Genomic DNA, 230,686 nt, shown 5'->3' with positions numbered 1-230,686 from the left:
TATGGGTAACATTCGTGACGAGCACGTACAGAAGAAAGAGATCCCTGTCGGCGCAAGTTTGATTGTTCTTGGCGGCCCTGCGATGAACATTGGTCTGGGTGGTGGTGCTGCGTCGTCTATGGCGTCAGGTCAGTCGGCCGAAGATCTGGATTTTGCTTCGGTACAACGTGAAAACCCAGAGATGGAGCGTCGCTGTCAGGAAGTGATCGATCGCTGTTGGCAGCTTGGCGATAACAACCCAATCGCGTTTATTCACGACGTTGGCGCGGGTGGTATTTCAAACGCGTTACCAGAGTTGGTCAATGATGGTGAGCGTGGCGGTAAGTTCCAGCTGCGTGATGTACCAAACGATGAGCCGGGAATGAGCCCATTGGAAATCTGGTGTAACGAATCTCAAGAGCGTTATGTACTCGCGGTCGCACCAGAAAACATGGCGGCATTTGATGCAATCTGTAAACGTGAGCGTGCGCCATACGCTGTGGTCGGTGTGGCAACGGAAGAGCGTCACCTAACGCTGGAAGATGCGCACTTCGACAATACGCCGATTGATATGCCAATGGACATTCTGCTTGGCAAGCCACCAAAGATGCATCGTGAAGCAACCACACTCAAAGTAGACAGCCCAGCGATGACGCGTGATGGCATCGAACTTAACGAAGCGGTGGATCGCGTACTTCGTCTTCCAACTGTGGCTGAAAAAACCTTCTTGATCACCATTGGTGACCGTACCGTCACAGGCCTAGTGGCACGTGACCAAATGGTCGGTCCGTGGCAGGTGCCAGTCGCAAACTGTGCGGTCACAGCAGCCAGTTACGATACGTACCACGGTGAAGCCATGTCTATGGGTGAACGTACACCTGTTGCGCTGCTTGACTTTGGCGCGTCAGCACGTCTAGCCGTTGGTGAGTCTCTCACTAACATCGCAGCGACTGACATCGGCGATATCAAGCGCATTAAGCTGTCAGCAAACTGGATGTCACCTGCCGGCCACCCAGGTGAAGACGCGGGTCTTTACGAAGCGGTGAAAGCAGTGGGTGAAGAACTGTGCCCTGCATTGGGTCTTACTATCCCTGTTGGTAAAGACTCAATGTCAATGAAGACCAAGTGGAATGAGAACGGTGAAGAGAAAGAAGTGACTTCTCCACTGTCTCTTATCATCACCGCGTTTGCTCGTGTTGAAGATGTACGTAAAACCATTACTCCTCAGTTGCGTACCGACAAAGGCGAGACCTCACTGGTTCTTGTTGACCTTGGCAACGGTAAGAACCGCTTAGGTGCTACGGCGCTGGCTCAGGTTTACAAGCAATTGGGTGACAAACCGGCTGACGTCGACAACGCGGAACAATTGAAAGGCTTCTTCGATGCGATGCAAGCTCTGGTTCGCCAAGACAAATTGCTTGCGTACCACGATAAAGGTGATGGCGGCCTATTGGTGACACTTGCAGAGATGGCCTTTGCTGGTCACTGTGGTGTCAACGCGAATATCGCTGCGTTGGGTGACGATGTTCTGGCGGCGCTATTTAACGAAGAGCTCGGTGCAGTTGTTCAAGTTAAGAACGATGAATTGGATTCTGTGCTGTCGATGTTGGCAGCCAATGGTCTAGAAGCGTGTTCACACGTGATTGGTGCGGTTGACGCTTCAGACAACTTTGTGATTCGCTCTGGTGATGCTGTGGTACTGGAACGTTCACGCACTGATTTGCGTGTTACCTGGGCGGAAACTACGCATAAGATGCAGGCACTGCGTGACAACCCTGCGTGTGCAGACCAAGAGTTTGCCGCGAAGAAAGACAACTCAGATCCAGGTCTGAATGTGTCGCTCAGCTATGATGTTAACGAAGATGTCGCAGCTCCGTATATCGCGAAAGGTGCGAAACCGAAGATGGCGATCCTGCGTGAGCAGGGGGTTAACTCTCATGTTGAAATGGCCGCTGCCTTTGATCGCGCAGGCTTTGAAGCCACCGACATTCACATGAGTGACATTCTAACGGGTCAAGCGGTGCTGGATGAGTACCATGGTCTAGTGGCTTGCGGCGGTTTCTCGTACGGTGACGTATTAGGTGCGGGTGAAGGTTGGGCGAAATCTGTGCTCTTTAATACGCAAGCACGTGAGCAGTTCCAAGCCTTCTTTAATCGTGAAAACACCTTCTCACTGGGGGTATGTAACGGCTGTCAGATGCTTTCAAACTTGAAAGAATTGATCCCAGGTGCCGACTTGTGGCCACGTTTCGTTCGCAACGAATCAGAGCGTTTTGAAGCACGCTTTAGCCTAGTCGAAGTACAGAAATCAGATTCTGTCTTCTTTGATGGCATGGCTGGCTCTCGTATGCCTATCGCTGTTTCGCACGGCGAAGGTCGCGTGGAAGTACGCGATGCTCAACATCTCGCTGCGATTGAAGCATCGGGCACCGTTGCGGTCCGCTTTGTTGATAACCTAGGTAATCCAACACAGCAATACCCGAACAACCCTAACGGTTCACCAAATGCGATTACCGGTTTGACGACAAAAGATGGTCGCGTAACCATCATGATGCCGCACCCAGAGCGTGTATTCCGCACCGTAGCGAACTCATGGGCACCAGAAGGTTGGGGTGAAAATGGCGCGTGGATGCGTATGTTCCAAAACGCACGCAAAAATCTGGGCTAATCCGATTGAAATAATGTGATGCTGAATAAACCGCTAGAGCGCTTCTCTGGCGGTTTTTTTATCAGTGAGCCAATAGCCAATCGCAAATAATTGTGGTCTAATACGCCGCTTGCCAAGGGATGGCTTGAATCCCTTTACAATCCCTTAGGAACATCTGACATGTCTAAAAACCAAAAATTTGCCATCCGCGTGACTGAGAAACGTGAAGGTTGGGCGGCTGAGATTACTCGTCAAGTAACCTCTCGTAAAACTGTTGTTTCAAAGCGTCAAATGGGTTTTGACTCTGAAGCGGCTGCTCAAGCGTGGGCAGAAGCTGAACTCGCTGGTTTTGTTAAGAACCAAGCCGAGCGCAACGAGCGTAAATCGCAGCAACGTAAAGAGCGTGATGCTGAAGCGCTAAGCGCAAAACTTCGTAAAGCAGAACAGCGCCGTGCTCGTGATGCTCAAGCGGAAGATGAAGTGGACGAAGACGAGTAATTCACGACTCAATGCCATTTAGAAAAGCCCCGATGCTCACACATCGGGGCTTTTTGCATTTATGCGTTTACCTAGGGTTAGTTGAAGCAATCTGAGGAGAGTGAAACATGAAAATCACCCTCAGCAGGGGCGGCAAACTGCTTACTACTAGGGTTTAATCCCGGCGTATTGCTGTTGACTTGATTGCGGTAATATTCTTGTTCACTTTTGCGTTTTGGTAAGTCGAAGTGTTGCAAACCATCAGAAAGATCTTTGGCTTCGCCATAGTCGAAATGGGGCTCTTGACCTGATTGAGAGACCAGCATGTCACAGTTGATGCGATTCGCACCACGATCTAAGGTCCATTCGATTTTTTCCTTCCCTGCGTCCAGATCAAGCGATGTGGATAGGTTTTCCGTTTGTGTCATTCTGTCCTGACTCGGATCCTGATTGGCTTCAAAATGCTGTTGCAGGTAGTGGGCGAGATCTGGCGTTTGGGTATGTTGTGCCATGCTTGGCAGTGACAACAAGGCGGCAAAGGAAAGAATGAAACGAAACATCATAGTGACTCGACGGCTATATCAATAATCCAGTGATGGTAAATATCAATAAAACGCCGTTCAATTTATTTCGTGTAATGATATGTATGGCTCACGGTGATCGCGTGAGCCAACGTATTGTAGCGAAAGAGGTTAAAGGGGGATTTGCCCTGTGGTGATCAAGTCAATATCACTTTCAACGAGCTCTTCAATATAGCTTTCCACCACTTGCTCGACGACTTCGTCATCTTGACGGAAATACGCCACATTAAAAATAGCATCGCCTTCATTAACCAAAGGCAGTGTTTGTTGGCCAATAACAATGCCACCTTTAGGGGCTTTCAACTCCACTTCGTCATGGCCCAGCGGTGAACTGATATAGGCTAAGGTTTCCCCTTTTTCAACTTTGGCGCCTAAGTTGACCACGGTACGCAAAATGCCGTTTCCTGATGCTCGCACCCAACTGGTTGATTTAGCAATGACAGGTTGAGGCAATTTTTTTCGACTGGCTCGGAGCATGCCAATGGCTTGCATCACGCGTTTAACACCGAGCACCCCGGCACTAATGGAGAGAGGATCAAATCTGAGCGCTTCGCCAGCTTCATAGGTTAGTACGGGAATATCGCACTTTTCAGCTTCAGAGCGAATGGAACCATCTCTAAGAGCGGAATCGATGATAACCGGTGCGCCGAAGGCTTTGGCTATTCTCAACGTTTCTGGATTACTCAAATTGGCACGGATTTGAGGCAAATTGGTTCGATGGATGGCTCCGGTGTGAAGATCAAGAATATAGTCGGCTCTTAGGGCCACATTACTAAAGAAGGTATGTGCCATGCGTGAAGCCAGTGCACCTTTTTCACTACCGGGAAAACAGCGGTTGAGATCGCGTCTGTCCGGCAGGTAGCGGGATTTATGAATAAAGCCAAACACATTCACGATTGGAACGGCAATAACGGTGCCTTTGATTTGGTTGGGATCGAGGCTGTTAATCAGTTGCCTGACAATCTCAACGCCATTGAGTTCATCACCATGTATTGCAGCATTGATCATCAGTACAGGGCCAGCATTGCGTCCATTGATGATTTCAATCGGGATCGAAAGAGGAGAGTGGGTGTAAAGCTGCGCCGCATCGAGCTCTATCTCTAACCGTTGTGCGGGGGGGATTTTGTGTCCTAAGATCTCGAACACTTTGTTTTTCTTGATACGAACCATACTACTTCCTGTATTTGCTGTTCCACTGACTCTAACAACGCAGCTAAGGTGAAACCATTCGACCTTATTAAGATTACGATAAAAATCGCTAATCGTTCACTGACTTTTCTCTGATTTTTGTCGATAGGTTGTTAATTTTGGTTGGTTGAAATTTAATCGCTCAATGTGTCTTGTTTTACTATATAACCTTGTTATGTAAGGAGTCTTGATTTTGAGATCGCGTTGGCAACACAGAATTTTCCTACTTTGAGGATGGTTTTTATCTGCGCTAATATGCGCCCCCAATTCCTGTTCTCCAAATTACATTCGAGGTAAATATGAAAAAGACGATCACTAAAGTCGTGGCATTATCTGTAGCAGCAATGGCATTGTCTGGCTGTGTAGGCAGCAACGCAGTAACGGGTTACGTTATGGGCTTCAACTTAAAAGCTGTAGACAACCGTTACGCTCGTGGTGGTCTAAACATGTTGTTGGCGCCAGTATACGGTGTGGCGATTGCAGCAGACTACATTGTATTTAACTCACTGGAATTCTGGACGGGCAAAAACCCGCTAAACGGCAAGCCACACATCTTTGACACTAAGATGGACACTTACATTGATGTAAACCACCAACTAGACAAGTCACTAACAACTGCACCGATTGCGCCGTTAACGAACAACCGTATCATTGAGCAAGGTATGATGCAGCAGATCGACGAAAATACCGTTCAAATGGATATCACCTACAACAATGGTGAAAAAGCGACATTAACGGGTGTACGTGAAGGTGATTTCGTGACGTACTACATTGATGGTGAAGTGGTTGCACAAACGTCAATGGATGAGCTAGCGACTTACGCACAAAATCGTGCTTAATGGATAGCGAACGATACAGAAAGGGCGCGAGTTTCGCGCCCTTTGTTGTTTGCCCAGCAAAGCTGGCAAACCCGTCCACTTGAAAGAAAATGGAGTCACCCTGACTAAGGGGAAGACAATCCGAATGGCAAGGGCGTCACTGGCTAACGGTGGGGTTTGAAGGAAGCCATAGGAAGTTAGATGTACACAACTAACCGTAACCTGTTTCGGCGGTATTGGTGGGTAAGCGTCCAACATAGCGCAAAGCCCGATACTTAGTCAGACCAATACTGTGATTGAGGGTGGGATATCTAACAGGGAGTCAGTGCAATAACTGGGGAAGCCTGACACCACATCCGGTCAAACGCCGGAGGCGTCCATCAAGAGGTGACTCAAGATGTACGTTGGTGCGAGGTGGCAGATGAACCCGTAGTAGTGATTAAGGCTAGGCCGATGAAAGCCAGTAATGGTGTGGAGGACAAAACCAAGCCGACCTTTGCCAATATGTGTAAAGGAGCGAGCCATCGCCAAAAGCATGGAAAGCTGCGAAGGGGGGAAGCATACTTTAAGACTTTGATGAGTAGTTAGAATTTATCATTGATACACAAGCCGTCTGATCAACGGGACAAGTCGAATTGGTGCACTAGGAATAGTGAATTCTGGTGAGACAGGTCGTATAAGGGAAGTAATTGCAACTAAGTTTGGTAGATTGCCGTTGAGCTAGAACGCCAAATCCTGCAATGAAAGTTACCAACAGTGATGAAAACAAACTGTCCCCACAAAGCGGACAACATTAGATTCTCAGATTAATGTTGTGCCACCAATCATGGTGATATGGAGTATGCATGAGCCGTATACGAGGCCCGTACGTACGGTTCTGTGAGAGGGATGAGGCGGTAACGCCTCACCCTACTCAATTTTCTCGTGTTATGCCTTTTCAGGAATCGCTTCCAGTAACGCCACCATTTGATCCCAGTAAAGTTGTACTGTGTCAATCTTCACTTTCTCATCTGGAGAGTGCGGGAACTTAATCGTTGGGCCAAATGACACCATGTCCATGTCAGGGTATGGTTTCTTGAATAGGCCGCATTCTAGACCCGCGTGAATGACCATGATGTTCGGTTTGTGACCGTAAATGCCTTCGTACATATCACGGAAGATCGCCATGATTTCAGAATCAGCATCCGGTTTCCAACCAGGGTAAGCGCCAGAGAACACAATGTGTGCGCCAGCCAGTTCAGCGACTGATGTCAGCATGCTTTCCACTTGGCTGCGACCTGAGTCGATCAGTGATCGGATCAAGCACAATACGGTGATTTTGTTCTCTTCAGTGGTGATAACACCCACGTTAAGCGACGTTTCAACCACACCTTCAATCTCATCGCTCATGCGAATGACACCGTTTGGACAAGCATTTAACGCAGCGACAAAGCGTTGTTGATCAGCATTGGTCAATACACCCACTTCCACATCGACCGCTTGGTTAAACGTGACAATGTTGGTTTCCACTTTACCGAGTTCGGCTTTTAGAAGTTCAGTGTAATAGTCAAACAGTTGAGCAAGCTTATCTTGGTTTTCTGCAGGCAGCGCCACTTTGACGAAGGCTTCACGAGGAATCGCATTACGCAGGCTACCACCGCGGAATTCCACCAAGCGCAGATCCAATTCTTGTGCGTGGCCGGCAAGGAAACGTGCCATCAGTTTGTTTGCATTACCACGGCCAGTGTGGATGTCACAGCCTGAGTGACCGCCTTTTAAGCCTTTTAACGTTAACTGACGAGTAATAAAGCCTGCAGGAACCGCTTCGCGTTGAATATCAAACGTCATCGCGCCGTCGATACCGCCTGCGCAACCCATGTAGACTTCACCCTCTTGCTCTGAATCGGTATTGAGAAGAATGTCGCCTTCTAGCCAGCCAGCGTCCAAACCGAAAGCGCCCGTCATGCCTGCTTCTTCATCAATGGTTAGCAGAACTTCAATTGGACCATGCTTGATCTCTGTTGAGGCCAACACCGCAAGGCAGGAAGCCATGCCAATTCCATTATCCGCTCCGAGCGTCGTACCTTCTGCGGTTACCCACTCACCGTCAATGTATGGACGAATAGGGTCAGTGGTGAAGTCGTGTTGAGTGTCTTCGTTTTTTTGAGGCACCATGTCGATGTGCGCTTGAAGAACAACACCCTTTTTGTTTTCCATGCCAGGTGTCGCAGGCTTTTTAATAAACACATTGCCGGTTGGATCGCGACGAACGTCTAGACCTTGCTCTGCCGCCCAGTTGACGATGTATTGAGCAAGTGCTTCTTCATGCTTTGATGGGTGTGGGATAGAACAAATCTTATCAAAAAACTGCCAAAGTGGAGCAGGTGATAAGGTACTGATTTCAGAATGGAACTCAGACACAGATGACTCCTTTTTCTAGGTTTGCCGGATGATGGCACTGCTGTTAGCCCAGTAGATTAGATGGTTGTGGGTTCAGCAGATTATAAGTTGTGAGCAAGGATATCACTTGCAAGCAGAGCCGAGTAGTGTCAGTCACTGGCTGTTTACAAGTGCACTGTCACAGAATGTGAACATCGCTGTCAGCGCTTACTCAATTGGTTGGTTATGTTCTGTAACTTAACCTATTTTGAGTTTGATAATTCTGTAATTTAATTACCAAATTTGCTTGATGTAGATCATTAAATGAAATTTATGTGATTTTAATCACTAAAAGTATTGTAATAAAATTTCTTGGTGGTATATTTGTAACCAACTTCTGAAGCGAAGAAAAAATGCTCAAAGGATGAGTCCGTTTATCGCCTCCAAGGAACCGAGAAATCAAACATGTTTAATTGATTTAATAAGGTGATAGTTATGAAAGGTTTAGCATCTGCAATGTTTTGGACAAACAACTCTGTTTACACCCGCAACTTTGCATACCCAACAAGCTTTGGTTACAAGTAACGTACGCTAACCAAGTGCATGTGACCCCCGAACGATTTGTTCACCCCTAAATTGGAATTTTCTTTCAGTAATCGAACTGACATGATTCTACCGCCACTCAAATTGAGTGGCGTTTTTTTGTTTTCTCAATATTAGTGATACGAGAACAGACCTCACTTCCGAAACCAATCGAATCCGCCGCATTTCTTGCATGTAAACTTTGCAATTTTTCCTCGTTATTCCATGTAAGTTTACGACATTGTCGATTTATTCTTCAGTTTATCTTCTAAAGTCCCTGTTTTTTCTGGTTGTTTCTTAAAGGAAAAATAATAGCGGCTAATTTTTCTTGCTGAAATGGTTTCATAATCCAGCGAGAAATCTTTATTAGAGTGAAAAATCTATCTGGAATTTGTTATTTGATAACTTTATAATCTGCAGCCAATCGATTACGCAACCGTTTACTTTTTACCTTTACAGGATTCGATCATGCTCGAAAGGCTATTTAAACTCAGCGAACATGGCACAAATGTGCGCACTGAGATCATTGCAGGTATTACTACCTTCTTGACGATGGCTTACATCATTTTTGTTAACCCAGCGATTTTAGCTGATGCGGGAATGGACCGTGGTGCCGTTTTTGTTGCTACCTGTCTTGCCGCAGCAATTGGCTGCTTCATCATGGGCCTACTTGCCAACTACCCAATCGCACAGGCGCCAGGCATGGGCTTAAATGCCTTCTTTACCTACGCGGTTGTTCTTGGAATGGGGTATACCTGGCAAGTCGCATTGGCGGCCGTATTTGTTTCGGGTGTGCTTTTTATCCTGTTGAGCATCTTCAAAATTCGTGAGTGGATCATCAACTCGATTCCGCTCTCTTTGAGAACGGGGATCTCAGCGGGTATCGGCTTGTTCCTTGCGTTCATTGCACTGAAAAATGCAGGCATTGTTGTTGATAATCCTGCGACGTTTGTTTCTCTTGGCGATATCACTTCTCTCGCACCAGCTCTGGCGGCTTTTGGTTTCTTTTTGACTATTGCACTTGTTCACCGTGGTGTGAAAGGGGCAGTAATGATTGCGATCTTGGCAGTGACGGCACTTGGTTTGGTGTTTGGTGATGTCCAATGGGCGGGTGTAATGTCAACCCCACCAAGTATTGCGCCTACGTTCATGCAACTGGACTTCTCTGCTGTTTTTGAAGTTGGCATGATTTCAGTGGTGTTTGCTTTCTTGTTCGTTGACTTGTTCGACACGGCGGGCACGCTCGTGGGTGTTGCAACCAAAGCGAACCTGATTGAGAAAGATGGCAAACTGCCACGTTTGAATAAAGCACTGCTGGCTGACTCAACAGCGACTTCTGTAGGTGCGCTACTCGGTACGTCAAACACAACGTCTTACATCGAAAGTGTCTCTGGTGTGGCGGCTGGTGGCCGTACAGGTTTAACTGCGGTTGTCGTGGGTGTGCTATTCCTATTGGCACTGTTCTTTTCGCCACTGGCTGGCATGATTCCTGCATACGCGACGGCAGGTGCTTTGTTTTACGTGGCAATTTTGATGCTTTCAGGTCTTGTGAGTATTGATTGGCGCGACTTAACCGAGGCGGCTCCTGTTGTTGTGACATGCTTACTGATGCCACTGACATTCTCGATTGCAGAAGGGATTTCTTTAGGTTTCATCGCGTATGCTGCCATCAAATTATTCAGCGGAAAAGGGCGTGATGTTTCACTCAGTGTCTGGATTATGTCGGCTATTTTTATCATCAAGTATCTGGTGGCTTAAATAGCTTTTAGAGTTGCGTTCCGGTAGAATAATCGTTTGCGCAGCTCGATACCCAAACTTTCTGTTACGTTTCGGGCTCTCATCTTTATGAGAGCCTGTTGTCTGTTTGGGACAATAGATTTTTCAAATAATTAGGTTATTACAATGAGCAACAAATTCGTTATTACCTGGGATGCCATGCAAACTTACTGCCGTCAACTTGCTGAAAAACAGATGCCAGCAGACCAGTGGAAAGGCATTTGGGCAGTGAGCCGTGGTGGCTTGGTTCCTGGAGCTATTCTGGCTCGTGAGCTAGGTATTCGCTATGTCGACACCATCTGTATTTCCAGCTATGACCACGATCATCAACGTGATATGACTGTATTGAAAGCACCGGAAGGTGACGGCGAAGGCTACCTAATCGTTGAAGATCTAGTCGATAGTGGTGACACCGCGCGTAAACTGCGTGAAATGTACCCTAAAGCGAAACTGATTGCGGTTTGTGCAAAACCTTCTGGTAAAGAGTTGTTGGATGATTATGTCGTCGACATCGCTCAAGAGACTTGGATTGAACAGCCATGGGATATGGCATTGGCTTACGCTGAACCAGTAAACCGAAAGCAGAAGTAAATCCTGATTTTGTTGAGAGAATGACCCTTTTACGGGTCATTTTTTTTTATACTGTTATACTGATTTGGCTTTTAGGCGCACACACTCTTGAATGGAAAGAGTATTAAGCCACTGAGCCGTATTTGTTTTTTAGTCTTTTGGAATGTCACTCTGAGCCCGAATATGTCAGAAGAAGTCAGCAAAAACCTGTCAGAAACGCTATTTGTCAAACATAAGCAAGCCAAAGAAACCTCGGCATTGACTCAATACATGCCGACTAGCCAATCCTTACTTGATGAAATTAAAGAGAAGAATGGTTTTTCTTGGTATCGCAACCTTCGCCGCTTGCAATGGGTGTGGCAAGGTGTCGATCCTATTGAGCAAGAGCAAGTGTTGGCTCGTATTGCCTCTTCCAAACATTCACGCACTGATGAGCAATGGCTCGATACGGTGATGGGATATCACAGTGGCAACTGGGCTTATGAATGGACGAGGCTCGGTATGGAGCATCAAAAGCGCGCCAGTGAGATGACGAATGAAGCGGCATCGGAAGCGCTCTTCTCCGCATCCTTGTGCTACAGCATCGCAGGTTACCCGCACCTCAAGAGTGATAACTTGGCCATTCAAGCACAAGTTTTGGCCAACAGCGCTTACCTTGAAGCCGCGAAAAAAAGCAAATACATCATCAAGCAGCTCGAGATCCCATTTGAGAAAGGGAAGATCACCGCGCACTTGCATCTGACCAATACGGACAAACCACATCCTGTGGTTATTGTGAGTGCGGGGTTAGACAGTCTGCAAACAGACATGTGGCGTCTATTTCGAGATCATCTTGCCAAGCACGATATTGCCATGTTGACAGTAGACATGCCATCGGTGGGGTACAGTTCAAAATACGCGTTAACGGAGGATTACAGTCGCCTTCACCAAGCTGTGTTGAACGAGCTTTTCTCTATTCCTTATGTCGATCATCATCGAGTGGGTTTGATTGGCTTTCGTTTTGGCGGTAACGCCATGGTGAGGCTCTCGTTCCTTGAGCAAGAAAAGATCAAAGCTTGCGTTATCTTGGGTGCGCCTATTCATGATATTTTTGCTTCCCCACAGAAATTGCAGCAAATGCCGAAGATGTACCTCGATGTTTTAGCCTCGCGTTTAGGTAAAAGTGTGGTGGATATTTACAGCTTATCGGGGCAAATGGCCGCGTGGTCACTGAAAGTACAAGGCTTTTTGAGCAGTCGTAAAACCAAGGTGCCTATCTTGGCGATGAGCTTAGAAGGGGATCCTGTCTCGCCATATTCGGATAATCAGATGGTTGCGTTTTTTAGCACTTATGGCAAAGCGAAGAAAATCAGTTCCAAAACAATTACACAAGGATATGAGCAATCCCTCGATTTAGCGATAAAGTGGCTGGAAGATGAACTCTTAAGGTGACAAATCTCCTAATTTAGTCAAGAGTGATGTATGAGACTTAAAATTTAAGCTCATGATAAATAAAAATTATTGTCATTCTTAACATTGAAGAAAATGGAGATTCACATGTCAGAAGTGACGAACAACCCTACCCACAATCGTTTGTTGGCAAAATTGCGAGCGATGGGGCCTTACTTGAGAGACCCTCAATCTAAGGAAGGGCTTTACTACTTTGATTGCTTGTCTGTTTGTATTGATGATCGAAAATCACCAGAGTTGCGCGAGTTTTGGGGCTGGTGGATGGAGCTGGAGGCGACTGAGGGAGGCTTTACAGCAAACTATCATATTGGAAAATATGATGTTGAAGGGAACTGGCTCGATTTGGCTATTCCTAAAAATGCACTTGAAGAAGTGAATAAAACCCAGAACTGTTTTCATCTCAAATTAGTCAAAACCTTGGAAGAAAATTTTCAGCTAAGCGTGGCATATCACGAGCAGTCAGTGGAATTTGTCTGATTTCATCCTCTTGGAACTACCTAAATCAAAAAGGTGCGATTTTCGCACCTTTTCTGCTTGTGAATTCTTCATTTGATTGTTAAAACATCTTCTCTATTTTTGTGTTTCATTTCAGAAGACATCATGACAACGAATCAACAAAGCGTCGCTGCTTCTCAACCAAAAACTATCGTTGTGAAGCTTGGAACCAGTGTGTTAACCGGTGGTACATTAGCGTTAGATCGCGCTCATATGGTTGAGCTTGCGCGCCAATGTGCAGAGTTAAAAAAACAAGGCCACTCTGTGGTGGTCGTCTCGTCAGGCGCGATTGCCGCTGGACGTGAGCACTTAGGTTACCCCGCGCTGCCCAATGCGATGGCGAGCAAACAGTTGCTTGCTGCGGTTGGGCAAAGTCAGTTGATTCAAACTTGGGAATCGTTATTTGCACTTTATGGCATAAAAATTGGCCAAATGTTGCTAACACGAGCGGATCTCGAAGATCGCGAACGTTTTCTCAATGCTCGAGATACGATTAACGCGTTAGTGGATAACGGTATTATTCCTGTCGTTAACGAAAATGACGCTGTCGCCACGAGCGAAATCAAAGTGGGCGACAACGACAACCTCTCTGCCTTAGTGGGCATTTTATGTGGTGCTGATAAACTGCTATTGCTGACAGACCAAAAAGGCTTGTATACCGCCGATCCGCGTAAAGATCCCAATGCTGAGCTGATCAAAGAAGTTAAAGTCATTGACGACACCTTACGTAAAATTGCGGGTGGTAGTGGTACAACACTAGGCACTGGTGGGATGGCAACAAAGCTCCAAGCAGCGGACATTGCGCGTCGTGCTGGCATTGAAGTCATCATTGCGGCAGGCCGTGGTCAAAATGTCATTTTTGATGCGTTGAGCCCAGTACCTCAAGGAACCCGTTTCTTGCCTTGTGAAGAGGCGTTGGAAAACCGCAAGCGTTGGATCCTCGCTGGCCCTGCAGCCTCTGGTGATATTGTGATTGACCAAGGTGCGGTGAAAGCCGTGGTCGAAAAAGGCAGCAGTTTGTTGGCGAAAGGGGTGACCAAGGTACTTGGCGAGTTTTCTCGTGGCGAAGTGGTTCGTGTAACGGATGCACAGGGCCATTTGGTTGCGCGAGGTATTGCGAGTTATTCCAACCAAGATATGGCGAAAATTGCCGGTAAGCACAGCAAAGACATTATTTCGATTCTGGGCTATGACTATGGTTCAGAAGTGATTCACCGTGACGACATGGTTGTCATCCAAGAATAGTCGCTCACCAGAATCAAAGAGGACAACAAAGTGGATTTAATCACATTAGGCAAAGCGGCAAAAGACGCTGCTTTTCAGCTCGCCACCGCTTCTACGGCGCAAAAGAACAAAGCATTGGCCATCATTGCAGATGAACTTGAAGCGAATGCAGCGGATATTTTGGCGGCAAACAGCAAAGATATCGAACTCGGTCGACAAGCGGGTTTGAGCGAAGCGATGCTGGATCGTTTACTTTTGAATGAATCTCGCTTGAATGGCATCGCCAACGATGTACGTAACGTGATCAGCCTAACGGATCCGGTCGGTCGCGAAATCGACAGTAAAGTGTTGGAAAATGGCATGCAGTTGTCACGCCGTCGTGTGCCGCTTGGCGTGGTTGGTGTGATTTACGAAGCGCGCCCAAATGTCACTATCGACATCGCGGCATTGTGCCTAAAAACCGGCAACGCGAGCATCCTACGTGGCGGTAAAGAGACCTTCTTCTCCAACATGGAGTTGGTGAAGGTGATTCAATCGGCGTTAGCGAAAGCTGGCCTGCCAGCGGCGTCGGTGCAATACATAGAAAAACCAGATCGCGAGTTGGTCACTCAATTGCTGAAACTGGACGATTACGTTGACATGATCATCCCTCGTGGTGGCGCGGGGCTGCACAAAATGTGTAAAGAAAACAGCACCATCCCTGTGATCATTGGTGGCTTCGGTATCAGCCATATTTTCGTTGATGAAACGGCCGATCTCGCGAAAAGCGTGGATGTGGTGGAGAATGCAAAAGCTCAGCGTCCTTCCGCTTGTAATGCGCTGGATACCTTACTTGTCCATGAGCGTATTGCAGAGCAGTTTCTTCCGATGCTGGTTTCAAAACTAAATGGCAAAGTGACTTTTGTTGTTGAACCAAAAGCCAAAGCGTACATGACTAAAGCTGCACAGATGCGTGATGCGAGTGACGGTGATTTTGATACCGAATGGTTGAGTTACACGCTGGGGGTCAAAGTGGTTGCGGATGTGCAAGAAGCGATCGAACACATGCGTGAACATAACGCGAGTCACTCTGACGCTATCATGACTAATCATCTGCAAAACGCAGAGCTGTTCATCAACTCTGCGGGCTCTGCGGCGGTGTATGTCAACGCATCGACACGCTTTACCGATGGCGCACAATTTGGTTTGGGCGCCGAAGTGGCAGTGTCTACTCAGAAATTGCACGCACGTGGTCCAATGGGATTGGAAGAGTTAACCAGTTACAAATGGGTTGGCAAGGCGAATTACCTTTCACGCGCGTAAGTGTAATCGAGTTTGAGTTAACATATCCGGTCTAAACCGTTTTGAAAAAGGGGCATCACGCCCCTTTTTGTTTTATTCGGCCTAGCAATTCCGCTAAACTAGCCGCAAGTTCTGCACCTGCTTTGCTACCGTGAATCGCTGTATTAGCACGGATATTCGCAATCGCGTGCAGATGGATCTATGCATCATTGGGAGGTGATATGCATTGTCCTTTCTGTTCAGAAAATGACACCAAAGTAATTGATTCACGTTTGGTGGCCGATGGTCATCAAGTCCGTCGCCGTCGTCAGTGCCTCGCGTGTAACGAGCGTTTTACCACGTTTGAAACCGCGGAGCTGTTAATGCCAAAGGTGATCAAATCCAATGGCAACCGTGAGCCGTTCAATGAAGACAAGATGGTTGGTGGTATTCAGCGTGCTTTAGAGAAGCGCCCTGTCAGTGCCGATGCGATTGAACTGGCGATCAGCATGATCAAATCCAAATTACGTGCCACTGGCGAGCGTGAAGTACCGAGCAAAATGATCGGTAACTTGGTGATGGAACAGCTCAAACATTTAGACAAAGTGGCCTATATTCGCTTTGCTTCCGTATACCGTAGTTTTGAAGATATTCGTGAATTTGGTGAAGAAATCGCCAGATTGGAAGATTAACGCAAGGTAACGGTTCACCATGTCGGAATTTACTGCAATCGATAGACAAATGATGCTGCGCGCCATTGCTTTGGCGAAACGCGGCCTCTATACCACCGCACCTAATCCTAATGTTGGCTGTGTATTACTGCGCGACGGCGAAATTGTCGGAGAAGGTTTTCACTTTCGTGCTGGCGAGCCTCATGCGGAAGTGCACGCAATGCGTATGGCTGGCGACAAAGCCAAAGGGGCGACCGCTTACGTCACATTAGAGCCTTGCTCACACTATGGTCGAACGCCCCCATGTGCCGAAGGTTTAATCAACGCTGGGGTAAGCCGAGTGGTGTGTGCCATGGAAGACCCAAACCCCCAAGTCGCGGGGAGAGGTTTTGCCATGTTGCGAGAGGCTGGGATCGAGGTATCGGTAGGCCTACTTCAAGCAGAAGCAGAAGCACTGAATCCTGCTTTTATTAAGCGAATGAAAACGGGCATGCCGTTTGTTCAACTCAAAATGGCCGCGTCCCTCGACGGTCAAACAGCGTTGGCCAATGGCAACAGTCAGTGGATCACCTCACCACAAGCTCGCCGAGATGTGCAACGTTTTCGGGCTCAGTCTGGGGCGATTTTGTCCACCAGTAAAACGGTGATTGCTGACAATGCGTCTCTCAATGTTCGCTGGTCAGAGTTACCTTCGTCTGTGCAACACGCTTTGCCGCAAGAACAGCTGCGCCAGCCAACTCGAGTTGTGTTGGACAGACAAGCCGAGCTTTCGCCGGAGCTAAAACTTTACCAAACCGCGGGTGAGCGACTCATTGTTGGCCCCAAAGGCGATCTCCCTGCACCTTTGGATGAGCAAGGGCAGATCGATTTGCCGCAACTGTTCGCGCAACTGAGTCAAATGCAGTTCATTAACCATCTTTGGGTTGAAGCGGGAGCAACGTTGGCGGCGAAGCTGATAAAACACCAGTTGGTGGATGAGCTGATTGTTTACCTAGCCCCCAAACTGATGGGCAGCGATGGACGTGGGTTGATTGGTGCGCTGGGTTTGCAAGCCATGTCGCAAGTGATCGATTTAGACATTAAAGATGTGCGAATGGTTGGGCCGGATATCCGCATCATTGCGCACATCAAAGCAAAAGAAAGTTGATATGTTCACAGGAATTATCGAAGCAGTTGGAACCTTGGCTGCGATTACCCCAAGAGGGGAAGACATTACCGTAACGGTTAACACAGGCAAGCTAGATATGTCGGACGTTAAGTTGGGCGACAGTATTGCCACGAATGGTGTTTGCCTAACGGTGATTGATTTTTCAGACCGTCATTACAGTGCTGATCTCTCGTTAGAGTCTTTAAAGAAAACGGGCTTTGCCAATTATCAAGTTGGTGACAAGGTGAACCTCGAGAAAGCGATGCTGCCAACCACCCGTTTTGGTGGTCATATTGTTTCTGGCCATGTGGATGGCGTTGGTGAAATTGTTGAGCGTAATCAGGTTGGCCGTGCGATCGAGTTTTGGGTTGTGATGCCTGAGAGCTTGAGCAAGTACGTGGCGGAAAAAGGCTCAATCACTGTTGATGGGATCAGTTTGACCGTGAATGACCTACGCAAGAACGCGTTTAAACTCACCATCGTCCCTCATACGGGTGACGAAACCACGATTAATGATTTCCAAGTGGGTCGCAAAGTCAACTTAGAAGTGGACGTTCTTGCTCGCTACATGGAACGTTTGTTACTCGGTCAACAAGCTCAATCCAATAATGAATCCCGCATCACCATGGAATTCTTGCAACAGAATGGTTTTGCTTAGTTCACAGAATGTTAGCCCACAGGTTGACACTCGGTAACGATGAATCAGACTAGTGTCTATCAGCGTTTTAGCGCTTAAATTGACAGGAAATATCGCTATGCCAATCAGTACACCCCAAGAGATCATTGAAGACATTCGTTTAGGCAAAATGGTCATCTTAATGGACGATGAAGACCGTGAAAACGAAGGTGATTTGATTATGGCGGCGGAGCACATTACGCCAGAAGCCATCAATTTTATGGCCAAATATGGTCGCGGTTTGATCTGTTTGACTATGACCAAAGAGCGTTGTCAGCGCCTTGGATTGCCGCCAATGGTGCAAGATAACAACGCGCAATACACGACCAACTTCACTGTTTCCATCGAAGCGGCGGAAGGCGTGACAACAGGTATTTCAGCGGCGGATCGTGCTCGCACCGTTCAAGCGGCAGTAGCAAAAGAAGCTAAAGCGGCAGACTTGGTGCAACCGGGGCACATTTTCCCATTGGCTGCGCAAGATGGTGGCGTTTTGACTCGCGCGGGTCATACCGAGGCAGGCTGCGACCTTGCTCGTTTAGCGGGTTTCGAACCAGCCTCTGTTATCGTTGAAATCCTTAATGACGATGGCACCATGGCGCGCCGCCCTGATTTGGAAGTGTTTGCTGAGCAGCATGGTCTTAAACTCGGCACCATTGCCGATTTGATTGAGTATCGAAACAATACCGAAACCACGATTGAACGCGTTGCAGAGTGCAAGCTACCCACTGAGTTTGGTGAGTTTGATCTGATAACGTACCGCGACACCATTGATAATCAAATCCACTTTGCTTTGCGTAAAGGCACTGTGGGTGATCAAACGCCACTGGTTCGTGTTCACTTGCAAGACACCTTTACCGATTTACTGCGCAGCGATCGTAACGCTGAGCGCAGTTGGACGCTTGATAAAGCGATGAAGCGTATTGGCCAAGAAGGGGGCGTTCTGGTGATTCTGGGTAATGAAGAGTCACCTGACCTGCTGATTCACCGTGTCAAAATGTTTGAAGCACAAGACAAAGAAGAGGCACCTAAATTGGCCAAGAAGCAGGGCACTTCACGTCGTGTTGGTGTCGGCTCGCAAATCCTTGCAGATTTAGGTGTGCACGATATGCGTTTACTTTCTTCCAGCAACAAGAAATACCATGCCCTTGGTGGTTTTGGTCTGAACGTTGTTGAGTATGTGTGTGAATAACACCACTTCTAATAAACGCAGCGAAAATAACGCTGCGTTTATTTTTCTCCCCTAATTCGACTCATCTCTTCGCTGTAAGGCAGTATTTCGTGGCGAAATACCATTAGATATTGCTCACAAAATTGTGCTAGAATCCGGCGATTCTCACTTGATGAACATAGTTAAAGGAAGGCTTATGAAAGTGATCGAGGGTGGCTTCCCTGCGCCAAACGCAAAAATTGCTATCGTTATTTCTCGTTTCAACAGTTTTATTAACGAAAGTCTATTGTCTGGTGCCATCGACACTTTGAAGCGTCACGGTCAAGTCAGTGAAGACAACATCACCGTTGTACGTTGTCCTGGTGCTGTTGAACTACCTCTAGTGGCTCAGCGCGTAGCAAAAACAGGTAAGTTCGACGCGATTGTATCTCTTGGCTCAGTGATCCGTGGTGGTACACCACACTTCGACTATGTTTGTAGTGAAATGAATAAAGGTCTAGCACAAGTGTCTCTTGAATTTAGTATTCCAGTGGCATTTGGCGTATTGACCGTTGATACTATCGATCAAGCTATTGAACGCGCAGGAACCAAGGCTGGTAACAAAGGTGCAGAAGCTGCACTGAGCGCACTTGAGATGATAAACGTTCTTTCTGAAATTGATTCCTAATGGGGGCCAGTGTGAAACCAGCCGCACGTCGTAACGCACGTCAATTCGCTTTACAAGCAATCTATTCATGGCAAATTACTAAAGAAAATGTTGCCACTATCGAAGCTCAGTTTTTGGCTGGCGAAAAGTATGATGAAGAAGAGCATCGTGCTGCTGAGCCTGCACTTGCAGCTCCGGAGACTGACGTAGCATACTTCCGCGACTTGTTGACCGGTGTTGTTCTAAGCCACACCGAACTGGATAGTAAGATTCGCCCTTACGTTTCTCGTCCAATGCAAGATTTGGATATGATGGAACTGGCGTTGTTACGTTTGGCGATGTACGAAATGACTCGCCGTGAAGACGTACCTTACAAAGTTGTGATTAACGAAGCGATTGAACTGGCTAAAGTTTTTGCCGCTGAAGACAGTCACAAGTTTGTCAACGGTGTGCTAGATAAAGCCGCACCGCACGTACGCAAAAAATAAGCGTCACTGAATAACGAAAAGGTCAGCACAATGCTGGCCTTTTTTATAACAAAGGAAAGGATTTTGATGTCAGGCGAGTTTAATCTGATTGAAAAATACTTCGTTGGCCGTCAGGCTCAACGTAAAGATGTACACCTTGCTGCTGGAGACGACTGCGCTCTGGTTAAAGCTCCCGCCAATGTGCAAATTGCCATTAGCACCGATACCCTAGTATGTGGCACTCATTTCTTAGCCGATGCCGATCCTGCGTGGGTGGCGCATAAGGCGTTAGCGTCAAACATCAGCGATTTGGCTGCCATGGGCGCAACCCCTGCGTGGGTCTCATTTGCTCTGACTATGCCGCAAGCTGACGAAGCTTGGTTAGCTCCCTTTTGTGATGGTTTTTTTAAGCTGGCAGATTACTTTGGCATTCAGCTCATTGGTGGCGACACAACGAAAGGCCCACTGAGTTTGACCATGACAGTGCAAGGGTTTGTCCCTGAAGGGAAAGCGATCACGCGCAGTGGCGCCAAGCCGGGCGACTATGTGTTTGTCACGGGGACGCTAGGCGATGCAAAGGCGGGATTGGATGTGATTCTCGATAGCAACTTGCGTACACGCCCAGCCGCACAAGCGCTAGAAAAAGCGCACTATATGAGTATGCCGCGCATTTTAGCTGGGCAAGCGTTGGTCGGATTAGCTTCGGCGGCGATTGATATCTCCGATGGCTTAATTGCGGATTTAGGGCACATCTTAAACCGTTCTCAGGTTGGTGTTAGCCTCGATGTCTCTAAGCTGCCGATTTCCTCTGAACTGCTTTCTTTTTTGACCGAGCGCGAAACAGCACTTCAATATGCGCTGACCAGCGGTGAAGAATACGAGCTTTGTTTTACCGTGCCCGAAGAGGCAAGAGGCACAATCGAAAGCGCCTTGGCGCACGTAGGTTGTAAAGTAACGTGTATTGGGCAAATTCGTCCATATGGCTTTTTTGAACTCCATGATGACGGTACAAAATTAAATTGGGATTTGAGTGGCTTTGACCACTTTAAGGCGTAATCACCATGAACAATCCACTTGATAAAATTTCTTTAAATAATCCTTGGCATTTATTGGCAACGGGGTTTGGCAGCGGCTTATCGCCGATTATCCCTGGCACTATGGGAACATTGGCGTCCATTCCTCTGTTTCTGGTTTTCGCTCCATTGCCTCTTCCTGTCTATTTGGTGATTGTTGTCGCGGCCTGTCTAGTCGGTATTAAAATTTGCCAAGTGACATCAGACGACATGGGCGTGCACGATCATGGCTCGATTGTCTGGGATGAGTTTGCTGGATTTTGGATCACCATGACCATCATGCCTGCGCTGCAAATTCCCATTTCTGAGCTGAAATGGATAGGTGCAGGGTTCGTGTTGTTCCGCTTCTTTGATATGGTCAAACCTTGGCCGATTGGCTGGTTGGATAAGCGTGTGCATGGTGGGGTAGGCATTATGCTGGATGACATTGTCGCAGGGGTGATGTCCGCGCTATCGCTTTATGCCGTCGGTTATTTTTCAGGTTGGCTATAAGCCGGATAAGGCATAAAAAGGGATTGGCTTTGCCAATCCCTTTTTTGTGTCAGTTTGTCTCTACTTTATTTTGCTAGATAGTGGCGAATTGCTTGCTCAATGCCTTTGGCATCTAAGCCGAGTTCTTCATGCAACTCTTCTTGAGTACCTTGATGGATGAACTTATCCGGTAGACCAAGGTTCAAGACTGGTTTCATGATCTTTTCTTGCATCATAAACTCGATCACGCCCGCACCGGCACCACCGGCAATGGCGTTTTCTTCAATCGTGATAAGCACATCATGCTCGTTGGCCAATTGACGAATTAGCGCTTCATCAAGAGGTTTCACAAAACGCATGTCTGCGACAGTCGCATTCAATGCTTCTGCCGCTTCAAGCGCATTGGCTAAGAAGGTGCCGAAACTCAGAATGGCCACCTTTTCGCCTTGGCGAACCAAGCGGCCTTTACCAATCTCAAGCGCGGTAAATTCAGATTCGATAGGCGTGCCCATGCCATTGCCACGAGGATAACGCACCGCGCTCGGCCCTTGATGTTTGTGGCCGGTATAGAGCATTTGGCGGCATTCGTTCTCATCACTTGGCGCCATGATCACCATGTTTGGAATACAGCGCATGTAGCTTAAATCGAACGCACCTTGGTGAGTTTGACCATCTGCGCCCACTAAACCCGCTCGGTCAATCGCGAACATCACTGGTAGGTTCATGATCGCCACATCGTGGATCAGTTGGTCATAGCCGCGTTGCAAGAAAGTCGAGTAAATCGCCACAATCGGGTTGTATCCGCCAATGGCCATCCCGGTAGCCAGTGTCACAGCGTGCTGCTCTGCAATCGCCACATCGAAATATTGCTCTGGGTATTCTTTAGAGAAACGCACCATGCCGGAGCCTTCACGCATGGCGGGAGTGATCGCCATCAGTTTTGGATCTTGCGCTGCCATGTCACAAAGGAAATCGCCAAAAATATTGGAAAAACTTGGCTTACCACCACTGCTTTTCGGCAGGCTATTATGGGCAGGATCGAACTTTGGCACACCGTGATAGCCAATCGGATCTTTTTCGGCAGGCTCATAACCTTTGCCTTTCTTGGTCATAATGTGCAGAAACTGCGGGCCTTTTAGCTCGCGCATGTTCTTTAGGGTTTTGACCAGCTCCACCACATCGTGGCCATCAATCGGACCAATGTAGTTAAAACCCAGTTCTTCGAAAAGGGTACCCGGAACCACCATGCCTTTAAGATGCTCTTCGGTGCGACGAACCAGTTCTTTAATCGGTGGTACGCCAGAGAGCACTTTCTTGCCACCTTCACGGATCGAGGTATAAAGATTGCCAGAAAGGACACGAGCAAGATGGTTGTTAAGCGCGCCCACGTTTTCGGAGATCGACATTTCGTTGTCATTGAGAATAACGAGCATATCGCTGTGTACATCACCAGCATGGTTCATTGCTTCAAACGCCATGCCTGCCGTGATCGCGCCATCACCAATTACACTAACGACTTTGCGGTTTTGGCCTTCTTTTTCTGCGCAGATGGCCATACCAAGCGCAGCACTGATCGAGGTCGAAGAGTGGCCAACAGACAGGGTGTCGTACTCACTTTCTTCACGCCATGGAAAAGGGTGTAACCCGCCTTTTTGACGGATAGTTGGCATCTGCTCACGACGACCAGTCAGGATTTTGTGTGGGTACGCTTGGTGGCCTACATCCCAAATCAGTTGATCAAAAGGCGTGTTGTAAACGTAGTGAAGGGCAACCGTAAGCTCAACGGTGCCAAGACCAGAGGCTAGGTGACCGCTTGATTGACTGACGGAGTTCAATAAGTAAGTGCGCAATTCATCGCACAGTGTTGGCAACGTCTCTTTTGGTAAGAGACGCAGCTCATCGGGTGTTTCTGCTAGTGCCAGTGTCGGGTACTTTGAAATATCAAGAGTCATAGGTATGCGCGCTTATTGTGTTAGTTCTTGCGCTCGACGACGTATCGGGCGAACTCTTCTAAGTGTTGGGTATTGTATGGGATTGCTTCCAAAGCTTGAAGTGCTTCATGTAACAGAGTGTGAGCTTTCTCCATTGCGCCTTCTAAACCGAGCAGCGATGGGTAAGTACTCTTGTTGAGTTCTTGGTCAGAACCTTGTGGCTTCCCGAGCGTTTCGGTATCACTAATGATATCCAAAATGTCATCTTGCACCTGAAATGCTAACCCAATCGCAGTGGAGTACTTCTCCAACTGAGGCAAAATAGCCAAACCTTTTTCGCCCGCAGCCAAGGCGCCTAAGCGCACCGCGCAACGGATCAAAGCGCCGGTTTTGTTACGGTGAATCTCTTCTAACTCTTCCAGCGTGACTGCGCGGTTTTCCGCGGCCAAATCCAACGCCTGACCAATGCACATGCCTTGCGCTCCAGAGGCTTGTGCCAATGCTTGGATCATGGCAACACGTTGTGTTTCTCCATCAGCAGACAATGTGCCTTCAGCGAGAATGGTGAACGCGAGTGTTTGTAAAGCATCACCGGTTAAAATGGCGGTGGCTTCGTCAAATTTAACATGGCAGGTTGGTTGGCCGCGGCGCAGTTCATCATCATCCATGGCTGGCAGATCATCATGGATAAGAGAGTAAGCATGGATACACTCAATCGCTGACGCAGGCGTGTCGAGTTGCTCTTGGCTGCAACCAAGCATCTCACCGGTGGCATACACCAAAAATGGGCGAGCACGTTTTCCACCTAACACTAGTCCGTAGCGCATCGCTTGAATCAGCGCTTGATTTTGGTGTGGCAGTTTATCGAGCCAAAGATTGAGTTGTTGGTTGTTACGCTGCTGAAAAGACGCAAGGACGTCAATCATAGAGTTATCCATTTAAAACATTACTCTGCCAAGGTGGAGAAATCGCTGAGAGGAGCATCATCACTGTCGCTCAGTAAAATGCTAACTCTTTGTTCTGCTTCTGTTAGTTTAGCTTGGCTGGCTCTGGCTAATGCGATCCCACGCTCAAATTTCTTAAGAGCGTCATCTAAAGCCAGATCACCGTTTTCCAGTTGATCCACCAAATTGTCCAATTCTTCGATGGTTGCTTCGAAGGACATGTTTTCTGGTTTCTTGGTTGCCATATCTATTCTGCCTTTAAAAGAATGCCCGCAAGTTACCTTAGCACGCTGACTTGGTCAAATTTAAGCGGGTAAATTTATCTGAAAATGAGGTTAATAAGGAGGAGAATATTGGCTTGCTAACAAAAAGGTTGCCCGTGAGCGTTAAAATGGCAGTAAACTTGCTATAACTTGTAAAAAGCCCCGAGATGATGCTTGGCACTTTGCCGCCTCATCGAAATAATCAAGGGTAACGGCTTTATTTTGACGCTTAGCAGCAATTTTGTGACTTGTTGACCAAGTTTTTGCTAAAAGATCGTTACTCATTGTCGATAAAGAAAATAATCTCTTTATATTGCGGTAAATCGGAAAATAGCATGAGGAGTGCTTTGTGGATTTAGCAACCCTTTTAGGTTTGATAGGTGGCCTTGCTTTCGTCGTGATGGCGATGATTCTTGGCGGCAGCATCATGATGTTCGTCGATGTGACCTCAATCCTCATCGTTGTCGGTGGTTCCATCTTCGTTGTATTGATGAAGTTCACGATGGGGCAATTTTTTGGCGCGGCGAAGATTGCAGGCAAAGCCTTCATGTTCAAAGCCGATGAACCAGAAGATCTGATTGCGAAAATTGTCGAAATGGCAGACGCGGCGCGTAAAGGCGGTTTCTTGGCCTTGGAAGAGATGGAGATCTCCAACAGCTTCATGCAAAAAGGCATTGATTTGTTGGTGGATGGCCACGATGCCGATGTGGTGCGTGCAGCACTACAGAAAGACATAGCCTTAACTGATGAACGTCACACGCAAGGAACGGGCGTGTTTCGCGCGTTTGGTGATGTTGCACCTGCGATGGGGATGATCGGTACCCTTGTTGGTCTGGTGGCGATGTTGTCCAACATGGATGACCCAAAATCCATCGGCCCTGCGATGGCGGTTGCGCTTTTGACCACACTCTACGGTGCGATTTTGTCGAACATGGTGTTCTTCCCGATTGCGGATAAATTGGCGCTTCGTCGCGACCAAGAGACCCTTAATCGTCGTTTGATCATGGACGGCGTGTTGGCGATCCAAGATGGTCAGAACCCACGTGTTATCGACAGCTACTTGAAAAACTACCTCAACGAGAGCAAGCGTGCCCTCGATATCAATGATTAATCACGGGAGTATGTGATGGATGACGATAGCAAATGTGATTGTCCCCCTCCCGGATTACCTCTGTGGATGGGTACCTTCGCTGACTTGATGTCACTGTTGATGTGTTTCTTCGTACTGCTGCTTTCGTTTTCGGAAATGGATGTACTGAAGTTCAAACAGATCGCAGGCTCAATGAAATTTGCCTTTGGTGTACAAAATCGCCTTGAGGTGAAAGACATTCCCAAAGGCACCAGCATCATTGCTCAGGAGTTTCGACCGGGGCGTCCTGAACCAACGCCGATTGACGTGATCATGCAGCAAACCATAGATATCACCCAGCAAACCTTAGAATTTCATGAGGGAGAGTCGGATCGCGCGGGTGGTACCCAGCGTGACCAAGGCAAAATGACGGGCGGGCAGTCGCCTGAAACGTCGACCCAGACCAACCAAAATACCGAACAACAACAGCAACAGCAGCAATCGGAAGCCATGTCGAAAGAGATGGAAACGCTGATGGAAAGCATCAAGAAGGCCCTTGAGCGTGAAATAGAGCAAGGGGCGATTGAAGTGGAGAACTTGGGGCAGCAAATTGTGATTCGCATGCGAGAGAAGGGGGCCTTCCCAGAAGGTTCTGCATTCTTGCAGCCTAAATTCCGCCCGCTAGTACGACAAATTGCCGAGTTGGTGAAAGATGTCCCCGGTATTGTGCGGATTTCAGGCCACACGGACAATCAGCGTCTTGATTCGGAGCTTTATCGTTCTAACTGGGATCTCTCTGCGCAGCGTGCCGTTTCGGTGGCGCAAGAGATGGAAAAGGTGCGCGGATTTTCTCATCAGCGCTTACGAGTGCGAGGCATGGCCGATACCGATCCTCTGGTCGACAACGATACTGAAGAAAACCGGGCGAGAAACCGCCGAGTGGAAATCAGCATTATGCAAGGTGAGCCTTTGTATAGTGATGAAATTCCAGCCATTCCTCAAGAGCAGTAATTGGGTACGTGAGTTGAATAAAAGACGAGCAGAAATGCTCGTCTTTTTTATGGTTATAATTCGTGTATAATCTTGCGCCCTAAGTCCCACACCTTAGTGCAAGCTCCGGTGTGAATTGATAGCCAACAGACTGCGAATTGAACTATGAAATTTATTGTAAAGCCCCATCCAGAAATTTTTGTAAAGAGTGAGTCGGTACGTAAGCGCTTTACCAAGATTCTTGAGAGCAACATCCGAATCATTATTCAGAATCGCACTGAATCTGTGGCTGTCTTTAACCGTCGCGATCACATCGAAGTGTCGGCTAACAGCCATCAATATTACCAACAAGTGCTCGAAATCTTGACGACGACACCAGGCATTCAGCAAGTGTTGGAAGTGAAGCAATCGGGCTTCAAAGATCTGCACGACATCTATGAGCAAGTGTTGGATCTGAGCCGTGAGCGCATCGAAAATAAAACCTTTGTGGTGCGTGCTAAGCGCCGTGGTAAACATGACTTTACCTCTATCGAGCTTGAGCGTTACGTCGGCGGTGGCTTAAATCAATCGGTCGAGAGCGCCTCGGTTAAACTGCACAACCCAGACATTACCATCAAGATTGAAGTGGTGGATGACAAGCTGAACCAGATTTTGGCCCATCATAAAGGCCTTGGCGGTTTCCCTCTGGGTACGCAAGAAGATCTGCTGAGCCTGATTTCTGGTGGTTTTGACTCCGGTGTTTCAAGCTATCTGCACATCAAGCGTGGCTCTAAAGTGCATTACTGTTTCTTCAATCTGGGTGGCCCTGCGCATGAAATTGGCGTAAAACAAGTGGCTCACTTCTTGTGGAACAAATACGGATCTTCAGCCAAAGTGCGCTTCATCTCTGTTGACTTTGAACCCGTGGTTGCGGAGATCTTAGAGAAGGTTGAAGACGGTCAAATGGGCGTGGTACTAAAACGCATGTTTATGCGCGCTGCCGGCATGGTTGCGGAGAAGTTTGATATTCAAGCTTTAGTCACCGGTGAAGCCCTCGGCCAAGTATCAAGCCAAACCTTGACCAACTTACGCCACATCGATGTGGTGACGGATCGTTTGATTCTCCGTCCCCTAATCAACTGGGATAAAGACGAGATCATTAAAGTAGCTCGTGACATCGGCACCGAAGATTTCGCCAAAACCATGCCAGAATACTGTGGCGTGATTTCGAAAAAGCCAACCGTGAAAGCGGTGAAAGAGAAGCTCGAAGCGGAAGAAGCGAACTTCAATTTCGACATCTTGGAACAAGTGGTACGCAACGCCCGTCAAATGGACATTCGTGATATCGCGAAAGAGTCGGCACAAGCTGCGCCAGAAGTAGAGCAAGTTCAAGCGATTGAAGAGCATGCCGTGGTGTTGGATATTCGTAGCCCAGATGAAGAAGATGACAGCCCGCTAGAGATCGATGGTGTTGAGGTAAAACACATTCCGTTTTACAAGCTCAGCACGCAATTTGGTGACTTAGACCAGTCGAAAACGTATCTGCTTTACTGTGCTCGCGGTGTGATGAGCCGTTTGCAAGCGCTCTACCTACAAGAGCAAGGCTTTAAAAACGTTAAAGTGTATCGCCCATAGCGGTGATGTGTTATCCCTGATGCCTAAAAATCCGAATGTCCGCATTCGGATTTTTTTATTACCCACGCTCTAGGTTTTATAAATCTGAACCTAGGTTAAATTCTCTTTGATTTTTATGAACACTGGCTTGAATTAGCATGATGGCGGAACGGGTAAACGGGGATGCATCATGCAAGATGAAGAGTGGCTTGAACAAATAGAGATCAATTTAACAGAAGAAGAGATCGAAGCATTGGGGTGGCAGCCCGAACGAACTTGGTGGGCGATGGGGTGTTTTGTGATTTTGGTTGGCCTCAGTGGCATCATTTCACTGTGGCGGAGACGCAGGCATGAATAAAGTACAACGAGAGGTAAAAGAAATACTGAAACACAGCGTGCTTTGGACTCTCTATTTTGTCGCGATTCTTGCCGTGGCGCTGGTGGCAATTTATACCCAAGTAACCTCGAGATGCGAGTTTCAGCGAGAGTTAACTGGTGTTTAGACAAGGCATCGATTTGAAGGTCTAGTCGCTCTACATCGAGAATCGATAACGCAGTATGAAGGCCAGTTAAACTCGCCCTTGGGAGCGCATATTCTGGCTCATTTCTGTGTCATAGAACTTGGAAAGGACTCGTCATTCCGCTACGTTCTCTTCCTTGAACTGAACCAGAATATGAAGCTCTGAATCCTGCATCTTGAAGTCACTTGGGTATATCACTGTGATGTGAGCATATTTCGCAGATAAAAAAACACCGCCTAATAGGCGGTGTAACAAATTTGACAGACAGGTCAAAAATAAATACAGGAAGTATAGGTTTTGTCACAGGGAGTTGGACAAAACACTACGGTAGAAATCTACCTAACTCGAAATACGAGTTTGCAAACACAACATCGCAACAACTAAGCCAATTGATTTACAAAGAAATCAAGCCGTTCAGGCTAGCGTTGCGGGGTGAAATATAGAATTTATCTGGCTGTTCTACAACGGACAAATTATAATGTTTCAGATTAAAAAAACTAATGGTTAGAGAGCCGTATGTCCCGAAGATTGCCCCCACTGAATTCCCTTCGTGTATTCGAAGCCGCCGCCCGACACCTTAGCTTCACTCGAGCTGCAGAAGAACTCTTTGTCACTCAAGCGGCAGTGAGTCATCAGATCAAAGCGCTGGAAGAGTTTCTTTCATTGAAACTGTTTCGCCGTCGCAACCGCTCTTTACTCCTCACTGAAGAGGGGCAAAGTTACTTTTTAGACATCAAAGATATTTTCTCAGCACTCGCTGAAGCGACCGATAAGGTATTGGAACGTAGTGAAAAAGGGGCATTGACCATCAGTTTGCCGCCGAGTTTTGCCATTCAATGGCTGGTACCAAGACTTGCGGATTTCAATGCTAAAGAGCCAGACATTGACGTGCGAATCAAAGCGGTGGATATGGACGAAGGCTCTTTGGCGGACGATGTGGATGTGGCGATTTATTACGGTCGTGGCAATTGGCCGGGGTTACGTGCCGATAAATTGTACCAAGAATATTTGATCCCACTTTGTTCACCTTCATTACTTTTGGGTAACAAACCATTAGAATCTTTGCAGGATTTAAAACGACATACGTTACTCCATGACACCTCCAGAAAAGATTGGAAACAATTTGCTAAGGAAAACGGTCTGGATGAGGTCAATGTCAACCAAGGTCCGATTTTTAGCCACTCGACCATGGTTCTGCAAGCGGCGGCTCACGGACAAGGGGTAGCCTTGGGCAACAATGTATTGGCCAAACCAGAAATGGAAGCTGGCCGTTTGATTGCACCCTTTGATGAAATATTGTTGTCGAAGAACTCGTTTTACGTCGTCTGCCATGAACAGCAAGCTGACATGGGGCGTATCGCGCGATTTAGAGACTGGATGCTAGTGACCGCGCGCAAAGAACAAGAAGAGGTGTTAGATGAATCTGCCATGCATTATTGATGGGCCAGACAACGGACCGCTGTTTATTTTTGCTCACGGTGCTGGGGCCCCGATGGAACATGCTTTTATGACCGCGGTGGCTCAAGGATTGGCAAAGGAAGGGATTCGTGTGGTGCGTTTCAATTTCCCTTATATGGCCAAACGAGCTGAAGATGGCAAAAAACGCCCACCGGATCGCGCGCCGAAATTGCTGGAAGCCTTTTCTGAAGTGATAGCATCCGTGACCGATGAACCCGTGATCATTGGGGGTAAGTCGATGGGCGGACGCATGGCGAGTTTGTTGTCGGAGCATCCCCTCGTGAAAGGGATTGCCTGTTTAGGTTTTCCGTTTCATCCTCCCGGTAAGCCTGAAAAGTTCAAAGGTGAGCACTTACAAACATTGAGTAAACCGACGTTGATTTTGCAAGGTGAGCGAGACACGTTTGGCACTCAAAATGAGTGTCAGCATTTTGAGTTTTCCTCAATGGTGCGTTTGGCGTTTTTGCCCGATGGCGATCACAGTTTTAAACCGAGAAAAAGTTCTGGTCATACAGAAGTAGGCAATGTGCAGTTGGCGATTGAGCAGCTGTGCGCTTTTATTAAAGGAGTCGACGATGAAAAGTAAGTGGCTGCTCACTTTTGTTGGTTTCTCAGGCGCATCGGCGGTCGCACTTGGCGCGTTTGCCGCTCACGGACTCAAAAGCCAATTGTCGCCATATCTGTTAGGTGTGTTTGAGACGGGCGTGATGTATCAGTTTTGGCATACCCTCGCCATCGCCCTATGCGCCGTTCTGCTCTCTTTGCCGACTGGAGAGAAAGCGCAAAAATATTTTTTCCGCGCGGCAATTTGTTTTATCATCGGCATCTTTTGCTTTAGCGGCAGCTTATACGCCCTCGCATTAACTGGCATAAAATGGTTTGGCCCGATAACTCCGATGGGAGGCTTACTGTTTATTATTGGTTGGATAATGTTGATGTTGGCAGCTTTAAAAACGAACGAGGTATCTCAGTGAAACAATTAATGCTCTATTGTCGTCAGGGCTTTGAAAAAGAGTGTGCTGGTGAAATTCAGGACAAAGCGACTCAGTTAGAGGTTTATGGTTTTCCACGTGTGTTCAAAAACGCAGGGTATGTTCTGTTCGAATGTTACCAAGATGGGGATGCCGATAAACTGGCACGCGAACTGGACTTCAACGCGCTGATTTTTGCACGTCAAATGTTTGCGGTTGCAGCAGAGTTTACCGAACTGCCGAGTGAAGATCGCATTAGCCCAATTCTTTCGGAGCTGGGTGAGATGGACACGTTCCCGGTTTGTGGCGATTTGCGTATTGAAACGCCAGATACCAACGAAGCAAAAGAGCTGTTGAAGTTCTGCCGTAAGTTTACCGTGCCAATGCGCCAAGCATTACGTGGTAAAGGCTTATTGTTGGCGAAAGAAAATACTAAGAAGCCTGTGTTCCACCTTTGCTTTGTTGCGTCAGGCCACTGCTTTGCTGGTTATTCTTATTCGCACAATAATTCGCGCTTCTTTATGGGCATTCCACGTTTAAAATTCCCGGCCGATGCGCCAAGCCGCTCAACGTTGAAGTTGGAAGAGGCTTTTCATGTGTTTATTCCGCGTGAAGAGTGGGATACGCGTTTGTCTTCGGGCATGTGGGCGGTGGATTTAGGTGCTTGTCCTGGTGGATGGACCTATCAGTTGGTGCAGCGCTCAATGTTTGTTCACTGTGTGGACAACGGCATGATGGCAGATAGCTTGATGGAAACCGGCCAGATCAAGCATCACATGGTGGATGGTTTTAAATTTGAGCCAGACCGTAAGAACGTAACTTGGTTGGTGTGCGACATGGTGGAAAAGCCAGCTCGCGTGGCGCATCTGATGGGCGAATGGCTCATTAAAGGGTGGGCGAAAGAAACCATCTTTAACCTAAAGTTGCCGATGAAAGGTCGTTATGACGAGGTTTTACAAGACATTGAAAATCTCAAGACCTTCCTGATTGAGAACAAGGTGAAGTTTAAGCTGCAAGCGAAACACCTTTATCACGATCGCGAAGAGATCACCGTACACATTCAGGTGCTATCGAACATTTCTCCGTACTAAGATGAGCTGAAGAAACGGTTCGCTAAAAAACGCTCCTCGACATGAGGAGCGTTTTTGTTTGTGTTAGTTCGACGTTGGCCACATTTCCCACACTTGGGCTTCCATGCTCGCTTCTGTGCTGTCATCGACGGCTGAGAAGAAGTCAAGTTGGGTCAATCTTTCCACCTCGTCAATCGTGGTGATGAAGTTCGCTAGCTCACTGCCAGAGACATCTCGGTGTGGAACGATAAACGCAATCGCGTCATTAAAGGCAGGGTCAAGAATGACTTTGAAAAAGGCGCTAGGAATGACCACTCCGTTACCAATCGCGTTTTCGCCCCCTTGGTAAATGGGCCCAGTGACGACGTAAAGCTCGTTATATTCATTGGCAAGATCACGAACATGCTCTTCCAGCAAACGCCAACCCACACGGTTAAATCCCGGTAACTGCGGTGACATGTTACTCATCAGGAAGCTTTGTTGCATTGATTGCTGACTGAAATCCATCGCCGCTGACGGGGCAAGATGGCCTCTGTCGTAACCCGAGTTACTGTAATCCGCTAAGGTGGAGCGGGCATAGTCTGGCAGCTCTGCGTCTTCTTTAAAGCTGTTGCTGCGCTTGTAAGAAGCATTCACGCTCTCTGCCGTAATATGGTAGGCAACCCAATCGGCGTTTTTGGTGTTGTAGTTGTAACCTACCGCGTAGCCATCGCGACAAAGCACTTGATCCGGTTGTGTGGAGGGCATGCCTTTGTCGAGGTGTTGACCACAAATTTCAGCAGCGGCAGGTAAAGCAAATAATAGTGATAGTAGGATGAGGTTTTTCATTTTCATTACTCCTTGTTAGAGAGTGGTGAAAATAGAGTAAATGCTCATCAATGCTGTGATATTGATAATAAATTAATCAATACTCAGTAAGGTATTGATTAATTTATTTTTATTGTTGTGAATGTAACCCATTACACAACAATAACGTTTAACATTTATTGGTTGTGGTTTTGTGATGCGCTTGGTGAAATTTGTTTGGTCAATGTGTTCTGACTGGCAAGGCGCTGTTCATGAACATTAGCGGGGCTCATTGGCGGTAAAACGCAGATCTTGCAGGTTAAAACCGAGTTCAATATCGGTTTTGAGTGCCGAGATTCGCTTGCAACGGCGAGCTAACTCGATATGTTGATCGAACTTAGTACGATATTTCTTTGGTAGAGCCGGCGAGAGAAAAGCCTGTTCGATATCGTCAAATTGGCTGAGGATCTCTTTGGCTGCTTTTGGCCCAATACCGGGAATGCCGGTCACTTGGCTGGAACTGATGCCCGTTAGGCCCCAATAGTCAGAAAGCTGCTGAGGTTTTACGCCAAACTCTTGTTCAATAAACGGCTGATCTAACCAGCGGTGTTGGAAGTAATCGCGAATCTGCAGTGTGGGAGAAAGCAACTGGCAATAGCCTTTGTCGGTTGAAATGATGGTGACCTTCTCACCGTGTTGCGCGACTTTGCACGCTAGGGTAGCCACTAAGTCATCGGCTTCATCACCTTCAGAAAGCAGCGAATCAATACCCAATTGCCACCATGCATCTTGGATCTTCTCCAAACCGTTGAGCAAAGGTTCTGGCATCGGCTTTCGCCCTTGTTTGTATTCTGGAAGGATCTCTGCACGCCATCCTCGGTCGCTACCGAGATGATCAAACACCGCGACGATATGCGTAGGATGACTTTCACTAATGATTCGCTGCAAGGTTCGACAGGTGTTTTGGATGGTGTTGGCTATATCCGTCGGATCCGGTTGAGCCGAGTGGACACGGCGGATCAGATTGAGCGCATCGATGATAACAAGATGAATAGCCATAGAAAATTACAGTATTGAAAAGGGGCCTAAGGCCCCTGAGTGTAACGTAAATCGTATGGACTATCGACCGCCATTTTCCGCTGATGCGATCTTATAGCAAGGTTCATATGCACTACCACCGGGCAGTTTCATACGGTGCTGGGCGACGAAATCGCGCAGCAGTTTGTCCATTTTCTTCATCAGTGCAGGGTCACCATCAATAATGAATGGCCCTTTGCGTTCGATCTCGCGAATGCCTTCGGCTTTTACGTTACCCGCCACAATACCAGAGAAGGCACGGCGTAAGTTAGCGGCCAGCACTTGAGGTTTCTGATTCAGATGCAGATCCAAGCTTGCCATCGAGTCGTGTGTGGGTTCAAACGGCAACTGGAACTCTGGCTCAATCTTTAAAGACCAGTTGTAGCTGTACGCATCGCCCTTGTCTTTACGGTGCTGACGTACTACTGGCATTGCTTGTTTCATCACACGGGCAACCTGAGCTGGGTCATCAATGATGATTTGGTAGTGCTTCTGACCTTCTTCCCCCAAAGTGGCGCCAATAAAGGCATCCAGTGAGCGGAAGTAAGCCTCGCTCTCCTTAGGACCAGTTAAGACGATGGGCATCGGCTGATCGGCGTTTTCTGGATGCATCATAATGCCCAGTATGTAAAGCAGCTCTTCAGCAGTACCTGCACCGCCAGGGAAAATGATGATGCCATGACCCATGCGGACAAACGCTTCTAAGCGTTTCTCGATATCAGGCATGATCACCAACTCATTGACGATCGGGTTTGGTGGCTCGGCGGCTATAATGGAAGGCTCGGTTAAGCCCAAATAACGTTGGGTACTGTAGCGCTGCTTGGCATGGCCAATAGCGGCGCCTTTCATTGGCCCTTCCATCGCGCCTGGCCCACAGCCAGTACAAATGTTCAACTCACGTAGGCCAAGCTCGTTACCCACTTCTCGCGTGTATTGGTACTCAACAGGGTTGATGGAGTGACCACCCCAACACACCACAAGATTTGGCTCAATACCGGGAATTAAAGCACCAGCATTACGTAAAATACCAAATACAAGGTTAGTAATGTGGGTGGCATTCGTGAGGTTAAGGCGTTGGTTGTCCGCAAGATGCATGTTGACGTAAACAATATCGCGCAGCACAGAGAATAGGTGCTCTTGGATACCTTTGATGATTTCGCCATCGACAAAAGCGTGCTCCGGTGGATTGGTGAGCTCTAACTTAATGCCACGCTCACGGCGCACGACGTTGACATCAAAAGATTGATATTTGTCGAGCAGCTCTTTGGAGTTATCCGTGTGGCTACCTGAGTTCAACACCGCTAACGTACAGTTGCGGTAGAGTTGGTAAAGCTCACTAGAGGCGGTTTTTTTCAGACGCTCAACTTCAAGTTGAGAGAGCAGATCCATACTTCCTGCTGGGCTGATATGAGTAATCATATGGCCTCCTTGCTTAGCATTGTTATTAAGGGACAGAAATCTGCTGGGAAAAATGATTATTGTTATAGAACCAGATTAGGAGAAGCAGATTCTGTTTGTTGCCTAGAGTGAATCTCGGCAAAACACGTCATGAATGTAGTTAGCTTAGCAAAGTATGTGCAAAAAGAAATGTGATAACTAATTGAAAAAACTATAACTGATGGTGAAATTTTGTCTGAGCGGTTAACAAATGACCACTTATTAACGCCATTCTAGCTGTTTTTTTCCACGTCGTTTGCATTCGTTGAGCATGATGCCGAGGCGATCCACCACGTATTCCGGATTATCTGACTCTTTAAAAGCCACGGAAGCGGCGCTGAGCGTGATGGTGATTTGTTGTTCACGGAATTTGAACGGTAGTTTGCTGACTTCAGTTTGAATGTGCTTAATCAGCTCGAGCGTGTACTCTTCGCTTTGCTCTGGAATGAGTAAGATAAACTCTTCGCCACTAAAGCGTGCCACGGTATCAGTGTCGGCAGCCGCTTTACGAATGGTTCGCGCGATGATCTTCAGTGCTTTGTCGCCAGCAGAGTAGCCATAGCTATCGTTGATGGCTTTAAAACCATCAATGTCGAGCAGCACCACACGGAGATTGTGTTGTGCTCGGATCCAGCGACGATATTCAAGTTCAAGACGATCGTTAAAGGCGGTGCGGTTATACACCTTAGTGAGAGGGTCAAGCAGCATGCGCTGCGCCTGATCTTCTAGGCGTTTACGATAGTCTTGGGTAATTTCAAACACCGCTTCAAGTTGATTTTTGTTGTATTGCAGTCTTTCTTGTAGCGCTTGCTCTTTCTCTTCCGCCAGTTGCAAACGTTGAGACAACGAGGCCATTTGCGCTAGCAAGGGGGAAATGTTGTTTTTGAGCTGTTCGAGTTCGGTCGCATTGTCCAACGAAGCCTGGCTTTTCGCCACCAATCCTTCTAACTCTCGATTGAGCTGTTGGCGATGTTCAAAATACGTTTGGCTTTGGTCAACGTTAACGTGAGAGGTTTTTAAGTTGGCTGCGAGTGAGCCATTAAGCTGTTCTAGGAAATGCTCGGATGATTTTCTTTCAAACTTCGTCCCTTCAATCACCAGTTTGAGCACTTGAAGAGTGAGCTCTAGTAGTGATTCAGTGGAGACACCCAACAACAGCTTAGTGCGGATATCCAATAACAAGTCGCCCGATTCGCCTTCAAAATCCAGTTCCGTGATCACGTGTTGCAGCTCTGCGGAGAGGCAGTCTAGCTGTGAGCGATCGGGGGTATCACTGAGTTCATTAAAGTTGATTCGAGAGTTGGAGGTGATGATCTTCAGCGCACGTTCGTAAATATTGAGCAGGCGCACTGCTTGATCAACATTGCGCGCTTTATTGACGTCATTGAACGTCATTAAACTGCGCAATTCGCGTTTTAGTTGTGGGGGAAGCCCAGCGACACGCTGTAAAGTCTCACCGCTGTGCTTAATCTGTTCGTCGAGAAAACCGCTCTGTTTATCCATAGCCACTGCTTGTTGTCTGAGCATTCTTTCTAACACGGCAAGGCGTGGAATAAGAGTGCTTACATCTTTTTGTTGTTCAAGTTCTTGCTGAACCGCCTTCAAATGCTGCGTGAGCGTCGGGTCGCCCCCCTGGCATGCTGCGCTCAGGGAAGTAACAATGCGCTTTAGAACTTGTTGTTCACGCTTAAATTTGAGTGACGAGTCGCGATGTGTCAATCGAAGTTGGTCTAATTGACAACTTAACTGATGCAGCTGCGATTGAATATCGGATTCCAGAATGCCCATTAAGAACTACAACACGGTCCATGTACGACTAAAGAATGAGTTCGATAATAACAAAAAACATTATAGCGTCATCTCTCTTCAGGTTTGATTGCTTGAGAATTATTCACTTTTTAATAATTTTTTGAGGTTGTCCTCATTCTGATACGACGAGTGTATCTTTATTAAGCCTTGATGGATGGCCTGCTGGCAGGCATTTCTTATGTGACCAGTTGCAAGACTTGCAGCTGGGGCATTCTCTATGGCTTTAAGATAAACGTAATGGCTGCACTTGTCTGTCAAACTGACTTCACGAGCTAGATGAGTTGCGAGCAACAGCAAATCAAGCAGCTCTTGATCGTTGATCGCCGTGTAGGCGCGCGGTAAGAATGGGTAATCGGCCATGCCCATTCGAACGGTTCGGTTGACCGCATGCTCAGCGGCAAACTCATCTACCCACGCTTGCACTTTACTAAAGACGGCCTCTGCAGAGTAATCGCGTTCGGCATTGGGCTCGATGTAAAGCAAATTGGCATCCGAAAAGTGGTAGAGACGTGCTGGTTTTTGGATTTTCTCACTCATGAACATCCCAAAAGCGCGCTCGAGTTCTAGGCCTGCTTTATAGCCGTGTTGCACGTACATGCTGCGCAAAAACGGCAAATCAATCATCACAAAGCGTAAGCGATCGTTGAGCGGCTCGTGGATAAGTTCACCCAGCTGCCATTGCTCAAACGTTTCATTGGCTTTGCGCAATGAATTTGAGAGTTTCACGTTCAACATGCGCAGATTACGCAGCTTTGAGCGTGAGTGGGTGTACAGATCGCTCGTAAGCTGCTCGATTTGCGCCGACTGCCGTTGCAGTAACACGCCGCGTCTCATAAGCAATAAGAAAAGCACGAGAGAGAGCAAAAATAGCGCAAAGGCGATTTTCTGGAATTTGGCGTGTTCTACCGTCACTTTTTCGAGTTGTTGTGCTTGGCCAATGTAGTGAATGCTCTGTTCGGCAAATTCTTTTTGCTGGCGGAAGGCATCTTCACTGATTTGATTCAGTTCTTTTTGTTCAATACTGACCAAATTATTGTAGCGGCGCAGATTTTGTAGTGATAACGCGTATTGTGCTGATTGCTCGTAACCCAAAGAGAGCAGTTGGTAAGCGTTCTGCTTGACGCTCAGTTGTTCTTCTGGCTGCGCGTTGGCAATTTCCAACGCTTTGTTGGCGTTGTTGATCACCGCTTGGCTGTCATTTTGGTAAAACGCCAATCCTGCTTTCATTAACGCCGCTTTGGCTTTTAACTCGGGAATATCGGAAAACTCGAGAACATCTTCGGCGCGCTCTAGGTATTGCTCTGCCAGCGGGTAGTTATAGAGTTGCAGATAGGTGGCCGCAAGGTTCAAACGAATGCTGATCACCTGCTTGATGTTTCGAGCCGAGCTGTCATGGTCGAGCACATTGAAATAGTGCACTAACGCTAAGTTGTACTTGCCTTGGCGGAAGTAGATATCGCCCATTTGCTCCATTACTTGGGCAAGGATAGGGGAGTTGGGGTAGCTGTCGTAAAAGTCGGCGGCTTGCGATAAGTATTCGAGGGCTTTATCAAGTACGCGTCGCTCTTCAAACAGTTGTGCCAAAAGGCGGTTCACTTTGGCCAACCGAGCACTCTTATTGCCTTCCACCGCTTGCCAATAACCAAACAGCAGTTCAGACAGCGCCAAGTTGTACTTTTGATGGCTCAGATAAAACTCACCCACCGCGATGTGGTAGTCGATAATGATGTTTTCTGAGCGGGTGTTTTTGATCAGCTCTTTCGCCTGCGTATAATATTGCTCAGCTTGTTGCAACGCATTCTGCTGGGAAGCGAGCAGGGCTTGTTGCATCAGCAAACGGTATTTCACACTGTCGCTCATTTGCAATGAGTTAGTGGCCTGATCCAACTGTACACTAATCTGTTTGAGCGCTTGCTCTGCCGTCGCGTAGTCCTTGCTATATTGCCACTCCAACTGGGTACGCATCAGTTTGACATCCATCTCAAGATAAGGGAGATGGAAGGTTTTGCTCAGTTGTTGCGCCGTCTCTAGCTGCATGAGAGCGGAACGTTGATTGCCAAGGGCAAACTCCGCTTGCGCGAGGATTTTGTATGCTTCAACGCTGCCGCTAGGGGTGCGCAAAGTGCGATCGGCGTCTTCACGAGAAATCGCCGACGGACTTTTTTCTTGATTGTCGGTCAACTCGCGTTGGGTCAGGTAATTCTGCACGATTTTTTTTGCTTGGTCGGGTTCAATTTCCACTAATTGCTCAGCCTCAGTGAGCAGCACTGAGGAGAGCGGATTCGCTTGCACTTGCATGCAAACCAGCAAAAATAAAACTGCGAAAAACCGTTGCCAACGCATAGTGAATTCCTTTTTGACAGGCGTGTTACTGACGAGCCATTCGATGATTATGATCTGGCTTCGCTTGCTCGGTTGAACGGTATGGATTGATGTCTAATCCACCGCGACGAGTATAACGAGCAAACACCGTCAGTGTTTCTGGCTGACAATATTTCATGAGGTCGGTGAAAATGCGCTCTACGCACTGTTCATGGAACTCATTGTGTTCGCGGAATGACACAAGGTAGCGCAACAGTTTTTCGCGATCAATCTTGTGGCCTTGGTAGCGAATTTCGACGCTGCCCCAGTCCGGTTGATTGGTGATCAAGCAGTTCGATTTGAGCAGATGGCTGTGCAAGGTTTCTGTCACCCACTCTTCGCCCGCAGCGCCTTCGAGCAAGCGGTCATCAAAATCGTAACTGGATATGTCGATATCTTGTTCGTCGATGCATTCCCCTTCCATCGTTACGATAGGTTGCTGGGTGTAGTGAGTGACCGAGTTCACCGCCACTTCCACCGCTTCGCCTGCGCAATGAGAAAGATCGGTAATCAAGCGTTGACGAACTTCTTCCCAGCTACCAAAACGGGTTTGGTTGTAGCTGTTGAGGTAGAGTTTGAATGACTTTGATTCAATCAGGTTGGCGCTAGTGGCTGGGATATACACTTCACCGACCGCGACCTGAGGCAACCCTTTGCTGTTGAGCCAAGAGAGCTCGTATAACGTCCAGATGTCGTGGCCCATAAATGGCAGCTCGTCACCCAACTGAAGATCGTCACGGTTGAGGCTACGTGGTACAGGCTGTAGCAAGCTAGGATCGTATTGGTTGGCGTAGTCGGTTTTCTTACCCAGCGTTAGGCCAGCAAGCTCTTTCGCGTCTGAATATTTGCTCATACTTTGCGGTCATTTTCGATTAGAATGGCGGGAATTTTACTGAATCCATCGTTTAAAAGCCATCTTGTTGGCTCACAAGGTATAGAAGGAGTTATTCATGTCATCTCCAGTTTCACTGGCACTTGCTGACTTTAGTCAACGTTTTCAAACAGCGTGGCAAGCACAGCACAACGCATTGCCTAGCAGTGAAGAGTTGGCGGATTTGCCTTCTCCTTGCGTGGTGGAGTCAAAAGGAGATGAAGTGCTCTGGCGCCCAGTGAGCTTGTCTGCGCCTGCGGACTTCGCCAATGTTGAGAAGGCGATTGAGTTAACACTGCATGACGACATCAAGGCCTTTTATGGCAGCCAATTGAGTGCCGATATGGCGGCCACGTGGGATGACAATGAGCTCACGCTTTTGCAAGTGTGGAATGACGATGATTTTACTCGCCTGCAGGAAAACATTTTGGGTCATTTAGTGACGCAACGACGTCTAAAACTCAAACCCACGGTGTTTATTGCGGCAACCGATGCTGAGTTAGATGTGCTGTCGATTTGCAATATCACCGGGAATGTTGTGTTGGAGCGATTGGGCACTTCTCAGCGAGATGTCTTGGCGGAAAACGTCACCGAGTTTCTTACCAAACTCCAACCAATGGTGTAACCGATGTACGTAGTTGAATTGCAGTTTGAGTGTTTCGATAACACCACCATTAGCGCGGTCGATAAAGCGATCAATGGTTTGATGGACGCATTGCGTTACAACGGTCAAGTGTTAGGCCGAGAGTTTCCTATCGTGATGGGCGATGGTGAGTTCTTTGTTCGCGCGGTTTGCCCTGAAAAAGAGAGCTTACACCCGCGTTATCATTCCGATTATGTGCGCGTTTGTTTCAATCGACTTTCAGAGGCGGCGTTACTTGCGCCCAAAATGCGCTTGCTGGGGCGAGACATCAACTCTGAAGAAGCGGCTGAAGAAGAGACACCAAGTTGGCAAGTGTTATACACCACTTATGTGCACACCTGCTCGCCGCTGAGAAGTGGTGAAACTTTGCTACCGATCCCTTTGTATCGCAATGGCCCGACGTTAAATGGCGATCACAAAGCGGTGATTAAGTGGCAAACCGAATGGCAAGCGTGTGATGAACTGCAGATGGCCGGGGCGTGTCGTGCCGAGCATGCCGCACTGCATGAGATGTGCGATGTGGACAGTGTCTTGTTCAAGCGAGGCTGGGATATTCGTGGTCGTATTGAATACATCACGAAAGTGCCGACCTACTATTACCAATACCGTGTTGGCGGCCATTCGCTAGCCGAAGAGCAAGCGCGCAAGTGCCCCAAATGTGGTGGGGAATGGTTACTCGATGAGCCGCTGCACGATATCTTCTATTTCAAATGTGATGACTGCCGTATCGTCTCAAACATCTCTTGGGATCATTTGAAATAGCAAATGGAATCTCAATATGAAAAAGGGTTGGCGCTTTCACGCCAACCCTTTTTTTGTTTTGAACTTCGACTTTTTCTATCGAAATTACCAGCCTTTTACTACGCCGCCTTTGAAGATTTCTTTTGCTGCCGTGTAGACTTCTTCAGTTTGGTACGCTTTAACAAAGTTCTGTACATTTTCGTTTTGAACGTTGTCTTGGCGAGCCACAATCAGGTTCACGTATGGAGATTCTTTGTCTTCAACAAATACGCCATCTTTTTCTGGAGTTAGGTTGATAGAACTCGCGTAAGTGGTGTTGATCACCGATAGCGCCACATCGTCAAGAGAGCGAGGCAGTTGCGCTGCGTCTAATTCAACGATGGTGATGTTCTTTGGATTCTCAACGATGTCACGAACGGTCGCGAGTAGGCCCACTTCTGGACGTAGTTTGATCAAACCTTGTTGCTCAAGAAGCAGCAGAGAACGGCCAAGGTTGGTTGGATCGTTTGGTACCGCAATACGCACGCCGTCAGCCAACTCTTCAACCGATTTCACTTGTTTTGAGTAGCCCGCGATAGGGTAAACAAAAGTGTTGCCAGCGATGGTCAGTTTGTAGCCACGGTCTTCCACTTGACGATCTAGGTATGGTTTGTGTTGGAACGCGTTGATATCGATAGAACCGTCATCCAATGCCGCGTTTGGTGTCACGTAGTCAGTGAAAGTGACCAGTTCCACGTAAAGGCCGTATTTTTCTTTGGCTACTTTCGCTGCAACTTCCGCAACTTGTGCTTCGGCACCCGCCATAACGCCAACTTTTACTTTGCTCGTGTCAACGGCTTTTTCGCCACAACCTGCTAATACCAATGTTGAGGCTGCGGCAATAATGGTCAGTAAACCTTTGAGGCTAAATTTCATAGTAAATCTCCTTATAATTTTGAATCTTTCAATGCTTATCTGTGGTCTACGCGGCGTACGATGGCGTCACCGATAGACTGAATAATTTGTACCAACACAATCAACATCACCACAGTGACCGCCATGATAGTGACATCGTAGCGGTGGAAACCGTAGCGAATCGCCACGTCACCAAGACCGCCACCACCAACGGTGCCCGCCATGGCAGAGTAGCTCACCAAGGTTACCAACGTAATGGTGACGGAGTTAACAATGGTCGGCAATGCTTCAGGAAGCAGTACTTTAGTGATGATTTGTAGTGGTGTTGCGCCCATCGACTGCGCGGCTTCAATCAGCCCAGTCGGAACTTCCAACAGTGCTCCTTCAATGAGGCGTGCAACAAATGGGATAGCACCAATGGTGAGCGGAACAATCGCCGCTGTCGTGCCGATGAACGTGCCGACTAACAGTTTGGTGACGGGAATGATCGCCACCATCAAGACCAAAAATGGCACAGAGCGGCCAATATTGACAATGGCACCAAGTACGCTGTTGAGTTTGGTGTTTTCAAGCAAACCACCTTTTTTGGTGGTGTGCAGAATTACGCCCAAAGGAATACCAATCGCAAAACCAACGACGCCGGCAACCGCAACCATATAAAGCGTTTGCCAAGTTGCGCCCAGCAGCAGGTCAGTGTTTAAACTTAGCCATTGAGATAGGTCATTAAAGGACATAACCCAGAACCTCCACTTTTACGTTGTGCTCGCGCAGGTATTCAATCGCTGCGTTATCGTCTTCTTCGTTACCAAACAGCTCTGCGACCATCATGCCAAACTTCACACCGCCGGCGTAGTCGAGATCGGAACTGAGAATGCTGATGTCGATGTTGTATTTACGAGAAATCTGCGACACCAAAGGTGCATCAACTGTCGCGCCGGTAAATTCCAAACGTACTAGAGGATAGCTGCCTTCAACACGCGTTGCTTGCAAGCGTGCCTGGTAATCTTCAGGGATCGACAGATCTAAGGTTGAGCGAATAAAGTTATGAGCTAACTCAGTTTTTGGATGGGCAAAGATTTCTCCCACCGTACCTTTCTCGACCAACTCGCCATCACCAATGATGGCGACTTCGTGACAGATGCTTTTCACGACATCCATCTCGTGAGTAATCAACAAAATGGTGATTTTCAGCTTGCGGTTGATCTCTTTGAGCAACTCCAAAATGGATTGAGTAGTCGCAGGATCCAGCGCGCTGGTGGCTTCATCACACAGCAGTACTTTTGGATCGCTGGCCAGTGCTCGCGCAATCGCCACGCGTTGCTTTTGACCACCACTTAAGTTGGCTGGATAGCTTTCATGCTTGTCGGCCAAACCCACCAACTTGAGCAGCTCCGTTACTTTGCTTTGGATTTGCTCGTTATCTTTTCCGGCTAACTCCAATGGCAGGGCAACGTTGTCAAACACAGTGCGAGAAGAGAGCAAATTGAAGTGCTGGAAAATCATGCCGATATTGCGGCGAGTTTCGCTAAGTTGCTTTTTACTCAGTTGCGTTAAATCAACGCCATCCACCACAATGGAACCACTGCTTGGTGCTTCTAACATATTCACGCAGCGGATCAGCGTGCTTTTCCCTGCACCCGATGACCCGATCACACCAAAAATGGTGCCTTCTGCGATGTGTAAGTTAATGTCTTTCAAGGCATGTATTTCCTTACTGCCTTGATAGAACACTTTATTTACTTGGTTAATTTCAATCATTTCTCAACCTGTGCAGGGACAACAGAATAATATTTTGAGCTCCAGCTCACTTTTCAGATGATGCTATGGCTTTCGTGTTTTCAAGTCAATAGATATTTTTACGTCTAGACGTCTAAACGTTCGTTTGGGGCTAACGGATTTGCTATGAGTTAGGTGATATTCGTATATAGAGGGTGTTTTGACGATGTACCTCACGGCTTGGAAACTCGCAATGTAGCGCTTTTAAGGTATAATCTCGGCTTATATTCCTTTGTGACAGAGACAGATACTTTGGCAAAACCAGCTGTTTTTTTGGATCGTGATGGCGTGATTAACGTTGATCATGGTTACGTTCATGACGAGCACGACTTTGAATACATTGAAGGTGTGTTTGAGGCGACGAAGGCCCTAAAGGATATGGGGTATCTTTTGGTGTTGGTCACCAATCAGTCGGGGATTGCCCGTGGCAAATTTAGCGAAGATCGCTTCCTTTCTTTGACCCAATGGATGGATTGGAATTTCGCGGACAACGGCGTTGAATTTGACGGTATTTATTACTGTCCGCACCATGCAGAACACGGTGTGGGGGATTACAAACAAGATTGTGATTGTCGCAAACCCAAACCTGGGATGTTTATCTCAGCGCGTGATTTCCTCAAAATCGATATGGCTCGCTCGGTGATGGTGGGTGACAAAGCCGAAGATATGATGGCTGCCGAAGCGGCAGGGGTTGCAACTAAGATTTTGGTACGCACTGGTAAACCTGTCACACCGCAGGGTGAGCAACTGGCAACGGTGGTGCTTGATAGCATCCGCGATGTGCCACTCTATGTAAAAGAACAAGTAAAAGGTCGCTAAGCGGCCTTTTTATTATTGAACGTCTTTCCTGGCCTATTATGAGCAAAAAGCTAACTATTCTCGATATTGCCCGTTTGTCTGGGGTCGGTAAATCGACCGTTTCGCGCGTGCTGACCAATGATCCCAAGGTAAAACCTGAAACCCGAGCGAAAGTAGAACAGGTGATACAAGACTCAGGTTATGTGCCTTCTAAATCTGCTCAATCGATGCGTGGTGGTAGTCAGAAGGTGGTTGGGGTGATTATCTCGCGTCTTGACTCACCCTCAGAAAATCGAGCTGTCGGTAGTATGCTTAATGTGCTGTATCAAGCAGGGTATGATGCGGTGATCATGGAGAGTCAGTTCGATCGCGAGAAGACCAACGAGCACTTAGAAGTGTTGCGTCGTCGTAATGTCGATGGCGTTATTGTGTTTGGCTTTACCGATATCGATCTACAAACCTTAGCCGGTTGGCAAGATCGAGCCGTGGTGATTGCCACGCCTGCGGAAGAGGTGTCTTCGATTAACTACGATAATCAGCGCGTGATTGAGCTGGCGTTAGAACACTTGCAATATTTATCGCTGAGCCATATCGCTTATATTGGTGTGAATAAAGAAGATAAAACCACGGGCTGGTCGCGTTTAAATGCCTACTTGTCGTGGTGCCAAAAACACGGTGTTGAGGCTCGTTATCAAACTGGCAAACTCAATCATGAGAGTGCCTATCACTTAGTTGATGGGGTGTTAGCGGACAATACTCAAGCGATTGTCTGTGCGAGCGATACCTTGGCATTGGGCGTCATCAAACGACTTCAAGAACTGGGACGTGAAGACGTTTGTGTCACAGGCGTGGGCGGCAATGAGTTGCTCTCTTTTCTTTTTCCAAAGGTGTTCAGTGTCGATCCCGGTTACAAGCAAGCGGGAGAAAAGGCCGCTAAGATGCTGATTTCTCAAATGAATGGTGAGGAAACTATCTCACACATCACTCAAGCGCCGATCCAACGCTAACCCTTTCATTTTTATTGTGTTTCCGATCTAGACTGTGATCACTTTCAATTAATGGGACTGTTCCCATTTTGTTTATTTATAAAAGCTGGCAATATTAAATTAAGAAATGGGAATGTTCCCATTATCTAAAAACTATAATTGAGTAGATCAGAATAGGGTGGACAGAGTTATGAGTAAGATAGCGCGCAAGGACGTCGAACGTCTCATCGAGCTTATCGGAGGAAATGACAACATCGCCAGTGTCAGCCACTGTTTGACACGCCTTCGCTTTGTGTTGAACGACACGTCGGCCGCCGATGTTAAGCAAATCGAAACATTGCCGATGGTTAAAGGATGCTTTACCAACGCGGGTCAATTTCAAGTGGTGATTGGCACGGAAGTTGATGCTGTCTATAAAGTGTTGCTCGAGGTTTCAGGTAAATCGGAAGCGAGCAAAGACGATGCGAAATTGGCGGCTCGTCAAAACATGAACATCATTGAGCGTGGAATCTCCCATCTTGCTGAAATTTTTGTCCCTCTGCTCCCTGCGATCATCACTGGTGGTTTAATCCTTGGCTTCCGCAATGTAATTGGTGACATCAAGATGTTTGATGGCCAGACATTGACGGAGATTAGCCAGTTTTGGGCAACGGTTCACTCCTTTTTATGGTTGATTGGCGAAGCGATTTTCTTCTTCCTACCGGTAGGGGTTTGTTGGTCTACCGTGAAGAAACTTGGCGGAACACCGATTCTGGGCATTACGCTCGGTGTCACACTGGTTTCACCGCAGCTCATGAACGCCTACTTAATTGGTAAACAAGCCCCAGAAGTGTGGGACTTTGGCCTGTTTGTGATTGAAAAGGTCGGCTATCAAGCGCAGGTGATCCCAGCTATGTTGGCTGGTGTCGCGTTGGCTTTCATTGAAACCAACTTAAAGCGCATCGTCCCTTCTTACCTCTACCTCGTGGTGGTGCCGTTTGTCTCGATCATCCTATCCGTTATTCTTGCCCATTCTTTGATTGGTCCGTTTGGCCGTGTGCTGGGTGATGGCGTGGCATTTGCGGCAAAAGCGGCCATGACGGGCGATTTTGCAGTGTTAGGGTCGATGATCTTTGGCTTCTTGTACGCACCACTAGTGATCACCGGTATTCACCATACAACCAACGCCGTGGATTTGCAGTTGATGCAAGAGATGGGTGGTACGCCAATTTGGCCGTTGATTGCATTGTCAAATATCGCGCAGGCGTCTGCCGTTGTCGGCATCATTATTATCAGTAAAAAACATGGCGAGCGTGACATCTCTGTGCCAGCTGCGATTTCAGCCTATTTAGGTGTGACTGAGCCTGCCATGTACGGCATCAACCTCAAGTACAAGTTCCCTATGTTAAGCGCGATGATTGGTAGCGCTGTAGCGGCCGCAATTTGTGGTAGTGCTGGTGTGATGGCAAATGGTATCGGGGTGGGTGGCCTACCTGGCATTCTCTCAATTCAACCACAATTTTGGGGCGTTTACGCACTGGCGATGCTAACCGCCATTGTGCTGCCAGCAGCCCTCACTTTAGTGTTTTACAAGCGAGCAGAAGCCAAAGGCGATCTCGAACCGGTAAACGCATAATTTCATCGATTTGGAGTGGCGAATGGCCACTCCGCTTTGTTTCTCTTCGGTAAGTGAGTCTTTACCATGACAACACGCAACACAGATGCCCATTGGTGGAAAACCGCCACTATCTATCAAATTTACCCAAAAAGCTTTTGCGACAGTGGGGCAAAGGGGACGGGAGATATCCAAGGCATCATCTCTAAGTTGGAATACTTGAAGCATCTCGGTATTGATGCAATCTGGCTGACGCCGGTTTACCAATCGCCGATGGTCGATAATGGATACGACATTTCGGATTACTACCAAATTAACCCTCAGTTTGGCACGATGGCGGATTTTGATGAGTTGCTCGAGAAAGCGCATCAGCTCGGAATCCGTCTTATCATGGACATTGTGGTGAACCACACCTCGACCGAGCACGCTTGGTTTCAATCGGCATTGGGTAACAAAAACAGTCCATATCGGGATTACTACATCTGGAAAGACCCGGTCGAAGGAAAGGAGCCGAATAATTGGCAGTCTAAGTTTGGCGGCAGCGCTTGGGCGCTGGATGAACAAACCGGCCAATATTATCTGCACCTTTTTGCCAAAGAGCAGGCCGATCTCAATTGGGAAAATCCTACGGTTCGTGAGGAAGTGAAAAACGTTATTCGTTTTTGGGCGGAAAAAGGCGTTGACGGATTTCGTCTGGACGTCATCAATCTGATTTCGAAGCAACAAGATTTTTGCAATGATGAGATTGGCGACGGGCGTCGTTTTTATACCGATGGACCGCGTGTACACGACTATCTCCAAGAGATCAGTCAAGCTGTTTTCCAAAAGTATGGCAGTGTGACCGTAGGTGAGATGTCGTCGACAACCTTAGAGCATTGTCAGCAGTACTCCTCTCTTGATGGCAAAGAACTTTCCATGGTGTTCAATTTTCATCACCTGAAAGTGGATTATCCAAAGGGTGAAAAATGGACCAGGGCACCATTTGATTTTCTACAACTCAAACAGATCTTTAATCATTGGCAAACTGGCCTGAATGGCAAAGGTTGGGGAGCGCTCTTTTGGTGTAACCATGATCAGCCACGTGTCGTGAGCCGTTTGGGGAACGATCAAGCGTATCGGGTTGAATCTGCAAAGATGTTGGCAGCCTCGGTTCATATGATGCAAGGCACGCCTTACGTTTATCAAGGCGAAGAAATTGGCATGACCAACCCAGGGTATACCGAGATTGAACAGTATCGTGATGTTGAAAGCACCAACATGTATCAGATCATGGTTGAGCAGCAGGGAGTTGACCATGACGAGATGATGGCGATTTTGGCACAAAAGTCTCGTGATAATTCACGCACCCCAATGCAATGGTCAGATGAAAAACACGCAGGATTTACACAAGGAGAACCGTGGTTAGCGGTGGCGAGTAACTACTCGAAGATCAACGCGGAAGCGGCTGTGGCGGATCTCAATTCTGTGTTCTATTTCTATAAACGATTGATTGAACTACGTAAAGAAGTGCCAGTGATCACCCAAGGTGATTATCAAGACTTATTACCCGAGCATCAGAGTGTGTTTGCCTATGCGCGGACCAGTTCGGCTCAGCAACTGGTGTGCATCAATAACTACTACGGGGAAGAGGTGGAGTGTGTATTGCCATTGGGTCTCGACATGCGTAAAGCGAAATGTTTGCTGTCTAATTACCAAAATCGACCGAGTGCCATGGCTTCACATCACCAAGTACTCAAACCTTACGAGACTCGTATTCTCTTGATTGAACGTTAAGTTTGTTGTTCGTTGTAAAGAACGCTAATGGCACGCCCCTAATACGTTCAAAGGCTTTGGAAGTTCCAAAGCCTTTTTTTCGTAAAACTCATTAGTGCTGTGTGAGCATTTCAAGCTCTTCGTACGAGAGATGGACATGATGAGAAACAGATGGCTCAGAAATAGACACATTCAGCTCGTTGAGCAGCATTGCCAGTTTGTTTATTGGCCATTGTTGAAGTTGAGCTTTAACCGCCTCATAGGTGTCATCCAACTCTTCTCTTACTGCGTTGTCCATTTCAAGTCCTGCAAAGTTAGCGTTGTTTGATCTAGACCGATGATCTCAATGTGTCGTAGATAGCCAAATGTAGGATGATAAATCGTCGTGATTTTGTCATCGATGAGCGTAGTGCTTGACGGCTGAGCATCATTGAGGCATTCAAGAGTTAATGTTGAGTTATATTCGATTAAGCCAATTTCGATCTGTTGATTATTAATCATCTCAAGAAATTTGCCATTTTCTAATCTTTTTGGCGCTCTTTTCCAGTTCAAAGAACAGCGGCTGATCACCATTTGAGTGTCATTAATATCATAATGTTTGATTAATCGATATGCGTCATCATCGCTGATTTTTAGACCGATAATCTCATGCTTCAAAGATGATAATTTTATCTCTTTATCTTTATATGTTTGTGCTGATTTTGGAAATTCCAAACCGTCAAAAATACCGATTAAGGAAGGGTGTTTATTGAACAAATTAATCAGGCTCAACGACACCTCTTCGTTGATTCGATATAATTGACCATCTTTGTCATATAAGAAATCAGTATCTTCAACTCCCATAGAATTCTTAATGATTCTAACGTAAAAGTTTTCTACCCCATTATTGACGTGGTTATTAATCACAGTTTCCAATTGAACAGCCTCATCTTGAGGGAGAGTATTTAATAACTCAATGAGTTCAACTGAATTTTTTGGTATGTACTGAATGTAAAAAATCTCGGATGACTCTTCACCAAGATGCTCTGTTTTTTCTTCATAGCTTAGCCATTGTCCATTTTTAGGAGAAAATTTGGCTTTATTAAAGTCCAGCTCGGATTGAGTTTGCTTTTCTGGGATAGGCGATGATGAATTTGATGAACCATTGCAACCAGATAGAAGTAATAACGATAAAACAGATAGTGAGATTAGGTTCTTATTCATGATTTTAATCCAGTAAAAATATTGATGCGTTTATGTTGTCTTCATTTTTGCTGATGTGTGAGTGCTAAGCCAAATCATGAAAGTTAACAAATGGAAATGAAACTTAATTTTATGTTTAAGTTTTTGTTTTTAGAGTGGTTTTCTTGGGTGTTGTTTGATTTTAAAATCAAATTTGAGTGTTATGTTCTGGCCTTCTTAACCTGTGGTGTTAAGGTGGTTACAGGTTTTGTTTAGAATTGTTTTACTTTGTTGTTTTAACTATTTAATAAAGTTCGATAATTTCTCTTCAGTCAAAGTGACAATAAAAAATAGGAGAAATAAATGCGTAATAACAATGGTTATAGTTTAATTGAGTTGGTGGTTGTCATTGTCGTTATTGGTATTTTGTCGGTGGCCGCCGTGCCAAAGTTTATGAATATCCAAAATGAAGCAAGAGAAGCTCGACTTTATAGTGTTCGAGGTGCTCTAGAATCTGGTGTTAATATGGCTCACGGCATGATGATGTTAGAGGGGAAAGAGCACTATCGTTATGTTTCAAACAAAATTGATGGTCAAACTGCAGATGGTTATGGTGTCATTCCTGCACAGAACTTACCATTTAAAGGGTGCGAGGTTGATGGAAGCAAAAGTTGTGCATTTATTTATGGCTATCCCGATGCTGACGAAAATAACCTATCTATTGTTCTAAAAGGTATTCTAGGTTCATCTTCATTATGGAAAGTACATAGAACAGAAAATGAAAGAGGCACTGCTTATATTACACCACTGAATCAAAGTGAGTTTAAACAGTGCTCAGTACGCTATCAGATTCCTCTTTCCCAAGAAGAAGAATACCGAATCGATGTACTACCTTGTGCTTAATCATAGACACTAGATAAGTAAAGCCATGAGTCTAAGAGGCTCATGGTTTTACTTTTTTTCCAGAACCTTAGCCATGGTTTTACAATAAGCTTCAAGCATGTTGCGCCAAGCATGCGTCATAGTTTTATTTGAAAACTCACTCTCCAATTGATTCCAAGGTGACAAGCAGGTTTCAACGGACTCTGGTTGAGCAAGCCGCTCAAACAACGCTTTTGAAGGAACGCTATGGGATAGTGAAACGATGGATTGTAGATAATTTTTCATAAAGAGATCTTCTCGGCCGCTTTTATAAGAAATGTCGGAAACGAGAAGGTAAATAAAGGCGTTATCAATCCTAGAGCCGCCGACAGGAGTGCGCAGAAAATCAAACGCATTTTCTAAGCTTCCCACTTTTAGGTTAATTAAGCCCAGCCATATTCCTAGTTCGTCAGGAAGTGGTGTGAAACGTGTATAAAGTTGGCTAATGGCTTTCTCTAGCTGCCCTTTATTGCTTTCAAATAACGTAGTGTGTCGAGCAAAATAGAGTGCTTTAAACTCATCATCTGGAATGAATGAACCATCGGCAATTTCACGATCATACTGCGTAAACACAGACAAATTATCCAATTGCCAATCGTATTCTATCGGAATAGGAAGCGCAAAAAAACGAGCAATATCTTGCTGTAGGGGTAATAGAGAAAGGCTCAAGCTATTGAGATTAATGATGTAGTTTTTTTTGAAAACCTCTTTATCCGATGCAGAAAAGATCAACTTGGCTTCTGCATGTATCGTAAAAGGAATGTCGAGATCTTTTAAGCGAAGGTTGAGTTTGTATTCACTTGCGATGCTCTCCTTTGCTCCAGGCCAGTAAGGGCCATCATCGATTGTCGTTACGAAGTAGCTCGGAATGTCTTGATTGACCAAATCGGTATAGGGATACTCAATTTGTTGTTCAAGAATCAAAGCTTTAATAACTCTTCGATGCTGTTTCGATTGGGGGCCTGTTGCATCAACTCGATTGAGAAGAAGCTCTCTCATTTGGATGGTTTGTTGCTTGCGATATTGTTCGATCAAGCTGCTCGTTTCTGAGATATACAGATAAGACAGAACAAAAAAAGCCATAGAAAGAAGCATGAGCAAGTAGTGTACGGGCTTCATTTTGGCTATTTTGGCGCTTAACGCGAGATGAATTGTCGGAGAGGCGTCAGGTTGGGGTTGCTGCTCTTCTTGTTCGTGCACAAGTAACTTCACTTGGCTTTCGCAAAGGTAATAGCCTTTACGGGGATAAGTCACCAATATCTTGGTTGCATCTTCATTGGTTAGATATTTTTGAAGAAGCGCTCGGAAAGTCGATATTCTATTGGTCAATACATTTTTAGAAATGTAGTCGCTACGCCAGATTTCTTGAATAATCGCATTCGCAGAGAGCGGTTCACCGACATGAGTGAGCAAAAATTCAAGTAGTTCAATGGTTCTCGGCTCTAAATCGATCGGCTCATCGTTATAAAGCAAGTGCTTTTTCTGCGGATCATAGATCATTCCACCGATTTTAATCAGACAGCCAATCTCTTTTGCTTCTTCAAGAATATTTCGCATCATGTAGGAAGAGTATTGTTAATATTTGCCTGTATTATATAACATTTTTCCTAAACGAAGTGTGCGCATTGTTAGGTGTAATGGATTTTGTATCGATGCGGCTTATGATTCATCGCGAGTACTAAATTCAACGCAAAAGCGCCGAGAATCGACAGTGCGATCGTGGTCGGGCTGACAAAGAAAAAGGAAGCAAATAGGATGGTTGCATCAATTGCCATCTGCGATTTCCCCACTGAAACACCAAATTTATCTTGGATGTAGAGGCAAAGCACGTTAAAGCCCCCCAAACTGGAGCGATGACGAAATAAGATAAGCATTCCTAGGCCCATTAACAGCCCACCCGCAATCGCGCAGTAAACTTCATTGATATGCTCAACAGAGATTACTAAATATAGGTTATCGGCAAAAATTGAGACTAAACCACCAGAAATGGCACTATTAAAAGCAAAGCGACGCCCATAGCGTTTCCAAGCCAATAAATAGAAAGGGCAGTTCGCCAAAAAATACAACATTCCAAAAGTGAATGGAGTAAACTGAGTGACTAACAGAGCAAGCCCAGTTGTCCCGCCTGTCAGTAGATTGGCTGATTGCAGAAAAAAGACGCCTTGGGCGACGAGAAAGGTGCCGGTTAATATGGCGATCCAGTCTTCTCTACGTGAGTGTTTTTCCATCAGTGGTTAAATTTCATTTGCGATTGAGGGCGTGCATAGTAGTAAAAAGCTGATCTTTTTGGTAGCTAGCGGGCTAAAATTAGGGTAAACCTATGTAATTGTTGTTTTACAGGGTGTGAAACGCAAAATTGACACTTTAGATTGCATTTTCGCTTAAGGACAAAGCCAAGATGAAATCTTTCACATGTCATCATGAAGAAACTGCATAGAGAAAAATGAATTTTCTCTTTATGACCTGGATCAAATTATGTAGAATGCGCGCCATTACGGTGACGAAAACGTTTGCGTTGGGTCATTAACCAGTTTTTTTGCAACTTTCAGTCAAATCTGAGTCAGGAGATACAGATGCTTAAGCGTGATATGAATATCGCTGATTACGATGCGGAGCTATTCGCAGCTATCCAGGAAGAAACTCTTCGCCAGGAAGAACACATCGAGCTGATCGCTTCAGAAAACTACACAAGTCCACGTGTAATGGAAGCTCAAGGCTCTCAGCTAACCAATAAGTACGCTGAAGGCTACCCAGGCAAGCGCTACTACGGTGGTTGCGAGTACGTGGACAAAGCTGAGTCTCTAGCGATTGAGCGTGCATGCAAACTGTTTGGTTGTGAGTACGCGAACGTTCAGCCACACTCTGGCTCTCAAGCTAACAGCGCGGTTTACATGGCACTTCTTAACCCAGGCGATACAGTTCTAGGTATGAGCCTAGCGCACGGTGGTCACCTGACTCACGGTTCTCCTGTAAACTTCTCTGGTAAGCACTACAACGTCATCCCTTACGGTATCGATGAAGCTGGCCAAATTAACTACGACGAAATGGAAGCGCTAGCGTTTGAGCACAAACCTAAGATGATCATCGGTGGTTTCTCAGCGTACTCTCAAATCGTTGATTGGAAGCGCATGCGTGAAATCGCAGACAAAGTTGACGCTTACCTATTCGTCGATATGGCGCACGTTGCGGGTCTTATCGCAGCAGGTGAATACCCAACACCTGTGCCACACGCACACGTAGTAACGACAACGACGCACAAAACGCTAGCAGGTCCACGTGGTGGTCTTATCCTGTCTAACGCTGGCGAAGACATGTACAAGAAACTGAACTCGGCCGTTTTCCCTGGCGGTCAAGGCGGTCCTCTAATGCACGTTATCGCGGGTAAAGCAGTAGCGTTCAAAGAAGCGATGGAACCTGAGTTTAAAGCTTACCAAGCGCGCGTAGTGAAAAACGCAAAAGCGATGGTGGCTCAGTTCCAAGAGCGTGGTTACAAAATCGTATCTAATGGTACAGAAAACCACCTGTTTCTTGTTGACCTCATCGACAAAGACATTACAGGTAAAGATGCTGACGCAGCACTAGGCGCAGCAAACATCACGGTAAACAAGAACTCAGTACCAAACGACCCTCGTAGTCCGTTTGTGACTTCGGGTATCCGTGTTGGTACGCCAGCGATCACTCGCCGTGGTTTCACTGAAGAAGACGCGAAAGAGCTAGCAAACTGGATGTGTGACGTACTAGACAACATCGGCAATGAAGCGGTTATCGAAGCAACGAAACAGAAAGTACTAGAAATCTGTAAGCGTCTACCTGTTTACGCATAAGATTTTGGCTACTTGAACATCAAAAAGGCTTCCGGATGGAAGCCTTTTTCATTCGTACATTTCTTAGTTAAAACAGTAAAAGGAACAAGAAAAGTCACCATTCAACCAAGAGCATTGGCGTGGCGACAGCCATTACTTGTCTTTAGAAATGCTTAATAGCGAACCTGACTTACATTGGAACGAGTAGTAGCTATTGGTTTCGCTAAACTTACCTAAGCCTTCGCCATCACAGTAATCGATATTGATATCACGCATTACATTCAGTGTCTCTTCACTGTTTAGCGCAAACTTCGCACCATCAGCGCATACGATGCGGACGCGTCCGTCTTTACTGACTGAGTAAAGTTTCACTTCGGTATTGCATAGCTCAAAGGAGGCTTCGCGGTAGTTATCTTGTGCGGTGTTTTGTTGGGCACAACCTGCCAAAAGAGCTGAGGCGAATAGGGTGATAAAACCTAATTTGTTCATCTAATCAATCCTACTTTTTTGAAAATTTAGAATGCCATACGCAATGCGATGGATATGCGTTTGCATCAAGCCTATAGAATTGACCAATAGATGACAAGCATTTCATGTCGTGAAGGCTGGATAGAGAAAGATTTAAGACAAATAAAAAGCTGGTTATCAATACCAGCTTTTTATTTTTCGAGGCAATCAGTGCTTTGGCTTATTTAACTTCTAAGCCTTGCGCCTGCATATCGGCATGATAAGACGAACGTACAAATGGACCACAAGCGGCATGAGTAAAACCAAGTTCCAGAGCAATCTCTTTAAGTTCATCAAATTCTGCTGGTGGAACGTAACGCTCTACCGGGAGATGGTGGCGACTTGGAGCAAGGTATTGGCCGAGTGTCAGCATGGTCACACCATGAGCACGAAGATCTTTGAGCACTTCAACGATCTCTTCTTTGGTTTCACCTAAACCCATCATGAGTCCCGATTTGGTTGGGACATCAGGATGTTGCTCTTTGAATTTCTTCAGAAGATCCAATGACCATTGGTAGTTTGCCCCTGGGCGTACCTTACGGTACAGGCGTGGTGCCGTTTCCAAGTTGTGGTTGAACACGTCTGGCGGATTATCTTTTAGCGCATCTAGCGCCACGTCCATACGACCACGGAAGTCAGGAACCAATGTTTCGATACGAATATGCGGGCTTTGAGCGCGAATTTCACGGTTACAATCGGCAAAATGTTTTGCTCCACCGTCACGCAGATCGTCGCGGTCAACGGACGTAATCACCACGTATTTGAGTTTCATGTCGGCAATGGTTTTTGCCAGCTTCGTGGGTTCTTCTGCTTCCGGTGGAAGAGGTCGGCCATGGGCAACATCACAGAATGGGCAACGGCGAGTACAAATGGCACCTAGAATCATAAAGGTTGCCGTACCGTGGTTAAAGCACTCCGCCAAGTTTGGACAAGAAGCCTCTTCGCAAACCGAGTGCAGATTATTTTTACGCATAGCGGATTTAATATCTTGAATGCGTTGGCTATCTGCAGGCAACTTGATCTTCATCCAATCAGGCTTGCGTAGGACCTCTTTTTGCTCTGTCGGCATGTTCTTGACGGGAATCAGAGCCATTTTGTCGGCGTCACGATATTTAACGCCTTTTTCCATCTGGATTGGTTTACTCATGCTTCTCTTACTTCTGCTTCTGTGCTGAATTCAACTTGCTCATAACCAAGCAAATTTACCAGTTCTTTGACTAATTGTTGCTCAACGAGAGCGATGTCCGTGGGGCCTCCCAGCTCACTCACCTGAACCATCTCCATGCCTTGATAACCACATGGGTTAATTCTCAAGAAAGGGGAAAGGTCCATATTTACGTTGAGTGCGAGCCCGTGGAAAGAGCATCCTTTACGGATGCGCAGACCTAACGAACATATCTTTCTACCGTCGACGTAAACGCCGGGTGCATCCGGTCTGGCTGCGGAGTCGATATTGTATGCTTTAAGCGTATTGATTACGAGGTTCTCGATAGTCGTGACGAGATCTCGCACACCCAATTTTTTGCGACGTAGGTTGATGAGGAAATAGGCCACCAGTTGACCTGGTCCATGATAAGTCACTTGCCCGCCACGATCGCTTTGCACAACAGGAATATCCCCGGTATTGAGAAGGTGCTCTGCTTTACCCGCTTGGCCTTGGGTAAAAACGGGGTTGTGTTCAACTAACCACACTTCGTCCGGTGTTTCCTCGTTGCGTGTATCAGTAAATTCATGCATTGCTTGCCATACTGGCAGGTAATCTCGACGGCCAAGTCGTTTTACAACTAATTGGTTTTGCATGATATTTCCTGTTATCGCTTAGTAAAGTTTTTGCATTATAAACCTGTTCACGGTTGGGAACTATATTTGTTTCACAACTATTTAACGCATTTGGCCGTGCTTAGGTTTTTATCTGTCTGATAAATATAAAGAAAGCAGCCATAAGCTGCTTTCAAAAAAAATTTAATTTATCAAAAAATTACAGAACCATGCGTACAATGTCGATTTCGCCGAGCTCTTTGTACAGCGTTTCAACCTGCTCGATAGAGGTGGCAGTGATGTTGATAGAAACCGAGTGATAGTTACCTTTTGCACTAGGTTTTACTGCAGGGCTGTAATCTCCAGGAGCATGGCGCTGAATCACTTCCAACACTTTCTCTGGCAGTTCAGGTTTTGCGTAACCCATTACCTTGTATGTAAATGAACAAGGGAACTCAAGAAGATCTTTCAGTTTGGCATCAGAGTTGATGGTGAGCATTGAGGATAACTCCAGTTAGATATTCGGTTATGCGGGGCGCAATAGTAACGTCTGTTTTATGTGAACTCAAGTACAACAAAGCCGCCAAATTGGCGGCTTTAGGCTAACAGTCTGTTTTGAAATTAGAACAGGCTCTTAAATAGCAGTACTAGATAATCCCAAAGACGGCTGAATAGGCTGCCTTCATCTACAGACTCAAGAGCCAGTAGTGGGTACTGAGCCACATCTTCACCATCGACTTGGTAGTAAAGCTTACCCACCACATCGCCTTTCTTAATCGGAGCTTGAAGTTCTTTTTCAAGTACAAAACTGGCGGTGAGGTTTTTCGCTTGACCACGAGGTAGCGTGACGTAAGTGTCTTCGTTTACACCCAATGCTAGGGTGTCTTTGTTACCCATCCAGATTTTCTCTTCGACGAAAGTTTCACCAGCTTTGTGCGGCGCAACAGTTTCGAAGAAACGGAAGCCGTAACTCAGAAGTTTCTTACTTTCTGACTTACGTGCGTTCATGTCTTTGGTGCCCATAACGACAGCGATAAGACGCATCTTACCTTCAGTAGCAGAGCTCACTAGGCTGTAACCTGCATTACTGGTGTGGCCCGTTTTGATGCCATCCACATTCATGCTTTTATCCCACAACAGACCGTTACGGTTGTACTGGGTAATGCCGTTATAGGTGAATTTTTGCTCTGAGTAGATACGGTACTCATCCGGCACATCACGGATCAACGCTTGGCCAAGGAGTGCCATGTCGTACGGCGTTGAGTATAGGTTAGCGTTATCCAAACCATGTACGTTGGCAAAATGAGTGTTGGTCATGCCAATAGAACTTGCCCAAGCGTTCATCAGATCAACAAACGCATCTTCGGACCCTGCAATGTGTTCGGCCATCGCGACACAGGCATCGTTACCAGACTGAACGATAATCCCTCGGTTAAGATCTTTTACTTTTACCGTGGTACCCACTTCGATAAACATTTTTGAAGAGTCTGGGAAGTTCTTTGCCCATGCATTCTTGCTAACAACAACGTCATCTTCTGGGCTGATGTTGCCGCGCTCTAGCTCTTGACCAATCACGTAGCTGGTCATCATTTTTGTTAGGCTGGCAGGCGAGAGCTTCGTATTCATCTCTTTTTCAGCCAGGACTTTGCCTGAATGGTAATCCATTAGAACAAAACCTTTCGCTGCGATTTGTGGCGCGTCAGGCACCACAACTGGAGCAGCAGAAACTGAGTAAGCCAGCGTTGCAGAAAGTGCAAGGGAAGAAACGAGAGTGGATTTCACAATTTTTGTTGTTTTGTTCATGGTAATTCAATTTTTTTGGTTAATTGTCCATATCTTAACAGATTCGCACTGTAAGTCAGAGCGTCTAACACTAGAAAGTGTCGTGTCAGTTGTCAACGAGTTATGGCTCGCTTTCTGATGAAGGCGCTTTCATGACCCGCCAACTTAACCTGATCCAAGATCTGTTGCGTCAGCGTAAAGTCAGTAAATGGCCCCAACATGAGACGATGCGTATCGTCGGTGCTTTCTAAGAAAGACTCTGCATTCAGGCTTTGACCAAGATCTTGTCCTAAAGTTCTCGCTCGTTCGGCAGATTTTGAACTTAATACTTGAATGAAATATTTGGGATGATTTTCCAGCGCTTTAGCATCGGTTGGTGGTTCAAAGTTCAACACTTCAATTTCCACATTGGCGGTGCCCGTTTTTAGTACATCCAGTTTGTAAGCGGCGGCGTAGCTCAGGTCAATAATACGTCCTTCGTGGAAAGGACCACGATCGTTCACCCGCACAATGGTGCTTTTGCCATTGTCTTTATTGGTCACTTTCACGTAACTGGGCAATGGCAGGGTTTTATGCGCCGCTGTCATCGAGTACATATCGTAGATTTCACCATTCGAGGTGAGATGGCCTTGGAATTTTTTACCGTACCAAGAGGCAATACCAGACTCTTTAAACCCTTTTACATCGCGCACAATTTTGTAGTCTTGACCGCGCAAAGTGTAATCTTTGTTTCCACCTAAGCTGTATGGCTCATAACGCGGGTGGGCATCTTCGATATGCTCGACGGAAATCGGTTGGTCGGGAGCAACATCTGATTCTAGGCTATAGCGCCCCTCAGGTTTAGAGCTACAGCCCGCTAAAAGCGATGCGCCGCAAAGTAAACTGAAGATAACAATGGATTTATTCATTAATTGGCCTTTGAGAATGCTTTACGGTGAGTATGGATAGACATCAGAATACCGAAGCCCGCCATCAAGGTAACCATGGAAGTGCCGCCATAACTGATGAGTGGCAGTGGTACACCCACAACGGGCAAGATACCGCTGACCATGCCGATGTTAACAAAGATGTAAACGAAAAAGCTCAATACAATACTGCCTGCCATCATACGACCAAACGCGGTTTGTGCTTGAGACGCCAAGTAAAGCCCACGACCGATGATGAATAGGTACAGCGACAGCAGCAGTAAGAAGCCAATCATGCCCCATTCTTCGGCAATCACCGCAAAAATGAAGTCGGTATGGCGCTCAGGAAGAAACTCGAGTTGAGACTGTGTCCCTTGCAGCCAGCCCTTACCAGATATGCCACCAGAACCGATGGCGATTTTACTCTGAATAATATGATAGCCCGCACCAAGAGGATCTGACTCAGGATTAAAAAGGGTTCTTACACGCACTTTCTGATATTCGCGCATCAAGAAGAACCACAAAATTGGGACAAATGCGGCTAACGCCAACGCTGCCGCACCAATGATGCGCCAGCTGATCCCCGCTAAGAAGATAACGAAAATACCCGAGGCAGCAATCAGAATAGATGTGCCGAGGTCGGGTTGTTTGGCGATCAAAATGGTTGGAATGAACACCATCACCAATGCGATACACAAGGTTTGGAAGGTAGGGGGCAGTGGTCGTTTACCAATGAAGCGCGCCACCATTAATGGTACCGCTAGTTTAAGCAGTTCTGAGGGCTGAAAGCGGACGAAGCCAAGATTCAACCAGCGTTGTGCCCCTTTTGACGCTTCACCGAAAAAGAGTACGCCAAGAAGAAGGACAACGCCGCCAACAAACATTAAAGGGGCTAATGATTCGTAGGTGCGTGGTGAAATTTGCGCTAACACGAGCATCACCACGATAGAGAGTGCCATGCGCATCGCTTGGCGATCCATCATCGCCAAACTTTGACCGCTGGCACTGTACATCACAACTAAGCCAAACCCCATCAGGACCAAAATGCCCAAAAGAAGTGGTAGGTCGATATGAAATCGCTCAAACAGAGCACGATTTTTTCCGGTTGCTGGATCGAGTTTCATCAGTGTTTGACCTCGTCACTGTCTTTATCGAGTAACACTTTATCAAAAATACGTCTTGCGACAGGGGCACCATTGGAAGAGCCGCCGCCCGCGTTTTCTAACACTATGGTGACGATGATTTTAGGATCGTCAAATGGCGCAAAGCCAGTAAAGAGAGCGTGGTCGCGTAAGTGCTCGGCCAGCTCATCGGCGTTGTATTCTTGGTCTTCTGCCAAGCCAAAAACCTGCGCTGTACCTGATTTACCTGCGGTCATGTAAGACATACCGGTGAATGAGCGTCGCGCGGTGCCTTTTTTACCGTGGTTTACCAGCCTCATGCCTTCTTTCGCTAAGTTCCAATATCTATCTGGTACGTTTTGAATCGGCGGATAAGTGACGTAATCCGACAACACTCGACTGTCGAACGCTTCACCGTTCTCAATCGTCGCACGTAATAAGTGTGGTGCGGTGACATTTCCTTCGTTTACGAGCACGGAGGTGGCTTTAGCAAGTTGCATTGGTGTTGCTGTCCAGTAGCCTTGGCCAATACCAACAGGAATGGTGTCACCTTTGTACCAAGGTGTCTTATGACGAGACATTTTCCAATCGCGAGTTGGCATGTTGGCTTTGCTTTCTTCAAAGATATCGATGCCCGTGTAATCGCCAAAACCAAACATGCTCATCCAATTAGAAAGACGATCAATACCCATGTCGTAAGCGATTTGATAGAAGAAGGTATCGACCGATTCTTCAATGGATTGTACCAAGTTTACTCGACCATGACCCCAACGCAGCCAGTCACGGAATGGGCGTGTATCGGAGTTAGGTATGCGCCAATAGCCTGGATCGTTTCTGGTCGTGTTTGGTGTTACCACACCTTCTTGCAATGCAGAGACGGCGATAAAGGGTTTGACGGTCGAAGCGGGGGGGTAAATCCCCAGCGTCGAACGGTTCACTAACGGGCGGTTTTTGTCGTTGAGAAGATCGCTGTAACCTTTGCCTGAAATGCCGTGGACGAACGCATTGGGGTCGTAGCTTGGGCTCGATACCATGGCCAAAATGCCATTGTCTTTTGGATCCAGTACGATCGCACTGCCTCGTCTACCGTCGAGCAGCTGATGAACATAGGTTTGCAGTTTGATATCAATGTTCAACACAATGTCTTTGCCAGGCACTGGCGGAACAAATTTGAGCGTGCGGATGACCCGACCACGGCTGTTGACCTCGACTTCTTGGTAGCCTGCCGTTCCGTGTAGCATGTCTTCGTAAAATTTCTCAATGCCAAGCTTGCCGATATCACGTGTTGCTTGATAATTGGCTTCTTTGCCTTCATCACTCAACCGTTGCATGTCTCGGTCGTTGATGCGTGATACGTAGCCAATCACATGAGTGAGAATTTCGCCATAAGGGTAGTAGCGCTTCAACGTGCCAGAAACTTCGACGCCAGGAAAACGGTATTGGTTCACGGAGAATACCGCGACTTGTTTTTCTGTGAGTTGATTGAGAATCGGGACCGATTTGAAGCGACGCGTGCGTTTTCGTTCGCGATGGAAACGTTCGATTTGTTCTGGCGTGATTTCAAACAGGGTTTGCAACTGAGCAATCGTGGTATCCATGTTTTTGACTTTTTCCGGCGTGATTTCCAAGTCAAAAACCGGTCTGTTTTCCGCTAATAACACGCCGTTGCGATCATATATCAAGCCACGATTGGGTGCGATGGGCACCACTTTAATGCGGTTGTCATTCGAGCGGTTTTTGTAATCTTGATACTGGTTGACCTGAATGTTGTATAGGTTGGTCACCAGTACGCCCATTAAGGCGACGATACCGAAAAAAGCCACAAGAGCACGATTGGCAAACAACCGTGCTTCGGCTTGGTAATCTCGTATCGTGGTTCGGCGTTTTCTCATCATTAACGCAGCGTCTCACTCATTGGGCTGAACTTATTCTCGATGATAAGGGTGATTCGTGGTGATACTCCACGCACGATATAAACTCTCGGCCATCACAATGCGCACTAACGGGTGAGGTAAGGTGAGCGCTGAAAGAGACCAACTTTGCTCAGCAGCGGCTTTGCATGCCGGTGCTAATCCTTCTGGGCCACCAATCAAGATTGAGACATCTCGACCATCCAATTTCCACGCTTCAAGCTGTTGTGCCAACTCTGGGGTATCCCATTTCTTTCCTGGAATATCGAGTGTGACAATGCGATTGCCTTTGGGAATGGCGGCCAACATCGCTTCGCCTTCTTTTTGTAAAATGCGGGCGATATCTGCGTTTTTGCCTCGTTTACCCGCCGTGATCTCAATGAGCTCTAGTGGCATATCGTGTGGGAAACGACGGCGATATTCTTGAAAACCTTCTTCAACCCACTTTGGCATTTTTGTGCCAACGGCGATCAACTGAATTTTCAAACCATTAACCCCAAAGTTTTTCGAGTTGGTATAGCTGGCGGTGTTCTTCTTGCATTACGTGTAGCATCGCATCACCCATATCCAGCACTACCCATTCGCCTTCGTTTTCACCTTCCATGCCTAATGGCTGAAGGCCTACTTTTTTTACTTCATCAGCGACGTGATCAGCAATCGATGCAACATGACGTTTCGATGTGCCAGTGCAGATGATCATATAATCCGTCACGCTGGATTTGTCTTCCACGTTCAGAATTACGATGTTTTCTGCTTTCATATCGTCGGCTTTATCAGCCAAAAAGTCTTTTAGTTCTTCGCGAAGCACGAATATTTCCTCGGTGTTGTTCTCTGTTTTACATGCGCGCGCAATATAGCACGCTTTTAACTTTTAAAAGCTAACTCTACGTCAGGGAGAGACATCTCGACGCTTAATTGCTGCAGAATTGGCCATACCGGTTGCTCATACTGGGTTTTGGCCAGAATTTCTGCCTTGGCAAGCAAGGTGAGCAGTTGTCTCAGCTTAGTGCTCTTGAGTCGAGTTAAAGCCGCAGTGTAGAGCGGTTTCTTGTTTTGCCAAATTCGGTGCTTTTCGAACACTTGCATCATAGAGCTTTGCTGCAGTTGTTGCTGCATTTGTAAAAGCAATAGCAGTTCTTTTTGCAATGAACGCAACAAAATAATCGCTTCAATGTCTTCTGCTTCAAGTTGACGCAAGATTTTTTGGCAGCGGTTGGCTTTTCCTTCCAATAGTGCGTCAATCCAGTGAAAAACAGTAAAGTGATTATGTCGGCTGAGGGATTCCTCCAAGCGAATCAAGTTGAGCTCGCCGTCTGGATAGAGCAGTGCCAGTTTCTCAAGACTTTGAGAAAGGGCAAACAGATTGCCTTCATGCCATTGCGCTAGCATTTGTACCGCTTGTTGGTCTGGTTTTAAATTCAGCTGGCGGCAGCGATTTAATACAAACTGTGGCAGGCGTTGATTATCGGGTGTTAGACAACTGATCCAGTGGCCTTGCTGGCTCAATGTTTTGAACCATTTTGCGTTTTCTTGCGCTTTGGTGAGTTTGCTACCAATGACGACTAACATGATATCGGCATGCAGCATCTGAGCGACAGAAAGCAACTCGTTAGCGATGGAAGCGTTGACGCCACTTTCTGGCAGTTCAAGTTCAATCAGCTGGCGGCTGGAAAAAAGACTCAGAGCTTGGCAGCAGTCATAGACTTGATTCCAGTCTAAGCTTGCATCCACGGCAAAGCGATGACGCTCTTCAAAACCTTGTTGAAACGCCGCTTTTTGAATAGCAGAGCGGCTTTCTTGGATCAGTAGCGGTTCGTTCCCGAAAATCAAATAGACCGGTTTGAGTTCTTTCGTCAATTGCTGAGCAAGGTTATCGGCAAAAATTCGCATAATTACTGATTACTTGAGTTGACGGTTTGTTCCTCGTACTCCGCTCGAAGGCGACCTAGTTGACGCATCATTTGACTGGCCGCTTGGTTGCGCATTTCATCCTCGATAACTTCACGTTCCACCGATTTTGCCAGCGCTGTCAGCGGGTTATCGAGGTAGTTGCGATTGACGGTGGTTTGGAAGCTTTGAGTGCCGAGATCGGGCACGGTAACTCGGTAGCTCACGACGTAAGTCAGCTCTTTTTCAGCGGCACGGCTGTTTTGGTAAAGCGATAAAGTGCGCTCTGAGATGTTCTCGCCAATCAAATATAGGTTTGGAACTGTTTCAGCGGGAGCGACGAGATTGACTTTATTCAGAATCAATTGCGCTTTCACTGAACGAGTGAGCGGGCTGTAATCATCGTAGCTGGTAAACGAGAGTGTGCTTAGCTCTTCAGGAACGGAGTACTCACCACGTAAATGAAAACCACATGCAGACAACATGGCTGATAGAACCAAAATGGATGAGAATTTAAACACGGACGTAAAACGCATTGAGATGCTCTTCTTGATGTTCAGAAAACGGGCTACCGCGAGCCGCGCGACGATTAGACTTATCTAAAATCACTCTGTGCTAATGATTTTAGATAAGTAGGGGTAGGCGAGCTACCCCAAACTTTGACCAAGATGAAGCGCGTTGGTTCGCCTCATCCGGTGGTTTTTCTCTCTTGAGATCGTGATCAGTTCGCCACGATGCTCAATAGTTTGCCTGGTACGTAAATCACTTTACGGATAGTCACGCCGTCTAGGTGTTTAGAGACGTTTTCTTCGTTAAGACCGATTTCTTCAACTTGCTCTTTGGTTGCGTCTGCAGCAACGGTGATTTTACCGCGGACTTTGCCGTTTACCTGAACAACAATCAGTTTTTCGTCTTCAACCAGAGCTTTCTCATCGTAAGTTGGCCAAGATGCGTTGTCGATGTCTTGCTGGCCAAGTGCCGCCCACATTTCGAAACAGATATGCGGAGTGATTGGGTACAGCATCGCAACAACCGCTTTTAGCGCTTCGTCAAGGATCGCACGATCTTGTGCAGATTCTTGTGGCGCTTTCGCCAGCTTGTTCATCAACTCCATGACCGCAGCGATCGCGGTGTTGAACGTCTGACGACGCGCAACGTCATCGGTTACTTTGGCGATGGTTTTGTGAACGTCACGACGAAGTGCTTTTTGATCACCAGAGAGTGCTGCGGCATCGACTGCTTCCGCTGCGCCTTTTGATGTGTGCTCGTTCACTAGTTTCCAAACACGTTTTAGGAAGCGGTTAGCCCCTTCTACGCCAGACTCTTGCCACTCGAGTGTCATGTCTGCTGGAGATGCGAACATCATGAATAGACGCACCGTGTCTGCGCCGTATTTGTCGACCATCTCTTGTGGATCGATACCGTTGTTTTTCGACTTAGACATTTTGATCATGCCTGAGTGTTCGACGCTACGGCCTTCGTTGTCGACAGCTGAAGTGATGCGACCTTTGCCATCGCGCTCAACTTTCACTTCCGTTGGTGATACCCACTCTTTGCCACCTTTATCGTTGGTGTAGTAGAAGGCATCTGCCAGTACCATGCCTTGACACAGTAGTTGCTTGAACGGCTCGTCAGACGTAACGTAGCCCGCATCACGTAGCAGTTTGTGGAAGAAGCGAGAGTACAGTAGGTGCATACACGCGTGCTCAATACCGCCGATGTATTGGTCTACCGGTAGCCAGTAGTTGGCTTTTTCTGGATCTAGGATGTCGTCAGCTTGTGGTGAACAGTAACGTGCGTAGTACCAAGAAGACTCCATGAACGTATCGAAGGTGTCGGTCTCACGTAGAGCAGGTTCGCCGTTGAAGGTTGTCTTCGCCCACTCTTTGTCGGCTTTGATTGGGCTCGTTACGCCGTCCATGACCACGTCTTCTGGTAGAATCACGGGTAGTTGGTCTGCGGGTACTGGGTGAACTTCACCGTCTTCAGTGGTGACCATTGGGATTGGAGCACCCCAGTAACGTTGACGAGAGACACCCCAGTCACGTAGACGGAAGTTAACGGTCTTAGTGCCTTTGCCTTCTGCTTCTAGCTTGGCTGCGATGGCATCGAACGCCGCTTGGAATTCTAGGCCATCGAACTCACCTGAATCGAACAGCACGCCTTTCTCTGTGTAGGCCGCTTCAGAGATGTCTAGCTCGCTGCCATCAATTGGCTTGATTACCGGAATGATGTCTAGGCCGTACTTAGTGGCGAACTCGAAGTCACGTTGGTCGTGTGCCGGTACTGCCATGACAGCGCCTGTGCCGTAATCCATCAATACGAAGTTAGCGACGTACACTGGCACTTCACGGCCGTTTAATGGATGAATAGCAGTAAGGCCCGTCGCCATACCTTTCTTCTCCATGGTCGCAAGTTCAGCTTCAGCGACTTTGGTGTTCTTACATTCTTCGATGAACGCAGCCAGCTCAGGGTTGCTCTCAGCCGCAATTTTCGCTAGAGGGTGACCTGCTGCGATACCGACATAAGTCACACCCATGAGTGTGTCTGGACGAGTGGTGTACACTTCTAGGTCTTGTTGACCTTTTACTTCAAACTTGAGTTCCACACCTTCAGAACGACCAATCCAGTTGCGTTGCATGGTTTTCACCATTTCTGGCCAACCTTCAAGCTTGTCTAGATCGTCAAGCAGTTCTTGAGCGTATTCTGTGATTTTGATGAACCACTGAGGAATTTCTTTTTGCTCTACAGGTGTGTCACAACGCCAGCAGCAGCCGTCTTCAACCTGTTCGTTTGCAAGAACAGTTTGATCGTTTGGACACCAGTTAACAGAAGAGGTCTTCTTGTAAACCAAACCTTTCTGGTAAAGCTTAGTGAAGAACTCTTGTTCCCAACGGTAGTACTCAGGGGTACAAGTGGCGAATTCACGGTTCCAGTCGTAACCAAAGCCAAGAAGCTTAAGTTGGTTCTTCATGTATTCGATGTTTTCATAAGTCCAAGGAGCAGGCGCCGTGTTGTTTTTCACCGCTGCGTTTTCTGCAGGTAGACCGAATGCGTCCCAGCCGATTGGCTGCATGACGTTTTTGCCTTGTAGGCGTTGGAAACGAGATACTACGTCACCGATGGTGTAGTTACGCACGTGACCCATGTGCAGTCGACCACTTGGGTATGGGAACATAGAGAGGCAGTAGAACTTCTCTTTGGTTGGATCTTCAGTCACAACAAATGTTTTGTTGTTGTCCCAGTGCTGTTGAACTTTCTGTTCAATATCTTGTGGATTATATTGTTCTTGCATCGATGGTATCCGGTTATCTTGGAATTTGTGAGTTCGGTTAGAACAGATTGAAATAGATCGTCATAGAATACCTAAAGGTACCGTGCACAACAATAGCCAATCTTTACAGATGGAGGACTGCCATGCCGAAACGTAAATCCGGTTATGAAGAAATGTTGGAAGATGTCATCGAGACACTCAAACATAGCCCAGATGAAGTAAACAACGTCCTAGAAACGTCTGGCAAGGTGATATCAGCGGCGAATGATATGACTAAAGATGAGTTGGCGTTGATCTCTGCGTATGTAAAAGCGGACTTGAAAGAGTTTGCTGACAACTATGAAGAGAGCAAAAGTGGACCATTTTACCTCACCATCGCCGATTCTATTTGGCAAGGTTTGCTCGAAATTACTGACAGAACCAAAGTGGAATGGGTTGAACTGTTTGAAGATCTTGAACATCAAGGCCTCTACGAAGCGGGAGAAGTGATAGGGCTTGGTGTGTTGGTGTGTGATGATTGTGGCCATAAAACCTCCTACAATCATCCAACCGTGATTATTCCTTGCATCAAATGCGGTCATAAGGGCTTTAGCCGCCAAGCGTTGAAACCGTAATCACACCCTTTTTGCTCACGTGAGAAACAGAAAAGGTACGCCAGTGCGTACCTTTTGTTTTTGTCTATCTGTGCTTGCGCTTTTCGCAACGGATTTTCTCCATCGGCTTTGCCGCTAAGCACTCGTGCGGCGTTTTCGCCACCATGCGAGAGCGAGCGACAAGGCTACCCATATGTAGAGTGGCCAACTGCCTAGTTGATGATAGGGCGTTTGTCCTTGGGTCGGCGTAAGCTCTGCCCGCAGCACTGCCGTTTCAAACTGTGGAATAGAGGCGATAATTTTACCTCTATGATCAGTCACCGCCGTTAAACCATTATTGGTAGAGCGAATCAGCGGTTTGCCCAGCTCTAGAGCACGCATACGCGCGATTTCCATGTGTTGCAAGGGGCCAATCGAACGACCAAACCAAGCGTCGTTAGACAGGGTTAAAAGGAAATCGGTGTCGTCGGTAACGTTTTGTCTTACTTGCTCGTTAAAGATGATTTCGTAACACAGCGCTGGCGCCATTGGATGGCCATTTGCCACGATATTAGGCTGCACAAAATCACCACGACTGAACGATGACATGGGCAAATTAAAAAACGGTGCTAATGGACGCAAAATTTGCTCAAACGGGACAAATTCACCGAACGGCAGCAGGTGATGCTTATGATAACGCTCAGTGAGATCAAAAGAGTAATCCCCATAAGGCGTCATACCGACGGCAAGAATGCTGTTGTAAAACTGACCATCTTCGGCTTGATTGACAATGCCACTGATGATCGCGCTTTGATTCATTTTTGCCGCACTGTCCAAATTACTCAGATAGGAGGGCAACTCGACTTCAAACGCTGGAATAGCGGCTTCTGGCCAAATAATAATATCGGCGTCCCAGTTTTCACGGCTTAAATCGGTGTACTTCATAATGGTTGGCCAGCGTTGGCTGGGTAACCATTTTAAGTTTTGGTCGACATTGCCTTGGATAAGCGCCACTTTGGTGGCTTTGTCCGGTTGCGGTGTGACCCAGTCCCAGCGTGATAAGCCATAACCCGTGCTGAGTAACACCGTCGGGATGAGTAGCATCGACCAACGTTTATGAATCACCGCATAGGCGATCGCTCCGGCTCCGACCAGAAGCAGTAGCGTAAGCAGCTCAACACCACCAATCGGAGCGAAACTCGCCAGAGGTGAATCGATTTGGCTGTAACCGAGCCACAGCCAAGGGAAGCCTGTCATCACCCAGCCACGCAGCCAGTCGGCTATTAACCACAGGGCTGGCGCCGCGAGCAACAAGTTGAGCAAGGTTGCTTTGGCAAAAAAGCGTTGGTAGCTCCAAGTGAAGAGTGCAGGGTAGATGGCCAGATAGGCGATGAGTGCCCCCATCAAAAAGAGGTTCGCTGCCAGAGGCATGCCACCAAAGCCAGCGATACTGACGTAGACCCAGCTAATGCCAGAGGCAAACTGGCCGAATCCCCACGCGTACCCCGTCCACAGGGCTTGTCGACGTGATTGACCATGGATAAGGATAAGCAACAGGGCTGGTGTAATAAGCGCAACCAACCAAATTTGGTAAGGTGCAAAGGCAAGCGTAGTGAGAGCGCCAACAAAAGCGGCCACGATGGGCCGCTTGAGGCGATGAAATAGGGTATTTTTCATCTATCGTTCGTCTGATATGCCTCTTTGCAGAGGCGGTTATCGTTACTCAGGAGTGGTTTCTGCAACAGAAACCGAGTCAGGTACGGTGACTTGTAACTGGATAACTCGACGGTTATCGGCGGCGGTCACTTTGAAATTGAAACCATCAATTTCTACGATCTCGCCACGAGTGGGTAGGTGACCAAAGGCTGTCATCACCAAACCACCCACGGTATCCACTTCTTCATCGCTAAAACGACTGCCAAAGGTTTCGTTAAACTCTTCAATGGTGGTCAATGCTTTGACCGCGTAAGTATGCTTGCTGAGTTTACGAATATCGGCATCTTCCTCTTCGTCGAATTCATCTTCGATATCCCCAACAATTTCTTCAAGAATATCTTCGATGGTGACAAGGCCGGAGACGCCACCAAATTCATCAACAACAATGGCCATGTGATAACGTTCTTGGCGGAACTCCTTCAGTAGGCGATCGACTCGCTTACTTTCAGGAACCACGACCGCAGGGCGGATAACCTCTTCGATATCAAATGGAGCACTGTCTGAGCCTAAGTATTTGAGTAAGTCCTTCGCAAGTAGGATGCCTTCTACATGGTCTTTATCTTCACTGATCACTGGGTAGCGCGAGTGTTGCGCATCAGTGATCAGTGCGATAAGTGAATCGAGATTATCTTTTCTCTCGATGGTGACCATTTGCGAGCGAGGGATCATGATGTCCCTAACGCGCATTTCAGCAATTTCCATCACACCTTCGAGCATGTCGCGAGTGTCATGGTCAATCAGGTCATTTACTTCAGAATCTCGGATAACATCCACTAACTCTTGGCGATCTTTAGGCTCACCCTGAAATAATTGACCCAGGCGTCCGAAGAAGGACTTTCTACTCGGACCGTCGGAATTTTGAGAATTGTCGTCGTTCATTGTTTCTCTAATAAGTAACGCTATCAGAAGTGTGATAGCTCACGTTTGGCATTCAATGCGCTAGTGCGTATCGAATGCTCACTCTTTCTCCGCTAAGTATGGGTCAGTAAATCCCATACCCTGCATGATTTCTGTTTCGAGGGACTCCATCTCTTCAGCTTCGTCGTCCTCAATATGGTCATAACCTAACAGATGCAAGCTACCATGTACAACCATATGCGCCCAATGTGCCATCAGGGGTTTGTCTTGCTCTATGGCTTCTTGTTCAACCACTTGGCGACAAATAACCAAATCACCCAACAAATCCATTTCCATCCCAGGAGGCGCTTCAAACGGAAAAGAAAGCACGTTAGTGGGCTTATCTTTACCACGATAATCGTGATTCAGCTGATGGCTCTCTTGGCTATCAACGATGCGAATCGTGACTTCTGCCTGTGGCTGAAACTGCGGAATGGTCTTGTCCAGCCAGGTTTGGAAATCTTGCACACTGGGGAGGCCGTTTTGATCTTCGACCGCAAGTTGCAGATCCAGTTCAATTGCCATGTGTGGTTTCCTTATCCGCGCTGATTTGTGCAGAAAGCTCGGCTTTCGCGGCTTCAAGCAGTTTGGCATCGCGTTCTTCTCGGCGACGTTGTTCAAACTCTTTACGCTCTTTTTGGTCTTGCGCTTCCCACTTCTCGTAGGCATTGACGATGCGCGCGACGACTGGGTGGCGAACGACGTCATCAGATTGGAAGAAGTTAAAGCTGATCTCTTCCACTTCATTGAGCACTTCGATGGCATGACGAAGGCCAGATTTTGCACCGCGAGGTAAGTCAATCTGCGTGACATCCCCTGTGATCACGGCGCGAGAGTTAAAGCCGATACGGGTCAGGAACATTTTCATCTGTTCTACTGTGGTGTTTTGGCTCTCATCGAGAATGATGAAGGCATCGTTGAGTGTGCGACCACGCATGTAGGCCAGTGGTGCCACTTCGATGACGTTACGCTCAATCAGCTTTTCAACCCGTTCAAAACCGAGCATTTCAAACAATGCATCGTAAAGCGGGCGTAAATAAGGATCGACTTTCTGACTCAAATCACCCGGTAGAAAACCAAGCTTTTCACCCGCTTCAACCGCAGGACGAGTGAGTAGAATACGGCGGATCTCTTGACGCTCTAGCGCATCGACAGCTGCAGCAACTGCAAGATAGGTTTTACCCGTACCAGCAGGACCAATACCGAAAGTGATGTCGTGCGTGACCATATTGACCAAGTATTGCGCCTGATTCGGCGTGCGAGGTTTGATCACCCCTTTTTTGGTTTTAACAAACACTTCTTTACCATGCGCGATGGCCGATTCTTGGTTTTGTTCAAGCACACCAGATTCTTTGATCGCAAGGTGGATATCTTCAGGTTCAACGTCTTTAATTTGGCCGCGAACTGTCGCGGTTTCAACGTAAAGCGTTTTAATGATATCGAGCGCGGCAGCGGATGTGTGGGGTTTACCAACGATGGTAAAAAAGTTGCCACGGTAACTGATTTCAACGCCGAGTCGACGTTCTAAGTGTTTGATATTGTCATCAAAAGGACCGCACAAGCTTGCAAGACGGCGGTTATCGGAGGGTTCTAGGTTAATCTCTAGAGTGACGATTTTATTGCTCAATGTTGCCTCTCATTGTCTGCCACTTAACGAGAGCCTGATAACAACCAGGCTCTCAATGGCGATTAATACGAGCTTATGGCGTAAATGTCGCTACACCTAGCTCATCTTCGCGGCGTGTTTTGGCCATCATTTGTGTTGGCGAAATCACGCTACGTAGGTCCATATCTTTTTCAGTACGTACAATCTCACCACGCAGTGAGTTCGCAAATACATCGGTAATTTTCACATCAACGAACTGACCAATCAGATCTGCGCTACCTTCAAAGTTTACTACACGGTTGTTTTCTGTACGAGCACGTAGCTCCATCAAGTTCTTCTTAGAAGGGCCTTCAACCAGAACACGCTGCTCAGTGCCAAGCATTAGGCGAGAGTAACGCATGGCTTGTGCGTTGATTTGTTGTTGCAGTTCGTACAAGCGTTCTTTCTTCGTCTCTTCTGAAAGATCACATGGGTAATCTGCCGCAGGAGTACCAGGGCGAGGCGAGAAGATGAAGCTGAAGCTCATGTCAAAGTCGACATCTTTGATCAGTTTCATGGTGTCTTGGAAATCTTTGTCGGTTTCACCTGGGAAGCCAACAATAAAATCAGAACTGATTTGGATATCAGGACGCGCTTTACGCAGTTTACGAATGATCGACTTGTATTCAATGCCAGTGTGAGGACGCTTCATCATCGTCAGAATGCGATCGCTACCACTTTGTACTGGTAGATGAAGGAAGCTCACCAGCTCTGGCGTATCTTCGTAGACAGCGATGATATCATCGGTGAACTCAAGTGGGTGGCTGGTGGTAAAGCGAATACGGTCAATACCATCGATAGACGCAACAAGGCGAAGCAGTTCTGCAAAAGAACAGATTTCACCATCGTGCATTGGGCCACGGTATGCGTTTACGTTTTGGCCTAGTAGGTTGACTTCGCGAACACCTTGCTCGGCAAGTTGCGCGATTTCGTAAAGCACATCGTCCATTGGGCGGCTGACTTCTTCACCACGAGTGTAAGGTACCACGCAGTAAGTACAGTACTTAGAACAGCCTTCCATGATTGAAACGAATGCGGTTGCGCCTTCTGCACGCGGTTCTGGCAGACTGTCAAACTTCTCGATTTCTGGGAATGAAATGTCCATCACAGGTGCATCTTCACTTTGTGACTGTTTGATCATTTCAGGAAGACGGTGCAAGGTTTGCGGGCCAAAAATAACGTCAACAAAAGGTGCACGATCACGAATGTGATCACCTTCTTGTGTTGCTACACAACCACCAACACCGATCACGACGCCTGGCTTTTTATCTTTGAGTGTTTTCCAACGGCCAAGCTGGTGGAACACTTTTTCTTGCGCCTTTTCACGGATCGAACAGGTGTTAAGTAATAGAACATCTGCTTCTTCTGGTTCTTCTGTCAATTCGTAGCCATTTGCTGCGTTCAGCAGATCCGCCATTTTCGATGAATCGTATTCGTTCATCTGGCAACCCCAGGTTTTAATTAGCAGTTTCTTACTCATCTCACTTTCGCTCGTGTTAATACTAAAAATTCGTTGAACAAATTGTTCAAAGTATAGCCGCCCTCACGGCGGTAAGCGGCGTATTGTACTGCTTTAAAAACCTACTGACTAGTGATCTGGTGAATTCTTCGCAAAGCCTGATTTTATCTAGGGTCTTGTCAGGTATTTCGCCTTGGTTTTTTAAGGTTTTTGTCGATGGAAACTCAGTGACCTAAGCCGCTTGATAGGGACAAAGTGTTTCGCAAACTTGCCAGTAAAACGTACAATGCAAAACCGTATTAGAATCAAGTTGATCAAGAGTACAAGATGAATAAATACGACATTGCCGTCGTCGGTGGCGGTATGGTAGGCGCGGCTGTGGCCATCGGATTTGCCAAACAAGGCCGAAAAGTCGTCGTGATAGAAGGGTTTGAACCGAAAGCGTTTGAAGCAAGCCAACCGATGGACATTCGAGTTTCCGCCATTTCTCACAACTCTGTACGCTTACTGGAATCGCTAGGAGCCTGGCAACATATTCAAGCAACTCGAGTTTGTCCCTACAAACGGTTAGAAACCTGGGAGCACCCAGAATGTCGTACACGTTTTCACAGCGATGAACTTAATTTGGAACAGCTTGGTTACATAGTGGAGAACCGTCTAATTCAATTGGGGCTGTGGCAAGAGTTTGCTCAGTACCCGAATTTGACTCTGCAATGCCCAGATAAACTTAAGCGCCTTGAGTTCGATGAGTTCAACAAGTTGACGCTCGAGAGTGGTTTAGAAATTGAAGCCTCTTGGGTTATTGGCGCAGATGGTGCCAACTCTCAGGTGCGTGAGTTGGCTGGCATTGGCATTACCGCATGGGATTATCGTCAACATTGTATGTTGATCAATATTGCGACGAAATCTGCGCAACAGGCGATCACTTGGCAGCAATTTACTCCAACTGGCCCACGATCTTTTTTGCCATTGAAAGGCCAGCAAGGTTCTTTGGTTTGGTACGATTCACCCAAGCGTATTCGTGAGTTGTCAGCCATGAGCGCAGAAAAGCTGAAACAGGAAATTATCCGTCATTTCCCAGATGAACTGGGAGAGTTTGACGTGTTGTACTGGGATTCTTTTCCATTAACCCGACGACACGCACAAGTCTATTATCAACAAAATTGTGTGTTGCTTGGTGACGCAGCCCACACGATCAACCCATTAGCGGGTCAAGGGGTTAATCTTGGTTTTAAAGACGTTGAAGCGTTACTTAAGGTAACGGAAAACCAACCTTTGACAGTGGCTCAACAAGCGGCCTATCAGAAAGCACGCTATGCGGACAACTTGCTAATGCAAACTGGGATGGATCTGTTCTACAAAGGTTTTAGCAATGACATCACCCCATTAAAATTGGTTCGTAACGCAGCCCTCAAGTTGGCTGAGCACTCCGGGCCTATCAAACATCAAGTGTTGAAATATGCGCTAGGAATGTGATGGCATTGAGAGTGGGCTAATAAACGAGCGTTTGTATCAGGAAAGGAAAGCGGACTCATCGAGTTCGCTTTTTTTTGTTTTCACAAACAATGAACAATGCAATGAATATAAGAACGTCAGATAAAACAAAACCCAGCCTAAGCTGGGTTTGTTCAATGATGGTGCGGAAGGAGAGACTCGAACTCTCACACCTCGCGGCGCCAGAACCTAAATCTGGTGCGTCTACCAATTTCGCCACTTCCGCATCAAATTGTGTGCTTTCAAGACAACGTCTTAATAGCTAAATAGTGGCAGGTCTACCTGGATTCGAACCAGGGAATGGCGGCATCAAAAGCCGCTGCCTTACCGCTTGGCGATAGACCTGCAGATGACAGCATTGCTATCGTGTTTTCTAAGTCATTGCTTAGAATTCAAATCGATGGTGCGGAAGGAGAGACTCGAACTCTCACACCTCGCGGCGCCAGAACCTAAATCTGGTGCGTCTACCAATTTCGCCACTTCCGCATCGATTTGTGTTGTTATCAAAACAGAGTCTTAATAACGAATTAGTGGCAGGTCTACCTGGATTCGAACCAGGGAATGGCGGCATCAAAAGCCGCTGCCTTACCGCTTGGCGATAGACCTACAGATGACAGCTTTGCTATCGTTTTCTAAGTGTTCGCTTAGAAAAGAAATTCGATGGTGCGGAAGGAGAGACTCGAACTCTCACACCTCGCGGCGCCAGAACCTAAATCTGGTGCGTCTACCAATTTCGCCACTTCCGCATCGAATTTTCATGCATCAAGACATTGTCTTAATAGCTAAATAGTGGCAGGTCTACCTGGATTCGAACCAGGGAATGGCGGCATCAAAAGCCGCTGCCTTACCGCTTGGCGATAGACCTACAGCTGACAGCTTACGCTATCGGTTTCTAACCATTGATTAGAAACTTAAATCATGGTGCGGAAGGAGAGACTCGAACTCTCACACCTTGCGGCGCCAGAACCTAAATCTGGTGCGTCTACCAATTTCGCCACTTCCGCATTATTTATTCCTAAAAACTCTCAATGGAGAGAATGTTTAGGAATGGTGGCTACGACGGGATTCGAACCTGTGACCCCATCATTATGAGTGATGTGCTCTAACCAGCTGAGCTACGTAGCCACAACAATTTATGGTGCGGAAGGAGAGACTCGAACTCTCACACCTCGCGGCGCCAGAACCTAAATCTGGTGCGTCTACCAATTTCGCCACTTCCGCATAAATTGTCTGCTAATTAAGATAATCATCTCAATAGCTAAATAGTGGCAGGTCTACCTGGATTCGAACCAGGGAATGGCGGCATCAAAAGCCGCTGCCTTACCGCTTGGCGATAGACCTGCAGTTGATAGCTTTCACTATCCGTTTCTAATCATCGACTAGAAACTTAAATCATGGTGCGGAAGGAGAGACTCGAACTCTCACACCTTGCGGCGCCAGAACCTAAATCTGGTGCGTCTACCAATTTCGCCACTTCCGCATTATTTATTCCTAAAAGCTCTCAGTGAAGAGAATGTTTAGGAATGGTGGCTACGACGGGATTCGAACCTGTGACCCCATCATTATGAGTGATGTGCTCTAACCAGCTGAGCTACGTAGCCATCTTTTGGAGCGAGACAATATAACTATTCTCTCTCTCAGTGACAACCCCTTTATGAAAGGTTTTCACTTAAATAGTTGGCAGGTCTACCTGGATTCGAACCAGGGAATGGCGGCATCAAAAGCCGCTGCCTTACCGCTTGGCGATAGACCTACTGAAACATGGTGCGGAAGGAGAGACTCGAACTCTCACACCTCGCGGCGCCAGAACCTAAATCTGGTGCGTCTACCAATTTCGCCACTTCCGCAACTATTCCTAATAACTCTTTAAAAAAGTTCTTAGGGATGGTGGCTACGACGGGATTCGAACCTGTGACCCCATCATTATGAGTGATGTGCTCTAACCAGCTGAGCTACGTAGCCAAAACCATGTTTTCTGTTCCTTTCGTTTCATCGCTGTCTCGTTGGGAACGGGGCGCATTATGAGGAGTTGCGTCACAACCGTCAACAGTTTTTTTAAATAAATCGGGACAAATAAATCGTTCGCTTTCTTTTTAAACAAAGAGGCGTGTTTGTGATCGAAAAGTGCTAACAAATTGACTTGGTTTGAATAACTTAATGTGAACTTTTTTCTCAGCCAATAAAAAAGCCAGCGATCTGGCTGGCTTTGTATTCGATTGAGTTGTTTAAAGTTTAAACAAATAATTAAACGTTGAAACGGAAATGAACCACATCGCCATCTTTAACGATGTACTCTTTGCCTTCTAGACGCCACTTACCTGCGTCTTTTGCTCCGTTTTCACCTTTAAATTGAATGAAATCATCGTAGGCAATAACTTCTGCACGGATGAAGCCTTTCTCAAAATCGGTGTGGATCTTACCTGCAGCCTTTGGTGCAGTCGCACCGATAGGGATCGTCCATGCACGAACTTCTTTCACACCCGCAGTAAAGTAAGTGTGTAGGCTCAGCAATTCGTAACCTGCACGGATAACGCGGTTTAGACCCGGCTCTTCAATGCCCATATCCGCTAGGAATTCTGCACGCTCGTCGTCTTCGAGCTCAGCCATCTCTGATTCGATAGCGGCACAAACTGGAACAACCACGTTGTTCTCTTTCGCTGCAAACTCGCGAACGGCGTCTAGGTATGGGTTGTTTTCGAAGCCATCTTCATTCACGTTAGCGATGTACATGGTTGGCTTCAGTGTTAGGAAGTTTAGGTAACCAACGGCGGCAAGTTCTTCTTTAGACAGTTCTACAGTACGTGCAGAGCCACCTTCAGTGAGGACAGGAAGCAGCTTTTCTAGAACAGTCAGTTCGAATTTGGCGTCTTTATCGCCGCCTTTTGCTTTCTTCGCTTGGCGCTGAATGGCGCGCTCGCAAGAATCAAGGTCAGCCATGGCAAGTTCAAGATTGATCACTTCAATATCTTCGATTGGAGAGACTTTGCCTGCAACGTGAACAATATTTTCGTTTTCAAAACAACGAACTACGTGACCAATTGCGTCCGTTTCACGGATGTTGGCTAGGAATTTGTTGCCCAGACCTTCGCCGCGAGATGCGCCAGCTACTAGACCTGCAATGTCAACGAATTCCATCGTTGTTGGCAGAATACGTTGTGGGTTTACGATTTTTGCCAATTCGTCTAAACGCAAATCTGGCACTGGTACCACGCCAGTGTTTGGTTCGATTGTACAGAACGGGAAGTTAGCGGCTTCAATACCCGCTTTAGTCAGTGCGTTAAACAGAGTTGATTTACCAACGTTTGGCAAGCCAACGATGCCACATTTAAAACCCATGATTGTAACCTTATTCAGCTTTGAACGTGTGGAGGCGGTTTTGTGCTTTGGATAGACCATCTTTGATCAAAATATCCAAGCAGCGAACAGATTCGTCGACGCTAGCGTCGAGTAAGGATTGTTCACTGGCAGGTGCTTTACCCAGTACAAAACCCGCTACTTTATCTTTGTGTCCAGGATGGCCAATGCCGATCCGTAGACGGTAGAATTCTTTATTGTTGCCCAGTTTACTAATGGTATCTCGCAACCCATTGTGGCCACCATGGCCACCACCTTTTTTGAACTTTGCGATACCAGGAGGAAGATCCAGCTCGTCATGCGCGACCATGATCTCTTCTGGTTGAATCTGATAAAACTTTGCCAATGCGGCAATGGCTTTGCCAGAAAGGTTCATAAAAGTAGTAGGAATCAGTAAACGCAGTTCCTGACCATTCATCACAATACGTCCTGTTAAGCCATAGAACTTTGCTTCATTCTTTAGCGTAATGTTGTGAACGCGTGCCAGTTCTTCTACTACCCAAGCGCCCGCATTGTGGCGAGTTTTGGCATATTCAGGCCCAGGATTAGCAAGGCCGACAAGAAGTTTGATCTGTTGACTCAAGGTTAGGATCTCTTTGGAATCTTCAAAAGCGCGGTATGATAGCACAGAAAAGTAACGATGGGCGAGGCTAAGCCTATCGCAAATAAAAACACCCCAATCAAGGGGTGTTCTAAAATTGGACTAATCGAAAAGGGTGATTAGTTAAACATCGCAGAGATAGACTCTTCGTTGCTGATACGACGAATCGCTTCAGCCAACATGCCAGATAGAGTTAGTTGAGTCACTTTACCGGTTGCGGCCATCTCTTTGCTCAACGTGATTGAGTCAGTGACGATCACTTGGTCAAGCACAGAGTTTTTAATGTTTTTCGCTGCGTTGCCTGAGAACACGGCGTGAGTTGCGTAAGCAAATACACGTTTTGCACCACGTTCTTTTAGTGCTTCTGCTGCCTTACATAGTGTGCCGCCAGTGTCGATCATGTCATCCACGATCACACAGTCACGACCTTCAACATCACCGATAAGGTTCATCACTTCAGAAACGTTGGCACGTGGACGACGCTTATCGACGATAGCGATGTCGATATCACCGAGCGCTTTTGCCGTTGCTCGAGCACGAACAACACCACCAAGGTCTGGAGATACAACAACAGGATCTTCTAGGCCACGCGCGTGCATATCTTCAAGAAGCACTGGTGTACCGAAGATGTTGTCTACTGGCACATCGAAGAAGCCTTGAATTTGCTCTGCGTGTAGGTCAATCGTCAGAACGCGGTCAACACCCACGTTTGAAAGGAAGTCTGCGACTACTTTTGCAGTGATTGGCACACGCGCTGAACGCACGCGGCGGTCTTGACGAGCGTAACCAAAGTAAGGAATAACTGCTGTAATACGGCCCGCTGAAGCGCGGCGCATTGCATCAATCATTACGACCAGCTCCATTAGGTTGTCGTTGGTCGGCGCACAGGTTGATTGAATAATGAAAACGTCACTACCACGTACATTTTCGTTGATTTGTACCGCTACTTCACCGTCAGAGAAACGAGAAACAGTGGCATCACCAAGAGAGATGTAGAGACGATCAGCAATACGTTGGGCTAGTTCAGGTGTTGCGTTACCAGCAAATAGCTTCATATCAGGCACGGTGGAAACCTCAGGGTTGCGTCCAGTTTTTAAATAGGTCGGTTTTGGGCTGAAAGATGATCAGCCAACGTCTCTTTTAGCGGCGAAATATTGCGCCCTTGAGCGACAAATGCCGAGACATTGTCAGAGAGTTGGGCAAGGATTGATTCCGCTTCAGATCTGCTGTTAAATTCAGCGAAAACGCAAGATCCGGTCCCCGTCAATCTTGACGGCGCGTATTGTAGCAGCCATGAAAGTTGCTTATCAACCTTTGGGTGGATCATTCGGACAATTTTTTCGCAATCGTTTCCGTATTCGCTGTCAAGAAGCGTTTCCAGAGAACGCTTTGGCGTATTTCTCGTCAATTGTGGATGCGTGAAAATATCGACGGTGGCGATGTGCACATCGGGTCTCACCACCAAATACCACTTCTCTTCTGGTTGTGCTGGCGTCAGTTTTTCGCCAACACCTTCAGCAAATGCCGCATGGCCGCGCACAAAAACGGGCACATCCGCGCCCAATTTTAAGCCAATGTCGGCTAATTCATCATCAGAAAGACCAAGTTGCCAAAGAAAATTCAGCGCAACCAATGCTGTTGCTGCATTGGAAGAACCACCACCAATACCGCCGCCCATCGGCAATATTTTGTTCAGATGAATGTGGGCACCCAACGTACATCCGGTCTTTTGTTGAAGCGCATTAGCGGCTTTCCAAATAAGATTATCTTCAACAGGAAGCTCGGCTATCTCGGGTGTGATGATGATGACTCCGCTTTGGTTGGAGCTGATGGTCAATTCATCGCCGTAATCGAGGAACTGAAATAACGTTTGCAGTTCGTGATAACCATTGTCAGTACGGCCATTGATGTACAAGAAAAGATTGAGTTTGGCAGGTGAGGGCCAAGTAGTTGGGCTGGTGATCATTATTTTAGCGTCCACTTACTCACAACGATGTTTAATTTGATGTCTTGCTGGGTCAGGCTAAGCTTGGCTGGCAGCGGTACAACTTGTTGATGAAATTCCACATCACGATACTGCGTGTAGGCGATATGCCAACGCTGGAAATTGAGATCTTTCTCTAATGAGCCGAGTGTATTTTGCTCATTGAGTTGAAAGTCGTCAGCGCCATTCGGCAAACCGATGATCCAGTCACTCAGTTGTTCGACAGGTATAACCAACCCGGTTAACTGTTGAACCAAAGCGGTCGCATTCTCGGCGGTTAAAATTTGGTCATCGTAGGTTTCAACTCGAGCACCTTGCGGCGTCATGGTGAGATTTAATGCGGTTTGGCCAAGAAACGTCGTAAAACGCAGGTTGCTTTGTTCTGGTGAGTGTTTCCAATAGAAGTTGAGGTTTTGTCGTTGTTCTGGCGAAATGTAACCCAGTTTTCCAACGGCTTGAAATGATTGAATTTGTGACAGTTTTGCTTGATGACTTTGCCACTCAACGCTGGTGGGATGTTCCGGAAGGCCAGTACATCCAACCATAAACAGCGGCAAGAGCATTAACCAAAAATAAGTTCGTCGAAACATGGCGGATACTTTCTGTCTGATTTAAGTCTTTGAGCGCTCAACTATAGCATCGAACTCACGAAGTAAGGAAAACAAATCCGCTACACCCTTTTAATAAAGTCGTGCATAAAGTAAAATTCGCCTCCTAATTTTCCATTCTGTACAGAGAAAGCACTATCGATGTCTTTGCTTGCTATTGGCATAAATCACCATACCGCGTCGGTTGACTTGCGAGAGAAAGTGGCGTTTGGTCCAGACAAACTGGCCAATGCACTACAGCAGCTCAGCCAGCATGAAGCAGTCAATGGCAGCGTGATTCTCTCTACCTGTAACCGCACCGAGGTGTATTGCGATGTTAAATCGGGTGCACGCAGCAAGGTGATTGATTGGTTGAGTCAGTTTCATCAAATCGGTTTAGAAGAGCTCAAACCGAGTTTGTATGTGTACGAAGAACAAGCGGCAATTCGCCATCTGATGCGCGTTTCTTGCGGCTTGGATTCTTTGGTGCTGGGTGAACCACAAATATTAGGGCAGGTGAAACAGGCGTATTCCGACTCGCGTGAGCAGCAGGCGGTGGATGCGTCTTTGGAAAAATTGTTTCAGAAAACCTTTTCCGTTGCTAAGCGCGTCCGCACGGAAACCGATATTGGCGGTAACGCCGTTTCGGTCGCGTATGCCGCTTGTACGTTAGCCAAACACATTTTTGAATCGTTGGCTCAATCCACTGTGCTATTGGTCGGCGCTGGTGAAACCATCGAATTGGTGGCGAAGCACCTTCACGCGAACGGGTGTAGTAAAATGATTGTTGCAAACCGTACTCGTGAGCGTGCACTGACCTTAGCAGAGCAATTTGATGCTCAGGTGATCAGCTTGCAAGAGATTCCCAATCATCTTGCCAAAGCAGACATCGTGATCAGCTCCACGGCGAGCCCGCTGCCGATCATTGGGAAAGGCATGGTGGAAACGGCGCTCAAGCAGCGCCGTCATCAGCCCATTCTGCTCGTGGATATTGCGGTACCGCGTGATGTGGAAGCGCAAGTAGGCGATTTGAATGATGCTTACTTGTATACTGTTGACGATCTGCAATCGATTATTGACAGCAATATCGAGCAGCGCAAAGTCGAAGCGATTCAAGCTGAAGCGATCGTGGCAGAAGAAAGTGCTGCTTTTATGAGTTGGCTTCGCTCGCTCCAAGCGGTGGACAGTATTCGTGAGTATCGCCAGTCGGCCAATGAAATTCGTGAGGATTTACTCAGCAAAGCGCTGTTATCACTTGAAAGCGGTAGTGACCCAGAGAAAGTACTGCGTGAGCTGAGTACTCGTCTGACAAATAAACTCATCCATGCACCCACACGTGCGCTACAATTGGCCGCAGAGCAGGGTGAGCCCGCAAAATTAACCGTCATTCGCCAAAGCTTAGGGCTGGATGAACTCAAATAATTCTATCAATCAGTAAGATATATAAATGATGAAAGCCTCGATTCTAACCAAGCTAGAAATGCTGGTTGAGCGTTATGAAGAAGTGCAGCACCTTCTTGGTGATCCGGGAGTGATCGGTGACCAAGACAAATTCCGTGCACTGTCAAAAGAGTATTCTCAACTTGAAGAAGTCACCAAGTGCTTTACTGCCTATCAACAAGCGCAAGAAGATTTAGTTGCTGCGGAAGAGATGGCCAAAGAAGACGACGCAGAGATGCGTGAAATGGCACAAGAAGAGATTAAAGCAGCAAAAGTGGCGATTGAAAACTTGGCATCGGAGCTGCAAATTCTTCTACTACCGAAAGATCCGAATGACAGTCGTAACTGTTTCCTCGAAATTCGTGCGGGCGCAGGCGGTGATGAAGCCGGTATCTTTGCTGGTGATCTGTTCCGTATGTACAGCAAGTTTGCAGAAAAACGTGGTTGGCGTATTGAAGTCATGTCAGCGAATGAAGCAGAACATGGCGGTTACAAAGAGATGATCGCGAAAGTGAATGGCGATGGCGCTTACGGTTTCTTGAAGTTTGAGTCGGGCGGTCACCGTGTTCAACGTGTGCCGGCAACCGAATCGCAAGGTCGCGTACATACCTCGGCGTGTACCGTGGCAATCATGCCTGAAATTCCTGAAGCGGAAATTCCAGAGATCAAAGCAAGCGATCTAAAAATCGATACCTTCCGCTCTTCTGGCGCGGGCGGTCAGCACGTTAACACCACTGACTCAGCAATCCGTATTACCCACTTACCAACCGGTACCGTGGTAGAGTGTCAGGATGAGCGTTCACAGCACAAAAACAAAGCCAAGGCGATGGCTGTTCTAGCTGCTCGTATTGTTCAAGCTGAAGAGGCTAAGCGTGCAGCAGAAGTGTCTGATACGCGTCGTAACCTGCTTGGTTCGGGCGATCGTAGTGACCGTATTCGTACCTACAACTACCCACAAGGCCGAGTGTCAGATCACCGCATCAACTTGACGATTTACCGTCTTTCTGAAGTGATGGAAGGCGATCTTCAGTCTTTGATCGATCCTGTGATTCAGGAACACCAAGCGGACCAATTGGCTGCTTTGGCGGAAAACAACTGATCCCATGTCTGAGTTGATGACACTAGATGCCGCTGTTAAACAGGCGGCATCTCGCTTTTCTGAGTTAGGCAATGATTCGCCGTCTTTAGACGCCGCGGTATTGCTTTGCCATGTGCTTGATAAGCCGCGTAGCTATCTGTTTACTTGGCCAGATAAAATACTGACCGAACAAGAGCTGCAGCAGTTTGAAGCTTTAGTGGCACGTCGATTATCCGGCGAACCGGTGGCGTACATCATTGGCGAACGAGAATTTTGGTCTTTGCCTTTCAAAGTCGCGCCATCGACGTTAATTCCTCGCCCCGATACCGAGCGTTTAGTGGAGTTAGCGTTAGAAAAAACCGCTACGCAAACGGGCTCCATCCTCGACTTGGGTACCGGTACGGGCGCGATTGCCATTGCACTGGCGTCTGAACTGCCACATCGCACTGTGATGGGCGTGGATTTACAACAGGAAGCGAAGCTGCTTGCTGAGTCGAATGCGCTGGCGTTGAATATCAAAAATGTGACCTTTAAACAGGGCAGCTGGTTTGAACCTGTGGCTCAAGGCACAAAGTTTGCTTTAATCGTTTCCAATCCGCCTTATATTGATGAGAATGATCCCCATCTTAATCAAGGCGATGTGCGATTTGAGCCAAAAAGTGCTCTGGTTGCCGAAGAGTCTGGCCTGGCTGACATCCGTTATATCGCGCAACAAGCGCGCGACTATCTTGAGCCTCATGGCTGGTTGATGTTTGAACATGGCTACGATCAAGGTATCGCTGTTCGAGAAATCCTAGAAACGTTGGGATATCAAGAGGTAGCAACCGAGAAGGATTACGGTGGCAACGATCGAGTGACTTTGGGTTGCTTTGTTGCTTTACCAGAAAACACGGATCACTAGATCCAGATATCAAAGAGAACACTATGTACGAAGCTTTGAAACACTTTCATTTACTGACCATTGCCATTAGTGCATTGCTGCTTTCCGTTCGTTACGCATTAATGATGATGAACTCAAGTAAGCTGAAGCACCCATTTTTACAACGTTTTCCTCATATCAACGACTCGTTGTTGTTGCTCTCAGGTATTGCGCTGATTGTGATCACCGGTTTCATTCCTTTTACCCCATCAGCGCCTTGGTTAACTGAGAAGCTCACTTGTGTAATGGCTTACATTGCTCTTGGTTTCTTTGCGCTTAAATTGGGTAAAAATAAGCTGCTACGTACTTTCTCTTTCTTCGGTGCGCTCGGTTGGCTGGCGATGGCAGGCAAATTGGCGGTTTCGAAGACACCGATGTTTTTCGGTTAAGAATATTTAGTGTGAATTAAGGAAACGGATAACAAGTAATGCTGGAATTGTTTGACGAAGATTTTGACAACATGGAGCTGGTGGAAGGGGCGTTAGAGCTCAATAAAGCCATTAATCCAGAAACAGAAGATCTTTGGGTAAAGCATGAGTTGGCTCGTTTGTTAAAAGAAGCGGAAAACGAACTGTTTGTCGAGCGAGATGAAAAACAACGCTTTGACGCCTTTCTACGCTTGTTTTTCATCCAATGGCAGTTTCAAGGTGATCGTGAAGCCTATTTTGATTCAGATAACAGCTTTATTGATAAAGTATTGCAGCGTCGGAAAGGCATCCCGGTCAGTTTGGGCGCGATACTGCTTTATCTAGGTCGCCAGCTTGGCTTCGACTTACATGGTGTCACCTTTCCAACCCAGTTTCTTTTGCGAGTGGATTGGTGCGAAGGGGGCGTTCAATACATCAACCCATTTAATGGTGAGTTTGTTGGCGAGCGCCTTTTACAAGCTTGGTTGATTGGCCATGAAGGGCCGTTAGCAAGATTGAAGCCTGAGCATCTTGAGGTGGCGGATAACCCCACAGTGATTGGCCGCTGGCTTGCCTTGTTAAAAGGCGCACTACTTCGAGAAGAGCGCTATACTCTGGCTTTACGTTGCACCAATCTGGCGTTAACGTTTGTGCCAGATGACCCTTATGAAATTCGTGATCGCGGCTTTATCTATCAACAACTAGAGTGTCATCAAATTGCGGTGTCTGATTTTCAGTATTTTATTGATCAGTGCCCAGATGACCCAGCGGCAGAGCTGCTAAAAAAACAAGTTAACGTTATGAGTGGCAAAGCGGTCACTCTACATTGATCAAATAAGAGACATAATGATGGAACAGAAAATTGTTCAGATTGGTGATATCCCAGTTGCCAACGATAAGCCATTTACTTTGTTTGCTGGCATGAACGTACTAGAGTCACGTGATTTGGCGATGCAGATCTGTGAGCACTATGTGAAAGTGACCGATAAGTTGGGTATTCCTTACGTATTCAAAGCGTCTTTCGATAAAGCCAACCGCAGTTCTGTTCACTCATACCGTGGCCCTGGTCTTGAAGAAGGGATGAAAATCTTCCAAGAGCTGAAAGACACGTTTGGCGTGAAGATCATCACAGACGTTCACACAGAAGCACAAGCGCAGCCAGTCGCGGATGTGGTGGATGTTATCCAGCTACCTGCGTTCTTGGCTCGTCAGACTGACCTTGTGGAAGCGATGGCCAAAACGGGCGCGGTCATCAACGTGAAGAAACCTCAGTTCATGAGCCCAGGTCAAGTGGGTAACATCGTTGAGAAATTTGCCGAGTGTGGCAACGATAAGATCATTCTTTGTGAGCGTGGTTCTTGTCATGGTTACGATAACCTAGTTGTAGATATGCTGGGTTTTGGCGTCATGAAAAAAGCATCAAAAGGCAGCCCAATCATTTTTGATGTGACCCATTCACTGCAAATGCGCGACCCATCAGGCGCGGCATCAGGCGGTCGCCGTGAACAGACTGTTGAGCTAGCGAAAGCGGGTTTGGCAACGGGTATTGCTGGTCTGTTTATTGAGGCGCACCCAAATCCAGAACAAGCTCGTTGTGATGGTCCATCGGCATTGCCACTCGACAAACTAGAGCCGTTCCTTGCGCAAATGAAAGCACTGGACGATCTGGTGAAAAGCTTTGAGAACATCGACATCCGATAATATTTGCGTGTTATCAAGATCAAAAAGGACCGAGAAAACGGTCCTTTTTTTTGTTTTATCTGTTGGCTTCTTTTTTGTGAGGTGGTGGCTTTTTATTCTGACTCTGTTTAATTAGTGAACTGAATCACAACTTTAATCGATATCATCATTTCTTAGTCAAACGTTTGCCTGTGATCGCATGAGTTTTGTCACTGTAACTCTCAGGCTTTGTTACAGTTTTTCGTGGTTTTTATAGTGATCAATGCATCATAAATATGAAAACGCGCTGAAATGGTTTGGCCAGTTACTTTAAACTGTATCAAGTTTTACAGCCAACCTAACTCGATTTAATAAATTGAGCTTATGTTTAAAAAGGCCTGTAGATATTTGCAGTGGAATCCCCAAAAAGTTCAAAAGGTATGACAATGAAGCAACGCCTGATTGTAAAAACCGCGCTTAGCGCAGCTATTCTGGCAACTCTGGCGGGTTGTGCAACTCAGCCAACTCAAGAATGGGCAGCAGATACAACTTACAAACTGACAGTACTGCACACGAACGACCACCACGGCCGTTTCTGGCAAAACAAATACGGTGAGTACGGTATGGCAGCTCGCAAAACTCTGATCGATGAGTTGCGTGCTGAAATCCAAGCGGAAGGCGGCAGCGTACTGCTACTTTCAGGCGGTGATATCAACACAGGTGTTCCTGAGTCAGATCTTCAAGATGCTGAGCCTGATTTCAAAGGCATGAGCAAAATCGGTTACGACGCAATGGCGCTGGGTAACCATGAGTTTGACAATCCTCTAGACGTACTGATGAAGCAGAAAGAGTGGGCTAACTTCCCAATGCTGTCTGCCAATATTTACGACAAGAAAACCGGCGAGCGCATGTTCCAAGCTTACGAGATGTTCGATAAGCAAGGTATCAAAATTGCGGTTATCGGTCTAACAACCGAAGACACGGCTAAGCTAGGCAACCCTGAATTCATCGGCGCCATTGACTTCCGTGATCCGAAGGAAGAAGCGAAGAAGCTGATTGCTGAGCTGAAAGAAACAGAAAAACCAGATTTGATTTTCGCAGTGACGCACATGGGTCACTACGAAGATGGTAAGCGTGGCATCAACGCTCCTGGCGATGTTGCATTGGCTCGTTACCTAAATGAAGGTGACCTAGACATGATCGTCGGTGGTCACTCGCAAGAGCCGGTTTGTATGGAAGCGCCAAATGTGGTGAAGAAAAACTTCAAACCAGCAGACGAGTGTAAGCCAGACCAACAAAACGGTACTTACATCGTGCAGGCGCACGAGTGGGGTAAATATGTTGGCCGTGCGGATTACGAGTTCCGTAATGGTGAACTACGCATGGTGAGCTACGATCTGATTCCAGTTAACTTGAAGAAGAAAGTGGAAGTGGATGGTAAGAGCCAGCGCGTGTTCATCGAAAGTGAAATTAAAGAAGATGATGCATTGCTAGAGTTCCTACGTCCTTACCAAGAGAAAGGTCAAGAGCAACTCAACGTGAAGATTGCAGACACGAATGGCAAGCTTGAAGGTGACCGTAACGTGGTTCGCTTCCAGCAAACTAACCTAGGCCGTCTGATTGCCGTATCACACATGGAGCGTGCAAAAGCTGACTTCGCAGTGATGAACTCAGGTGGCGTGCGTGACTCGATTGAAGCAGGCGAAGTGACTTACAAAGACGTTCTTACCGTTCAGCCTTTTGCAAACATCCTGACTTACACTGATATGACGGGTAAAGAAGTGCTGGACTACCTAAACGTAGTTGCAACGAAACCTGTTGATTCAGGTGCTTACGCGCAGTTCGCTGGTATCTCCATGACAGTGGCTAACGGCAAAGTATCGAACGTATTCATTGGTGGCAAACAGCTTCGTCTAGACGAAACTTACCGCTTCACCGTACCGAGCTACAACGCCGCTGGTGGTGATGGTTACCCTAAACTGACTGGCCACCCTGGTTACGTGAACACTGGTTTTGTGGATGCTGAAGTACTGAAAGAGTTCCTAGAGAAGAACAGCCCAATCGATGTGAACAAGTTCGCGCCAAACGGTGAGATTGTTTACAAATAATCGATAAGAGAAAGAGTTTGACTCAATCTCGCTGATATCTTTAACTAAAGCGCTATTCCGATCTGGGATAGCGCTTTTTGTTTATACAGGAGAAAGACAATGACTCCGGCTATCAATCTTGCCAAGAAAAAGAAAGTTCCTCATACCATCCACGAATATCAGCACGATCCACGAGCGACAAGCTATGGTTTGGAAGCGGCAGAAGTGCTTGGGCAAGATCCAAAAAAAGTCTTTAAAACATTACTGTTTTGCTTAAATGGCGAAGCAAAAAACTTGGCGGTAGCGATCATCCCCGTTGATCAAAAGCTCAATCTAAAATTGGCAGCGAAAGCCGCTAATGGCAAAAAAGCCGATATGGCGGACCCAGAAATCGCGCAAAAAACCACGGGATATGTCGTGGGCGGTATTAGTCCGTTGGGGCAAAAGAAAGCTCTGCCCACCTTTCTTCATAGGAGTGCAGAGCAACAAGAGACCATTTGTGTTAGTGCTGGTAAGCGTGGTTTGGAGATCGAGTTAGCCCCCCAAGATTTACTGATGCTCACTAGAGGGCATTTTGCTGAACTCTGTCTAGAGGCATAGTTCCTTTGGTGAATGACACTTGATGCGTGAAACCGTGTGGTGATCAAAAAAGGACGCTCGTAGGAGCGTCCTTTTCAATGGTTGCGAGTAGCGTTATTTCTTCAGAGTCAAAGTGCCGCCGGTACGTTTGACGGGTTTTGCCGCGTTGGGATTATCATATCGCGGTGCTTTTCCAGCTTGCTCTTGGCGCTTTGTTTTTTCAAAACGCGGTTTATCGCCATCCTGCTGCTTTCTTTGCTGCGCTTTTTTCGAATTTGGCGCATGACGAAACTCATCGGCATTGTTGCCTTTGAAAGTGCGTTGTTTTTGGTTGCGACGTGCAGTAGAGGTTTGATTTTCCTCACGGCTGTCAAACAGTTTAGCGTCAGTGGCTTTGCGAATACGGCGGCCTTTGGCGTCAACGCGAGAGGCTTCTTCGGTGCCAACCGAGCCTTCACACATCGCAAGGATCTCAGTCACCTCATCGTCTGTGAGATAACGCCACTTACCATTCGGAATGCCGTCGAGTGAAATGTTCATAATGCGCACACGACGCAGTTTAAACACTTCATAGCCGAGTGCTTCACACATACGGCGGATCTGGCGGTTCAAACCTTGGGTTAAAACAATACGGAAGGAGAACTTGGTTTCCTGTGTGACTTTGCACGGCAAGGTTACGGTATCGAGAATATTGACACCGCTCGACATTGCTTTAATAAATTCAGGCGTAATGGGTTTATCCACTCGCACCACATACTCTTTTTCGTGGTGGTTACCCGCACGGAGAATCTTATTAACAATATCCCCATCATTGGTTAGGAAAATCAGACCGTCTGAAGGTTTGTCCAATCGACCAATTGGGAAAATGCGCTTCTTATGCCCAATAAAATCAACGATATTGCCCGGAATGTTGCGTTCAGTAGTGCAGGTAATGCCAGTGGGTTTATTCAGCGCGATGTAGACCGGTTTTTCCTTTGCCGCGACAGGCTTTCCATCTACACAAACGTCGTCACCAGGCAAGACCTTGGTGCCCATTTCTGGCTGTTTGCCATTGATGGTGACGCGACCTTGCTCGATGAGTTTATCGGCTTCGCGGCGTGAGCAAAAACCAGTTTCACTGATGTATTTATTAAGGCGTTTAGCGTTATCTTGGGACATGTTGTTCTCTCTTAACGTTTCACAACGGCGTTGTATTGTTCACTCCCTTACTGGTTGTAAGGGAAATTAGGGCGTGCATTCTAGCACTGAATAAATGTTAGCCTAAGCGTTTTTGATGACGTTCTCGATTCTCGAGTTTTTTGTCGGCACTTTTCTGCAGCAAAACGTAGAGAGCGCCAGTTCCGCCATGAAAACGCTGCGCACTGTGGCAACATTGCACTTCTTTAATCTGCATTAACCATGTCGTGACAAAACTCTTCATCTTGGCTGGGGGAGCGGATAGCTCGCCTCGACCATGAGCGATCACGACGGTGCGAATGTCCATTTTCATGCATTGTTTGAGGAAGCGCACCAGTTCATCTCGTGCTTCTTTGAGCGATTTCTTATGCAGGTCTAGCCTGGCTTGGATGGGGTACTTGCCTAAACGCAATTTACGATAGACACCATCTTGTACGCCATCTCTTTTAAACTCCACCATGTCATCAGGTTTGAGCATTTCAGCGTGATCAAGACTGAGGTGTTCCGGATTATCCTCGGTGAGCCAAATCGCCGCTTCGCGCCGCGCCAATTGAGATTCGCTGACGTGGTGTTTTTTCTTGTGTTCAGCGGTGTCATGAGTGATGGGCTTTACATCCCCCATCATTTGTTGGAAAAGTTCGAAATCATCGTCGTGAGACATAACGGCATCTCAAAGCTTGATTAATGGTTGCAGGAGTATACCAACGGTTGGGGGGAAACGATCAACCCAGAGAATAAAAAACCGGAACAGGCAGAAAACCCATTCCGGTGCAAAGCGTTTCTATAAAAAGATTATAGAGCTTGGCGATATCTAGTGAGGAGATTTGTCATTCATGACCTTGTAAACGATGAAACCGCCGTAAAACAGCATTAGACCTAGTGCACCAAATATGACAATCATTGAAGAAAGTCCTACCGCATTACCGAATAGCAAATCGAGCCAAAAGTCCATGGTTTCCTCCAAAGTGTGAAGACAGGGTAAAGTTAAAAGCTGGTGCTATTTTGCACACTGATCTGGATCAATTGTGTTGCATAAGTTAACGATATGTTTTTATTGGTGTGTTTCTGCTCACATTTTATGTGCTACTGATGGCGGAATGAGCAAACGGATAATTTATTACAAAAAAACTGCGCTTAGCTCTTGCGTCGTCAGTCAGAATCCGTAATATACGCATCCGTTGACGGAACAAAGTTTCTGTAAAACATCTCGGTGAATAGCGCAGCTTGGTAGCGCATCTGGTTTGGGACCAGAGGGTCGGGGGTTCGAATCCCTCTTCACCGACCACTTTAAGAAAGCCTGCTTTTTAGCAGGCTTTCGTCGTTTTGGCTTTAGACAAAGCTTGCTTACTGATGTTGAACCTCGTGGGGTTCGCCTGACGTTAGAATATGGCTCTTCACCGGCCATATTAAGAAAAGGCCCTGCAGAAAAGTAGGGCCTTTTTGCAATGTTTTGGTTGTAGAGAACGGGGGCTGGAACGCCAGTCCGATCGAATTCCTCTTCACCGACCACTTTAAGAAAGCCTGCTTTTTAGCAGGCTTTCGTCGTTTTGGCTTTAGACAAAGCTTGCTTACTGATGTTGAACCTCGTGGGGTTCGCCTGACGTTAGAATATGGCTCTTCACCGGCCATATTAAGAAAAGGCCCTGCAGAAATGTAGGGCCTTTTTGCAATGTTTTGGTTGTAGAGAACGGGGGCTGGAACGCCAGTCCGATCGAATTCCTCTTCACCGACCACTTTAAGAAAGCCTGCTTTTTAGCAGGCTTTCGTCGTTTTGGCTTTAGACAAAGCTTGCTTACTGATGTTGAACCTCGTGGGGTTCGCCTGACGTTAGAATATGGCTCTTCACCGGCCATATTAAGAAAAGGCCCTGCAGAAAAGTAGGGCCTTTTTGCAATGTTTTGGTTGTAGAGAACGGGGGCTGGAACGCCAGTCCGATCGAATTCCTCTTCACCGACCACTTTAAGAAAGCCTGCTTTTTAGCAGGCTTTCGTCGTTTTAGTTTTAGACAAAGTTTGCTCGCTGATGTTGAACTAGGTGTTATGAGGTAGCCAAAATTAGAAATGGCATTGCGCAGGCTGGCTTTGGGTCAGTTGCTCTGCTTTAAAACCAGATTGCTCAAGTAGCGCAATGAGATTCTCTTTGCCCACCAAATGCAACGCTCCGACCACCACCGCATAATGCCCTGGCTCCTCCTGAGCTAGTTGAGAGAGCTTTTGCACCCAATCGTGATTTCTATCCGTCAGCATGGCTTTTTCCAACTCAGGGGAGATCTCTGAAAGGTTAGCGAACTCTACCAGTTTTTGTTTGTCGCCTTTTTGCCAGCTCTCAACCAAACAAGAGAGTAACTGCTCACTTTCACTAAACTCTGACAGCGCACTAGTCAGCAATTCTTTGCCATCTTGAGGTGTCTTGGTGAGTAGATCGATTTGAAATTGCGCACTTTCCAACGGATGAAGAGGAACACCATGTTGATGTGCTTTTTGAATGAGATAGCTATCCACGCCAAGTTCTGAGTGATACCCCAGTTTTTGTACTTGAGCCATTTGGATGGTTAAGGCGCTTGCCCACGGCGGAGCAAGCATCAATTGTTGATAGGGCAAACCAAGCGCATTGGCGATTTGTTGCAGCTGCTGTTTCTGTACATCGGTGAGGACTTGCTGACTGACATAGCGCTGAGGTGGATAAGTCACTTGATTCAATTGCGATAAATCGGCCTCCACAATGAGGGCTTGGCTGTTAGCGATGGCGTTTTCTATCTCATTGGGTAGCGGGTACAGTGCATCGCTTCCTACATGAATCGAGCCTAATATTCTGAATTCCGTTTTATCTTTGGTCACTTTCCACACTAACGGTTCGGCAAGTGCTGTAGGAACTAGAGTGGTAATTGCAATAATAACGGTAACGAATTTGAGCATGTTTTACTTCCTGAAAAATGTTCCGGCAAATTTGTTGATTTGATAAAAATGACGAGCGTTAACGGAGCTAAAAGTGCGATCAAATACTCAATTTCAACGTCAAATTCTGATGATTTAAATTTTAAAGCACGTCGCTATTGTGGGAAATTTCTTTCAATAGTGTCCATTGTGTCGGTGTTTTTGTGATCTGTATTTGATAAAAAGTCGTCAAAAATGAAATTACGAATTTAACGTCTCTTTTAACTTGTTGAAATTAAAGTTTTTATATTTTCTGTTTTCGTTCGCAGTTTGAAGTAGATCACTTCTCTTGCTTATTAATTTTACGCTTAGAAAAAACTCGCTGTATGTTGAATGCATTGGTAAGTAACAGCCGTTTTGGCTGGATTGGTTTTCTGAGTTTTAGGGTAAGTAAGATGTTGAAACAAACTTTAATTGCAGCTTCAGTTATCGCTTCTTTGGCGGGTTGCTCTACATTACAAAGCGATGAGCAACGTGTCGTCAATTCATTAGCGGATAATTTGGATATTCAATACCAAGTTATGACAAATCACGGTGCGAACGTGGGGCTAGCCTGTGGTGATATGGGGGCCGAGTGGGCTTCTTGTAACCGAGTGAATATGACGCTGGTGAATCAAGGTGACGCCGTCAATGCCAAAGATTGGGCCATTTACTTTCACAGCATCCGTCTGATTTTAGATGTGGAAAACGACCAGTTCAAAATCTCTCGTGTCACGGGTGACCTACACAAATTAGAACCGACAGATAAATTTGATGGTTTTGCTGCGGGTGAAGAAGTTGTACTGCCTCTAATTGGCGAATACTGGACGCTGTTTGAAACCGATTTCATGCCTGGTGCTTTCGTCACTGCACCAAACGCAGAGCCAAAGATGATTGCCTCTCTAAACACGGAAGATGTAGCGTCTTTCGTAGCCGGTCTTGAAGGTAACAACCTAAAACGTACGCCAGATGACAAAAACGTCTTTGCGAGTGCCGTGTCTCGCTTCGAGAAGAACGAAGATCTAGCAAAACAAGATGTATCAACCACCTTGCTACCAACACCACTGTTTGTGGAAGCAGGCAAAGGCACCGTTGATATCGCGTCGGGTATTGCGCTGCCTAAAGAAGTATTTGATGCGGCGCAATTTTCGGCAATTCAAGATCGTGCAGAAGTGGTCGGTGTGAATGTGCGCGGTGATGTTCCTGTTAGCATCACGGTTGTTCCAGCGGACTTCACTGGTGAATTAGCAAAATTGGGTGCTTACGAGATGAGTATCCAAGGCGACGGTATTGCGATTAAAGCGTTTGACCAAGCTGGTGCTTTCTACGCAGTGCAATCTATCTTTGGCCTGATAGATAGCCAAAATGCGGATTCTCTACCACAACTGTCGATGAAAGACGCGCCTCGTTTTGATTACCGTGGCGTGATGGTGGATGTGGCTCGTAACTTCCACTCTAAAGACGCCATTCTTGCCACGCTAGACCAAATGGCAGCGTACAAGATGAACAAACTACACCTTCACCTAACGGACGATGAAGGCTGGCGTTTAGAAATCCCGGGTCTGCCTGAGCTGACCGAAGTGGGTGCTAATCGTTGTTTCGACGTTGAAGAGAAAAGCTGTTTATTGCCTCAGCTTGGTTCGGGTTCAACGTCAGACAACTTTGGCTCTGGCTACTTTAGCAAAGCAGACTACGTGGAAATCGTGAAATACGCGAAAGCACGTAACATCGAAGTGATTCCAGAAATCGACATGCCAGCCCACGCTCGTGCTGCAGTGGTATCGATGGAAGCGCGTTACGACCGTCTCATGGCGGAAGGTAAAGAAGCACAAGCGAACGAATACCGTCTGATGGATCCTCAAGATACATCCAACGTGACGACCGTTCAGTTCTACGATAAGCAAAGCTTTATCAACCCATGTATGGAATCGTCAACGCGCTTTGTTGATAAAGTGATTTCAGAAGTAGCAGCCATGCATGTAGAGGCAGGCGCACCGCTAACAACGTGGCACTTTGGTGGTGACGAAGCGAAGAACATTAAGCTAGGTGCTGGTTTCCAAGACGTTAACGCAGAAGACAAAGTTAGCTGGAAAGGCACGATTGACCTATCTAAGCAAGACAAGCCATTTGCACAGTCTCCGCAATGTCAGACGCTCATTACCGATGGCACAGTAAGCGATTTTGGTCACCTGCCAAGTCACTTTGCAGAGCAAGTATCGAAGATTGTGGCCGAGAAGGGCATTCCAAACTTCCAAGCGTGGCAAGATGGCTTGAAGTACAGTGAAGGTGAGAACGCGTTCGCAACAGAAAATACTCGCGTCAACTTCTGGGACGTTCTGTACTGGGGCGGTACATCTTCAGTGTACGAGTGGTCGAAGAAAGGTTACGACGTGATCGTGTCTAACCCAGACTACGTGTACATGGACATGCCATACGAAGTGGACCCGAAAGAGCGCGGTTACTACTGGGCAACACGTGCAACAGACACGCGTAAGATGTTCGGCTTTGCGCCAGAGAACATGCCGCAAAACGCTGAAACCTCTTTAGACCGTGATGGCAACGGCTTTACGGGCAAAGGTGAAATCGAAGCGAAGCCTTTCTACGGCCTATCAGCACAGCTTTGGTCTGAGACAGTACGTAACGACGAGCAATACGAGTACATGGTATTCCCTCGCGTACTAGCAGCAGCTGAGCGTGCATGGCACCGTGCCGATTGGGAAAACGACTACAAAGTGGGTGTTGAGTACTCGCAAAGCTCTAACCTAGTAGACAAGGCTGCACTAAACCAAGACTACAACCGCTTTGCCAACGTACTTGGCCAACGTGAACTGGCGAAACTGGAAAAATCAGGTATCGACTACCGCCTACCTGTACCAGGTGCGAAAGTCGAAGAGGGTAAGCTAGCAATGAACGTTCAGTTTCCTGGCGTCACGCTTCAATACTCGCTAGACGGCAAGAACTGGCTAACTTACGCAGACAGTGCTCGTCCAGCAGTAGAGGGTGAAGTCTTTATCCGCTCTGTGTCTGCAACAGGCGAGAAAGCAAGCCGAGTAACAAGCGTGAAGTAATTCTTAGCGCGAACAGAAAGAAAAACCCAGCTCAGCTGGGTTTTTCTCTTTATTGTTCAATCGCTATTTTTGATTGCCTTCATGGCGGCGATACTCAAACACTTGACCTTGTTCGTTAAAGGCATACACAGAGTAGCTGTCTTTTTTGTCGCCGTATTCCATGCCCGGAGAGCCCATTGGCATACCCGGAACCGCAAGGCCTTTCGCGTTGCGAGGTGGGTTTTCTAAAAAGGCTTTGATATCGTCAGCCGGAATATGCCCCTCAAATACGTAGCCTTCAATTTCCGCAGTATGGCATGAATAGAGTTGCTCGTTCTTCAATCCTAGCTTCTGCTTAACGCTGTTCATATCATCGTGAAGCTCTTCTTTTACGGTGAAACCTGCCTCTTCCATGTGTTTAGTCCAATCACCGCAGCATCCACAGTAAGGTGATTTATGGTTGATGACGTCCGCTGCCAAAACGTTTGCTGACATACCTGCCAGCAGCATAAGAGTAAGTGTTTTTAGTTTCATAGTGACCCCTAAGAGCGTGTTGTCGTTTTAAATAAGCGTAGTCGATTGGCGTTGCTGACCACGGTAATGGAAGAGAGTGCCATGGCTGCGCCAGCCACCACAGGACTCAAAAGAAAACCTGACACAGGATACAGTACGCCAGCTGCTACAGGAATACCCAAAGAGTTGTAAATAAAGGCGCCAAAGAGATTTTGCTTCATGTTTTTCACCGTCGCTTTGGAGAGTTCAATGGCGTTGAGAACGGCAAGTGGTGACGAGTTGAGCAGCGTCATCTGCGCGCTTTCAATCGCGACATCACTGCCACTGCCCATCGCAATGCCAATATCAGCCAAGGCTAACGCTGGCGCGTCATTAATACCGTCACCGACCATCGCCACTTTGCGACCTTGTGATTGAAGGCGTCCGATATGGCTTGCTTTCTCATCGGGCAGCACTTGCGCGATGACTTCATCGATACCCAGCTCTTGAGCAATGGCATTGGCCACGCTTTGGTTGTCACCCGTTAGCATAACGGTGTGGATGCCTTCTTTCTTCAAGGCTTGGATAGCTTGCTTAGAATCGCCTTTGATTGGGTCTGAAATGGCGATCATGCCGATTAAACGCTGCTTAAGCACGGCAGCAACTGGCGTCCAAGCGTTTTGTGCACATTCGTCAATCGCCACAGTGGCGGCGCTCAAATCAAATTGTTGCGCTTGTAAGTGATTTAATGACACCACCAACAGCTCATCCCCCGCAATGACCGCGCGAACTCCTTTGCCTCGCATATTTTCAAACTGGCTCACCTCAAGCACAGGTGCTTTGTGTTGCTGGGCGTCTGCCACAATTGCTTTGGCGAGTGGATGCTCTGATTGCTGTTCCGCACTCAACAGCAGTGAACGTAAATGCTGCTGATCGTGGTCAAAGGCATAGAGCGCTTGAACTTTAGGAGCTCCTTGGGTCAAAGTGCCTGTTTTGTCGAATACCACTGTGTCAATTTTGCTGGCAGATTGCAGAACATCCGCATCTCGGATCAAAATGCCCATTTCTGCGGCTTTGCCAACCCCCACCGTCACTGACAACGGGGTGGCAAGGCCCAGTGCGCAGGGGCAGGCGATGATCAGTACGGTAGTCGTGACCACCAACATGTAACTGGCTTTTGGCTCTGGGCCAACGAAAAACCAAATTGCCGCAGAGAAAAGGGCAATGGCCACGACAACAGGCACGAAGACCGATGAAATCTGATCCGCCAGTTTGGCGATAGCGGGTTTACTGCTTTGCGCCTGACGCACCATACGGATAATACGAGCCAGCATGGTATCAGCGCCGATCCCAGTTGCTTGAATCATTAAGCTGCCGTCATTATTTAGGGTGCCAGCAGAAACGTTATCTTGCGCTTGTTTGAAAACCGGAACGGGTTCACCTGTGAGCATGGATTCGTCGAGATACGACTCGCCAGAAATCACCAAACCATCAACGGGGATTTTTTCTCCCGGCTTGATGCGCAGCTTCATCCCCAATTGAATCTGTTTAACGGCGATGGTTTGCTCACCTTGGTCGGTGATCAAACTTGCGGTTTGAGGCTGAAGGTTGATCAGCGATTGCAGCGATTGGGTTGTGCGCGCTTTGGCTTTTGCTTCGATATAGTGTCCCAGTGAAATCAAGCCGACAATCATCGCACTGGCTTCAAAATAAACGTGGCGCGATTCCATTGGGAACCAAGTCGGGAAAATCACCACTAACATCGAAAAGAGCCACGCGGCACCCGTTCCCAATGCAACCAATGTATCCATAGTGGCGCGTTTGTGAGTGAGTGCTAACCACGCATTGGTAAAGAAGCTTCTTCCCGCGGTAGCAAGCAACAATAGGCAGACTAAGCCGACCACCCCCCATGCGATCTGATCTTGAGTGTTTGCGATACTCATGCTGCCACCCAATACACCCCACAACATGAGTGGTGCACCAAGGGCTATTCCTGCGAAGGCACTGGCTTTGTGTTTTCGTTGTGCTTGAGCCAGTTGCTCAGCCTGTTTTTGTTGAGTGAGTTCTGCGTCTAGTACCACTTCAGCTTGATAACCGGCTTGTTTGACAGAAGAGATCACTGCCTCTATCAAGTTTGCCTCATTACTCTCTGCAAAAATAATTGCGCTTTGTTCGGCAAGGTTAACTTGCGCTTTATTCACACCACTGACAGCCAACATCGCTTTTTCAACGGAAGAAACACAGCTCGCACAGGTCATGCCCTGAATCAATAGGTTGATTGTTTCGGTTGAAGGCGCTGTTGAAGCGGTAGCTAAAGTAGTGTCTAAAGGTGTTGAATCAGACAAAACAGGGGATGGTGTGGTAAGCGATTCGACGTTTTGAGCGGCCTCTTCACCTGCGGTGTGTAGACGTGCCTGGTATCCAAGCGTCGCGATGAGGGTGATCACCTCTTGCTCATTCAAGCTGGTGGTGATTGTAAGTTCTGTTTTACTTGCGGTGAAGCGAATCACCTCGCTGTGCTCACCGAGCAATGCGTTCACTTTACTCACGCAGCGACCACAGTTAAGTCCTTCAAGATCAAAGTTGAACTCATTGCCTGCACGGTAACCCAACTTTTCTATCGTTTCAGCAATCTCGGCCAGAGTGGACGGGGTCTCTAAGCTGATTTCGTTGGGAGAAAGCGCTTGAATCGTGACACTGTGATCGGCATGCAGTGCTTTCTCGACCTTACGAGCACAACCCATGCAGTTGAGGCCAGAGAGCGCAAGGGTAAATTGGTTCATCTTTTTATCTCCCACGAAATAATGTGGTAATAACGATAAACCTTGCCGCCGGGGGAAGGTCAAGCATTGGTTCGTGCAATCAATTACGTCAAAATGGCTTTGCCGTACCGATGTTTAGCCTTATTTCCTTGCGAGGCACTTCAATCTTTTTTCTTTGGAAATATAAAGTTCCGTTAATTGAGCTAAAAGTTGCGTGAGTCGCTTCACGATACGGCAACATATTTGCCGCCATGTTGCTATGAAAAGCTAAATTTGACGTTTTTTATATTTTTTGTTTGCGGTTAAGTGGTTGTTTTTAGTGTTTTTATATTATTTTTTATTGGTTGACTTTGAAGTGGCTCAGGTTGTTGGTGTCGCCATTTTTTAAAGAAAAAAAAGTCTGAGATATTTGCCCCGTCCAAACATGACTGGTGAGCTTGGTTCTATGTCCTAGGGAAGTAAGCAAGCCAAGGAAAACTAAAAAGATATAGGGGTTAAACATGTCTTACCTAAAGAAAAGCTTATTAGCAACAGCAGTGACTGGCCTAATGTTCAGTGGTGCAGCATTTGCAGATGGTGCGAACAGCGATGCAGCAAAAAACTATTTAACTAAAGACTCTTTTGCATACGAAGTATACGGTGTAATTGCGATGCAGGCCGCTTACCGCGATTACGATTCTGGTGACGCAAAAACAGATGACAACCTAGGTGGCATGCAGTTCAACAACGAATCGCGCATTGGTTTCCGCGGTAAGAAGAACTTTGCTAACTTCGGCCCAACGTTCATTTGGCAAATTGAAGGTGGCTACGTAGACCCAAGCTTTGGCGGTGAAGGTGCTGGCCTTGGTGAGCGCGATACATTCGTTGGTTTTGAAGGCGAATCAATGGGTCAAGTTCGTGTTGGTCGCGTATTGACTCCACTTTACGAGTTGGTTGACTGGCCAGGATCGAACCCAGGTCTAGGTGATGTATATGACTGGGGTGGTGCTATCGGTGGTGCTAAGTACCAAGATCGTCAATCGAACACTATTCGTTGGGATTCTCCAATGTACGGCGAAGCATTCTCTCTCGATGTGGCAGCTGGTGCTGGTGACAAAGCTGGTCTTGGTGAAGGCGACGATTTCTGGGCTGGCTTAGCGGCACACTACAAAATTGGTCCAATCCAGTTAGACGCAGCGTACGAAGGTAACCGCAATATCGTTGCTGAAGGTCAAACTTGGGACAACGATACTTACCTCGTGGGCGTTCAAGGTTGGTTTGAAAACGGCATTTCTTTCTTTGCTCAATACAAGATGATGGAAGCGAATGCGAACAACGGTGTTGACGAAAAGCAAAATGCAATGACTGCTGGCTTGATGTACACCACGGGTGACTGGCAGTACAAATTGGGCTACGCGGCTAACTTTGAGCTAGAGCGTAACGGCAAAACAATCAACAACACAGATGACAACGTAATTTCTGCACAAGTTATGTACTTTGTTGACCCATCTGCAGTACTGTACGCTCGTGCTCGTACGCTAGACTTTGGTGACGGCGCAGAAGCACTTGATGGTTCAGGTGCTCGCTGGAAGTCAGCAGATTACACTGAGTTCTCAGTGGGTGTTGAATACTACTTCTAACTCGTTAGAAATCAAGAAAGGGCGGCAACGCCCTTTCTTCGTTGATAAGTGGAACTGAAATATGAAAAAAATGATGATTATGAGTGCGTTAGCACTATTTAGCAGCTCACTGTTCGCTGCCAACCTGACGCTGCAGAAGGAAATTACGCCACAAATCGTCAATGGTGAAGGCGTGACGCTTCAAGAAGTGCATAATGGCAATCGCATCGAATTAAAACCGGGCCACAATCAGATTGCGGTGACGATTGGACAAATTGTTTTTGAAGATGGCAAACGCCGCAAATTTGATTCACAACCATTGTTGCTTGAGTTTGTCGCCAAGCCAGAACAAGCGCTGACACTAGAGTATGGTAAGTTCCGTACGATTGACGACGCGAAAAAATTTGAAAACAACCCAACAGTACATTTGACGGATGCTCAAGGAAATCCGGTCGCATTTACTATGGTTCAACTCTATAAAGGTGGCCTGCAAGGATTTCGTGATTACGAACGAGAAGTCGCAGATTACAACGCGCAGAAAGCACAAAAGGCGGACAGCGCACCACTCGTTAATCACGATCCAAAAGCAATGGATCTTAAAACTGCATTTAAAGAAATGACTCGACAAGAGCAGCAAGCCTTTATGCAATGGGCAATGCAAAACTTAAAATAGTTTTCTTCTTTCCTTCGTTTAATAAGCGAAAAATCGAATTCCACCCTCAATGTGATAAACGCATTGAGGGTATGTGTTTTTGGGATAGCCTGAGCGATTTTCTCTGGTTGTAGATTCGTTCGACGATGGTAAAATGTCGCCACTTTTGTCCTTGAACTCGCAGTGCTTGAAATAGAGGCTGTATTTTATCCCTAAGGAATTCTGATGACGGTTAAAACTCGTTTTGCTCCTAGCCCAACTGGCTACCTACACGTTGGTGGTGCTCGTACAGCACTTTACTCTTGGTTATACGCGAAAAGCCAAGGTGGTGAGTTCGTTCTACGTATTGAAGATACGGACCTAGAGCGCAACTCTCAGGAAGCGGTAGATGCCATTATTGAAGGTATGCAGTGGCTAGGTTTGGAATGGAACGAAGGTCCTTATTTCCAAACTCAGCGTTTTGATCGTTACAACGAGATGGTTGATAAGCTGCTTGCGGAAGATAAAGCGTACAAATGTTACGCATCAAAAGAGCTGCTTGATGAAGTTCGTGCAGAGCAAGAAGCCAACAAAGAAATGCCTCGCTACGATGCTGAGCATCCAAAAATCAAAGCGGCAAATGAAGCGGCAAAAGATGGCGATCCATGCGTGATTCGTTTCCGTAACCCGAAAGAGGGTAGCGTTGTATTCGAAGATCAAATCCGTGGTCGTATCGAAATCAGCAACAGCCAAATGGATGATCTCATCATCCGTCGTACCGATGGTTCACCAACCTACAACTTCTGTGTGGTGGTTGACGATTGGGATATGGGCATTACGCACGTTATCCGTGGCGAAGACCATATCAACAACACGCCTCGTCAAATCAACATCTATGAAGCACTAGGTGCGCCAGTTCCTACGTTTGCGCATTGTGCCATGATCCTAGGTGATGACGGTGCGAAACTGTCTAAGCGTCATGGTGCGGTGTCAGTGATGCAATACCGCGATATGGGTTACTTGCCAGTGGCATTGAACAACTACCTCGTGCGCCTTGGTTGGTCTCACGGGGACCAAGAAATTTTCTCTCAAGAAGAGATGATCAACCTATTTAGCTTGAATGCTATCTCAAAGTCAGCGTCTGCGTTTAATACCGACAAGCTGCTATGGTTGAATAACCACTACATCAAAACATCGGATCCTGAATACGTAGCTGAACATCTTCAGTGGCATTTAGATCAGAAGGGTATCAAGACCGAAAATGGTCCAGCCATCACTGACGTGATCAAACTGGTTGGCGAGCGTTGCAATACGTTGGTTGAGTTGGCCGATCAAATTGGTTACTTCTACCAAGATTTTGACGCATTTGATGCTGATGCAGCGAAAAAACACCTACGTGGTGTGGCGAAGCAGCCGCTAGAAGTCGCTCTGGCTAAAGTGGAAGCCCTTACTGAGTGGACAACAGAAAACCTACACCAAGTGATTGCCGATGTGTGTACTGAGCTTGAAATCGGTATGGGCAAAATCGGTATGCCTCTGCGTGTTGCTGTTACTGGTGGTGGTCAGTCTCCTTCTGTAGATGCAGTGATGCAGCTCATCGGTAAAGAGCGTGTTGTTGCGCGTATTAAGATGGCGTTGGCGTTTATTGCAGAGCGTGAAGCAAACGCATAATTGGCCAGCGAGAATAATAAAACCGCAGCTCAGTGCTGCGGTTTTTTTTTGGACTTTGTTTGAGTGTGAAAAAGAGCACGCGTTATTTGAGACCAATGCTGTTCAATCGGCCCATAAAGGTGAGGATCTCTAAATTCTCTTTGTGCGCTTCCAATAGCGCTTTTTTGGTCTGTGAGTAGGCGGCAAGTTTGCCGTATTTGCTGATGGAACGAACGACGGTTTTGTATTTGTATTCGCCTTTGTCATTCATCACACGCCATTTGGCAATGTAGCAGGTATCTCGGTTGTTAGGATCCGCCAGAGTAGGGTTGGGTTTGTGCACGATCTTTGGCTCTAAACTATGAGGCAGACGAGTCATTAAGTACGGATCTTTCATTAGGCGTCGCCAGAATTTCCCCCACATCTCTCTTCCCAGTTCATTGCGCATTTTAATCGCTTTTTGTAGCGCTTTCTTTTCCCCAAGTTTTACAAATCCAATCGAACGATGCAGCACCTTATCGTCAGGCGTATGGATATGAATTTTAAAGGCAGTTTTGCCTTTTGAAATGAAACGATGCCCAGTGTTAGTTATCAGATTGCTCTTAGTCATAACAGTAACTAATAATTTTATTAATATGGGTTAGAGTAAGGAAATATTAGTAATAATTAAAGTAGCAAAATGAAAAGTTGCCCATTTTTTTCTGAACAATAGGAAAGCACTTGACGAAAAAAAAGCTAAGCATCGTTGACGCTTAGCTTGAGTAAGATGGCGCTCCCAACAGGATTTGAACCTGTGACCTGCCCCTTAGGAGGGGGCTGCGCTATCCAGCTGTGCCATGGGAGCAGGCTTGTTATCTTACGGAAATGGACACAAATGTTAAGCCTTAACTTTTGATATTAAAGCGGTTTGTGCATTACGTCGCCAATCTGGATACTGGAGGCTAAGTTCGGTTGATCCACCGTCAACTCGGCTTCGTTTTCATAAACTCGAGAAACCGTTAAGGTAATTTCGCTTTGAGAAACTTTGTTGCGTGGCAAGCCATACTGATCAATAAACGAAGCCGTGTGCCAAAGTTGCAACCTGTCGCCTTCGCGCACACCATGAATTCGGCCAAGATCCATCGTGACGGTATTGCCAAAAACAGCCACAACCTCTGGCAGGGTGATCTTGCACGACACTTCCGATTCCATATCTAACATGATATTACGGCTGACTCGCAGCATCATCTCACCATAGGTTGAAGCCCAGAAGCGCGCACTGCGAGTGTCAATCTGGCTGGTTTTTGCAAACGGCCACTTCGCCACTTCACGGTAGCTTCTTGAATACACTTCATTACCCGTTTTGCCATCGTACACCTGCATTTCGAGGGCAAACTGGCGATTGATCACGTCATCTACAAGTAATTTCGATTCGATCGTCGCGGTTAAGTCGGTGATGACACCACCGATGATGTATTGAGCGCCAGTGTCTTGGGCAATCATCTTGATACGTTCGGGATTGCGTCGATCAATATCGTAATCAGTGGTGCCGACTGAAACAAAACTTCTTGATTCCTGATCAAACTGTCGGTTAATGACGTGGCTGAAATCATCCCCCACTTTGTAGATTTGCCCCATCACCGCTTGTTGAGGCGAGGCAACATCAATATTGCCGACCAAAATGGTCTTTTTATATTGGCTAACGTGGCAACCTGTTGCCGATGGATAAATATCAATTCTGGCACGTACTTCGACCTTATTCCCTTTGGATCGTTGAGACTGAACTAGGATGTAGCGGACTTCGTGGTTAGTGAATTGATACTCTGTGCGGCTCTCTTCAAGAAATGGGCGAAGATTACTGAGGCTGCCAATATCTGCCCCAGAAAAGTTGACGGCTTTATATAACGCGTCCTCTAAGGCGTGAACTCTTGCCACTTCTTCAGATGAAACAATGGTGGCAACTCCCGTCGCTTCATACCATGCGGCATGAGCATTTAGAGAGAGGAATGTCATCCAAATTGTTGAAAATAGGCCAAAAGTAATTTTTTTCATCGTGAATTTCCCAAGTGGGTATAGATATTGCTTTGCATTTATCAGCTGTATATGGATGTCGCTTTTAACTTGTTGCAGAGATACAAAAGCAAAGACTGTTCCAAGATTGTAAACCAGTCGGAAAACAAAAGCAGTCTTAATGGACATCTGAGATTATCTGGAGATTAACCCCATGAAAAAATGGATTGTTGTAGCGTCCGTCATGGCTTTGAGTTCATGCGCCTACTCACCGATTTACAACGGTAAAGAACCGTACTCGGGCAGCCAGTTTATGCTGATGGAAAGCCCGCGTCATACGATGGACTTCTTTGTCGAGAGCCTGACGGAAGATCTGATTCTGTCAAATACCAGTGTGTCTGCTCGTACACCGATTGCCGTCACCTCGTTTGTTGATTTGCAGAACATGGATTCAACCAACTGGCTTGGAAACTCCGTGTCTGAAGGTTTTATTTACCAACTTCAGCGTCGTGGTTTCAAAGTCGTGGATTTCAAAACCACGGGATCGATTCAAGTGACGCAACAAGGCGATTTTGCTTTGAGCCGTGATTGGAAAGATCTCGCACAAGAACAAGAAATCCAATATGTACTCACGGGGACCATGTTACGACAAGAAGGTGGCGTGTTAGTCAACGCTCGCGTTGTGGGTATGCAAACCCGAGTGGTAGTGGCTTCAGCTCAAGGCTTCTTACCTGCTGAGCGTATTGGCCGCGACTTGGATACATTGAACAGTATTCGCACTCAAGATGGGGTGATCATTCGTTCAGATCCGACCATTCGTCAACCATATACCGTGATCTTACGTCCATAGGGGGAGCTATGAAAAAGTCTCTTATCGCTTTCGTTATGCTCCTTATGGTGGGGTGCCAACCGCTACAGCAGATGCGTCAAGACGATATGCTGGTGGCAGTGGGGTATGCCAGTATTAGTGAACAAACAGGCCGCACAGATGAAGAAAAACGCGTTCGTGCCATGCGTGCTTCTAAAATTGACGCGTATCGTGAACTTGCCGAGCAGGTTTATGGTATGCGAGTGAGTGGCAGAGCGCATTTGGAGGATCAGCGTTTGGGTGTTGAAAATACCTCAGGTGCCGTTGATGGTGTGATCCGTGGTGCAGAAGTGGTGCGTAGTTACCCTGTGGGCGATAGCTATGTAACTGAACTGCGTTTAGATATTCGTAAGATGGATAAGCTGCGTGACTACGGTGAAGTTCAGCAGATCCCTGAAAAAAGGCAGCAAACACTTTTCTAATCTCATTCAGTTTTCCAGATAATCAGAATCAAGCGGCCACGATTGGCCGCTTTTCTTTTATTCGTTTTTTTAGCGCAGCGTGAGTGATCTTTTGACGTGATGTTATCGAAGGAGAAAAGGAGGATTTGATTTAGTGTTGCATGAGAAAGGGGCATTAAGTTTGGACTCATACCGTAAAAAGGCGTTATCCGGTCTGATTACGCTTTGATATTCGTACCAAGGGTAGAAATGGTATGCGTTTTACCACCGGCATTATAGGTCATGCCTATTTTTCCGTGGCTATGTTGCAGCATATTATTGAGTTTGTTGAAGCTAGATTGAGCGCGCGTAAGCGCTTCGCCGTTGATTTGGTTGATTTGTTGGCAATCAAGAATAATCGATTGAATACTGGCAACCGTTTCTCTTAAGTAAGTATCTTCGGTAAGTTGATTGACATGCGGGTGAGAGGCAATTCGCTGGTCTGTTTGTTGTAAACGACCAATGAGCGTCATCTTTTCTTTGGCAATTTTCTCGATATCTGCAGAAACACGGCTAGCAATGATCTTGCTTTCCTTTTCTAACACAATAGAGAGAGCTTTAGCATTTTCAAACTGGAAATTTACTAAATCAACTAAAGCAGCCATAACTACTACCTACCTAGACCTTATGCTTTAACGCGGTCTGCCAGTTCGTTTTCAAATTTCATCATGTTATCTGCAAGCTTTTCAGGATCGACACGATAAGAACCGTTTGCGATCGCTTCTTTGATCGCGGCGACTTTAGCGGCATCGAATGCTGGCTTAGACGCCATTTCCTGATGAAGTTGCTCGATATCACGACTTTGTTGACTCAAAGAAACAGCATCTTGCCCGACGTTGCTTTTTTTCGCTTCGTTACGGGTATCAGATACCGAATTTGAATCGAAACGCGCAGGACCACGACTGTTTGTCGTCATGATTTGACCTGAACGTATGTTATCGATACTTGCCATATATAAACCTTACCTACGCAGTACGGGATTTGTACTCTCAGTATCGACCACGTCAGCCAATACTTTAGAAAAAATTTCCATTTTCTTTCTAGCAGGATTCGGGCCTAAAACTTAGACGAGCCCCGATAGGAAGCATGAGGAACATGTTAAAACGAAACAGTCACTTCAGCAATGCCGGTCACAATTCCTTCGATTATACGCTGAGACTTGTCATTTTTCACCCGAACTTGTTCCCCTGTTGCGCCATCTTGTAATGAGGTGCCTTGAGTTGTGATTGTCATCCCATCCTTTGTTGCTTTTATCACCACTTTTTCATTGCGGCATACAACACAGATGTCTCCTCGCTCCACTACATCACCAGGACGCAAAACGCGTTTTACTTTTGCCCCAACGACTTGAGTGATGTCGGAATACCCTTCTTTGCGAAAGCGTTGTAACTCTATCAAATTGGTACTCACATCTGAGAAGGAGATGATTTCTCCCCGGCTAAGGGAGCGATTTGCCGTCACTAGAGAAACGGCAATCGACAGTCTCACAGGGACATAGATCTGCCATTCATCTGGTGGACACTCCACAAGAACATTAATATTACTTCGAGTGCTATTGGTTGAATTGGAACTGGTTACCAAAGCAATCGGGCAATCGGTCGCTTTTATTCTACTATCTATATTAGCGGCACTGACAGTCAACTGGCCTCCCAATGGAGCCTCCACATTGGCTAAAATGTGTTCTTCTGCAGCTAACTGTATCTGTTTTATTTGATTTTCTGTCGCGCCATGCGCAAAAAAACTAAACAAAGTTAGCAAAATGCCGATAGACTTAGCGTAACTTTTATAGAAAGCTCTACACTTATAGATGGTAAATGAAGATAAATAAGTATTAGAATACGCCATTCTGTTTCTCTGGTGTTATGCAGCTGTAATTAGATTATCACTTTTAATCAAAAAGTTTGAGATGGAGATGAGCTTATGACGGGGATTCTTGATTCAGTGAATCAGCGGACGCAACTCGTAGGTCAAAATAGACTTGAGTTGCTGACCTTTCGTTTAATGGGCCGACAACGTTATGGTATTAACGTATTTAAAGTCAAAGAAGTGCTACAGTGCCCTAAGCTTACTTCAATGCCTAATCTGCACCCACTGGTAAAAGGTGTCGCTCATATTCGTGGCCATACCGTGTCGGTGATTGACCTAAGCCTAGCAATTGGCGGACGTCCAACTCAAGATATCGATAAATGCTTTGTGGTTATCGCAGAGTTCAACCGTTCTATTCAGGCGTTCCTGGTGACTTCTGTTGAGCGTATTATTAATATGCATTGGGAGGCTATCTTGCCACCGCCAGATGGTGCTGGTAAAGCGAACTACCTAACTGCAGTGACCAACATTGATAATGAGTTAGTTGAAATTCTCGACGTTGAGAAAATTTTGGCTGAAATCGCGCCAGTGGATGAAACAATGGATTCTTCGATTGGTGAAGAAATTGCCAAAGTCGAAACTGCAAAAGCGCTTGTACGTCGTATCTTGATTGCTGACGACTCCACCGTTGCTCGTAAACAGGTAGAGCGCGCCATTACCAATATTGGTTTTGAATGCGTTGCGGTTAAAGATGGCAAAGAGGCTTACGAGAAGTTGCTTGAAATGGCCGCAGATGGCCCGATTAGAGATCAGATTTCTCTTGTGATTTCGGATATCGAAATGCCTGAGATGGATGGTTATACTTTAACGGCGGAAATTCGCCGCCATGCAGAGTTAAAAGATCTGTATGTGATCCTGCACTCCTCTCTCAGTGGTGTCTTTAACCAAGCCATGGTTGAACGAGTCGGCGCAAATGCGTTTATCGCGAAGTTCAATCCAGACGAATTGGGTAATGCAGTGAAAACTGCACTAACAAACTAATAAAGAGACGTTAATGACTGCTATTACAATCAGTGACCAAGAGTATCGAGACTTTAGCCGTTTTCTAGAGTCCCAGTGCGGCATCGTATTGGGTGACAGTAAGCAGTATTTGGTCCGTAGCCGTCTCAGTCCATTGGTCACCAAATTCAAACTAGCTTCACTCTCGGATCTGCTAAGAGATGTGGTCACTGGCCGCAATCGCGAACTTCGAGTGGCAGCAGTCGATGCAATGACGACAAACGAAACCTTGTGGTTTCGTGATACCTATCCTTTCACCGTATTGGCAGAAAAGCTTTTGCCTGAGGTAGCGGCAAGCCGTCGCCCTATTAAAATTTGGTCAGCGGCAAGTTCTTCAGGTCAAGAGCCTTATTCGATGGCAATGACGGTGCTAGAGACTCAACAACGTAAGCCGGGTATGTTAACCAGCGTGGCGATTACCGCGACGGATATCTCAGCCAGCATGTTGGATATGTGTCGAGCCGGTGTTTATGACAACCTAGCTCTAGGCCGTGGTCTTTCTCCTGAGCGACGCCGCACGTTTTTTGAAGACGCAGGCGATGGCCGTATGAAAGTCAAAGACAACGTAAAGCGTTTGGTGAACTTTAGGCCACAAAACTTGATGGATAGCTACGCGTTACTGGGTAAATTTGACATCATTTTCTGCCGAAACGTATTGATTTACTTTTCACCAGATATGAAATCAAAAGTACTGAACCAGATGGCGAACAGCTTGAACCCTGGTGGTTACTTACTGTTAGGGGCATCAGAGTCTCTAACTGGATTGACAGACCGATTCGAAATGGTTCGTTGTAATCCTGGTATCATCTACAAGTTGAAGTAACTTGCAAAGCAATAGACAACATTCAAACAGCTCGATATTCTCGAGCTGTTTTTTTATATCTAGTTTGCTAGTTTGCTAGTTTGCTAGTTTGCTAGTTTTCTAGTTTTCTAGTTTTCTAGTCCCTAGTCCCTAGTCCCTAGTCCCTAGTCCCTAGTCCCTAGTCCCTAGTCCCTAGTCCCCTTAACTCTTCTGTCATTTTCCTTCGAACTCTCAGGTTCATTTCCACGAAACGAGCGCCTTCAGATTGTTTGGGTGTATAATTTTAAAGCCAGTCATGTTGGTGAAGCTTTATGACATTCCCTTCACTGACATGGCTTAGTTATTGCTATTCCAATATCGGCTAAAACAAATTTTGTTAGTTTTGTCTTTTGGCACACTAATTGCTTTTGTTTAACCAATAACGGTCAGTTCTATTTGTAGAGGCAAGTTATGACTATCTCTTTTGACAAGGCACTAGGCATCCACCAACACACGGTGGGCGTGCGTGAACGCAATGCAGAGGTTATCTCTACTAACATTGCGCAAGCAAACACACCTGGCTACAAGGCAAGAGGGTTAGATTTTTCTAAGGAACTGCAAGCGGCAAGTTCGGGGGCAAGCATTGGTCTTAGCCGTACGGATGGTCGGCACATTCCTGCCACTACAACGGTAATGGGTGAAAAACTTTATCGTTTGCCGACTCAACCAGATACCGGAGATGGCAATACGGTCGATTTGGATCTCGAGCGTAATTTGTTTATGCAGAACCAAATTCGTCATCAAGCGTCTCTCGATTTTCTGGGCGGGAAATTTAAGAACTTAACGAAAGCGATCAAAGGGGATTAATTAGATGAGCTTATTTAATGTGTTCAATGTGACTGGTTCTGCAATGAGTGCTGAATCTGTTCGTCTAAATACGACCTCAAGTAACCTAGCCAACGCGGATAGTGTCAGTAGCTCTGCTAAAGATACATACAAAGCCCGCCACGCGGTGTTTGGTGCTGAGTTAAGTAATGCGATGTACAACCGCGGCGACACGGTTCCGGTGAAAGTACTTGGCATTGTGGAAAGCGATAAGCCGCTGAGCGCGGAATACAACCCAGAACACCCACTCGCAAACGATGAAGGCTATATTTACAAGCCTAATGTCAATGTGATGGAAGAAATGGCCAACATGATTTCTGCTTCACGAGCGTATCAAACAAACGTTCAAGTTGCAGATGCAAGTAAACAAATGCTGCTGCGTACGCTGCAGATGGGTCAATAGGGATAAGGAGGTAGCGTATGGCCGGAATCAATAACGTTGGTCAAAGCGGCTTGTCCTATATCGACCAGCTTAAGAGTTTGCAAGAGAGCAAGAAGCCAACAGAAACAACAGGTAAACAAGAGCTTAAACAAGAAGACTTTTTATCGTTGTTGACCAAGCAGCTTGCTCAACAGGATCCTTTTAAGCCGGTGAGTAACGACCAGATGATTGCGCAAATGGCGTCATTTGCGACCGTCGATGGCATCGGAAAGATGAACTCTCAGTTCGAGAGCCTCAACTCATCGATGACGTCAAACCAAGCATTACAAGCTTCTTCTTTAGTGGGTCGTGATGTTTTGGTTCCAGGAGCGGCGGGGCTGAAGCAAGAAAATACGGGTATGCCTGCAATGGTCAAACTTCCACAAGCAATGGATAACGTGATTGTCCGTGTGGAAAATGAAATTGGCCAACTGGTTCGTTCTTTTGAGGTAGGAGCGAAACCTGCGGGAGATAACCGTGTTGAATGGGACGGCAACGACGAAAACGGTAATCCATTGCCGGCTGGCAAATACAAAGTGAAGGCATCAGGTTTATTGGATGGTCAGTCAAGTGACTTCCCAGTATCCACTTATGCCAACGTAAACAGTGTATTGCTAGGTAAAGGTGATGGTAACGTACTGCTCAATCTGGCTGGCTTTGATTCGCCAGTTCGACTTGCTGAAGTACTAGAAGTTGGCAAAGCGTAATTACGCTGGCTAGATTCAGGAGATTTTGGAATGTCATATGTATCTTTAAGCGGTTTGTCCGCAGCTCAGTTAGATCTGAATACCACGAGTAACAACATTGCTAACGCCAATACCTACGGCTTTAAAGAGTCGCGTGCGGAATTTGGTGATGTTTACTCTAACTCACTCTTTACCAATGCGAAAACCACTCCGGGTGGTGGTGTACAAGCAAACCAAGTGGCACAACAGTTCCACGAAGGTTCAAGTATTTACACCAACAACCCTATGGATTTGCGCATTAGCGGCACCGGTTTTTTTGCCGTAGCGAAAGACCGCATGGTACCCAACCAGAACGAACTAACACGTAATGGTGCATTTCATCTAAGCAAAGACAACTACATGGTGACGGCGAATGATGAATACTTACTGGGTTACCAAGTGGACCCGTTGAGTGGCGATGTGGCTTCTTACGAACCCCAGCCTCTGAACATCCCTGCGGAGTTTGGTAAGCCAAAACAGACCTCTAACGTTACGGTAGGTGTTAACTTACCTGCCAGTGGTGCGCTTAAAGATCCACAGGCATTTGATTTCGAAGATCCAGATACGTATAACCGTTCTACTTCTTCGACGATCTATGACTCAATGGGTCAATCTTACAAATTAACCACTTACTATTTGAAAGATCAGACTCAACCCAATACTTGGCAGACGTACTACACAGTAACAGATAGCCAAGGCGAGAAACCATTGAACATTACTGGTGGTGATGCGACTAATGCGACAGGGCATATTGGCCACACCGTTAAGTTCAATAATGATGGTACGTTGGCGAGTCTTAACAATGGTCAGCCGATCATTTCAGATCCGCTTGGTGCTGGTGCTGTGCCGATTGATATGAACGGTGGCGATCCAACGCAAACCATCGCGTTCGATTTAAACTCATCAACCCAGTTTGCTGCACCGTTTGAACTGACAAAGTTCGATGAAGATGGTGCAACCACGGGTTTCTTGACCAAAGTTGATATCGACGAAAACGGCAGTGTTTACGGGACATACTCTAACGGTGAAAACGTGACTCTAGGCCGTGTTGCCTTGGTACGTGTTCCAAATGAGCAAGGTTTGGATAAGAAAGGTGGTACGCAGTGGAATTCAACCAATAACTCAGGCGATAAAATCTGGGGTGAATCAAACAAAGGTTCATTTGGTACGGTTTCCAGCGGTGCGCTTGAGCAGTCGAATATCGATATGACTCAAGAGCTGGTGGATCTGATTTCTGCTCAGCGAAACTTCCAAGCAAACTCACGTGCGCTAGAAGTTCACAACCAGCTACAACAGAACATTCTGCAGATTCGTTAATCGTTTTTACATGACATTCATCTGGTGCTTAGCCTGAACGACCTCACTCAGGCTAAGCATTATTCATATCTATCATACTTTGCCTCTCTGATTGCCGATCGGCATCTTTTCCACCTACGGTTTGCCTCTCTCTGATTGCCACTTTCGTGATTTTATTTCTATATCATTGAATTTGTTGAGTAAAATAAATTGGCATGATGCTTGCTTTTAACGTCTTAGATTAAGATTTTTGGAGCGGATTATGGATCGTGCACTCTTTCTTGCTATGAGTGGTGCCAAGCAGAATATGCAGGCTCTGCAACTACGAGCGAACAACCTAGCCAACGTGAGTACAACAGGGTTTCGTGCAGATTTAGCACAAGCTCGTTCAATGCAAGCGTACGGTGACGGGCTACCTACTCGAGTTTTCAGCATGACAGAGCGCCCAGGACATAATTTTGCTCAAGGCAGTGTGATCACCACAGGCCGTGAACTCGATATTACGATTGAGGGAAATGGTTGGATTGGGGTGATGGATAAACTAGGCAAAGAAGGGTTAACCCGTAACGGTAATCTGAAAGTCGATCAAAATGGACTACTGAGCAATGCCAGTGGACATTTGGTCCTTGGGGAAGGTGGTGCACCCATTACCATTCCTCTTCCTGTGAGCAAAATTGAAATCGGCCGCGATGGTACGATCTCGGTCTTACCTCAAGGAGCGCCAGCGGAAGAGATGGAAGAAATCGATCGTATTAAGCTGGTCAAGACCAATGACAGTGCTTTGTTTAAAGACACCAATGGCCTGTTCCGCCACAAGGAACCCAATCAGCCGTACGAAGCGGATCCAACTGTGCAAATCATGACAGGTGCCATTGAGGGCAGCAACGTGAATGCTGTTGGTGAAATGACGGCTCTGATTGACCTGCAACGTCAATTTGAGATGCAGGTAAAAATGATGAGCACAGCAGAAGAGATGGACAAGTCGTCTGATTCTCTGCTTCGTATGAGCTAACAGAATTAGAGGTCACAGATTATGCATCCGGCACTATGGGTAAGTAAAACGGGCTTAGACGCTCAACAAACCAATATCGCGACAATTTCAAACAACTTAGCGAACGCCTCAACCATCGGTTTTAAAAAGGGTCGAGCGGTGTTTGAAGATCTGTTCTACCAAAATATTAACCAACCTGGTGGTCAATCTTCTCAGAATACTCAACTGCCCAGTGGTTTGATGTTAGGTGCGGGCTCAAAAGTGGTCGCAACACAAAAAGTGCACACACATGGTAACGCCCAAACCACCACCAATGCGTTGGATCTCATGGTAGAAGGGGATGGCTTTTTCCAAATCACCATGCCCGACGGCAACATTGGTTACTCCCGCAATGGCCAGTTCACTCTGAACGGTGAAGGTGTCGTGGTCACGTCCGGTTCGGGTTACCCATTAGAGCCTGAAATTGTGATCCCTGAAGACGCGATTTCCATTACTGTTGGTACGGACGGTGAAGTTTCTGTGCGTATTCGTGGCCAGCAGAATAACCAAGTGGTTGGACAAATCACGATTACCGACTTCGTTAACCCTGGTGGTCTAGAGCCAATCGGTCAAAACCTCTACTTGCCGACAGGGGCGAGTGGTGACCCACAAGAAGGGGTACCTGGCCTTGATGGCTTGGGCGAAGTGCGCCAATCCATGCTAGAAACATCCAACGTGAACGTAACGGAAGAATTGGTCAACATGATCGAAGCGCAACGTGTTTACGAAATGAATTCAAAAGTCATCTCATCGGTCGATAAGATGATGAGTTTTGTGAACCAGCAGCTTTAAGCGCTGGTTGGCTAAACGAGTAGGAGAGAATATCGCCATGAAACGCATCAGTCTGATTGCTTTAGTCACCATCATGAGTGGCTGTACCATGCTTGAGCCAATCGAAACCCCAGAAGTGGTCAACGCGACGACGGTGGTGGATGCGGTTGAAGGGGATAAGTCGAAGGACGAAAGCTCGGGTATTGTCGATACTTTGCGTGGACGTAGCGATCCTGTGGCAGGCGATCCTGCATGGGCTCCCATTCATCCGAAACAGCAGCCAGAGCACTATGCTGCAGAAACGGGCTCGCTATTTAGCGTGAATCATTTGTCGAATCTTTATGATGACTCGAAGCCTCGCGGCGTTGGTGACATCATTACCGTCACTCTGGATGAAAAGACCAATGCTTCCAAAAGCGCCAATGCGGACCTGTCGAAAAGCAACGATTCAAGCATGGACCCCCTTGAAGTGGGTGGAAAGGAGCTCCAAATCGACGGTAAGTATAATTTCTCTTACAACCTGACCAACTCAAACAATTTCACTGGCGATGCGTCGGCAAAACAGAGCAACAGCATCAGTGGTTACATCACCGTGGAAGTGATTGAAGTGCTGGCCAATGGCAACCTCGTGATTCGTGGTGAGAAGTGGCTGACGTTGAATACGGGTGATGAGTACATTCGCCTCAGTGGCACAATTCGTCCAGACGACATTAGTTTCGACAACACTATTGCGTCAAATCGCGTTTCCAACGCAAGAATTCAATATTCTGGCACTGGAACACAACAAGATATGCAAGAGCCTGGATTCTTGGCACGATTCTTTAATGTCTCTCTATAAGCGGCAAAGCCGATGGCAATTTGACGGCTTGATCCTGCACTAGAGAAAGGTAAGTTAAGATGAAAAAGTTCACCCTACTGTTGTTATGTTTTGTACTGCCGATGACCTCGGCCTATGCGGCGCGTATTAAAGATGTTGCTCAGGTTGCAGGTGTAAGAAGCAACCAATTGGTAGGTTACGGGCTTGTCTCTGGCTTGCCTGGCACGGGCGAATCCACACCCTTTACCGAGCAAAGTTTTGCCGCAATGCTACAAAACTTCGGCATTCAGTTGCCTGCGGGTACCAAGCCAAAAATCAAAAACGTGGCCGCTGTAATGGTAACGGCAGAACTTCCTCCTTTTTCTAAACCCGGTCAACAGATTGATGTGACGGTCTCCTCTATTGGCAGTGCCAAGAGCTTACGTGGCGGCACCTTGCTGCAAACCTTCTTGAAAGGTTTGGATGGGCAAGTTTATGCCGTGGCACAAGGCAACTTAGTGGTGAGCGGTTTTAGCGCAGAAGGGGCGGATGGCTCCAAAATCGTCGGCAATAACCCGACCGTCGGTATTATCTCTAGCGGTGCCATGGTTGAGCGTGAAGTGCCAACCCCATTTGGCCGTGGCGACTTCATTACATTCAACTTACTTGAATCTGATTTCACCACCGCACAACGCATGGCCGATGCCGTCAACAATTTCCTTGGTCCTCAAATGGCCTCTGCGGTCGATGCGACTTCGGTACGTGTGCGAGCGCCCCGCGACATCAGTCAACGTGTCGCTTTTCTTTCTGCGATTGAAAACCTCGAGTTTGATCCAGCAGACGGTGCAGCCAAAATCATTGTTAACTCACGTACGGGTACCATTGTGGTGGGTAAACATGTTCGATTAAAACCTGCGGCCGTGACTCACGGTGGCATGACGGTTGCGATTAAAGAAAACTTGAGTGTGAGCCAGCCAAATGGTTTCTCGGGTGGCGAAACCGTCGTTGTTCCCAATTCAGACATTTCAGTAACCGAAGAACAAGGCAAGATGTTCAAATTTGAGCCGGGCTTAACCTTGGATGATCTTGTGCGCGCGGTTAACCAAGTCGGTGCTGCACCGTCAGACTTGATGGCCATTCTACAAGCGCTTAAACAAGCGGGTGCCATCGAGGGACAACTGATCATCATCTGATCGGTTTGGAGGCAATATGATTAACAATCCAAACGACATCGGTTTTATTCACGACATTAGCAATCTTGATAAGCTACGTCAGCAAGCCGTGAACGACAAAGATGGCGGTGAACAAAAAGCACTAGAAGCGGCAGCTAAACAGTTTGAGTCGATTTTTACGTCCATGTTGTTTAAATCGATGCGTGAAGCCAATAGTGGTTTTGAATCAGATCTGATGAACAGCCAAAACCAGCTGTTCTATCGTCAAATGTTGGATGAACAGATGGCCAGTGAGCTCAGTTCTTCCGGTTCACTTGGCTTAGCGGACATGATTGTGGCGCAGTTAAGCAGTGGAAAAGGCATCGATCAAAAAGAGTTGGCAATGCGTGAAGCGGGGAAAGAAGCGCCACAACGTATGCCAATCAATCGCTCGAAAGCACGAGAAACCGAGCAGCGCCTGATTGAGTCAGGCCAGCTCGCTCGCAGTGACAAGGCAAGGTTTGATTCACCAGAGTCGTTCATTACTTCGATGAGACCTTACGCGGAAAGGGCGGCAAAATCCTTAGGGGTTGAACCTTCTCTATTGCTCGCACAAGCGGCCTTGGAAACAGGCTGGGGGCAGAAAGTGGTGAAAAATGCTCGTGGCAGCAGCAATAACCTCTTCAACATCAAAGCGGATCGCAGCTGGGCGGGTGACAAAGTTACTACGCAAACTTTAGAGTTCCACGACAATACGCCAGTGAAGGAAACGGCAGCGTTTCGTTCATACGATTCGTTTGCCGACAGCTTTAATGATTACGTGGCGTTTTTAAATAACAATCCGCGTTATCAGACCGCACTTCAGCACAATGGCGATTCTGAAAGCTTTATTCGCGGTATTCATCGTGCAGGTTATGCGACGGATCCTGAGTACGCCGACAAAGTGCTCAAAGTGCAGCAACGTATCGACAACATGTAATTTCCCAGCGGCCTACTTAAAAGTAGGCCGTTTTTTCACCCTTTCTTGACCCTAAAATCCTTTCTATATCGGTTGTTTCTTTTTGTTGGCATATCTTTTGCATTTTTACCGTTAGGTGATCAGTTTTCACTGATTTGATTGAGTTTTTGGGGGCATTATGGCGTCGGATCTTCTGAATGTAGGTACTCAGAGCGTACTGACAGCTCAGAGACAATTAAATACTACCGGTCATAACATTTCTAACGTAAATACAGAAGGTTATAGCCGTCAGTCGGTCATTCAAGCGACCAATGATCCCCGTCAGTTTGGTGGTTCTACCTACGGCATGGGCGTGCATGTGGAAAATGTTCGCCGCTCATGGGACCAATTTGCCGTTAATGAGCTTAATCTTTCCACCACCAACTTTGCCAACAAAGGGGATGTCGAAGCGAACTTAGAAATGCTTTCAAGCATGCTTTCTTCAGTGGCGTCGAAAAAAATTCCTGAAAATCTTAATGAATGGTTCGATGCGCTAAAAACCTTGGCGGACAGCCCAAACGATATTGGCGCGCGAAAAGTTCTACTGGAAAAAGCGCGAATCATCAGTGAAACCGTTAATGGCTTTCACGAAACCATTCGTCAGCAATACGATGTCACCAATAAAAAACTCGATATGGGTATCGAGCGTATCAACCAGATTGCGGTTGAAATTCGTGATATTCACCGCTTGATGATGCGCACACCTGGCCCTCACAATGACTTGATGGACCAACACGAAAAGTTGGTCAAAGAGCTTTCTGAATACACTAAAGTAACCGTGACTCCGCGGAAAAACGCGGAAGGTTTTAACGTGCATATCGGTAATGGCCATACGCTCGTCTCAGGCACGGAAGCAAGCCAACTGAAGATGATTGATGGCTACCCAGATGTTCATCAACGTCGCCTTGCAATCTACGAAGGAAAGTCATTAAAACCGATTAAAAGCGTTGGTCTAGACGGCAAACTCGGCGCCATGCTTGACATGCGTGATAACCAAATTCCCCATGTGATGGATGAACTTGGCCGCATGGCCGCTGGATTTTCTGATGAAGTGAACAAGCTGCAAAAACAAGGGCTAGATTTACGTGGCAATATTGGTGGATTGATTTTTACTGATGTAAACGCCGAAGTGATCGCCAAATCAAGAGCAGTGACGGCACCAGATTCGCAAGCCGAAGTAGCCGTTTTTATTAACGATTTGGCGTCGCTCAAAGGCGGTGAGTACGCGCTTCGTTATGACGGCAGTAACTATACGGTGACCAAACCATCAGGCGAAACGGTTTCCGTCTCTTTAGATTCAGCTAAGTCTGCATTTTATATGGATGGTATGCGTGTTGAAGTAAGAAATGAGCCCAAAGCGGGCGAAAAAATCTTATTGCGCCCAACACGTAACTCGGCAGCGCAAATGCAAGTCGCAACGAATGATGCGAGTATGATTGCTGCACAAAGCTATGAAGCCTCCACCAGTTTTGCTCAAGGAACCGCTCAATTTAACATTTTGGCAGCGGGTGATTTGCGCGAGTTTGAAGTGATTGTGTCACCTCAAGGCGATCAGTTTGCGGTGATTGACACTAAAGGCAACGTGGTACGAAGCCCGGAGCCATATCCACCTAAAGGTCCGGTTTCAGTGACTTTGCCATCATCGCATCCCAGTTATAAAGAGGGTAAAGAGACCGTCTTTGAATTGACCGCTGGAGCGTGGGCAAACGATAAGTTCACCGCTAACCTTGTTCCGTCTGAAGGTGATAACGGGAATTTGCGTAAAATGCAGCAAATTCAATTGGATAAAAAGATGGATGGTAATCAGTCAACCATCATCGATGTCTACCACAATCTCAATACGAACGTTGGCTTACGCAACTCTACTGCAACACGGTTAGCCAATATTGCGCAGCATGAAAACCAAGCCGCACAAGAACGAATGGCTTCAATCGCTGGTGTTAACCTCGATGAAGAGGCGGCAAACATGATGCGTTTTCAGCAAGCGTATATGGCTTCGTCACGCATTATGCAGGCGGCCAATGACACCTTTAACACCATTTTGCAATTAAGATAGGGGAGCAGGTAAATGATTAGCCGTATCGCCAGTTTCCATAACTATCAGTCGGTGCAAAACGATTTGCGCCGCATGGAAAACAAAATCCATCATAACCAAGCGCAGTTGGCGTCTGGCAAGAAATTGTTATCACCGAGTGATGACCCGCTTGCGACACACTACATTCAAAATATTGGCCAGCAGTCTGAGCAGTTAAAACAGTATCTTGATGCGATCGTCCTAGTACGTAACCGCCTTGAGCAGCATGAAGTGAATGTGGCTAACCAAGAGCAGTTTGCAGACGAGGCGAAACGTACCGTGATGGAAATGATTAACGGTGCATTATCACCGGAAGATCGTCGCGCGAAACGACGTGAAATTGAGGAACTGGCCACCAATTTCCTCTACCTTGCCAATGCACAAGATGAATCCGGCAACTATACCTTCGCTGGCACCAAGCCAAAATCGCAGCCGTTTTTCCGTGACTATGATGGCACGGTGACTTATGCAGGGGATGACTACCAACGCAAAATGCGAGTGTCGGCTAATCTTGAAATGGCGATGAATGATCCTGGCAGTAAGCTGTTTATGGATATTCCGAATCCCTTTGGCGATTACGAACCAGAATATCAGTTGCAAAATGCTTCTGAGTTGTTGCTCGAAAAAGCAGTGAACGAAGACTATTTCGATAAAGCGACTTATCGCGTCACCATGGTTGATATGAGTAATGGTCGCTGGGGATACCAATTAGAAAAAGATGGCAGTGTGGTTGCCGCTGATGAGTTCAACCCATCAACAGGCATCCAGTATGAAGATCTTACGATTCAGCTCAAAGGCCAGATCCAGAAAGGTGACGTGATTGAGCTAAAGCCAAGAGAAACATTTTCTATTTTCGATAGCTTCAAAAATGCAGAGAAATACTCTGAAGCATCGGTGTCTGATGCCAATGCCACGGCGAAGTTGCACCAAGTAACGGAAGAATTTCATGCTGCCTTTATCCATCTCAACAAAGCGCGCACCGACATTGGTGCTCGCCTAAGTACACTGGATATCCAAGAGCAGCAACATGAAGATTTCAATCTCTCTTTAGCGAAAGCAAAGAGTAATTTTGAAGACTTGGATTACTCCAAGGCAATTATTGAATTCAATGAGAATTCACGCGCGTTGCAAGCTTCGCAGCTCGCGTTTGGTAAAACGAAAGATCTCACATTATTTAATTACTTGTAGTGAGCAAGAACGAACCGCCTCTGAATGAGATGACGGTATCGTGAGTGTGAACAACAGACTTTAGGAAACCTCTTGTTGGTTTTTCAACATTGATGCCTTATGAGCCATGCCTTAAGTGCGGATAACCAGAAAAACCTTGCCACCTCCCGGCAGACGTCTCTAAAAGCGGCAAAGCGGCAAAGTGGCAATGCCAGTAGATAGAGAGCAAAACAAAGAGGTTGAAGAAGTTGAAAGAAAAATATTACTTTGTAAGTGTATGTTTTCTTAGAAATAAGGCAGATAACAGTCTTGTTTTAAAAAGTTGGCACACAAATTGAATCTACTAAACCAGAAATGATTTACCGGTTCTAAAAACTGCCACCGGCGGTTTTAGCAAGTAATTACGGTCAGTGCTTTTCCATAAGAGAGTAAAGCTGGCCGCTTCGCACAAGCTTGCGAACTCGAAAGGAGAGCAAAATGGCTGTAACAGTAAGCACTAACGTATCCGCGATGACTGCGCAACGTTATCTAAACAAAGCGACAGATGAGTTAAACACCTCAATGGAACGTTTGTCATCTGGTCATAAAATTAATAGCGCCAAAGATGATGCGGCCGGTTTGCAAATTTCTAACCGCTTAACCGCTCAGTCTCGTGGCCTAGATGTGGCGATGCGTAATGCCAACGATGGTATCTCTATCGCTCAAACCGCCGAAGGGGCGATGAATGAAGCGACGGCAGTCTTGCAGCGTATGCGTGACTTGTCGATTCAATCCGCAAACGGTACCAACTCAACGTCTGAGCGCCAAGCGATTCATGAAGAAGCGAGTGCTCTACAAGACGAGATTAACCGTATTGCTGAAACCACATCGTTTGGTGGACGACGTCTACTGAACGGCACCTTCGGTGATGCAGCATTCCAGATTGGTTCTAACTCTGGTGAAGCGATGATTATGGGCTTAACCAGTATCCGTGCCGATGATTTCCGCATGGGTGGCACCACCTTCCAGTCTGAAAATGGCAAAAACAAAGATTGGGAAGTGAGCGCGGATAACGCAGAGCTGAACATCGTATTGCCAGAGATGGGTGAAGATGAAGATGGCAATGTTATCGATTTGGAAATCAACATCATGGCGAAAAGCGGTGATGATATTGAAGAATTGGCAACGTACATCAATGGTCAATCGGACTACATCAACGCATCGGTAAGTGAAGATGGCAAGCTGCAAATCTTTGTTGCTCAACCAAACGTGAAAGGCGATATCTCGATTTCGGGTAGCCTTGCCTCTGAACTGGGTTTGAGTGACGAACCGATTGCGACAACAGTACAAGATTTGGATCTGCGTACCGTGCAAGGTTCTCAGAACGCAATTAGCGTTATTGACGCGGCATTGAAGTACGTTGATTCACAACGTGCGGACTTAGGTGCAAAACAGAACCGTTTAAGCCACAGTATTAATAACTTGGCTAACGTTCAAGAAAACGTTGATGCATCGAACAGCCGCATTAAAGATACCGATTTTGCGAAGGAAACGACGCAAATGACGAAAGCACAGATTTTGCAACAGGCAGGTACTTCGATTCTTGCTCAAGCAAAACAATTGCCAAACTCTGCAATGTCACTATTGCAGGGCTAATAGTAATCCTGTGTCTGCTGTGGTTCAGACGTGAGCTTATAGACGCAGGATAACTTGGCAAGCAGCTTTGCCGTGAATGAAGGGCTCTCTCATCTCTCACCTGCCTGACATTATTCGTGTAAAGTTGCTCGGTGCCGGAAATGTGTTCATTTCTCTTGATCTCCACATTGGCTCTGGCTACCAACCTAGCCCCGGTTCTCTCAAAGGAATAGGGGCTTTTTCTTTTTCTGCACAAACGCGTTTTTATACCGATGTGCGTCTACCAAGATTCCATCTCTCTTTTTAATCGCTTTGTCGATGAGTTTTTTCCATTGTGGCAATCTCATGCCTCTTGCCCCTCATCGGGATGAGATGGTTTTTTGCCTTCTGGTCCTATGGCAAAGACGCGCAAAACTTTAGCGTTATTTTCTCTTTTTTCCTCGTTTTACTGCTTTGGTCACGAATTTTTCACCAAACGAACTTTTCTCAAAAAAATCGTCTTTTTCCTCTAAAGGATTTTCAAGCTGAGCCGTTAATAGAAATAACTTTGAGAGAACTACTTGGTTTTCCGAGACGTCGGAAACCGTAATATCGGAAAATCAATTGGAGAATTCATCATGGCAGTGAATGTAAATACAAACGTAGCAGCAATGACAGCACAGCGTTACCTGAATAACGCAAACAGCGCACAACAAACTTCGATGGAGCGTCTGTCTTCAGGTTTCAAAATCAACAGTGCAAAAGATGACGCAGCCGGTCTGCAAATCTCTAACCGCTTGAACGTACAAAGTCGCGGTCTAGACGTTGCGGTACGTAACGCCAACGACGGTATCTCAATCGCACAAACCGCAGAAGGTGCGATGAACGAGACCACCAATATCCTGCAACGTATGCGTGACCTATCTCTACAATCCGCGAACGGCTCAAACTCAAAATCAGAGCGCGTGGCGATTCAAGAAGAAGTGACAGCATTGAACGACGAGCTAAACCGTATCGCAGAAACCACGTCTTTTGGTGGTAACAAACTGCTCAACGGCACTTACGGCACGAAAGCAATGCAAATTGGTGCGGATAACGGTGAAGCGGTCATGCTGTCACTCAAAGACATGCGCTCTGACAACGTGATGATGGGCGGCGTGAGCTACCAAGCTGAAGAAGGCAAAGACAAGAACTGGAATGTGGCCGCAGGCGACAACGACTTGACGATTGCACTGACAGACAGCTTTGGTAACGAGCAAGAGATCGAAATCAACGCGAAAGCGGGTGATGACATCGAAGAGCTAGCGACGTACATCAACGGTCAAACTGACCTTGTAAAAGCGTCAGTGGGTGAAGGCGGCAAGCTACAGATCTTTGCTGGTAACAACAAAGTTCAAGGTGAAATTAGTTTCTCAGGTAGCCTAGCTGGTGAACTTGGCCTAGGCGAAGGCAAAAACGTAACGGTAGATACGATTGACGTAACAACCGTACAAGGTGCGCAAGAGTCGGTAGCGATTGTGGATGCGGCACTGAAATACGTAGACAGCCACCGTGCAGAGCTGGGTGCATTCCAGAACCGTTTCAACCATGCAATCAGCAACTTGGACAACATCAACGAGAACGTGAACGCGTCGAAGAGCCGAATCAAAGATACCGACTTCGCGAAAGAAACAACTCAGTTGACCAAGACACAAATTCTATCGCAAGCGTCAAGTTCAATTCTTGCGCAAGCGAAACAGGCGCCAAACTCAGCGCTAAGTCTACTAGGCTAATCTCTGAGCAGCAGCGGTTAATTTCGGTAAGCAGGAGCCAGGTAGTCTTACCTGGCTCTTTGTTTAATATCCTCGACGCAAGATGTTCGCGGCATAGGTTGACGGTTTTCTCGTTATTGCCGAATGAACGGAATTGAAACAGGAGAGGGATATCGATTAAATGGTTTCACTCAATACCAATGTGTCTGCGATGGTCGCTCAGAGGCATCTGAGCACAGCGGCAAGTCAGGTAGCTGAAACCCAAAAAAATCTAAGTTCCGGATTCCGAATTAATAGTGCCAGCGATGATGCCGCTGGAATGCAGATAGCGAATACGCTTCATGTCCAAACTCGTGGTTTGGATGTGGCATTAACTAACGCTCATAGTGCTTATGCCGTTGCGGAAACAGCGGAAGGGGCGTTGGAAGAGGGCAGTGAAATACTGCAGAGGTTGCGATCTCTTTCTCTTCAAGCCGCAAACGGGTCGAACTCCGATGATGATCGGCAAAGTTTGCAGTTGGAAGTGGTGGTATTGAAAGATGAAGTGGAAAGAATAGCCAGGACAACCACATTTGCGGGTAAAAATCTGTTTGATGGAAGTTATGGTTCAAAAAGTTTTCATCTTGGGGCAAATTCTAATTCCATTTCTTTGCAACTCAAAAACATGCGGACTCACGTTCCTGAGATGGGTGGGTATCATTACCTAGCATCAGAATCAGTGGATGATGATTGGCAAGTTGACAAGGAATCAAGGCAACTTAGCTTTACTTTTCGAGATAGCGAAGGGGATGATCAATCCATTAAGATCTCGCTTAAACCTGGAGACAGTCTCGAAGAGGTCGCTACGTATATCAATTCACAGCAAAATGTTGTGGAGTCCTCGGTGACGGATGATCGGCGATTGCAGTTTTATGTCGCTAATCGTCACGCTCCTGATGGTTTAAATATCTCAGGAAGCTTGGAGGGAGAGCTAGACTTTGAGCCGCAAGGACAAGTGACGCTCGATGAACTCGATATCAGTAGTGTGGGTGGTGCTCAATTGGCAATTGCTGTTGTGGATACTGCAATTCAATATCTGGATTCTCACCGAAGTGAAATCGGCAGTTTTCAAAATCGGGTAGAGGGGACGATGGACAATTTGCAAAGTATCAATCGCAATGTCACTGAATCAAAAGGGCGAATATGGGATACCGATTTTGCGAAAGCATCGACCGCTTTAGTGAAGTCTCAGGTATTGCAACAGGCTACCTCTGCCTTGCTGGCTCAAGCCAAGCAAGCCCCAGGCAGTGCAATTGGGTTGCTATCTTAGGTTGCTCACAAAAACAAAAAACGCTGCCAATGGCAGCGTTTTTCTGTTAACTAAGTAGTAATTACTTAGTTACGCGTAGAACTGGTGTTTCACCAACAACAACAGAACCAGAAAGCTTGTTCAGCTCTTTGATTTCGTCCATGTTAGAGATAACAACTGGAGTTAGTGTTGACTTCGCTTTCTCTTCAAGAAGAGCAAGGTCGAATTCAATTACAGTGTCGCCTGCTTTAACAGTTTGACCTTCTTCAGCGATACGAGTGAAACCTTCGCCTTTTAGTTCAACTGTGTCGATACCGAAGTGAACAAACAGTTCAACACCATCGTCAGACTCGATAGAGAATGCGTGGTTAGTTTCAAAGATCTTACCGATAGTACCGTTTACAGGAGCTACCATTTTGTTGCCTGTTGGTTTGATAGCAATACCGTCACCAACGATCTTCTCAGCAAAAACAACATCTGGCACATCTTCGATGTTCACGATCTCACCAGACAAAGGTGCGATAATTTCGATTGCACCGGCGCTAGCGCTGTCATCAGATACAAGCTTCTTAAGTTTGTCAAACAGACCCATTGTGTCATGCTCCTAAGGTTTAGTTTTATTCTGTCGAATTATAGTATACCAATCCGAGCAGTTAGACGACTTTTTTTAGCCGCCTAACATATTATATAGGCTCGAAAATTGGTCAGCAGATTACTTAGAGTGCTCTGCGATGAACTTTTCTACACAAGCTTCGATTTCAGCCGCTGTTGGCAATGATAGCGCTTCTTCTGCCATTGCTTTCACTGCTGCGAAGTTTGCATTGCGGATCACTTTCTTCACTTTAGGAATAGAAATGCCGCTCATAGAGAATTCATCTAGACCCATACCCAATAGTAGAAGGGTAGCACGCTCATCACCTGCTAGCTCACCACACATACCAGTCCATTTACCTTCTGCGTGAGAAGCATCGATCACTTGCTTGATAACCGTTAGTACAGCTGGTGACAGTGGGTTGTAAAGGTGAGAAATCATCTCGTTACCACGGTCTACGGCGAGTGTGTACTGAGTTAAGTCGTTAGTACCGATAGAGAAGAAAGAAACTTCCTTCGCCAAATGGTGAGCGATTGCTGCTGCAGCTGGCGTTTCAACCATAACACCGATTTCGATGTTTTCGTCGAATGCAAGACCTTCTGCGCGAAGTTCTGCTTTGTACTCTTCGATCGCTTCTTTCAGCGCGCGAATTTCTTCAACAGAGATGATCATTGGGAACATGATACGTAGTTTACCGTGTGCTGAAGCACGTAGGATACCACGTAGCTGGTCACGAAGAATTTCGCGACGATCTAAGCTGATGCGAACTGCACGCCAGCCTAGGAATGGGTTCATCTCTTTTGGAAGATCCATGTATGGTAGATCTTTATCACCACCGATATCCATTGTACGGATAATGACAGCTTGACCTTCCATTGCTTCTGCAACTTCTTTATATGCTTGGTACTGTTCTTCTTCTGTTGGTAGCGCGTCGCGATCCATGAAGAGGAATTCAGTACGGTAGAGACCAACACCTTCACCACCGTTACGGATGATGCCATCACAGTCTTTTACTGTACCGATGTTGCCGCATACTTCTACGCGGTGACCATCTAGTGTTTCTGCGTGTAGGTCTTTCAGCTTCGCCAACTCTTCTTTCTCTGCTAGGAACGAAGCTTTCACAGCTTTCGCTTCTTCAATCTGAGCTTCAGAAGGGTTAACGATAATTTTGTTGTTCATTGCGTCAAGAATCAGCATGTCGCCATTCTTAACTTTCTTTGTTATGTCGTTTGTACCAACAATCGCAGGAAGCTCAAGTGAGCGAGCCATGATTGAAGTATGAGATGTACGACCACCGATGTCACAAGCGAAACCAAGAACGTAATCTAGGTTGATTTGCGCAGTTTCAGATGGAGTGAGGTCGTAAGCCACCAAGATAACTTGTTCGTTGATATCACTTAGCGAAACAATGTTGATACCAAGAGCATTTTTGACAAAACGAGAACCGATATCACGGATATCCGTTGCGCGTTCCTTCAGGTATTCATCATCAAGAGATTCTAGAGCGGTTGCTTGCTCTTCGATAACAGTGTAAATCGCGTTGTCTGCAGTCATCTTCTCTTTTTTGATGAGTGCTAGGATTTCTTCCTCTAGCTCTTCATCTTCAAGAAGCATGATGTGACCTTCGAAGATCGCTTCCTTCTCTTCACCGAAAGTTTCTAGCGCTTTCTGCTTGATTGTTTCTAGCTGTGCAGAAGATTTGCTGCGCGCGTCGTAGAAACGCTGAACTTCAGCTTCTACTTGAGCTTCGGTGATAGTGTTAGTGTTTAGGACAATTTCATCTTCTTGAAGTAGTAGTGCTTTACCAATTGCAATACCAGGAGATGCCAGGATGCCTGAAATCATAGCCTTACCTTAAGTTGGTCAAACGTAAACGGGAATGTGTGACTAAATCGCTAACGAAAAATTGTAGCTGACTAATCGGTTGTACTTTGAACAAAGCCATTTAGTGTGAGCTAAATGGCTTTGAGGGATACATTGATTAGTGTAGTTGATCCATTAGAGCAACTAGGTGATCAACTGCTTGCTGTGCTTGTGGGCCTTCAGCAGAGATTGTAACTACAGTGCCTTTTACAAGACCTAGAGTTTGTAGTTTGAACAGACTCTTAGCGCTTGCGCTTTTGCCGTTAGAAGTCACAGTGATATCCGCGTCAAAAGCTTTAGCTTCTTTTACGAATTGAGCAGCTGGGCGAGTGTGAAGGCCGTTTTCTGCTGTGATTTCTACTTGCTTCTCGTACATGTGATATACCCCAATTGAATGTATTTTTGTTAGTCAAGACTCGTTTTAGCTTAACCGCTTTACTTGAACCGCGCCAGAGCACGAGGGGAGCAAGCGTGTTGAAGCAGATACGAGTCAAAAGTTTATGTAATACGCTTTATGCTTTGTTGCATAAATGTCAAAAAACTTTCTTTATCGCTTCTTTATTTTGAAGCTAAAAATAAAACACCCTGATATTACCAAAGGTGAGGCAAGGATCAACAAAAAAGCCCCTGAATGGGGCTTTTTTGAACGAAAAATTGATTTGAACCCGTATTACTGCTGGTTCTCTTTCTCAGTAAAGATGCCTGCAAATAGGGCGGTACTTAGGTAACGTTCGCCAGAGCTAGGTAGTACGGTGACAATGGTTTTTCCTTCGAATTCAGGGAGTTCAGCAAGGCGGTTTGCTGCCACTACTGCAGCTCCTGATGAAATACCCGCCAAGATACCTTCTTCTTCCATTAGGCGACGAGCCATTTCAATGGCTTCTTCCGATGTCACTTTCTCAACACGGTCAATCAGTGACAAGTCGAGGTTACCAGGAATGAAACCAGCGCCGATACCTTGGATTTTGTGTGGTGCTGGCTTGATTTCTTCACCTGCCAGCGCTTGAGAAATTACAGGGGATTCTGTTGGTTCAACGGCAACGGAAAGAATTTGCTTCCCTTTCTCACCTTTGATGTAACGGCTAGTACCAGTAATGGTACCTCCAGTCCCTACACCAGCAACAAAGACATCGATAGCACCATCGGTTGCTTCCCAGATTTCTGGCCCCGTGGTCTTTTCGTGAATTTCAGGGTTTGCTGGGTTATTGAATTGTTGAAGAAGCAGGTATTTTTCAGGGTTGCTAGCGACAATTTCTTCTGCTTTAGCGATTGCGCCTTTCATGCCTTTCGCCGCTTCAGTAAGCTCTAGATTTGCACCAAGTGCTTTCAATAGTTTACGGCGCTCTAGACTCATAGACTCAGGCATCGTCAGTGTCAGCTTGTAACCACGAGCGGCTGCAACAAATGCCAGTGCAATACCAGTATTACCACTGGTTGGTTCTACCAATTCAACACCTGGTTTCAGTTTGCCTTCTTTTTCTGCTTCCCAAATCATGTTTGCACCGATACGGCACTTCACACTGAAGCTAGGGTTGCGAGCTTCGATTTTCGCTAGCACTTTACCGTTACTCACTTTGTTCAAACGAACCAGTGGAGTATTGCCAATAGTCAGAGAGTTGTCTTCGTAGATTTTGCTCATGGTGATGTTCCTTCATTACACGTTTAGTGAATACGAATAGAAGGATATGACTGATAATTCAAAGGGAAAAGGATTAAATAGTTATATCTTATGAGAGTGATGTTTCTACACGGAAAAAACTTGCCACCCATCATTAAGGTGGCAAGTGCTTAAACTATCCTCGCTTAAACTCATTGACCCACATGGCGGTTGCACCACAAACCGCAACAGGCATCACGATCAAGTTAAGAATAGGGATGGAAGTACACAGGGATACCATGGCGCCGAAGGTATAGGCTTTAGATTGGTTTTGTTTCAAAGTGTTTCTCATCTCATGAAAGGAGACTTTGTGGTTGTCGAATGGGTAGTCACAATACTGAATTGCTAGCATCCAAGCGGTAAAAATAAACCACAGAATAGGCGCGACGGTTTGGCCTAACGCGGGGATAAGTAGCAGTAAGAATAAACCTATTGCTTTAGGGAGTACGTAAAGCAGTTTTCGCCATTCGCGAGCTAAGACGCGAGGTACATCTTTAACAACATCAGAAAAGCCATCGTTGTTACTTTTTTTCCCTGTCAGTTTTTCTTCCACTTTGTCCGCAAGGAGGCCATTAAATGGCGCTGCAATGAAATTGGCCAAAGTACTAAAGAAATAAGAGAAGGTCGCGATGATCGTCAGTGCCAATAGCGGCCATAACAGGTAACTCAGCCAAGAAAGAAAATCGGGCAATTGGCCTATCCACCCTTCAATCCAGAGATTAAGGTTAGAGAATAGATAATAGAGTGCTCCTCCAACTAGGAAGATGTTTGCAAGCAGTGGCATGAGTATGAATCGTTTTACGCCGGGTGATAACGCCAGTTCCAATCCATAGAAAAAATAACCAAATCCGCTACGCTTTGTGTACGTTGTGTTCATCTTATTGTTCTGCTTAAGAAATGAATGAACTCATTGTACCCAACTGAGGAAAGAAAAAAAGCGTGCAAGAAATCACACCAATCTTTGAACTTCTAACATTAATTTGTTCTAACTCTTTCGATAACTTTGGTAAAGTAACCAGATATTTTAGGTTGATAGATTCACAGACCCTTGTGTGTCTCTGGGATTATGAGAGTAAATAATGCAGGAATTGCGATTCGTACTCATTGTGGTTGGCGCATTAGCCATCATGGCGCTGCTGTTTCACGGACTTTGGACGAGTAAAAAAGAAGGGAAGGCAAAATTTGGTGATAAACCATTAAGCAAGCTTGATTTGGGGGAAAGCGAACCTAAAGAGAGCGAGATGTATGTTGCCCCTGAAGATGATTACGAAATTATTCGAAAAGAGCGTAAAGAACCCGCGTTTGAAGACGAGAAGCCCTTTTCTACGAGTGGTGTTATTGGTGATCCATTAATTGATGATCTTCATAGCGGACAAGATAAAGAGAATAAGTTCTCACAACCTAAATTTGATGATATTACGGTCGCAGAGGCAGAGGCAGAGGCAGAGGCAGAAGCAACCGCTTCGATTGAGCAGGATGCGCCTGCTTGGGTTGAGCAACATCAGGAAATAGATGAACCTCTCATTCATCATCCTGAAGAGATTGACGCGTTTTCAGGTGAAGAGATCATCGTAGAGCCCGATGAGCCGACGTCACAAACAGTAGAACCAGAACTGCAAGTCATTGTTCTTAATGTACACTGTGCTGGTGATTCTCCCTTTGTTGGTACCAAGCTGTTTGATAGCATGCAACAAAATGGCCTAGTGTATGGTGAAATGGATATTTTCCATCGACATCTTGATATGTCGGGTACTGGTAAAGTGCTGTTTAGTGTTGCAAATATGATGCATCCAGGCACGCTAAAACATGATGACCCCGCGGAATTCTCGACCAAAGGCATCTCTTTCTTTATGACCTTGCCTTGTTATGGTGAGGCTGACCAGAACTTTAACTTGATGCTAAAAACCGCGCAGAAAATCGCGGATGATCTCGGTGGTAATGTGCTTGATGATAAGCGCAATCTTATGACGCCAGATCGATTGGCGGGTTACAGAAGGCAAATAGTTGAGTTCAAAGCGTCAAAAGCTTAAGCTTCATTTATCCCATCAGGGCTCCCTAAGGAGCCCTTTTTTATCGTGATTTAAGGGCTGGAAAATGTCTGAATCCAAGCAGCAATATTTAGAAGAATTAAAACAGCAACTGCATCATCACGCAGTTCGTTACTACGTTGAAGATAATCCTGAAATTCCGGATGCCGAATATGACCGCATGATGCGTGAGTTAATGGCGATTGAAGCGGAGCATCCGGAGTGGATGAGTGTTGACTCACCGAGTCAGCGAGTGGGAGGTGTCGCTCTTGATAGTTTCCGCCAAGTGACACATGAGATCCCGATGCTTTCGTTGGATAATGCCTTTAGCGATGAAGAGCTCGAGAGTTTCCTTAAACGCGCACAAGATCGTATGCCAAGTGCTCATATTGATGCATTTTGTTGCGAGCCTAAGCTTGATGGTTTAGCAGTCAGCCTTCTCTATGAAAATGGCGTTTTGGTTCAGGCCGCGACACGAGGTGATGGTGCCACTGGCGAAAATATTACCGAAAACGTGCGTACCATTGCTTCTGTGCCACTGAAATTGCAGGGAGAAGGTTGGCCTTCACGCATCGAAGTTCGTGGTGAAGTCTTCATGCCCAAAGCAGGCTTTGAAAAACTCAACGACATCGCTCGCAAGAAAGGCGAAAAACTATTCGTCAATCCGCGCAATGCAGCGGCGGGAAGCTTACGCCAACTTGATTCGAAGATCACCGCAACTCGTCCGTTGGCGTTTTATGCGTATAGCGTGGGCGTCGTTGAGGGTATCTCACTGTCATCAAGCCATTACCAGCGTTTCTTGCAGTTAAAGCAATGGGGCTTACCTATGTGCCCTGAGACGAAGTTGGTTAATGGATTGGAAAGCGTTAAGGCATTCTACACCGACATTTTAAATCGACGCGATGCATTGCCATATGAAATTGATGGTGTCGTTATTAAGATTGACGACATTGCGATTCAAGAAAAATTAGGTTTTGTGGCACGCGCACCGCGTTGGGCTATCGCGTATAAGTTTCCTGCACAAGAAGAACTCACGACATTAAACGATGTTGAATTCCAAGTCGGACGTACTGGCGCCATTACTCCCGTCGCAAAATTAGAGCCTGTATTTGTGGGTGGTGTTACCGTCAGTAATGCAACGCTTCATAACGCTGATGAAATCGAACGCCTTGGTGTGATGGTTGGTGATACCGTCGTGATTCGACGCGCCGGGGATGTGATCCCACAAATTGTTTCTGTGGTGAAAGATCGACGTAAAGGGGATGAAAAAAACATCGTTTTCCCGACCTCTTGCCCAGTCTGTCACTCACATGTTGAACGTATTGAGGGAGAGGCGGTGACTCGCTGCTCTGGCGGATTGGTGTGTCAAGCGCAGCGAAAAGAGGCGCTAAAACATTTCGTCTCTAGGAAGGCACTCGATGTTGATGGGCTGGGTGACAAGGTCATCGAGCAGCTTGTAGACAAAGAAATGGTAGAGACACCTGCGGATTTGTTTACGTTATCTGCAGGCGTTTTAACGGTACTTGAGCGAATGGGACCAAAGTCAGCGCAGAACATCGTCAACGCCCTTAACGTTGCGAAAGAGACCACGTTGGCGCGTTTTCTTTATTCTTTGGGAGTTCGAGAAGTGGGCGAGGCAACCGCGGCAAATTTGGCTCGCCATTTTAAAACACTAGAAGCAATACAAACTGCAACGCATGAGCAGTTAATCGAAGTTCCCGATATCGGTGAAGTCGTCGCTCGTCATATCACGGCATTTTTTGCTGAAGAGAAAAATCAAAGGGTGGTGCAAGCACTTATTGAACAAGGGATTGTTTGGCCCGCTGTTGAGGAGCTTGGTAGTGAGATACCTCAGCCATTAGCAGGCAAAGTCGTTGTACTAACCGGAACCTTGACACAGCTCAGTCGTGGCGATGCAAAAGCGGCTTTGGAACGATTGGGGGCTAAAGTCACGGGAAGTGTATCCAAGAAAACAGATATCGTTTTTGCTGGTGAAGCGGCGGGTTCAAAATTAACCAAAGCGCAAGAACTTGGCGTGGAAATTCAAACAGAGCAAGATTTACTCGCACTTCTGTAACCTAAAAAAGATAAAATAAAAACTAAAACCCTCTAAATTGACGTTTGGAGGGTTATTTTTTTATGTGAAATAAATACTGGTTAACGAATGAAAATATCGATAAAAATTATTCCGTGAGCCAGATCGTGTGCTGACTAAATGCTTTACGTAGAAACATATAATGCGATGAGGTTCAAATCGATTTATTTAAGTTACTGTTTATAAAGCTTTTGTTTATTGCTTCTAGTTTGGATGGAAAATAAGATCTAGATCATGTTGATTTGAGGAAATTTGGTCTTGCTCATATTTTTTTAGAAAAAAAATAAGTTCCTATTGGATGTTTTCCGCTGCGAAGTTAGTCTATGAGCCATGGATACACACGGTGTATGCAGGAAATAAAAAAAACCAAAATTAGGATTAATTAGGTTTTTTCGTAGGAAATGATTTCTCCCTTCGGCGGCCAACTAAAGGTGAGAATGAAAAAATACAGCTATATCCATTTTTAGGAGTTTTTCCATGGACAAATTTTTTAAAGTATCTGCCATAACTGCAGCAATGGTAGGCGCAATCGCAGCAGCTCCAGTTTCAGCTGCGGACCAAGTAGGTCCACAGTATGCAGGTGAGGTTTCTGAGTTTTTTGCTGAATCAACCATCAGCGGTAACTTTAACATGTGGATGCGTGCTCGTGATCGTGGCAACGTTGATGCAAACGGTAACGATACTAAGAAAGAGACAAACCTGAACCACGGCAGCTTGTTTATCAACCTAGGTTTTAATTCGGGTTACGTCAATGATGTCGTTGGTGCGGATTTCGTTATCTATAGCACTTGGGATATGTGGAATGATTCAGTTGGTGCTGGTCATGAAATGAACTTCCTTGACTGTGATGGTCCTGCATCTGCTGGTTGTTGGAACAACCTAGAAAAAGGCGGCGTCTCTTTTGCAACAGCAGCTGCTAAGTTTAAGTTTGGTGACAATGTTCGCGCTAAACTAGGCTACTTCCAACCATCAGTTGCAAGCGGTTTAGGTGTAAACTGGTCGTTCGCTCCTGGTACTTACCGTGGTGGTGAAATTGGTGGTACATTCGGCAAGCTTGATTTAGGTTTCGTGGTTGCTGATGAATACAAAGCACCATGGTACAAAGAAACTGACGCTTTCAAAGGTGTTGATGGCGATGATGAGATTTTGTTCTCTCTAGGTGCTCGTTATACTTTAGATAACGGCATTAGCTTAGACGGTGCTCTTTCTAAGTTGGATGAGCGTACAACAGCTCACTTTAAAGTGAAAGGCACAACTGATGGTGGCTTCTACTGGTCTCCACAACTTTATATCGTTCAAGATGAAAACCAATATACAAATGATGACCTAGGCTACCAGTTGGCGTTCTTGTCTAGTTTCTCTGCTGGTGCTTATTCTTTCCGTGCTGAAGCAACCTATACTTCTGCAGACGAAGATGGTAACTGGTTTGCATACCGTCCTACAGCAGGTTACGGTGGCTCAAATGGTGCGTATGAAATTTGGTGGAACAACCGTTCAGACTTTAACCATCATGAAGAGCTAGCTGTTTTCGGTTCTGTATCTCGTGACTTTTCTGATATTGGCGGCACAGGGTTTAGTGCTGGTGTAAGTGCGGCTCTTGGCACTGGTGCTTCAGTTGCAGGCTACGATGATCTAACTGAATACGCGTACAGTATGTTTGCTAACTACGCAATTCAAGCTGGTGCATTGAAAGATGCGACTGTAGCATTCCACTACACTCAATACTTCAATGATTCTGATGCTCCAAACTGGACTGGTTATGCAAACGCGTTCCAAGATGAGACTGATTTCAAGTTGATTCTAGCGATTCCTTTCAACGTAAAATAAGTTGAACCCAGTATAACTGCCTACTAAGCTGAGCACTAATAAGTGCTCGGCTTTTTTCTTTTCTAGGAGGCAACATGAAAAATTATAGTTTGGCAGCACTGTGTTTCATAGCTCTTGCTGGTTGTACGTCCTCGACGCCAATGACTTCGGAAGAGTTTTGGTTTAATCAAGGATATCGATTTGGCGTTCATGGTTATCAACAAGAGTCAGAGTCACTAAGTGCGATTAAGGAAAAGGTTCCCTTTGAGCAGAATGCATATATGCAGGGGTATGAAAAAGGGAAGAAAGAATACTGTGACCCTTTTCATGCTTTTGAAAAAGGTATTAGAGGGATTCGCTATACGGGACAATGTAGTGAGTACGCGAATGAGGCGATGATCAAAGCGGAATGGCAAAGGGGATGGGACACCTTCTTGGGAGCGGATTTTTATCGTTTTCGCTAGATACTAGATAAAGGTACGATGTGTTGGCGTAGCGATCGTTAAGTTACAAATTGTATTTGTCATTTTTTAGCAATACTAGTTGACGACAGAAAGAGGCTCTTTTGGAAAATAAGGCCTCAAACTGTCCACGCAATTAAGGACTAAGCGCTCACTTCAACCTTCAACACAATTCCATCTAAGGCGATAATTTTAATTTTACTGCCTGCTGGAATATCAATATCAGAATGTGCTGACCAAGTGGTGTCTGCCACTTGAATTCGATTCATGCCAGCATGGATATCCTCTTTTAGAATAATTTCTTGGCCAACCAGTTGTTTTTGCTTCTGATTAAGATCGCGTGATGAATCATCTTGCTGATCTTTTGCAAGCTGTTTGCGCCACCAAAGCCAAGTCGTCACGAGTGAGAACACTGCGAATGCGCTCCACTGCAGTTGCCAACTCATAGGGATAAGAGACAGCAACAGACCAACCAGTAAAGCCGACAAACCAAGCCAAAGAAAGTAACCTGCGGTGCCCAACAGTTCCACTGCCAATAAGGCTAGCCCGAGAGCTAGCCAATGCCAGTGATTGATGCCATCTAATAACTCAATCACAGCGCCTCCTTATTTTTGTGAATCGCCGCTTTGCTTGAACATCTCAGCAATACCAGCAATTGAACCCATTAGACCAGAAGCCTCAAGTGGGAGCATGATGATTTTCCCATTTTCGGCTTGGCCAATGGTCTTCAATGCTTCAGTATAGCCTTGCGCAATGAAGTAATTTACCGCTTGCATGTCACCTTTGGCGATTGCGTCAGAAACCATGGCTGTCGCTTTTGCTTCTGCTTCAGCCGCACGTTCACGAGCTTCTGCTTGCAAAATGGCAGCTTGTTTTTCCCCTTCTGCTTTGAGGATTTCAGATTGCTTTTGACCTTCTGCGCGTAGAATTTGTGCTTGGCGAATCCCTTCGGCTTCGAGAACTTCGGCACGTTTGTTACGCTCGGCTTTCATTTGTGCGTTCATTGCCGCCGTGAGATCCGCTGGTGGCTGAACGTCTTTAATCTCGATACGTGTGACTTTAACGCCCCAAGGGTTGGTGGCTTGGTCGACGATCGAAAGCAATTTCGTGTTGATCATATCGCGCTGACTAAGCATTTCGTCCAGCTCCATTGAGCCGAGTACCGTACGCATGTTGGTCAAGGTGAGGTTACGGATCGCGTGCTGCAGTTCACTGACCTCGTATGCGGCTTTCGCAGCATCAATGACTTGAACAAAACAGACGGCATCGATTACAACGTTGGCGTTGTCTTTAGAAATAACTTCTTGAGCAGGGATATCGAGAACCTGCTCCATCATATTGATTTTGTGGCCGATACGATCGATGAAAGGGACGATCAGGTTGAGGCCTGGTTTTAGCGTAATGGTATAGCGACCAAAGCGCTCCACCGTCCAGTTGTGTCCTTGTGGTACGGTTTTTACTGCTGAGGCAATAAAGGTAATCGCAACAAAAACGAGTACCGCGATAGTGACTAACGAGTCAATTGGCATAATTCCATCCTTCTGAATAAATAAGATATGCAATTGGTTTATTTTTGCGCAGAATGATAAGTAAAACAATGCAATAAATGCGAATTGACGCTAGTTTCTGACAGAATAAAGGCCGGATTAAGCCAGCCTTAAGTAATTGATTTGAAAGTAAGTTGAAACTAATTTAGTAAAGGATGGAGTAGAGTTGTCGACGGTAGCGACTGGCTACGGCATTTCCTTGTCCTAGTGCGGAAAGAATGTCCATAAAGGTTTTCCGTACTTCACCATCTCCGATGCTTAAATTAACTTTCAATTGTGACCAGAGTAGCGCCAGCGCTTCCTCTTCTCTACCGACTTGCTGATACTGGATCGCTAGCTCACAGGTGATAGTGTGATCTTCTGGATTCACTTGGTGTTGCTGCTCCAATTTTTGGATCTCAGGGCTGTTGGTGGCCTGTCTTTGTAGGTCGAGTTTCGCGATCAAGCCTTTATAGTAATTGTCCTGATATTCTAAAGGAATGTTTGACAGTAGTTGCTCTGCTAAGTCGAGTTGATGAAGCTCTAATAAGCAATTGGCGTGAGCCAACTTGATATCACCTCGTTGTGCGATGGCCTCAGACAACAACGCGATTTTCTCCAACGCCTCAGTATGGCGAGATTGCTGGATAAGCTCGCTGACCTCTTTCAGCAGCAACTCATCTTGTGACGGTAAGTGTTTATCCAGCATGGCCTGAATTTTTTCCAACGGATGAGGACCCCCTAAACCATCGACTGCTTGCCCATTGATGAACAATGCGGTGGTTGGCAACACTTGTACGCCGAACTGTGCGGCGATGGGACCTTGCTGTTCACAATCGAGCAGTGCTAAGACAAACGCGCCTTGATATTGCTGGGCGAGTTGGCGGAGAGCAGGAAGATGTTCGGTGCTCTCAGGATAAGCATTTGCCCAAAAATGTACCAATATTGGTGTTTGTGTTGAGCGTTCGATGATTTCACGAAAATTTTGCTCATTGATATCAACAATGTATGGAGATTGCATTTTGGGATCCTTATCAAGACAGTCTTATCTCAACAAGATATTGGGTAGAGAGCCTGGTTTTTCAAGCACAAAAAACGCTGCAGAGTGCAGCGTTTTGTCGAGTGGCAAGCGAAAGTGCCTAAATAAGTATAAATATTGTCAGCACCACACCCACACTTAGCCAGTTTAATTGATTTAATGACATGAACTAGGTGCTCGTTTTGTTAGCAGTGAAAATGACCGAGATTTTGTGGTGATGAGTAAATTATCATCCATTTGTGACGAATTGATTACATTATCAGCAATAAATTACGCCGCTCTTTTTAATATTTCATCCAGCCAGCGCGTTGGTAGAATCCGTTTGAATACAGCAAACAGCTTAGTTGGTGTGGTCACTCGGTAACGTATTTTCGGTTTCTGACTGGTTAGCGCGTGCAACACTGGCTCAATACAAGACTCGGCAGGTAAGACGAAACTGCTCTTCGAGTTGGTATTCTCTAGGCGATCTTTTTGCGCCAGATAGCTCTCTCTGTGAGGGCTGTTTTCAATATCAATCCATTGCAAAAAGGCTTGCAGCGCGTTGTAACGAAAACGGGTTTCGATCGGGCCCGGTTCGAGGATGGCAATGTGAATATTCGTGCCATCGAGCTCAAGCCTGAGGGTGTCGCTCCAACCTTCAATCGCGAACTTAGAGGCGTTATAGGCACCGCGATATTTCATCGCAGCGAATCCTAACACGGAGCTATTTTGCACAATGCGTCCCTGCTTGTTCTCTCTCATGATCGGTAATATTTCACGTACCAATTGATGCCAACCAAAAAAATTGCTTTCAAACTGGGCTCTCAATGCGTCGGTGGGGAGATCCTCCAGTGCACCAGGTTGCCCATAGGCACCATTGTTAAAAAGTCCATAGAGTTGCCCGTCGCTGATCTCTAGGGCTTGTTGAACTGCAAGAGAAATGCAGTTGCTATCGGCTAAATCGAGTTGAATGCACGTGAGTCCTTCGCTTTGCAAGCGCTCAACATCACGGAGATTTCGACAAGAAGCAATGACTTCAAAGCCGCTTTTTTGCAGTGCGTGCGCACAGACGTACCCAATACCACTCGAGCAGCCTGTGATTAAGACCCATTTGGTCATGATTAGTCCTTAAATAAATTCGATGTTAAACGCTTGAGAGTCAGTGTTTGGCTTTCAATAAGTGATTTAAAGCGGGTTCAATTCGAGAAAAGTGGAACGTAAAGCCAAGTTCGGTCAAGCGTTTTGGCTTAGCACGAATGCTATCAAACAGCAGGCAAGACGATTCTCCCATCATGAGTGTCATAACCCACTTGGGCGTCCAGAGAAAATGAGGGCGATGAAGGGATTTCGCCAAGGCGCGGCTAAACTCTTTATTGCTAACCGGATGCGGTGCACAGACGTTGTACTCACCTTGAGCGTGAGGCGTTTCGAGCAGAAAAACAATCGCTCTCACCATATCTTGCAGGTGTATCCAAGGTAGGTATTGCTTGCCACTGCCAATAGGGCCGCCTAAGCCAAATTGGTAGGGCAATAACATTTTCTTGAGCGCACCCCCGTGAGGAGCCAGAACCACGCCAGTGCGCAATAAGCAAACACGCGTCAGGTCTGATTGCGCCCGCTTCGCAATTTGCTCCCAATGAGCGCAAACCGTATGAGTAAATCCGGCACTGTGAACGTGCAAACACTCATCAAATGGATGAGCTTGTTGATCACCATAGTAACCTACCGCCGATCCACTGATAAAAACGGCTGGGGGCTTAGCACTGGCGTGAATCAACTCGACCAAAGCTTCGGTCACTTGCCATCGACTGTCGCAGATGGCTTTTTTTTGTGCTGCACTCCAGCGTTTGTCGGCGATAGGTTCGCCTGCCAAATTAATCACGGCATCGATATCGTTCAAATCTTGCAGAGAAGAGAGGTCATCAAGGTATTGAATGTTGCCTAAGTCTACAAAACTCAAATTCTTCTTTGCCGCTTCGATGTTACGAGTGAGCAGTAGGATCTGATGAGAAGACAACGTTTTCAGCAGTTCCGAACCGATAAAACCTGTTCCACCAGTCAATAGTATTTTCATGCACGCCTCCATACCTGCATTTAGTATATGGCACAGATAAGTACGCAGCCAACCCTATGATAGTTCAATGGTTCATCTTGCCCTTGTTTCTGAGTAAGGTCACATTCTTGTCAAAATGTAACCAATTATTACTGTGCTTTTCACACGAATCACATCGCGACGAAAAAAACTCTGCAATGATTACAACAAGGACAATCACACTAAGGACAGCGGATGAATGCAATCATAGCGTTACTTAAAGCGTTTGCGGCAAGTGCGAGAGACTTGTTGCCCATTGTTGTGGTGATTGTTTTCTTTCAAATCGTTGTACTCAAAGAGCCACTACCCAATATTTTGTCCATCGGCTTTGGTCTTGTTCTTGTGATCCTCGGTTTGACCTTTTTTATCTTTGGCTTAGAAATGGGGCTCTTTCCCATTGGCGAATCGATGGCGCAAGCTTTTGCGAGAAAAGGCAGTGTGTTTTGGTTGATGGTTTTTGCGTTTTGTCTTGGTTTTGGTACGACGATCGCAGAGCCCGCCTTGACCGCGGTCGCTAATGAAGCGGCAGAAGTCGCGGCGGAAGGAGGCATGATTGCCCATACAGAAGATTCTATGGATGAGTATGCCAACGGCTTGCGTTTAACCGTAGCGTTGTCAGTTGGGGCTGCGATAGTACTTGGCGTACTGCGCATCTTAAAAGGTTGGCCAATTCACTATTTGATTATTGGTGGCTACATTGGCGTGGTGGTGCTGACGGGGTTTGCTCCGGAAACCATTATCGGCATCGCATACGATTCGGGAGGCGTCACGACGTCTACCATCACTGTTCCCCTTGTGACGGCGTTGGGGGTGGGGCTCGCTTCATCCATTAAGGGGCGAAACCCGATGATTGATGGTTTTGGCTTAATTGCGTTTGCCTCCTTATTGCCCATGATGTTCGTCATGATCTACGGCATGGTGGTGGCATGATTGAGTTCGAACGTTTTACCGACACTTTAACCACCACCGTATTGGATGTTGTTCCCATAGCGGTGATCATTTTTGGCTTTCAATTTGCCATTTTACGCAAGCCAATTACCAATCCATTGAAAGTGTTGCTTGGCTTTGGTTACGTGATCATTGGTTTAGCCTTATTTTTGATTGGCTTGGATCTCGCTCTTTTTCCATTGGGTGAGACGATGGCGATACAACTGACGGAGCCTGCGTTTCTACAAGCCGTGCGAATCAGCATAGGTCAGCAGTTAGAATGGGTGGATTACTACTGGGTGTACCTGTTTGCGTTTTTTATCGGCTTTAGCACGACTATCGCTGAGCCCTCATTGATTGCGGTGGCGATTAAAGCGAACCAAGTTTCTGGTGGGAGCATTGGTGTTACGGGTTTGAGAGTGGCTGTTGCTATAGGTGTCGCTTTTGGGATTGCCCTTGGAAGTTATCGTATTGTGGTCGGCGATCCGATTCATTATTACATCATTGCTGGCTATATCATTGTGGTCATTCAAACCTACTTTGCCCCAAGAATGATTATTCCCCTAGCTTATGATTCCGGTGGCGTGACGACATCGACCGTGACAGTGCCGTTGGTTGCCGCACTAGGGCTGGGGCTTGCTTCAACCGTACCTGGCAGAAGCCCATTAATTGATGGGTTTGGCTTAATTGCTTTTGCCAGCCTTTTTCCGATGATATCTGTGATGGGCTACGCGCAAATAACGCAGTGGTTCAATCGCCGCTATTCGTCACAGGAGGATGATGATGCGATTTAAATTGATTCTAGCATTCGTGGAAGACAGTAAAACGGATGTGGTGTTGGATGCCGCGCGAGAAGCGGGGGCTACCGGAGCGACCGTGATTAACAACGCTCGCGGTCAAGGTTTGAATCAAAAACGCACTTTTTTTGGCCTCACGCTGGAAGTGCAGAAAGACGTCTTACTGTTCGTGGTTGAGGAGCACTTATCGCGACATATATTGGAAACCATCAGTGAAGTCGGGGAATTTGATACCGAATCTGGGCAAGGGATCGCCATTCAAATCGACATAGAAGATGCCGTAGGTGTGGCGCATCAAGTCGCCAAGTTAACCAAAGTGGTTGAGGATGAAATATGAACAGTCATGAGAAAATCCGAGTGAGAGACGTAATGGCCAACACCTTTGTCGTGGTGGATGGCCTTACGACGGTGCACCAAGGGATCACACTGGCACGCGCACATCAGGTGAAAGCGCTGGTGGTGAATAAACGTCATGAGGATGATGAATTCGGTATCGTTTTGATGAACGATATCGCCAAAAAAGTGCTGGCAAAAAATCGCTCGCCTAATCGCACCAATATTTATGAAATCATGACTAAGCCAGCATTGTGTGTTTCGCCGGATATGAACGTAAAATACTGCGCACGTTTGTTTGAGCGTTTTGGCATTAGCCGAGCACCAGTGATTGAGAATGGTGAAGTGATCGGTATGGTCAGCTACAACAATATTGTGATCAATGCCATGGCTCGGGATGACGAGTAGTCTTTGCAGCGTTAGAATACCCTAGTATTTTTAGGGGGAAGTGCTTGTGAAATTATTTTTTGCTTCGGATTTGCATGGCAGCCTAGAGGCGACAGAGCAAACATTGGCGTTATTTGAACAATCAGGAGCGGATCACCTTATCTTACTAGGGGACATACTCAATCATGGACCAAGGAACCCTGTTCCTTCGTCTTATAATCCACCTCAAGTGGCAGAGAAATTAAATCAGTACGCCAACCAAATTATCGCGGTCAGAGGCAATTGCGATAGTGAAGTGGATCAGATGTTGCTCTCTTTTCCAATGATGATGGATTACAGTTGGGTATTGCTTGAATCAGGCGCTCGACTCTTTCTCACTCATGGTCATCTGTACAATGCCAAACAACAACCTGCGTTGAAAGCTGGGGATATTTTGGCGCATGGGCATAGCCATGTGGCGCTAGCGGAGCAGCAAGGGGAGATCGTCGTTTTCAATCCGGGCTCTGTGACTTTTCCTCGGGAAAATCAACAGGCTAGCTATGGCCTCTTTGAAAATGGCACCTTGTCCGTCATTTCATTAGAAGGTGAGCTGTTACACTCCTGCCAAATTGGTGGCTAAAATTCAGCACGTCAAATAAGGCAGTCACCACTGCCTTATTTTTTGTCAACGTGACCAAGATCCCTTTCGGGGGCGATGATATCGCGGACTCTTTGTTTGAGCTTTTTTGCTTCAGGAAAACCACCATCTCGCTTTCTCTCCCAAATCAGCTCATCGTTGCAGTGGATCTCAAAACGCCCACCAGTATCGGGATAGAGGGTAATAGAGGCAATCTCCTCACTGAACGTATGCAATAACTCTTGGCTCAACCAAGTCGAGCGAAGCATCCAGTTACACTGGCGGCAGTAATAGATCTCAATTTTCGCTTTGAGCATCGTCAATCCTTAAAATAACAATTTAAGCCCAACGGCAAAAGTCAGCAATTCAAAGGCCATTTTTACCGTTCGATTACTGTAGCGATTCGTCATCCATGCGCCAAGTGCGCCACCCAAAAAAGAGCTTGCGAGAAGAATGGGTAGCCAAGGCCAATGAACAGGTGCGCCAGCTTGCACTACTGCAATACCACCAATACCGTTCCAAAAGAAACCGACGCATATTAGCGTAAGAGCAACGGCTTGCTTGTAATCGTAACCAAACCAACGGACCAAAAACAGGGTCACTAATAATCCAGAGCCTGCAGTGAGAGAACCGTTAATGATGCCGATCAATAGTAGCCCAACACCACCCAGCAACCAGCCAGAAAGCTCCCTGTTTCGAGGCTTTTCTTCTTGGCCGAGTTGTTTTTTGAATCGTGAGTAAACGCCAAGCAGTAATATCATTATCCCGAGCATAAATTCCGCGATGTTACTTGGTATCAGCAAAACGATATTTGCCCCAATAATCACGCCAATACTGCCAGTCAGAATCAGATAGAAAGCGGTGGTAAGTTTGATTTTCCCCGATTTTAAATGCGTGTATGCGGCACCAAGACCGAGAGCCACACTGGCCAGTTTGTGAGTCGCCAGTGCCACACCAAAAGGCAAGCCCAGAAAAATGAGCAGGGGAAATTGCAGCAACCCTGCACCTCCGCCAGCAAGAGAGGCGAGTGTGTTGGCAATCAGAGAGCCGAAGAAGAGAAACAGTGTTGAAATCCAATCCATATATACACCAAAGGGAGCATCCCGCTCCCTTATTTGATGACTAAACGAGCATCAGTTAGAAAACAGTACTGATGAGCCATGGTTCAGGCTGGTCAGCAATAATGTTTGGTCATTAACGATGTCGATGCGACGGCTTTGTTGTGCATCCATTTTGAATACTTTCGTGATGAGTTTGAGTTGAGCATCACTGAAATCTTTTGATTGGGAAGAAGAGATGTCTTTAAACTCTTTTGCCGTCACCAACAGATAATTGTCGCTGACGTCCCAAGTGCCTGATTCAGAAATGTTGATCACCACCTCTTGAGAGGACTCATTTGAGTAAAGCTTCAACACCGAAACGCGCACGTAATTGCTATTGGGCAGATACTTAACGTTCGACGTTAAGGTGACTCTGCGCAGCGGTCCGACGGATCCTTCATTTTGCAGATCATCAGTGATGACAGTCACCATATAGGACTGCCACTCTTTGGAAGTCAAAACCTGCTCAACTTTGAGGTCGCTACCCCAATAAAGCCACCCACTAAAAACAGCCGATGCAGCCAAAACAACAGAAGCAATTCGAAGTTTCATTGTGCACCTCATTTATTTACAGATAGAACCAAGATCGTTTTGCTCTGAGAAAATTCTCAGCGTCACGTTCTCGTTTGAATGTGGAAGTGTGTGGATGTAATTGAGGATCAACTGATTACCCTGGCCACCTGTCGCGATCACTTTTACTGGAGCAGAATCGCCAGTATGCGTTTCTGCATACTTATTAACACACTGCCTAATAGAAGGCATCCAAGCTTGTAATGGTGGATGATTCAGTGGAGTGAGCACTTCCACACCATTGACATTTTCCAGTAAACGGAACTTAGACTCCGACGGATTGGTGAGTAAGACAACGCAGAGTGGCAGCAGTGCGGCTAACAAGAATAGCCCTTTAATTAGCCAATTTTTTTGCGACGCGGCCATCTTTGTTGACGTGCCAGCATTATGCGCGACATCTCTACCAATTTCTGACGAGGATGTTTGAACCGCGTCAGTACTGATTTCGTTTTCTAATTCTTCTTGATCTAATGCTTCAGAAGCTGCGTCATTCACGTTGTTGGTTGAATCTGACAGGAGCGGGTTAATGCGCTCAACCGAACAGATCAACTGATAACCACGTTTTGGAACCGTTTTCACAAACTCAGGGGACTTTGTAGAGTCTTTGAGCATTTTGCGTAAGGTAGAAATCGCTTGAGTTAGGCTGGAATCATCGACTTCGAAACCTTGTTCGCGCCAAACAAACTCATGCAACTCGTTACGAGTTAACACCTCGTTAGGTTTTTCTGATAACAGAAGTAAAATTCGACTTTCATTGCTACCTAATCGAGTCACTTCATTGTTGACAGCCTGATCAAGTAATGTGTTGCTGTTAGGATCGAAAACAAATCGCTGTGCGATTACAAACTTAGTGCCGATATTACTCATGAGGTTCTTCTTTATATCGATGATTCAGCGTTTTTTGGTGCTTATTTGCGCAATAAGCGCTTAGACCAACATCTCTTATGCTTCTTTAGATGTATTTAGCTCAATAGGATAATTAAATTTATCTAAAAAAACAGCGTTTTTACCACAATTGACCTTGAATTTACATTTGTCAGCCATATGTTACGTAACAAGCGATTGATTTCCCACCCAATTAGAGAACTTTGGAGTGAAAATGAACGAGACAGTAGCAAATAACAAAGAAACTCGTGGCTTTCAGTCAGAGGTAAAACAACTTCTCCATCTGATGATCCACTCACTGTATTCCAATAAAGAAATCTTCCTACGTGAGTTGATCTCCAACGCCTCCGACGCTGCCGATAAACTGCGTTTTCAAGCGTTGTCAAATCCTGCTCTTTATGAAAATGATGCAGAATTGGGCGTGAAGCTTTCTTTTAACGAAGAACATAACACGCTGACGATTTCCGATAACGGGATTGGTATGAGCCGCGAAGAGGTTATTTCGCATTTGGGCACCATTGCCAAGTCTGGTACGGCGGAGTTTTTCTCTAAACTATCTCAAGAGCAATCAAAAGATTCTCAGCTGATTGGTCAGTTTGGTGTCGGTTTCTATTCAGCCTTCATTGTGGCTGATGCAGTGACGGTACGAACTCGAGCGGCGGGTCTTAGCGCAGACCAAGCGGTACTTTGGCATTCTGCAGGTGAAGGTGAATACACCGTTGAAGACATTACCAAAGAATCACGTGGTACTGATATTATTCTGCACATGCGTGAAGACGGCAAAGAGTTCCTTAACGAGTGGCGTTTACGTGATGTGATTGGTAAGTATTCCGATCACATTGGCATTCCTGTTTTTATTCAAACCCGCGTTCGCGATGAAGAAGGCAAAGAAACAGAAGAGGTGAAGTGGGAGCAAATCAATAAAGCTCAAGCACTTTGGACGCGTAATAAATCCGATATCTCAGACGAAGAGTATCAGGAGTTTTACAAGCATGTCTCTCACGATTTTGCTGACCCATTACTTTGGAGCCACAACCGAGTAGAAGGCAAAAACGACTATACCAGCCTCCTTTATATTCCCTCGAAAGCGCCTTGGGATATGATGAACCGTGACCATAAATCTGGTCTTAAACTCTATGTTCAACGCGTTTTCATCATGGATGATGCTGAGCAATTCATGCCATCTTACCTGCGTTTTGTGCGTGGTTTGATTGATTCCAACGATCTGCCGCTCAACGTCTCTCGCGAGATCTTGCAAGACAACAAGGTGACTCAATCGCTACGCAGTGCGTGTGCCAAACGTGTCTTAACCATGCTTGAGCGCTTGGCGAAAAATGACGCAGAAAAATACCAAACCTTCTGGAAAGAATTTGGCTTGGTGATGAAAGAAGGCCCCGCTGAAGATTACGCGAACCGCGAGAAAGTGGCGGCGTTGTTACGCTTTGCCTCAACAGAAGTGGACTCTGCAGAGCAGACCGTTTCTCTTGAGTCTTATGTTGAGCGTATGAAAGAAGGCCAAGATAAGATCTACTACCTCACAGCAGACAGCTATGCGGCAGCGAAAAACAGCCCTCACTTGGAGCAGTTTAAAGCCAAAGGTCTTGAAGTTATCTTAATGTTTGACCGTATTGACGAATGGTTGATGAACTACCTAACAGAGTTTGATGGTAAACAGTTCCAGTCAATCACGAAAGCAGGCCTTGATCTTAGCCAATTTGAAGATGAGCAAGAGAAAGAGAAGCAGAAAGAAACGGAGCAAGAGTTCCAGTCAGTGGTTGAGCGCACCAAGAGCTACTTGGGTGATCGCGTGAAAGAGGTGCGTACCACCTTTAAGCTAGCGAATACCCCAGCGGTGGTGGTGACCGACGATTTCGAAATGGGCACGCAGATGGCTAAGCTACTGGCTGCTGCAGGTCAGGCTGTTCCTGAAGTGAAGTACATTTTTGAGATTAACCCAAATCATACGCTGGTTAAGCAAATGGCGGATGAAGCGGATGAAGAAGCGTTTGGCCGCTGGGTTGAGGTATTACTCGGCCAAGCGATGTTGGCGGAACGTGGCTCAATGGAAGATCCTAGCCAGTTCTTAACGGCCATTAACTCGCTTTTGACTAAGGGCTAATAAGGCCAAAATCACCAAAAAGCTCGCATTTGCGGGCTTTTTGTATGTATCGGCATTCAACATGCAAAAAAATGATGGTTTCCAAAGCGATTTGTGAGAGCTTGAACATTCTTTAGTCTTAACTGACTCTAGAACGAGAAATTATGTGGTAGAATGCCAACTTGAAACGAAATCCACAGGCGTGTAATGTGCACGCCTATTTTATTGTCAATTTGAAGAACACTTATACCGAAACTTACCGTGGGGCATAGCCTAGTTGGCAGTGAGCTTCGGTATAAATCATCATAATCGAAAGAGGATTCAACATGCGCATCATTCTTCTAGGTGCTCCAGGTGCAGGTAAAGGCACACAGGCTCAATTCATCATGGAGAAGTATGGTATTCCACAAATCTCTACTGGTGACATGCTACGTGCTGCTATCAAAGCAGGTACTGAGCTTGGTAAACAAGCAAAAGCTGTTATCGACGCTGGTCAGCTAGTTTCTGATGAAATCATTCTTGGTCTAATCAAAGAGCGTATCGCTCAAGAAGATTGTGCGAAAGGTTTCCTACTAGACGGTTTCCCACGTACGATTCCACAAGCTGACGGCCTAAAAGAAATGGGCGTTGATGTCGATTACGTTATCGAGTTTGACGTTGCTGACGATGTGATCGTTGAGCGTATGGCAGGTCGTCGTGCGCACCTGCCTTCTGGTCGTACTTACCACGTTGTGTACAACCCACCTAAAGTGGAAGGTAAAGACGACGTAACAGGTGAAGATCTTGTTGTTCGTGATGACGACAAAGAAGAAACCGTACGCGCTCGTTTAGGTGTTTATCACTCACAAACGGCACCACTTATCGAGTACTACGGTAAAGAAGCGGCAGAAGGCAACACGAAGTACCTAAAATTTGATGGTACTAAGCAAGTTGCAGAAGTGAGTGCTGATATCGAGAAGGCATTAGCATAATAGGTAATACCTATTATCAACCGTTTTCAGAATTTTGTTATAGTGAAGCGACCTTAAGGTCGCTTTTTTATTATGGCCATCAGCAGTTTAGTTTTGTCATTATTCGCAATGGCTCAAATGACGTTGCACAACTGATCGATGTCGCCACCTTTTCGTAAAACCACCTTCAGCCACTATCGTAGAGAAAGTATGAACAACACAAAAAAACGCGGAGTGCTTTTAGTCAATCTCGGAACTCCCGAAGAAGCAACGGCCCCAGCCGTAAAACGATTTTTAAGCCAGTTTTTGCATGATCAGCGTGTAGTGGATATGACGCGTTGGCTATGGTGCCCTATTTTACATGGCATCATTTTACCTATTCGTTCGCCTAAGGTTGCCAAGCTTTATCAAACCGTTTGGATGAAAGAAGGCTCACCGTTAATGGTGTACAGCAAGCGACAGCAAGTTGAGTTGCAGGCAAAACTCAATTGCCCTGTGGAAATTGGTATGACCTATGGCACACCCAGCGTACTTGATGGCGTGAACAAGCTTCAAGCTCAAGGTGTGGATGAGATTTGCGTTTTACCTCTGTACCCCCAGTATTCAGGCACCACAACGGGAGCGGCGTACGATGCACTTGCGCACGCGTTGCGTAAGGTTGCCGTCGTGCCCAGTATTCAGTTTATTCGTGACTATCATGATCACCCTTTGTATATCAAAGCATTGGCTGAATCGGTACGTCAATCATGGCAGGTGCAAGGCAAAGGGGATTACCTGCTTTGCTCCTATCACGGTATTCCACAACGCTACGCCGATAATGGCGATATCTATCCTCTGCATTGCGAAATGACAACCGAGTTACTGCGTCTCGAATTAGGGTTGGACAAATCCCAAATTGGCACCACCTATCAATCTCGCTTTGGTCGAGAAGAGTGGCTGCAACCCTATACGGATAAAACGTTGGAATCGTTGCCCGCGAAGGGCATCAAGTCTCTTGATGTGATAACCCCTGCGTTTTCGGTTGATTGTTTAGAGACGTTAGAAGAAATCTCAGAGCAAGGCCAAGAAAGCTTTCTGCATGCAGGCGGTGAGCAGTATCGTTTTATTCCTTGCTTAAACGACACCCCAAGTCACATTGAAATGATGGCAAGGCTCGTTACAGAGCGGTAATGCGTTCTCATTACAAGATTCCTATCCTCAACGCCGTTTATCTCGCGGCGTTTTTTATGCCGATTATCGGTGTTCATCCAAGCCAAATAGCATAGCTAGCTCAATGGAGCAGGCGGCAGAGCTGGCCAATGAGAACGCAGAACAGTCTATCACCTTTCTTTATGGTATCGCGGCGATTGCTATTGTCATTGGTTTGTTGTTCTCCTTTGTCATCACGCGATCGTTAATAGTTAAAGTGCAAAGAACGACCAATGTGCTGCAAGATATTGCTCAAGGAGAAGGAGACCTCACTATACGCGTGCCTACCAGTGGTAATGATGAACTTGATGTATTAGCTGGTCATTACAACACCTTCGCAGGCAAACTTCAGCACGCCATTCGTCAAATGAGCGAAGCGGCTGCCCAGATGCTGCAAGCGGCTGAGATTTTGGCATTAAAAGCACGAGACACACAAAGTGAAGTGCGAGAGCAGCAATCTCAGGCGCAGGTTGCGGCGTCGGCGATGACGGAAATATCGGCGAGTGCGCAAGAAGTCAGCGCGAGTGCTCAGCAGGCAGCGGATCTTTCACAATCGACGGCTGATTCTGCGACGCAAGGTTCAAAAGTGGTGATGGAAGCAACGCAGTCAATGCAAAAACTCAACGAGCAAATTGCCAGTGCTGGCGATACGGTTGAACAACTTCGAGCCGACAGTGAACAAATTGGTACGGTGCTGGATGTTATTCGCAGTATCGCAGAGCAAACCAACTTGCTCGCGCTGAATGCGGCGATTGAAGCGGCAAGGGCAGGGGAGCAGGGGCGAGGATTTGCGGTGGTGGCTGATGAAGTCCGTTCTTTGGCATCGCGCACCCAAGAGTCGACTGAAGAGATTCAGGCCATCATCGGTAGTTTGCAGCAGCGAGCCGAATTGGCTAACAAGGCAATGCACCAGAGCCGTCAAAGTGCTGAGCAAACCGCAGAGCAGGTGCACTCGGCAGAATCTGCGTTGACCTCAATCACAGGCTATATCACCCAGATCAACGATTCCATCGGGCAAATATCTACAGCGGCGAATCAGCAGGCAATCGCGTCGGATGAGGTCAGTGTCAATGTGAACAATATGTCCGACATCTCAGAGAAAACACTGGTGCAATCGTCTGAAACCACAGAATCCGCTCAGGCGATGAAGCGATTGGGTGAACAAGTAAACCAGCTACTGAAACAGTTCAAAGTGTAAACTTAGTTCATTCAACATAAAAAAGCGCGCCAATCGTTGGCGCGCTTTTATGCTTTTGCACTTTAGACACAAATTAAGAAACTAAGGCTTGTTGTTCTTCAATTTGTTCTGCGGTTGAACTTCCACTTTCAGCCCCATGCATCCAACGTACAAGTTGGTTTGAGAACAGAAGTAGAATCACACCCGATACAGTAGCAGTGACAGCGATACCGCTAAAGATTGCCATAGCACCTAGCTCGCCAACGTGAGAGCCCACATAACCCGCCACGTAGTTCGCGATCGCATTACAGCCGAACCAAGCGCCCATCATCAAAGATGCGAGACGCAAAGGCGCCAATTTGGTGACAAGAGATAAGCCAATGGGCGATAGACATAATTCCCCCAGAGTATGGAAGAAAAATGCGCCAACAAGCCATAGCATGGATGTTTTTACCGATGTATCACCGCTTTGTTCAACAACGGCACCGACCATACATAAGAAACCCAGCGCGAGGAAAAACATCGCTAAAGCAAATTTAACGGGTGAATTCGGCTCGCGTTTACCCAGTTTTACCCACAATACAGCCAGTACTGGCGCGAGCGTGATGATGAAAAATGGGTTCAATGATTGAAACCATGCAGCAGGAATCTCAAAGCTGCCGATCATGCGGTCAGTATACTGTTGGGTGTAGATATTCATTAGGCCGCCAGCTTGTTCGAAACCCGCCCAGAATACGATGGTGAACAAGCTCATCACGAGGATCACTTTGATGCGATCCACTTCTTCTTTGGTTAAGGCTTCTTTTTGGGCTGACTTCTTAATAGCGAGATCGCGCTTTGCTGCTGGCTCACGGCCAATATCTCCTAGCCATGATTGTGCGAGGGCCATTTGCATCACTAAGCTAATAAGCATGCCGATACCGGCAGCAACAAACCCCGCTTTCCAGCCGAATTCCGTGGTCACTGAACCTGACACGACACCAGCGATCAACGCACCGAGGTTGATACCCATGTAGAAAATCGTGAACGCACCATCTCGGCGGTTATCACCTTCTTGGTATAAATCTCCCACCATGGTTGAGATATTTGGTTTAAACAGACCGTTACCCGCAATCAATAAAGCAAGGCCTAGATAGAAGGTGTGAAGTGAACCTAAGCCAAGTGCATCAGCAGGAAGCGCTAGGGTGAATTGACCAATGGCCATCAACGCGCCACCAATCAGGATCGAACGACGCTGACCTAGGTAGTTGTCAGCAAGGTAGCCACCAATAAGGGGGGTAATGTACACCAAACCTGTGTAGGTGCCATAGAGGTCGAGGGCATCTTTGGTAGACCAGCCCAAACCGCCATTGATGGTGGTGTCGGTGAGGTATAAAACTAAAATTGCACGCATTGCGTAATAGGAAAAACGTTCCCAAAGTTCAGTACCGAACAAAAGGAAAAGGCCACGAGGATGACCAAAATATTGATGTTGGTTTGGCATAAGTTTGACTAATTCTAGTTATGAAATTTTTTATAGGCGAATACGTATACTCCTCGTTGTTTAAATACTCAAACATTTTTAAATGGCAGTAGATTGTTCGGTTTGTATTTAACCTTTTGTTATAAAAGGTTTTCCAATGTTTTGCTTGGGTGGTTTCTACGTGTTAGAAACTAATATTCCATTTTTGGTCCTGCGAATTAACGTTTAGCAAACAAAATGTATTGGTTTGTATGATTGCAACTCACGCGATTTCCTATAGTCTGGCGAAATGCTAGGATAAACAAAAAATAGATGGCTAGTGATAAATGAAAAAGTGGTATTTGCTGTATTGTAAGCGCGGAGAGCAGATCCGAGCGAAGCAACATTTAGAAAACCAAGGTGTTGAGTGTTTCTATCCCACCATAGAAGTTGAAAAAATTCTGCGTGGGAAACGCCAAACAAAGAGTGAGCCCTTATTTCCTTCCTACATTTTTGTTCGCTTCGATTTTGAAATAGGCCCGACGTTTACCACTGTTCGTTCAACCAGAGGTGTGGTGGATTTTGTGAAGTTTGGCGCGCAGCCAAAAGAGCTCCAAGGGGATTTGATTTATGAACTCAAGCTTCTTGAACAAGAGGGACATCAAAGTGCGTTGCAGGGGAGTAATTTGCCGAAACCGGGTGATTCGATCAAAGTGAAAAGCGGGCAGTTCGCGGGTATCGAGGCCATTTTCCAAGAACAAGATGGCGAAACACGTTCAATCATGCTGGTTAAAATGATCTCCCAGACCGTGCCAGTGAGCATTGAAAATAGCGACCTAGAACTGAAAGGATGAAGTGAGCGGTCAACAAACCTTAGTAAAGAAGGCACCTTGTGGGTGCCTTCTTTCGTTGTTGTTATCGTGAACGACGTATGGATTAATACGCTTCGTTATGCACTGCTTTCACTGCTCGACCTGACGGGTCAATACAGTTTTTAAAGGACTCGTCCCACTCAATCGCTTTAGCGGAAGAACAAGCTACTGATGGACCACCAGGGACACACTCTGCCGCCGATGGCAGTGGGAACAACTCTTCAAAAATTTCGCGGTATACGTAGCCTTCTTTTGTTGTTGGCGTGTTGTATGGGAAGCGGAATTTTGCGGCTTCCATCTGTTGATCGGTTACTTTCTCTTCTGCAACGGCCTTGAGTGTGTCGATCCAGCCATAACCCACGCCATCAGAGAACTGCTCTTTTTGACGCCAAGCAATGGAGTCTGGTAGGTAGTGCTCAAAGCACTCACGAAGAATGTGTTTCTCCATTTTGCCGTTGCCACACATTTTATCCGCAGGGTTCAAGCGCATTGCAACATCGATAAACTCTTTATCCAAGAATGGCACTCGACCTTCAACACCCCAAGCCGCCAGCGATTTGTTTGCGCGAGCACAGTCAAACATGTTGAGAGCAAGCAGTTTACGTACTGTCTCTTCGTGGAACTCTTGTGCGTTAGGTGCTTTGTGGAAGTAGAGGTAGCCACCAAAAATCTCGTCAGCTCCTTCACCAGAAAGTACCATCTTGATGCCCATGGCTTTGATCTTACGTCCCATCAAATACATTGGTGTTGACGCGCGGATGGTCGTGACATCGTATGTTTCGATGTGGTAAATCACATCACGAATTGCGTCTAATCCTTCTTGAATGGTGTACGTCATTTCATGGTGTACAGTGCCAATTTTCGCCGCCACTTCACGGGCTGCTTTGAGATCTGGAGCACCGTCAAGGCCAATAGCAAATGAGTGAAGTTGAGGCCACCAGGCTTCAGTTTGTTCGTCGTCTTCAATACGCATTGCGGCATAACGTTTAGCAACCGCAGAGGTAATAGAAGAATCAAGTCCACCTGACAGTAATACACCGTAAGGCACGTCTGTCATCAACTGACGTTTCACCGCCGCTTCAAGCGCTGCGGTTAGTTCTTCCTTGCTGCTGCTGTTGCCTTGCACCGCTGCGTATTCATTCCAATCGCGAATGTAGTAACGTTGAGGGCCCGCATCGGTTGAGCTGTAGTAGCTACCTGGAGGAAACTCACTGATGGTTTTGCAAACTGGAACCAACGCTTTCATTTCTGACGCGACATAGTAGTTGCCGTGCTCATCATAACCTTGGTAAAGCGGGATGATACCGATGTGGTCACGTCCAATTAGGTACTGATCTTTCTCTTCATCGTAAAGAACAAAAGCGAAGATGCCGTTTAATTCTTCTAGGAGATCGGCTCCCATTTCTTGGTAGAGAGCGAGAATCACTTCACAGTCAGAATCTGTTTGGAAATCATATTTGCCTTCGTAACGAGCACGAATTTCTTTGTGGTTGTAGATTTCACCGTTTACTGCAAGGATGAGTTTTTTATCTGGGCTGTAAAGAGGCTGCGCGCCGCTGTTAAGACCTACGATCGCAAGACGCTCATGAGCAAGAATTGCTCGGTCTGATGCGTAGATCCCTGACCAGTCTGGGCCACGGTGACGAAGTTTTTTCGACATCTCTAAAGCGATAGGGCGAAGCGCCGCTGCGTCGCTTTTAATGTCTAAAATGCCAAATACTGAACACATACAACATCCTTTTTAATTAAATCATTTCTAAACGGTATGGCTTCAATTTGCCAGTCTGAACAAAAAAAGCAACACTCTTCGATAAAAAAAGTAAACAAAGGAGCTAATGATTAAAAAATATTTAATAAAAACGCTGAATTGGTGAATGTAAATAAGGTTTTGGTGAAAAAGGAAGCAAAAAGGCCCAGTTTTGTGGGCCTTTAATGGGGGATATGCTTAATTTGAGGGGGGAGCAAACTGAGGTCGAAGTTGTTCACACACATGGCGCGCAAAGCCGCTGCCCGCTTCGTTATAAATATTAAAGGCAGCGTGTACGCCATTGTTAGTGAGCATCTCTAATTGGTCAGTGTATTCGGCAATCGCGGCAATTTGTCCTTGGTAGTTGCGACGTTTGAGCTGCTCAAGCGCGGTTTGATTACCTTGGTGGTGAGGCATGGCTAGTAAAACCAGCTTCACATTCGCGGTATCAAGAATGCGCTCCCAAAAGTCAGGGTCAGTGGCATCTCCTGCAATAACGTTTCTACCTTCTTCTCGATGATGCTGCGCAGCTTCTTCTCTCACTTCTACGCCTAAGCTGATTTTGCCGTAACGAGCGCGCAGTTCATCATAAGCCCCTGTTCCGATACGGCCCATACCCAGGATCAAGACTTGCGCGTTGCCTGGGTTGATCAACTGATCACGCTGATTGAGCTTTTCTGCGGCGGTTTCTTGCAGCCACTTTCCTGAGTGTTGATAGATTTGGTGGCCCATCTTGCTCAATGGCGCCGCAAGAATAAAAGAAAGTGAGACCGCAACAGCAAGGGCGACCAAAATATCACTCGGCATCCATCCCATTTTATAAGCTAAGCCGCCAACAATAAGGCCAAACTCACTGTAGTTAAACAGTGTCAATGATGCGAGCAAGGACGTGCGCACACGAAACTTAAAGTGATTGATGGTTAGGAAGTAAAGAAGGCCTTTCAGTGGCAGTAAGAGCAGGATGAGTAGTGCCAAAGAGACGCCAGTTAAACTGAGCGAGGCCGATAAACCGATATTGAGGAAGAAGCAGACGAGGAAAAGCTCCTTCATGTTAAATAGGGATTTGGCGAGCTCCGAGGATTTGCGGTGACCAGCTAATAACATACCTAGCACGAGCGCGCCAAGGTCTGGTTTCATACCGACAAGTTCAAATAACCCTGCCCCTGCGACAAGTGCGAAGAATATACCAAACAGAACCAGCATTTCCCCGTGACCAACCCAGTCAAGAATCTTGTAGAAAAGAGGGCGTAACAAGGGCAAGGCGAATAGAGCAATGGCGTACCAATGGGGCAATTTCCCGGTTGAGGCGGTGAGGAATACCACGGCGAAGATATCTTGCATGATCAAAATACCAATCGCTAACGTGCCGTAAGTGGCGTTCATTTCGCCTTTTTCTTGTAATGATTTTACGGCAAAAACGGTACTGGAGAAGGAGAGTGCGAAGGCAAGCAAGACTAGGTGGCCAGTTTCCATCTCTGACAGAGAAGAAATCCCGAGAAATTTTAGTCCAACAAACGCTGCGGTAAACAGTAATGTCGACAGAAGGTTATGAGCGGTCGCTCCTGCCCATATCTCTTTAGAGAGTAGGGTTTTGATTTCCAGTTTTAAACCAATGGTAAAGAGCAGTAGTGTCACCCCAAGATCGGCGAGTGTGGTGATCGTTAGATTACTTTCAAAACCAAATGCATGCAGCGCAAAACCCGCAAGCAGAAAACCGACAAGTGGAGGTAAGTTGCACTTTAGTGCTAAAAAGCCCGCCACAAAAGCGGTGGTTATCAAAATTATTTCCATGGTGCGCGCGTGACTTCCTTCAGATGTAAAAAGGGCTGTGTAAACACAGCCCAATTGTAACCTATGTAACTGGTTGATTGACAGGTGCTTTATTCACCCAACAACTTTTGTAACAAAACACCATTGAGCATAGCGCGTTTAATCATGGCAAACGCGCCCATCGTTGGCTGTTTATCGATCTGCGATGCGACAATAGGCAGTTGATTATGGAAGGTTTTTAGTGATTGGTTTTCCACATTACGTTGAATCGCAGGGAAAACAATGTCTTTTGCTGCAGTAATATCGCCAGCGATGACAATTTTTTGCGGGTTAAACAAGTTAATGGTGATCGCAATCGCTTTGCCTAACTGGTTGCCCACTCGAACTAAGCTTTGTTGCGCCAGTTCATCGCCTTCTAGAGCGTGGTTACAGACGTCCTGGATGGTAATGTGGTCCAGTTTTGCAAGTGATGACTCATAACCTTGCGCGATCAGTTTTTTCACGCGCTGAATAATTGCTGGGTTTGCTGCTACGGTCTCAAGGCAGCCGAAATTACCACATTGGCATTGTTCACCAAGAGGATCGATTTGAATGTGGCCAATCTCACCAACGTTGCGGTTGAAGCCAAGGAATACTTGACCATTGACGATGATGCCGGCACCGGTACCGCGGTGAACACTGACGAGAATCGAGTCTTGGCAATCTTGACTTGCTCCAAAATAGTGTTCAGCTAACGCCATGCCACGCACGTCGTTACCAACGAAACATTCAATACCAAATTTTTCACGAATGATTTCGCCTAAAGCGAGTTTATCGATATCCGTGTTAGGCATGTACTCGACCACACCAGTTGTCGGGTTAACAAGGCCTGGGAGCGTAATGCCGATAGCGATAAGTTGATCAATTTTATCTTGGCTGCGACTAATAAAGTCTTTCAGCAAAGCAGTCAGACCTTGCTGCAGATCGGATTGGTTGGTGTAACGAAAATCGTGCTGATCTTGTGCTAACGCCGTTCCACCTAAATCGTAGAGGCAAAATTGCACGTAGTCGCGACCAAGACGCACAGCAACAGAGTGGAAGGGTTTGACCTCTGTTGTTAACGAGATTGCACGGCGACCGCCTGTGGAAGCTTGTTGTGCAACCTCTTTGATCAATCCCCGTTCAAGGAGCTGGCGGGTGATTTTTGTGACACTGGCAGGTGCCAGTTGACTGACATCTGCCACTTGTATGCGGGAGATAGGTCCTTGTTGATCAATCAATCTGTATACAGCTGCGCTGTTCAGTTGCTTTACTAAGTCTACGTTGCCTATCTGTCCGCCATTCATTCTTAATTTTGCTCGTATTGTCCGTTAACAACCGTCGCTTTAACATTGAAGTCTCGATCGAAAATGGTCAGGTTAGCGATGTAACCTTTCTTAATTCGGCCTAGGTAACCATCCACACCAATTGCTTTAGCAGGGTAGAGTGTTGCCATACGCAGAGCTTCGTCTAAAGCGATTCCGACATGTTCAACCGTATTTTCGACCGCTTCGATCATCGTCAACGCTGAACCGCCCAATGTGCCATTCTCATCAACACATTTGCCATCACGGTAATATACTTTCTTACCAACAAAAATAAAGTAATCCATGTTAGCGCCTGCAGGAGCTGTGGCATCGGTCACTAATACTAGCTTCTCGCCTTTGATCTTGTGCGCAATTCTGATGTTTGCATAATCAACATGGAAACCATCAGCAATGATCCCAGCATAAACATCAGGAGTGTCATAAATTGCACCCACGACACCTGGCTCGCGACCAACCATTGGTGTCATCGCATTGAAAAGGTGAGTGGCAAAGGTGATGCCCGCTTCAAAGCCTTTTCTTGCCTCTGCGTAAGTCGCGTTCGTGTGGCCGATAGACACAACGATGCCCGCATTACGCAGCTTTTCAATATGTTCAGGATCGTTCAACTCTGGAGCCAGTGTCACTTTGGCTACGACGTCCGCGTTTTCGCAGATAAAGTCAACCATGCTGGTGTCAGAAGGACGGATATAGTCGACACTGTGAATGCCTTTTTTCATCACGTTGAGATAGGGACCTTCGAGATGCAAGCCAAGTGATTGGTTTTTGTACTTAGCATGGTACTCGCGTGCTGCCGTGATTGCGGCACGCATATCGGCATCAGAAGAAGTGATCAGAGTTGGCAGAAAGCTTGTACAGCCTGATTTCAAGTTGGCTTCATGCATAATTTGCATCGTTTCTGCAGTGATTTCGTCGTTCAGCATCACGCCACCACAGCCATTCAACTGTAGGTCGATAAAACCAGGGCTAACGTTAGCGCCTGCAAGATCTTTTACTTCGATTCCTGAAGGTAGATCCGCTGCAGGTACAATCGATGTGATCAAATCATTTTCGATGATGAGAGCGTGTTCAGAAAGAACATCACTTCCTGTATAAATTTTACAGTTAGTTAGCGCGTACATGTTCAGCTAATCCTTATCAAATGAGATTTAAATTCGTTTCATTTACGGATCCTTAGACAGCAATTCATCCAAAATATTGGATACTTAGTTTGTGTCGCTGAATTAGACCGTAAAGGCGGTACAGCAAGCATTGGCAAGATAAACTCTAAGCAACGTAAGATGCTGAAAATTATTTGTTTTTATAGTCAATTAAGTGATCTTAAAAGCCCTTTTAGCGTTTTGCTTCAATCAACAAGGGCAAAAAACGTTATTCATTTATCACTAAAAGTCTGAGAATTTTATCGCCAATTCACCATTTTTTTGAATGATAAAATAAGTTTTATGATCTCGCTAGCAAAAACCTTTGGGAAGGGCAAAATCTGGTGATTATGATCACAAACAAAGAGCTTTTAATTTGCGGAGCAAAATTAATGTCATAAACTGGAAAAGACTAAATTGGACGACTAAAAAAAGTCTTCCGAAAAATGAAAATCCTATAGGGGGAACTTAAGGTGAATATTCTTGGATACGCGCAAAAGTTAGGTAAAGCACTTATGCTTCCTATCGCAACGCTACCAGTTGCGGCGCTCTTACTACGTTTGGGTCAAGGTGACCTGTTGGATATCCCATTCATGGCGCAAGCTGGTGGTGCTATCTTTGGTCAACTTCCTCTTCTTTTCGGTCTTGGTATTGCGATTGGTCTTTCTAAAGACGGTCAAGGTGCTGCAGGTCTAGCAGGTGCAGTGGCGTACTTTGTACTAACTGCAACGGCAACAACAATTGATGCTTCTATCAACATGTCGTTCTTCGGCGGTATCATCGGTGGTATCATTGCTGGTCACTCATACAACGCTTTCCATGCTACACGTCTTCCTGAGTGGTTGGCATTCTTCTCTGGCAAACGTCTAGTGCCTATTATGGCAGGTCTATTCTCACTGGTTGCTGGTGCAGTTGCTGGTGTGGTTTGGCCTTCAATCCAAGGCGGTCTTGATGCTCTAGCACACGCTGTATCGACTTCTGGTGCTGTAGGTCAATTCGTTTACGGTACTCTAAACCGTGCACTAATTCCTGTTGGTCTTCACCACGTTCTTAACTCATACTTCTGGTTTGGTATGGGTACGTGTCAAGAGATCCTAGTAACAGGTGCTCAATCAGCTGGTCAAGCTCTACCTGCTCTACAACAGCTTTGTGTAGACCCAGCACTAGCGAAAACTCTTGTTGCTGGTCAAACTCACACATTTGAGTTTGCTAACGCTGTAACTCCTGAAATCACAGCAACAGTGAAAGAAGTAACTGAAACAGTGAAATCTGGTGACCTACACCGCTTCTTCGGTGGTGACAAAGGCGCTGGCGTATTCATGAACGGCTTCTTCCCTGTGATGATGTTTGGTCTACCAGGTGCTGCTCTAGCGATGTACCTAGCAGCTCCAGCAGAAAAACGTAGCCAAGTTGGTGGTGCACTGTTCTCTGTCGCGTTCTGTTCATTCCTAACCGGTATCACAGAACCACTAGAATTCATGTTCGTGTTCCTAGCTCCAGCACTATACGCTCTACACGCTGTGTTCACTGGTCTAGCACTAGTTGTAGCAAACATGTTCGGCACACTACATGGCTTTGGTTTCTCAGCAGGTCTAATCGACTTCCTATTGAACTGGGGTCTAGCAACTAAGCCATTCGTACTGCTACTAATCGGTCTAGCTTTCGGTGCTCTATACTTCTTCACTTTCTTCTTCGCAATCCGCGCATTCAACCTGAAATCGCCAGGTCGTGAAGATGATGATTCTGAAACAACTGCGCCTTCTGGTGATGCAAAGAGTGGTGATCTAGCTCGTCAATACCTAAAAGCACTAGGCGGTCATGAGAACCTTACATCAATCGATGCATGTATCACTCGTCTACGTCTAACGCTTAAAGACCGCTCTGTTGCTGACGAAGCAGTACTTAAGAAACTGGGTGCTAAAGGTGTGGTTAAGCTTGGCGAAAACAACCTACAAGTTATCCTTGGTCCTCTAGCTGAAATCGTTGCTGGTGAAATGAAAGCAATTGGTGTCAACGAAGACCTATCAGAAGTGAAACTGCCTTAATAGCCATCACTCTGAATGATATGAAAGCCTCCTTCGGGAGGCTTTTTCTGTTTTGGCACTCTATCTTGGTCTTTTCAGACAAATAATCCCATTTAAACGCGAGATCTTATTGTCTAATGGTACAGAATTGTGGATCATTAACGACAGTTTGCTCTGAAGTCGCGTTGACGTTTCAGAGCTAAGTTTTCTCTGAACAATACTAAAACAAACTTGAGGTGCTTTAGATGAGTGAAGCTGATGCTCGTCCATCAAACTTTATTCGTCAGATCATTGATAAAGATCTGGCGGATGGCAAACACACGAGTGTGCATACACGATTCCCACCGGAGCCAAACGGCTACCTACACATCGGCCATGCAAAATCGATCTGTTTGAACTTTGGTATTGCTCAGGACTATCAGGGTAAGTGTAATCTTCGTTTCGACGATACCAACCCTGAGAAAGAAGACATCGAATACGTTGAGTCGATCAAAAATGATGTGAGCTGGTTAGGCTTTGAATGGGATGATGAGATCTGTTACTCATCGAACTATTTCGACAAGCTTTACGAGTATGCAGTGGAACTGATTAACAAAGGCTTAGCGTACGTTGATGAGCTAAGTCCAGAGCAGATCCGTGAGTACCGTGGTACGTTGACTGCGCCAGGTAAGCCTAGCCCTTATCGCGATCGTTCTGCGGAAGAAAACCTTGCGCTGTTTGAAAAAATGCGCGATGGCGGTTTTGAAGAAGGTAAAGCGTGTCTTCGTGCGAAGATTGACATGGCGTCGTCGTTCATTGTTATGCGCGATCCTGTTCTTTACCGCGTGCGTTTTGCGTCTCACCACCAGACTGGTGACAAATGGTGCATTTACCCAATGTACGACTTTACGCACTGTATTTCAGATGCGTTAGAAGGCATTACGCACTCAATTTGTACTCTTGAGTTTATGGACAACCGTCGCTTGTACGATTGGGTTCTCGACAACATCACTATTGATTGCCGTCCTCATCAATACGAGTTCAGCCGTCTGAACCTTGAATACACGGTGATGTCTAAGCGTAAGCTCAACCAGTTGGTGACTGAGAAGTTGGTTAATGGTTGGGATGACCCACGTATGCCGACTATCTCTGGTTTACGCCGTCGCGGTTTTACACCAGCATCAATTCGCGAGTTTTGTAAGCGTATCGGTGTGACGAAGCAAGAAAACATGATCGAGTTTAGTTCATTGGAATCTTGCATCCGTGATGATTTGAATGAAAATGCCCCTCGCGCGATGGCGGTGTTGGATCCGGTTAAGCTAGTGATTGAAAACTTCCCGGCAGGCGAACTAGAAAATCTGACGGTTGCTAACCATCCAAATAAACCAGAAATGGGTGAGCGTGAAGTGCCGTTTAGCCGTGAAATCTGGATCGAGCGTGAAGATTTCCGCGAAGAAGCAAACAAGAAGTACAAACGCTTGGTTCTTGGCAGCGAAGTGCGTCTGCGTGGCGCGTATGTGATTAAAGCTGAGCGTGTTGAGAAAGACGACGAAGGTAATATCACGACCATCTTCTGTACTTACGATTCAGAGACTTTGGGTGTTAACCCTGCGGATGGCCGTAAAGTACGTGGTGTGATTCATTGGGTATCGGCGGATAAAGGTGTTCCTGCTGAAATTCGTCTATACGATCGTCTGTTCACGGTACCAAATCCTGCAGCGGCAGATGATTTTGCTTCAACCATCAATCCGGACTCTTTGACGGTGATGAATGGCTTTGTTGAGCCAAGCTTAGTGGAAGCAGAAGCTGAAAAAGGCTATCAGTTTGAGCGTATGGGTTACTTCTGTGCGGATTCTAAAGACTCCTCTAAAGAGCATTTGGTTTTCAACCGCACTGTAGGTCTACGTGATACTTGGGCGAAGATTGAAGCGAAATAAGCGCTATTAAGCTAAGAAAAAACCCAACTCATTGAGTTGGGTTTTTTATTGGCGCAACAAAAAGCCAGCAATATGCTGGCCTTTAAAAACTATCGAGCGTCGATATCAGCTCTTACGTTTATGCGCGTCTGGATTACCTTTGCATGAGCCATCGCCACACTTGCCGTAAAGGTAGAGGCTGTGGTTTGTCAGTTGAACATTATAAGCGGCGGCGATTTCTTTTTGGCGCTCTTCAATAATGTCATCCGAAAACTCAATAACTTCACCGCAGTCGAGACAAACTAGGTGATCATGGTGATGTTGAGTTGAAAGTTCAAATACCGATTTACCGCCTTCAAAGTGGTGGCGAGTAACAATACCGGCATCATCAAACTGGTTCAACACTCGATATACTGTCGCAAGGCCAATCTCTTCGCCAAGATCAATCAGCTTCTTATAAAGGTCTTCAGCACTGATGTGTTGGCAATCCGGTTGCTGTAGTACTTCTAAAATTTTCAGCCTTGGAAGGGTAACTTTAAGACCAGCATCCTTTAGCGCTTGGTTATTGTCTGACATATACTTTCCCGTTGATGATCTGCCGCGATTAACAGAATTCAATATTCTGAACATTATAGGTTAACCAGAGATAACAATAAACCACGAACTTCAAAGGGTTACTATATTCTTTTTGTAAATTCGCGTTAGGTCGCTTATATTGCTCATCTGACCAGTTACAATTTAATAACAATTTGCAAAGAGAGCTAGGAAGGCATGAACAAGCAACTCGCGAAGATCTACAAACCGGGAATGGTTAAGTTCGCTTTAAACATTTGGCCTCCATTTTGGGGGGCGGGAATTCGCATTTTACGTATAAGTGATGATTTCCGTACGGTTGAAATGAGACTGAAATTGCGTTGGTGGAACAAAAACGCCAATCGTACTCAGTATGGCGGGAGTATTTTCTCTTTAACGGATCCAGTTTATTCATTAATGCTGATGGGGATCTTGGGGGAGGAGTACTATGTCTGGGACAAGGAAGCGAGCATTAACTTTATTCAACCTGGAAAAAGTGATCTCTTTGCTAAGTTTGAGATCTGCCAATCGGTGTTAGATGAGATTTACTCCGTGACCAAGAGAGGGGAGAAGTGCTTTCCTGAGTTTGTCATCCATGTCAAAGATGCACAAGGGAATGTGGTTTCGGAAGTTCAGCGTAAGCTGTATGTACGCAAAAAACCGCAATATCGAGAAGAAGTTATCGTGACAAACTAAAAAACCTCCCGAAGGAGGTTTTCATCATTAGTCTTCAAGCTCTGCTAGGCACATTTCTTCGTAGATTTGTTCAACCCAGTTTTTCACACGCTCTTCAGTGAGTTCTGGTTGGCGATCTTCATCAATGCATAAACCGACGAATAGGCTGTCATCACCAGCAACTAAGGCTTTTGACGCTTCAAACTCATAGCTCTCAGTTGAAGTGTGACCTAGGATGGTGCCACCTTTTGCTTCTACGATATCGCGAACTGTGCCCATTGCGTCACAGAAATATTCTGCGTAGTCCTCTTGGTCGCCACAACCAAAAATGGCCACTAGTTTAGTCGAGAAATCGATTTTCTCTAACTCTGGGAAAAAGTCATCCCAATCACACTGAGCTTCACCGTAGTACCAAGTTGGGATGCCTAAAAGCAGCAGGTCGAAGTTGTCGATATCTTCTTTACTACTTTTTGCGATGTCTTGTACGTGAACGAGTTTTTTACCTAGTTGCTTTTGAATCATCTTAGCAACGGCTTCGGTGTTGCCTGTGTCGCTGCCGAAGAAGATACCTACACTTGCCATAGAGTTTATACCTTTAATAATGTCTGTTGTTGGCACGGATGCTGTGATTTAACCCAGCCCTGTGCCTTCCCAGCTAAGCTGAATAATACCTTTTGCGATAAAACCGGCACAGCCAAGGAAGAGCACTAGCCACACAATACGACGACCAAATACCGGAACATTTCCCTGGTTTAATACGTCTTTTATCGCCATACCAATAAGAAAGAAGATAGACGCAAAAAGAAGATCGAGTCCAATCGATTCCAGCATGTTCATGTAGTCGTAGAGCATAGTGTTCCTTTCATGCCAATTTAGCTTGCGCGCACTATATCACTCTTACGCCATAAAGTTAATGCACACAAAGTGGGGATATCCCAATAAAACTTGGCGATTTTTCGTATTTGTTAACTAGAAATGAATTTTCTGATCGCACGAAGAACTTCTGCTGGTTTTTCAGCGTGTAGCCAATGCCCAGTACCAGCGATAACGTGCGCTTTTGCTCGACTAAACTGCTGCTGAACCAAGCTTTGATGCTCTGTCGTCAAATAGTCAGAATCGCCTCCTTTGACAAACAAGGTGGGAATGTTGGTCTGCTCTATCGGTATCCAACCTAATATTGAATCGTAGTTAGCGATCAGGGCGCCGACATTGAATCGCCATGCCAAATGATTGCCTTCTTTGTACAATGACTTGGCAAGAAACTGTCGAACGCCATCGAGTTCAATGTGGTGCGCGAGTAATTGCAACGCCTCATGGCGTGATGTTGGCTTCTGTTCCATCACCGCGCGCAGTCCGTTAAAAACATTATCATGACGCCTTTGTTGGTACGCGACGGGGGCCATGTCTAACACGATCAACTGAGTGACGAGATTAGGCGCGAGATTGGCCATTTTCATCGCGACTTTTCCACCCATTGAATGGCCGATGACAATCGCTTTATCGATACCTAATGTGCTTAGCGTGTCGATAACATCTTGAGCCATGAGCTTGTAATCGTGTTGTTGAGACTTAAAAGATAAGCCATGGTTACGGAGGTCTAAGCTGATGACACGATGATCTTGTGAGAGATCTCGTGCGAGTAGACCTAAGTTACTTAAACTGCCGAACAAGCCGTGTAGCAAAACAATGGCTTGACCGTCACCTTCGAGTTTGTAATTGAGCAATGCTGACATTTTATCTTGTTCGTGATGGGTTTAACGTGGAGTATCCGCGAGGATCTCGTTATAATCCCCCAGAGTTTAAACATTGAGATTGTGAAAAGCGAATGAAAACAATTGAGGTTGATGAGGATCTATACCGTTACATTGCTAGTCAAACCCAGCATATTGGCGAAAGTGCATCGGATATTTTGCGCCGCCTATTGAATGTGGATGGACGTCAGACTGTTGCCCCTATTACGATAGAACCGAAAGGCATCGTAGTAAGCAAAGATGCAGGCAAAGACACTCAACTTGATGGCGTAAAAGAGATGCGCTCACTATTAATTTCTGATGAGTTTGCCTCATTAAAGAAAGCCATCGATCGATTTATGCTTGTGCTGAGCACGCTACATCGCATCAACCCTGAGTCGTTTACTCAAGCGACAAAAGTGAAAGGTCGTAAGCGTGTTTATTTCGCCGACAATGAGGCGACATTGCTAGAAAATGGCAATACGACAAAACCAAAATCCATTCCAGGCACGGGTTTTTGGGTGATTACCAACAATAACACCAGCCGAAAAAGGCAGATGGTGGAACAGGTGATGGTACATATGGAATTCCAGCCTGATTTAATTGAAAAAGTAACAGGTTCAATTTAAGAAACCTGATAGAAGCCTCATAATGCGCAAGATTATGCCGATATTATGAGGCTTTTTTGTTTGAGTATATTTTAAGAAAGGATGTCATTAATGGCTATGCACCCTCGTGCAGGGCAGAAAGCTCTGCAAGAAGATCTTCACAATATCCCAGCACTCGTTGCTAATTATTTCCTCCTTCAACCCGATCCGACAAACTCAGCACACAAAGTAGAGTTTGGTACGTCAGGGCATCGCGGTTGTGCGGATAAATCCACTTTTAACGAACATCATATTTTAGCGATTGCTCAAGCGGTGGCTGAAGTACGTGCGGAGCAAGGGACAACGGGTCCTCTTTTTGTGGGTAAAGATACACATGCGTTGTCTGAGCCAGCGTTTTCTACCGTTGTTGAAGTGCTGATTGCCAATGGCGTCACGGTAATTGTACAAGAACAAAATGGCTATACCCCAACTCCGGGTATTTCCCATGCGATCCTGACATACAACTTACAACATGAAGAAAAAGCAGACGGTATTGTGATCACTCCGTCTCATAACCCACCACAAGATGGCGGTATCAAATACAACCCGACTCATGGTGGCCCCGCTGAAGGTGAGCTAACTCAGCGAATTGAGAATCGTGCAAACGTACTCATCGCAGAGGGGTTGCAAGGTGTTAAGCGTATGCCGTTGGCGCAAGCGAAAGCATCATCGCTATTTGTAGAGCAAGATCTGGTCAAACCTTATGTTGATGATTTGGTGAATGTGATCGATATGGCTGCCATTCAAAAAGCAGGCCTGAAACTGGGTGTCGATCCTCTCGGCGGCAGTGGCATTGATTATTGGCGTCAGATTGGTAAAGCATACAATTTAGATCTTACTTTAGTGAGTGAAGCCATTGACCCTTCTTTCCAGTTTATGTCATTGGATAAAGATGGTGTGGTTCGTATGGACTGTTCTTCTCCCTATGCAATGGCAGGATTGCTGGCACTAAAAGATCAGTATGATCTCGCGTTTGGTAATGACCCAGATTACGATCGCCATGGTATTGTCACGCCAAAAGGCTTGATGAATCCGAACCACTTTTTAGCTGTTTGCATTGATTACCTATACCGTCATCGTCAAGGTTGGGCTGCGGATGTGGCTGTGGGTAAAACCCTAGTTTCTAGCGCCATGATTGACCGAGTGGTAGCCGATCTTGGTCGTGAGCTATGTGAAGTACCGGTTGGCTTCAAATGGTTTGTGGATGGGTTGTACAACGGTAAGTTTGGCTTTGGTGGTGAAGAGAGTGCTGGAGCCTCATTCTTGCGCCAAGATGGTACACCATGGTCGACAGACAAAGATGGCATCATTCTTTGTTTACTGGCTGCGGAAATCACCGCAGTGACCGGTAAAAACCCGCAGCAATATTACGACGAGCTGGCGGCTAAACATGGTGAGTCTCAGTACAGCCGAATCCAAGCGGTTGCCAATGGTCCTCAGAAAGAGGTACTGAAGAAGCTCTCTGCTGAAATGGTTAAGGCAGAGACCTTGGCCGGTGATGAGATTACCGCGAGACTGACCCATGCGCCCGGTAACGGCGCAGCGATTGGTGGTCTAAAAGTGACAACAGCGAACGGTTGGTTTGCTGCGCGTCCATCGGGTACTGAAGATATCTATAAGATCTATTGTGAGAGCTTCAAAGGCGCAGAACACCTCAAACAAATCGAGTTGGAAGCGCAAGAGATTGTCAATCAAGTCTTCGCCGAAGCAGGTCTATAATTCTTTACTGCTGATAATCGATTTCTAATGATAATTAAAATCCCAAACACAGCGTTTGGGATTTTTTATTGTCGGAATAAAATTAAATTCATATAGCGAATGCGTTTGTTTTATTTATTCTCGCTGTTTATTTTAATGATTTTGTCGAAATTGAGTTAGATCATTAAATAATGAAACTCTGCTCTGTTTCGATTAAAATTTTTAAACCATGATTAAGTTTAAATAATTAAACGACTATTGGTTGTAATTGGTGATTTTGCTCGAGAATAATCCACGTTAATTCAGATTAAATTTGATTCAGATCGCTTTTAATTTGTCCAGATTAAGTTTAAAAATGTCTACTCATACTTGTTGGAGTAACTCTAAAGGAGTATTTTTTTGTCATTGAGTTTAAATATGTAAACTGACGATGATGAGTGTAAAACAAGTACGATTTACTAACGAAGACAGAGAAGCGCTGAAAAGTTACTACCGCCTTGCTGACACGATTGCAGATCTCATAGGTCCTCACTGTGAAGTGGTTATTCATTCTTTTGAAAGTCTTGAAAACTCTGTGGTTAAAATCGTCAATGGTCATCATACAGGACGCAAAATCGGTTCACCAATTACCGACCTTGGGCTTCGCATGTGGAGTCGTTTTGAAAAAACGGGAGAAGTGTCACCAAAGAGCTATTTCACTAACTCGGCGGACGGTTCGTTACTAAAATCGACAACATGTGTGCTTGATGGGCCAAATAAAAAACCTATTGGTATGTTATGTATCAATATGAATCTCTCTTTTCCGTTTCCTGAGATCATCAAAACCTTACTTCCTCAATGTACGTCGGCTAATTCGTTGGTTCATGAAAATTTCAGTAATAACGCGAATGACGTTATTCAACAAGCACTCGCGTCAGCAATAAGTGAAATCGAGAACAACACATCCGTTACGGCAAAAGGTCGCAATAAAGCCATTGTTCGTCATCTTTTTGAAAATGGTATTTTTGAACTGAAAGAGACGACGACACAGATATCAGAAAGCTTGGGGATCAGTCGCCAAGCTATTTATAAATTTATTCGAGAATTCAAATCAGAATAGTTCGTTAATTAAGGAGTTTAACGTGAAAGAAATTATATCTACATCAGCGGCACCAGCGGCCATTGGCCCATATTCGCAAGGAACCATTTATGGAGATTTGGTTTACACCTCTGGCCAGCTTCCATTAGTACCAGAAACAATGCAATTTGTTGAAGGTGGGATTAAGGAACAAGCAAAACAGTCTCTGGATAACCTGAAAGCGGTATTGGAAGCCAGTGGTGCTGGGTTCGATAGCGTACTGAAAACCACTTGTTTTCTTTCCGATATGGAAAACTTCGCTGCATTTAATGAGGTGTACACCGAGGTGTTTGGTACTGAGAATGCACCAGCACGCTCGTGCGTCGAAGCGGCACGACTGCCAAAAGACGCTTTAGTTGAAATTGAAGCCATTGCCTACAAAAAGTAACGGCCATCCGGAAACCATGAGCATCAATAGGAGACTCTCATGAGCTTATCATTCATCGCATTAAGCGTATTGTTCTTCGGGTTCTATGCGTTACTTGCGAACTTTAAAAAACAAAAGAAAAGCTTTAACTTCCGCGTACTGAGTGCGCTTGCTGCTGGTCTGTTATTCGGCGGTGCGATTCAACTCGTATTCGGTGTTGGCAATGTTGCAACGGCAGGCTTTGCTGAACTGATTTCTGTGTTCGGTAAAGGCTACATCAAGCTTCTACAAATGATCGTGATTCCACTGGTCTTCGTGGCCATGATTTCGTCAATCATGAACGTAGAGGGCGGTGGCGCACTATCTCGTATCGCGCCCAAAATCATCGGTATCCTACTTTTCACTTGTGCTATCTCCGCCGCTGTGGGCATCGCAAGTATTTACCTATTCGGTATCGATGCCAATGCACTCGTGAGCTCAATTGGTACCAACAGCGCCATTGAAGCGCGCGGTAATGCTTTGGTTGCAACCCAGAGTGCGATGGCAAGCAGTGGCCTATCTGGCATGGCGTTATCCATTATCCCAACCAATATTTTCGACATGCTAACGGGCTCTCAGCGCACTTCAACACTATCGACGGTACTGTTCGGTATGTTCCTTGGCTACTGTATCCTGCAAGTGAAAAACCGTAAGCCGGAGAAAGTGCAAAACTTCGTTGATTTCATCAATGCTGCCAAAGAAGTGGTGCTTTCAATGGTACGTGAGATTCTCAAGCTGACGCCTTACGGTGTGTTCGCTCTGATGACCACGTTTATGATGACCAACGATTTGTTCGCGCTGGCGGAAATGGGGCGCTTCCTACTCGCAAGCTATGTGGCCATTGGAGTGATGTTTGCGATCCACTTCGTGATGGTGTCTATGTTTGGCCTATCGCCTGCGAAGTTCATGAAGAAGACTTGGCCTGTACTCGTCTTTGGTTTTGGATCTCGTTCAAGTATGGCTGCTATTCCACTCAACGTAGAAACGCAAACTCAGCGTTTGGGCGTGGATGAAGAAACGGCGAATATGTCAGCAACATTTGGTACCAGTATCGGCCAGAATGGGTGTGCGGGTATCTACCCTGCAATGCTTGCAATCATGGCGTCTCAAGTGATGGGCATTCCAGTTGATTTAAGTTTTGTACTACAGCTGATCGCCGTTATCGCGATTGCGTCATTCGGCATTGCCGGTGTGGGTGGCGGTGCAACGTTCGCTGCAGTGGCGGTACTAACCATTATGGGCCTTGATATCACGGTGGTAGCGATTCTAGTTTCGATCGAAGCATTAATCGATATGGCTCGTACTGCGCTTAACATCTCTGGCTCAATGCTGTCTGGTGTGCTTACCGCGAAGAAAAATGGCTCGTTAAATCTTGAGCAATACAACGCAGAGAATGGCGCAGCCGCGACCAAAGAAGCGGCAGTGTAATGTGTAAATGAAATGGAGAGCACCCTTGAAGGGTGCTCTTCGGTTTTCCTAAGTTCAGTTTATTTAGGTAGTAAATATGAAAGTTGTTGTCGTAGGCGGTAGCGCCGCTGGGATGAGTTTTGCCGCAAAGTACAAGCGTAATCAGCCATCGGATGAAGTGATTGTGCTGGAGAAGCGAGATTACATCTCATTTGGTGCGTGTGGCTTACCGTACTTTGCTGGTGGCATGTTTGATGACACCGAGCGTATGATTTCTCGTACGCCAGAACAAGCGATTGAATCTGGTTTGGATGTGCGCATTGAAACCGAAATGGTAGCATTAGATCGCATTGAAAAGCGGATCACGATTCGTCATCAAGGTGAAGAAACCACTTTAGATTACGATATGCTGGTGATTGCTACTGGTGCTCGCCCAATCGTCCCTTCGTTTTGTGAGTTCAACCCAGAGCACGTATACACACTAACCAGCATGGAAGATGGCTTGGCGGTAAAACCAGCACTTAAGGACAGTAACAAACAACGTGTTTGCGTGATTGGCGGTGGTTTTATTGGCCTTGAGGTGTTTGATGCCGCACACCTGCTCGGTAAGCACGTCACCATCATTGAACGCGAGCAACATGTCATGAGTCGTCAATTCAGCCCTGAAATGATCGAAGTTGTGGAAGGCGCGATTCGCGAATCGGGAGCAGAGCTTAAAACCAGTTGCAGCGTATCAGCCATTCGCGACGCGGAGCAGGGCGGTTACATCGTAGAAACCGACAACGGCAATGTAGAAGCAGACGTTGTGATCATGTCACTTGGTTTTAAACCAAATACAGAAGCATTCGAGTTACCTAAAGCGGCTAACGGCGCGTTGCTAGTGGATGAGTTTGGCGCAACTGAAGATGCACACATTTACGCTGTTGGCGACTGTGCCGTGGTTCACCACATGGCGCTAGGCAAATCAGTGTATGTTCCACTGGCGACGACAGCCAACAAACAAGCGCGCATGATGGCGGATAAGCTTGCTGGCAAAGACACTTACATGAATGGTTTCCTAGGTTCATCTTGCTTAAAAGTGTTGGACTACGAACTAGCATGCACTGGCGTATCTGAACTGCTCGCGAAAGAGCATGGCTTAGATGTGAGGGTTTCCACTATTTCAGATAAGAACCAAACCGATTACTACCCAGGCCAAGAAGACATCAAAGTGAAGCTGGTTTACCACCCAGAGACTAAGGTTCTACTTGGCGGTGAGATTGTTGGTAAAAAAGGTGCAGTGGGTCGAATCAACGCGCTAGCGGTTGCGATTACGGCCAAAATGACCACACAACAGCTAGGTTACATGGACTTTTGCTACGCGCCGCCATTTGCACGCACATGGGATGCATTAAATGTGGCTGGCAACGTCGCGAAATAATGGCACAGTACGAAGGGAAGCGATGCTTCCCTTTTTTACATTCCATTGTGTGGCCAATTATCCGGCACGATAAACCAGAATTGGCCACTTTTACTTTGTGCGTGAACAAACCTATCCTGTGGTTCCTGGACTGGCGTGTCAAACTCGCTGGTTCCCACGGCCCAATGGTGTTTTTCCAACGCATAGAGCGGTTCAGGTATTTGAGACCATTGATGGGCAAAACACCAGTATCCTTTGATTACCTGCGCGTTGAGGGAATACCCCAAGCACTTTTGAGGGATGACTTGATCTAAAAAGGGATTAATGTAGAGCCGCCCTTGCATGAGAAGGTGTTCGCTGCAATTGCGGTATTGGGGATGCGATGCTAAGAATGCCTCGTTTGAGCTCATCTTCAATTGGTGGTTGAGCATATGGTTTAACTTTTTGTCGAGGCGATCTTTCGCATTAGGGCCGTACCACAAACCATCGTGCAACAAGTAGAACTTGATCGCCACCTCCCAATGCTGGTAGTTCGAGTCAGCAGTGTTGCGCAACATAAAGTCGATGGCGCCGAGTGTGCGCCGGTGATCTTTTAGCTGCAGTTCTTCTTCAACCAAATCAATCGTTTTGGTGTTTTGAAATAGAGTGCTGCATAGGTGTTGATATAAGAAGCCCAATCTCTTGTTGCCTTGATAGGGAGGTAAGGTTGATGGCACAGAGGCATCGAGTAACTGTAACTGAGCAAAAGGTGGTTTCAGTTCAAACAGAGAGGGAGAATGTAATATCCAGTGTAGAAAGCGCTGTTGTGATTCCATCATTGTGCTCGAGGTTGGATCCGATATTGTATTGCTGACAAGCTTGAGTATACACTTTGCGGGTAACTTAAGTCTGGAATCTAAGATGAACAACCTCGAATTAGAAAAAATCTTAAATGAGAAACTGACCCCCCAGTTGATTAAGGATTACTGCCCAAACGGCCTGCAAATCGAAGGCAGTGAGACGATAAAAAAAATCATCACCGGAGTGACCGCTTCTCAAGCGTTAATCGATAAAGCGGTTGAACTCAATGCTGATGCACTGCTTGTGCACCATGGCTATTTTTGGAAAGGTGAAGCTGAGCCTATCCGTGGCATGAAAGGAAAACGCGTCCGCACTCTGATCAAAAATGATCTCAACTTATTTGCTTATCACTTGCCTCTCGATATTCACCCAGAGCTCGGTAACAACGCTGAGCTGGCACGTTTGCTTGAGATAAAGGTTGAGGGTGGTTTAGAAGGGCATCCTCAATCCGTGGCCATGTTTGGGCGCCTCAAACAGCCGCTTACAGGGGCTGAGTTTGCCCAAAAACTGGCATCTGCGCTTCACCGCGAACCTTTGCACATTGCCCCAGAAAATCGCCATAAAATGATTGAAACGGTAGGTTGGTGTACTGGTGGTGGACAAGATTACATTGAGCTTGCTGCACAACATGGCCTAGATGCTTTTATCTCTGGCGAAGTTTCAGAGCGAACCACTTACAGTGCCCGAGAGTTAGATATCCATTACTATGCCGCTGGCCATCATGCTACTGAGCGGTACGGAATTAAGGCGCTTGGAGAATGGTTGGTACAACAACACCAATTGGATGTTGAATTTATTGATATCGATAATCCGGTATAGGCGAAATATCATAAAGTCGTAAAACAAAAAGGGTTGAGACCATGTCTCAACCCTTTTCAATTTTAACACTGTGCGTATTACTCGCGTTCGTGCATAGGTTGGAAATCGCGTTGAACTTCCCCTGTGTATAACTGACGAGGGCGACCGATACGGTTCAGTGGATCACTGTGCATTTCGTTCCAGTGAGCAATCCAACCGATGGTGCGTGAAATTGCGAAGATAACGGTAAACATTGAGACTGGAATGCCAATCGCTTTCAGAATGATGCCTGAGTAGAAATCAACGTTCGGGTACAGTTTCTTCGAGACAAAGTACTCGTCTGAAAGAGCAATGCGCTCAAGTTCCATTGCAACATCAAGCAGTGGATCTTGAATGTTGAGCTCTTTAAGCACTTCATGACAGGTTTCACGCATAACGGTTGCGCGTGGATCGTAGTTCTTGTAAACACGGTGACCAAAGCCCATCAAACGGAATGGGTCATCTTTGTCTTTCGCTCGATCCACGTACTCAGGAATGTTGTCGACTGAACCAATCTCTTCCAACATCTTCAGACACGCTTCATTTGCGCCGCCATGAGCTGGACCCCAAAGCGATGCAATACCTGCCGCAATACAAGCAAACGGGTTTGCACCAGAAGAACCCGCCAAACGTACTGTTGACGTTGACGCATTCTGTTCGTGGTCGGCATGTAGAGTAAAGATCTTGTCCATCGCACGTGCAACGACAGGGTTTACTTCATATTCTTCACATGGTGTAGCAAACATCATGTGTAGGAAGTTTTCTGCGTAGCTCAAATCATTGCGAGGGTAGATGAACGGTTGGCCTGTTGAGTACTTGTAACACATAGACGCAAGCGTTGGCATTTTAGACAACAGACGATACGCAGTGATCTCACGATGCACGTCGTTGTTGATGTCTAAAGAATCATGGTAAAACGCAGCAAGTGCGCCAACAACGCCACACATTACTGCCATAGGGTGTGCATCACGACGGAAGCCATGGAAGAAGCTGGCAATTTGTTCGTGCACCATAGTGTGGCGAGTAACAGTTGTTTTGAATTTCTCGTATTGCTCACGAGTAGGGGCTTCACCGTAAAGTAGAATATAACAAACCTCTAGATAATCAGCGTTGTTTGCAAGCTGATCAATAGGGTATCCACGGTGAAGCAGGATGCCTTTTCCGCCGTCGATGTATGTTATTTGCGATTCACAAGATGCAGTGGCAAGAAAACCCGGGTCGAAAGTGAAGTAGCCGTTCGCTCCTAGCTTACGAACATCAATTACGGGCGTTCCTAAAGAACCTTCCATAATTGGCAATTCGATCGGCGCTTTACCTTCAACATGAAGGGTCGCTTTCTTATCCGCCATAACAATCTCCTTTGTTTATTATTTAATCCGTCCAGGATGTTTATATGCCTTTTTTGTACTGGTGTTAAAGATTAAAGTCAATTCTTCTCCCTTTTTGTGTGCACTTGTTATTATTTTTTGCATTAAAATCGTTAAAAATCTGTTCTGTGTAGCATAATTTGTTACATCAATTGTATTAGAATGTTGCCAGCCGTATAGTGGCGCAGAAATTTTTGGTTAACTCCTTATAAATTCGGGGCTAGAAACAATTGTGAGGTGTTTCTTTTAGCTTTTTTGTTAACAAGTTTTTTACAATTTAATGGAATCATTTGCCGGAATGTTGTTAATTAAATGTTAACTTTTGTGGGGTTGGGAGCCAAAATTCGTTCATAACAATAAATGCTCAATGGAGCTGAGTGAGCAAGCCCGTGAAAGAAAGAAAGTCAAGACCTGTTAATTTAGATTTACAGACCATTCGCTTTCCTATCACAGCAATCGCGTCCATCCTGCACCGTGTGTCAGGTGTGATTACGTTTGTTGCGGTGGGAATTTTGCTTTGGTTACTATCCATTTCTCTGTCATCCCCAGTAGGCTTTATGGAAGCAAGCGACATCGTCGATAGCTTCTTTGTGAAGTTTATTCTATGGGGCATTTTAACTGCGTTGGCATACCACATCGCTGGTGGTATTCGTCACCTGATGATGGACTTAGGCCATTTTGAAGAGCTTGAGTCTGGCGCAATGAGTGCCAAAGTTGCATTTGCTGCCACCGCTGTCTTATCACTATTGGCGGGGATTTTGGTATGGTAAAACACGTTTCCTCTGTTGGTCGTAACGGTGTGCACGATTTCTTATTGATTCGTGCAACGGCCATCATCATGACTCTTTACACCATTTATCTTGTTAGCTTCTGTGCGTTCACAGATATCAACTATGCATCCTGGACTCAGTTTTTTGGTGGTACTTTTACTAAAGTCTTCACCATGCTTGCTCTCGCTTCTGTCCTGATTCATGCCTGGATTGGATTATGGCAAGTGCTGACTGACTACATCAAGTGCGCCAAATTGCGTGGCGGTTTACAACTGGGTGTGATCGCACTGCTGTTCGGGTATTTCTTCTCTGGTCTGTTTGTATTGTGGGGTGCATAAGTGTCTATTCCAGTTCGCGAATTTGATGCCGTAGTAATCGGCGCTGGTGGTGCAGGCATGCGTGCTGCACTACAAATTTCTGAGCAAGGCCTTTCTTGTGCATTGCTATCTAAAGTATTTCCAACACGCTCACACACTGTATCGGCTCAAGGTGGTATTACCGTTGCTCTCGGTAACTCACACAAAGACGATTGGCAGTGGCATATGTATGACACCGTTAAAGGTTCCGATTACATTGGTGACCAAAACGCCATTGAGTACATGTGTAAGAATGGTCCTGAGTCAGTGATCGAGCTTGAAAAAATGGGCCTGCCTTTCTCTCGTTTTGATAACGGCAGTATCTACCAGCGTCCATTTGGTGGTCAGTCAAAAGAGTTTGGTGGCGAGCAAGCGGCTCGTACCGCTGCAGCGGCAGACCGTACTGGTCACGCACTGCTCCACACTCTGTATCAGCAAAACGTAAAACACAAAACCATGATCTTCTCTGAGTGGTATGCACTTGATTTGGTGAAAAACCAAGATGGTGCGGTTGTGGGTTGTACAGCGGTATGCATGGAAACGGGTGAAATTTGCTACTTCAAGTCGAAGGCGACCATTTTAGCAACCGGTGGTGCTGGACGTATCTACGCTTCGACAACCAATGCACACATCAATACAGGTGATGGCGTTGGTATGGCACTGCGTGCGGGTGTTCCAATGCAAGATATGGAAATGTGGCAGTTCCACCCAACGGGTATTGCTGGTGCTGGTGTTCTTGTAACGGAAGGCTGTCGTGGTGAAGGTGGTTATCTTCTTAACAAAGATGGCGAGCGTTTCATGGAGCGTTATGCGCCGAATGCGAAAGATTTGGCTGGTCGCGACGTTGTGGCACGTTCAATGATGATCGAAATCCGTGAAGGTCGTGGTTGCGATGGTCCTTGGGGTCCACACATTAAACTCAAGTTGGATCACCTAGGTAAAGATGTGCTTGAATCGCGTCTACCAGGCATCTGTGAGTTGTCGCGTACCTTCGCTCACGTTGATCCAGTAAAAGAGCCAATCCCAGTTATCCCAACTTGTCACTACATGATGGGTGGTGTACCGACGCAAGTTTCTGGTCAAGCGATCAAACAAACTGCCGATGGCAAAGACGTCGAAGTTCAAGGTCTATTCGCGTGTGGTGAAATTGCTTCTGTATCAGTACATGGTGCAAACCGTCTAGGTGGTAACTCACTGCTTGACCTCGTGGTATTCGGTCGTGCAACGGGTCTTCACCTTGGTGAAACTTTGGCGGCACAAGCGGAAGCTCGCGATGCATCAGCATCGGACATTGAAGCATCACTTTCTCGCTACATGCGCTGGGAAAACAGCAAAGGTGGTGAGGATCCAGTTCAGATTCGTAAAGATCTACAACGTTGTATGCAGAACAGCTTCTCGGTATTCCGTGAAGGTGACGCTATGGCGACAGGTCTGGAAGAGCTGAAAGTGATTCGCGAGCGCCTGAAAGATGCACATCTTTCTGACAAATCAACTGAGTTCAATACTCAGCGTATCGAGTGTTTGGAGCTAGACAACTTGATGGAAACGGCATTCTCAACAGCAGTTGCGGCCAACTATCGCACAGAAAGTCGCGGTGCTCACGCCCGCTTTGACTTCCCAGATCGTGACGATGAAAACTGGCTATGCCACTCTATCTACAACCCGGAAACGGAGCAAATGAGCAAGCGTGATGTCAATATGACGCCTGTTCATCGTGATGCGTTCCCACCAAAAGTACGTACATACTAAGGGAGGACTGAACTATGAAACTGAACTTCTCTGTATATCGTTACAATCCGGATGTAGATACCAAACCATACATGAAAGACTATGTGCTGGAAGTGGAAGACGGCTCTGACATGATGGTGTTGGATGCACTGATTCTACTCAAAGAGCAAGACGCTACGATCTCTTTCCGTCGTTCCTGTCGTGAAGGTGTGTGTGGTTCGGATGGTCTTAACATGAATGGTAAGAACGGTTTGGCGTGTATTACACCGCTGTCTGCGCTGAAAGCGGACAAAATTGTGATTCGTCCATTACCTGGGTTACCTGTGATTCGCGATCTTATCGTTGACATGACACAGTTCTACGATAACTATGCGAAAGTTAAGCCTTTCTTGATTTCAGATGGTGCTCTTCCGCCTTCTCGAGAAAACTTACAATCACCAGATGAGCGTGCACATTTGGATGGTTTGTACGAATGTATTATGTGTGCATGTTGTACAACCTCGTGCCCATCATTCTGGTGGAACCCGGACAAGTTTATCGGGCCAGCAGGCCTTCTGGCTGCGTATCGTTGGCTGATTGACAGTCGTGATACTGCAACAGATGAACGTTTGTCTAATCTTGATGACGCATTTAGCGTTTTTCGTTGCCACGGCATTATGAATTGTGTAAGTGTTTGTCCTAAGGGGCTAAATCCTACAAAAGCTATTGGCCACATCAAGAGTATGCTGGTCAATCGTTCGGTGTAACAAACAACAAAATTGCCGACAGTGTTCTAACCAACCTGTCGGCTCTATAGTAGCTCGGCGAAGACCGCAGCAAACGTGAAAACTACTGGTTAAGGGAAAATATGCACAACGGCGTGATGAAGGCATGGCTCGAGTCTTCACACTTGGCTGGCGCCAATGCAACTTACGTAGAGGATCTCTACGAACTGTATCTAAGTGACCCCGATCTGGTAAGTGAGGAGTGGAAACGTGTTTTTGAAGGCTTGCCTAAGCCAACAAAAGAAGTGGCCGAACAGCCGCATTCACGGGTCCGTGACTACTTCCGACGACTAGCTCAAGAAACAAAGCATTATAGTGTCCAGGTAAGTGATCCTGATGTCGATGCTAAGCAAGTTAAGGTACTACAGCTGATTAATGCTTACCGCTTCCGCGGACATGAAGCAGCAGAATTGGATCCACTCGGTTTATGGCAACGCCCAACAGTGGCTGAGCTAGACCCTGCATTCCACAATCTCACCGAAGATGACTTCGAAGAAACATTCAACGTAGGTTCTTTTGCTGTTGGTCAAGAGACCATGCCGCTTAAAGATATCTACACCGCACTTAAGAAAACCTACTGTGGTTCGATTGGTGCAGAATACATGCACATGACAGACACAGAGCAAAAGCGTTGGATCCAACAACGTTTAGAATCTGTGGTTGGTCAACCTTCCTTTGATAAAGATGAAAAACGTACATTCCTTGCTGAACTAACGGCAGCAGAAGGTCTTGAGCGCTATCTTGGTGCAAAATTCCCAGGAGCGAAGCGTTTCTCTCTCGAAGGTGGCGACGCGATGATTCCGATGATGAAAGAGTTGATTCGTCATGCGGGTCGCAGCGGGATGCGTGAAGTGGTTATCGGCATGGCTCACCGTGGCCGTCTCAATATGCTGGTTAACGTCTTGGGCAAAAAGCCTCAAGATCTGTTTGATGAGTTTGCTGGTAAGCATGGCGAGAGTTGGGGTACGGGTGATGTGAAATATCACCAAGGTTTCTCGGCGGACTTCGCAACACCAGGTGGCGACGTTCACTTAGCCCTTGCGTTTAACCCATCTCACTTAGAGATTGTTAACCCAGTCGTTATGGGTTCTGTGCGTGCACGTCAAGACCGCTTGGGCGATGATGACGGTAGTAAAGTGTTGCCTATTACCATCCATGGTGACTCTGCGATCGCGGGTCAAGGGGTTGTTGCTGAAACATTCAACATGTCTCAAGCGCGTGGCTTCTGCGTTGGTGGTACGGTACGTGTTGTCGTCAACAACCAAGTAGGTTTTACGACATCTAACCCACGCGATACACGCTCAACAATGTACTGTACTGATATTGCGAAGATGGTACAGGCACCGATTTTCCACGTAAATGCAGATGACCCTGAAGCAGTTGCTTTCGTTACTCGTATTGCGTTGGATTACCGTAACGAATTTAAACGTGATGTGGTGATTGACTTGGTTTGTTACCGTCGTCATGGCCACAACGAAGCGGATGAGCCAAACGCAACTCAGCCGTTGATGTATCAAAAGATCAAAAAACATCCTACACCACGTAAGTTGTATGCTGATGTGTTGATCGACAAAAATGAATGCGACATCGAAACCGCAACGCAAATGGTCAACGAGTATCGTGATGCACTTGATCACGGCGAAGTGGTTGTTAAAGAATGGCGCCCAATGGCACTCCATTCTGTTGATTGGTCCCCATATCTGGGCCATGACTGGGATACGTCTTGGAACAATACCTACGATAAACAACGCCTAGTCGAGCTAGGTAAGCGTTTATGCCAATACCCAGAAAGTCACACGCTTCACAGCCGAGTGAGCAAGCTTTATAACGACCGTGTAGCAATGACCAATGGTGAAAAAGAGCTAGATTGGGGTATGGCAGAAACTTTGGCCTACGCCACACTGGTGGATGATGGCAAGCGTATTCGTATCTCGGGTCAGGATTCTGGTCGTGGTACTTTCTTCCATCGTCATGCTGTACTGCACAACCAAAACGATGCCAGTACTTATGTTCCTCTTGCCAATATTCATGATAAGCAAGGTCCTTTTGAAGTATTCGATTCGGTTCTTTCTGAAGAAGCGGTACTTGCCTTTGAATACGGTTACGCAACGGCAGAGCCAAGTGGCTTGACGCTTTGGGAAGCGCAATTTGGTGACTTTGCTAACGGCGCACAAGTGGTTATTGACCAGTTCATCTCTTCGGGTGAGCAGAAGTGGGCTCGACTATGTGGGTTAACCATGTTGTTGCCTCACGGCTATGAAGGTCAAGGCCCAGAGCATTCATCTGCGCGTCTTGAGCGTTATCTACAACTGTGTGCTGAACAAAACATGCAAGTGGTTGTGCCATCAACCCCTGCGCAGGTTTATCACATGATCCGTCGTCAAGTTGTGCGTCCAATGCGTCGTCCACTGATTGTGATGTCTCCTAAATCATTGCTACGTCACCCATTATGCACATCGTCACTCGATGACTTGGCAAATGGTACCTTTATGCCAGCGATTCCAGAAATCGATGAACTGGATCCGGCAAAAGTGAAACGTGTTGTGTTCTGTTCAGGAAAGGTCTACTTCGACCTTCTAGAGCAGCGTCGCAATAACGAGCAAGATGATGTCGCGATTGTACGTATTGAACAGCTGTATCCATTCCCGATGGATGACGTGAAAGCGGCAATAGCACCTTATGTGAATGTTGAAGATTTTGTTTGGTGTCAGGAAGAGCCACAAAACCAAGGGGCTTGGTACTGTAGCCAACATAACTTCCGAGCAGCTATCCCGGCAGGAACTGAGTTGAAATACGCTGGTCGTCCAGCATCAGCTTCTCCAGCCGTTGGTTATATGTCGGTGCACTTGAAACAGCAGAAAGCGCTGATTGATGACGCGCTAAACGTGAACGAAAAGACTTCGGATTAAGAACTAGAAGTAAAAGGAAGAAACAGATATGACTATTGAAATTCTGGTTCCAGATTTACCTGAATCAGTGGCCGATGCAACAGTTGCAACTTGGCACAAGAAACCAGGCGACAGAGTTGAGCGCGATGAAGTGCTGGTTGATATTGAAACAGACAAAGTAGTGTTAGAAGTACCGGCTTCAGAAGCGGGTATTCTCGAAGCGATTGTTGAAGAAGAAGGCGCAACAGTACTTTCTAAGCAACTGATCGGTCGCATTAAATTGGCGGCAGTCGCGGGTGAACCTACGGCTGATACGACAGAAGAGTCACAGCCATCTCCAGATAAGCGTCATACTGCAAGCTTATCAGAAGAGAGCAATGATGCCCTTAGCCCAGCAGTGCGTCGTCTCCTTGCAGAGCATGGTTTAGAAGCAAACCAAGTGAAAGGTACGGGTGTAGGTGGTCGCATTACACGTGAAGATATTGAAGCGCACCTTGCAGCGGCCAAAAAGGCACCAGCAGTGGCAGAATCAGCTGTTGCGCCAGTAGCACCTGTTGCAGCTCGTAGTCAAAAACGAGTACCGATGACGCGTCTACGCAAAACAGTGGCTAATCGTCTGCTAGAAGCGAAAAACAGCACTGCAATGCTGACGACGTTTAATGAAGTCAACATGAAGCCAATCATGGATCTTCGTAAGCAGTATGGTGATCAGTTTGAAGCGCGTCATGGTATTCGTCTTGGCTTCATGTCTTTCTACGTGAAAGCGGTGACTGAAGCACTGAAGCGTTATCCTGAAATCAACGCATCGATCGATGGTGATGACATTGTTTACCACAACTATTTTGACATCAGTATGGCGGTTTCTACGCCACGTGGCCTAGTGACTCCAGTCCTAAAAGACTGCGATACGCTAGGTTTTGCGGATGTTGAAAAGGGCATCAAAGAGCTCGCCATCAAAGGTCGTGACGGAAAACTAACCGTTGACGAGCTAATTGGCGGTAACTTTACCATCACCAATGGTGGTGTGTTTGGTTCGTTGATGTCGACACCAATCATCAACCCACCACAATCTGCGATTTTGGGTATGCATAAGATTCAAGATCGTCCGATGGCGGTAGATGGCAAAGTTGAAATTCTGCCAATGATGTACCTAGCACTGTCTTACGACCACCGCTTGATTGATGGTCGTGAGTCGGTTGGCTTCCTAGTGACCGTGAAAGAGTTACTGGAAGATCCAGCACGTCTGCTGTTAGACGTTTAATATCGCTAAAACGTCTAGTTGTCGTTGATGGCTAGACGTTAAAAATCCCTAAGGCTAGACTGGCTCAGCGTCTGGCCTTCACTTGAACTGTTAGCAGTTTATTTGAGAAGACCCTACAGGCGTCGCACTGTTAATCGTGACGTTATGGAAATAATAAATCCCTTAAGGGAAGAACAAACGGAATATCAAAATGAATTTGCATGAATACCAAGCCAAACAGCTGTTTGCAGAATTCGGTTTGCCGGTACCAGAAGGTTATGCTTGTGATACACCTCAAGAAGCATTTGAAGCTGCTGGCCGCATTAGCACCGCTAAGAAAGTTGTAAAATGTCAGGTTCACGCAGGTGGCCGCGGTAAAGCGGGCGGCGTAGAGCTTCACGATACGAAAGAAGGCGTGAAAGAGTTTGCACAAAAATGGCTTGGCAAAAATCTGGTTACTTATCAGACAGATGCGAATGGTCAGCCAGTAACAAAAATTTTGGTTGAAGAAGCGTCCAATATCGCTAACGAGCTATACTTGGGTGCTGTCGTTGACCGTGCAACACGCAAAGTCGTTTTCATGGCCTCAACGGAAGGCGGTGTGGAAATCGAAAAAGTTGCAGAAGAAACTCCTGAACTGATTCACAAAGCGGCTATTGACCCACTGGTAGGCCCTCAGGCTTATCAAGGTCGTGAGCTTGCTTTTAAACTTGGTCTTCAAGGCGATCAAATTAAGCAGTTTGTTAAAATCTTCATGGGTTTGGGTGAAATGTTCACTCGATACGATCTCGCTCTTCTTGAAATCAACCCACTTGTGATTACCGGCGAAGGCAACCTACTTTGTCTAGATGGTAAGATCAACATCGACTCAAATGCGCTTTACCGTCAGCCAAAACTGCGTGAAATGCACGATCCTTCTCAAGAAGATAAGCGTGAAGCTCATGCGGCGCAGTGGGAACTGAACTACGTGGCACTTGATGGTAACGTTGGCTGTATGGTTAACGGTGCTGGCCTCGCAATGGGTACCATGGATATCGTAAACCTCCACGGTGGCAAACCTGCAAACTTCCTAGATGTAGGTGGTGGCGCAACAAAAGAACGTGTTGCTGAAGCATTCAAGATCATCTTATCTGATGACAATGTAAAAGCAGTACTTGTGAATATCTTCGGCGGTATCGTTCGTTGTGACATGATCGCGGAAGGCATCATCGGTGCAGTGAAAGAAGTGGGTGTAAGCGTACCCGTTGTTGTACGTCTTGAAGGTACTAACGCGGATCTTGGCCGCAAAGTACTGGCAGAGTCAGGTTTGGATATCATTGCAGCAGAATCACTAACAGATGCTGCTCAGAAAGTAGTTGCTGCGGCGGAGGGCAAATAATGTCTGTATTAATTAACAAAGACACCAAAGTAATTTGTCAAGGTTTCACAGGTGGTCAGGGTACTTTCCACTCAGAGCAAGCTCTTGCTTACGGCACGCAAATGGTTGGTGGCGTTTCTCCGGGCAAAGGCGGTCAGACGCATCTTGGTCTTCCTGTATTTAATACAGTGCGTGAAGCAGTGGAAACGACTGGCGCAACCGCAACCGTTATCTACGTTCCAGCCCCTTTCTGTAAAGACGCAATTTTGGAAGCAATTGATGCTGGTATTCAGCTGATAGTCACCATCACAGAAGGCATTCCTACGACGGACATGATCGATGTGAAAGTGAAACTGGAGCAGACTGGCGTTCGTATGATTGGTCCAAACTGTCCAGGTGTTATCACTCCTGATGAGTGTAAGATCGGCATCATGCCAGGTCATATCCATAAGAAGGGTAAAGTGGGTATCGTTTCACGTTCAGGTACTTTGACCTACGAAGCTGTTAAACAAACCACGGATGAAGGTTTCGGTCAGTCTACTTGTGTTGGTATCGGTGGCGACCCAATCCCAGGTTCTAACTTCATCGATATTCTGAAATTGTTCCAAGAAGACCCAGAAACGGAAGCGATCGTGATGATCGGTGAGATTGGCGGTACGGCGGAAGAAGAAGCGGCAGCGTTCATTAAAGAGAATGTAACTAAGCCAGTCGTTTCTTACATCGCTGGTGTAACTGCGCCTCCGGGTAAACGTATGGGCCATGCTGGTGCTATCATTTCTGGTGGTAAAGGAACGGCGGACGAGAAATTTGCAGCACTTGAATCTGCTGGTGTGAAAACTGTTAAGTCTTTGGCTGACATTGGTCAAGCACTTCGTGAAGTGACGGGTTGGTAATAGACAACAGCGTCAACCTCTAAGTAAAAGCCGAGCAATCAATGCTCGGCTTTTTCATTATAGTTTGCTTGTTCTGCCACTTTAGCTTGTTTGTGGCTTTAGTTGAGCCAGCATAAAGATAGCGGTTGCGCTAATGACCACAGATGGACCCGCTGGAGTATCGAAATGCCAAGAGAGCGTTAATCCACCGAGGACGGCAAGAACACCGATCAGAGACGCAAACCCGGCCATTTGCTCTGGTGACTGAGCAAAGCGCCTTGCCGCTGCTGCAGGAATGATCAGCAGAGACGTCATAATCAGTGCGCCGACAAATTTCATCCCCACTGCGATAACGATACCGACCATCAACATCAAAATTAAGCGAATCAAATCGATATTGGTGCCTTCCACTGCAGCCAATTCTTCATTAACCGTGGTGGACAAAAGTGGACGCCAAAAAAGATACAACGTTGCGCCAACCGCAGCGACTCCTGCGTATATGAAGAGCAAATCTTGTGGAGAGACAGCCAAAAGATCACCAAATAAGTAACTCATCAGATCCACACGGACGTTATCGAGAAAACTTACCGCGACCAAACCGATGGACAATGCGCTGTGAGCTAAGATGCCGAGCAGTGTATCCGACGCAACGAGTTGCTGTTTTTGCAGTGTCACGAGTATCACCGCTAAAGCGAGGCAACATACAATGAGCGCAAGGTACAAGTTCACATCGAGCAGAAAGCCAAGTGCCAGCCCCATTAATGACGCATGAGCTAGGGTATCGCCGAAGTAGGCCATCTTGCGCCAAACAACAAATGATCCCAAAGGCCCCGCGATCAGTGCAATTCCTAAGCCGGCTAAAAGAGAAGGAAGAAGAAACTCAATCATGATGATGTCCATGGTGATGATGGTTACACTGAGTTGGATCACCAGAAACAGGTTGGCCTGCTAAATCGTGGTGGTGGTGGTCATGTTGGTGATGATAAATCGCTAATGAGTCTCTTGCCGCACTACCAAATAATGCAATGTAAGACGGGTGCTGAGTAATGTCTTCTGGCGTGCCAGAACAGCAAACGTGATGTTGAAGGCAAATGACTTCATCGGTTTTTGCCATAACAAGGTGTAAGTCATGCGACACCATAAACACGGCACAATCAAAACGATGGCGGATGCTTTCAATTAAATCGTAGAGATCAATTTGTCCTTGAATGTCGACGCCTTGAGCGGGTTCATCAAGTACAAGTAAGTCGGGTCGTTGCAAAAGCGCGCGAGCCAACAGCACGCGTTGAGTCTCACCGCCAGAGAGTTTGTGCATGTTGTATTTATATAGGTGCTCGGCACCAACAAGTCGAAGTGCTTCCATCGTTTCTTGCTGGCTATACTTTCCTGATAGATTTAGGAAACGGATAACATTAAGTGGCAATGTGTCATTGAGTTTTAGCTTTTGTGGAACATAGCCGATAGTGAGCTTTGCTTGACGTTGAACTTGACCTGAAGTGGGTTTGAGTAAACCGATGATGATTTTGACTAAGGTTGACTTGCCGGCGCCATTTGGACCGATCAGTGTCGTGATTTTACCTTTGTGCAAATCCAAGCTAATACTGTCTAAAACTTTCTTATCGTCAAAGGTGACGGAAAGCGCCTTTAGGCTAATTAACGCTGACATGAATAGAACTCATTTGCAATTGGTGAGTGTTATAATGTAACATTTTATCCTAATGAACGCTACTTACCAACTTGGATTATTATGATTCGCTTTTTATTGTGTACTTTTACGTTATTTTTGCCGTTACAAGCGCTTGCCGTTGAGGTTTTAACCAGCATTAAACCAATACAGCTGATCGTCAATGAGCTTACGCAAGAGGTAACGATCCCCAAGTTACTCGTGGCTGCCAATGCATCGCCTCACGATTACGCTTTGAAACCTTCTGACGTGAAAAAAGTAAGGCAAGCGGATCTGATAGTGTGGTTTGGCTCATCCTTAGAGCCTTTTATGACAAAGTTGGTGTCAGATCATTCCAATGTGCTAACGATCAGCGAGATCCCTTCTCTTAAGTTACGTGAATACCAAGAGGCTCATCAGCATGATGGCCATGATCACGGTAGCCATGACCCCCATTTTTGGATGGGCATCGACACAGTCAAACAAGTTGCTCCAGCGATAACGGCGCGTCTGATTGAAATCGACGCGCAGCACGAAGCACAGTACCAAGCTAACTTAAAGCGTTTCATGCAGGGATTGGATGAAACGGATACGCGTTTAAGTAAGTTGCTACAAGGAGTGAAAGAGCGCGGCTACTATGTATTCCATGATGCTTATGGCTACTTTGAACAGCAGTATCAACTTAGCAACCTTGGGCACTTTACGGTTAGCCCAGAGAAAAAGCCTGGAGCGAAAACGTTGATTGAAATCCGTAACCGTTTAGCAAAAGGCGATGTTGTGTGTGTGTTTGCTGAGCCACAATTTACACCAGCGGTTATCGAAAGCGTCATGAGAGGCAGCTCGGCGAAAAAAGGTGTTTTAGACCCTATTGGGACAGAAGTGACACTTGAATCTGGTGGCTACTTTAATTTTCTCCTATCAATGGGGAATGATTTCTACCAATGTTTACATGATAAGTAGCGCCAACTTCTCTCTATTTACGTGATCCAATTGGTGATATTGGCAACCCTTGCTAAGTTGATATTTTTATCATGCAGCAATTTCGCTATGATATTTAGCGCCCCAAAATAATGCTCTAAAGCGTTGAAAATAATCAAGGGCGTAAGAATTGACTTTACAGGGAAATCTGACTTGCTGCGTATTCTTGCCTGGCTTCTACTCGCAGGGCTTACACTACCGTTCAAAGCGCTAGCTTTGGACGGAAACTCTGCCATATTTTACCCACTGCCTGGACAGGAGCAGGGAACCTTTGTTGCTGCTAAAAATCTCTTTGTTGGTGGTGATGGTGGTTTATGGATACATGACGTGCACGGCAAAGTGCAATATTTCGATGGTAATACCTTGTTGCCGAAACGTGGCAGCCTTCTAGAGTTTCCTTCCGAGCAAGTAGCCTTTCACCAAGGCAGTTTTTGGACTTTTGTCGCGAACGAAGTCTTCCAAACGTACCCCAATCAGAAACGTCAGTTAGCGTTTAGCTTAAATCCGGGGGCAGAAATCAGAAAAATTGGCAGCTCAGATGGTCACATTTGGGTGAGTGATGGCATCAATTTTTATGACTACGATATTGAATCAAAAGAATTAAAAACTTATTCCTTACTCTCGTTGTATCAAAATAATCAGAGTAGTTACGTCTACATCAATGATGCAAAGAGGGTTTTAAGCAAATGGGTACTTGGTACCACATCGGGAGCTTATCTATCACAAGGTGAGCAATTTACTCATATCAAAGCGTCAGCGAAGCATTTCGTTGCCAAACTGTACTTTTCTCCCACTCGTCGTGAGTTACTGGTGGGGACGCTAAATGGCGCTGCGCTCATTGATATTTTAAAGCCGACTCAAAAAAACATCATGATTGGAGAGTCTCATGTGCTTTCGATGACAGAAACCAATCAAGAATATTGGATTGGCACAGAACATGGTCTGTACAGTTACTCGTTTTTAAATGGACAAGTGGCCAAAGTGAAAGCCGCAGGTGCGCAAGATGTCTCTCCTGATAATCGAAAAATTTACTCGCTGGTGAATGATGAACAAGGGGGCATTTGGGTTGCGACGAACAGTGGTATTCTCTACTACTCTCTGTTTGGCCGAAAATTTGAACGTCTTAATAACATCACCGAAGAAAAAGCCAGCCGTTTTAATGGCAACATCACCAAAATTGTCTATGCATCAGATGAAACGATTTGGTTTAAAGATGCAAACAATCTTTACCGGGCCATTGGGGTTAATAAACAATACAGCCGCGTGCGTTTGCCGATAAAGGTAAATGACTTTGCCCTTGAAGATGGAAACATCTGGATTGCTTCCGAGCAAGGTTTGTATATTTACGACACGAATCAGTACAAACTTCGATCGTTCGATTTACCGAGTTACCTTAAAGGTAAAGAGATTGATTTTGTTTCGGTCAGCCCTCAAGGCAAGGTTTGGATCAGTTCGGGTTATCGATTAGCCGCCATTGGCGTTGCCGATGGGCGCTTCCAAGATTATGGCGATCGGTGGATTGCCAGCCAAAATTTGCCCGCTCGAATTTTGGGTCTAGAAGTGGATCAAAAAGTCCCGTTAATCGTAAGAACCGATCATGGGGCTTATGTGCTAGAAAACGACAAGATCCGTTTTGAGCGAAACACGCAGTCTTTTGGCGAAAGTGTCGATATCGCAGAAGCGAAAGATGGGGCGTTATGGTTTGCAGGGACTCACGGCATCTATCGTAAAGATCCCACAGAAAAAACGTTAGGAGAGCTGGCACTTCCTCAGGAAAACGTGAAGCCTATTTGCCTAATCACCGATGCTAGTGGCATTTGGATGGTGAGTTCAATTGGCCTCAGTTTTTACAATTTTGACGGAGCACTGCGTAAGCACTTTGGGTCTCGCTCGGGCATTATGAGTAACGAGTTCGTTGAAGGCTCATGTGCGGCTTCATTTGGAGAAGCGCAATCCGGCTCGGTGTTAGTACTGGGTTCAAAGCATGGCTTGGTATTTGCGGACCGTGATGACCTAATGGTATCCAAACTACCTGAACCTAGAGTGGTCATCAGCCAAGTTCGTATTGACGATCAGGTTGCAAATGTCGGACAAAAAGAGTGGCAATTACCCGAGTTAGCGTATGGTTCTGCGATCAGTTTTGGCCTCGGCGTGATGCCCAATGCTTACGGTGAAACGCTCTATTACCGTTTAAACCAGGAACACTGGCAAACCACAGAAGCCGGACAAGTCTCTTTTGAACACCTTGCGGCAGGTGATTACTTGTTAAGTGTTAAAACCAGTTTAGTCGCAGGGGATTCCGTGCAAGTTCGCTTTACGGTGTTACACCCGTGGTATCAAACTACGATGGCGATGGCGATTTTTGTTCTGCTTATCGTAGCGTTAGGCGGCTTAGTTGTTTTCTGGCGTTCTCGTTACGTCAGTGTTCAAAACCGTGAGTTAACGGCATTGGTGGCATTGAAGACCAATCAATTACGTCATCAGAGTCGAGTGCTGCTCACCAGTAACCAACAACTTCGCAAACAGATCCAAGTTAGAAATTTGCTGGTTGACAATGTTGCCCGTTCATTACGTCAAAGTGTGGATGCATTACTGAGCAAGCCATCGGTTGAACCTGCCTCAGAGTATCAGGAACATCAAATGCGCATAGCAATGCTTTTGGAAGAGTTAAAAAGCTCGCCCAGCGATGGAACTGACGGGTATCTGCAAAACTTTAACGTCAGCCATATCATTCAGTCGGTTGTCGACGTTTGGGAAGATGAACTCAGTAAAATCGGTGTTCAGGTGCACATTTCTAGCGAATCGGATGACTATCGTGTCGCAGTAGGGCAGTTTAATCTGGATGTCATTTTTAATAGTGTTTTTGCAAGTGTGTTGAAACGCGCCTATCGTGGCCAAATGCTTGATATTGTGATCAGAGAGCAAAACGATTTTGTCGAAGTGTCATTTATTGATTTTGGCCAGCCCTTTAGTACGAATACGGACGCCGAGGATAGCGCTGGTGTTGAGCCGGCAAAAGTCGATACTGCAATTGAGAAGCTACCTGCTTTAGTCGAACAAAGTGGCGGACGCTTAAGCTTGTTCAGTAGCGCTGAGCGAAACAAGATCGAAATACTGTGGCCGAAAGCGGTTGAGTCTCTGATAAATGACGAAGAGCCAAGCGTTTTTGTTGATTCAGTCGATCTCTCTCCAGTTACGGAAGTCTCATCCGAAGGCGCTCCATCGCCAGAGCAGTTGTGGCTGGCGAAGGTCGAGGCTATGGTGGCAGAGCATTATACAAACCCAGAATTTGGCACGGCAATGGCGGCCAAGATGCTCTATGTTTCTGAGCGCAGCCTACAGAGACGGTTTAAATCAGCGAGCTCTCGTACATTTACGGATTACCTCACCGAAGTTCGTTTAGAAAAAGCATGCGAAAGTTTGTTGGCCGGTGAAAAAGTGGTTGATGTGGCTTTCGCATCGGGATTTAACGATCCTTCCTATTTTAGTCAACGTTTTAAACTGTACTTTGGCGTGCCCCCTTCAAAATTTGCCAGTGACGCTCTAGAGTCCGAATAACATCGCCGTCTACCTAGCTACCTAGTGTGCTCAGCTTGCCTCAAAGCTTGATTTGCCTTGCTTATATAACGGCATTATCTCTTCCGCTTAACTTGCGTCTAGCCTGTTTCTACTAAAAGCCTAATACGACATGGATGCTTTCTATCATCCTTGTTCATGAATCGACCCATTGGCTGTTCTATGGCTTAGGTAGTCATGTACATGCGGGTTAATTGAACGGTGTGATCGAAAATAGGTAGAGTAACGGATGGGGCTTATTTATTGGTTGCCAAGTGTGCGGGTGAAAGCGAGCGTAATTAAGGTAAAGAGTTTAATAAGAGAGGAAAACGATAGAAAAAAAATATCGTGGTATAGCCGGGGGGACTATACCACGGGTGTCAATGACACCTTCGCTTGCTGCCGGAGTGACGCGACATAGTCACGTCACCTCTGGAATTCTTGAGAGGAGTGCCTCTCGATGTGTTCACTATAAGTTAATCGACTTATTTTCCTTATAAAAATAACGCCATTGATACCTTACAAAAACGACAATATGCTCATCTTAACTTAAGTTGTTGTAATTTAATGGTTATTTGTTTCTCTCTTTGTTTTTGTAAACGAAGTGTTAAGCGCGATGTTGATTTGAAATTTGGATTTTGACGTAAATGACGTGTCTAAAATTGACGAAAGTTACGAACGCAGTTCTGCAATCTTTGATTTCAGACAATAAAAATCAGCTTGTTGAGGCGTAGAATTGCATCATTAATAAAAATATTTCTCATTTACACTTTCTTTTCGGGCAAGTATGAAATTATCAGAATTAAAACAAGGCCAGATCGCGACGGTTGTGGCTATTCATGGACTCACTAGCGACGTGAGAAAGAAACTTATGGTGATGGGTATTTTGCCAAACACGTCTGTACGACTTATTCGTCGAGCACCAATGGGTGATCCGCTACAAATTGAAGCTCGCGGTGTATCGTTAGCGGTGCGAGAAAAAATTGCGGAAGCCATCGAAGTGGAGTGCCAATAATGCAGTATCAAATTCTGACGGTCGGCAATCCTAACAGCGGAAAGACGACATTATTTAACGGTTTGACTGGAGCAAAACAGCAAGTGGGCAACTGGGCTGGTGTTACGGTAGAAAAGAAGACTGGTCGTTACCATCACGCTGGCGATGAATTTTTGCTGACAGACCTTCCGGGTATCTACTCGCTGGATAGTGGTAACGACAGCAACAGTATTGATGAATCGATTGCTTCCCGCGCGGTATTAACTCACCCGGCCGATATGATCATCAATGTGGTGGACGCAACGAGCCTTGAGCGCAGTTTATACATGACACTGCAATTACGCGAACTTGGTCGTCCGATGATTGTTGTGTTGAACAAAATGGATGCGCTTAAACGTGAGCGTCAGATCATCAATGTGGCTGAGTTAGAAAAAAGCCTCGGTTGTCCCGTGATCAGTTTATCCGCAACGAACAAAGCACAAGTTGCGGAGTTCAAAGAGAAACTGCACAAATCTGTGGTTCAAGGTGTGGCACTAAAAGAGATCGCTTTGAACTATGGTCAGGCGATGGAAGCGGCGATTGACAACATTTCAACACTATTTAACGATCAAACGGTTTCCCACCGGGCGCTCGCCGTTCGTGCTCTTGAGAAAGACGCTCTGGTACTAAACAGTATGTCAGATGTGGATCGCCTTCGTGTTGAAAACGTCGTTACGGAACTCAATCTGGATGTGGACTTACACGTTGCTGACGTCAAATATACGCATCTTCATCAGGAGTGCAAAAAGGTTCGTCGTAGCGAAGGTAAGTTAAGCCGCAGTGTTACTGAAAAACTGGATCAATTTATTCTCAACAAATGGGTCGGTATTCCGTTTTTCTTCGTTGTGATGTACCTGATGTTCATGTTCTCTATCAACATTGGTAGCGCCTTTATTGACTTCTTTGATATCGGTGTCGGCGCGCTACTGGTTGATGGCGGCCATCATTTGTTAGACGGACACTTGCCGGTGTGGTTGGTGACGGTACTGGCCGATGGACTCGGTGGTGGTATCCAGACGGTGGCGACATTCATTCCGGTTATTGCCTGTTTGTACCTTTTCCTCGCTGTGCTTGAAAGCTCAGGCTACATGGCTCGCGCCGCCTTTGTGCTTGATAAAGTGATGCAGAAGATCGGCCTGCCAGGTAAAGCTTTTGTTCCACTGGTTTTAGGTTTCGGCTGTAACGTGCCATCCATTATGGCCACGCGTACACTAGATCAAGAGCGAGAACGTAAACTGGCAGCATCAATGGCGCCATTTATGTCTTGTGGTGCTCGCCTGCCTGTGTATGCGCTATTTGCTGCTGCCTTCTTCCCTGGTGCTGGGCAAAATATTGTGTTTGCGCTTTACCTGCTTGGTATCGTCGCGGCGATTTTCACGGGTCTCTTCCTTAAGCACACGCTGTACCCTGGTAGCAGTGACAGCTTAGTGATGGAAATGCCTGATTACGAACTGCCAACACTGCAAAACGTGGTGATCAAAACATGGCAAAAACTGAAGCGTTTCGTTTTGGGAGCAGGCAAAACCATCGTTGTTGTGGTTGCGATCCTAAGCTTCTTGAACTCGCTTGGTACTGATGGCAGCTTCGGCAACGAAGACAGCGAAAACTCGGTTCTGTCAAAAGCCGCGCAAGTGGTGACGCCAGTGTTTGCTCCGATTGGTATTGAGAAAGACAACTGGCCAGCGACAGTGGGTATCATCACGGGTATCTTCGCCAAAGAGGCGGTAGTTGGTACACTCAATAGCCTGTACACCACACCAAGTGATGGAGAAGAAGCGGAGTTTGAACTGATGGCCAGCCTAGAAGAGGCCGTGATGAGCATCCCTGAAAACTTAGCGGGTTTGAGCTATTCAGATCCATTAGGTATCGAGGTGGGAGATCTAACGGATTCAAATGCTGTGGCAGAGGAACAAGATGTCGATGCTTCTATCTTTGGTAACCTTAAAGCGCAGTTTGCGTCTGGTCATGCGGCTTTTGCCTACCTAATTTTTATTTTGTTGTACACCCCATGTGTGGCAGCGATGGGGGCATACGTTCGCGAATTCGGTCATAAGTTTGCACGTTTTATTGCTGTTTGGACGATGGCTCTGGCCTACCTTTGTGCGACCTTCTACAACCAGTTGACACACTTTGCGGATAGCCCTGTCACCAGTGGTGTTTGGATCGCAGCGATTGTCGCCATTTTCTTTGCCACGTATCGTGTGTTTAAGCGTGTAGGTGATAAGCAACGAGGCGTATTTGAGGCGCAGGTAGCATGATATTAAAAGAGCTTTATCAGTATATTGCAGACAAAGGAACCGTCTCCCAGTCAGACCTGGCTAAGCAGTTTGGGATGAGTGAAGATGGCGCTGATGCGATGTTAAGCGTGTGGATCAAAAAAGGTAAAATCAGCCGTTTAGTCGACACCAATAAAGCTCATAGTGTCACTCGCGTTCGCTACGCTGTGACCAAACAAGACGGTTTATCGCTGACCGTAACCATGTAGGCTCAGACTCAAAACGGGATAAAAACGACAAAGCCGCATCAGCAATGATGCGGCTTTTTTATCGTGCCCTAGCACTCTTTCAGCTCCACTATAAACAAGCGCTTTGACTTAGGCTTTTTGGAAGAGAGAGCTCAGTGACAGTACGTTTTTAATGCGAATAAGCAGTTCGTTTTGTTCTTCTTCGCTGCGAAACTCGCCGTTGGTATTGCCCCAAACCGGTCCCGGCCATGCTACGTCCTCTTTGAAGCGCGCGATATGGTGAATGTGCAGTTGTGGCACCATGTTACCTAGCGCGCCAAGGTTTAACTTGTCTGGACGGAATGTCGCTTCGAGTGCTTGGCTTACCGCTTGAGACTCGAGCAAAAACTGTTGTTGCTCTTGCATTGGCAAGTGGTGTAGCTCTTTTAGGTTTGCCCGTTTCGGTACCAAAATCACCCACGGTACGGCATTGTCTTTATGCAGCAATGCCACACACAGCGGGAAGTGGCCAATCACCGTGGTGTCTTTGGCCAATTGAGGGTGCAGTTCAAAACTCATTGTTGTTGTCCGATTGAATGGAATGACATCAGTATACGTCAGATAAAACAAAAGGTTGACGCTTTCACGCCAACCTTTCTTATAATTTTCTCGAACCTCGAACCTCGAACCTCGAACCTCGAACCTCGAACCTCGAACCTCGAACCTCGAACCTCGAACCTCGAACCTCGAACCTATTACATACGCTCTAACGTATCGATACCGAGCAGAGAAAGACCTTGCTTGATGGTCTTCGCTGTTAGCGCAGCGAGTTTCAAACGGCTTTGTTTCACTGCTTCATCTTCAGCCACTAGGATAGGGCACGCTTCGTAGAAGCTAGAGAACTGACCTGCTAGTTCGAATAGGTAGCTACACATGATGTGTGGTTGACCTTCGCGAGCAACAGATTGAACCGCTTCTTCGAACTGCATCAGCTTGGCGATAAGCGCTTTTTCTTTCTCGTCAGTGATCTTAATTTCACCTTGTAGATCATCCATAGAAACGCCAGCTTTAGCGAATACAGAGGCTACACGAGTGTAAGCGTATTGCATGTACGGTGCCGTGTTACCTTCAAACGCCAGCATGTTGTCCCAATCGAACACGTAGTCCGTGGTACGGTGCTTAGAAAGGTCTGCGTATTTAACCGCTGCCATTGCAACTGTGTTCGCGATCGCTTTCTTCTCGTCTTCAGCTAATTCTGGGTTCTTAGATTCGATCAGCTGCGCTGCACGCACTTCTGCTTCATCAAGAAGATCAGCAAGACGAACCGTACCGCCTGCACGAGTCTTGAATGGCTTACCATCTTTACCTAGCATCATACCAAACGCGTGGTGCTCAAGAGATACTGACTCTGGCACGTAACCCGCTTTACGAACGATCGTCCAAGCTTGCATTAGGTGCTGGTGCTGACGAGAGTCGATGAAGTAAAGCACACGATCTGCACCTAGCTCTTCGTAACGGTACTTCGCACATGCGATATCTGTTGTTGTGTATAGGAAGCCGCCGTCACGTTTCTGCACGATAACGCCCATAGGCTCGCCGTCTTTGTTCTTGAACTCTTCAAGGAACACAACTTGCGCGCCGTCATCTTCAACCGCAAGACCTTGTGCTTTCAGGTCTGCTACGATCTTAGGTAGCATGTCGTTGTACATACTCTCGCCCATGACGTCATCACGAGTTAGAGAGACGTTGAGACGGTCGTAGTTGCGTTGGTTTTGGATCATGGTGACGTCAACCAACTTCTTCCACATTTCTGCGCAGAACTCGTCGCCGCTTTGCAGTTTAACGACGTAGCCGCGAGCTTTTACCGCAAACTCTTCGTCTTCGTCGTACAGCTTTTTAGATTCACGGTAGAAACCTTCAAGGTCAGCCAGTTCCATAGAAATTTCGCCAGACTCTTGCTGTACGCGCTCAAGGTTGGCGATAAGCATACCGAACTGAGTACCCCAGTCACCGATATGGTTCGCACGGATCACTTTGTGACCTAGAAACTCAAGGGTACGTACAACCGCATCACCAATGATGGTTGAACGTAGGTGACCAACGTGCATTTCTTTAGCAACGTTTGGCGCAGAATAGTCAGCAACGATAGTTTGCGCTTCTTCTGCAGCAACGCCAAGGCGCGCATCCGCCAGTGCCGCTTCAGCTTGCTTCGCGAGGAACTCTTCGCTTAGGAAAATATTGATGAAACCAGGGCCTGCGATTTCGGTTTTGCTTGCGATGCCGTCTAGCTCAAGAACATCCAATACTTTTTGCGCAAATTCTCGAGGGTTAGTACCCAACTGTTTTGCTACGCCCATTACGCCGTTTGCTTGGTAGTCACCAAATTGTGGCTTAGCGGATTGGCGAACCGCTGCAGGGCTGCCTGCAGGAGCGCCAGCAGCTTCAAGAGCCTGAGATACTTTGTCGTTAATAAGTGCTTGGATATTCACACGCGTTTCCTTCAATTCAAGGACGAAAAACCCGGAAATAGAGAGGCCGGGTTCTGTTTGAGTTCACAAAAATGGGGCTAATGATAGCAATTATATTGCCTTTCATACAGAGCCGATTTAGTGAAATTTTGACTTTTTATTAAAGTACTCGCAGGACTGCCAATTTTGCCTGAAGTTGTTACTATGACGCCCAGAAATAAAAAGTGTGAAGAGAACGAAAATGAGTAATTTGCTGGCAGAAAAACGCCTTACACCCCAACAGATGCTAGAGGATTTACCCGGTTTCATGCAGAAAATCGAGTCGCTGGCCGATTTGTTGCAACTGGATTTGAGTTTTGCTCAAGCGGATCATATTGCGATGCGCGTAAATGAGAATCAAACCGCGCAGTTGTCTCAGCAAATGTGGAGTGAACAAGGCAAAGTGATCTCACAGGCGAACATCAATGGTCGTCCGATCATTGTGATCGCGTTTGATACGCCACTGGCCAGTCGCGGTTGGAAAATCGAATGCTTAGAGCTGCCTTATCCGGCAGAAGGAAAAGCGTATCCCCATGAAGGTTGGGAGCATGTGGAGTTTGTCGTCCCATCTCATGCTCAGACGGCTGAAGACTATTTGGCAGATTTGAAACACACCTATCCAGCGTTTGGCGCTCAGTTGAGCAAACTCGAGGAATTGGGGGTTAAGGTGAAGCTGTCGAGTCCGAAGGGAGAGGGTGAACGGTTGAACAATCCGACGGTTGCGTTCAAATACCAAGGCATTTGCATCAAGCTGCACCCACATTCTTTAAAACGTATTGTTGAGTCTGAGCAAGCCTAGCTGCGCAGAAAAATAAAGGGTTGCAATTGTCGCAACCCTTTTGGTTCGTCCCATTCTATGTTTAAAGGATGACGGTTTTGTTGCCATACACAAAAACGTGGTCATTCAGTACTTTATTGAGCGCCTTGCTCAACACATTCTTCTCAACATCGCGACCCGCTTGCGCCATGTCCTGCGCGCTGAAGTTGTGATCAACCGGAATCACGTCTTGTTTGATGATTGGGCCTTCATCTAAATCATTGGTGACAAAGTGCGCCGTGGCGCCGATGATTTTTACACCGCGATCAAAAGCTTGCTGATAAGGTTTCGCGCCAATAAAGGCAGGCAAGAAGCTGTGGTGGATGTTGATGATCTTATGGTGATATTTCTCAACAAAACCTGGCGTGAGCACACGCATGTATTTCGCTAGCACCAAATAATCTGGCTGATACTGACCAATCACTTCAAGCATTTTCTGTTCGTGACTTTCACGATCGAGCCCTTCATGACAAACATGGTGATAAGGGATGTCGAATTTTTCCGTGAGACTTTGCAGTTTGTCGTAGTTACCTACCACAGCCGCAATGTCCACATCCAAACTGCCGTCGTAATTCTTCATCAGAATATCACCTAAGCAGTGCGCTTCTTTGGTGACCAAAATCACGATGCGCTTGCGCTCAGAGCTCATCAACTTGCGCTTAGCTCCCGGTGGCAAAGCTTGGTCGAGATCGGCAAGAAAGGTGTGGTCGTTAAAGTATCCCTCCAGCTCGGTTCGCATAAAAAAGTGACCGCTGGAATTATCTACAAACTCATTGTTGTGAATAATGTTCAGTTGATGCTTGTAACAAATGTTGGTGATTTTAGAGATCAGACCCGGCGCGTCTGAGCAATGAGTCAGTAGTGTTTTCTTTTCCATATTAGAGATACTTCCGTGATTTATTTTTTTTATGGTGCGAATAATTGTTTGGGCGTCGAACGGTGAACTAAACCGCAATACAGGCCTAATAGATAATCTATTATTAAGATGGTTTCAAACAAATTCTCCAGCAAAACGTTTGGCTGGAGACGTTGTCTGAATTGAGCCTTCATAAGAATCATAGAGGTGGTGTATATGGACAAAGATCTACTGGCTCGAAAACTGTATGTAGAGAGAGTGAGCTCTCTGATCGGTAACCATGAAATAGATGAGGATCGCATTACTGAACTTTGGGAAAATCGAGCTTCTCCAGCCGAAGCGGCCAAGGCCATCTTAGGGGAAGAGGATCAATTTACCGGCCCAGCGTGGCTTGCACGCTATTTAAACCGCAAATAACCGACCAAATACCTGCCGAGGCGAAGACAATTGGGATTCGCCTCAAAAAGACAAACCTGACATAATCTGTGCCACTGACCCCTCAGCAGAACACAGAATGATAGCAAAAACGTTTTCTTCCAAAGGTGCTTTAGGCAAGGCCATTCCGGGCTTTCAAGCTCGTCAACCTCAGGTCGATATGGCCGAAGCGGTCGCCGAGGCGATCCAACAGCAAACACAGCTCGTGGTTGAAGCGGGGACCGGAACCGGCAAAACCTTCGCCTATCTGGTGCCAGCTCTTCTGAGTGGTAAAAAGGTCATCATTTCTACTGGTTCGAAAAACTTGCAAGAACAGCTTTTTCATCGTGATTTGCCATTGATGACCGATGCGTTGGGCTTTTTTGGACAAGTTGCGTTACTGAAAGGCCGCTCCAACTATTTGTGTTTAGAGCGTTTAAGCCGACAAATGGTTGAAGTGCATCACAATGAAGCGGATTCCACTTCATTAAGCCAATTGGTCAAAGTGCGCAGTTGGTCTTCGGAAACCAAAACGGGCGACTTGGGTGATTGTGAAGAGTTGCCAGAAGACAGCATGATCATTCCCACCATCACGTCAACCAATGACAACTGCTTAGGCAAAGATTGTCCAAGTTACCAAGATTGCTTTGTGTTAAAAGCGCGAAAAAAAGCGCTAGATGCCGATGTGGTGGTGGTGAACCATCACCTTTTTCTTGCCGATCTGGCGATCAAAGAGACAGGTTTTGGTGAGCTGATCCCCGAAGCGGATGTGTTTATTTTTGATGAGGCGCATCAACTGCCTGATATTGCGAGCGAATATTTTGGTCAGTCACTCTCCAGCCGCCAGATTCTCGATTTGGCCAAAGACATTGAAATTGCCTATCGCACGGAAGTGAAAGACATGCGTCAGCTGCAAAAAGTAGGGGAAAAATTAGCCCAAACTGCAATGGATATGCGCATTGTGCTGGGTGAGCCCGGCTTTCGTGGCAATTGGCGTGATGCCGTACAGTCGCCATCCATCAAGCGCGAAGTGGATCGCTTGGTGGATGCGTTGGATTTGACCATCGACGTACTCAAGCTCGCGTTAGGTCGTTGCCAATTGCTTGATGTGGCGTTTGAGCGCGCTAACCTTATTAAAGGTCGTTTAGAACGAGTGTGTGACACTAGCATCACGGGCTATTCATACTGGTTTGATACCTCGCCGCGCCATTTTACATTGCACATCACACCGCTCTCTGTTGCAGACAAATTTCATGAGCAAATAGAGATCAAACAGGGCGCGTGGATCTTCACCTCTGCCACGTTGGCGGTGGGGGACGATTTTAGTCATTTTACCGACCGCTTAGGCTTAAAGCCGCTAAAGCAATTCTCATTGCCAAGTCCATTTGATTATGCCGAGCAGGCGCGATTGTGCGTCCCTCGCTATCTACCAGAGCCCAATAGCCCAGGTTTGGCGCAAAAACTGGTGAGCATGTTGGCACCGGTGATTGAATCCAATCAAGGGCGCTGTTTCTTCCTCTGTACTTCACATTCGATGATGCGTGAATTAGGCGAGCGTTTTCGCGAGGTTTTAGGCTTGCCCGTTTTATTGCAAGGCGAGATGAGCAAACAGCGCACGCTCGCTGAATTTATGGAGTTGGGGAATGCCTTGCTGGTGGCCACTGGCGCTTTTTGGGAAGGAATCGATGTTAGAGGTGACGCCTTAAGCTGTGTTATCATCGACAAACTTCCTTTTACATCACCAGATGACCCGCTACTCAAAGCTCGTATCGAAGATTGTCGATTGCGAGGAGGAGAGCCGTTTGAGCAAGTACAACTGCCTGATGCAGTCATTACGCTTAAACAAGGGGTAGGGCGTCTGATTCGAGATCAAAAAGATCGCGGGGCGTTAATCATCTGTGACAACCGCTTGGTCACAAGAGAGTACGGCGGCATTTTTCTTGCCAGTTTACCTCCGATCCCAAGAACCCGTGATTTGGATTTGATTCAACAATTTCTAACAGAACAAACAGAGAACTGAATGAGCGCTAAAATTCTTGCTATCGACACCGCAACCGAAAACTGTTCAGTCGCCCTTTTAGTCGGCGACCAAGTCTTTTCACGTAGCGAAGTGGCCCCGCGTGACCACACCAAAAAAGTGCTCCCTATGGTGGAAGAGGTGTTGCAACAAGCTGGATTGAAACTGACCGATTTAGATGCGCTTGCTTTTGGTCGTGGTCCTGGCAGTTTTACTGGCGTGCGAATTGGCATCGGTATTGCACAAGGTTTAGCATTCGGTGCGGATTTGCCAATGATTGGCATTTCAACACTGGCAGCGATGGCGCAAGGTTCATTCCGTGTACACGGAGCGACCTCGGTGGTGGCGGCGATTGATGCGCGTATGGATGAAGTCTATTGGGGACGCTACCAGCGTCAGCAAGATGGCAGTTGGCTTGCCGTGGATGCGGAATGCGTCATTCCTCCGGCGCAATTAGCACAAAATATCACGGCCGATCAACAGAGCTGGACAAGTGCGGGTACAGGATGGGATGCCTACGTTGAAAGCTTAGCCAATTTGCCGTTGAACATCGAAGCGGGTGAGGTGCTTTACCCTGATGCTCAAGATATTGTTGTCCTTGCTAAGTATGAGCTTGCGGCGGGCAATACGGTCGCCGTGGAAGAGTCTAGCCCAGTTTATCTGCGCGATAACGTGGCTTGGAAAAAATTACCAGGGCGTGAATAACGCCCCCTTAAAGTGATGGAACGCGATGGCTTCAATTAACGGTTTACCTCCTGCGATTATTCCCGGTACGCAACGGACGAATAAAAGCAGCAACAAGCGTAAGGTGGCGAAAAACCAACAGCAACAAGCGGTTGGTCAAACGTCCAAGGTAGCCAATGCTGTTGCCCATAGCATCCAAAATGTCAAAGAATCTGACATTCATAAAGCGCAAATTCAGTATGATCTTCCCGAAGGTCATGCTCGACGCGCAATGCAAGAATACATGGACGTAATGAATCAAGCCAAAAGAGAGGAACTTGCCCAGTTGCTCGGTGTCGATATCTACATTTGACCCTTTTGTTGCTTTGATGACTGAAGACAGGCAGGTAAATAATGAAGAAAACGGTTCGCTCTCTTTTCGCAATGATCGCTTTGCTCGGCTTGGCGGCGTGTAGTTCTCTCCCACAAGAGCTGACGGCGCAAAACCAAGAAGTGCTAACGGATTATAAAATCTTTGCAGAAAGCCAAGGCATGGTGACGCAAGATGTTCGTTTGGGTGGCGTGATTGCTAAAGTGGACAATCTCAAAGACAAAACGCGCATTGAAATTGTTAACTTGCCGATCGATAAAAACGGAAAGCCCGACATTAGCCAAGAACCCAATGGACGTTTTGTTGCCTACCTTGAGGGCTACTTAGAGCCCGTTGCGTTTAGTCAAGGACGTTTGATTACCGTTGTCGGCACTGCTGCAGGGGAAGAGCAAGGCAAAATCGGCGAGTATGATTACGTTTTTCCTGTGGTGAAGAGCTACGGTTATCGCCTTTGGACTATCGAAGAGCGAGTGAGAGTGTATGACACTTCAAGCTACCTCTACCCGTGTTATTCGATTACTTGCCGACAAATGCGCGATTTCCCGCGTGACGGAAAAATCATTCAAGATGTTAAATAATGCGTGAGACGCGTTATGCTATCGCCAGTGGAACGCTGGCTGCAATCGAGTATGGTGATTCGAAAACGGCTGATTTATCAGTCGTTTTTCTTCATGGCTGGTTAGATAACGCCGCCAGTTTCCAGTCTGTCATCGAGCATCTCCACCAAAGAGCACCAGAGCTTCACCTCTGTGCATTTGATTTGCCGGGGCATGGATACTCATCTCACAAATCCGTGGACAACTTTTATCCATTCCACGATTACATCGATGACGTTTATCAGTTTTTGCGTGTTTTATCGCCAAATAAACTGCTGCTAGTAGGCCATTCACTTGGTGCTTTGATTGCAAGTTGTTATAGTGCGGCCTTTCCTGAACAAGTGACAGCTCTGGTTCAGATAGAAGGTTACGGGCCTTTGGCTGAAGCCCCGCAAAAGGCGGTTGAAAGGCTCAGGCAAGGGGTACTCAGCCGTAATCGTTTGCGTGTGAAACCCTCCCGTAATCTTAATAGTTTGGAAGAAGCATTAACGCTTCGTTCAACCGCTAATCAGCTTTCTGCGGATTTATTGAGACCGATTGTCGAGCGTGGTGTTGTTCAGCAGCACGGTGTGTGGCAATGGCGACATGATGCGAAACTCAAGTGTGATTCGCTCTATCGATTGTCTCAGAAACATGCCGAAACGATTTTAGACCAAATTTCCTGTTTTCATCTGATCATATTAGGCGAAAATGGATTTCGTGAGCTTAAGGATATCAGTCACTTAAATGCGAAAAATCCAGCCCAAATTGAGACAGTGCAAGGCGGTCATCACTGTCACTTAGAGCAATCACTCGAGGTCGCAATGCGAATTCTTGGAGTAGTTAACAAAATTTAAACAAGTGTTTGAGAGTTTCGTGCTCAAGCATGCCTGCTGTGCTGTAATAGTGAACAAATAAAAAGGACGCTATCTCGCAAGCTTCTCTTGCGTAGGCCAGCTTTAAACGAGGAGTAACATCGTGGAAAAACCATGGCTTTCACGTTATCCATCTGACGTACCTGAAACCATCAACCCTGATCAGTATGAATCACTGGTCGAAATGTTTGAGCAATCAGTACAGAAATACGCCGACCAACCTGCATTTATGAACATGGGTTCGGTGATGACCTTTCGCAAGTTGGAAGAGCGTAGCCGTGCGTTTGCTGCGTATCTACAAAATGATCTTAAGCTGAAAAAAGGCGACAGAGTGGCACTCATGATGCCAAACCTGCTGCAATATCCAGTGGCGCTGTTTGGCGTGTTGCGTGCGGGCTGTATCGCGGTAAACGTTAACCCGCTCTACACACCACGTGAACTAGAACATCAGTTGAATGACTCTGGTGCAGCTGCGATTGTTATTGTGTCAAACTTTGCCAATACGCTAGAGCAAATTGTTGAAAATACGCCAGTGAAACACGTGGTGCTCACCAGCCTAGGTCAAATGCTGCCTCGTGCGAAAGGCACCATCGTTGATTTCGTCGTGAAGTACGTCAAAGGCATGGTACCAAAGTACGATCTGCCTGGGGCCATCTCGATGCGTAAAGCCTTGCACAAAGGCCGTCGTCTTCAGTACGTCAAACCCTTTATGACTGGCGATGACATTGCGTTCTTGCAATACACTGGTGGTACCACTGGCGTCGCGAAAGGTGCAATCCTTACTCATCGCAATATGATTGCTAACGTGATGCAAGCCAAAGGCATGTATGGTCCGGTTCTTCAGCCTGGCCGTGAGCTTGTGGTGACTGCGCTGCCGCTGTATCACGTATTTGCATTGACGGTGAACTGCTTGCTGTTCATTGAAATGGGTGGCCGCAACCTATTGATCACCAACCCTCGCGATATTCCAGGGTTTGTTAAAGAGTTGCAAAAATACCCATTCACCGCCATTACCGGGGTAAACACGCTGTTTAACGCGCTGGTCAATAATGAAGATTTCCATGAGCTGAACTTCAGCCATCTTAAACTGGCGGTTGGCGGTGGTATGGCTGTTCAACGTGCGGTGGCGGATAAATGGAAGAAAACCACAGGTTGTTACCTTCTCGAAGGTTACGGTTTAACCGAGTGTTCTCCACTCGTTGCTGCGTATCCACATGACCTTGTCGATTACAATGGTTCAATTGGTCTGCCAGTACCTTCAACCGAAGTTCGTATTATCAACGATGAAGGTGAAGCGTTAGCTAACACGGAAACGGGTGAGCTGCAGGTGCGTGGTCCTCAGGTGATGCAAGGCTATTGGCAGCGTCCTGAAGCGACCAAAGAAGTGATCAACAGCGAGGGCTGGTTATCGACTGGCGATATCGTCAAATTCGATGAAGATGGTTTCTTGCACATTGTTGATCGCAAGAAAGATATGATTTTGGTGTCTGGTTTCAACGTTTATCCTAACGAGATCGAAGATGTGGTTGCGCTGCACGGCAAAGTCCTTGAAGTGGCGGCCATCGGTCAGCCACACGAAGTGTCTGGTGAATTGGTTAAGATTTATGTGGTTAAGCGTGACCCAAGCCTAACCAAAGAAGAAATCATCAGCCACTGTCGTCAGCACTTGACGGGCTATAAAGTGCCGAAGTTGATTGAGTTCCGTGAAGATCTGCCGAAAACCAACGTTGGTAAGATTTTGCGTCGCGTATTACGCGATGAAAATGATGCTAAGCTTGCCAAAGAGAATGAGGCAGCGTAAGCCGCGCAAAGTGTCACGAAGAGTGTTAAAATGCCAGCCGAATTCCAAGGCTGGCATTTTTATTTTCAAAGCGATAGCGAGAGACGAGTGAATTACCAAATTATTACCGAAAACCAAGACCTAGTTAGGGTATGCAGTAAAGCGCGAGAAGCAGACGTTGTGATGTTGGATACTGAGTTTGTCCGCACCCGAACGTATTACCCACAATTGGGCTTAATTCAGCTTTTTGATGGTGACTCCCTCTCGCTGATTGATCCGACGGTTCTGACTGATATGAGTGCGTTCGCTGAGTTACTTAACGATGCCTCGGTAATGAAAGTTCTGCATGCATGTGGCGAAGATCTGGAAGTGTTTCATAATGCATTTGGCACGATTCCGGCGCCGATGGTGGACACGCAAATCATGGCTGCGTTTTTGGGGCACGGTCTATCGACGGGCTTTGCTGCATTGGTAGAGCAGTACCTTAACGTGGAACTGGATAAGAGTGAGTCGCGTACAGACTGGTTGGCTCGTCCTCTGAGTGACAAACAGCTTGAATACGCCGCGGCAGATGTTCACTACTTGCTGCCGCTGTACGACATCTTGTTGGAAAAAGTGATGGCAGCGGGCTGGTGGCAAGCGGCTCAACAAGAGAGCGAACTGCAAGCAAGCAAGCGCGTAAAAACGCCGAATGTCGAAGAGGCGTACCTCGATATAAAAGGGGCTTGGCAGCTTAAGCCAAGAGAGCTTGCAATACTCAAACCGCTTGCGACTTGGCGTATGCAAGAGGCGATTCGTCGCGACTTAGCGTTGAACTTTGTTTTCAAAGAACACGACTTACTCACGGTGGCTCGTTTAGGGTTAACCAGTTTTAAGCGCATGGAAGAAGAGGGGATGGATGTTCGCTCAGTACAGCGTCATGGCAATCGAATTGCTGCGATGGTGAAGTCGGCGCGTGAGACGGACCCTGAAGATTATCCAGCGCCAATTGAACGCTTGATGGATTTGCCGGGCTATAAACAGTTGTTCAAAAAACTCAAAGATGAAGTCACTCGCGCGTCAAAAGCGACAGGTTTAGCGAGCGAGTTTTTAGCATCGAAGAAGCAGACTAATCACTTGATCAGTTGGGTATGGAAACATCAGCGCGATCAAAATCGTCTGCCAGATTTGATGCAAGGTTGGCGCTTAGACATTCTGGGCGAAAAAATGAACAAACTAATTTAGAGCACGCTAGAAGCATTTGCTTTATGGATAAATAAAAACAGACGGTCTCAGCCGTCTGTTTTTCTATCCGATGAAAGAGAGGTTACTTTTCTTCGTCTGGTAGTTTCACGTTCAATTCCAAGACGGAAATGTCGTCATCTTTATGCTCAAATGTGAGATCGACCATCGACGGATCAATCGCAACGTATTTGCTGATTACCTTAAGAATGTCTTCTTTCAGCTGTGGCAAGTATGAAGGCGCAGGATCATTTTGGCTGCGGCGCTCGGCGACGATGATCTGTAAACGCTCTTTAGCGAGGCTTGCAGAGGTCTTTTTTTGTGGGCGGAAAAACTCAAGCAGTGACATATTTAGCCTCCAAACAGTCGTTTAAACAGTCCTTTCTTCTCCTCAGTAAGGAAACGAAAATCCACTTGATTACCCAGTAGGCGATCAACTGTGTCTGAATAGGCCATGCCAGCATCGGTGTTTTCATCAAAAATCACGGGCACGCCTTTGTTCGAAGCATTCAGTACCGCTTGGCTCTCAGGAATGACACCAAGCAGAGAAATATGCAGAATTTCTTCGACGTCTTCAACGCTCAGCATTTCGCCAAGATTCACGCGAGCAGGATTGTAACGGGTCAACAAGAGATGCTGCTTGACCGGCTCAAGCCCTTGTTCTGCACGCAGAGATTTCGAATCCAAAATCCCCAAGATACGGTCTGAATCTCGCACAGAAGAGACTTCTGGGTTAGTGGTGACAATTGCTTCATCTGCAAAGTATAGCGCCATTAACGCACCTTGCTCGATGCCCGCTGGTGAATCACAGATGACAAAATCAAAGCCCATCTCATCGAGCTCATCCAACACACGTTTGACCCCTTCTTTGGTCAACGCATCTTTATCGCGCGTTTGAGAAGCGGGCAAAATGAATAAGTTGTCGACGCGTTTGTCTTTGATCATCGCCTGATTGAGCGTCGCTTCGCCATTAATCACGTTAACAAAGTCATAGACCACACGACGTTCACAGCCCATGATCAAATCTAGGTTACGTAGGCCGATATCAAAATCGATAACCGCTGTCTTTTTTCCTTTCAGCGCAAGGCCTGAAGCAATCGCGGCGCTGGACGTGGTTTTGCCAACCCCGCCTTTACCCGAAGTAACAACAATAATGCGTGCCATTGTGTGATTTCCTTTTAATTCTTTACTGAGTGAGCGCTTCGAGATGGAGTGATTCGTCCACCAAGCTCAACATCACTTTTTGCTGCCAAAATTGGCGTTCAATTTGGTCACTGAGCCAGTAGTTGCCCGCAATTGAGATCAGCTCTGCTTGCAAGTCATGGCAAATAATTCGTGCTTCCTTTTGGCCGCTTGCCCCGGCAATCGCTCGGCCACGTAAGGTGCCGTGAATATGGATCGATCCATCGGCGATAACTTCGGCCCCCGCACTGACGTGACTAAGAATGACCAAATCCCCGTCTTTAGCGTAAATTTGCTGGCCAGAACGAATAGGGGTGCGAACAATTTTGGTCGGAGCCATCTTTGCAGGAGCCTGCGTTGGCGATTTGCTGGCCGACATGATGGCAAACCCAGCATCGGAAGCCAGATTCTGGGTTCGTTTATCTTTAGCTCCAGTAATGCCAACAGGAATAAAACCGGCTTGTGATATGCCTTGTTTTAGCGCGACAAAATCGAGGTCGCCTTCAACGTTGGCGATATTGATCACAACAGGTGCAGCCGCGAAAAAAGCGGGCGCTTGCTCAACTTTTTCTTGGACAAATTCGATAGCCGTGTCGACCGAGTTGTTGCAAAGGTGCAGAACCGATAACGTAAAGCTGCTACCTTTTAGGTCTGGAGAGTGAGACATTAGATACTTCTTGCCTTTGTTGAAAGAGCGTTGTCTTTTACTAAGGCTGTCATGTTATATTTCATCCCAATACGCAGCAAGTTCTCTTGCTGTCAAATAAGTGATTTCGTCTAAAAAATTAGGTTTAAATTAAATTTCGCGTGTCAAACGCGAAAATCAGCACAAAAGGCTTGTCATGCTTTGTTCTATCTATAAAAGTTCTAAGAAAGAAGGCACATATCTTTACATCCCAAAAAAAGATGATTTTTCACAGGTTCCTGACACATTAATGCAGATGTTCGGTAAGCCTTCTCATGTGATGACGGTGAATCTTGAAGGGCGTAGTTTGGCATTAGTGAACATTGAAAAAGTAAAAGAATCGCTCAACAACGAGGGCTTTTTCTTGCAACTGCCACCTCCGCCAGAAAATCTATTACAACAACATAAAGAGCGTAAAGCGCAGCAGAAAGAAGACTAAGGTTTAAACGCCTTGTGAAGTAGGTCAGCTCGATTGCTCAAGGAGGACTATTTGAAAAAATTGGTAACCGCGATACTCAGCATCGGACTTTGTTCATCGGCGTGGGCAAACACTGAAAGCTTTGAGCAGTATCTTGAGCGTTTAAAAGCCCAAGCGGCAGAAGAAGGTATTTCGGCTCAAACCATAGAGCAAGCCTTTCGCGATGTGCAATTTAAGCCACGAGCGGTGAAAGCCGATCGCAACCAACCGGAGAAAAAGCAAACGCTGGATGAATATCTTCCTCGTGCGGTGCCGGATTGGAAAGTGAAACAAGCCAAAGATCTCTATGAAAAACACTACACCGAATTAAGCCAGATTGCGGATCGCTATGGCGTACAAGCACGCTTTATCGTCGCGCTTTGGGGCGTCGAAAGTAACTTTGGTAAGTTCACCGGCAATTTCCCTGTGGTTGATGCTTTATCAACCATGGCCTATGAAGGGCGTCGGGAAGCTTTCTTTCGTGCCGAAACCATGGCCGCGCTGAAAATCTTAGACCAAGGCCATATAGAGTTTGAAAACTTCAAAGGATCTTGGGCAGGCGCGATGGGGCAGTGTCAGTTTATGCCAAGCTCTTTCCTTGCCTATGCGGCAGACGGCAACGGTGATGGCAAGAAAGACATCTGGAACACCAAAGCCGATGTGTTTGCTTCAACAGCCAGTTACCTCAGCCAATCTGGTTGGGATGACAAATACACTTGGGGTCGCCAAGTACGCGTACCTAAAGGGTTTGATCTTGAGCTGGAAGGGCGAGAAGAGGCGAAAGGCAAATACCTACAGGAATGGAAAAAACTGGGTATTACCAGCATCAATGGTCGCCCGTTACCTAAGCTAAACGAAGACATTAAAGCTTGGTTAGTGATGCCTGATGATGAGAATGGCCGCGCTTATCTGGTCTACAACAACTACAATGTGTTGATGAAGTGGAATCGCTCGCATTACTTTGCACTGGCAGTGAGCCATTTGGCTGACCGCATCAAAAATTAATTCAATTCGGCTTGTGGCGTTAGCCACAAGCCAACAGCGATAAACATGTTATCTGAACGCGCAGCACAAATGGTGGTTTTTGCCGCCCTCGTCAAACATCAAAACTTCACTTCTGCAGCTAAGAGCTTAGCGGTGTCGGTTTCTCATGTCAGTAAGCAACTGGCACAACTCGAAGCATCATTGGGGATCAAGTTGATCCAACGCACCACGCGCAGCTTTACACCGACTGAAGCCGGATTGGCCTTCTATCACCATTGCCAGCAAGTGGTGCAGGCGGTGAATAACGCGCAATATGAAATGGAGAGCCAGCGCGATGAAATTGCCGGTTTAGTACGAATTGGCCTGTCGCAATCCTTTGGTACTTTGCATATTCTCCCGGCCATTGATGAGCTGCGGCAGAAATACCCGCTACTGCAAGTGGAAATGCACTTGTTTGATTACAAAGTCGACATGCTGCAAGAAGGGTTAGACTTGTGGATCACCAACCATGAGCATTTACCAGAAGGCTACATTGCTCAGCGCTTAGCGGATTGTCAGTTTGTTGTCGCGGCGTCTCCGGACTATTTGTTGCAGCATGATGCACCGAAAGAGCCCAACGATCTCGCCAATCACAACTGCCTGATTTACCGAAGCTGGGAGCGTGACTACACCAGTTGGGCGTTTCGTCGCCAAGGAGAGCACCTTAGCGTTAAGGTATCGGGTAATTATTCGGTCGATCTGGCTGAGGCGGTTCGCGATGCGGCGATCTCTGGGTGGGGAATTGGCTATCTGGCGACCTACTTGCTCGGTGATGAATTTAGAACTGGGAAACTGATTCAACTGTTGCCAGATTGGCGCGCGAATCAGGAAATGCCATTTTATGCTGTGTATCCTAGCCGCCAGCATATGCCGAAAAAAACCTCTGCTGTCATCGATTTCATTAAACAAAAAATCGGTACGCCGTGTCATTGGGACAAACAGCTTGAGCCCTATGTCAGCTTTCCCGATTAGAGTGATTTGAGTCACAAATATTTTCTATTTCCAGAAACATATTTTCCATATGGAAACAATAAAACAAGGCAAACGTTTATCTTGTTTTTATTCAATGAGTTAAGTTCTTTGGTTTTATTGCGTTTTTCTAATGAACCACCTTGTTAACATTCTCGACTTGCATCTTACGAGACTGGTAATACAATCCGCGCCTTCCTTGTTCCCCCTCTCTGGAAATAATCACTATGAACTCACTCTTGGGTGTCGTAGCCATTTTGCTTTTTGCTTGGCTGCTTTCTACCAATAGAAAAAATATCCGTCTTAAAACGGTAGGATTGGCGTTTGCATTGCAAGTGGCCTTTGCGTTGTTGGTACTGTATGTGCCTGCGGGTAAAAATGCGCTAAATGGCGTGACGGGCGCGGTTTCCAATTTGATTAACTATGGGCAGGAAGGCATCGCTTTTCTGTTCGGCGGTTTGGCAACCGGCGGTTTTACTTTCGCGATTAACGTTCTTGGTATCATCATCTTCTTCTCTGCCTTGATCTCAGGCCTTTACCATATTGGATTGATGCCGAAAGTAATCAACTTGATTGGTGGCGCCCTACAAAAGTTGTTAGGGACTGGCCGCGCTGAATCGCTTTCTGCAACCGCTAACATCTTCGTTGGCATGATTGAAGCCCCGTTGGTGGTTAAACCTTACTTAAAGCACATGAGTGACTCGCAGTTCTTCGCCGTCATGACCTGTGGCCTTGCTTCAGTAGCAGGCGGTACCTTAGTGGGTTACGCCTCTTTGGGTGTGGAACTGAACTACCTGATTGCTGCGGCATTTATGTCGGCACCTGCTGGTCTTTTGATGGCCAAAATCTTGATGCCTGAAACTGAAGCTCAGGCGGAAGATGTGCAGATGGAAAACGTTGAGATGCCAAAAGCGACCAACGTGGTGGAAGCGATGGCTGACGGTGCGATGTCGGGCTTGCGTATCGCGGTAGCGGTAGGGGCAACCTTACTGGCGTTTGTCAGCGTGATTGCACTGCTGAATGGCCTTTTGGGCTGGGTCGGCAGTTGGTTTGGCATCTCTCTCAGTTTTGAGTTGATTTTAGGTTACCTGTTCGCGCCAGTCGCTTGGTTGTTGGGGATTCCATGGCATGAAGCCATTACCGCGGGTTCTCTGATCGGCAATAAGATTGTGGTAAACGAATTCGTAGCGTTTATTCAGCTCATGCAAGTGAAACAAGAACTGAGTGCACACTCGCAAGCGATCGTGACTTTTGCTCTGTGTGGTTTTGCTAACATCTCCACAATGGCGATGTTGATCGGTGGTTTGGGTAGCTTGGTGCCTGAGAAACGCTCGTTCATTTCGAAGTACGGCTTCCGTGCAATTACCGCAGGTGTCTTGGCGAACTTGATGAGCGCATCGATTGCGGGCGTGATTTTAAGCCTGTAAGCGATAAGAAAACAGATGACAGTCGATGCTTACGCGCTTCTGGACAAAGTGAAGCATCGTACTGTCATTATTTGTTTTTATACACTATCATTTTGATAAATAAGAAAAAGGCAGAGGTTTTCCTCTGCCTTTTTGCGATTACGTGATGACGATGTCAACCACTCATCTGCAGCACAATATCAACGCGGATTAATCGATATCGCGTTCAATTTCTCGTGCGATGTGTTGTTGATTCAACATGATGCCTTCGGCCTCAATACGTGCACCTTGCAGCTCCGACTCTTGGATGTGTTCAAAGCGCGTATTGGCATCAATATAGATCACTTTCTCACCAAGATTAACGCCGTCATCGTAACACACCATGGTGATAGAGCGCTGCTCAGCACTATATAGATTCACTGTGCCATCGCAGTCAAACTCGTGATCGTTCCAATTGCTGTCGTGATCTTGTTCGTCAAACTCCACCACACGCGCAAGCAGCTCGTTGCTTGCACCTGATTGTGCGGTGACTTCCACTTCTGCCCCTGCGACCAATAGACCTTTGTGGCCATCTTCAAAGCGAGTGTGCGCATCGACGGTAAACATGCCACGGTAGTTCAACTCGAACTGTGATTGGTCACCCGCCACCCAAGTGACAATGCCTTCGATTTCGTTGTCGTCATCAAGGTTATCGTAAGATTCGATCTCAATCTCGTTGGCGGCAAACACGTTATTGGCAAATTGGCCTTCAATTTCTACCCATTGACCGTTTTCAAGTGGTTGAAGCGGTTCAATAACGGTACCATTGTCGTAATTTACTGTGATGCCAGCGCCCAATTTAAATGTGCCGCTGTTGGCATCGAGGCTGTTGATGCGACCTTCGATTTCAACATGGCCAACCAGAGCGGGATCATCAAACTTCACGACCGACAGAACTTTGTATCCCGCATCGGCGGTTGGAAGAGAAGAGACCATGACCCAGTCGCCATTTGTAATTTCTGGGCTGAGCTGAGCAAATGTCAGCGTCGCACCATTAATGCGAAAACTGTGGTCTGTGGGGTTGATGTTGCTGATCACCCCAGTCATGGTCGGCTCTAATTGCGCCGAAAAAGTGTCTGCTTGGCCGCTGGCGGAATCGCGTTGCACACCGGTGTTTGGGGCGATGCGAATCATCATATTGGGTTGCAGTGCACTTAACTCAATGTTGGCCGAGGAATACGATACTTGCTCGACGGTATATTGGTGCCCATTGACGACAACAGAGCGGTGTTGTGGGTCTACGGAGTCAATGGTACCGGTGATTGTTTTGGGAGCAACATCGGGTTGTGCTGGTGTTGAACTATTACTTCCTCCACAAGCCGATAAAACTAAGGTTAACGCGCTTACTAAAGTCAGCTTCTTCATCTCTATATGTACCCTATATGAATGGTGGATGTTTGGTTTTTCGCCATGTTAGGAAATGAGATGTGAAGCGATCGTGAAGAGATAAAACTGAATGAAAATTTTGTTAGTGGATGATAACCACAATGTGGCAGAAACGATTGCCGACTACCTGGAGCTTGAAGGCATCATTATCGATTGTGCTTATCATGGTGAAGCGGCGCTGCGATTGATTGAAACGAACCACTACGATGTGATTGTCATGGACATCATGATGCCAAAGCTGGACGGCATCAGTACGGTGAAAAAACTCAGAGAAGACTATCTTTGTGGGACGCCCATCCTATTTCTAACCGCAAAACAGGGGTTGGATGACAAAATCGCAGCCTTTACTGCTGGTGGCGATGATTACCTATTGAAACCTTTTGCGATGCAGGAACTGAGCTTGCGACTGCATGCATTGGCCAACCGAGGGCCAAGACAAGATATTGGTGTGTTGAAATTTGCCGACATCACCTTAGATGTCAAAACCGAGCAGGTTGAACGCCAAGGTCAGTTGATCAAACTGAGCCGTATTCAGACGCGAATTTTGACGTTATTGATGAAGCGAGCACCGGCAATCGTGTCACGCGTTGAAGTGATTGAAAGCGTGTGGGGCGATGAACCACCGGGGAGTGATGCTCTGCGTAGCCACATTTACGGTTTGCGCACCGCATTGGACAAAGGTTTTTCAGAATCACGATTAGAGACCATTCATGGACAAGGTTACCGACTCAAAGCATAACGCTTATCCCAGTATTTACCGCAAGATCCGTTGGAGCTTTGGCGTTCTGACCTTTCTGATGTTTTCGCTGTTTTGGAGCTTGATCTATGTGGCGGAAAATAAGCTGGAAGTATTGAGTTTGCATCACTGGTTAGACACAGAAGCCGCTCTGTACAAAGAGAATTACGCAACATTGCAGGAACAAGCTCCGTTACCCAATCCGCAGGAGTTTGATAGTTACTGGAGCGAGAAAGAGATACCGAGCTGGCTGCTGGCTTTTTCCAAACCAGGTTTCTATGAATACCTGCAAGGGGAAGAGGACAAACATTTTGTCGTTTTTGCTCATCCTTCCGGTGTTGGTAATATGTACATCGTTTTCCAAGATGATTCGGATGATTACCTGGATGAGTATGAAAGCTCCTTGCACCAAGTGACTTTTGTGTTGGGCGGCATACTCTCCATCGCCATGCTGCTCTATGGGGTGTATATGGTTCGCATTCTGTCGAAACCCTTGACGGAAATTGAACATAAAATTAGTCAAATGCCACCGGATTGTCCGCCGTTTAGCATCGATACCACGTTCAGCGAAACGCGCCATATTGAGCAGACTCTGCTAGACAGCAAAAATCATATCGCAGGATTTTTCCAACGTGAGCAGGAGTTTAGCCGATTCGCTTCTCATGAGCTGCGGACACCGATTATGGTGATTCAGGGGTCCGCCGATATTCTTAGCCGAGTGGAAGGGCAACCCCAAGTCGCGCAAAAAGCGATACGTCGTCTGCATCAAGCGGGTCAAGAAATGAAGGTGCTGACGGAGACGTTTTTGTTGTTGGGTAAATCGGAGATAGAGCCACATCACTTTGGCAATTACGATCTTCAGCAGTCGTTGGAACAGCAACTGGCGTTGCTCGAGCCCTTGTTTGCTCGTCAGGGCTCGAGTTATGCGCTTGATCTGTCGCAGCCGAGCCAGGTTCGAGCGCCAGAAAGCTTTATCACCATCGTCATTAATAACCTCATCAAAAATGCTTTCAGCTATAGCGTTGGCAGTATCAACATTGCGCTACATCAGTGTTGTTTTGAAATTCAGAACCGACATGACGGCAATGAAACTTACAACGCAGGTTATGGATGTGGCTTGGTGATTGTTGAGCGCATTTGTGAACGTATGGATTGGGCGTTTAGCATGGAAGATGACGGTACGCATTTTATCGCGAAAGTGCGTTTTCATTCGGCAGAGGTATAGGAATAGACGGCACCTTGATAATGCCGAGCGCCAAATAGCAAAAAAGAGAGCCGAAGCTCTCTTTTTTTAGGTGTATGGTCGGACTGAGAGGATTTGAACCTCCGACCCCCGACACCCCATGACGGTGCGCTACCAAGCTGCGCTACAGTCCGATGGCAGTTACTGTAATGGTAAGGAGATGACTCGTCAACACTTTGTTTATCAACAATAAAAGCTAGGCGACAGAATGAACAGTTTGTATAAAAAAGCAGCGGTGGTTTTTGAGGGTGAAGGAATCAAAAACGGCTGCCTAAAGCAGCCGTTGAGTATGCTAATCGCGAACGCGTTTAAAGATGAGGGAAGTATTGATACCGCCAAAAGCAAAGTTGTTGCTCATCATGTAATCAATATCCATCTCGCGGCCAGCACCAGCAATGTAATCCAGGTCACCACAATCTGGGTCTAGGTTATTGAGATTTAGGGTTGGGCTAAACCAGCCACTGTTCATCATCTCAATACTTAACCAAGCCTCGATGGCACCGCATGCGCCCAATGTGTGGCCAAAATAGCTCTTTAATGAACTGATTGGCACCTTACCAATGGCATTTTGTGTCGCGTTACTTTCGGCAATGTCGCCACGGTCTGTCGCAGTGCCATGCGCAGAAACATAGCCAATGTGTTTTGGATGTAAATCCGCGTTTTGCAGGGCCATTTCCATACAGATTTGCATGGTTTCCATCTGCGGCTGAGTCACATGCGCCGCGTCACAGTTGCTGGCAAAACCGATGATTTCAGCGTAGATTTTTGCGCCGCGTGCTTTGGCGTGTTCGTATTCTTCTAGCACCAGCGTGCCTGCACCTTCGCCGATCACGAGTCCATCACGATCTTTGTCGTAAGGGCTTGGCGTTGTTTTTGGCTGATCATTTTTCAAGCTGGTCGCAAACAAGGTATCGAATACCGCTGATTCGGTTGGACAAAGCTCTTCAGCTCCTCCTGCCACCATGACGGTTTGGTAACCATGCTTGATTGCTTCATAGGCGTAACCAATGGCTTGACTGCCTGATGTACATGCGCTGCTCGTGGGGATAACACGGCCACGTAGGCCAAAAAAGAGCCCCACATTGACGGCGGTGGTGTGCGGCATCATTTGCACGTAGGTCGTCGCGGTGATCGCTTTGGTGGTTTTGTCGTTCAGCATCACGCCAAATGCGCCAATGGCGTCAGTTGAGCCAGTTGATGAACCGTAAGCAATGCCAGTTTGGCCATTCGTTAGTACGTCGTCACCAATTAAGCCTGCTTGGCGTAGCGCGTTTTCAGTCGCCACGGTGGCTAATTTGGACACGCGGCCCATACCGCGAACTTGCTTGCGTTTGTAATGCGAAGGGAGCTCAAAATCGACCACGGGAGCGGCAAGTTTGGTGTTCAACCCTTCGTACTGTTGGTAATTTTCCATAAACTGAGTGGCATTTTCTAGCGCGCGTAATTTGGGCTCGACACTTTGCCAATCATTGCCAAATGCAGTGACACCAGACATACCGGTGACAACAACTCTGCGATTCATATTAGGCCTCCATTAACCGAAATCACTTGGCGAGTGACATAACCTGCGATGTCAGACATCAAATAACTGACTAAGCCAGCCACTTCTTCCGGTTCACCCATGCGGCGTAGCGGGACTTGAGGTAAAGCGTGCTCTTTGACATGCTCATCTACCATGCCAGTATCAATCAGCCCAGGGGCAACACAGTTCACCGTGATTTTGCGTTTCGCCAGCTCGAGAGCCAATGATTTGGTTGCGCCAATCACCCCCGCTTTGGCAGCGGCGTAGTTGGTTTGGCCTCGATTGCCCATTAATCCAGAGACTGAAGCTAAAGTGACAATGCGTCCACCTTTGCGTTTTTGCACCATCGGCATCACGCAAGGGTGTAAGACGTTATAAAAACTGTCGAGGTTGGTGTGAATTACGCCATCCCATTCTGCCTCGGTCATCGCTGGGAAAGCGGTGTCTTTGGTGATACCCGCGTTATTGACCACACCGTAGTATGCGCCGTGCTCTGCGATGTCGGCTTCAATACGCTCACGACATTGTTGACGATGGCTAATATCAAACTGAATTAAACGGCCACTGCCACCGTTTTGTTCAATCATGGCCAATGTTTGATCGGCACCTTGCTTATCGCCCATGTAGTGAACGACGATGGTAAAGCCATCTTTCGCTAATTGAATGGCGATGGCTTTGCCGATGCCTTTACTGGCCCCTGTGACTAACACTTGACGGGTCATTCTTGACTCCTGATTTTCATTTCTTGTAATTTTTCTTCCGTCGGAACATAAACGTTCAACTGACATTTTGCGACAGTCTCACCTGAGATCTCGATTCGACCAGTGAACACGGCCATGCCGTTGTCTTCCATCAACTGCTCTGCGTAGATATCGAGTGTCTGCCCTAGCTGAAAGGTATCGCACATCGCTTGATAACGCCTGCCACCAAGGAGAAAACCGATCGGTGGCTCTTGGCCTTTCTGCTGCGCATGATAGCCAGACCAAGCCGCGATAGACTGCGCCATAAACTCGATACCCACATAACCTGGAACGCTTTGCGTTTCAGTATGGAAGAAGGCGAGGTGAGGGCCAATGTCTACCTGACAGTGAATCGACTCCTCCGCAACGCTGATCGCCCGATCAATTAAGATCATCGGAGCGTCGTGGGGCAGCAAGGTCTCAATGCTGGGCAGCTTATTCATGAGGATATCCAAATATCAGACTGATGTTATTTCCGCCAAAGGCGAAAGAGTTGCTAAGTATCGCCTTGTGTGCCAATTTCATTGGCTGTTCGACGAGCGTGACCTCTATGTCATCCGCTTTGTTCTGACATCCTTGTTGCGGTAAATCTAAGTTGTATTTCAGTATATGCCATGCAATGGCCGCTTCAACGGCACTGGCTGCGCCTAATGTGTGACCAGTTAGGTGCTTGGTTGAACTAACGGGCACCGATGAGCCAAAAAGACGAAAGATGGCTTTGCTTTCCATGCTGTCGTTGAGCGGAGTTGCCGTGCCATGGGCGTTAACATAGCCGATTTGTTCTGGTTTCAAATTGGCGTCTAGCAGCGCTTTTTTCATTGCTTCTTCAGCCCCATTCCCTTCAGGGTGTGGAGCGGAAATGTGGTGTGCATCTGAGCTGTCGCCACAACCGAGCAGGGCGATCTCTGAAGGGGCTTTGCTGAGCAGCATAAAAGCTGCGCCTTCACCAATATTAATGCCACTTCTGTCGGCACTAAATGGCTGACAATGTTGATTTGAGAGTGCCTCTAAGCCATTAAAACCATTTAGGGTTAAGCGACAGAGCGTATCTGCTCCTCCCACGATCACCGCATCGGCCATACCACTGAGTAAGAGGCGTTTTGCTGAAATGAACACACGCCCGCTGGATGAACACGCCGTGGAGATCGCGTAACAAGGCCCCGTTAACTGAAAGTAATCGGCGATAAAGTCGCTGACGTTGCCAAGCTCTTGTTTGCGGTAGTGATAATCTCTCGGGAAGTGCTCTTGCGACAGCTTCTGCTCAAATGCGTTTTCGCCGTCGGCAATACCAGAGGTGCTGGTGCCGATAACCACGGCGATACGGTCTGCGCCATATTGTCGAATGGCCTCTTGAATTACGGGCTCAATTTGCTGCAGCGCAGAGAGGGCTAAACGGTTGTTTCTTGAGTCGTATTCACGTAGCGATGATGGCAGCTCCGGCAACGCGTCGCTCACTCGACCAACGATGGTGGCGGTGCCCGTGTTGAGTTGATCCACAGCTTGTTGCATTTGCGCACTGTGATTATGTTGCAGTGCGTGGTGGATCTGCTCTGCAGTGGCCCCCAATGCTGAGTGGAAGCCACAGCCATGAATATAAATGGGTTGAGAAAGGTGTGAATTCATTTGGCTCTACTATTTCGCGTCCGATAACTGATAATTCAGGGTTTGAATCTCGATTTTATAGTCGTTTAACAGCGAGTGAAAACGAATAGGGCCAGCAAAACTTCGGCCTTGCTCGTAATCAATCACAATGATCGTATTGCCATGGTTATCGATGATGGTGCGCTGATTATCTCGGTCAATGAGTTGCCACTTTACCTGATTTAATGGCGCTTCCCAAGCTTGTTCAGGCCACAGCGTGATCATCAGATTAAAAAGTACCTGCTCGGGCTGAGGCAGGGTATTTTCTAAGCCATTCAATACTTGTGTTTCAATATGATTATCTTGGTAGGTGAGAGACAACAAACGTGTTCCCCACGAAGAAAAACCAGCCAAAACCAGTTTGTTTTGGTCAACTTGCAGCTGGACGGGCAATTGCTGAGTTTGTGTGCCGGTGTCGGTTTGCCATGTTGCGGTGATCAGCTGGCTTGCCGTCACATCCAAGCCGAGTTCACTCGGTTGTGGGAGCGTGACAAACGTTTGATCAGCAATCTCAATTTGAGTGCTTTGTGTGCGAGGTTGCATGCTGCATGCCGTGATGGAGAGCGCCAACAACAGGCAGAGAACTAGCTGTCTTATCATGGGGTTTTCTCTTGGTTGGGAATGGCCATCGGTGCCAATAACCAAGCGACAAAGATGCCGCTTAGCACGGTTAGCCCAAAGCTGTGAATGGCATGCGTGGCACTCAAGGCCAATAAACCAAACGACAATAAAGTGGTGATGGCCGATAAGGTGACGGCGAGGAGCGTGCTATGGCTGCCTTGTTGCTCCGCAAAGAACAAGGTGTAATCAATGCCGATCCCAATAACCAGTACCAGTGCCAGTAAACTAAACAAGTTCAAACTTGAACCGGTGACAACAGAAACCGCCAGTCCCGCGATACAGGCGATAACACAAGGCAGCATCATGGTTAGGCTGTGTCGGAAGCCATAACGCCAGCACAATAAAGCAAAAATCACCGCCATAGCCGCAACCAGTAACTCCATTACTTTGACGCGATACTGATTGAACAAGCTCGAAATTTCTTGTGCCTTATCGAGGTAAGAGACATCGCTGTGTTGCTGCGCAAAGGCCATCGCGACCTCGGGCTGCTGAAGATCTTTCAGTAAAATGGCAGCGGCCGTTTTGTTGTCCACTTTGCCCAAAGCAAGGAAACGGACAGGTTCGGATACTGATGCCTTGAGGTAGTCTTGCAGCGAAATTGGCACAAATGGTTGGTTGAGCACTGCGGTGGCGGGTAATCCAAGAGTCTGTGACAGTTGCGCCGCCTGCGTTTGGTATAGGGTTTCGACGAGCTGATAATCGGCCCGCTGCTGCGATTCTGAACTCAGGTATTGGGACAAGCTCTGATAGCCCGCCAGCACGCCTTGCTGTTGCCAACCATCGAGTAGTTTGGCGATCTGTTCCAAGCGTTCCATCAATGCGGAGTCGTTATCTGCGGTGACAACCAACATTTGTTGTGAGGATTGTAGGCCAGTCAGTTGTGCGATCTGCGCTTCTTGTGACTTGAGAGAGGCAGGTAAGGCCTGCAATTGGCGAATATCGTCGTCGTAATGCACTTGGGTTAAGGCGGCGAAGCTGATGGCGGCGATCGCCACGGGCAAGCCAATCGCCAGTTTGGGATTTCGCCACGCGCTTAGCCAGCGTTGATAAAGTGGCAAGCCGAGAAGTGGTCTATCCGCCGAGGGTTTGACGGCCAACCAAGGATACCAAGCGACTACAGTGAGATAAGCGGCGATGAGGCCAGTAGCGGAAAACAGCGCCAATTGTTGCAATCCCGGGAATGGGGCAATCAGGAGACCCAAATAGCCGATTAAGCTTGTCACTAGGCCAAAGGTGATTGCGGTGAAGATATGCTTGAGCCCTGCTGTGGCGTTCCAATGCGAACCTGCCGCCAATCTGTCGGTCAGGTAGTGAAAAGCATAGTCAATCGAAACACCGATCAAGCTGGCACCAAACACTAAGCTAAAAAGATGCACTTTGCCAAAAATCGCAATGGTGATGGTGAGTGCCACCAAAAGTCCGACGCCAATTGAGAGTAGCGACAGAAACAATGGGGTCACACTGCGAAAAACCAGCAATATGAGCAACACAATACCAAGCAGCGAAACAACACCGATGGTGCTGATTTCTTGCTTGGCGCTTTGGGTACCAAAGTCAGCATAAAACAAGACTCCAGTGTGGGCAATCTCAGTGCCAAACGTTTGATTAATTTGCGCTTCCCACTGCAAGATTTCTGACACTGAACGCTGCGCCGCAACGCTGTATGGGGAGTCTTGAAGCTCAGCGCTGATCAGCACATACAAGTGCCCCTCTTTTTCTAAACTCAGATAGTTATGTTTAACTTTGAACTGGCCAGATAATGACGAGAGTTGGTTCAAATAGTCACGAAACAGCAGAAAAGGATCGTTTTGTAGCTCGCTCCCCGTAACACCAGAAAAAGGGTTGTAGAGGGCTTGCAATACCTGTTGCACCTGCTGTTGCGGTTGTTGGCTGAGCCGTTCTCTTTGTTGCTCAGTTAAAAATTGGAAACGGTGTTCAAAGTAATATTTTGCCCATTGTTGCTGGGTATCTTGAGGGATTTTGCCCATCACTTGGGCAAAATAACCGCTTTGAGTGAGCTGCTGTGTGAGCGCATCGCTTGCTTGGTAGACTTTATCGCTCTCATCGCCCGACACGATAAAAATCGCCTTGTTGCCCATTGTCTCCGCAATGCGCTCAAACGCTTGTTCTGCTACTGGGTTTTGCTGATTTTTAGGCAGGAGTTTTAAAATATCGGTTTCGATTGGCGCCGTTGCTTGAGCAAACCAGAGATAGACCAACAACAAACTGGCAGTGATCACGGCCATAAGCCAGCTAACGGCTAACGTCGGGGATTTAAAACGCAAACTGTTTTTGCTCCGTTTCGCTTAATTGTTCTGGGATGTGCGTTTGCTGTGAAAATTGAATATCGGTGCGATCGCCACGTTTTTCCACCAGTTCCAGTTGATCAATTTCTTGGTTACCTCTGAGGGTAATCTTGCTGAATACCGCATTCAAAGGGGCTGCCGTCGGCGTCAGGTCGAGCTGCCATCCATTGTCGTCAACGTGTAACGTCAATTCGAACTCGCGCTGCAAAGCGGAGGTATCTCCATGAAACACAGAGAGAAAAATGCGGCTGAAGTAAAACGCCATTGGGTTTTGCTCTGCCGTGATCACTTGTGGTGCTTGCCCGGCAAAGTTTTGTCGCAGTTTGTCTTGTGTCAAAACCAAATTCACAGGGAAGGGGTTTTGTTGTTGCCACAACAGACCATGGCTTTTGTCTAACACAAATTGTCCTTGAGAACTCAGGGGTTGGTTAAACATTTCCAGATGACGCTGTTGGGTGAACTGGCCTCGCACCAGATCGTGTTTGGAGAGCTGCGCTTGCAATTCATCTAGGTTGTTCACTTGCGCCCAACTCAGTGGAGAAAACAGTGTGCAAACCAGTAGCCACAACGTGAGCGTGTGTTGTCGCCATGACATTAACATAGGTATGCTCCGTTCTGATGCCATTGATGGACGCGTTCGAGAAACACCGAGGGCGATGCTAATCGCATCTCTTGATCTTCAATGCCGACGGCGACCTGAGTGGTATGCGCTTTACACATGCGTTGTCCTGTGTCGGCATCAAAGATTTGATAATGCACTCGCAAGCGGTTTTCCCATTCGCTCAGCGTCGCTTTGATACGAATCGCGTGATTAAAAGGAATGGCTCGGACGTACTTTACCTGAACATCAATCACTGGCCACATGAAGCCCGAAGCGCTCATTTGCTGATAGCCATAATCAATTTTTTCCATCATCACTCGTCTTGCTTCTTCAAAAAATCGGAAGTAATTACCGTGATAGATGACCCCCATAGGGTCGGCATCTTGAAACGAGGTAACTAAGGTTACCTCAGCTTCTAGCGGATAAAGTACGTCTGTCATAGAACCTCTTAATACAGTGACCAATGACGTTGTTGAATGTGAGTGATGAACTGGCGCAGATCTTTTTCCAATGGGCGATCTTCAGTGACAAATTCAAACTCATTGAGTACCGAGCTGCAGATGGCTTTCAGACGATCGCTCATGTGATTTTCGTCCAGTTCACCACGACGGCGGCGAATTTCGATCCCTTGTGTTGCAGCAAGTAGAGACGCGGCCGCCACCTGTTCAGTCAGTTCCAATACTCGCAAACAATCGCGGGCAGCGATAGTCCCCATGCTCACTTTATCTTGGTTGTGACACTCGGTTGAACGCGAGAATACGCTGGCAGGCATGGTGTGCTTGAGCGCTTCTGCGGTCCAAGCAGAAATGCCAATTTGCACCGCTTTAAAACCATGGTTGATGGGCTTGCGTTCCCCTTCGGCGCCGCTCAAGTTAAATGGTAAGCCATTGTTGAACTTATAATCCATCAATTGCGCCATTTGACGATCGAGCAGATCCGCGAGGTTGGCAATACCGGTTTTCAGTGTGTCCATTGCCATGGCAATGTGACCACCATAGAAGTGACCGCCGTGTAAAACACGTTCGTTATCACCATCGATGATTGGGTTGTCATTGGCACTGTTGAGCTCGTTTTCGATCATTTGGCGCAGCCAAGGTAGTGAATCTTGGACAACACCAATCACGTGCGGCGCACAGCGCAGTGAGTAACGATCTTGCAGACGGTCACTGTTGCGTGGCGGCTTATCGGCTTTCAGGTCATCACGCAACCAAGCGGCGATCTGTTGTTGGCCTGGATGAGGTTTGACTGCAAAGAGCGCTTCATCAAAATGGAAGTCATTACCGTGCATGGCCACAGAGACCATCGCGGTGATTTTGGTGCTGAGCTGAGCTAGATACTCTGCGCGTTTGTAGGCAAGGCAAGCTAACGCGGTCATCACGGATGTGCCGTTCATGAGCGCCAAGCCCTCTTTAGGACGCAGTTTAATCGGTTGGATGCCAAGTTCGGCGTAGACTTCAGCGGTTGCACGCTCTTCACCTTGGTAGATCACTTCTCGCTCACCAACCAGCGCCGCAGCAAGGTAGGAAAGGGGAGTGAGATCACCACTGGCTCCCACCGAACCTTCTTCAGGAATGCGGGGTGAAATATCGTGATTAATCAAAGTAACGATCTGATTGAGTAAGTCATGACTTACGCCAGAAACGCCTTGTGATAAAGAACACAGACGTGTAGCAAGTACAGCGCGCGCTTGCTCGTGGGTGAGAATTTTGCCTAAGCCACAGCCGTGAAAGCGCGTGAGGTGAAGTGGTAGTTCTTCAACCAATTGAGGCGGTATCGCGACTGTACAAGAGTCGCCGTATCCTGTGGTGACGCCATAGATCACCCCTTCTTCTTTAAGAAGGCGTTCTAGAAAGGCGACACCGCGGTCGATTTTGGCGGTAAATTCAACTGAGTTATTTAACGTGGCCTTTGCGCCTTGAGCGATCGCCGCAACATCCTCAATCGTCAGTCTGCCTTGGCCAAAGGTAATATTATTTTCTGCTTGCATCGTCATGTTGCTGATCTGTTAGGTTCCAAAAATCAAAAAAGTTATACCACTGCAGAGGAGCCTGCAGTGTGTAATGTTCTAAACGTTGTGCGTACTGTTGCACAACCATTTCCAAAGCGGTTTGTCTCTCTTTGCGAGGCAGAACAATTTTGTCGCTAAAATGTTCGAAGTAGACATCAAAATGCGGAGTACTGCTGGAATCGTCACGCAGGCCAAAGAGTAAATACACTGGAGCTTTGAGAATCGAAGCCAACATAAATGGCCCTTGTGGGAATGGGGCAGGCTTACCAAGGAAATCAGCCCAAACGGCGCGTGTTTCTTTGCTGGTGGAGGTGCGATCACCCACTATGACGACCCATTCGCCTTGCTCAATTTTCTGCTGTAGCAAGATAGCGGTATCAGGCCCCAAATGGCTCACTTGAATCAGATTGAGCTCAGAATTGGGGTTAACCGCTTTCATCACCGCATTAAAACGCTCTGCGTGCTCAGTAAAGACCAAGGCATTGATTTTGACGTGGGTATGACGTCGGCTTAAGGCTCGACACAGCTCAATGTTGCCCAAATGC

General features: G+C 46.6%; 215 protein-coding genes and 18 tRNA genes (2 of these 233 running past the window's edge). 119 read left to right on the top strand and 114 right to left on the bottom strand.

The window, feature by feature from the left end:
- Together purL and AOT11_RS03670 are read left to right on the top strand one after the other, a co-directional pair.
- Positions 1–2,647: the 3' portion of a phosphoribosylformylglycinamidine synthase gene (gene purL / locus AOT11_RS03675; RefSeq protein ID WP_026050423.1), read on the top strand. Its footprint begins 1,247 nt before the window's first position; only the last 2,647 of its 3,894 coding nucleotides appear in the window; the start codon falls outside the window, past its left edge; its stop codon occupies positions 2,645–2,647.
- A 159-nt stretch (positions 2,648–2,806) separates the two neighbouring features.
- Positions 2,807–3,124: a DUF3622 domain-containing protein gene (locus AOT11_RS03670; protein WP_017420841.1), complete on the top strand. Its 318-nt coding sequence runs from the start codon at positions 2,807–2,809 to the stop codon at positions 3,122–3,124.
- A gap of 77 nt (positions 3,125–3,201) precedes the next feature.
- Here AOT11_RS03670 and AOT11_RS03665 read toward each other — a convergent pair whose 3' ends face one another.
- Positions 3,202–3,666 (bottom strand): hypothetical protein, encoded by a 465-nt coding sequence (locus AOT11_RS03665; protein ID WP_017420842.1) that lies wholly within the window; start codon positions 3,664–3,666, stop codon positions 3,202–3,204.
- Between the two features lie 129 nt (positions 3,667–3,795).
- Positions 3,796–4,854 carry a succinylglutamate desuccinylase/aspartoacylase family protein gene (locus AOT11_RS03660; protein ID WP_011078437.1) on the bottom strand — a complete coding sequence of 353 codons (1,059 nt, stop codon included), beginning with the start codon at positions 4,852–4,854 and terminating at the stop codon, positions 3,796–3,798.
- Positions 4,855–5,171: 317 nt separating this feature from the next.
- Here AOT11_RS03660 and AOT11_RS03655 point away from each other — a divergent pair, with 317 nt between their 5' ends.
- Positions 5,172–5,711 (top strand): DUF3332 domain-containing protein, encoded by a 540-nt coding sequence (locus AOT11_RS03655; RefSeq protein ID WP_017420843.1) that lies wholly within the window; start codon positions 5,172–5,174, stop codon positions 5,709–5,711.
- 906 nt (positions 5,712–6,617) lie between these two features.
- Here AOT11_RS03655 and AOT11_RS03640 read toward each other — a convergent pair.
- Positions 6,618–8,090, bottom strand: coding sequence for an aminoacyl-histidine dipeptidase (locus tag AOT11_RS03640; protein WP_017420845.1), 1,473 nt, complete (start codon positions 8,088–8,090; stop codon positions 6,618–6,620).
- Positions 8,091–9,098: 1,008 nt separating this feature from the next.
- Here AOT11_RS03640 and AOT11_RS03635 point away from each other — a divergent pair.
- From AOT11_RS03635 to pgpA, 14 genes are all read left to right on the top strand, one after another.
- Positions 9,099–10,388: an NCS2 family permease gene (locus tag AOT11_RS03635; protein ID WP_011078434.1), complete on the top strand. Its 1,290-nt coding sequence runs from the start codon at positions 9,099–9,101 to the stop codon at positions 10,386–10,388.
- Positions 10,389–10,532: 144 nt separating this feature from the next.
- A complete protein-coding gene (gpt, locus tag AOT11_RS03630) occupies positions 10,533–10,997 on the top strand; it encodes a xanthine phosphoribosyltransferase (RefSeq protein ID WP_017420847.1) in 465 nt (154 codons plus the stop codon).
- Positions 10,998–11,159: 162 nt separating this feature from the next.
- Positions 11,160–12,407 (top strand): esterase FrsA, encoded by a 1,248-nt coding sequence (gene frsA, locus AOT11_RS03625; RefSeq protein ID WP_017420848.1) that lies wholly within the window; start codon positions 11,160–11,162, stop codon positions 12,405–12,407.
- A 105-nt stretch (positions 12,408–12,512) separates the two neighbouring features.
- On the top strand, positions 12,513–12,902 hold the full coding sequence (gene crl, locus AOT11_RS03620; RefSeq protein WP_011078431.1) for a sigma factor-binding protein Crl: 390 nt from the start codon (positions 12,513–12,515) through the stop codon (positions 12,900–12,902).
- 123 nt (positions 12,903–13,025) lie between these two features.
- On the top strand, positions 13,026–14,165 hold the full coding sequence (gene proB / locus AOT11_RS03615; protein ID WP_017420849.1) for a glutamate 5-kinase: 1,140 nt from the start codon (positions 13,026–13,028) through the stop codon (positions 14,163–14,165).
- Between the two features lie 12 nt (positions 14,166–14,177).
- Complete coding sequence (locus tag AOT11_RS03610) at positions 14,178–15,446, top strand: glutamate-5-semialdehyde dehydrogenase (RefSeq protein ID WP_080586437.1); 1,269 nt, start codon at positions 14,178–14,180, stop codon at positions 15,444–15,446.
- Positions 15,447–15,646: 200 nt separating this feature from the next.
- Entirely contained in the window at positions 15,647–16,096 is a 450-nt protein-coding gene (gene nrdR, locus AOT11_RS03605; protein WP_011149678.1) for a transcriptional regulator NrdR, read from the top strand.
- 19 nt (positions 16,097–16,115) lie between these two features.
- Positions 16,116–17,222, top strand: coding sequence for a bifunctional diaminohydroxyphosphoribosylaminopyrimidine deaminase/5-amino-6-(5-phosphoribosylamino)uracil reductase RibD (ribD, locus tag AOT11_RS03600; RefSeq protein WP_017420851.1), 1,107 nt, complete (start codon positions 16,116–16,118; stop codon positions 17,220–17,222).
- 1 nt (position 17,223) lies between these two features.
- On the top strand, positions 17,224–17,880 hold the full coding sequence (locus tag AOT11_RS03595) for a riboflavin synthase (RefSeq protein ID WP_017420852.1): 657 nt from the start codon (positions 17,224–17,226) through the stop codon (positions 17,878–17,880).
- A gap of 97 nt (positions 17,881–17,977) precedes the next feature.
- A complete protein-coding gene (ribBA, locus tag AOT11_RS03590) occupies positions 17,978–19,087 on the top strand; it encodes a bifunctional 3,4-dihydroxy-2-butanone-4-phosphate synthase/GTP cyclohydrolase II (RefSeq protein ID WP_026050425.1) in 1,110 nt (369 codons plus the stop codon).
- Positions 19,088–19,262: 175 nt separating this feature from the next.
- Positions 19,263–19,733 carry a 6,7-dimethyl-8-ribityllumazine synthase gene (gene ribH / locus AOT11_RS03585; RefSeq protein WP_011078424.1) on the top strand — a complete coding sequence of 157 codons (471 nt, stop codon included), beginning with the start codon at positions 19,263–19,265 and terminating at the stop codon, positions 19,731–19,733.
- A complete protein-coding gene (gene nusB / locus AOT11_RS03580) occupies positions 19,733–20,200 on the top strand; it encodes a transcription antitermination factor NusB (RefSeq protein WP_011078423.1) in 468 nt (155 codons plus the stop codon). The genes ribH and nusB overlap by 1 nt, the downstream gene beginning before the upstream one ends.
- A 66-nt stretch (positions 20,201–20,266) precedes the next feature.
- Positions 20,267–21,235, top strand: coding sequence for a thiamine-phosphate kinase (gene thiL, locus AOT11_RS03575; protein ID WP_026050426.1), 969 nt, complete (start codon positions 20,267–20,269; stop codon positions 21,233–21,235).
- Between the two features lie 5 nt (positions 21,236–21,240).
- A complete protein-coding gene (gene pgpA / locus AOT11_RS03570; protein WP_017420855.1) occupies positions 21,241–21,744 on the top strand; it encodes a phosphatidylglycerophosphatase A in 504 nt (167 codons plus the stop codon).
- 65 nt (positions 21,745–21,809) lie between these two features.
- Here pgpA and dxs read toward each other — a convergent pair whose 3' ends face one another.
- Genes dxs through xseB form a run of 3 tightly spaced genes read right to left on the bottom strand, consistent with a single transcriptional unit; the run spans position 21,810 to position 24,843 of the window.
- Positions 21,810–23,675 carry a 1-deoxy-D-xylulose-5-phosphate synthase gene (dxs, locus tag AOT11_RS03565; protein WP_017420856.1) on the bottom strand — a complete coding sequence of 622 codons (1,866 nt, stop codon included), beginning with the start codon at positions 23,673–23,675 and terminating at the stop codon, positions 21,810–21,812.
- Between the two features lie 20 nt (positions 23,676–23,695).
- On the bottom strand, positions 23,696–24,580 hold the full coding sequence (gene ispA, locus AOT11_RS03560; RefSeq protein WP_026050427.1) for a (2E,6E)-farnesyl diphosphate synthase: 885 nt from the start codon (positions 24,578–24,580) through the stop codon (positions 23,696–23,698).
- A gap of 20 nt (positions 24,581–24,600) precedes the next feature.
- Positions 24,601–24,843: an exodeoxyribonuclease VII small subunit gene (gene xseB, locus AOT11_RS03555; protein ID WP_011078418.1), complete on the bottom strand. Its 243-nt coding sequence runs from the start codon at positions 24,841–24,843 to the stop codon at positions 24,601–24,603.
- A 367-nt stretch (positions 24,844–25,210) separates the two neighbouring features.
- Between xseB and pomA the strand changes: the two genes are divergently transcribed.
- The 9 genes from pomA (at position 25,211) to rlmM (ending at position 32,554) form a co-directional block, all read left to right on the top strand.
- The gene (gene pomA, locus AOT11_RS03550; RefSeq protein WP_011078417.1) at positions 25,211–25,972 is read left to right on the top strand and encodes a flagellar motor protein PomA; all 762 of its coding nucleotides are present in this window, start codon (positions 25,211–25,213) and stop codon (positions 25,970–25,972) included.
- 15 nt (positions 25,973–25,987) lie between these two features.
- Positions 25,988–26,941, top strand: a complete 954-nt coding sequence (locus AOT11_RS03545; RefSeq protein WP_026050428.1) for a flagellar motor protein MotB — start codon at positions 25,988–25,990, stop codon at positions 26,939–26,941.
- 144 nt (positions 26,942–27,085) lie between these two features.
- Positions 27,086–28,534: a tRNA uracil 4-sulfurtransferase ThiI gene (thiI, locus tag AOT11_RS03540; RefSeq protein ID WP_017420858.1), complete on the top strand. Its 1,449-nt coding sequence runs from the start codon at positions 27,086–27,088 to the stop codon at positions 28,532–28,534.
- A gap of 169 nt (positions 28,535–28,703) precedes the next feature.
- Positions 28,704–28,871 carry a hypothetical protein gene (locus tag AOT11_RS23580; protein ID WP_017420859.1) on the top strand — a complete coding sequence of 56 codons (168 nt, stop codon included), beginning with the start codon at positions 28,704–28,706 and terminating at the stop codon, positions 28,869–28,871.
- A complete protein-coding gene (locus AOT11_RS23575; protein WP_017420860.1) occupies positions 28,864–29,016 on the top strand; it encodes a hypothetical protein in 153 nt (50 codons plus the stop codon). Before AOT11_RS23580 ends, AOT11_RS23575 begins: the two co-directional genes overlap by 8 nt.
- A gap of 534 nt (positions 29,017–29,550) precedes the next feature.
- On the top strand, positions 29,551–30,474 hold the full coding sequence (locus tag AOT11_RS03535; RefSeq protein WP_017420861.1) for a transcriptional regulator GcvA: 924 nt from the start codon (positions 29,551–29,553) through the stop codon (positions 30,472–30,474).
- Complete coding sequence (locus AOT11_RS03530; protein ID WP_017420862.1) at positions 30,452–31,078, top strand: alpha/beta fold hydrolase; 627 nt, start codon at positions 30,452–30,454, stop codon at positions 31,076–31,078. The genes AOT11_RS03535 and AOT11_RS03530 overlap by 23 nt, the downstream gene beginning before the upstream one ends.
- Entirely contained in the window at positions 31,068–31,466 is a 399-nt protein-coding gene (locus tag AOT11_RS03525) for a DUF423 domain-containing protein (RefSeq protein ID WP_011149690.1), read from the top strand. Before AOT11_RS03530 ends, AOT11_RS03525 begins: the two co-directional genes overlap by 11 nt.
- Complete coding sequence (rlmM, locus tag AOT11_RS03520) at positions 31,463–32,554, top strand: 23S rRNA (cytidine(2498)-2'-O)-methyltransferase RlmM (RefSeq protein ID WP_017420863.1); 1,092 nt, start codon at positions 31,463–31,465, stop codon at positions 32,552–32,554. Before AOT11_RS03525 ends, rlmM begins: the two co-directional genes overlap by 4 nt.
- A 63-nt stretch (positions 32,555–32,617) precedes the next feature.
- Here rlmM and AOT11_RS03515 read toward each other — a convergent pair whose 3' ends face one another.
- The 6 genes from AOT11_RS03515 to queF all read right to left on the bottom strand — a co-directional run bounded on the left by AOT11_RS03515 (position 32,618) and on the right by queF (position 40,856).
- Positions 32,618–33,361, bottom strand: coding sequence for a DNA/RNA non-specific endonuclease (locus AOT11_RS03515; protein WP_026050429.1), 744 nt, complete (start codon positions 33,359–33,361; stop codon positions 32,618–32,620).
- 237 nt (positions 33,362–33,598) lie between these two features.
- On the bottom strand, positions 33,599–34,378 hold the full coding sequence (gene xni / locus AOT11_RS03510) for a flap endonuclease Xni (protein ID WP_017420865.1): 780 nt from the start codon (positions 34,376–34,378) through the stop codon (positions 33,599–33,601).
- A 60-nt stretch (positions 34,379–34,438) separates the two neighbouring features.
- Complete coding sequence (gene ppnN, locus AOT11_RS03505) at positions 34,439–35,815, bottom strand: nucleotide 5'-monophosphate nucleosidase PpnN (RefSeq protein ID WP_026050430.1); 1,377 nt, start codon at positions 35,813–35,815, stop codon at positions 34,439–34,441.
- A gap of 240 nt (positions 35,816–36,055) precedes the next feature.
- Positions 36,056–37,621, bottom strand: a complete 1,566-nt coding sequence (locus AOT11_RS03500; RefSeq protein WP_017420866.1) for a GGDEF domain-containing protein — start codon at positions 37,619–37,621, stop codon at positions 36,056–36,058.
- Positions 37,622–37,720: 99 nt separating this feature from the next.
- Positions 37,721–39,985, bottom strand: a complete 2,265-nt coding sequence (locus AOT11_RS03495; RefSeq protein WP_017420867.1) for a tetratricopeptide repeat protein — start codon at positions 39,983–39,985, stop codon at positions 37,721–37,723.
- 25 nt (positions 39,986–40,010) lie between these two features.
- Positions 40,011–40,856 carry an NADPH-dependent 7-cyano-7-deazaguanine reductase QueF gene (gene queF, locus AOT11_RS03490; protein WP_017420868.1) on the bottom strand — a complete coding sequence of 282 codons (846 nt, stop codon included), beginning with the start codon at positions 40,854–40,856 and terminating at the stop codon, positions 40,011–40,013.
- 97 nt (positions 40,857–40,953) lie between these two features.
- On the opposite strand from queF, the gene syd reads away from it, so the two are divergent.
- Together syd and AOT11_RS03480 are read left to right on the top strand one after the other, a co-directional pair.
- Complete coding sequence (gene syd / locus AOT11_RS03485) at positions 40,954–41,499, top strand: SecY-interacting protein (protein ID WP_017420869.1); 546 nt, start codon at positions 40,954–40,956, stop codon at positions 41,497–41,499.
- A 3-nt stretch (positions 41,500–41,502) separates the two neighbouring features.
- A complete protein-coding gene (locus AOT11_RS03480) occupies positions 41,503–42,279 on the top strand; it encodes a Zn-ribbon-containing protein (RefSeq protein WP_017420870.1) in 777 nt (258 codons plus the stop codon).
- A gap of 84 nt (positions 42,280–42,363) precedes the next feature.
- Here AOT11_RS03480 and ilpA read toward each other — a convergent pair whose 3' ends face one another.
- The 3 genes from ilpA to metN are packed head-to-tail and all read right to left on the bottom strand — an operon-like array spanning position 42,364 to position 44,910.
- Positions 42,364–43,173: a MetQ/NlpA family lipoprotein adhesin IlpA gene (gene ilpA / locus AOT11_RS03475; RefSeq protein ID WP_017420871.1), complete on the bottom strand. Its 810-nt coding sequence runs from the start codon at positions 43,171–43,173 to the stop codon at positions 42,364–42,366.
- 35 nt (positions 43,174–43,208) lie between these two features.
- On the bottom strand, positions 43,209–43,886 hold the full coding sequence (locus AOT11_RS03470) for a methionine ABC transporter permease (protein ID WP_011149698.1): 678 nt from the start codon (positions 43,884–43,886) through the stop codon (positions 43,209–43,211).
- A complete protein-coding gene (metN, locus tag AOT11_RS03465; protein ID WP_017420872.1) occupies positions 43,876–44,910 on the bottom strand; it encodes a methionine ABC transporter ATP-binding protein MetN in 1,035 nt (344 codons plus the stop codon). Before metN ends, AOT11_RS03470 begins: the two co-directional genes overlap by 11 nt.
- A 198-nt stretch (positions 44,911–45,108) precedes the next feature.
- On the opposite strand from metN, the gene gmhB reads away from it, so the two are divergent.
- The 4 genes from gmhB (at position 45,109) to treC (ending at position 50,079) form a co-directional block, all read left to right on the top strand.
- Positions 45,109–45,747 (top strand): D-glycero-beta-D-manno-heptose 1,7-bisphosphate 7-phosphatase, encoded by a 639-nt coding sequence (gmhB, locus tag AOT11_RS03460; protein ID WP_324134419.1) that lies wholly within the window; start codon positions 45,109–45,111, stop codon positions 45,745–45,747.
- A gap of 38 nt (positions 45,748–45,785) precedes the next feature.
- Complete coding sequence (gene treR, locus AOT11_RS03455; RefSeq protein WP_017420874.1) at positions 45,786–46,733, top strand: trehalose operon repressor TreR; 948 nt, start codon at positions 45,786–45,788, stop codon at positions 46,731–46,733.
- A gap of 169 nt (positions 46,734–46,902) precedes the next feature.
- The gene (treB, locus tag AOT11_RS03450; protein ID WP_026050432.1) at positions 46,903–48,327 is read left to right on the top strand and encodes a PTS trehalose transporter subunit IIBC; all 1,425 of its coding nucleotides are present in this window, start codon (positions 46,903–46,905) and stop codon (positions 48,325–48,327) included.
- A 66-nt stretch (positions 48,328–48,393) separates the two neighbouring features.
- Complete coding sequence (treC, locus tag AOT11_RS03445; RefSeq protein WP_017420876.1) at positions 48,394–50,079, top strand: alpha,alpha-phosphotrehalase; 1,686 nt, start codon at positions 48,394–48,396, stop codon at positions 50,077–50,079.
- A 91-nt stretch (positions 50,080–50,170) separates the two neighbouring features.
- On the opposite strand, the gene AOT11_RS03440 is transcribed toward treC, so the two are convergent.
- A complete protein-coding gene (locus AOT11_RS03440; protein WP_017420877.1) occupies positions 50,171–50,356 on the bottom strand; it encodes a hypothetical protein in 186 nt (61 codons plus the stop codon).
- Positions 50,341–51,261, bottom strand: coding sequence for a hypothetical protein (locus AOT11_RS03435; RefSeq protein WP_017420878.1), 921 nt, complete (start codon positions 51,259–51,261; stop codon positions 50,341–50,343). Before AOT11_RS03435 ends, AOT11_RS03440 begins: the two co-directional genes overlap by 16 nt.
- A gap of 321 nt (positions 51,262–51,582) precedes the next feature.
- Between AOT11_RS03435 and AOT11_RS03430 the strand changes: the two genes are divergently transcribed.
- Positions 51,583–52,122, top strand: coding sequence for a prepilin-type N-terminal cleavage/methylation domain-containing protein (locus AOT11_RS03430; RefSeq protein ID WP_017420880.1), 540 nt, complete (start codon positions 51,583–51,585; stop codon positions 52,120–52,122).
- 48 nt (positions 52,123–52,170) lie between these two features.
- On the opposite strand, the gene AOT11_RS03425 is transcribed toward AOT11_RS03430, so the two are convergent.
- Together AOT11_RS03425 and AOT11_RS03420 are read right to left on the bottom strand one after the other, a co-directional pair.
- Positions 52,171–53,700, bottom strand: coding sequence for a winged helix-turn-helix domain-containing protein (locus tag AOT11_RS03425; protein ID WP_017420881.1), 1,530 nt, complete (start codon positions 53,698–53,700; stop codon positions 52,171–52,173).
- Between the two features lie 68 nt (positions 53,701–53,768).
- Positions 53,769–54,368: a YitT family protein gene (locus AOT11_RS03420; RefSeq protein ID WP_013572284.1), complete on the bottom strand. Its 600-nt coding sequence runs from the start codon at positions 54,366–54,368 to the stop codon at positions 53,769–53,771.
- A 345-nt stretch (positions 54,369–54,713) separates the two neighbouring features.
- Here AOT11_RS03420 and glyA point away from each other — a divergent pair, with 345 nt between their 5' ends.
- Complete coding sequence (gene glyA / locus AOT11_RS03415; RefSeq protein WP_017420882.1) at positions 54,714–55,964, top strand: serine hydroxymethyltransferase; 1,251 nt, start codon at positions 54,714–54,716, stop codon at positions 55,962–55,964.
- Between the two features lie 132 nt (positions 55,965–56,096).
- Here glyA and AOT11_RS03410 read toward each other — a convergent pair whose 3' ends face one another.
- The 13 genes from AOT11_RS03410 to leuS form a co-directional block, all read right to left on the bottom strand.
- Complete coding sequence (locus AOT11_RS03410; protein WP_013572282.1) at positions 56,097–56,432, bottom strand: hypothetical protein; 336 nt, start codon at positions 56,430–56,432, stop codon at positions 56,097–56,099.
- 199 nt (positions 56,433–56,631) lie between these two features.
- Positions 56,632–57,597: a lipoyl synthase gene (lipA, locus tag AOT11_RS03405; protein WP_013572281.1), complete on the bottom strand. Its 966-nt coding sequence runs from the start codon at positions 57,595–57,597 to the stop codon at positions 56,632–56,634.
- A complete protein-coding gene (gene lipB / locus AOT11_RS03400; protein ID WP_013572280.1) occupies positions 57,594–58,250 on the bottom strand; it encodes a lipoyl(octanoyl) transferase LipB in 657 nt (218 codons plus the stop codon). The genes lipA and lipB overlap by 4 nt, the downstream gene beginning before the upstream one ends.
- Before the next feature lie 178 nt (positions 58,251–58,428).
- Positions 58,429–58,707 carry a DUF493 family protein YbeD gene (gene ybeD, locus AOT11_RS03395; protein ID WP_011078390.1) on the bottom strand — a complete coding sequence of 93 codons (279 nt, stop codon included), beginning with the start codon at positions 58,705–58,707 and terminating at the stop codon, positions 58,429–58,431.
- Positions 58,708–58,829: 122 nt separating this feature from the next.
- Positions 58,830–60,011 (bottom strand): serine hydrolase, encoded by a 1,182-nt coding sequence (locus AOT11_RS03390; RefSeq protein ID WP_017420883.1) that lies wholly within the window; start codon positions 60,009–60,011, stop codon positions 58,830–58,832.
- Between the two features lie 92 nt (positions 60,012–60,103).
- On the bottom strand, positions 60,104–60,898 hold the full coding sequence (locus AOT11_RS03385) for a septal ring lytic transglycosylase RlpA family protein (RefSeq protein WP_017420884.1): 795 nt from the start codon (positions 60,896–60,898) through the stop codon (positions 60,104–60,106).
- Entirely contained in the window at positions 60,898–62,019 is a 1,122-nt protein-coding gene (rodA, locus tag AOT11_RS03380; protein ID WP_017420885.1) for a rod shape-determining protein RodA, read from the bottom strand. The genes AOT11_RS03385 and rodA overlap by 1 nt, the downstream gene beginning before the upstream one ends.
- Positions 62,019–63,911: a penicillin-binding protein 2 gene (gene mrdA / locus AOT11_RS03375; RefSeq protein WP_017420886.1), complete on the bottom strand. Its 1,893-nt coding sequence runs from the start codon at positions 63,909–63,911 to the stop codon at positions 62,019–62,021. The genes rodA and mrdA overlap by 1 nt, the downstream gene beginning before the upstream one ends.
- A gap of 30 nt (positions 63,912–63,941) precedes the next feature.
- Entirely contained in the window at positions 63,942–64,412 is a 471-nt protein-coding gene (gene rlmH, locus AOT11_RS03370; RefSeq protein WP_011078385.1) for a 23S rRNA (pseudouridine(1915)-N(3))-methyltransferase RlmH, read from the bottom strand.
- Between the two features lie 4 nt (positions 64,413–64,416).
- The gene (gene rsfS / locus AOT11_RS03365) at positions 64,417–64,734 is read right to left on the bottom strand and encodes a ribosome silencing factor (protein WP_017420887.1); all 318 of its coding nucleotides are present in this window, start codon (positions 64,732–64,734) and stop codon (positions 64,417–64,419) included.
- Between the two features lie 56 nt (positions 64,735–64,790).
- Positions 64,791–65,816, bottom strand: coding sequence for a DNA polymerase III subunit delta (holA, locus tag AOT11_RS03360; protein ID WP_017420888.1), 1,026 nt, complete (start codon positions 65,814–65,816; stop codon positions 64,791–64,793).
- A gap of 2 nt (positions 65,817–65,818) precedes the next feature.
- Positions 65,819–66,349, bottom strand: a complete 531-nt coding sequence (locus AOT11_RS03355; protein WP_017420889.1) for an LPS-assembly lipoprotein LptE — start codon at positions 66,347–66,349, stop codon at positions 65,819–65,821.
- Positions 66,350–66,534: 185 nt separating this feature from the next.
- The gene (gene leuS / locus AOT11_RS03350; protein ID WP_017420890.1) at positions 66,535–69,108 is read right to left on the bottom strand and encodes a leucine--tRNA ligase; all 2,574 of its coding nucleotides are present in this window, start codon (positions 69,106–69,108) and stop codon (positions 66,535–66,537) included.
- A gap of 122 nt (positions 69,109–69,230) precedes the next feature.
- Here leuS and AOT11_RS03345 point away from each other — a divergent pair, with 122 nt between their 5' ends.
- Positions 69,231–69,701: a zinc ribbon-containing protein gene (locus AOT11_RS03345; protein WP_017420891.1), complete on the top strand. Its 471-nt coding sequence runs from the start codon at positions 69,231–69,233 to the stop codon at positions 69,699–69,701.
- 114 nt (positions 69,702–69,815) lie between these two features.
- Here the strand turns inward: AOT11_RS03345 and lnt are convergent, their stop codons facing one another.
- The 5 genes from lnt to miaB form a co-directional block, all read right to left on the bottom strand.
- Complete coding sequence (gene lnt / locus AOT11_RS03340) at positions 69,816–71,336, bottom strand: apolipoprotein N-acyltransferase (RefSeq protein ID WP_017420892.1); 1,521 nt, start codon at positions 71,334–71,336, stop codon at positions 69,816–69,818.
- A 42-nt stretch (positions 71,337–71,378) separates the two neighbouring features.
- Positions 71,379–72,254 carry a CNNM family magnesium/cobalt transport protein CorC gene (gene corC, locus AOT11_RS03335; protein WP_017420893.1) on the bottom strand — a complete coding sequence of 292 codons (876 nt, stop codon included), beginning with the start codon at positions 72,252–72,254 and terminating at the stop codon, positions 71,379–71,381.
- 78 nt (positions 72,255–72,332) lie between these two features.
- On the bottom strand, positions 72,333–72,797 hold the full coding sequence (gene ybeY / locus AOT11_RS03330; protein WP_017420894.1) for an rRNA maturation RNase YbeY: 465 nt from the start codon (positions 72,795–72,797) through the stop codon (positions 72,333–72,335).
- Positions 72,787–73,899, bottom strand: coding sequence for a PhoH family protein (locus tag AOT11_RS03325; protein WP_011149715.1), 1,113 nt, complete (start codon positions 73,897–73,899; stop codon positions 72,787–72,789). The genes ybeY and AOT11_RS03325 overlap by 11 nt, the downstream gene beginning before the upstream one ends.
- Positions 73,900–73,972: 73 nt before the next feature.
- Positions 73,973–75,397, bottom strand: a complete 1,425-nt coding sequence (gene miaB / locus AOT11_RS03320) for a tRNA (N6-isopentenyl adenosine(37)-C2)-methylthiotransferase MiaB (protein WP_017420895.1) — start codon at positions 75,395–75,397, stop codon at positions 73,973–73,975.
- A 306-nt stretch (positions 75,398–75,703) separates the two neighbouring features.
- Here miaB and AOT11_RS03315 point away from each other — a divergent pair, with 306 nt between their 5' ends.
- Positions 75,704–76,852 carry a 2-octaprenyl-3-methyl-6-methoxy-1,4-benzoquinol hydroxylase gene (locus AOT11_RS03315; RefSeq protein ID WP_026050434.1) on the top strand — a complete coding sequence of 383 codons (1,149 nt, stop codon included), beginning with the start codon at positions 75,704–75,706 and terminating at the stop codon, positions 76,850–76,852.
- Between the two features lie 159 nt (positions 76,853–77,011).
- Here the strand turns inward: AOT11_RS03315 and AOT11_RS03310 are convergent.
- The 20 genes from AOT11_RS03310 to lolB form a co-directional block, all read right to left on the bottom strand.
- Positions 77,012–77,096, bottom strand: a tRNA-Leu gene (locus AOT11_RS03310).
- Between the two features lie 44 nt (positions 77,097–77,140).
- Positions 77,141–77,215 (bottom strand) — tRNA-Gln (locus tag AOT11_RS03305).
- A gap of 56 nt (positions 77,216–77,271) precedes the next feature.
- A tRNA-Leu gene (locus AOT11_RS03300) sits at positions 77,272–77,356 on the bottom strand.
- Positions 77,357–77,401: 45 nt separating this feature from the next.
- Positions 77,402–77,476, bottom strand: a tRNA-Gln gene (locus AOT11_RS03295).
- 55 nt (positions 77,477–77,531) lie between these two features.
- Positions 77,532–77,616: transfer RNA gene (locus AOT11_RS03290), tRNA-Leu, on the bottom strand.
- Between the two features lie 44 nt (positions 77,617–77,660).
- Positions 77,661–77,735 (bottom strand) — tRNA-Gln (locus AOT11_RS03285).
- A 54-nt stretch (positions 77,736–77,789) separates the two neighbouring features.
- Positions 77,790–77,874: transfer RNA gene (locus AOT11_RS03280), tRNA-Leu, on the bottom strand.
- Positions 77,875–77,918: 44 nt separating this feature from the next.
- Positions 77,919–77,995: transfer RNA gene (locus AOT11_RS03275), tRNA-Met, on the bottom strand.
- An 11-nt stretch (positions 77,996–78,006) separates the two neighbouring features.
- Positions 78,007–78,091: transfer RNA gene (locus tag AOT11_RS03270), tRNA-Leu, on the bottom strand.
- A 45-nt stretch (positions 78,092–78,136) separates the two neighbouring features.
- A tRNA-Gln gene (locus AOT11_RS03265) sits at positions 78,137–78,211 on the bottom strand.
- A gap of 54 nt (positions 78,212–78,265) precedes the next feature.
- Positions 78,266–78,350: transfer RNA gene (locus AOT11_RS03260), tRNA-Leu, on the bottom strand.
- Positions 78,351–78,394: 44 nt separating this feature from the next.
- A tRNA-Met gene (locus AOT11_RS03255) sits at positions 78,395–78,471 on the bottom strand.
- Positions 78,472–78,548: 77 nt separating this feature from the next.
- Positions 78,549–78,623, bottom strand: a tRNA-Gln gene (locus AOT11_RS03250).
- 9 nt (positions 78,624–78,632) lie between these two features.
- Positions 78,633–78,717 (bottom strand) — tRNA-Leu (locus AOT11_RS03245).
- A 38-nt stretch (positions 78,718–78,755) separates the two neighbouring features.
- Positions 78,756–78,832 (bottom strand) — tRNA-Met (locus AOT11_RS03240).
- A 282-nt stretch (positions 78,833–79,114) separates the two neighbouring features.
- On the bottom strand, positions 79,115–80,206 hold the full coding sequence (ychF, locus tag AOT11_RS03230; protein WP_011149723.1) for a redox-regulated ATPase YchF: 1,092 nt from the start codon (positions 80,204–80,206) through the stop codon (positions 79,115–79,117).
- Between the two features lie 10 nt (positions 80,207–80,216).
- On the bottom strand, positions 80,217–80,807 hold the full coding sequence (gene pth / locus AOT11_RS03225; RefSeq protein ID WP_026050435.1) for an aminoacyl-tRNA hydrolase: 591 nt from the start codon (positions 80,805–80,807) through the stop codon (positions 80,217–80,219).
- Positions 80,808–80,944: 137 nt separating this feature from the next.
- Positions 80,945–81,889 (bottom strand): ribose-phosphate pyrophosphokinase, encoded by a 945-nt coding sequence (locus AOT11_RS03220; RefSeq protein WP_011078371.1) that lies wholly within the window; start codon positions 81,887–81,889, stop codon positions 80,945–80,947.
- Positions 81,890–81,918: 29 nt separating this feature from the next.
- Positions 81,919–82,806 carry a 4-(cytidine 5'-diphospho)-2-C-methyl-D-erythritol kinase gene (gene ispE, locus AOT11_RS03215; protein WP_017420897.1) on the bottom strand — a complete coding sequence of 296 codons (888 nt, stop codon included), beginning with the start codon at positions 82,804–82,806 and terminating at the stop codon, positions 81,919–81,921.
- Complete coding sequence (gene lolB, locus AOT11_RS03210) at positions 82,791–83,399, bottom strand: lipoprotein insertase outer membrane protein LolB (RefSeq protein ID WP_017420898.1); 609 nt, start codon at positions 83,397–83,399, stop codon at positions 82,791–82,793. Before lolB ends, ispE begins: the two co-directional genes overlap by 16 nt.
- A 159-nt stretch (positions 83,400–83,558) precedes the next feature.
- Here lolB and hemA point away from each other — a divergent pair, with 159 nt between their 5' ends.
- The 8 genes from hemA (at position 83,559) to ybaK (ending at position 91,586) form a co-directional block, all read left to right on the top strand.
- Complete coding sequence (hemA, locus tag AOT11_RS03205; protein ID WP_017420899.1) at positions 83,559–84,818, top strand: glutamyl-tRNA reductase; 1,260 nt, start codon at positions 83,559–83,561, stop codon at positions 84,816–84,818.
- 28 nt (positions 84,819–84,846) lie between these two features.
- A complete protein-coding gene (prfA, locus tag AOT11_RS03200; protein ID WP_026050436.1) occupies positions 84,847–85,935 on the top strand; it encodes a peptide chain release factor 1 in 1,089 nt (362 codons plus the stop codon).
- Positions 85,936–85,951: 16 nt separating this feature from the next.
- On the top strand, positions 85,952–86,815 hold the full coding sequence (gene prmC / locus AOT11_RS03195) for a peptide chain release factor N(5)-glutamine methyltransferase (RefSeq protein ID WP_371287011.1): 864 nt from the start codon (positions 85,952–85,954) through the stop codon (positions 86,813–86,815).
- Positions 86,816–86,838: 23 nt separating this feature from the next.
- Positions 86,839–87,222, top strand: a complete 384-nt coding sequence (locus AOT11_RS03190; RefSeq protein ID WP_017420902.1) for a SirB2 family protein — start codon at positions 86,839–86,841, stop codon at positions 87,220–87,222.
- A 38-nt stretch (positions 87,223–87,260) separates the two neighbouring features.
- A complete protein-coding gene (locus AOT11_RS03185) occupies positions 87,261–88,070 on the top strand; it encodes a SirB1 family protein (RefSeq protein WP_017420903.1) in 810 nt (269 codons plus the stop codon).
- A gap of 19 nt (positions 88,071–88,089) precedes the next feature.
- On the top strand, positions 88,090–88,941 hold the full coding sequence (gene kdsA, locus AOT11_RS03180; protein ID WP_026050437.1) for a 3-deoxy-8-phosphooctulonate synthase: 852 nt from the start codon (positions 88,090–88,092) through the stop codon (positions 88,939–88,941).
- A 404-nt stretch (positions 88,942–89,345) separates the two neighbouring features.
- Positions 89,346–91,007: a bifunctional UDP-sugar hydrolase/5'-nucleotidase UshA gene (gene ushA / locus AOT11_RS03175; RefSeq protein WP_026050438.1), complete on the top strand. Its 1,662-nt coding sequence runs from the start codon at positions 89,346–89,348 to the stop codon at positions 91,005–91,007.
- A gap of 99 nt (positions 91,008–91,106) precedes the next feature.
- On the top strand, positions 91,107–91,586 hold the full coding sequence (gene ybaK, locus AOT11_RS03170) for a Cys-tRNA(Pro) deacylase (protein ID WP_017420906.1): 480 nt from the start codon (positions 91,107–91,109) through the stop codon (positions 91,584–91,586).
- Positions 91,587–91,679: 93 nt separating this feature from the next.
- On the opposite strand, the gene rluF is transcribed toward ybaK, so the two are convergent.
- The 3 genes from rluF to AOT11_RS03155 all read right to left on the bottom strand — a co-directional run bounded on the left by rluF (position 91,680) and on the right by AOT11_RS03155 (position 93,693).
- Positions 91,680–92,723 carry a 23S rRNA pseudouridine(2604) synthase RluF gene (rluF, locus tag AOT11_RS03165; RefSeq protein WP_017420907.1) on the bottom strand — a complete coding sequence of 348 codons (1,044 nt, stop codon included), beginning with the start codon at positions 92,721–92,723 and terminating at the stop codon, positions 91,680–91,682.
- 97 nt (positions 92,724–92,820) lie between these two features.
- Entirely contained in the window at positions 92,821–93,402 is a 582-nt protein-coding gene (gene smrA, locus AOT11_RS03160; RefSeq protein WP_017420908.1) for a DNA endonuclease SmrA, read from the bottom strand.
- 150 nt (positions 93,403–93,552) lie between these two features.
- Positions 93,553–93,693: a DUF3149 domain-containing protein gene (locus AOT11_RS03155; RefSeq protein ID WP_011078358.1), complete on the bottom strand. Its 141-nt coding sequence runs from the start codon at positions 93,691–93,693 to the stop codon at positions 93,553–93,555.
- 256 nt (positions 93,694–93,949) lie between these two features.
- On the opposite strand from AOT11_RS03155, the gene AOT11_RS03150 reads away from it, so the two are divergent.
- A tRNA-Pro gene (locus AOT11_RS03150) sits at positions 93,950–94,026 on the top strand.
- Positions 94,027–94,795: 769 nt separating this feature from the next.
- Here AOT11_RS03150 and AOT11_RS03140 read toward each other — a convergent pair.
- Positions 94,796–95,656 (bottom strand): TraB/GumN family protein, encoded by an 861-nt coding sequence (locus tag AOT11_RS03140; RefSeq protein WP_017420910.1) that lies wholly within the window; start codon positions 95,654–95,656, stop codon positions 94,796–94,798.
- A gap of 413 nt (positions 95,657–96,069) precedes the next feature.
- Between AOT11_RS03140 and AOT11_RS03135 the strand changes: the two genes are divergently transcribed.
- Positions 96,070–98,721: a beta-N-acetylhexosaminidase gene (locus tag AOT11_RS03135; protein WP_026050439.1), complete on the top strand. Its 2,652-nt coding sequence runs from the start codon at positions 96,070–96,072 to the stop codon at positions 98,719–98,721.
- 63 nt (positions 98,722–98,784) lie between these two features.
- Here AOT11_RS03135 and AOT11_RS03130 read toward each other — a convergent pair whose 3' ends face one another.
- Positions 98,785–99,234, bottom strand: a complete 450-nt coding sequence (locus tag AOT11_RS03130) for a DUF411 domain-containing protein (protein WP_017420912.1) — start codon at positions 99,232–99,234, stop codon at positions 98,785–98,787.
- A gap of 8 nt (positions 99,235–99,242) precedes the next feature.
- Positions 99,243–101,975, bottom strand: coding sequence for a cation transporter (locus AOT11_RS03125; RefSeq protein WP_026050440.1), 2,733 nt, complete (start codon positions 101,973–101,975; stop codon positions 99,243–99,245).
- A gap of 479 nt (positions 101,976–102,454) precedes the next feature.
- Here AOT11_RS03125 and chiP point away from each other — a divergent pair, with 479 nt between their 5' ends.
- The 3 genes from chiP to gltX all read left to right on the top strand — a co-directional run bounded on the left by chiP (position 102,455) and on the right by gltX (position 105,854).
- The gene (chiP, locus tag AOT11_RS03120) at positions 102,455–103,573 is read left to right on the top strand and encodes a chitoporin (RefSeq protein WP_017420914.1); all 1,119 of its coding nucleotides are present in this window, start codon (positions 102,455–102,457) and stop codon (positions 103,571–103,573) included.
- A 61-nt stretch (positions 103,574–103,634) separates the two neighbouring features.
- Entirely contained in the window at positions 103,635–104,225 is a 591-nt protein-coding gene (locus AOT11_RS03115) for a YccT family protein (RefSeq protein ID WP_017420915.1), read from the top strand.
- Between the two features lie 204 nt (positions 104,226–104,429).
- Positions 104,430–105,854: a glutamate--tRNA ligase gene (gene gltX, locus AOT11_RS03110; RefSeq protein WP_017420916.1), complete on the top strand. Its 1,425-nt coding sequence runs from the start codon at positions 104,430–104,432 to the stop codon at positions 105,852–105,854.
- An 82-nt stretch (positions 105,855–105,936) separates the two neighbouring features.
- Here the strand turns inward: gltX and AOT11_RS03105 are convergent, their stop codons facing one another.
- From AOT11_RS03105 to AOT11_RS03095, 3 genes are all read right to left on the bottom strand, one after another.
- On the bottom strand, positions 105,937–106,443 hold the full coding sequence (locus AOT11_RS03105) for a hypothetical protein (RefSeq protein ID WP_011078350.1): 507 nt from the start codon (positions 106,441–106,443) through the stop codon (positions 105,937–105,939).
- Positions 106,444–106,600: 157 nt separating this feature from the next.
- Positions 106,601–106,677 (bottom strand) — tRNA-Arg (locus AOT11_RS03100).
- Positions 106,678–106,730: 53 nt separating this feature from the next.
- Entirely contained in the window at positions 106,731–107,864 is a 1,134-nt protein-coding gene (locus AOT11_RS03095; RefSeq protein WP_026050441.1) for a flagellar assembly protein FlgT, read from the bottom strand.
- A gap of 172 nt (positions 107,865–108,036) precedes the next feature.
- Between AOT11_RS03095 and AOT11_RS03090 the strand changes: the two genes are divergently transcribed.
- The gene (locus AOT11_RS03090; protein ID WP_011078348.1) at positions 108,037–108,672 is read left to right on the top strand and encodes a FlgO family outer membrane protein; all 636 of its coding nucleotides are present in this window, start codon (positions 108,037–108,039) and stop codon (positions 108,670–108,672) included.
- Between the two features lie 8 nt (positions 108,673–108,680).
- Positions 108,681–109,112 carry a flagellar assembly lipoprotein FlgP gene (gene flgP / locus AOT11_RS03085; protein WP_017420918.1) on the top strand — a complete coding sequence of 144 codons (432 nt, stop codon included), beginning with the start codon at positions 108,681–108,683 and terminating at the stop codon, positions 109,110–109,112.
- Positions 109,113–109,309: 197 nt separating this feature from the next.
- On the opposite strand, the gene AOT11_RS03080 is transcribed toward flgP, so the two are convergent.
- The 3 genes from AOT11_RS03080 to flgA all read right to left on the bottom strand — a co-directional run bounded on the left by AOT11_RS03080 (position 109,310) and on the right by flgA (position 110,975).
- Positions 109,310–109,735 carry a flagella synthesis protein FlgN gene (locus AOT11_RS03080; protein ID WP_011078346.1) on the bottom strand — a complete coding sequence of 142 codons (426 nt, stop codon included), beginning with the start codon at positions 109,733–109,735 and terminating at the stop codon, positions 109,310–109,312.
- Between the two features lie 20 nt (positions 109,736–109,755).
- Entirely contained in the window at positions 109,756–110,082 is a 327-nt protein-coding gene (flgM, locus tag AOT11_RS03075) for a flagellar biosynthesis anti-sigma factor FlgM (RefSeq protein WP_017420920.1), read from the bottom strand.
- Between the two features lie 146 nt (positions 110,083–110,228).
- The gene (gene flgA / locus AOT11_RS03070) at positions 110,229–110,975 is read right to left on the bottom strand and encodes a flagellar basal body P-ring formation chaperone FlgA (protein ID WP_017420921.1); all 747 of its coding nucleotides are present in this window, start codon (positions 110,973–110,975) and stop codon (positions 110,229–110,231) included.
- A gap of 75 nt (positions 110,976–111,050) precedes the next feature.
- Between flgA and AOT11_RS03065 the strand changes: the two genes are divergently transcribed.
- The 16 genes from AOT11_RS03065 (at position 111,051) to AOT11_RS02985 (ending at position 128,742) form a co-directional block, all read left to right on the top strand.
- Entirely contained in the window at positions 111,051–111,977 is a 927-nt protein-coding gene (locus AOT11_RS03065) for a chemotaxis protein CheV (RefSeq protein ID WP_017420922.1), read from the top strand.
- Between the two features lie 13 nt (positions 111,978–111,990).
- Positions 111,991–112,818, top strand: coding sequence for a protein-glutamate O-methyltransferase (locus AOT11_RS03060; protein WP_017420923.1), 828 nt, complete (start codon positions 111,991–111,993; stop codon positions 112,816–112,818).
- A 429-nt stretch (positions 112,819–113,247) separates the two neighbouring features.
- The gene (gene flgB, locus AOT11_RS03055) at positions 113,248–113,643 is read left to right on the top strand and encodes a flagellar basal body rod protein FlgB (protein WP_017420924.1); all 396 of its coding nucleotides are present in this window, start codon (positions 113,248–113,250) and stop codon (positions 113,641–113,643) included.
- Positions 113,644–113,647: 4 nt separating this feature from the next.
- Positions 113,648–114,064, top strand: coding sequence for a flagellar basal body rod protein FlgC (gene flgC / locus AOT11_RS03050; protein ID WP_011078340.1), 417 nt, complete (start codon positions 113,648–113,650; stop codon positions 114,062–114,064).
- Between the two features lie 17 nt (positions 114,065–114,081).
- Positions 114,082–114,789 (top strand): flagellar hook assembly protein FlgD, encoded by a 708-nt coding sequence (flgD, locus tag AOT11_RS03045; RefSeq protein ID WP_011078339.1) that lies wholly within the window; start codon positions 114,082–114,084, stop codon positions 114,787–114,789.
- Between the two features lie 30 nt (positions 114,790–114,819).
- Complete coding sequence (flgE, locus tag AOT11_RS03040) at positions 114,820–116,124, top strand: flagellar hook protein FlgE (protein WP_017420925.1); 1,305 nt, start codon at positions 114,820–114,822, stop codon at positions 116,122–116,124.
- 241 nt (positions 116,125–116,365) lie between these two features.
- The gene (gene flgF / locus AOT11_RS03035) at positions 116,366–117,115 is read left to right on the top strand and encodes a flagellar basal-body rod protein FlgF (protein WP_017420926.1); all 750 of its coding nucleotides are present in this window, start codon (positions 116,366–116,368) and stop codon (positions 117,113–117,115) included.
- 21 nt (positions 117,116–117,136) lie between these two features.
- Positions 117,137–117,925 carry a flagellar basal-body rod protein FlgG gene (gene flgG / locus AOT11_RS03030; protein ID WP_011078336.1) on the top strand — a complete coding sequence of 263 codons (789 nt, stop codon included), beginning with the start codon at positions 117,137–117,139 and terminating at the stop codon, positions 117,923–117,925.
- A 37-nt stretch (positions 117,926–117,962) separates the two neighbouring features.
- Complete coding sequence (flgH, locus tag AOT11_RS03025; protein ID WP_017420927.1) at positions 117,963–118,742, top strand: flagellar basal body L-ring protein FlgH; 780 nt, start codon at positions 117,963–117,965, stop codon at positions 118,740–118,742.
- A 59-nt stretch (positions 118,743–118,801) separates the two neighbouring features.
- A complete protein-coding gene (locus tag AOT11_RS03020) occupies positions 118,802–119,893 on the top strand; it encodes a flagellar basal body P-ring protein FlgI (RefSeq protein ID WP_011078334.1) in 1,092 nt (363 codons plus the stop codon).
- A 16-nt stretch (positions 119,894–119,909) separates the two neighbouring features.
- On the top strand, positions 119,910–120,830 hold the full coding sequence (flgJ, locus tag AOT11_RS03015) for a flagellar assembly peptidoglycan hydrolase FlgJ (protein ID WP_017420928.1): 921 nt from the start codon (positions 119,910–119,912) through the stop codon (positions 120,828–120,830).
- A 157-nt stretch (positions 120,831–120,987) separates the two neighbouring features.
- Positions 120,988–122,904, top strand: a complete 1,917-nt coding sequence (flgK, locus tag AOT11_RS03010; protein ID WP_017420929.1) for a flagellar hook-associated protein FlgK — start codon at positions 120,988–120,990, stop codon at positions 122,902–122,904.
- Between the two features lie 12 nt (positions 122,905–122,916).
- On the top strand, positions 122,917–124,110 hold the full coding sequence (gene flgL / locus AOT11_RS03005; RefSeq protein WP_011078331.1) for a flagellar hook-associated protein FlgL: 1,194 nt from the start codon (positions 122,917–122,919) through the stop codon (positions 124,108–124,110).
- A gap of 456 nt (positions 124,111–124,566) precedes the next feature.
- Entirely contained in the window at positions 124,567–125,724 is a 1,158-nt protein-coding gene (locus AOT11_RS03000) for a flagellin (RefSeq protein ID WP_011078330.1), read from the top strand.
- A gap of 596 nt (positions 125,725–126,320) precedes the next feature.
- Entirely contained in the window at positions 126,321–127,454 is a 1,134-nt protein-coding gene (locus tag AOT11_RS02990; RefSeq protein ID WP_011150922.1) for a flagellin, read from the top strand.
- A gap of 160 nt (positions 127,455–127,614) precedes the next feature.
- Positions 127,615–128,742, top strand: a complete 1,128-nt coding sequence (locus AOT11_RS02985) for a flagellin (RefSeq protein ID WP_017421053.1) — start codon at positions 127,615–127,617, stop codon at positions 128,740–128,742.
- Between the two features lie 61 nt (positions 128,743–128,803).
- On the opposite strand, the gene crr is transcribed toward AOT11_RS02985, so the two are convergent.
- The 5 genes from crr to cysZ form a co-directional block, all read right to left on the bottom strand.
- Positions 128,804–129,313, bottom strand: a complete 510-nt coding sequence (gene crr, locus AOT11_RS02980) for a PTS glucose transporter subunit IIA (RefSeq protein WP_011078327.1) — start codon at positions 129,311–129,313, stop codon at positions 128,804–128,806.
- Positions 129,314–129,433: 120 nt separating this feature from the next.
- Positions 129,434–131,158 (bottom strand): phosphoenolpyruvate-protein phosphotransferase PtsI, encoded by a 1,725-nt coding sequence (ptsI, locus tag AOT11_RS02975; RefSeq protein ID WP_013572255.1) that lies wholly within the window; start codon positions 131,156–131,158, stop codon positions 129,434–129,436.
- Between the two features lie 136 nt (positions 131,159–131,294).
- Positions 131,295–131,552: an HPr family phosphocarrier protein gene (locus AOT11_RS02970; RefSeq protein ID WP_011078325.1), complete on the bottom strand. Its 258-nt coding sequence runs from the start codon at positions 131,550–131,552 to the stop codon at positions 131,295–131,297.
- 294 nt (positions 131,553–131,846) lie between these two features.
- Positions 131,847–132,815 (bottom strand): cysteine synthase A, encoded by a 969-nt coding sequence (gene cysK, locus AOT11_RS02965; protein WP_011149755.1) that lies wholly within the window; start codon positions 132,813–132,815, stop codon positions 131,847–131,849.
- Between the two features lie 154 nt (positions 132,816–132,969).
- Entirely contained in the window at positions 132,970–133,710 is a 741-nt protein-coding gene (gene cysZ, locus AOT11_RS02960) for a sulfate transporter CysZ (RefSeq protein WP_017421052.1), read from the bottom strand.
- A 202-nt stretch (positions 133,711–133,912) separates the two neighbouring features.
- Between cysZ and zipA the strand changes: the two genes are divergently transcribed.
- From zipA to AOT11_RS02940, 4 genes are all read left to right on the top strand, one after another.
- Positions 133,913–134,863 carry a cell division protein ZipA gene (zipA, locus tag AOT11_RS02955; protein WP_017421051.1) on the top strand — a complete coding sequence of 317 codons (951 nt, stop codon included), beginning with the start codon at positions 133,913–133,915 and terminating at the stop codon, positions 134,861–134,863.
- Positions 134,864–134,927: 64 nt separating this feature from the next.
- Positions 134,928–136,937: an NAD-dependent DNA ligase LigA gene (gene ligA / locus AOT11_RS02950; RefSeq protein ID WP_017421050.1), complete on the top strand. Its 2,010-nt coding sequence runs from the start codon at positions 134,928–134,930 to the stop codon at positions 136,935–136,937.
- 495 nt (positions 136,938–137,432) lie between these two features.
- The gene (locus tag AOT11_RS02945; protein ID WP_017421049.1) at positions 137,433–138,782 is read left to right on the top strand and encodes a hypothetical protein; all 1,350 of its coding nucleotides are present in this window, start codon (positions 137,433–137,435) and stop codon (positions 138,780–138,782) included.
- A gap of 74 nt (positions 138,783–138,856) precedes the next feature.
- Positions 138,857–139,225, top strand: coding sequence for a DUF2799 domain-containing protein (locus AOT11_RS02940; protein WP_017421048.1), 369 nt, complete (start codon positions 138,857–138,859; stop codon positions 139,223–139,225).
- A 140-nt stretch (positions 139,226–139,365) separates the two neighbouring features.
- On the opposite strand, the gene AOT11_RS02935 is transcribed toward AOT11_RS02940, so the two are convergent.
- The 5 genes from AOT11_RS02935 to AOT11_RS02915 all read right to left on the bottom strand — a co-directional run bounded on the left by AOT11_RS02935 (position 139,366) and on the right by AOT11_RS02915 (position 143,840).
- The gene (locus AOT11_RS02935) at positions 139,366–139,818 is read right to left on the bottom strand and encodes an NfeD family protein (RefSeq protein WP_011078318.1); all 453 of its coding nucleotides are present in this window, start codon (positions 139,816–139,818) and stop codon (positions 139,366–139,368) included.
- A gap of 9 nt (positions 139,819–139,827) precedes the next feature.
- On the bottom strand, positions 139,828–140,751 hold the full coding sequence (locus AOT11_RS02930; RefSeq protein ID WP_026050466.1) for an SPFH domain-containing protein: 924 nt from the start codon (positions 140,749–140,751) through the stop codon (positions 139,828–139,830).
- A gap of 163 nt (positions 140,752–140,914) precedes the next feature.
- Positions 140,915–141,769, bottom strand: a complete 855-nt coding sequence (locus tag AOT11_RS02925; RefSeq protein WP_017421046.1) for a co-chaperone YbbN — start codon at positions 141,767–141,769, stop codon at positions 140,915–140,917.
- Between the two features lie 288 nt (positions 141,770–142,057).
- Entirely contained in the window at positions 142,058–142,885 is an 828-nt protein-coding gene (locus AOT11_RS02920; protein WP_017421045.1) for an SDR family oxidoreductase, read from the bottom strand.
- A gap of 40 nt (positions 142,886–142,925) precedes the next feature.
- Positions 142,926–143,840 carry a TIGR01777 family oxidoreductase gene (locus AOT11_RS02915; RefSeq protein ID WP_026050465.1) on the bottom strand — a complete coding sequence of 305 codons (915 nt, stop codon included), beginning with the start codon at positions 143,838–143,840 and terminating at the stop codon, positions 142,926–142,928.
- A 213-nt stretch (positions 143,841–144,053) separates the two neighbouring features.
- Here AOT11_RS02915 and AOT11_RS02910 point away from each other — a divergent pair, with 213 nt between their 5' ends.
- The 5 genes from AOT11_RS02910 to yfcE are packed head-to-tail and all read left to right on the top strand — an operon-like array spanning position 144,054 to position 146,921.
- Positions 144,054–144,788: a DUF1538 domain-containing protein gene (locus tag AOT11_RS02910; RefSeq protein WP_013572244.1), complete on the top strand. Its 735-nt coding sequence runs from the start codon at positions 144,054–144,056 to the stop codon at positions 144,786–144,788.
- On the top strand, positions 144,785–145,579 hold the full coding sequence (locus AOT11_RS02905; protein WP_017421043.1) for a DUF1538 domain-containing protein: 795 nt from the start codon (positions 144,785–144,787) through the stop codon (positions 145,577–145,579). Before AOT11_RS02910 ends, AOT11_RS02905 begins: the two co-directional genes overlap by 4 nt.
- Entirely contained in the window at positions 145,569–145,919 is a 351-nt protein-coding gene (locus AOT11_RS02900) for a P-II family nitrogen regulator (protein ID WP_026050464.1), read from the top strand. The genes AOT11_RS02905 and AOT11_RS02900 overlap by 11 nt, the downstream gene beginning before the upstream one ends.
- Positions 145,916–146,323 carry a CBS domain-containing protein gene (locus AOT11_RS02895; protein WP_017421041.1) on the top strand — a complete coding sequence of 136 codons (408 nt, stop codon included), beginning with the start codon at positions 145,916–145,918 and terminating at the stop codon, positions 146,321–146,323. Before AOT11_RS02900 ends, AOT11_RS02895 begins: the two co-directional genes overlap by 4 nt.
- 46 nt (positions 146,324–146,369) lie before the next feature.
- Complete coding sequence (yfcE, locus tag AOT11_RS02890) at positions 146,370–146,921, top strand: phosphodiesterase (RefSeq protein WP_026050463.1); 552 nt, start codon at positions 146,370–146,372, stop codon at positions 146,919–146,921.
- 35 nt (positions 146,922–146,956) lie between these two features.
- Here the strand turns inward: yfcE and AOT11_RS02885 are convergent, their stop codons facing one another.
- Genes AOT11_RS02885 through AOT11_RS02870 form a run of 4 tightly spaced genes read right to left on the bottom strand, consistent with a single transcriptional unit; the run spans position 146,957 to position 149,455 of the window.
- Positions 146,957–147,235 carry an Rdx family protein gene (locus AOT11_RS02885; RefSeq protein ID WP_026050462.1) on the bottom strand — a complete coding sequence of 93 codons (279 nt, stop codon included), beginning with the start codon at positions 147,233–147,235 and terminating at the stop codon, positions 146,957–146,959.
- 9 nt (positions 147,236–147,244) lie between these two features.
- Positions 147,245–148,000 carry a sulfite exporter TauE/SafE family protein gene (locus tag AOT11_RS02880; protein ID WP_017421038.1) on the bottom strand — a complete coding sequence of 252 codons (756 nt, stop codon included), beginning with the start codon at positions 147,998–148,000 and terminating at the stop codon, positions 147,245–147,247.
- Positions 148,001–148,051: 51 nt separating this feature from the next.
- The gene (locus AOT11_RS02875; RefSeq protein WP_017421037.1) at positions 148,052–148,582 is read right to left on the bottom strand and encodes a regulatory protein ToxS; all 531 of its coding nucleotides are present in this window, start codon (positions 148,580–148,582) and stop codon (positions 148,052–148,054) included.
- On the bottom strand, positions 148,583–149,455 hold the full coding sequence (locus AOT11_RS02870) for a winged helix-turn-helix domain-containing protein (RefSeq protein WP_011078305.1): 873 nt from the start codon (positions 149,453–149,455) through the stop codon (positions 148,583–148,585).
- Between the two features lie 232 nt (positions 149,456–149,687).
- Here AOT11_RS02870 and htpG point away from each other — a divergent pair, with 232 nt between their 5' ends.
- From htpG to AOT11_RS02850, 4 genes are all read left to right on the top strand, one after another.
- Complete coding sequence (htpG, locus tag AOT11_RS02865) at positions 149,688–151,592, top strand: molecular chaperone HtpG (RefSeq protein ID WP_026050460.1); 1,905 nt, start codon at positions 149,688–149,690, stop codon at positions 151,590–151,592.
- Between the two features lie 305 nt (positions 151,593–151,897).
- Entirely contained in the window at positions 151,898–152,542 is a 645-nt protein-coding gene (gene adk / locus AOT11_RS02860; protein WP_017421034.1) for an adenylate kinase, read from the top strand.
- Between the two features lie 138 nt (positions 152,543–152,680).
- Positions 152,681–153,691, top strand: coding sequence for a ferrochelatase (gene hemH, locus AOT11_RS02855; protein ID WP_017421033.1), 1,011 nt, complete (start codon positions 152,681–152,683; stop codon positions 153,689–153,691).
- Positions 153,692–153,794: 103 nt separating this feature from the next.
- Entirely contained in the window at positions 153,795–154,907 is a 1,113-nt protein-coding gene (locus AOT11_RS02850; RefSeq protein ID WP_017421032.1) for a methyl-accepting chemotaxis protein, read from the top strand.
- 73 nt (positions 154,908–154,980) lie between these two features.
- Here AOT11_RS02850 and AOT11_RS02845 read toward each other — a convergent pair whose 3' ends face one another.
- Positions 154,981–156,369 carry a peptide MFS transporter gene (locus AOT11_RS02845; RefSeq protein WP_017421031.1) on the bottom strand — a complete coding sequence of 463 codons (1,389 nt, stop codon included), beginning with the start codon at positions 156,367–156,369 and terminating at the stop codon, positions 154,981–154,983.
- 305 nt (positions 156,370–156,674) lie between these two features.
- Here AOT11_RS02845 and rfaH point away from each other — a divergent pair, with 305 nt between their 5' ends.
- Entirely contained in the window at positions 156,675–157,181 is a 507-nt protein-coding gene (gene rfaH, locus AOT11_RS02840; protein WP_013572233.1) for a transcription/translation regulatory transformer protein RfaH, read from the top strand.
- 82 nt (positions 157,182–157,263) lie between these two features.
- Here the strand turns inward: rfaH and asnB are convergent, their stop codons facing one another.
- The 4 genes from asnB to nagA form a co-directional block, all read right to left on the bottom strand.
- The gene (gene asnB / locus AOT11_RS02835) at positions 157,264–158,928 is read right to left on the bottom strand and encodes an asparagine synthase B (protein ID WP_017421030.1); all 1,665 of its coding nucleotides are present in this window, start codon (positions 158,926–158,928) and stop codon (positions 157,264–157,266) included.
- A 216-nt stretch (positions 158,929–159,144) separates the two neighbouring features.
- The gene (locus tag AOT11_RS02830) at positions 159,145–160,737 is read right to left on the bottom strand and encodes a cation:proton antiporter family protein (RefSeq protein WP_017421029.1); all 1,593 of its coding nucleotides are present in this window, start codon (positions 160,735–160,737) and stop codon (positions 159,145–159,147) included.
- 89 nt (positions 160,738–160,826) lie between these two features.
- Positions 160,827–162,041: a DNA-binding transcriptional regulator NagC gene (nagC, locus tag AOT11_RS02825; protein WP_011149784.1), complete on the bottom strand. Its 1,215-nt coding sequence runs from the start codon at positions 162,039–162,041 to the stop codon at positions 160,827–160,829.
- Positions 162,042–162,043: 2 nt separating this feature from the next.
- Complete coding sequence (gene nagA, locus AOT11_RS02820; RefSeq protein WP_017421028.1) at positions 162,044–163,180, bottom strand: N-acetylglucosamine-6-phosphate deacetylase; 1,137 nt, start codon at positions 163,178–163,180, stop codon at positions 162,044–162,046.
- Between the two features lie 491 nt (positions 163,181–163,671).
- Between nagA and nagE the strand changes: the two genes are divergently transcribed.
- Together nagE and glnS are read left to right on the top strand one after the other, a co-directional pair.
- Positions 163,672–165,243, top strand: a complete 1,572-nt coding sequence (nagE, locus tag AOT11_RS02815) for an N-acetylglucosamine-specific PTS transporter subunit IIBC (protein ID WP_017421027.1) — start codon at positions 163,672–163,674, stop codon at positions 165,241–165,243.
- A 224-nt stretch (positions 165,244–165,467) separates the two neighbouring features.
- Positions 165,468–167,138 carry a glutamine--tRNA ligase gene (glnS, locus tag AOT11_RS02810; protein WP_017421026.1) on the top strand — a complete coding sequence of 557 codons (1,671 nt, stop codon included), beginning with the start codon at positions 165,468–165,470 and terminating at the stop codon, positions 167,136–167,138.
- 105 nt (positions 167,139–167,243) lie between these two features.
- On the opposite strand, the gene fcrX is transcribed toward glnS, so the two are convergent.
- Complete coding sequence (fcrX, locus tag AOT11_RS02805; protein ID WP_026050458.1) at positions 167,244–167,693, bottom strand: ferric iron uptake transcriptional regulator FcrX; 450 nt, start codon at positions 167,691–167,693, stop codon at positions 167,244–167,246.
- A 195-nt stretch (positions 167,694–167,888) separates the two neighbouring features.
- On the opposite strand from fcrX, the gene AOT11_RS02800 reads away from it, so the two are divergent.
- A complete protein-coding gene (locus tag AOT11_RS02800; RefSeq protein ID WP_011078291.1) occupies positions 167,889–168,386 on the top strand; it encodes a DUF4442 domain-containing protein in 498 nt (165 codons plus the stop codon).
- Positions 168,387–168,413: 27 nt separating this feature from the next.
- Here the strand turns inward: AOT11_RS02800 and fldA are convergent, their stop codons facing one another.
- The 3 genes from fldA to AOT11_RS02785 form a co-directional block, all read right to left on the bottom strand.
- The gene (fldA, locus tag AOT11_RS02795; protein WP_011149787.1) at positions 168,414–168,947 is read right to left on the bottom strand and encodes a flavodoxin FldA; all 534 of its coding nucleotides are present in this window, start codon (positions 168,945–168,947) and stop codon (positions 168,414–168,416) included.
- Between the two features lie 48 nt (positions 168,948–168,995).
- Positions 168,996–169,217: a DUF2788 domain-containing protein gene (locus AOT11_RS02790; RefSeq protein WP_011078289.1), complete on the bottom strand. Its 222-nt coding sequence runs from the start codon at positions 169,215–169,217 to the stop codon at positions 168,996–168,998.
- Between the two features lie 113 nt (positions 169,218–169,330).
- Complete coding sequence (locus tag AOT11_RS02785) at positions 169,331–170,098, bottom strand: alpha/beta fold hydrolase (RefSeq protein WP_017421024.1); 768 nt, start codon at positions 170,096–170,098, stop codon at positions 169,331–169,333.
- 92 nt (positions 170,099–170,190) lie between these two features.
- Between AOT11_RS02785 and seqA the strand changes: the two genes are divergently transcribed.
- From seqA to AOT11_RS02755, 6 genes are all read left to right on the top strand, one after another.
- The gene (gene seqA, locus AOT11_RS02780; RefSeq protein WP_017421023.1) at positions 170,191–170,724 is read left to right on the top strand and encodes a replication initiation negative regulator SeqA; all 534 of its coding nucleotides are present in this window, start codon (positions 170,191–170,193) and stop codon (positions 170,722–170,724) included.
- Positions 170,725–170,814: 90 nt separating this feature from the next.
- A complete protein-coding gene (pgm, locus tag AOT11_RS02775) occupies positions 170,815–172,461 on the top strand; it encodes a phosphoglucomutase (alpha-D-glucose-1,6-bisphosphate-dependent) (protein ID WP_026050457.1) in 1,647 nt (548 codons plus the stop codon).
- Positions 172,462–172,870: 409 nt separating this feature from the next.
- Complete coding sequence (locus tag AOT11_RS02770; RefSeq protein WP_017421021.1) at positions 172,871–173,539, top strand: helix-turn-helix transcriptional regulator; 669 nt, start codon at positions 172,871–172,873, stop codon at positions 173,537–173,539.
- Between the two features lie 22 nt (positions 173,540–173,561).
- Positions 173,562–173,945, top strand: a complete 384-nt coding sequence (locus tag AOT11_RS02765; protein WP_017421020.1) for a RidA family protein — start codon at positions 173,562–173,564, stop codon at positions 173,943–173,945.
- Positions 173,946–173,984: 39 nt separating this feature from the next.
- Entirely contained in the window at positions 173,985–175,391 is a 1,407-nt protein-coding gene (locus tag AOT11_RS02760; protein ID WP_017421019.1) for a cation:dicarboxylate symporter family transporter, read from the top strand.
- A 76-nt stretch (positions 175,392–175,467) separates the two neighbouring features.
- On the top strand, positions 175,468–176,790 hold the full coding sequence (locus AOT11_RS02755; RefSeq protein ID WP_017421018.1) for a CoA-disulfide reductase: 1,323 nt from the start codon (positions 175,468–175,470) through the stop codon (positions 176,788–176,790).
- Positions 176,791–176,825: 35 nt separating this feature from the next.
- Here AOT11_RS02755 and AOT11_RS02750 read toward each other — a convergent pair whose 3' ends face one another.
- Positions 176,826–177,587 (bottom strand): DUF1853 family protein, encoded by a 762-nt coding sequence (locus AOT11_RS02750; protein WP_017421017.1) that lies wholly within the window; start codon positions 177,585–177,587, stop codon positions 176,826–176,828.
- Positions 177,588–177,669: 82 nt separating this feature from the next.
- Between AOT11_RS02750 and AOT11_RS02745 the strand changes: the two genes are divergently transcribed.
- Positions 177,670–178,428 carry a Nif3-like dinuclear metal center hexameric protein gene (locus tag AOT11_RS02745; RefSeq protein ID WP_026050456.1) on the top strand — a complete coding sequence of 253 codons (759 nt, stop codon included), beginning with the start codon at positions 177,670–177,672 and terminating at the stop codon, positions 178,426–178,428.
- A gap of 77 nt (positions 178,429–178,505) precedes the next feature.
- Here AOT11_RS02745 and AOT11_RS02740 read toward each other — a convergent pair whose 3' ends face one another.
- Positions 178,506–179,795 (bottom strand): citrate synthase, encoded by a 1,290-nt coding sequence (locus AOT11_RS02740; RefSeq protein WP_017421015.1) that lies wholly within the window; start codon positions 179,793–179,795, stop codon positions 178,506–178,508.
- A gap of 395 nt (positions 179,796–180,190) precedes the next feature.
- Here AOT11_RS02740 and sdhC point away from each other — a divergent pair, with 395 nt between their 5' ends.
- The 8 genes from sdhC (at position 180,191) to sucD (ending at position 189,809) form a co-directional block, all read left to right on the top strand.
- Entirely contained in the window at positions 180,191–180,583 is a 393-nt protein-coding gene (gene sdhC, locus AOT11_RS02735) for a succinate dehydrogenase cytochrome b556 subunit (RefSeq protein WP_011078278.1), read from the top strand.
- Positions 180,577–180,921 (top strand): succinate dehydrogenase, hydrophobic membrane anchor protein, encoded by a 345-nt coding sequence (sdhD, locus tag AOT11_RS02730; protein WP_011078277.1) that lies wholly within the window; start codon positions 180,577–180,579, stop codon positions 180,919–180,921. The genes sdhC and sdhD overlap by 7 nt, the downstream gene beginning before the upstream one ends.
- Positions 180,922–182,688, top strand: coding sequence for a succinate dehydrogenase flavoprotein subunit (gene sdhA, locus AOT11_RS02725; RefSeq protein WP_011078276.1), 1,767 nt, complete (start codon positions 180,922–180,924; stop codon positions 182,686–182,688). It begins immediately after the preceding gene.
- A gap of 14 nt (positions 182,689–182,702) precedes the next feature.
- Positions 182,703–183,413 (top strand): succinate dehydrogenase iron-sulfur subunit, encoded by a 711-nt coding sequence (locus tag AOT11_RS02720; protein ID WP_011078275.1) that lies wholly within the window; start codon positions 182,703–182,705, stop codon positions 183,411–183,413.
- 101 nt (positions 183,414–183,514) lie between these two features.
- Positions 183,515–186,340, top strand: coding sequence for a 2-oxoglutarate dehydrogenase E1 component (gene sucA / locus AOT11_RS02715; protein ID WP_017421014.1), 2,826 nt, complete (start codon positions 183,515–183,517; stop codon positions 186,338–186,340).
- Between the two features lie 28 nt (positions 186,341–186,368).
- Complete coding sequence (gene odhB, locus AOT11_RS02710) at positions 186,369–187,580, top strand: 2-oxoglutarate dehydrogenase complex dihydrolipoyllysine-residue succinyltransferase (protein WP_017421013.1); 1,212 nt, start codon at positions 186,369–186,371, stop codon at positions 187,578–187,580.
- Positions 187,581–187,770: 190 nt separating this feature from the next.
- Entirely contained in the window at positions 187,771–188,937 is a 1,167-nt protein-coding gene (sucC, locus tag AOT11_RS02705; protein ID WP_017421012.1) for an ADP-forming succinate--CoA ligase subunit beta, read from the top strand.
- Positions 188,937–189,809 carry a succinate--CoA ligase subunit alpha gene (gene sucD, locus AOT11_RS02700; protein ID WP_017421011.1) on the top strand — a complete coding sequence of 291 codons (873 nt, stop codon included), beginning with the start codon at positions 188,937–188,939 and terminating at the stop codon, positions 189,807–189,809. Before sucC ends, sucD begins: the two co-directional genes overlap by 1 nt.
- Positions 189,810–189,890: 81 nt before the next feature.
- On the opposite strand, the gene znuB is transcribed toward sucD, so the two are convergent.
- Together znuB and znuC are read right to left on the bottom strand one after the other, a co-directional pair.
- Positions 189,891–190,676 (bottom strand): zinc ABC transporter permease subunit ZnuB, encoded by a 786-nt coding sequence (gene znuB, locus AOT11_RS02695; protein ID WP_017421010.1) that lies wholly within the window; start codon positions 190,674–190,676, stop codon positions 189,891–189,893.
- Positions 190,669–191,454 carry a zinc ABC transporter ATP-binding protein ZnuC gene (gene znuC / locus AOT11_RS02690; protein WP_017421009.1) on the bottom strand — a complete coding sequence of 262 codons (786 nt, stop codon included), beginning with the start codon at positions 191,452–191,454 and terminating at the stop codon, positions 190,669–190,671. Before znuC ends, znuB begins: the two co-directional genes overlap by 8 nt.
- Positions 191,455–191,535: 81 nt before the next feature.
- Between znuC and znuA the strand changes: the two genes are divergently transcribed.
- The 5 genes from znuA to AOT11_RS02665 all read left to right on the top strand — a co-directional run bounded on the left by znuA (position 191,536) and on the right by AOT11_RS02665 (position 199,502).
- Complete coding sequence (gene znuA, locus AOT11_RS02685) at positions 191,536–192,411, top strand: zinc ABC transporter substrate-binding protein ZnuA (protein ID WP_017421008.1); 876 nt, start codon at positions 191,536–191,538, stop codon at positions 192,409–192,411.
- A gap of 171 nt (positions 192,412–192,582) precedes the next feature.
- Positions 192,583–195,987: an AraC family transcriptional regulator gene (locus tag AOT11_RS02680; protein WP_017421007.1), complete on the top strand. Its 3,405-nt coding sequence runs from the start codon at positions 192,583–192,585 to the stop codon at positions 195,985–195,987.
- A gap of 784 nt (positions 195,988–196,771) precedes the next feature.
- Positions 196,772–196,999 (top strand): FeoA family protein, encoded by a 228-nt coding sequence (locus AOT11_RS02675; RefSeq protein ID WP_017421006.1) that lies wholly within the window; start codon positions 196,772–196,774, stop codon positions 196,997–196,999.
- Complete coding sequence (feoB, locus tag AOT11_RS02670; RefSeq protein ID WP_026050455.1) at positions 196,999–199,275, top strand: Fe(2+) transporter permease subunit FeoB; 2,277 nt, start codon at positions 196,999–197,001, stop codon at positions 199,273–199,275. The genes AOT11_RS02675 and feoB overlap by 1 nt, the downstream gene beginning before the upstream one ends.
- Positions 199,272–199,502, top strand: coding sequence for a FeoC-like transcriptional regulator (locus AOT11_RS02665; protein ID WP_011149800.1), 231 nt, complete (start codon positions 199,272–199,274; stop codon positions 199,500–199,502). Before feoB ends, AOT11_RS02665 begins: the two co-directional genes overlap by 4 nt.
- A 108-nt stretch (positions 199,503–199,610) precedes the next feature.
- Here the strand turns inward: AOT11_RS02665 and AOT11_RS02660 are convergent, their stop codons facing one another.
- A complete protein-coding gene (locus tag AOT11_RS02660) occupies positions 199,611–200,039 on the bottom strand; it encodes an HIT family protein (RefSeq protein WP_026050454.1) in 429 nt (142 codons plus the stop codon).
- 176 nt (positions 200,040–200,215) lie between these two features.
- The gene (gene argS, locus AOT11_RS02655) at positions 200,216–201,949 is read right to left on the bottom strand and encodes an arginine--tRNA ligase (RefSeq protein WP_017421003.1); all 1,734 of its coding nucleotides are present in this window, start codon (positions 201,947–201,949) and stop codon (positions 200,216–200,218) included.
- A gap of 220 nt (positions 201,950–202,169) precedes the next feature.
- Here argS and AOT11_RS02650 point away from each other — a divergent pair, with 220 nt between their 5' ends.
- Positions 202,170–202,766, top strand: coding sequence for a VOC family protein (locus AOT11_RS02650; RefSeq protein ID WP_026050453.1), 597 nt, complete (start codon positions 202,170–202,172; stop codon positions 202,764–202,766).
- A gap of 61 nt (positions 202,767–202,827) precedes the next feature.
- Here the strand turns inward: AOT11_RS02650 and purU are convergent, their stop codons facing one another.
- Positions 202,828–203,661, bottom strand: a complete 834-nt coding sequence (gene purU / locus AOT11_RS02645) for a formyltetrahydrofolate deformylase (RefSeq protein WP_017421001.1) — start codon at positions 203,659–203,661, stop codon at positions 202,828–202,830.
- Between the two features lie 195 nt (positions 203,662–203,856).
- Between purU and AOT11_RS02640 the strand changes: the two genes are divergently transcribed.
- From AOT11_RS02640 to rnd, 8 genes are all read left to right on the top strand, one after another.
- Positions 203,857–204,057, top strand: a complete 201-nt coding sequence (locus AOT11_RS02640; RefSeq protein WP_026050452.1) for a hypothetical protein — start codon at positions 203,857–203,859, stop codon at positions 204,055–204,057.
- Between the two features lie 97 nt (positions 204,058–204,154).
- Positions 204,155–206,074 (top strand): ATP-dependent DNA helicase, encoded by a 1,920-nt coding sequence (locus tag AOT11_RS02635; RefSeq protein ID WP_017420999.1) that lies wholly within the window; start codon positions 204,155–204,157, stop codon positions 206,072–206,074.
- A complete protein-coding gene (tsaB, locus tag AOT11_RS02630) occupies positions 206,075–206,776 on the top strand; it encodes a tRNA (adenosine(37)-N6)-threonylcarbamoyltransferase complex dimerization subunit type 1 TsaB (protein WP_017420998.1) in 702 nt (233 codons plus the stop codon).
- 25 nt (positions 206,777–206,801) lie between these two features.
- Complete coding sequence (locus AOT11_RS02625) at positions 206,802–207,107, top strand: hypothetical protein (RefSeq protein ID WP_011149807.1); 306 nt, start codon at positions 206,802–206,804, stop codon at positions 207,105–207,107.
- Positions 207,108–207,148: 41 nt separating this feature from the next.
- The gene (locus tag AOT11_RS02620) at positions 207,149–207,703 is read left to right on the top strand and encodes a Slp family lipoprotein (protein ID WP_017420997.1); all 555 of its coding nucleotides are present in this window, start codon (positions 207,149–207,151) and stop codon (positions 207,701–207,703) included.
- Positions 207,703–208,557 (top strand): alpha/beta fold hydrolase, encoded by an 855-nt coding sequence (locus AOT11_RS02615; RefSeq protein ID WP_017420996.1) that lies wholly within the window; start codon positions 207,703–207,705, stop codon positions 208,555–208,557. Before AOT11_RS02620 ends, AOT11_RS02615 begins: the two co-directional genes overlap by 1 nt.
- Positions 208,558–208,678: 121 nt before the next feature.
- On the top strand, positions 208,679–210,376 hold the full coding sequence (fadD, locus tag AOT11_RS02610) for a long-chain-fatty-acid--CoA ligase FadD (protein ID WP_017420995.1): 1,698 nt from the start codon (positions 208,679–208,681) through the stop codon (positions 210,374–210,376).
- 87 nt (positions 210,377–210,463) lie between these two features.
- The gene (gene rnd, locus AOT11_RS02605) at positions 210,464–211,579 is read left to right on the top strand and encodes a ribonuclease D (protein WP_140398716.1); all 1,116 of its coding nucleotides are present in this window, start codon (positions 210,464–210,466) and stop codon (positions 211,577–211,579) included.
- 82 nt (positions 211,580–211,661) lie between these two features.
- Here the strand turns inward: rnd and minE are convergent, their stop codons facing one another.
- Genes minE through minC form a run of 3 tightly spaced genes read right to left on the bottom strand, consistent with a single transcriptional unit; the run spans position 211,662 to position 213,425 of the window.
- Entirely contained in the window at positions 211,662–211,925 is a 264-nt protein-coding gene (gene minE / locus AOT11_RS02600) for a cell division topological specificity factor MinE (RefSeq protein WP_017420993.1), read from the bottom strand.
- Between the two features lie 2 nt (positions 211,926–211,927).
- Positions 211,928–212,740, bottom strand: coding sequence for a septum site-determining protein MinD (gene minD / locus AOT11_RS02595; protein WP_011149811.1), 813 nt, complete (start codon positions 212,738–212,740; stop codon positions 211,928–211,930).
- Positions 212,741–212,762: 22 nt separating this feature from the next.
- On the bottom strand, positions 212,763–213,425 hold the full coding sequence (gene minC, locus AOT11_RS02590) for a septum site-determining protein MinC (RefSeq protein WP_017420992.1): 663 nt from the start codon (positions 213,423–213,425) through the stop codon (positions 212,763–212,765).
- A gap of 175 nt (positions 213,426–213,600) precedes the next feature.
- Here minC and AOT11_RS02585 point away from each other — a divergent pair, with 175 nt between their 5' ends.
- The 4 genes from AOT11_RS02585 to AOT11_RS02570 all read left to right on the top strand — a co-directional run bounded on the left by AOT11_RS02585 (position 213,601) and on the right by AOT11_RS02570 (position 217,319).
- Positions 213,601–213,882, top strand: coding sequence for a YcgL domain-containing protein (locus AOT11_RS02585; protein WP_017420991.1), 282 nt, complete (start codon positions 213,601–213,603; stop codon positions 213,880–213,882).
- Positions 213,883–213,933: 51 nt separating this feature from the next.
- Entirely contained in the window at positions 213,934–214,905 is a 972-nt protein-coding gene (locus AOT11_RS02580; RefSeq protein WP_017420990.1) for a lytic murein transglycosylase, read from the top strand.
- A gap of 45 nt (positions 214,906–214,950) precedes the next feature.
- Positions 214,951–215,895 (top strand): LysR family transcriptional regulator, encoded by a 945-nt coding sequence (locus tag AOT11_RS02575; protein ID WP_017420989.1) that lies wholly within the window; start codon positions 214,951–214,953, stop codon positions 215,893–215,895.
- A gap of 224 nt (positions 215,896–216,119) precedes the next feature.
- Positions 216,120–217,319, top strand: coding sequence for a NupC/NupG family nucleoside CNT transporter (locus AOT11_RS02570; protein WP_017420988.1), 1,200 nt, complete (start codon positions 216,120–216,122; stop codon positions 217,317–217,319).
- A 189-nt stretch (positions 217,320–217,508) separates the two neighbouring features.
- Here AOT11_RS02570 and AOT11_RS02565 read toward each other — a convergent pair whose 3' ends face one another.
- Positions 217,509–218,702, bottom strand: a complete 1,194-nt coding sequence (locus AOT11_RS02565) for a DUF5666 domain-containing protein (protein WP_017420987.1) — start codon at positions 218,700–218,702, stop codon at positions 217,509–217,511.
- 91 nt (positions 218,703–218,793) lie between these two features.
- Between AOT11_RS02565 and AOT11_RS02560 the strand changes: the two genes are divergently transcribed.
- Together AOT11_RS02560 and AOT11_RS02555 are read left to right on the top strand one after the other, a co-directional pair.
- A complete protein-coding gene (locus tag AOT11_RS02560) occupies positions 218,794–219,462 on the top strand; it encodes a response regulator transcription factor (RefSeq protein WP_017420986.1) in 669 nt (222 codons plus the stop codon).
- Entirely contained in the window at positions 219,434–220,684 is a 1,251-nt protein-coding gene (locus AOT11_RS02555) for a sensor histidine kinase (protein ID WP_017420985.1), read from the top strand. The genes AOT11_RS02560 and AOT11_RS02555 overlap by 29 nt, the downstream gene beginning before the upstream one ends.
- A gap of 75 nt (positions 220,685–220,759) precedes the next feature.
- Here AOT11_RS02555 and AOT11_RS02550 read toward each other — a convergent pair.
- The 11 genes from AOT11_RS02550 to AOT11_RS02500 form a co-directional block, all read right to left on the bottom strand.
- Positions 220,760–220,836, bottom strand: a tRNA-Pro gene (locus AOT11_RS02550).
- 158 nt (positions 220,837–220,994) lie between these two features.
- Positions 220,995–222,224, bottom strand: coding sequence for a beta-ketoacyl-ACP synthase (locus tag AOT11_RS02545; RefSeq protein ID WP_017420984.1), 1,230 nt, complete (start codon positions 222,222–222,224; stop codon positions 220,995–220,997).
- The gene (fabG, locus tag AOT11_RS02540; protein WP_017420983.1) at positions 222,221–222,946 is read right to left on the bottom strand and encodes a 3-oxoacyl-ACP reductase FabG; all 726 of its coding nucleotides are present in this window, start codon (positions 222,944–222,946) and stop codon (positions 222,221–222,223) included. The genes AOT11_RS02545 and fabG overlap by 4 nt, the downstream gene beginning before the upstream one ends.
- Positions 222,943–223,407 (bottom strand): hotdog family protein, encoded by a 465-nt coding sequence (locus AOT11_RS02535; RefSeq protein ID WP_026050451.1) that lies wholly within the window; start codon positions 223,405–223,407, stop codon positions 222,943–222,945. Before AOT11_RS02535 ends, fabG begins: the two co-directional genes overlap by 4 nt.
- Positions 223,400–224,587, bottom strand: coding sequence for a beta-ketoacyl-[acyl-carrier-protein] synthase family protein (locus AOT11_RS02530; RefSeq protein ID WP_017420981.1), 1,188 nt, complete (start codon positions 224,585–224,587; stop codon positions 223,400–223,402). Before AOT11_RS02530 ends, AOT11_RS02535 begins: the two co-directional genes overlap by 8 nt.
- A 9-nt stretch (positions 224,588–224,596) precedes the next feature.
- Positions 224,597–225,205, bottom strand: coding sequence for a DUF3261 domain-containing protein (locus AOT11_RS02525; protein ID WP_017420980.1), 609 nt, complete (start codon positions 225,203–225,205; stop codon positions 224,597–224,599).
- Complete coding sequence (locus AOT11_RS02520) at positions 225,202–227,472, bottom strand: MMPL family transporter (protein WP_223848422.1); 2,271 nt, start codon at positions 227,470–227,472, stop codon at positions 225,202–225,204. The genes AOT11_RS02525 and AOT11_RS02520 overlap by 4 nt, the downstream gene beginning before the upstream one ends.
- 28 nt (positions 227,473–227,500) lie before the next feature.
- Positions 227,501–228,157 (bottom strand): LolA family protein, encoded by a 657-nt coding sequence (locus AOT11_RS02515; protein WP_017420978.1) that lies wholly within the window; start codon positions 228,155–228,157, stop codon positions 227,501–227,503.
- Positions 228,127–228,573, bottom strand: a complete 447-nt coding sequence (locus tag AOT11_RS02510) for an acyl-CoA thioesterase (protein WP_017420977.1) — start codon at positions 228,571–228,573, stop codon at positions 228,127–228,129. The genes AOT11_RS02515 and AOT11_RS02510 overlap by 31 nt, the downstream gene beginning before the upstream one ends.
- Positions 228,574–228,581: 8 nt before the next feature.
- A complete protein-coding gene (locus AOT11_RS02505) occupies positions 228,582–230,126 on the bottom strand; it encodes an HAL/PAL/TAL family ammonia-lyase (RefSeq protein WP_017420976.1) in 1,545 nt (514 codons plus the stop codon).
- On the bottom strand, positions 230,104–230,686 hold the end of the coding sequence (locus AOT11_RS02500; RefSeq protein WP_017420975.1) for a glycosyltransferase family 2 protein. The gene runs 1,127 nt beyond the window's last position; 583 of the gene's 1,710 nt are visible here — the last part of the coding sequence; its start codon lies beyond the right edge, outside the window; its stop codon occupies positions 230,104–230,106. Before AOT11_RS02500 ends, AOT11_RS02505 begins: the two co-directional genes overlap by 23 nt.

It is taken from the genome of Vibrio vulnificus NBRC 15645 = ATCC 27562 (assembly GCF_002224265.1).
Classification (GTDB): Bacteria; Pseudomonadota; Gammaproteobacteria; order Enterobacterales; family Vibrionaceae; genus Vibrio; species Vibrio vulnificus.
The sequence above is the reverse complement of the archived record's forward strand: the minus strand, read 5'-3'. Positions and strand labels throughout refer to the sequence as shown.

Bases quoted from the DNA above. Each gene is read 5' to 3' on its own strand.
- AOT11_RS03670 (WP_017420841.1), top strand. From the start codon at position 2,807: ATGTCTAAAAACCAAAAATTTGCCATCCGCGTGACTGAGAAACGTGAA.
- AOT11_RS03665 (WP_017420842.1), bottom strand. From the start codon at position 3,666: ATGATGTTTCGTTTCATTCTTTCCTTTGCCGCCTTGTTGTCACTGCCA.
- AOT11_RS03660 (WP_011078437.1), bottom strand. From the start codon at position 4,854: ATGGTTCGTATCAAGAAAAACAAAGTGTTCGAGATCTTAGGACACAAA.
- AOT11_RS03655 (WP_017420843.1), top strand. From the start codon at position 5,172: ATGAAAAAGACGATCACTAAAGTCGTGGCATTATCTGTAGCAGCAATG.
- AOT11_RS03635 (WP_011078434.1), top strand. From the start codon at position 9,099: ATGCTCGAAAGGCTATTTAAACTCAGCGAACATGGCACAAATGTGCGC.
- gpt (WP_017420847.1), top strand. From the start codon at position 10,533: ATGAGCAACAAATTCGTTATTACCTGGGATGCCATGCAAACTTACTGC.
- frsA (WP_017420848.1), top strand. From the start codon at position 11,160: ATGTCAGAAGAAGTCAGCAAAAACCTGTCAGAAACGCTATTTGTCAAA.
- crl (WP_011078431.1), top strand. From the start codon at position 12,513: ATGTCAGAAGTGACGAACAACCCTACCCACAATCGTTTGTTGGCAAAA.
- proB (WP_017420849.1), top strand. From the start codon at position 13,026: ATGACAACGAATCAACAAAGCGTCGCTGCTTCTCAACCAAAAACTATC.
- nrdR (WP_011149678.1), top strand. From the start codon at position 15,647: ATGCATTGTCCTTTCTGTTCAGAAAATGACACCAAAGTAATTGATTCA.
- ribD (WP_017420851.1), top strand. From the start codon at position 16,116: ATGTCGGAATTTACTGCAATCGATAGACAAATGATGCTGCGCGCCATT.
- AOT11_RS03595 (WP_017420852.1), top strand. From the start codon at position 17,224: ATGTTCACAGGAATTATCGAAGCAGTTGGAACCTTGGCTGCGATTACC.
- ribBA (WP_026050425.1), top strand. From the start codon at position 17,978: ATGCCAATCAGTACACCCCAAGAGATCATTGAAGACATTCGTTTAGGC.
- ribH (WP_011078424.1), top strand. From the start codon at position 19,263: ATGAAAGTGATCGAGGGTGGCTTCCCTGCGCCAAACGCAAAAATTGCT.
- nusB (WP_011078423.1), top strand. From the start codon at position 19,733: ATGGGGGCCAGTGTGAAACCAGCCGCACGTCGTAACGCACGTCAATTC.
- thiL (WP_026050426.1), top strand. From the start codon at position 20,267: ATGTCAGGCGAGTTTAATCTGATTGAAAAATACTTCGTTGGCCGTCAG.
- pgpA (WP_017420855.1), top strand. From the start codon at position 21,241: ATGAACAATCCACTTGATAAAATTTCTTTAAATAATCCTTGGCATTTA.
- dxs (WP_017420856.1), bottom strand. From the start codon at position 23,675: ATGACTCTTGATATTTCAAAGTACCCGACACTGGCACTAGCAGAAACA.
- ispA (WP_026050427.1), bottom strand. From the start codon at position 24,580: ATGATTGACGTCCTTGCGTCTTTTCAGCAGCGTAACAACCAACAACTC.
- xseB (WP_011078418.1), bottom strand. From the start codon at position 24,843: ATGGCAACCAAGAAACCAGAAAACATGTCCTTCGAAGCAACCATCGAA.
- AOT11_RS03545 (WP_026050428.1), top strand. From the start codon at position 25,988: ATGGATGACGATAGCAAATGTGATTGTCCCCCTCCCGGATTACCTCTG.
- thiI (WP_017420858.1), top strand. From the start codon at position 27,086: ATGAAATTTATTGTAAAGCCCCATCCAGAAATTTTTGTAAAGAGTGAG.
- AOT11_RS23580 (WP_017420859.1), top strand. From the start codon at position 28,704: ATGCAAGATGAAGAGTGGCTTGAACAAATAGAGATCAATTTAACAGAA.
- AOT11_RS23575 (WP_017420860.1), top strand. From the start codon at position 28,864: ATGAATAAAGTACAACGAGAGGTAAAAGAAATACTGAAACACAGCGTG.
- AOT11_RS03535 (WP_017420861.1), top strand. From the start codon at position 29,551: ATGTCCCGAAGATTGCCCCCACTGAATTCCCTTCGTGTATTCGAAGCC.
- AOT11_RS03530 (WP_017420862.1), top strand. From the start codon at position 30,452: ATGAATCTGCCATGCATTATTGATGGGCCAGACAACGGACCGCTGTTT.
- AOT11_RS03525 (WP_011149690.1), top strand. From the start codon at position 31,068: ATGAAAAGTAAGTGGCTGCTCACTTTTGTTGGTTTCTCAGGCGCATCG.
- AOT11_RS03515 (WP_026050429.1), bottom strand. From the start codon at position 33,361: ATGAAAAACCTCATCCTACTATCACTATTATTTGCTTTACCTGCCGCT.
- xni (WP_017420865.1), bottom strand. From the start codon at position 34,378: ATGGCTATTCATCTTGTTATCATCGATGCGCTCAATCTGATCCGCCGT.
- ppnN (WP_026050430.1), bottom strand. From the start codon at position 35,815: ATGATTACTCATATCAGCCCAGCAGGAAGTATGGATCTGCTCTCTCAA.
- AOT11_RS03500 (WP_017420866.1), bottom strand. From the start codon at position 37,621: ATGGGCATTCTGGAATCCGATATTCAATCGCAGCTGCATCAGTTAAGT.
- AOT11_RS03495 (WP_017420867.1), bottom strand. From the start codon at position 39,985: ATGCGTTGGCAACGGTTTTTCGCAGTTTTATTTTTGCTGGTTTGCATG.
- queF (WP_017420868.1), bottom strand. From the start codon at position 40,856: ATGAGCAAATATTCAGACGCGAAAGAGCTTGCTGGCCTAACGCTGGGT.
- syd (WP_017420869.1), top strand. From the start codon at position 40,954: ATGTCATCTCCAGTTTCACTGGCACTTGCTGACTTTAGTCAACGTTTT.
- AOT11_RS03480 (WP_017420870.1), top strand. From the start codon at position 41,503: ATGTACGTAGTTGAATTGCAGTTTGAGTGTTTCGATAACACCACCATT.
- ilpA (WP_017420871.1), bottom strand. From the start codon at position 43,173: ATGAAATTTAGCCTCAAAGGTTTACTGACCATTATTGCCGCAGCCTCA.
- AOT11_RS03470 (WP_011149698.1), bottom strand. From the start codon at position 43,886: ATGTCCTTTAATGACCTATCTCAATGGCTAAGTTTAAACACTGACCTG.
- metN (WP_017420872.1), bottom strand. From the start codon at position 44,910: ATGATTGAAATTAACCAAGTAAATAAAGTGTTCTATCAAGGCAGTAAG.
- treR (WP_017420874.1), top strand. From the start codon at position 45,786: ATGAGCAAAAAGCTAACTATTCTCGATATTGCCCGTTTGTCTGGGGTC.
- treB (WP_026050432.1), top strand. From the start codon at position 46,903: ATGAGTAAGATAGCGCGCAAGGACGTCGAACGTCTCATCGAGCTTATC.
- treC (WP_017420876.1), top strand. From the start codon at position 48,394: ATGACAACACGCAACACAGATGCCCATTGGTGGAAAACCGCCACTATC.
- AOT11_RS03440 (WP_017420877.1), bottom strand. From the start codon at position 50,356: ATGGACAACGCAGTAAGAGAAGAGTTGGATGACACCTATGAGGCGGTT.
- AOT11_RS03435 (WP_017420878.1), bottom strand. From the start codon at position 51,261: ATGAATAAGAACCTAATCTCACTATCTGTTTTATCGTTATTACTTCTA.
- AOT11_RS03430 (WP_017420880.1), top strand. From the start codon at position 51,583: ATGCGTAATAACAATGGTTATAGTTTAATTGAGTTGGTGGTTGTCATT.
- AOT11_RS03425 (WP_017420881.1), bottom strand. From the start codon at position 53,700: ATGATGCGAAATATTCTTGAAGAAGCAAAAGAGATTGGCTGTCTGATT.
- AOT11_RS03420 (WP_013572284.1), bottom strand. From the start codon at position 54,368: ATGGAAAAACACTCACGTAGAGAAGACTGGATCGCCATATTAACCGGC.
- glyA (WP_017420882.1), top strand. From the start codon at position 54,714: ATGCTTAAGCGTGATATGAATATCGCTGATTACGATGCGGAGCTATTC.
- AOT11_RS03410 (WP_013572282.1), bottom strand. From the start codon at position 56,432: ATGAACAAATTAGGTTTTATCACCCTATTCGCCTCAGCTCTTTTGGCA.
- lipA (WP_013572281.1), bottom strand. From the start codon at position 57,597: ATGAGTAAACCAATCCAGATGGAAAAAGGCGTTAAATATCGTGACGCC.
- lipB (WP_013572280.1), bottom strand. From the start codon at position 58,250: ATGCAAAACCAATTAGTTGTAAAACGACTTGGCCGTCGAGATTACCTG.
- ybeD (WP_011078390.1), bottom strand. From the start codon at position 58,707: ATGCTCACCATCAACTCTGATGCCAAACTGAAAGATCTTCTTGAGTTC.
- AOT11_RS03390 (WP_017420883.1), bottom strand. From the start codon at position 60,011: ATGAACAAAACAACAAAAATTGTGAAATCCACTCTCGTTTCTTCCCTT.
- AOT11_RS03385 (WP_017420884.1), bottom strand. From the start codon at position 60,898: ATGAATAAATCCATTGTTATCTTCAGTTTACTTTGCGGCGCATCGCTT.
- rodA (WP_017420885.1), bottom strand. From the start codon at position 62,019: ATGAAACTCGATCCAGCAACCGGAAAAAATCGTGCTCTGTTTGAGCGA.
- mrdA (WP_017420886.1), bottom strand. From the start codon at position 63,911: ATGATGAGAAAACGCCGAACCACGATACGAGATTACCAAGCCGAAGCA.
- holA (WP_017420888.1), bottom strand. From the start codon at position 65,816: ATGCGAATTTTTGCCGATAACCTTGCTCAGCAATTGACGAAAGAACTC.
- AOT11_RS03355 (WP_017420889.1), bottom strand. From the start codon at position 66,349: ATGCGTTTTACGTCCGTGTTTAAATTCTCATCCATTTTGGTTCTATCA.
- leuS (WP_017420890.1), bottom strand. From the start codon at position 69,108: ATGCAAGAACAATATAATCCACAAGATATTGAACAGAAAGTTCAACAG.
- AOT11_RS03345 (WP_017420891.1), top strand. From the start codon at position 69,231: ATGCCGAAACGTAAATCCGGTTATGAAGAAATGTTGGAAGATGTCATC.
- lnt (WP_017420892.1), bottom strand. From the start codon at position 71,336: ATGAAAAATACCCTATTTCATCGCCTCAAGCGGCCCATCGTGGCCGCT.
- corC (WP_017420893.1), bottom strand. From the start codon at position 72,254: ATGAACGACGACAATTCTCAAAATTCCGACGGTCCGAGTAGAAAGTCC.
- ybeY (WP_017420894.1), bottom strand. From the start codon at position 72,797: ATGGCAATTGAACTGGATCTGCAACTTGCGGTCGAAGATCAAAACGGC.
- miaB (WP_017420895.1), bottom strand. From the start codon at position 75,397: ATGAGTAAGAAACTGCTAATTAAAACCTGGGGTTGCCAGATGAACGAA.
- AOT11_RS03315 (WP_026050434.1), top strand. From the start codon at position 75,704: ATGAATAAATACGACATTGCCGTCGTCGGTGGCGGTATGGTAGGCGCG.
- ychF (WP_011149723.1), bottom strand. From the start codon at position 80,206: ATGGGTTTTAAATGTGGCATCGTTGGCTTGCCAAACGTTGGTAAATCA.
- lolB (WP_017420898.1), bottom strand. From the start codon at position 83,399: ATGTTTCGACGAACTTATTTTTGGTTAATGCTCTTGCCGCTGTTTATG.
- hemA (WP_017420899.1), top strand. From the start codon at position 83,559: ATGTCTTTGCTTGCTATTGGCATAAATCACCATACCGCGTCGGTTGAC.
- prfA (WP_026050436.1), top strand. From the start codon at position 84,847: ATGAAAGCCTCGATTCTAACCAAGCTAGAAATGCTGGTTGAGCGTTAT.
- prmC (WP_371287011.1), top strand. From the start codon at position 85,952: ATGACACTAGATGCCGCTGTTAAACAGGCGGCATCTCGCTTTTCTGAG.
- AOT11_RS03190 (WP_017420902.1), top strand. From the start codon at position 86,839: ATGTACGAAGCTTTGAAACACTTTCATTTACTGACCATTGCCATTAGT.
- AOT11_RS03185 (WP_017420903.1), top strand. From the start codon at position 87,261: ATGCTGGAATTGTTTGACGAAGATTTTGACAACATGGAGCTGGTGGAA.
- kdsA (WP_026050437.1), top strand. From the start codon at position 88,090: ATGGAACAGAAAATTGTTCAGATTGGTGATATCCCAGTTGCCAACGAT.
- ushA (WP_026050438.1), top strand. From the start codon at position 89,346: ATGAAGCAACGCCTGATTGTAAAAACCGCGCTTAGCGCAGCTATTCTG.
- ybaK (WP_017420906.1), top strand. From the start codon at position 91,107: ATGACTCCGGCTATCAATCTTGCCAAGAAAAAGAAAGTTCCTCATACC.
- rluF (WP_017420907.1), bottom strand. From the start codon at position 92,723: ATGTCCCAAGATAACGCTAAACGCCTTAATAAATACATCAGTGAAACT.
- smrA (WP_017420908.1), bottom strand. From the start codon at position 93,402: ATGTCTCACGACGATGATTTCGAACTTTTCCAACAAATGATGGGGGAT.
- AOT11_RS03155 (WP_011078358.1), bottom strand. From the start codon at position 93,693: ATGGACTTTTGGCTCGATTTGCTATTCGGTAATGCGGTAGGACTTTCT.
- AOT11_RS03140 (WP_017420910.1), bottom strand. From the start codon at position 95,656: ATGCTCAAATTCGTTACCGTTATTATTGCAATTACCACTCTAGTTCCT.
- AOT11_RS03135 (WP_026050439.1), top strand. From the start codon at position 96,070: ATGTTGAAACAAACTTTAATTGCAGCTTCAGTTATCGCTTCTTTGGCG.
- AOT11_RS03130 (WP_017420912.1), bottom strand. From the start codon at position 99,234: ATGAAACTAAAAACACTTACTCTTATGCTGCTGGCAGGTATGTCAGCA.
- AOT11_RS03125 (WP_026050440.1), bottom strand. From the start codon at position 101,975: ATGAACCAATTTACCCTTGCGCTCTCTGGCCTCAACTGCATGGGTTGT.
- chiP (WP_017420914.1), top strand. From the start codon at position 102,455: ATGTCTTACCTAAAGAAAAGCTTATTAGCAACAGCAGTGACTGGCCTA.
- AOT11_RS03115 (WP_017420915.1), top strand. From the start codon at position 103,635: ATGAAAAAAATGATGATTATGAGTGCGTTAGCACTATTTAGCAGCTCA.
- gltX (WP_017420916.1), top strand. From the start codon at position 104,430: ATGACGGTTAAAACTCGTTTTGCTCCTAGCCCAACTGGCTACCTACAC.
- AOT11_RS03105 (WP_011078350.1), bottom strand. From the start codon at position 106,443: ATGACTAAGAGCAATCTGATAACTAACACTGGGCATCGTTTCATTTCA.
- AOT11_RS03095 (WP_026050441.1), bottom strand. From the start codon at position 107,864: ATGAAAAAAATTACTTTTGGCCTATTTTCAACAATTTGGATGACATTC.
- AOT11_RS03090 (WP_011078348.1), top strand. From the start codon at position 108,037: ATGAAAAAATGGATTGTTGTAGCGTCCGTCATGGCTTTGAGTTCATGC.
- flgP (WP_017420918.1), top strand. From the start codon at position 108,681: ATGAAAAAGTCTCTTATCGCTTTCGTTATGCTCCTTATGGTGGGGTGC.
- AOT11_RS03080 (WP_011078346.1), bottom strand. From the start codon at position 109,735: ATGGCTGCTTTAGTTGATTTAGTAAATTTCCAGTTTGAAAATGCTAAA.
- flgM (WP_017420920.1), bottom strand. From the start codon at position 110,082: ATGGCAAGTATCGATAACATACGTTCAGGTCAAATCATGACGACAAAC.
- flgA (WP_017420921.1), bottom strand. From the start codon at position 110,975: ATGGCGTATTCTAATACTTATTTATCTTCATTTACCATCTATAAGTGT.
- AOT11_RS03065 (WP_017420922.1), top strand. From the start codon at position 111,051: ATGACGGGGATTCTTGATTCAGTGAATCAGCGGACGCAACTCGTAGGT.
- AOT11_RS03060 (WP_017420923.1), top strand. From the start codon at position 111,991: ATGACTGCTATTACAATCAGTGACCAAGAGTATCGAGACTTTAGCCGT.
- flgB (WP_017420924.1), top strand. From the start codon at position 113,248: ATGACTATCTCTTTTGACAAGGCACTAGGCATCCACCAACACACGGTG.
- flgC (WP_011078340.1), top strand. From the start codon at position 113,648: ATGAGCTTATTTAATGTGTTCAATGTGACTGGTTCTGCAATGAGTGCT.
- flgD (WP_011078339.1), top strand. From the start codon at position 114,082: ATGGCCGGAATCAATAACGTTGGTCAAAGCGGCTTGTCCTATATCGAC.
- flgE (WP_017420925.1), top strand. From the start codon at position 114,820: ATGTCATATGTATCTTTAAGCGGTTTGTCCGCAGCTCAGTTAGATCTG.
- flgF (WP_017420926.1), top strand. From the start codon at position 116,366: ATGGATCGTGCACTCTTTCTTGCTATGAGTGGTGCCAAGCAGAATATG.
- flgG (WP_011078336.1), top strand. From the start codon at position 117,137: ATGCATCCGGCACTATGGGTAAGTAAAACGGGCTTAGACGCTCAACAA.
- flgH (WP_017420927.1), top strand. From the start codon at position 117,963: ATGAAACGCATCAGTCTGATTGCTTTAGTCACCATCATGAGTGGCTGT.
- AOT11_RS03020 (WP_011078334.1), top strand. From the start codon at position 118,802: ATGAAAAAGTTCACCCTACTGTTGTTATGTTTTGTACTGCCGATGACC.
- flgJ (WP_017420928.1), top strand. From the start codon at position 119,910: ATGATTAACAATCCAAACGACATCGGTTTTATTCACGACATTAGCAAT.
- flgK (WP_017420929.1), top strand. From the start codon at position 120,988: ATGGCGTCGGATCTTCTGAATGTAGGTACTCAGAGCGTACTGACAGCT.
- flgL (WP_011078331.1), top strand. From the start codon at position 122,917: ATGATTAGCCGTATCGCCAGTTTCCATAACTATCAGTCGGTGCAAAAC.
- AOT11_RS03000 (WP_011078330.1), top strand. From the start codon at position 124,567: ATGGCTGTAACAGTAAGCACTAACGTATCCGCGATGACTGCGCAACGT.
- AOT11_RS02990 (WP_011150922.1), top strand. From the start codon at position 126,321: ATGGCAGTGAATGTAAATACAAACGTAGCAGCAATGACAGCACAGCGT.
- AOT11_RS02985 (WP_017421053.1), top strand. From the start codon at position 127,615: ATGGTTTCACTCAATACCAATGTGTCTGCGATGGTCGCTCAGAGGCAT.
- crr (WP_011078327.1), bottom strand. From the start codon at position 129,313: ATGGGTCTGTTTGACAAACTTAAGAAGCTTGTATCTGATGACAGCGCT.
- ptsI (WP_013572255.1), bottom strand. From the start codon at position 131,158: ATGATTTCAGGCATCCTGGCATCTCCTGGTATTGCAATTGGTAAAGCA.
- AOT11_RS02970 (WP_011078325.1), bottom strand. From the start codon at position 131,552: ATGTACGAGAAGCAAGTAGAAATCACAGCAGAAAACGGCCTTCACACT.
- cysK (WP_011149755.1), bottom strand. From the start codon at position 132,815: ATGAGCAAAATCTACGAAGACAACTCTCTGACTATTGGCAATACTCCA.
- cysZ (WP_017421052.1), bottom strand. From the start codon at position 133,710: ATGAACACAACGTACACAAAGCGTAGCGGATTTGGTTATTTTTTCTAT.
- zipA (WP_017421051.1), top strand. From the start codon at position 133,913: ATGCAGGAATTGCGATTCGTACTCATTGTGGTTGGCGCATTAGCCATC.
- ligA (WP_017421050.1), top strand. From the start codon at position 134,928: ATGTCTGAATCCAAGCAGCAATATTTAGAAGAATTAAAACAGCAACTG.
- AOT11_RS02945 (WP_017421049.1), top strand. From the start codon at position 137,433: ATGGACAAATTTTTTAAAGTATCTGCCATAACTGCAGCAATGGTAGGC.
- AOT11_RS02940 (WP_017421048.1), top strand. From the start codon at position 138,857: ATGAAAAATTATAGTTTGGCAGCACTGTGTTTCATAGCTCTTGCTGGT.
- AOT11_RS02930 (WP_026050466.1), bottom strand. From the start codon at position 140,751: ATGCCAATTGACTCGTTAGTCACTATCGCGGTACTCGTTTTTGTTGCG.
- AOT11_RS02925 (WP_017421046.1), bottom strand. From the start codon at position 141,769: ATGCAATCTCCATACATTGTTGATATCAATGAGCAAAATTTTCGTGAA.
- AOT11_RS02920 (WP_017421045.1), bottom strand. From the start codon at position 142,885: ATGACCAAATGGGTCTTAATCACAGGCTGCTCGAGTGGTATTGGGTAC.
- AOT11_RS02915 (WP_026050465.1), bottom strand. From the start codon at position 143,840: ATGAAAATACTATTGACTGGTGGAACAGGTTTTATCGGTTCGGAACTG.
- AOT11_RS02910 (WP_013572244.1), top strand. From the start codon at position 144,054: ATGAATGCAATCATAGCGTTACTTAAAGCGTTTGCGGCAAGTGCGAGA.
- AOT11_RS02905 (WP_017421043.1), top strand. From the start codon at position 144,785: ATGATTGAGTTCGAACGTTTTACCGACACTTTAACCACCACCGTATTG.
- AOT11_RS02900 (WP_026050464.1), top strand. From the start codon at position 145,569: ATGCGATTTAAATTGATTCTAGCATTCGTGGAAGACAGTAAAACGGAT.
- AOT11_RS02895 (WP_017421041.1), top strand. From the start codon at position 145,916: ATGAACAGTCATGAGAAAATCCGAGTGAGAGACGTAATGGCCAACACC.
- AOT11_RS02885 (WP_026050462.1), bottom strand. From the start codon at position 147,235: ATGCTCAAAGCGAAAATTGAGATCTATTACTGCCGCCAGTGTAACTGG.
- AOT11_RS02880 (WP_017421038.1), bottom strand. From the start codon at position 148,000: ATGGATTGGATTTCAACACTGTTTCTCTTCTTCGGCTCTCTGATTGCC.
- AOT11_RS02875 (WP_017421037.1), bottom strand. From the start codon at position 148,582: ATGAGGTGCACAATGAAACTTCGAATTGCTTCTGTTGTTTTGGCTGCA.
- AOT11_RS02870 (WP_011078305.1), bottom strand. From the start codon at position 149,455: ATGAGTAATATCGGCACTAAGTTTGTAATCGCACAGCGATTTGTTTTC.
- htpG (WP_026050460.1), top strand. From the start codon at position 149,688: ATGAACGAGACAGTAGCAAATAACAAAGAAACTCGTGGCTTTCAGTCA.
- adk (WP_017421034.1), top strand. From the start codon at position 151,898: ATGCGCATCATTCTTCTAGGTGCTCCAGGTGCAGGTAAAGGCACACAG.
- hemH (WP_017421033.1), top strand. From the start codon at position 152,681: ATGTCGCCACCTTTTCGTAAAACCACCTTCAGCCACTATCGTAGAGAA.
- AOT11_RS02850 (WP_017421032.1), top strand. From the start codon at position 153,795: ATGGAGCAGGCGGCAGAGCTGGCCAATGAGAACGCAGAACAGTCTATC.
- AOT11_RS02845 (WP_017421031.1), bottom strand. From the start codon at position 156,369: ATGCCAAACCAACATCAATATTTTGGTCATCCTCGTGGCCTTTTCCTT.
- rfaH (WP_013572233.1), top strand. From the start codon at position 156,675: ATGAAAAAGTGGTATTTGCTGTATTGTAAGCGCGGAGAGCAGATCCGA.
- asnB (WP_017421030.1), bottom strand. From the start codon at position 158,928: ATGTGTTCAGTATTTGGCATTTTAGACATTAAAAGCGACGCAGCGGCG.
- AOT11_RS02830 (WP_017421029.1), bottom strand. From the start codon at position 160,737: ATGGAAATAATTTTGATAACCACCGCTTTTGTGGCGGGCTTTTTAGCA.
- nagC (WP_011149784.1), bottom strand. From the start codon at position 162,041: ATGAATGGCGGACAGATAGGCAACGTAGACTTAGTAAAGCAACTGAAC.
- nagA (WP_017421028.1), bottom strand. From the start codon at position 163,180: ATGTACGCGCTAACTAACTGTAAAATTTATACAGGAAGTGATGTTCTT.
- glnS (WP_017421026.1), top strand. From the start codon at position 165,468: ATGAGTGAAGCTGATGCTCGTCCATCAAACTTTATTCGTCAGATCATT.
- fcrX (WP_026050458.1), bottom strand. From the start codon at position 167,693: ATGTCAGACAATAACCAAGCGCTAAAGGATGCTGGTCTTAAAGTTACC.
- AOT11_RS02800 (WP_011078291.1), top strand. From the start codon at position 167,889: ATGAACAAGCAACTCGCGAAGATCTACAAACCGGGAATGGTTAAGTTC.
- fldA (WP_011149787.1), bottom strand. From the start codon at position 168,947: ATGGCAAGTGTAGGTATCTTCTTCGGCAGCGACACAGGCAACACCGAA.
- AOT11_RS02790 (WP_011078289.1), bottom strand. From the start codon at position 169,217: ATGCTCTACGACTACATGAACATGCTGGAATCGATTGGACTCGATCTT.
- AOT11_RS02785 (WP_017421024.1), bottom strand. From the start codon at position 170,098: ATGTCAGCATTGCTCAATTACAAACTCGAAGGTGACGGTCAAGCCATT.
- seqA (WP_017421023.1), top strand. From the start codon at position 170,191: ATGAAAACAATTGAGGTTGATGAGGATCTATACCGTTACATTGCTAGT.
- pgm (WP_026050457.1), top strand. From the start codon at position 170,815: ATGGCTATGCACCCTCGTGCAGGGCAGAAAGCTCTGCAAGAAGATCTT.
- AOT11_RS02770 (WP_017421021.1), top strand. From the start codon at position 172,871: ATGATGAGTGTAAAACAAGTACGATTTACTAACGAAGACAGAGAAGCG.
- AOT11_RS02760 (WP_017421019.1), top strand. From the start codon at position 173,985: ATGAGCTTATCATTCATCGCATTAAGCGTATTGTTCTTCGGGTTCTAT.
- AOT11_RS02755 (WP_017421018.1), top strand. From the start codon at position 175,468: ATGAAAGTTGTTGTCGTAGGCGGTAGCGCCGCTGGGATGAGTTTTGCC.
- AOT11_RS02750 (WP_017421017.1), bottom strand. From the start codon at position 177,587: ATGATGGAATCACAACAGCGCTTTCTACACTGGATATTACATTCTCCC.
- AOT11_RS02745 (WP_026050456.1), top strand. From the start codon at position 177,670: ATGAACAACCTCGAATTAGAAAAAATCTTAAATGAGAAACTGACCCCC.
- AOT11_RS02740 (WP_017421015.1), bottom strand. From the start codon at position 179,795: ATGGCGGATAAGAAAGCGACCCTTCATGTTGAAGGTAAAGCGCCGATC.
- sdhD (WP_011078277.1), top strand. From the start codon at position 180,577: ATGGTAAAACACGTTTCCTCTGTTGGTCGTAACGGTGTGCACGATTTC.
- AOT11_RS02720 (WP_011078275.1), top strand. From the start codon at position 182,703: ATGAAACTGAACTTCTCTGTATATCGTTACAATCCGGATGTAGATACC.
- sucA (WP_017421014.1), top strand. From the start codon at position 183,515: ATGCACAACGGCGTGATGAAGGCATGGCTCGAGTCTTCACACTTGGCT.
- odhB (WP_017421013.1), top strand. From the start codon at position 186,369: ATGACTATTGAAATTCTGGTTCCAGATTTACCTGAATCAGTGGCCGAT.
- sucC (WP_017421012.1), top strand. From the start codon at position 187,771: ATGAATTTGCATGAATACCAAGCCAAACAGCTGTTTGCAGAATTCGGT.
- sucD (WP_017421011.1), top strand. From the start codon at position 188,937: ATGTCTGTATTAATTAACAAAGACACCAAAGTAATTTGTCAAGGTTTC.
- znuB (WP_017421010.1), bottom strand. From the start codon at position 190,676: ATGATTGAGTTTCTTCTTCCTTCTCTTTTAGCCGGCTTAGGAATTGCA.
- znuC (WP_017421009.1), bottom strand. From the start codon at position 191,454: ATGTCAGCGTTAATTAGCCTAAAGGCGCTTTCCGTCACCTTTGACGAT.
- znuA (WP_017421008.1), top strand. From the start codon at position 191,536: ATGATTCGCTTTTTATTGTGTACTTTTACGTTATTTTTGCCGTTACAA.
- AOT11_RS02675 (WP_017421006.1), top strand. From the start codon at position 196,772: ATGAAATTATCAGAATTAAAACAAGGCCAGATCGCGACGGTTGTGGCT.
- feoB (WP_026050455.1), top strand. From the start codon at position 196,999: ATGCAGTATCAAATTCTGACGGTCGGCAATCCTAACAGCGGAAAGACG.
- AOT11_RS02665 (WP_011149800.1), top strand. From the start codon at position 199,272: ATGATATTAAAAGAGCTTTATCAGTATATTGCAGACAAAGGAACCGTC.
- AOT11_RS02660 (WP_026050454.1), bottom strand. From the start codon at position 200,039: ATGAGTTTTGAACTGCACCCTCAATTGGCCAAAGACACCACGGTGATT.
- AOT11_RS02650 (WP_026050453.1), top strand. From the start codon at position 202,170: ATGAGTAATTTGCTGGCAGAAAAACGCCTTACACCCCAACAGATGCTA.
- purU (WP_017421001.1), bottom strand. From the start codon at position 203,661: ATGGAAAAGAAAACACTACTGACTCATTGCTCAGACGCGCCGGGTCTG.
- AOT11_RS02640 (WP_026050452.1), top strand. From the start codon at position 203,857: ATGGACAAAGATCTACTGGCTCGAAAACTGTATGTAGAGAGAGTGAGC.
- AOT11_RS02635 (WP_017420999.1), top strand. From the start codon at position 204,155: ATGATAGCAAAAACGTTTTCTTCCAAAGGTGCTTTAGGCAAGGCCATT.
- tsaB (WP_017420998.1), top strand. From the start codon at position 206,075: ATGAGCGCTAAAATTCTTGCTATCGACACCGCAACCGAAAACTGTTCA.
- AOT11_RS02625 (WP_011149807.1), top strand. From the start codon at position 206,802: ATGGCTTCAATTAACGGTTTACCTCCTGCGATTATTCCCGGTACGCAA.
- AOT11_RS02620 (WP_017420997.1), top strand. From the start codon at position 207,149: ATGAAGAAAACGGTTCGCTCTCTTTTCGCAATGATCGCTTTGCTCGGC.
- AOT11_RS02615 (WP_017420996.1), top strand. From the start codon at position 207,703: ATGCGTGAGACGCGTTATGCTATCGCCAGTGGAACGCTGGCTGCAATC.
- minE (WP_017420993.1), bottom strand. From the start codon at position 211,925: ATGTCACTGCTTGAGTTTTTCCGCCCACAAAAAAAGACCTCTGCAAGC.
- minD (WP_011149811.1), bottom strand. From the start codon at position 212,740: ATGGCACGCATTATTGTTGTTACTTCGGGTAAAGGCGGGGTTGGCAAA.
- minC (WP_017420992.1), bottom strand. From the start codon at position 213,425: ATGTCTCACTCTCCAGACCTAAAAGGTAGCAGCTTTACGTTATCGGTT.
- AOT11_RS02585 (WP_017420991.1), top strand. From the start codon at position 213,601: ATGCTTTGTTCTATCTATAAAAGTTCTAAGAAAGAAGGCACATATCTT.
- AOT11_RS02575 (WP_017420989.1), top strand. From the start codon at position 214,951: ATGTTATCTGAACGCGCAGCACAAATGGTGGTTTTTGCCGCCCTCGTC.
- AOT11_RS02570 (WP_017420988.1), top strand. From the start codon at position 216,120: ATGAACTCACTCTTGGGTGTCGTAGCCATTTTGCTTTTTGCTTGGCTG.
- AOT11_RS02565 (WP_017420987.1), bottom strand. From the start codon at position 218,702: ATGAAGAAGCTGACTTTAGTAAGCGCGTTAACCTTAGTTTTATCGGCT.
- AOT11_RS02560 (WP_017420986.1), top strand. From the start codon at position 218,794: ATGAAAATTTTGTTAGTGGATGATAACCACAATGTGGCAGAAACGATT.
- AOT11_RS02555 (WP_017420985.1), top strand. From the start codon at position 219,434: ATGGACAAGGTTACCGACTCAAAGCATAACGCTTATCCCAGTATTTAC.
- AOT11_RS02545 (WP_017420984.1), bottom strand. From the start codon at position 222,224: ATGAATCGCAGAGTTGTTGTCACCGGTATGTCTGGTGTCACTGCATTT.
- fabG (WP_017420983.1), bottom strand. From the start codon at position 222,946: ATGACCCGTCAAGTGTTAGTCACAGGGGCCAGTAAAGGCATCGGCAAA.
- AOT11_RS02535 (WP_026050451.1), bottom strand. From the start codon at position 223,407: ATGAATAAGCTGCCCAGCATTGAGACCTTGCTGCCCCACGACGCTCCG.
- AOT11_RS02530 (WP_017420981.1), bottom strand. From the start codon at position 224,587: ATGAATTCACACCTTTCTCAACCCATTTATATTCATGGCTGTGGCTTC.
- AOT11_RS02525 (WP_017420980.1), bottom strand. From the start codon at position 225,205: ATGATAAGACAGCTAGTTCTCTGCCTGTTGTTGGCGCTCTCCATCACG.
- AOT11_RS02520 (WP_223848422.1), bottom strand. From the start codon at position 227,472: ATGGCCGTGATCACTGCCAGTTTGTTGTTGGTCTATCTCTGGTTTGCT.
- AOT11_RS02515 (WP_017420978.1), bottom strand. From the start codon at position 228,157: ATGGCATCAGAACGGAGCATACCTATGTTAATGTCATGGCGACAACAC.
- AOT11_RS02510 (WP_017420977.1), bottom strand. From the start codon at position 228,573: ATGACAGACGTACTTTATCCGCTAGAAGCTGAGGTAACCTTAGTTACC.
- AOT11_RS02505 (WP_017420976.1), bottom strand. From the start codon at position 230,126: ATGACGATGCAAGCAGAAAATAATATTACCTTTGGCCAAGGCAGACTG.